195 protein-coding genes, 1 tRNA gene, 1 other RNA gene, 1 pseudogene and 2 riboswitches (2 of these 200 running past the window's edge) are annotated in these 229,429 nt (G+C 68.3%); of the genes and pseudogenes, 64 read left to right on the top strand and 134 right to left on the bottom strand.

The features are described from left to right. From PJ250_RS03005 to PJ250_RS03025, 5 genes are all read left to right on the top strand, one after another. Positions 1-509 carry the 3' portion of an SDR family NAD(P)-dependent oxidoreductase gene (locus PJ250_RS03005; protein ID WP_271647077.1) on the top strand. The gene continues 286 nt to the left of window position 1, outside the view, so the window shows 509 of its 795 coding nt (coding positions 287-795); its start codon lies off the left edge, out of view; it ends in the stop codon at positions 507-509. Positions 510-587: 78 nt separating this feature from the next. Next, entirely contained in the window at positions 588-2,477 is a 1,890-nt protein-coding gene (locus PJ250_RS03010) for an MFS transporter (protein WP_271647078.1), read from the top strand. Positions 2,478-2,551: 74 nt separating this feature from the next. Continuing rightward, on the top strand, positions 2,552-2,980 hold the full coding sequence (locus tag PJ250_RS03015; RefSeq protein WP_271647079.1) for a CD225/dispanin family protein: 429 nt from the start codon (positions 2,552-2,554) through the stop codon (positions 2,978-2,980). Further along, a complete protein-coding gene (locus tag PJ250_RS03020) occupies positions 2,977-3,393 on the top strand; it encodes a DUF2752 domain-containing protein (protein ID WP_333909499.1) in 417 nt (138 codons plus the stop codon). Before PJ250_RS03015 ends, PJ250_RS03020 begins: the two co-directional genes overlap by 4 nt. Before the next feature lie 415 nt (positions 3,394-3,808). Next, on the top strand, positions 3,809-4,726 hold the full coding sequence (locus PJ250_RS03025) for an IS110 family RNA-guided transposase (protein WP_271644615.1): 918 nt from the start codon (positions 3,809-3,811) through the stop codon (positions 4,724-4,726). Positions 4,727-4,777: 51 nt separating this feature from the next. Here PJ250_RS03025 and ppc read toward each other — a convergent pair whose 3' ends face one another. After that, entirely contained in the window at positions 4,778-7,507 is a 2,730-nt protein-coding gene (ppc, locus tag PJ250_RS03030; protein ID WP_271647080.1) for a phosphoenolpyruvate carboxylase, read from the bottom strand. Between the two features lie 98 nt (positions 7,508-7,605). Beyond that, positions 7,606-7,695: riboswitch (S-adenosyl-L-homocysteine riboswitch) on the top strand. Between the two features lie 36 nt (positions 7,696-7,731). Here ppc and ahcY point away from each other — a divergent pair. Then, positions 7,732-9,174, top strand: a complete 1,443-nt coding sequence (ahcY, locus tag PJ250_RS03035) for an adenosylhomocysteinase (RefSeq protein ID WP_271647081.1) — start codon at positions 7,732-7,734, stop codon at positions 9,172-9,174. Between the two features lie 79 nt (positions 9,175-9,253). Here the strand turns inward: ahcY and PJ250_RS03040 are convergent, their stop codons facing one another. The 5 genes from PJ250_RS03040 to PJ250_RS03060 form a co-directional block, all read right to left on the bottom strand. Further along, positions 9,254-10,690 carry an OprO/OprP family phosphate-selective porin gene (locus tag PJ250_RS03040; RefSeq protein WP_271647082.1) on the bottom strand — a complete coding sequence of 479 codons (1,437 nt, stop codon included), beginning with the start codon at positions 10,688-10,690 and terminating at the stop codon, positions 9,254-9,256. Between the two features lie 116 nt (positions 10,691-10,806). Continuing rightward, positions 10,807-11,583 (bottom strand): ABC transporter permease, encoded by a 777-nt coding sequence (locus PJ250_RS03045; RefSeq protein WP_271647083.1) that lies wholly within the window; start codon positions 11,581-11,583, stop codon positions 10,807-10,809. After that, complete coding sequence (locus PJ250_RS03050) at positions 11,567-12,400, bottom strand: ABC transporter ATP-binding protein (protein WP_271647084.1); 834 nt, start codon at positions 12,398-12,400, stop codon at positions 11,567-11,569. Before PJ250_RS03050 ends, PJ250_RS03045 begins: the two co-directional genes overlap by 17 nt. Positions 12,401-12,415: 15 nt before the next feature. Then, the gene (locus PJ250_RS03055) at positions 12,416-13,483 is read right to left on the bottom strand and encodes an ABC transporter substrate-binding protein (RefSeq protein WP_271647085.1); all 1,068 of its coding nucleotides are present in this window, start codon (positions 13,481-13,483) and stop codon (positions 12,416-12,418) included. Between the two features lie 64 nt (positions 13,484-13,547). Beyond that, complete coding sequence (locus PJ250_RS03060; RefSeq protein ID WP_271647086.1) at positions 13,548-14,654, bottom strand: 4-oxalomesaconate tautomerase; 1,107 nt, start codon at positions 14,652-14,654, stop codon at positions 13,548-13,550. Positions 14,655-14,762: 108 nt separating this feature from the next. Between PJ250_RS03060 and PJ250_RS03065 the strand changes: the two genes are divergently transcribed. From PJ250_RS03065 to PJ250_RS03085, 5 genes are all read left to right on the top strand, one after another. Further along, the gene (locus PJ250_RS03065; RefSeq protein WP_271647087.1) at positions 14,763-15,683 is read left to right on the top strand and encodes a LysR family transcriptional regulator; all 921 of its coding nucleotides are present in this window, start codon (positions 14,763-14,765) and stop codon (positions 15,681-15,683) included. Between the two features lie 147 nt (positions 15,684-15,830). Next, entirely contained in the window at positions 15,831-16,541 is a 711-nt protein-coding gene (locus tag PJ250_RS03070) for a DUF3348 domain-containing protein (RefSeq protein ID WP_271647088.1), read from the top strand. Further along, entirely contained in the window at positions 16,531-18,810 is a 2,280-nt protein-coding gene (locus PJ250_RS03075) for a DUF802 domain-containing protein (RefSeq protein ID WP_271647089.1), read from the top strand. Before PJ250_RS03070 ends, PJ250_RS03075 begins: the two co-directional genes overlap by 11 nt. After that, entirely contained in the window at positions 18,807-19,463 is a 657-nt protein-coding gene (locus PJ250_RS03080) for an OmpA family protein (protein WP_271647090.1), read from the top strand. The genes PJ250_RS03075 and PJ250_RS03080 overlap by 4 nt, the downstream gene beginning before the upstream one ends. After that, a complete protein-coding gene (locus PJ250_RS03085; RefSeq protein WP_271647091.1) occupies positions 19,453-20,157 on the top strand; it encodes a DUF2894 domain-containing protein in 705 nt (234 codons plus the stop codon). The genes PJ250_RS03080 and PJ250_RS03085 overlap by 11 nt, the downstream gene beginning before the upstream one ends. Before the next feature lie 72 nt (positions 20,158-20,229). Here the strand turns inward: PJ250_RS03085 and PJ250_RS03090 are convergent, their stop codons facing one another. Further along, complete coding sequence (locus PJ250_RS03090) at positions 20,230-23,118, bottom strand: TonB-dependent receptor (protein ID WP_271647092.1); 2,889 nt, start codon at positions 23,116-23,118, stop codon at positions 20,230-20,232. A gap of 142 nt (positions 23,119-23,260) precedes the next feature. Here PJ250_RS03090 and PJ250_RS03095 point away from each other — a divergent pair, with 142 nt between their 5' ends. Continuing rightward, on the top strand, positions 23,261-24,043 hold the full coding sequence (locus PJ250_RS03095; RefSeq protein ID WP_271647093.1) for a DeoR/GlpR family DNA-binding transcription regulator: 783 nt from the start codon (positions 23,261-23,263) through the stop codon (positions 24,041-24,043). A gap of 13 nt (positions 24,044-24,056) precedes the next feature. On the opposite strand, the gene PJ250_RS03100 is transcribed toward PJ250_RS03095, so the two are convergent. Beyond that, positions 24,057-25,136: an amidohydrolase family protein gene (locus PJ250_RS03100; RefSeq protein ID WP_271647094.1), complete on the bottom strand. Its 1,080-nt coding sequence runs from the start codon at positions 25,134-25,136 to the stop codon at positions 24,057-24,059. Positions 25,137-25,329: 193 nt separating this feature from the next. Between PJ250_RS03100 and PJ250_RS03105 the strand changes: the two genes are divergently transcribed. From PJ250_RS03105 to PJ250_RS20605, 8 genes are read left to right on the top strand one after another with little or no spacing between them, the layout of a single operon-like run. After that, positions 25,330-27,444 carry a glycoside hydrolase family 36 protein gene (locus PJ250_RS03105; protein ID WP_271647095.1) on the top strand — a complete coding sequence of 705 codons (2,115 nt, stop codon included), beginning with the start codon at positions 25,330-25,332 and terminating at the stop codon, positions 27,442-27,444. Next, the gene (locus PJ250_RS03110) at positions 27,441-28,361 is read left to right on the top strand and encodes a DMT family transporter (RefSeq protein ID WP_271647096.1); all 921 of its coding nucleotides are present in this window, start codon (positions 27,441-27,443) and stop codon (positions 28,359-28,361) included. Before PJ250_RS03105 ends, PJ250_RS03110 begins: the two co-directional genes overlap by 4 nt. A gap of 16 nt (positions 28,362-28,377) precedes the next feature. Then, positions 28,378-29,667 (top strand): D-tagatose-bisphosphate aldolase, class II, non-catalytic subunit, encoded by a 1,290-nt coding sequence (locus PJ250_RS03115; protein WP_271647097.1) that lies wholly within the window; start codon positions 28,378-28,380, stop codon positions 29,665-29,667. Next, positions 29,648-30,811, top strand: a complete 1,164-nt coding sequence (locus tag PJ250_RS03120; protein ID WP_271647098.1) for an SIS domain-containing protein — start codon at positions 29,648-29,650, stop codon at positions 30,809-30,811. The genes PJ250_RS03115 and PJ250_RS03120 overlap by 20 nt, the downstream gene beginning before the upstream one ends. A gap of 4 nt (positions 30,812-30,815) precedes the next feature. Next, positions 30,816-31,763 carry an N-acetylglucosamine kinase gene (locus PJ250_RS03125; RefSeq protein ID WP_271647099.1) on the top strand — a complete coding sequence of 316 codons (948 nt, stop codon included), beginning with the start codon at positions 30,816-30,818 and terminating at the stop codon, positions 31,761-31,763. A gap of 48 nt (positions 31,764-31,811) precedes the next feature. After that, complete coding sequence (locus PJ250_RS03130) at positions 31,812-33,680, top strand: NPCBM/NEW2 domain-containing protein (RefSeq protein ID WP_271647100.1); 1,869 nt, start codon at positions 31,812-31,814, stop codon at positions 33,678-33,680. Positions 33,681-33,715: 35 nt separating this feature from the next. Continuing rightward, positions 33,716-34,180 (top strand): MarR family winged helix-turn-helix transcriptional regulator, encoded by a 465-nt coding sequence (locus PJ250_RS03135; RefSeq protein WP_271647101.1) that lies wholly within the window; start codon positions 33,716-33,718, stop codon positions 34,178-34,180. Then, positions 34,177-34,944: a VOC family protein gene (locus tag PJ250_RS20605; RefSeq protein ID WP_333909500.1), complete on the top strand. Its 768-nt coding sequence runs from the start codon at positions 34,177-34,179 to the stop codon at positions 34,942-34,944. Before PJ250_RS03135 ends, PJ250_RS20605 begins: the two co-directional genes overlap by 4 nt. A gap of 17 nt (positions 34,945-34,961) precedes the next feature. On the opposite strand, the gene PJ250_RS03150 is transcribed toward PJ250_RS20605, so the two are convergent. Then, a complete protein-coding gene (locus PJ250_RS03150) occupies positions 34,962-35,519 on the bottom strand; it encodes a DUF3228 family protein (protein ID WP_271647102.1) in 558 nt (185 codons plus the stop codon). 144 nt (positions 35,520-35,663) lie between these two features. Between PJ250_RS03150 and metF the strand changes: the two genes are divergently transcribed. Both metF and PJ250_RS03160 read left to right on the top strand, forming a co-directional pair. Further along, positions 35,664-36,494: a methylenetetrahydrofolate reductase [NAD(P)H] gene (gene metF / locus PJ250_RS03155; RefSeq protein WP_271647103.1), complete on the top strand. Its 831-nt coding sequence runs from the start codon at positions 35,664-35,666 to the stop codon at positions 36,492-36,494. A gap of 58 nt (positions 36,495-36,552) precedes the next feature. Beyond that, on the top strand, positions 36,553-37,161 hold the full coding sequence (locus PJ250_RS03160; RefSeq protein ID WP_271647104.1) for a hypothetical protein: 609 nt from the start codon (positions 36,553-36,555) through the stop codon (positions 37,159-37,161). On the opposite strand, the gene PJ250_RS03165 is transcribed toward PJ250_RS03160, so the two are convergent. From PJ250_RS03165 to PJ250_RS03185, 5 genes are all read right to left on the bottom strand, one after another. Continuing rightward, complete coding sequence (locus tag PJ250_RS03165) at positions 37,151-38,560, bottom strand: sensor histidine kinase (protein WP_271647105.1); 1,410 nt, start codon at positions 38,558-38,560, stop codon at positions 37,151-37,153. The genes PJ250_RS03160 and PJ250_RS03165 overlap by 11 nt on opposite strands. Then, positions 38,523-39,200 (bottom strand): response regulator transcription factor, encoded by a 678-nt coding sequence (locus tag PJ250_RS03170; RefSeq protein WP_271647106.1) that lies wholly within the window; start codon positions 39,198-39,200, stop codon positions 38,523-38,525. The genes PJ250_RS03165 and PJ250_RS03170 overlap by 38 nt, the downstream gene beginning before the upstream one ends. A gap of 466 nt (positions 39,201-39,666) precedes the next feature. After that, complete coding sequence (gene rimK, locus PJ250_RS03175; protein ID WP_271647107.1) at positions 39,667-40,545, bottom strand: 30S ribosomal protein S6--L-glutamate ligase; 879 nt, start codon at positions 40,543-40,545, stop codon at positions 39,667-39,669. A 130-nt stretch (positions 40,546-40,675) separates the two neighbouring features. Beyond that, positions 40,676-40,749, bottom strand: a tRNA-Gly gene (locus PJ250_RS03180). A gap of 131 nt (positions 40,750-40,880) precedes the next feature. Then, positions 40,881-42,722: an autotransporter outer membrane beta-barrel domain-containing protein gene (locus PJ250_RS03185; RefSeq protein ID WP_271647108.1), complete on the bottom strand. Its 1,842-nt coding sequence runs from the start codon at positions 42,720-42,722 to the stop codon at positions 40,881-40,883. Positions 42,723-42,965: 243 nt separating this feature from the next. Here PJ250_RS03185 and trmB point away from each other — a divergent pair, with 243 nt between their 5' ends. The 3 genes from trmB to PJ250_RS03200 are packed head-to-tail and all read left to right on the top strand — an operon-like array spanning position 42,966 to position 46,029. Beyond that, entirely contained in the window at positions 42,966-43,700 is a 735-nt protein-coding gene (gene trmB / locus PJ250_RS03190; RefSeq protein ID WP_271647109.1) for a tRNA (guanosine(46)-N7)-methyltransferase TrmB, read from the top strand. Positions 43,701-43,742: 42 nt separating this feature from the next. Beyond that, positions 43,743-45,608 carry an SLC13 family permease gene (locus PJ250_RS03195; protein ID WP_271647110.1) on the top strand — a complete coding sequence of 622 codons (1,866 nt, stop codon included), beginning with the start codon at positions 43,743-43,745 and terminating at the stop codon, positions 45,606-45,608. A 34-nt stretch (positions 45,609-45,642) separates the two neighbouring features. Continuing rightward, positions 45,643-46,029: an ACT domain-containing protein gene (locus PJ250_RS03200; protein ID WP_271647111.1), complete on the top strand. Its 387-nt coding sequence runs from the start codon at positions 45,643-45,645 to the stop codon at positions 46,027-46,029. Here PJ250_RS03200 and PJ250_RS03205 read toward each other — a convergent pair. Further along, positions 46,026-46,352: a Rieske (2Fe-2S) protein gene (locus tag PJ250_RS03205; protein WP_271647112.1), complete on the bottom strand. Its 327-nt coding sequence runs from the start codon at positions 46,350-46,352 to the stop codon at positions 46,026-46,028. The two genes, PJ250_RS03200 and PJ250_RS03205, sit on opposite strands and share 4 nt — an antisense overlap. Before the next feature lie 83 nt (positions 46,353-46,435). Here PJ250_RS03205 and PJ250_RS03210 point away from each other — a divergent pair, with 83 nt between their 5' ends. The 4 genes from PJ250_RS03210 to PJ250_RS03225 all read left to right on the top strand — a co-directional run bounded on the left by PJ250_RS03210 (position 46,436) and on the right by PJ250_RS03225 (position 49,457). Further along, complete coding sequence (locus PJ250_RS03210) at positions 46,436-46,714, top strand: hypothetical protein (RefSeq protein WP_271647113.1); 279 nt, start codon at positions 46,436-46,438, stop codon at positions 46,712-46,714. A gap of 66 nt (positions 46,715-46,780) precedes the next feature. Next, positions 46,781-47,488 carry a fumarylacetoacetate hydrolase family protein gene (locus tag PJ250_RS03215; RefSeq protein ID WP_271647114.1) on the top strand — a complete coding sequence of 236 codons (708 nt, stop codon included), beginning with the start codon at positions 46,781-46,783 and terminating at the stop codon, positions 47,486-47,488. Positions 47,489-47,554: 66 nt separating this feature from the next. Beyond that, the gene (mscL, locus tag PJ250_RS03220) at positions 47,555-47,968 is read left to right on the top strand and encodes a large-conductance mechanosensitive channel protein MscL (RefSeq protein WP_271647115.1); all 414 of its coding nucleotides are present in this window, start codon (positions 47,555-47,557) and stop codon (positions 47,966-47,968) included. 79 nt (positions 47,969-48,047) lie between these two features. Further along, complete coding sequence (locus PJ250_RS03225; protein ID WP_271647116.1) at positions 48,048-49,457, top strand: M28 family peptidase; 1,410 nt, start codon at positions 48,048-48,050, stop codon at positions 49,455-49,457. An 87-nt stretch (positions 49,458-49,544) separates the two neighbouring features. Here PJ250_RS03225 and PJ250_RS03230 read toward each other — a convergent pair whose 3' ends face one another. Both PJ250_RS03230 and PJ250_RS03235 read right to left on the bottom strand, forming a co-directional pair. Continuing rightward, on the bottom strand, positions 49,545-50,393 hold the full coding sequence (locus tag PJ250_RS03230; protein WP_271648505.1) for a TrmH family RNA methyltransferase: 849 nt from the start codon (positions 50,391-50,393) through the stop codon (positions 49,545-49,547). A 24-nt stretch (positions 50,394-50,417) separates the two neighbouring features. Then, positions 50,418-51,857: an alanine/glycine:cation symporter family protein gene (locus PJ250_RS03235; RefSeq protein WP_271647117.1), complete on the bottom strand. Its 1,440-nt coding sequence runs from the start codon at positions 51,855-51,857 to the stop codon at positions 50,418-50,420. A gap of 396 nt (positions 51,858-52,253) precedes the next feature. Between PJ250_RS03235 and PJ250_RS03240 the strand changes: the two genes are divergently transcribed. Next, positions 52,254-52,532 carry a hypothetical protein gene (locus tag PJ250_RS03240; RefSeq protein WP_271647118.1) on the top strand — a complete coding sequence of 93 codons (279 nt, stop codon included), beginning with the start codon at positions 52,254-52,256 and terminating at the stop codon, positions 52,530-52,532. Positions 52,533-52,673: 141 nt separating this feature from the next. Here PJ250_RS03240 and cysN read toward each other — a convergent pair whose 3' ends face one another. The 3 genes from cysN to PJ250_RS03255 form a co-directional block, all read right to left on the bottom strand. Continuing rightward, positions 52,674-54,548 (bottom strand): sulfate adenylyltransferase subunit CysN, encoded by a 1,875-nt coding sequence (cysN, locus tag PJ250_RS03245; protein WP_271647119.1) that lies wholly within the window; start codon positions 54,546-54,548, stop codon positions 52,674-52,676. Continuing rightward, entirely contained in the window at positions 54,548-55,462 is a 915-nt protein-coding gene (gene cysD / locus PJ250_RS03250) for a sulfate adenylyltransferase subunit CysD (RefSeq protein WP_271648506.1), read from the bottom strand. The genes cysN and cysD overlap by 1 nt, the downstream gene beginning before the upstream one ends. An 89-nt stretch (positions 55,463-55,551) precedes the next feature. Continuing rightward, positions 55,552-56,304 (bottom strand): sulfite exporter TauE/SafE family protein, encoded by a 753-nt coding sequence (locus PJ250_RS03255; RefSeq protein ID WP_271647120.1) that lies wholly within the window; start codon positions 56,302-56,304, stop codon positions 55,552-55,554. Between the two features lie 153 nt (positions 56,305-56,457). Here PJ250_RS03255 and PJ250_RS03260 point away from each other — a divergent pair, with 153 nt between their 5' ends. Genes PJ250_RS03260 through PJ250_RS03270 form a run of 3 tightly spaced genes read left to right on the top strand, consistent with a single transcriptional unit; the run spans position 56,458 to position 60,812 of the window. Beyond that, positions 56,458-58,302, top strand: coding sequence for an assimilatory sulfite reductase (NADPH) flavoprotein subunit (locus PJ250_RS03260; protein WP_271647121.1), 1,845 nt, complete (start codon positions 56,458-56,460; stop codon positions 58,300-58,302). Positions 58,303-58,347: 45 nt separating this feature from the next. Continuing rightward, on the top strand, positions 58,348-60,084 hold the full coding sequence (cysI, locus tag PJ250_RS03265) for an assimilatory sulfite reductase (NADPH) hemoprotein subunit (protein ID WP_271648509.1): 1,737 nt from the start codon (positions 58,348-58,350) through the stop codon (positions 60,082-60,084). Continuing rightward, a complete protein-coding gene (locus PJ250_RS03270; protein WP_271647122.1) occupies positions 60,081-60,812 on the top strand; it encodes a phosphoadenylyl-sulfate reductase in 732 nt (243 codons plus the stop codon). The genes cysI and PJ250_RS03270 overlap by 4 nt, the downstream gene beginning before the upstream one ends. Before the next feature lie 103 nt (positions 60,813-60,915). Here PJ250_RS03270 and PJ250_RS03275 read toward each other — a convergent pair whose 3' ends face one another. Then, positions 60,916-61,368, bottom strand: a complete 453-nt coding sequence (locus PJ250_RS03275; protein ID WP_271647123.1) for a hypothetical protein — start codon at positions 61,366-61,368, stop codon at positions 60,916-60,918. 189 nt (positions 61,369-61,557) lie between these two features. Between PJ250_RS03275 and PJ250_RS03280 the strand changes: the two genes are divergently transcribed. Then, the gene (locus PJ250_RS03280; protein WP_271647124.1) at positions 61,558-63,186 is read left to right on the top strand and encodes an AMP-binding protein; all 1,629 of its coding nucleotides are present in this window, start codon (positions 61,558-61,560) and stop codon (positions 63,184-63,186) included. 20 nt (positions 63,187-63,206) lie between these two features. Here the strand turns inward: PJ250_RS03280 and PJ250_RS03285 are convergent, their stop codons facing one another. The 5 genes from PJ250_RS03285 to PJ250_RS03305 form a co-directional block, all read right to left on the bottom strand. After that, positions 63,207-63,554 carry a hypothetical protein gene (locus PJ250_RS03285; RefSeq protein ID WP_271647125.1) on the bottom strand — a complete coding sequence of 116 codons (348 nt, stop codon included), beginning with the start codon at positions 63,552-63,554 and terminating at the stop codon, positions 63,207-63,209. A 64-nt stretch (positions 63,555-63,618) separates the two neighbouring features. Beyond that, positions 63,619-64,089: a copper chaperone PCu(A)C gene (locus PJ250_RS03290; RefSeq protein ID WP_271647126.1), complete on the bottom strand. Its 471-nt coding sequence runs from the start codon at positions 64,087-64,089 to the stop codon at positions 63,619-63,621. 84 nt (positions 64,090-64,173) lie between these two features. Further along, on the bottom strand, positions 64,174-65,592 hold the full coding sequence (locus tag PJ250_RS03295; protein ID WP_271647127.1) for a PepSY-associated TM helix domain-containing protein: 1,419 nt from the start codon (positions 65,590-65,592) through the stop codon (positions 64,174-64,176). Continuing rightward, positions 65,592-67,571 carry a TonB-dependent receptor gene (locus PJ250_RS03300; RefSeq protein WP_271648510.1) on the bottom strand — a complete coding sequence of 660 codons (1,980 nt, stop codon included), beginning with the start codon at positions 67,569-67,571 and terminating at the stop codon, positions 65,592-65,594. Before PJ250_RS03300 ends, PJ250_RS03295 begins: the two co-directional genes overlap by 1 nt. A 152-nt stretch (positions 67,572-67,723) precedes the next feature. Continuing rightward, complete coding sequence (locus PJ250_RS03305) at positions 67,724-68,170, bottom strand: DUF2946 family protein (RefSeq protein WP_271647128.1); 447 nt, start codon at positions 68,168-68,170, stop codon at positions 67,724-67,726. Positions 68,171-68,285: 115 nt separating this feature from the next. Between PJ250_RS03305 and PJ250_RS03310 the strand changes: the two genes are divergently transcribed. Both PJ250_RS03310 and PJ250_RS03315 read left to right on the top strand, forming a co-directional pair. After that, positions 68,286-69,485: a sensor histidine kinase gene (locus PJ250_RS03310; RefSeq protein ID WP_271647129.1), complete on the top strand. Its 1,200-nt coding sequence runs from the start codon at positions 68,286-68,288 to the stop codon at positions 69,483-69,485. A gap of 214 nt (positions 69,486-69,699) precedes the next feature. After that, entirely contained in the window at positions 69,700-71,688 is a 1,989-nt protein-coding gene (locus PJ250_RS03315) for a methyl-accepting chemotaxis protein (protein WP_271647130.1), read from the top strand. Positions 71,689-71,977: 289 nt separating this feature from the next. On the opposite strand, the gene PJ250_RS03320 is transcribed toward PJ250_RS03315, so the two are convergent. Then, entirely contained in the window at positions 71,978-72,964 is a 987-nt protein-coding gene (locus PJ250_RS03320; protein WP_271647131.1) for a LysR family transcriptional regulator, read from the bottom strand. Positions 72,965-73,133: 169 nt separating this feature from the next. Between PJ250_RS03320 and cysG the strand changes: the two genes are divergently transcribed. Beyond that, positions 73,134-74,585 (top strand): siroheme synthase CysG, encoded by a 1,452-nt coding sequence (gene cysG / locus PJ250_RS03325; protein ID WP_271647132.1) that lies wholly within the window; start codon positions 73,134-73,136, stop codon positions 74,583-74,585. A gap of 30 nt (positions 74,586-74,615) precedes the next feature. Then, the gene (cysK, locus tag PJ250_RS03330; protein ID WP_271647133.1) at positions 74,616-75,575 is read left to right on the top strand and encodes a cysteine synthase A; all 960 of its coding nucleotides are present in this window, start codon (positions 74,616-74,618) and stop codon (positions 75,573-75,575) included. A 74-nt stretch (positions 75,576-75,649) separates the two neighbouring features. Here cysK and PJ250_RS03335 read toward each other — a convergent pair whose 3' ends face one another. The 8 genes from PJ250_RS03335 to PJ250_RS03370 form a co-directional block, all read right to left on the bottom strand. Further along, positions 75,650-76,495, bottom strand: a complete 846-nt coding sequence (locus PJ250_RS03335; protein ID WP_271647134.1) for a glycerophosphodiester phosphodiesterase family protein — start codon at positions 76,493-76,495, stop codon at positions 75,650-75,652. 7 nt (positions 76,496-76,502) lie between these two features. Further along, entirely contained in the window at positions 76,503-77,519 is a 1,017-nt protein-coding gene (locus PJ250_RS03340; RefSeq protein ID WP_271647135.1) for a purine-nucleoside phosphorylase, read from the bottom strand. Positions 77,520-77,701: 182 nt separating this feature from the next. Then, entirely contained in the window at positions 77,702-80,017 is a 2,316-nt protein-coding gene (locus PJ250_RS03345) for a TonB-dependent receptor (RefSeq protein ID WP_271647136.1), read from the bottom strand. A 141-nt stretch (positions 80,018-80,158) separates the two neighbouring features. After that, a complete protein-coding gene (locus PJ250_RS03350) occupies positions 80,159-81,256 on the bottom strand; it encodes a purine-nucleoside phosphorylase (protein ID WP_271647137.1) in 1,098 nt (365 codons plus the stop codon). A gap of 59 nt (positions 81,257-81,315) precedes the next feature. Continuing rightward, positions 81,316-82,407, bottom strand: coding sequence for a nucleoside hydrolase (locus tag PJ250_RS03355; protein ID WP_271648511.1), 1,092 nt, complete (start codon positions 82,405-82,407; stop codon positions 81,316-81,318). A gap of 47 nt (positions 82,408-82,454) precedes the next feature. Then, positions 82,455-84,005 (bottom strand): adenosine deaminase family protein, encoded by a 1,551-nt coding sequence (locus tag PJ250_RS03360; RefSeq protein WP_271647138.1) that lies wholly within the window; start codon positions 84,003-84,005, stop codon positions 82,455-82,457. Positions 84,006-84,064: 59 nt separating this feature from the next. Continuing rightward, the gene (locus PJ250_RS03365; RefSeq protein WP_271647139.1) at positions 84,065-85,369 is read right to left on the bottom strand and encodes an NCS2 family permease; all 1,305 of its coding nucleotides are present in this window, start codon (positions 85,367-85,369) and stop codon (positions 84,065-84,067) included. A 311-nt stretch (positions 85,370-85,680) separates the two neighbouring features. Continuing rightward, the gene (locus PJ250_RS03370; protein WP_271647140.1) at positions 85,681-86,715 is read right to left on the bottom strand and encodes an MBL fold metallo-hydrolase; all 1,035 of its coding nucleotides are present in this window, start codon (positions 86,713-86,715) and stop codon (positions 85,681-85,683) included. A gap of 137 nt (positions 86,716-86,852) precedes the next feature. On the opposite strand from PJ250_RS03370, the gene PJ250_RS03375 reads away from it, so the two are divergent. Continuing rightward, entirely contained in the window at positions 86,853-87,344 is a 492-nt protein-coding gene (locus PJ250_RS03375) for a methyltransferase family protein (RefSeq protein WP_271648512.1), read from the top strand. A 57-nt stretch (positions 87,345-87,401) separates the two neighbouring features. Next, complete coding sequence (coaE, locus tag PJ250_RS03380) at positions 87,402-88,013, top strand: dephospho-CoA kinase (protein ID WP_271647141.1); 612 nt, start codon at positions 87,402-87,404, stop codon at positions 88,011-88,013. Positions 88,014-88,044: 31 nt separating this feature from the next. Here coaE and PJ250_RS03385 read toward each other — a convergent pair whose 3' ends face one another. After that, positions 88,045-89,013: a Nudix family hydrolase gene (locus tag PJ250_RS03385; protein ID WP_271647142.1), complete on the bottom strand. Its 969-nt coding sequence runs from the start codon at positions 89,011-89,013 to the stop codon at positions 88,045-88,047. Between the two features lie 141 nt (positions 89,014-89,154). Further along, complete coding sequence (locus PJ250_RS03390; protein ID WP_271647143.1) at positions 89,155-90,129, bottom strand: helix-turn-helix transcriptional regulator; 975 nt, start codon at positions 90,127-90,129, stop codon at positions 89,155-89,157. Positions 90,130-90,230: 101 nt separating this feature from the next. On the opposite strand from PJ250_RS03390, the gene PJ250_RS03395 reads away from it, so the two are divergent. Continuing rightward, positions 90,231-90,863, top strand: a complete 633-nt coding sequence (locus PJ250_RS03395) for a hypothetical protein (RefSeq protein ID WP_271647144.1) — start codon at positions 90,231-90,233, stop codon at positions 90,861-90,863. Between the two features lie 136 nt (positions 90,864-90,999). Then, positions 91,000-91,758 (top strand): DUF481 domain-containing protein, encoded by a 759-nt coding sequence (locus PJ250_RS03400; RefSeq protein ID WP_271647145.1) that lies wholly within the window; start codon positions 91,000-91,002, stop codon positions 91,756-91,758. A gap of 78 nt (positions 91,759-91,836) precedes the next feature. Here PJ250_RS03400 and PJ250_RS03405 read toward each other — a convergent pair whose 3' ends face one another. The 6 genes from PJ250_RS03405 to PJ250_RS03430 are packed head-to-tail and all read right to left on the bottom strand — an operon-like array spanning position 91,837 to position 96,072. Beyond that, positions 91,837-92,301 (bottom strand): methyltransferase family protein, encoded by a 465-nt coding sequence (locus PJ250_RS03405; RefSeq protein WP_271647146.1) that lies wholly within the window; start codon positions 92,299-92,301, stop codon positions 91,837-91,839. A gap of 21 nt (positions 92,302-92,322) precedes the next feature. Next, a complete protein-coding gene (hemC, locus tag PJ250_RS03410) occupies positions 92,323-93,243 on the bottom strand; it encodes a hydroxymethylbilane synthase (protein ID WP_271647147.1) in 921 nt (306 codons plus the stop codon). Positions 93,244-93,303: 60 nt separating this feature from the next. Beyond that, positions 93,304-94,038, bottom strand: coding sequence for a LytR/AlgR family response regulator transcription factor (locus PJ250_RS03415; protein ID WP_271647148.1), 735 nt, complete (start codon positions 94,036-94,038; stop codon positions 93,304-93,306). Positions 94,039-94,045: 7 nt separating this feature from the next. Continuing rightward, a complete protein-coding gene (locus PJ250_RS03420) occupies positions 94,046-95,098 on the bottom strand; it encodes a sensor histidine kinase (RefSeq protein WP_271647149.1) in 1,053 nt (350 codons plus the stop codon). 3 nt (positions 95,099-95,101) lie between these two features. Beyond that, on the bottom strand, positions 95,102-95,761 hold the full coding sequence (locus PJ250_RS03425; protein ID WP_271648513.1) for an alpha/beta hydrolase: 660 nt from the start codon (positions 95,759-95,761) through the stop codon (positions 95,102-95,104). A gap of 53 nt (positions 95,762-95,814) precedes the next feature. Then, positions 95,815-96,072 carry a rubredoxin gene (locus tag PJ250_RS03430; RefSeq protein ID WP_271647150.1) on the bottom strand — a complete coding sequence of 86 codons (258 nt, stop codon included), beginning with the start codon at positions 96,070-96,072 and terminating at the stop codon, positions 95,815-95,817. On the opposite strand from PJ250_RS03430, the gene thiE reads away from it, so the two are divergent. Further along, complete coding sequence (gene thiE / locus PJ250_RS03435) at positions 96,071-96,691, top strand: thiamine phosphate synthase (protein ID WP_271647151.1); 621 nt, start codon at positions 96,071-96,073, stop codon at positions 96,689-96,691. The two genes, PJ250_RS03430 and thiE, sit on opposite strands and share 2 nt — an antisense overlap. Before the next feature lie 138 nt (positions 96,692-96,829). Here thiE and PJ250_RS03440 read toward each other — a convergent pair whose 3' ends face one another. Both PJ250_RS03440 and PJ250_RS03445 read right to left on the bottom strand, forming a co-directional pair. Further along, positions 96,830-98,086: a dipeptidase gene (locus PJ250_RS03440; RefSeq protein ID WP_271647152.1), complete on the bottom strand. Its 1,257-nt coding sequence runs from the start codon at positions 98,084-98,086 to the stop codon at positions 96,830-96,832. A 116-nt stretch (positions 98,087-98,202) separates the two neighbouring features. Then, positions 98,203-101,415 (bottom strand): TonB-dependent receptor, encoded by a 3,213-nt coding sequence (locus tag PJ250_RS03445; RefSeq protein ID WP_271647153.1) that lies wholly within the window; start codon positions 101,413-101,415, stop codon positions 98,203-98,205. Positions 101,416-101,716: 301 nt separating this feature from the next. Between PJ250_RS03445 and hemL the strand changes: the two genes are divergently transcribed. Further along, positions 101,717-103,003, top strand: a complete 1,287-nt coding sequence (gene hemL, locus PJ250_RS03450) for a glutamate-1-semialdehyde 2,1-aminomutase (RefSeq protein ID WP_271647154.1) — start codon at positions 101,717-101,719, stop codon at positions 103,001-103,003. A 210-nt stretch (positions 103,004-103,213) separates the two neighbouring features. After that, positions 103,214-105,970, top strand: coding sequence for a winged helix-turn-helix domain-containing protein (locus PJ250_RS03455; protein ID WP_271647155.1), 2,757 nt, complete (start codon positions 103,214-103,216; stop codon positions 105,968-105,970). A gap of 67 nt (positions 105,971-106,037) precedes the next feature. Here PJ250_RS03455 and PJ250_RS03460 read toward each other — a convergent pair whose 3' ends face one another. The 5 genes from PJ250_RS03460 to PJ250_RS03480 all read right to left on the bottom strand — a co-directional run bounded on the left by PJ250_RS03460 (position 106,038) and on the right by PJ250_RS03480 (position 112,812). Further along, on the bottom strand, positions 106,038-107,261 hold the full coding sequence (locus PJ250_RS03460; RefSeq protein WP_271647156.1) for a pyridoxal phosphate-dependent aminotransferase: 1,224 nt from the start codon (positions 107,259-107,261) through the stop codon (positions 106,038-106,040). A gap of 35 nt (positions 107,262-107,296) precedes the next feature. Then, on the bottom strand, positions 107,297-107,791 hold the full coding sequence (locus PJ250_RS03465) for a RidA family protein (RefSeq protein WP_271647157.1): 495 nt from the start codon (positions 107,789-107,791) through the stop codon (positions 107,297-107,299). Between the two features lie 37 nt (positions 107,792-107,828). After that, positions 107,829-108,224 carry a c-type cytochrome gene (locus PJ250_RS03470; protein ID WP_271648514.1) on the bottom strand — a complete coding sequence of 132 codons (396 nt, stop codon included), beginning with the start codon at positions 108,222-108,224 and terminating at the stop codon, positions 107,829-107,831. Positions 108,225-108,271: 47 nt separating this feature from the next. Further along, positions 108,272-109,879 (bottom strand): flavin monoamine oxidase family protein, encoded by a 1,608-nt coding sequence (locus tag PJ250_RS03475; RefSeq protein ID WP_271647158.1) that lies wholly within the window; start codon positions 109,877-109,879, stop codon positions 108,272-108,274. Positions 109,880-110,061: 182 nt separating this feature from the next. Next, the gene (locus PJ250_RS03480; RefSeq protein ID WP_271647159.1) at positions 110,062-112,812 is read right to left on the bottom strand and encodes a TonB-dependent receptor plug domain-containing protein; all 2,751 of its coding nucleotides are present in this window, start codon (positions 112,810-112,812) and stop codon (positions 110,062-110,064) included. A gap of 313 nt (positions 112,813-113,125) precedes the next feature. Here PJ250_RS03480 and PJ250_RS03485 point away from each other — a divergent pair, with 313 nt between their 5' ends. Both PJ250_RS03485 and PJ250_RS03490 read left to right on the top strand, forming a co-directional pair. Further along, positions 113,126-113,806 (top strand): HAD-IA family hydrolase, encoded by a 681-nt coding sequence (locus tag PJ250_RS03485; protein ID WP_271647160.1) that lies wholly within the window; start codon positions 113,126-113,128, stop codon positions 113,804-113,806. Further along, positions 113,796-114,917, top strand: coding sequence for a trans-sulfuration enzyme family protein (locus PJ250_RS03490; protein ID WP_271647161.1), 1,122 nt, complete (start codon positions 113,796-113,798; stop codon positions 114,915-114,917). The genes PJ250_RS03485 and PJ250_RS03490 overlap by 11 nt, the downstream gene beginning before the upstream one ends. Before the next feature lie 323 nt (positions 114,918-115,240). Here the strand turns inward: PJ250_RS03490 and PJ250_RS03495 are convergent, their stop codons facing one another. Next, on the bottom strand, positions 115,241-115,819 hold the full coding sequence (locus PJ250_RS03495; RefSeq protein ID WP_271647162.1) for a YceI family protein: 579 nt from the start codon (positions 115,817-115,819) through the stop codon (positions 115,241-115,243). Positions 115,820-115,893: 74 nt separating this feature from the next. Further along, complete coding sequence (locus PJ250_RS03500; protein WP_271647163.1) at positions 115,894-116,484, bottom strand: malonic semialdehyde reductase; 591 nt, start codon at positions 116,482-116,484, stop codon at positions 115,894-115,896. A gap of 189 nt (positions 116,485-116,673) precedes the next feature. On the opposite strand from PJ250_RS03500, the gene PJ250_RS03505 reads away from it, so the two are divergent. Continuing rightward, positions 116,674-117,624: a mitochondrial fission ELM1 family protein gene (locus PJ250_RS03505; protein WP_271647164.1), complete on the top strand. Its 951-nt coding sequence runs from the start codon at positions 116,674-116,676 to the stop codon at positions 117,622-117,624. Positions 117,625-117,649: 25 nt separating this feature from the next. Here the strand turns inward: PJ250_RS03505 and glnE are convergent, their stop codons facing one another. The 11 genes from glnE to PJ250_RS03560 all read right to left on the bottom strand — a co-directional run bounded on the left by glnE (position 117,650) and on the right by PJ250_RS03560 (position 131,553). Further along, positions 117,650-120,445, bottom strand: a complete 2,796-nt coding sequence (glnE, locus tag PJ250_RS03510; protein ID WP_271647165.1) for a bifunctional [glutamate--ammonia ligase]-adenylyl-L-tyrosine phosphorylase/[glutamate--ammonia-ligase] adenylyltransferase — start codon at positions 120,443-120,445, stop codon at positions 117,650-117,652. 169 nt (positions 120,446-120,614) lie between these two features. Beyond that, positions 120,615-121,283 (bottom strand): lipoyl(octanoyl) transferase LipB, encoded by a 669-nt coding sequence (gene lipB / locus PJ250_RS03515; RefSeq protein ID WP_271648515.1) that lies wholly within the window; start codon positions 121,281-121,283, stop codon positions 120,615-120,617. Between the two features lie 35 nt (positions 121,284-121,318). Further along, complete coding sequence (locus PJ250_RS03520) at positions 121,319-121,597, bottom strand: DUF493 family protein (protein WP_271647166.1); 279 nt, start codon at positions 121,595-121,597, stop codon at positions 121,319-121,321. A 105-nt stretch (positions 121,598-121,702) separates the two neighbouring features. Further along, positions 121,703-122,902 (bottom strand): D-alanyl-D-alanine carboxypeptidase family protein, encoded by a 1,200-nt coding sequence (locus PJ250_RS03525; RefSeq protein WP_271647167.1) that lies wholly within the window; start codon positions 122,900-122,902, stop codon positions 121,703-121,705. An 83-nt stretch (positions 122,903-122,985) separates the two neighbouring features. Next, positions 122,986-124,347, bottom strand: a complete 1,362-nt coding sequence (locus PJ250_RS03530) for a septal ring lytic transglycosylase RlpA family protein (protein ID WP_271647168.1) — start codon at positions 124,345-124,347, stop codon at positions 122,986-122,988. Further along, on the bottom strand, positions 124,344-125,504 hold the full coding sequence (mltB, locus tag PJ250_RS03535; protein ID WP_271647169.1) for a lytic murein transglycosylase B: 1,161 nt from the start codon (positions 125,502-125,504) through the stop codon (positions 124,344-124,346). The genes PJ250_RS03530 and mltB overlap by 4 nt, the downstream gene beginning before the upstream one ends. A gap of 109 nt (positions 125,505-125,613) precedes the next feature. Next, complete coding sequence (rodA, locus tag PJ250_RS03540; RefSeq protein ID WP_271647170.1) at positions 125,614-126,729, bottom strand: rod shape-determining protein RodA; 1,116 nt, start codon at positions 126,727-126,729, stop codon at positions 125,614-125,616. After that, positions 126,726-128,807 carry a penicillin-binding protein 2 gene (mrdA, locus tag PJ250_RS03545; RefSeq protein ID WP_271647171.1) on the bottom strand — a complete coding sequence of 694 codons (2,082 nt, stop codon included), beginning with the start codon at positions 128,805-128,807 and terminating at the stop codon, positions 126,726-126,728. Before mrdA ends, rodA begins: the two co-directional genes overlap by 4 nt. A 10-nt stretch (positions 128,808-128,817) precedes the next feature. Further along, positions 128,818-129,297 (bottom strand): rod shape-determining protein MreD, encoded by a 480-nt coding sequence (mreD, locus tag PJ250_RS03550; protein ID WP_271647172.1) that lies wholly within the window; start codon positions 129,295-129,297, stop codon positions 128,818-128,820. Further along, a complete protein-coding gene (gene mreC, locus PJ250_RS03555) occupies positions 129,294-130,364 on the bottom strand; it encodes a rod shape-determining protein MreC (RefSeq protein ID WP_271647173.1) in 1,071 nt (356 codons plus the stop codon). Before mreC ends, mreD begins: the two co-directional genes overlap by 4 nt. A 142-nt stretch (positions 130,365-130,506) precedes the next feature. Further along, a complete protein-coding gene (locus PJ250_RS03560; protein WP_271647174.1) occupies positions 130,507-131,553 on the bottom strand; it encodes a rod shape-determining protein in 1,047 nt (348 codons plus the stop codon). A gap of 290 nt (positions 131,554-131,843) precedes the next feature. Between PJ250_RS03560 and PJ250_RS03565 the strand changes: the two genes are divergently transcribed. Further along, a complete protein-coding gene (locus PJ250_RS03565; protein ID WP_271647175.1) occupies positions 131,844-132,776 on the top strand; it encodes a carbohydrate kinase family protein in 933 nt (310 codons plus the stop codon). A 121-nt stretch (positions 132,777-132,897) separates the two neighbouring features. Here the strand turns inward: PJ250_RS03565 and PJ250_RS03570 are convergent, their stop codons facing one another. Together PJ250_RS03570 and PJ250_RS03575 are read right to left on the bottom strand one after the other, a co-directional pair. Next, positions 132,898-134,019, bottom strand: a complete 1,122-nt coding sequence (locus PJ250_RS03570; protein WP_271647176.1) for an OprO/OprP family phosphate-selective porin — start codon at positions 134,017-134,019, stop codon at positions 132,898-132,900. Positions 134,020-134,088: 69 nt separating this feature from the next. Next, the gene (locus tag PJ250_RS03575; protein WP_271647177.1) at positions 134,089-135,432 is read right to left on the bottom strand and encodes an MFS transporter; all 1,344 of its coding nucleotides are present in this window, start codon (positions 135,430-135,432) and stop codon (positions 134,089-134,091) included. Between the two features lie 246 nt (positions 135,433-135,678). On the opposite strand from PJ250_RS03575, the gene PJ250_RS03580 reads away from it, so the two are divergent. The 6 genes from PJ250_RS03580 to PJ250_RS03605 all read left to right on the top strand — a co-directional run bounded on the left by PJ250_RS03580 (position 135,679) and on the right by PJ250_RS03605 (position 141,595). Beyond that, positions 135,679-136,464: an IclR family transcriptional regulator gene (locus tag PJ250_RS03580; protein ID WP_271647178.1), complete on the top strand. Its 786-nt coding sequence runs from the start codon at positions 135,679-135,681 to the stop codon at positions 136,462-136,464. Between the two features lie 29 nt (positions 136,465-136,493). Further along, entirely contained in the window at positions 136,494-137,702 is a 1,209-nt protein-coding gene (locus PJ250_RS03585; protein ID WP_271647179.1) for a CaiB/BaiF CoA transferase family protein, read from the top strand. Further along, positions 137,695-138,435 (top strand): enoyl-CoA hydratase/isomerase family protein, encoded by a 741-nt coding sequence (locus tag PJ250_RS03590; RefSeq protein ID WP_271647180.1) that lies wholly within the window; start codon positions 137,695-137,697, stop codon positions 138,433-138,435. Before PJ250_RS03585 ends, PJ250_RS03590 begins: the two co-directional genes overlap by 8 nt. After that, positions 138,432-139,268, top strand: coding sequence for a CoA transferase subunit A (locus PJ250_RS03595; protein WP_271647181.1), 837 nt, complete (start codon positions 138,432-138,434; stop codon positions 139,266-139,268). The genes PJ250_RS03590 and PJ250_RS03595 overlap by 4 nt, the downstream gene beginning before the upstream one ends. Then, positions 139,261-139,995 carry a CoA-transferase subunit beta gene (locus PJ250_RS03600; RefSeq protein WP_271647182.1) on the top strand — a complete coding sequence of 245 codons (735 nt, stop codon included), beginning with the start codon at positions 139,261-139,263 and terminating at the stop codon, positions 139,993-139,995. Before PJ250_RS03595 ends, PJ250_RS03600 begins: the two co-directional genes overlap by 8 nt. A gap of 109 nt (positions 139,996-140,104) precedes the next feature. Further along, positions 140,105-141,595: a class I adenylate-forming enzyme family protein gene (locus PJ250_RS03605; protein WP_271647183.1), complete on the top strand. Its 1,491-nt coding sequence runs from the start codon at positions 140,105-140,107 to the stop codon at positions 141,593-141,595. Positions 141,596-142,583: 988 nt separating this feature from the next. Here the strand turns inward: PJ250_RS03605 and PJ250_RS03610 are convergent. From PJ250_RS03610 to fucP, 5 genes are all read right to left on the bottom strand, one after another. After that, positions 142,584-143,309, bottom strand: coding sequence for a hypothetical protein (locus PJ250_RS03610; protein WP_271647184.1), 726 nt, complete (start codon positions 143,307-143,309; stop codon positions 142,584-142,586). A gap of 165 nt (positions 143,310-143,474) precedes the next feature. Continuing rightward, positions 143,475-145,469 carry a M1 family metallopeptidase gene (locus PJ250_RS03615; RefSeq protein ID WP_271647185.1) on the bottom strand — a complete coding sequence of 665 codons (1,995 nt, stop codon included), beginning with the start codon at positions 145,467-145,469 and terminating at the stop codon, positions 143,475-143,477. A 76-nt stretch (positions 145,470-145,545) separates the two neighbouring features. Further along, entirely contained in the window at positions 145,546-146,430 is an 885-nt protein-coding gene (locus PJ250_RS03620) for a GGDEF domain-containing protein (RefSeq protein ID WP_271647186.1), read from the bottom strand. Between the two features lie 117 nt (positions 146,431-146,547). Beyond that, complete coding sequence (gene ubiE / locus PJ250_RS03625; protein WP_271647187.1) at positions 146,548-147,309, bottom strand: bifunctional demethylmenaquinone methyltransferase/2-methoxy-6-polyprenyl-1,4-benzoquinol methylase UbiE; 762 nt, start codon at positions 147,307-147,309, stop codon at positions 146,548-146,550. 136 nt (positions 147,310-147,445) lie between these two features. Continuing rightward, the gene (gene fucP / locus PJ250_RS03630) at positions 147,446-148,756 is read right to left on the bottom strand and encodes an L-fucose:H+ symporter permease (protein ID WP_271647188.1); all 1,311 of its coding nucleotides are present in this window, start codon (positions 148,754-148,756) and stop codon (positions 147,446-147,448) included. A gap of 130 nt (positions 148,757-148,886) precedes the next feature. On the opposite strand from fucP, the gene PJ250_RS03635 reads away from it, so the two are divergent. Continuing rightward, on the top strand, positions 148,887-149,342 hold the full coding sequence (locus PJ250_RS03635; RefSeq protein WP_271647189.1) for a nucleoside deaminase: 456 nt from the start codon (positions 148,887-148,889) through the stop codon (positions 149,340-149,342). Positions 149,343-149,350: 8 nt separating this feature from the next. Here PJ250_RS03635 and PJ250_RS03640 read toward each other — a convergent pair whose 3' ends face one another. The 13 genes from PJ250_RS03640 to PJ250_RS03700 all read right to left on the bottom strand — a co-directional run bounded on the left by PJ250_RS03640 (position 149,351) and on the right by PJ250_RS03700 (position 160,575). Beyond that, on the bottom strand, positions 149,351-149,938 hold the full coding sequence (locus tag PJ250_RS03640) for a hypothetical protein (RefSeq protein WP_271647190.1): 588 nt from the start codon (positions 149,936-149,938) through the stop codon (positions 149,351-149,353). Beyond that, complete coding sequence (locus PJ250_RS03645; protein ID WP_271647191.1) at positions 149,938-150,432, bottom strand: RNA polymerase sigma factor; 495 nt, start codon at positions 150,430-150,432, stop codon at positions 149,938-149,940. Before PJ250_RS03645 ends, PJ250_RS03640 begins: the two co-directional genes overlap by 1 nt. Positions 150,433-150,446: 14 nt before the next feature. Then, positions 150,447-151,085, bottom strand: coding sequence for a hypothetical protein (locus PJ250_RS03650; RefSeq protein WP_271647192.1), 639 nt, complete (start codon positions 151,083-151,085; stop codon positions 150,447-150,449). Between the two features lie 269 nt (positions 151,086-151,354). After that, positions 151,355-151,780: a hypothetical protein gene (locus PJ250_RS03655; RefSeq protein WP_271647193.1), complete on the bottom strand. Its 426-nt coding sequence runs from the start codon at positions 151,778-151,780 to the stop codon at positions 151,355-151,357. A 216-nt stretch (positions 151,781-151,996) separates the two neighbouring features. Further along, positions 151,997-153,370, bottom strand: a complete 1,374-nt coding sequence (gene hslU, locus PJ250_RS03660; RefSeq protein WP_271647194.1) for an ATP-dependent protease ATPase subunit HslU — start codon at positions 153,368-153,370, stop codon at positions 151,997-151,999. Between the two features lie 127 nt (positions 153,371-153,497). After that, positions 153,498-154,049 carry an ATP-dependent protease subunit HslV gene (gene hslV / locus PJ250_RS03665; RefSeq protein ID WP_271647195.1) on the bottom strand — a complete coding sequence of 184 codons (552 nt, stop codon included), beginning with the start codon at positions 154,047-154,049 and terminating at the stop codon, positions 153,498-153,500. 324 nt (positions 154,050-154,373) lie between these two features. Beyond that, the gene (locus PJ250_RS03670) at positions 154,374-154,847 is read right to left on the bottom strand and encodes a DUF1203 domain-containing protein (RefSeq protein WP_271647196.1); all 474 of its coding nucleotides are present in this window, start codon (positions 154,845-154,847) and stop codon (positions 154,374-154,376) included. An 84-nt stretch (positions 154,848-154,931) separates the two neighbouring features. Then, positions 154,932-155,810 (bottom strand): tyrosine recombinase XerC, encoded by an 879-nt coding sequence (gene xerC / locus PJ250_RS03675; protein WP_271647197.1) that lies wholly within the window; start codon positions 155,808-155,810, stop codon positions 154,932-154,934. A 61-nt stretch (positions 155,811-155,871) separates the two neighbouring features. Then, positions 155,872-156,555, bottom strand: a complete 684-nt coding sequence (locus PJ250_RS03680; protein WP_271647198.1) for a DUF484 family protein — start codon at positions 156,553-156,555, stop codon at positions 155,872-155,874. Then, a complete protein-coding gene (gene dapF / locus PJ250_RS03685) occupies positions 156,552-157,394 on the bottom strand; it encodes a diaminopimelate epimerase (protein WP_271647199.1) in 843 nt (280 codons plus the stop codon). The genes PJ250_RS03680 and dapF overlap by 4 nt, the downstream gene beginning before the upstream one ends. Continuing rightward, positions 157,387-157,677 carry an LPS translocon maturation chaperone LptM gene (locus PJ250_RS03690; protein WP_271647200.1) on the bottom strand — a complete coding sequence of 97 codons (291 nt, stop codon included), beginning with the start codon at positions 157,675-157,677 and terminating at the stop codon, positions 157,387-157,389. Before PJ250_RS03690 ends, dapF begins: the two co-directional genes overlap by 8 nt. A 68-nt stretch (positions 157,678-157,745) precedes the next feature. After that, positions 157,746-158,171 carry a YbaN family protein gene (locus PJ250_RS03695; protein ID WP_271647201.1) on the bottom strand — a complete coding sequence of 142 codons (426 nt, stop codon included), beginning with the start codon at positions 158,169-158,171 and terminating at the stop codon, positions 157,746-157,748. 280 nt (positions 158,172-158,451) lie between these two features. Further along, positions 158,452-160,575, bottom strand: a complete 2,124-nt coding sequence (locus PJ250_RS03700; protein ID WP_271647202.1) for a S9 family peptidase — start codon at positions 160,573-160,575, stop codon at positions 158,452-158,454. A 92-nt stretch (positions 160,576-160,667) separates the two neighbouring features. Between PJ250_RS03700 and PJ250_RS03705 the strand changes: the two genes are divergently transcribed. Further along, positions 160,668-161,870, top strand: coding sequence for a pyridoxal phosphate-dependent aminotransferase (locus tag PJ250_RS03705; protein ID WP_271647203.1), 1,203 nt, complete (start codon positions 160,668-160,670; stop codon positions 161,868-161,870). A 51-nt stretch (positions 161,871-161,921) separates the two neighbouring features. On the opposite strand, the gene PJ250_RS03710 is transcribed toward PJ250_RS03705, so the two are convergent. Together PJ250_RS03710 and PJ250_RS03715 are read right to left on the bottom strand one after the other, a co-directional pair. Continuing rightward, positions 161,922-164,021, bottom strand: a complete 2,100-nt coding sequence (locus PJ250_RS03710; protein WP_271647204.1) for a prolyl oligopeptidase family serine peptidase — start codon at positions 164,019-164,021, stop codon at positions 161,922-161,924. Positions 164,022-164,094: 73 nt separating this feature from the next. Continuing rightward, entirely contained in the window at positions 164,095-164,430 is a 336-nt protein-coding gene (locus PJ250_RS03715) for a hypothetical protein (RefSeq protein WP_271647205.1), read from the bottom strand. A gap of 126 nt (positions 164,431-164,556) precedes the next feature. Here PJ250_RS03715 and PJ250_RS03720 point away from each other — a divergent pair, with 126 nt between their 5' ends. After that, complete coding sequence (locus tag PJ250_RS03720) at positions 164,557-165,147, top strand: lipocalin family protein (RefSeq protein ID WP_271647206.1); 591 nt, start codon at positions 164,557-164,559, stop codon at positions 165,145-165,147. 157 nt (positions 165,148-165,304) lie between these two features. Here the strand turns inward: PJ250_RS03720 and secA are convergent, their stop codons facing one another. Next, the gene (gene secA / locus PJ250_RS03725) at positions 165,305-168,055 is read right to left on the bottom strand and encodes a preprotein translocase subunit SecA (RefSeq protein WP_271647207.1); all 2,751 of its coding nucleotides are present in this window, start codon (positions 168,053-168,055) and stop codon (positions 165,305-165,307) included. Positions 168,056-168,270: 215 nt separating this feature from the next. After that, positions 168,271-169,221 (bottom strand): M23 family metallopeptidase, encoded by a 951-nt coding sequence (locus PJ250_RS03730; protein WP_271647208.1) that lies wholly within the window; start codon positions 169,219-169,221, stop codon positions 168,271-168,273. 9 nt (positions 169,222-169,230) lie between these two features. Here PJ250_RS03730 and PJ250_RS03735 point away from each other — a divergent pair, with 9 nt between their 5' ends. After that, positions 169,231-169,704, top strand: coding sequence for a DciA family protein (locus PJ250_RS03735; protein WP_333909501.1), 474 nt, complete (start codon positions 169,231-169,233; stop codon positions 169,702-169,704). 146 nt (positions 169,705-169,850) lie between these two features. Here the strand turns inward: PJ250_RS03735 and lpxC are convergent, their stop codons facing one another. The 15 genes from lpxC to PJ250_RS03810 all read right to left on the bottom strand — a co-directional run bounded on the left by lpxC (position 169,851) and on the right by PJ250_RS03810 (position 186,898). Beyond that, entirely contained in the window at positions 169,851-170,768 is a 918-nt protein-coding gene (lpxC, locus tag PJ250_RS03740; protein WP_271647210.1) for a UDP-3-O-acyl-N-acetylglucosamine deacetylase, read from the bottom strand. Between the two features lie 371 nt (positions 170,769-171,139). Continuing rightward, positions 171,140-172,405, bottom strand: a complete 1,266-nt coding sequence (gene ftsZ / locus PJ250_RS03745; protein ID WP_271647211.1) for a cell division protein FtsZ — start codon at positions 172,403-172,405, stop codon at positions 171,140-171,142. A 127-nt stretch (positions 172,406-172,532) separates the two neighbouring features. Continuing rightward, positions 172,533-173,768 carry a cell division protein FtsA gene (gene ftsA / locus PJ250_RS03750; RefSeq protein ID WP_271647212.1) on the bottom strand — a complete coding sequence of 412 codons (1,236 nt, stop codon included), beginning with the start codon at positions 173,766-173,768 and terminating at the stop codon, positions 172,533-172,535. Next, positions 173,765-174,565, bottom strand: a complete 801-nt coding sequence (locus PJ250_RS03755; protein ID WP_271647213.1) for a cell division protein FtsQ/DivIB — start codon at positions 174,563-174,565, stop codon at positions 173,765-173,767. Before PJ250_RS03755 ends, ftsA begins: the two co-directional genes overlap by 4 nt. Beyond that, positions 174,562-175,536 carry a D-alanine--D-alanine ligase gene (locus PJ250_RS03760; RefSeq protein WP_271647214.1) on the bottom strand — a complete coding sequence of 325 codons (975 nt, stop codon included), beginning with the start codon at positions 175,534-175,536 and terminating at the stop codon, positions 174,562-174,564. The genes PJ250_RS03755 and PJ250_RS03760 overlap by 4 nt, the downstream gene beginning before the upstream one ends. Then, positions 175,533-176,987 (bottom strand): UDP-N-acetylmuramate--L-alanine ligase, encoded by a 1,455-nt coding sequence (gene murC / locus PJ250_RS03765; protein ID WP_271647215.1) that lies wholly within the window; start codon positions 176,985-176,987, stop codon positions 175,533-175,535. The genes PJ250_RS03760 and murC overlap by 4 nt, the downstream gene beginning before the upstream one ends. Continuing rightward, a complete protein-coding gene (gene murG / locus PJ250_RS03770) occupies positions 176,984-178,033 on the bottom strand; it encodes an undecaprenyldiphospho-muramoylpentapeptide beta-N-acetylglucosaminyltransferase (protein ID WP_333909517.1) in 1,050 nt (349 codons plus the stop codon). Before murG ends, murC begins: the two co-directional genes overlap by 4 nt. Positions 178,034-178,101: 68 nt before the next feature. Then, entirely contained in the window at positions 178,102-179,403 is a 1,302-nt protein-coding gene (gene ftsW, locus PJ250_RS03775; RefSeq protein ID WP_271647216.1) for a putative lipid II flippase FtsW, read from the bottom strand. Next, positions 179,403-180,488: a phospho-N-acetylmuramoyl-pentapeptide-transferase gene (gene mraY, locus PJ250_RS03780; RefSeq protein ID WP_271647217.1), complete on the bottom strand. Its 1,086-nt coding sequence runs from the start codon at positions 180,486-180,488 to the stop codon at positions 179,403-179,405. Before mraY ends, ftsW begins: the two co-directional genes overlap by 1 nt. Beyond that, complete coding sequence (gene murF / locus PJ250_RS03785) at positions 180,478-181,875, bottom strand: UDP-N-acetylmuramoyl-tripeptide--D-alanyl-D-alanine ligase (RefSeq protein ID WP_271647218.1); 1,398 nt, start codon at positions 181,873-181,875, stop codon at positions 180,478-180,480. Before murF ends, mraY begins: the two co-directional genes overlap by 11 nt. Beyond that, on the bottom strand, positions 181,872-183,359 hold the full coding sequence (locus PJ250_RS03790) for a UDP-N-acetylmuramoyl-L-alanyl-D-glutamate--2,6-diaminopimelate ligase (protein WP_271647219.1): 1,488 nt from the start codon (positions 183,357-183,359) through the stop codon (positions 181,872-181,874). Before PJ250_RS03790 ends, murF begins: the two co-directional genes overlap by 4 nt. After that, complete coding sequence (locus tag PJ250_RS03795; RefSeq protein ID WP_271647220.1) at positions 183,356-185,242, bottom strand: peptidoglycan D,D-transpeptidase FtsI family protein; 1,887 nt, start codon at positions 185,240-185,242, stop codon at positions 183,356-183,358. Before PJ250_RS03795 ends, PJ250_RS03790 begins: the two co-directional genes overlap by 4 nt. Further along, positions 185,239-185,502 (bottom strand): cell division protein FtsL, encoded by a 264-nt coding sequence (gene ftsL / locus PJ250_RS03800; RefSeq protein ID WP_271647221.1) that lies wholly within the window; start codon positions 185,500-185,502, stop codon positions 185,239-185,241. The genes PJ250_RS03795 and ftsL overlap by 4 nt, the downstream gene beginning before the upstream one ends. After that, positions 185,499-186,449 carry a 16S rRNA (cytosine(1402)-N(4))-methyltransferase RsmH gene (rsmH, locus tag PJ250_RS03805; protein WP_271647222.1) on the bottom strand — a complete coding sequence of 317 codons (951 nt, stop codon included), beginning with the start codon at positions 186,447-186,449 and terminating at the stop codon, positions 185,499-185,501. Before rsmH ends, ftsL begins: the two co-directional genes overlap by 4 nt. Positions 186,450-186,451: 2 nt before the next feature. Continuing rightward, on the bottom strand, positions 186,452-186,898 hold the full coding sequence (locus PJ250_RS03810) for a division/cell wall cluster transcriptional repressor MraZ (RefSeq protein WP_271647223.1): 447 nt from the start codon (positions 186,896-186,898) through the stop codon (positions 186,452-186,454). A 327-nt stretch (positions 186,899-187,225) separates the two neighbouring features. Between PJ250_RS03810 and PJ250_RS03815 the strand changes: the two genes are divergently transcribed. Then, positions 187,226-187,987: an NRDE family protein gene (locus tag PJ250_RS03815; RefSeq protein ID WP_271647224.1), complete on the top strand. Its 762-nt coding sequence runs from the start codon at positions 187,226-187,228 to the stop codon at positions 187,985-187,987. Positions 187,988-188,202: 215 nt separating this feature from the next. Here the strand turns inward: PJ250_RS03815 and rnpB are convergent. Beyond that, positions 188,203-188,552: RNase P RNA component class A (gene rnpB, locus PJ250_RS03820), an RNA gene on the bottom strand. 140 nt (positions 188,553-188,692) lie between these two features. Continuing rightward, complete coding sequence (gene rsmI, locus PJ250_RS03825; RefSeq protein ID WP_271647225.1) at positions 188,693-189,511, bottom strand: 16S rRNA (cytidine(1402)-2'-O)-methyltransferase; 819 nt, start codon at positions 189,509-189,511, stop codon at positions 188,693-188,695. 184 nt (positions 189,512-189,695) lie between these two features. Between rsmI and PJ250_RS03830 the strand changes: the two are divergent. Both PJ250_RS03830 and PJ250_RS03835 read left to right on the top strand, forming a co-directional pair. Further along, a pseudogene (locus PJ250_RS03830) lies at positions 189,696-190,964 on the top strand (penicillin-binding protein activator); the annotation flags it as partial. After that, positions 190,957-191,343: a YraN family protein gene (locus PJ250_RS03835; RefSeq protein ID WP_271647227.1), complete on the top strand. Its 387-nt coding sequence runs from the start codon at positions 190,957-190,959 to the stop codon at positions 191,341-191,343. The pseudogene PJ250_RS03830 and the gene PJ250_RS03835, both read left to right, overlap by 8 nt. On the opposite strand, the gene PJ250_RS03840 is transcribed toward PJ250_RS03835, so the two are convergent. From PJ250_RS03840 to PJ250_RS03865, 6 genes are all read right to left on the bottom strand, one after another. Beyond that, positions 191,340-192,926 carry a CocE/NonD family hydrolase gene (locus tag PJ250_RS03840; protein WP_271647228.1) on the bottom strand — a complete coding sequence of 529 codons (1,587 nt, stop codon included), beginning with the start codon at positions 192,924-192,926 and terminating at the stop codon, positions 191,340-191,342. The genes PJ250_RS03835 and PJ250_RS03840 overlap by 4 nt on opposite strands. 239 nt (positions 192,927-193,165) lie before the next feature. Further along, positions 193,166-194,128: a thiamine-phosphate kinase gene (gene thiL, locus PJ250_RS03845; protein WP_271647229.1), complete on the bottom strand. Its 963-nt coding sequence runs from the start codon at positions 194,126-194,128 to the stop codon at positions 193,166-193,168. A 21-nt stretch (positions 194,129-194,149) separates the two neighbouring features. After that, positions 194,150-194,617: a transcription antitermination factor NusB gene (gene nusB / locus PJ250_RS03850; RefSeq protein ID WP_271647230.1), complete on the bottom strand. Its 468-nt coding sequence runs from the start codon at positions 194,615-194,617 to the stop codon at positions 194,150-194,152. Next, a complete protein-coding gene (gene ribH, locus PJ250_RS03855) occupies positions 194,614-195,081 on the bottom strand; it encodes a 6,7-dimethyl-8-ribityllumazine synthase (protein ID WP_271647231.1) in 468 nt (155 codons plus the stop codon). The genes nusB and ribH overlap by 4 nt, the downstream gene beginning before the upstream one ends. 64 nt (positions 195,082-195,145) lie before the next feature. Continuing rightward, on the bottom strand, positions 195,146-196,255 hold the full coding sequence (gene ribB, locus PJ250_RS03860) for a 3,4-dihydroxy-2-butanone-4-phosphate synthase (RefSeq protein ID WP_271647232.1): 1,110 nt from the start codon (positions 196,253-196,255) through the stop codon (positions 195,146-195,148). Further along, a complete protein-coding gene (locus tag PJ250_RS03865; protein WP_271647233.1) occupies positions 196,252-196,857 on the bottom strand; it encodes a riboflavin synthase in 606 nt (201 codons plus the stop codon). The genes ribB and PJ250_RS03865 overlap by 4 nt, the downstream gene beginning before the upstream one ends. Positions 196,858-197,010: 153 nt before the next feature. Next, a riboswitch (FMN riboswitch) is annotated at positions 197,011-197,184 on the bottom strand. Positions 197,185-197,369: 185 nt separating this feature from the next. Between PJ250_RS03865 and PJ250_RS03870 the strand changes: the two genes are divergently transcribed. Then, positions 197,370-197,993, top strand: coding sequence for a hypothetical protein (locus tag PJ250_RS03870; protein ID WP_271647234.1), 624 nt, complete (start codon positions 197,370-197,372; stop codon positions 197,991-197,993). 50 nt (positions 197,994-198,043) lie between these two features. Here PJ250_RS03870 and ribD read toward each other — a convergent pair whose 3' ends face one another. The 5 genes from ribD to PJ250_RS03895 form a co-directional block, all read right to left on the bottom strand. Next, entirely contained in the window at positions 198,044-199,138 is a 1,095-nt protein-coding gene (ribD, locus tag PJ250_RS03875; protein WP_271647235.1) for a bifunctional diaminohydroxyphosphoribosylaminopyrimidine deaminase/5-amino-6-(5-phosphoribosylamino)uracil reductase RibD, read from the bottom strand. Further along, the gene (locus PJ250_RS03880) at positions 199,131-199,604 is read right to left on the bottom strand and encodes a GNAT family N-acetyltransferase (RefSeq protein WP_271647236.1); all 474 of its coding nucleotides are present in this window, start codon (positions 199,602-199,604) and stop codon (positions 199,131-199,133) included. The genes ribD and PJ250_RS03880 overlap by 8 nt, the downstream gene beginning before the upstream one ends. A gap of 8 nt (positions 199,605-199,612) precedes the next feature. Then, a complete protein-coding gene (gene nrdR / locus PJ250_RS03885; protein ID WP_271647237.1) occupies positions 199,613-200,146 on the bottom strand; it encodes a transcriptional regulator NrdR in 534 nt (177 codons plus the stop codon). A 12-nt stretch (positions 200,147-200,158) separates the two neighbouring features. Then, entirely contained in the window at positions 200,159-201,412 is a 1,254-nt protein-coding gene (glyA, locus tag PJ250_RS03890; protein ID WP_271647238.1) for a serine hydroxymethyltransferase, read from the bottom strand. Positions 201,413-201,620: 208 nt separating this feature from the next. Then, positions 201,621-202,058 carry an RcnB family protein gene (locus tag PJ250_RS03895; protein WP_271648516.1) on the bottom strand — a complete coding sequence of 146 codons (438 nt, stop codon included), beginning with the start codon at positions 202,056-202,058 and terminating at the stop codon, positions 201,621-201,623. 261 nt (positions 202,059-202,319) lie between these two features. Here PJ250_RS03895 and ettA point away from each other — a divergent pair, with 261 nt between their 5' ends. Beyond that, a complete protein-coding gene (ettA, locus tag PJ250_RS03900; RefSeq protein WP_271647239.1) occupies positions 202,320-203,981 on the top strand; it encodes an energy-dependent translational throttle protein EttA in 1,662 nt (553 codons plus the stop codon). Positions 203,982-204,147: 166 nt separating this feature from the next. Here ettA and PJ250_RS03905 read toward each other — a convergent pair whose 3' ends face one another. The 19 genes from PJ250_RS03905 to purL form a co-directional block, all read right to left on the bottom strand. After that, the gene (locus PJ250_RS03905) at positions 204,148-204,609 is read right to left on the bottom strand and encodes a DUF2501 domain-containing protein (protein WP_271647240.1); all 462 of its coding nucleotides are present in this window, start codon (positions 204,607-204,609) and stop codon (positions 204,148-204,150) included. A gap of 73 nt (positions 204,610-204,682) precedes the next feature. Beyond that, positions 204,683-205,210: a peptide deformylase gene (gene def, locus PJ250_RS03910; RefSeq protein ID WP_271647241.1), complete on the bottom strand. Its 528-nt coding sequence runs from the start codon at positions 205,208-205,210 to the stop codon at positions 204,683-204,685. Further along, positions 205,207-206,394 (bottom strand): nicotinate phosphoribosyltransferase, encoded by a 1,188-nt coding sequence (gene pncB, locus PJ250_RS03915; RefSeq protein WP_271647242.1) that lies wholly within the window; start codon positions 206,392-206,394, stop codon positions 205,207-205,209. The genes def and pncB overlap by 4 nt, the downstream gene beginning before the upstream one ends. Positions 206,395-206,417: 23 nt before the next feature. Further along, positions 206,418-207,266 carry a glycosyltransferase gene (locus PJ250_RS03920; protein WP_271647243.1) on the bottom strand — a complete coding sequence of 283 codons (849 nt, stop codon included), beginning with the start codon at positions 207,264-207,266 and terminating at the stop codon, positions 206,418-206,420. Beyond that, positions 207,250-208,092 (bottom strand): glycosyltransferase family 2 protein, encoded by an 843-nt coding sequence (locus PJ250_RS03925; protein ID WP_271647244.1) that lies wholly within the window; start codon positions 208,090-208,092, stop codon positions 207,250-207,252. Before PJ250_RS03925 ends, PJ250_RS03920 begins: the two co-directional genes overlap by 17 nt. Next, entirely contained in the window at positions 208,089-210,371 is a 2,283-nt protein-coding gene (gene gspD, locus PJ250_RS03930) for a type II secretion system secretin GspD (protein WP_271647245.1), read from the bottom strand. Before gspD ends, PJ250_RS03925 begins: the two co-directional genes overlap by 4 nt. 9 nt (positions 210,372-210,380) lie before the next feature. Continuing rightward, positions 210,381-211,202, bottom strand: a complete 822-nt coding sequence (locus tag PJ250_RS03935) for a type II secretion system protein, XpsN-like (protein WP_271647246.1) — start codon at positions 211,200-211,202, stop codon at positions 210,381-210,383. Then, on the bottom strand, positions 211,192-211,824 hold the full coding sequence (gspM, locus tag PJ250_RS03940; RefSeq protein WP_271647247.1) for a type II secretion system protein GspM: 633 nt from the start codon (positions 211,822-211,824) through the stop codon (positions 211,192-211,194). The genes PJ250_RS03935 and gspM overlap by 11 nt, the downstream gene beginning before the upstream one ends. Beyond that, positions 211,814-212,947, bottom strand: coding sequence for a PilN domain-containing protein (locus PJ250_RS03945; protein WP_271647248.1), 1,134 nt, complete (start codon positions 212,945-212,947; stop codon positions 211,814-211,816). Before PJ250_RS03945 ends, gspM begins: the two co-directional genes overlap by 11 nt. Beyond that, positions 212,944-213,816 carry a type II secretion system minor pseudopilin gene (locus PJ250_RS03950; RefSeq protein ID WP_271647249.1) on the bottom strand — a complete coding sequence of 291 codons (873 nt, stop codon included), beginning with the start codon at positions 213,814-213,816 and terminating at the stop codon, positions 212,944-212,946. Before PJ250_RS03950 ends, PJ250_RS03945 begins: the two co-directional genes overlap by 4 nt. Next, on the bottom strand, positions 213,813-214,451 hold the full coding sequence (locus PJ250_RS03955) for a general secretion pathway protein GspJ (protein ID WP_271648517.1): 639 nt from the start codon (positions 214,449-214,451) through the stop codon (positions 213,813-213,815). Before PJ250_RS03955 ends, PJ250_RS03950 begins: the two co-directional genes overlap by 4 nt. A 5-nt stretch (positions 214,452-214,456) precedes the next feature. Then, positions 214,457-214,891 (bottom strand): type II secretion system protein XpsI, encoded by a 435-nt coding sequence (locus tag PJ250_RS03960; protein ID WP_271647250.1) that lies wholly within the window; start codon positions 214,889-214,891, stop codon positions 214,457-214,459. 29 nt (positions 214,892-214,920) lie between these two features. Further along, positions 214,921-215,382 (bottom strand): type II secretion system protein XpsH, encoded by a 462-nt coding sequence (locus PJ250_RS03965; RefSeq protein ID WP_271647251.1) that lies wholly within the window; start codon positions 215,380-215,382, stop codon positions 214,921-214,923. A gap of 21 nt (positions 215,383-215,403) precedes the next feature. Beyond that, entirely contained in the window at positions 215,404-215,841 is a 438-nt protein-coding gene (gene gspG, locus PJ250_RS03970) for a type II secretion system major pseudopilin GspG (protein WP_271647252.1), read from the bottom strand. A 51-nt stretch (positions 215,842-215,892) separates the two neighbouring features. Then, positions 215,893-217,110, bottom strand: a complete 1,218-nt coding sequence (locus tag PJ250_RS03975; RefSeq protein WP_271647253.1) for a type II secretion system protein XpsF — start codon at positions 217,108-217,110, stop codon at positions 215,893-215,895. 126 nt (positions 217,111-217,236) lie between these two features. Beyond that, the gene (gspE, locus tag PJ250_RS03980; protein WP_271647254.1) at positions 217,237-218,943 is read right to left on the bottom strand and encodes a type II secretion system ATPase GspE; all 1,707 of its coding nucleotides are present in this window, start codon (positions 218,941-218,943) and stop codon (positions 217,237-217,239) included. Positions 218,944-219,091: 148 nt separating this feature from the next. Beyond that, complete coding sequence (locus PJ250_RS03985) at positions 219,092-221,020, bottom strand: S8 family peptidase (protein ID WP_271647255.1); 1,929 nt, start codon at positions 221,018-221,020, stop codon at positions 219,092-219,094. A 151-nt stretch (positions 221,021-221,171) separates the two neighbouring features. Then, positions 221,172-225,389, bottom strand: a complete 4,218-nt coding sequence (locus PJ250_RS03990; protein WP_271647256.1) for an ESPR-type extended signal peptide-containing protein — start codon at positions 225,387-225,389, stop codon at positions 221,172-221,174. 411 nt (positions 225,390-225,800) lie between these two features. Further along, positions 225,801-229,429, bottom strand: partial view of a phosphoribosylformylglycinamidine synthase gene (gene purL, locus PJ250_RS03995; RefSeq protein ID WP_271647257.1) — the 3' portion only. The gene runs 343 nt beyond the window's last position; 3,629 of the gene's 3,972 nt are visible here — the last part of the coding sequence; its start codon lies beyond the right edge, outside the window — the gene reads right to left on this strand; it ends in the stop codon at positions 225,801-225,803.

A 229,429-nucleotide genomic window follows, 5' to 3' on the forward strand; every position in this document is an offset into this window, starting at 1 on the left:
TGGATTACTTCGCCACCGATGACGCCGAGTGGGAGCGCTACTGGCAGACCAACGTGATGAGCGGCGTGCGCCTGTCGCGTGCGCTGCTGCCGGGCATGGTCGAGCGCGGCTGGGGCCGGGTGGTGTTCATCTCGTCCGAGTCGGGACGCAACATCCCGGCCGACATGATCCATTACGGGGTGTCCAAGACCGCCCAGCTCTCGCTTTCGCGCGGCCTGGCCAAGCGCGTGGCCGGCAGCGGGGTGACGGTCAATGCGGTGCTGCCCGGGCCGACGCTGTCCGACGGCTTTGCCGCGATGATGCAGGACGAGGTCGCGCGCACCGGCAAGTCGCTGGAGGAACTGGGCAAGGCGTTCGTCATGACCCACCGGCCCTCTTCGGTCATCCAGCGCCCCGCGACGGTCGAGGAAGTCGCCAACATGGTGGTCTATGTCTGTTCCGCACAGGCCTCGGCCACCTCCGGCGCGGCGCTGCGCGTGGACGGCGGGGTGGTCGACGATATCGTCTGATGCCCGATGCCGCGCGGCGGCTTTGCCGAAGCCGCCGCGATGGCCTAGGCTGCGCCCAGCTTTCGCACGGAATCGCGCATGTCGTCGGGCCACAACCAGTTCCAGCTGCTCCGGCAGCGCCGCTTCCTGCCGTTCTTCGCCGTCCAGTGCTTCGGCGCGCTCAACGACAACGTGTATCGGCAGGCGATCATCGGCCTGCTGTTCTGGCTGGGCATCGACCCGGCCCAGCGCACGCTTTACACCAACCTGGCGCCGGCGTTGTTCATCCTGCCGTACTTCCTGTTCTCCTCCATCGCCGGCCAGTTCGCCGAGAAACTGGAGAAGCAGCGTCTGATCGTGATCACCACCACGATGGAGATCGCCATCATGTCGCTGGCGGCGGTCGGCTTCTTGACCCAGAACATGGTCGTGCTGCTCATCGCGCTGTTCTGCACCGGACTGCAGTCCACGCTGTTCGGTCCAGTGAAGTATTCGATCCTGCCCTCGGTGCTCAAGCCCGAGGAACTCACCGGTGGCAACGGGCTGGTGGAGATGGGCACGTCCATCTCGATCCTGGTCGGGATGATCTTCGGCGGGCTGATCTTCCAGCTGGCCGGCACGCATGGGCCGATCGCGGCGGCCACCGCGGTGATCGCCCTGGCGGTGACCGGCAATCTGGTCGCGCGCCAGATTCCGCACGTGGATGCCGGCGCGCCGGGGCTCAAGCCCAACTGGAACCTACTGTCCGAATCGCTGGCGATCATGCGCCTGGCGCGCAAGCAGCTGGCGGTGCGCAACGCGATCCTGGGCGTGTCGTGGTTCTGGTTCATCGGCACGGTGCTGACCGCGCAGCTGCCGACCTATGCGGAAGTGAATCTGGGCGGGCAGCCGTCGCTGTATATCTTCGCCCTGGCGCTGTTCTCCATCGGCACCGGCACCGGCTCGCTGCTGTGCGAGAAGCTCTCCGGGCGCACCGTGGAGATCGGCCTGGTGCCGCTGGGCGCGTTCGGCATCAGCGCGTTCCTGCTGGACCTGTACTTCGCTCGTCCCGGCGCGGCCACGCAGAGCGGGCTGACGGTGATGCACTTCCTGCAGGCACCGGGCAGCTGGCGCATCTGCATCGACCTGGTCGGCATCGGCCTGTTCACCGGGTTCTTCGTGGTGCCGCTGTTCGCGCTGATCCAGAGCCGCACCCCGCGCGAGGAACTCTCCCGCGTGATCGCCGGGGTCAACATCCAGAACTCGCTGTTCATCGTGATCGCCGCCGGGCTGGGCATTGCGTTGCAGCGGTTCCTGGGCTGGTCGATCCCGCAGGTGTTCCTGGCCCTGGCCATCGCCAACGCAGTGGTCGCGGTATGGATCTTCTCGATCGTGCCCGAGTTCCTGATGCGGTTCCTGAGCTGGGTCATGGTCCGTGCGCTGTATCGGCTGGAGCTGCATGGCATCGAGGACCAGGTCCCGGACGAAGGCCCGGCGGTGATCGTGTGCAACCACGTCAGCTACATGGACGCACTGATCCTCTCGGCGGCGATTCCGCGTCCTGTCCACTTCGTCATGTACTACAAGATCTTCAACATCCCGGGCATGCACTGGATCTTCCGCCACGCCAAGGCCATCCCCATCGCCGGGGCGCACGAGGACCCCGAACTGATGCGGGCGGCCTTCGAGAAGATCGACGCAGCGCTGGCCGAAGGCGAGCTGGTCGGCATCTTCCCCGAGGGCGCCCTGACCCGCGATGGCGACATCGCCGCGTTCAAGTCCGGCGTGGAGAAGATCCTGCAGCGTCGGCCAGTGCCGGTGGTGCCGATGGCCCTGCGCGGCATGTGGGCCAGCATGTGGTCGCGGCGCGACTCGCGTCTGCGCCGCATGCGTGTGCCGCGCCGCTTCCGCGCCCACATCGAGGTGGCCGCCGCGCCACCCATGCCGGCCCAGAGCGATGCCGCATCACTGGAAGCGGCGGTGCGCGATCTGCGCGGGGATCGCGCCTGAGTCAAGCTGAATGGGTGGGCGAACCCGGGCTGCTGCTCTAGACTCGGACCTTCACTTACTGGGGAGTTAAGAGGATGAGCACGATTCCGCCGCCACCCGGCCCGCCGATGCCGCCGAGCGATCCGCCGCCGGTCAGCCCACCGCCGCAGCAGCCACCGCCGTACACCCCGCCGCCGCAGGCGGCCGCACCGGGGCCGATTCCCAACCACCTGGTGTGGGCGATCATCGCCACGGTCTTCAGCCTGTGCCTGTGCTGTGGCATCCCGGGCCTGATCACCGGCATCGTGGCCATCGTGTTCGCCGCCAAGGTCAATGGCCTGCTGGCCGCGGGCGACTTCGACGGTGCGTTGCGCGCTTCCAAGAACGCCAAGACCTGGGCCATCGTCACCACCGTCCTGGCCGCGATCGGCCTGCTGTGGACGGTCTACAGCCTGACCCTGGGCCACGGCATGGCCGAGTACCAGATGATGATGGAACAGATCAAGGCGCAGTCCGGCCGGTGATCGCCTGGACGCGCCCGCGCGTTGCTCTGCTGGCGGCCACCGCTCCGGTGGCCGCCGCGGGCGCTTGGGTGCTCCAGCATGTCGACCCGAACCAACCGGGCAATCTGCTTCCCAAATGCCTGTTCCATGAGCTCACCGGCTGGTGGTGCCCGGGCTGCGGCATGACCCGCGCGCTGCATGCACTGGTCCACGGCGATGCCGGCCAGGCCCTGCACATGAATCCGCTGGGCGTGGTGATGCTCGCCGTGCTGCCGGCGATGCTGCTGTGGTCCTGGGGCTGGCAGCCGCGCTGGCTGCGTCCGTTCATGCGCTGGGCGATGGACCCACGCCTATGGCTGGTGCTGATCCCGGCCTACTGGTTGCTGCGCAATCTGCCCTGGCCCCCGTTTACGTGGATGGCGCCGCCAGCCTGAGGACGCGCCGCCCTGCGGTAGAGCGGACCTTGGTCCGCTGGGGCTGTCCTCGCATGTGGACGAGACCGCGCAGCGGAGCAAGCTCCGCTCTACGGACACCTGAGACCTGCGCGCGCAACGGCGGTCACGCAACACCGTAGAGCGGACCTTGGTCCGCTGGGGCTTCCCCGCATGTGGACCGGACCGCGCAGCGGAGCAAGCTCCGCTCTTATCTGCTGTGGATCTGTCAGGTTAGGTGCCGAGCGCCGGCGTGGGCCACCGTCTCCGCTCTGGATCTGACGATCGCTTTGTAGCCTGGTGCCCACGCCGGAAGCTCCCTTGATCCGCCCGAACAGTTGCCCGAGCCGACACTCGGATGGATAAGACTGGGCAAGCGGGGGAGTGCTCGACCCTTCCAGCCTAACGGAGATGCGCCATGCACGGGATCGGGATCGATGTGAGCAAGGCCACCTTGGAGGTGGCCGTCTACCATGGCCCTTGGCGGCAGTTCGACAACACCGTCGCCGGTCATCGCAAACTGGCCGCTTGGCTCAAGCCCCTGGCCGTGCGCCGGGTGGTGTTGGAGCCCACCGGCGGCTATGAGCAGCAGGTGCTCGATGCCCTGCATGCAGCAGGCCTGCCGGTGGTGCGGGCTAACGCGCGCCAGGTCCGTGACTTTGCCCGGGCCACCGGACAACTGGCCAAGACCGATCGGTTGGATGCGGCCGTGCTGGCTCAGATCGCCCAGGTCCTTGATCTGCCGCTTTATCAGCCGGCGCATCCATGGCAGCGTCGGCTGGCCGAGTATGTGCAGAGCCGTCGTCAGGTCGTCCAGATGCTGGTCAGCGCCGAACAACAGCTGGGTTGGGTCAAGGACCGCCAGCTACGCGGTGCGTTGCAGGCCAATGTCCTCCAACTCACCAAGAGCAAGGCCTTTCTGGATCAGCAGATTGCCCAACAGGTGCGCCAGCAGCCACAACTGGAGGCGATCCAGACGCTCAAGGGCGTGGGGCCGGTGTTGTTGGCGGTCCTGGCCAGCGAGCTTCCTGAACTGGGCAGGCTCGATGGCAAGGCCATTGCCAAGCTGGTCGGGGTGGCGCCACTGGCACGCGACAGCGGCACCCTGCGCGGCACCCGCAGCATCTGGGGTGGCCGCGCTGACATCCGCCAGGCCCTGTACATGTCGGCCCTGTCGGCTTTGCGCTACGAGCCGCGTCTACGCCAGTTCTACCAATCCCTGCGTGCTCGCGGCAAAGCGGCCAAGGTGGCCATCGTGGCGGTCATGCGCAAGATGCTGGTGATCCTCAATGCGCGTGCACGCGACGCCTGGAGCGTGCTGCCGGCGGGGGAGTGAGGAAGACAGTTGCTACACGGGATTGGCAGCAGCAAGTCCCACGCGCCGCGCTCAGCCGGTGTTCTGCACGCCCTGCGACACGCCGTTGACGCTGGCCACCAGCGCGCGTAGCAATGCATCGTCCTCGCGGCCGGCTGCACGCCAGCGCTTGAGCAGGTCGACCTGCAGCAGACTCATTGGATCGATGTAGGGGTTGCGCAGGCGGATGGACAGATCCAGCCGCTGATCGTGGGACAGCAGGCTCTTGTGCCCGGTCAGCTTGAGCAGCCACTGCTGGGTCAGGGCATGCTCGGCCTCGATGCGCGGAAAGAACTGCGCATGCAACTCGCCGGACAGCTGCGAGAACAGCGCCGCGATGCCCAGGTCGCCCTTGGCCAGCACCATGGCAATGTCATCCCAGAAAGTCCGCACGAACGCCCAGTCGCGGCCCATCTCGCGCACCGCGTCCTCGCCGAACGCATCCACCGCCGCCGCCAGGCCGCTGCCGACGCCATACCAGCCGGGAATCGTGGAGCGCGCCTGGCTCCAGGAGAACACCCAGGGGATGGCCCGCAGGTTATCCAGCCCCGCGTCCTGCCCCAGACGGCGCGACGGACGCGAGCCCAGGGTCATGCGCTCGATCACGTCGATCGGCGTGGCCGTGCGGAAGTAGTCCATGAAGCCCTTGGCCCCGACGAAGTCCAGGTAGGCGCGATTGCTGGCCTGAGACATGGTGTCCATGATCTGGCGCCACTGCGCCTCGCGCGGCTCGGGCGGGCGCGGGCGGATGCTGGAGACCATCACCGCGCCCAGGGATTGCTCCAGCGAGCGCACCGCCAGCGCGCGGATGCCGTACTTGCGATGGATCACCTCGCCCTGTTCGGTCACCCGCAGGCGGCCATCGACGCTGCCGCGCGGCGAGGCGTCGACCGCTCGGGTGGTCTTGCCGCCGCCGCGGCTGATCGAGCCGCCGCGGCCGTGGAAGAACGTCAGCTTGATGCCCAGCGCCTGCGCGGCCTCCAGCAGTTCCACCTGGCCGCGCTGCAGGCCCCAGCGCGAGGCCGTGGTGCCGCCGTCCTTGCCGCTGTCCGAATAGCCCAGCATCACCATCTGGGTGTCGCCCCGCGCGGCCAGGTGCTGGCGATAGACCGGGTCGGCGGCCAGGTCGCGCAGCACGTCCGGACCCTGGCGCAGGTCCTCGACCGTCTCGAACAGGGGCGCGATGTCCAGCGGCACCTGGTCGTTGTCGTCGACCAGTCCACCGCGACGCGCCAGGGCCAGCACGGTGAGCACGTCGGCCCGGCTGTGGGCCATGGAGATGATGTAGGCGCCCAGGGCATCCGGGCCGTGCAGGCGCCGGGCCTCGCTCAGCGCGGCGAACACCGCGTCCAGGCGCGGATTGCCCTCCTCCTCGCTCGCCGGAAGCAGCTCTGCACCGGAGGCTGCACCGGCCAGGCGGGTGGCCTGGTCGGTCGCGTCGCGGTTGGCCCAATCCGCGTCGCCCAGGGCCGCGGCCACCGCGCGCGCATGCACCGAGGATTCCTGGCGCACGTCCAGGCGCGCCAGATGGAAGCCGAACGTGCGCAGGCGCCAATCCAGGCGCCGCATGGCGAACCAACCGGCATGCACGCCGCGATGGGTTTCCAGGCTGCGCAGCACCAGCGCGATGTCCTCGGCGAACGCCGCCGGCCCGGCATAGCCGGCCTGGGTTTCGTCCAGCGTGGCCTGCAGGCGCGCGCGCATGAGGTCCAGCAGCAGGCGATACGGCATGTCGGCGTGGCGCGGCCGCGCCTTGGCCGCCGCCTCCGGCAGCAAGTCCTGATAGTCCTGCACCCGCTGCAGGACCTCGGGCGAGACGCCCACCAGCGTGGTCGACTGGCTGAGCAGGCCGGCCAGCGACTTCAGCTCGCCCTGGTAGCGACGCAGGATCGCATGGCGCTGCGCGCGCAGGGTCGAGGCGATGGTGGTGGCGTCCACGTTCGGGTTGCCATCCATGTCCCCGCCCACCCAGGTGCCGAAACGCAGCACCCGGGGCAGGTCCGGCGCGCTGCCGTAGACCTCGTTGAAGGCATGCTCCAGCGACTCGTAGAACACCGGCATCACCCGGTACAGCACTTCGGTCAGGTAGAAGCCGACGTGCTCGCGCTCGTCGGCCACGGTCGGCCTCACCGGGGAGGAATCGGCGGTCTGCCAGGCGGCCGTCAGCGCCATGCGGAAGCGCGCCGCATCGATGGCTGCCTCACCGGGCGTGCGGCTGTCGTCCAGGCCGTTGACCAGACTGGCGACCATCATGTGCTCCTTCTCCAGCAGCGCCCGGCGCACGGCCTCGGTCGGGTGCGCGGTGAAGACCGGCTCCAGGTCGATCCGGGCCAGCCACGCCGTGGCCTCGGCCAGGTCCACGCCCTGCTCCTTGAGCTTGCGCAGGCTCGCTTCCAGGCCTTCGGGCTGCGGCGCGCTGCCCTGCCGCTGGTAGTCGCGACGGCGGCGGATGCGGTGCACGCGCTCGGCGATGTTGACCACCTGAAAGTACGCGCTGAAGGCCCGGATCAGCGACTCGGCCTGCTCGGCCGGCATGTCGGCCAGGCGCTGGGCCAGGTGCTCGGTGGTCTCGCCTTTTTGGCGCCGGGCGATGGCAGAGGTGCGGATGCGCTCGACCTGCTCCAGAAAAGCGTCGGACACCTGCTCGGCCAGCATCTCGCCGACCAGCGCGCCCAGGCGGCGCACGTCGTCGCGCAGCGGCAGATCCGGGGCGGCGAACTCGGAGATCGAAGACGATGTCGACACAGTTGCAGATGAATTCATCGCGGCGGCCACTTTTCGCTTGCGCAGGGAACCTCCAAGCCTACTGCAAGGCGCCGCGTATTCATCGTTCGCGTTTGGGCACGGCGATATACTCCCGCTTCGCCGAGGGGCGCTGCGACCTGGACCGTGCCACACGTGCGCTCCAGGCCAGGCTCGGTGATCTACCTGTGCAACGGCGCCCGGCAACCGCGAGCTCACCGCCCGCCCTTGACCGGAGCAATCCAATGAATGCGCAACTGAAGACCTTTTCGACCGAAGGCGACTACAAGGTCGCCGACATCTCCCTGGCCGACTGGGGCCGCAAGGAGATCGACATCGCCGAGCACGAGATGCCCGGCCTGATGTCCATCCGCCGCAAGCACGCCGCCGCCAAGCCGCTGGCCGGCGTGCGCATCACCGGCTCGCTGCACATGACCATCCAGACCGCGGTCCTGATCGAGACGCTCAAGGACATCGGCGCCGACGTGCGCTGGGCCTCGTGCAACATCTTCTCCACCCAGGACCAGGCCGCCGCGGCCATCGCCGCCACCGGCACCCCGGTGTTCGCCTGGAAGGGCGAGACCCTGGAGGAGTACTGGGACTGCACGCTGGAAGCGCTGACCTTCACCCTGCCCGACGGCACCCTGACCGGCCCGGAGCTGGTGGTGGACGACGGCGGCGATGTGACCCTGCTGATCCACAAGGGCTATGAGCTGGAAAATGGCTCCAAGTGGGTCGACGAGCCGGCGTCCTCGCACGAGGAAGGCGTGATCAAGGCCCTGCTCAAGCGCGTGGCCACCGAGCGCCCAGGCTACTGGACCCGCGTGGTCGCCGACTGGAAGGGCGTGTCCGAAGAGACCACCACCGGCGTGCACCGCCTGTACCAGATTGCCGAGGCCGGCAAGCTGCTGATCCCGGCGATCAACGTCAACGATTCGGTCACCAAGTCTAAGTTCGACAACCTCTACGGCTGCCGCGAGTCGCTGGCCGATGGCCTCAAGCGCGCGATGGACGTGATGCTGGCCGGCAAGGTCGCCGTGGTCTGCGGCTACGGCGACGTGGGCAAGGGCTCGGCGCACAGCCTGCGTGCCTACGGCGCTCGCGTGATCGTCACCGAGATCGACCCGATCTGCGCCCTGCAGGCGGCGATGGAAGGCTTCGAAGTCAACACCATCGAAGACAGCCTGGGCCAGGCCGACATCTACGTCACCACCACCGGCAACAAGGACATCATCACCCTGGCGCACATGCAGGCGATGAAGGATCAGGCCATCGTGTGCAACATCGGCCACTTCGACAACGAGATCCAGGTCGATGCGCTGTATGCCTCCGGCGCCGAGCGCATCAACATCAAGCCGCAGGTGGACAAGTTCGTGTTCCCCAACGGCAACGCGATCTTCCTGCTGGCCGAAGGCCGCCTGGTCAACCTGGGCTGCGCCACGGGTCATCCGAGCTTCGTGATGTCCAACTCCTTCGCCAACCAGACCCTGGCCCAGATCGACCTGTGGCAGAACAAGGACGTGTACGAGAAGACCGTCTACCGCCTGCCCAAGCAGCTGGACGAGGAAGTGGCCCGCCTGCACCTGGAGAAGATCGGCGTGAAGCTGACCACTCTGAGCAAGTCGCAGGCCGACTACCTCGGCGTGCCGGTCGAAGGTCCGTACAAGCCGGATCACTACCGCTACTGATCGGCTGGCAATTCATCGCCAGCATGCAACGAAAACGGGCGCCGAAAGGCGCCCGTTCTCATTTCGGGCGACACACAGATCAGAAGACGACCTGGAAGCGCGTGTTGAACGTATAGCCCTGGTCTTCGCCCTGATAGGCGCCACTGCGGTTATCGGTCTGCCAGCGGATGGCGTCGAACATGACGCGCGAGTAGTCGTTGAGGTACCAGTTGGCGCCCACGGTCCAGGCGTGGCCGGTGCCGCCGGTGGGCAGCTCGCTGTAATCCACGTCCTCGTAGCGGGTCCGCACTTCCCAGGCACCGCGACCGCCGGCGGTCACCGGATCCTCGACCTTGACCTTGCCCCAGGTGCCGGTCTTGGCCGCGTAAGCCGGGGAGGCCCCGGTCAGGAACAGCCCCGCCGAGATCGCCCACGCATCGTGGTCCACATCGTAGCGACCTGCGGTGCCGACGCCCTGGAGATTGCGCGTGCCCCATTCGCCGGTGATCCAGGACGGACCGAAGAAGCCGGCCGCTTCCGCACCATAGCCGGTCCCGCGCTCGGGACCGGCAAGCGAGCCGGGTGAGATCTTGATCAGATCGTTGAAGTGGCCAGCGATGGAGGAACTGCGCAGCACGCCGCTCGAACCGGCTTCGATGTCCTCGCGGAAGGCCCATGCCCCCAGGTGCACGGTCGCCGTCTTGGTCAGTAGCGGATTCCAGTGCGCGCGCGCGGCGACGGTCAGCGTGTCGTTGTCGTCGCCCACGTTGCTGAGGTCGTTGCCGGCCACCGACAGACTGGCGTGCCAGCCATTTCCCATCACGCGCTCGGTGATGCCCACGCCAAAGAATCCGCGCTGGGGCATGATCAACGTGCCCACCACGTTGCGGTCGGGGAACGGCGTATTGGACGTGCTGCTGGAGCCATCGAAGCCACGGTCGTTGAGACGGTTGCCGATGCTCAGGTCGCCCTGCAGCCCGAACAGATGGTGCTCGATGCTGACGTAGGCCGACTTCCACGCCACCTCGTTGTCGGCGAAGTCGCCTTCCACCGCATAGCTCAGGCGGCCGTAGCTGCCTTCCGCGCCCAGGCGCGCCGAGCGGATTTCCGTGCCGGAAAGATTGCGGTCGGCAAAGTCCGAGCCGCTCGTGCTGGACGCATCGACGAACAGGCGGCCGCGCGGCCGGAAGGTGATCGAGCCATCGGTGTTGGAGAACTGCGGGGCGCCCTTGGACCAGCTGACCTTGGGCGCCTTGGCCTGCGCGGCCTCGATTTTGGCGACGCGCGTTTCGAGCGCGGCATCCTGCGCGGGCGTCGTTGACGCTGGTGCGGGTGAGGTCGTGGAGGACGCGCTGGTTGTACTGCCTTCGACGACCTTCAGGCGCGCCTCGAGCTGTTCGATCTTGAGCGCCTGGGCTTGGACCAGGCGCGTCAATTCGTCCTGGCTCAGCGACTGGGCTTGCGCGTGACCTGTGGTCAACAGCAGGCCGATGGCCACCGTCAGCGCTGCCTTGGGCAGCACGTGGAATCGTGTCATGGGGAACTCTCTCCGGGCACGGCGGCTCACTGAGCGGCGGCGGCCCACTTGCGGGTGATGCGGGGGACTTTGGGAAACGCCGCCGGCCGTGCGGGCCGGCGGCATGGATCAGGCGATCAGCTGGTCGCGCCCTGCTGCGCACTAGGGCGCCAGGTGATCAACCTGTTTTCGACGATGTCGAGCAGGGCGTCGATGATCAGGACGAAACCTGCCAGGACGATGATGCCGGCGAACACCCCGACCGCGTTGAAGTTGCCTTCGGCCTGCGCGATCAGGTAGCCCAGGCCCGCGGAGGCGCCGAGGTATTCACCGATGATCGCGCCGACCACCGCGAAACCCACCGAGGTCCGCAGCGAGGACAGGATCCAGCTGGCCGCCGCCGGGAAATACACGTGCCGCAGCAGGTCGCTACGCCCGGCACCGAGGATGCGCGCGTTGGCCAGCACCGTGGGATTGACCTCGCGCACGCCCTGCATCGCATTGAAGAAGGTGGTGAAGAACACCAGCGTCACCGCCAGCGCCACCTTGGACCACAGCCCCAGGCCCAGCCACAGCACGAAGATCGGCGCCAGCACCACGCGCGGGATCGCGTTGAAGCCCTTGATGAACGGGTCCAGGATCCGCGCCGAGCGTCGGCTCAGTCCCAGCCAGACGCCGCCGGCCACGCCCATGGCGGTGCCGATCAGATAGCCCAGCGCGGTCTCGGTCAGGGTGATGTAGACATGGTGGTAGAACGAGGTGTCCGACAGCCAGGTCCACATCTGCCGGGCGATACCAGACGGCGCGGGGAAGAAGAACGGATCGATCAGGCCGCTGGCCACGCCGGCCTCCCAGCCGCCGAACAGCAGGACGATCAGGGTGATCTGGATCAGTTTGTCAGTCTTGGCGTGCATAGCTCTTCTCCACTTCGCCGCGCAGGCAGGCCCAGATATCGCGGTACAGGTCGGTGAATCGTTGGTCCAGCTTGATCTCGGCGACGTTGCGCGGCCGCTCCAGATCGACATCGAAACTGCGCACCACGCGGCTGGCCGGCCCGGCCGACAGCACCACCACCCGATCGCCCAGCGCGATGGCCTCTTCCAGGTCGTGGGTGATCAGCACGACCGAGCGGCGGTCTTCCTGCCACAGGCGCAGCAGCTCGTTCTGCATCAGGTGCCGGGTGTGGATATCGAGCGCGGAAAACGGCTCGTCCATCAGGATCACCTTTGGTTCGACGATCAACGCCTGCGCCATCTGCACGCGCTTGCGCTGGCCTCCGGAGAGCTGGTGCGGGTAGCGATGCTCAAAGCCGGACAGGCCAACCTTGGCCAGCCAGGCGCGCGCCTTTTCCTCGCGCTCCTTGGCCGCCACACCGCGGAAGCGCAGGCCGAGTTCGACGTTCTGCAAGGCGGTCTTCCACGGCAGCAGCGCGTCCTGCTGGAACAGGTAACCGACCGACTCCTGCACCCCCTTCACCGGCGTGCCGTCGATGCTGATCCCGCCGGACGCCGGCGTCAGCAGGCCTGCCACGGCGTTGAGCACGGTGCTCTTGCCGCAGCCGGTCGGGCCGACGATCGCCACGAATTCACCGTTGCCGACCTGGATGTCGACGTCGCGCACGGCGGTGAAGTCACCGAAAGACATCGTCACCTTGTTGATGGCGACCATGGTTTCGGTCGGTCCGAGTTGAGGTGCGCCGTTGAGGCTGCGCACTTTGGCGTTGAGCACCATGATGGTTTCCTCCGCTTACTGCTTGGCCGTGGCTCGCGTACTGCCGTCCGCGGCCAGCGCGCGATCGACGAACGAGTTGGTGTAGGTCTTGGACAGGTTGACGTTGGCGTCGGCGACGCCCTTGTTGAACTCGCTCAGGACTTCGAGCGGGGTCTTGAGGTCTTCTGCGACAAAGCGGCCATCCCGGGTGAAGATGGCACGGGCGTTCTCTACGGCCTTGGCATAGGTGGCGCGATCGCCGGACACGTAGGAATCGGGCAGCGCGGCGACGATTTCCTCGGCGCTGTGATCGGCGATGAAGCGCAGCGCCTTCTGCTCGGCCTTGACGATCTTCTCCACCGCGTCGGGTCGCTCTTTCAGGAACGAGGACTGCGCATACAGCACCGAGGTCGGATACAGGCCGCCGTAGACCTGGCGTGCGCCCTCATCGCTGCGCGCGTCGATCAGGATCTTGCCGACCTTGCGCTCGGCGATCAGCGTGGCGGCCGGGTCGTAGTTGACCAGCAGATCGACCTTGCCCTGCTCCAGCGCGGCCACCGCCGCGGCACCGGAGCCTACGCCGATCAGCGACACGGCATCTTCAGGGGTCTTGTTGCGCGCCAGGTAGTGGCGCACGAAGAAGTCCGACGACGAGCCCGGCGCGGTGATGCCGACCTTCAAACCCTTGATGGTGTCCGGCTTGGCCGGATCGAACGTGCTGTCGTTGGTGCCGGCCAGGACCAGGCCCGAGTTGCGCGAAAGCAGGATGAAGGCGGTGACATCCTTGTGCTTGGCCTGCATCTGGATGGTGTGGTCGTAGAAGCCCACCGCCACGTCGGTCGAGCCGGCCACCAGCGCCTGCAGCACCTTGGAGCCGCCCTGGGCGAAGTTCTCGGTCTTGACGTCCAGCCCGGCGTCCTTGAAGTACCCCTGCGCGTCGGCGATGAAGAACGGCAGATTGTTCAGGTTGTACGAGCCGACGCTGATGCGCACCGGGTCGGTACTGGCCGCGGCCTTGGCATCGCCGGCATCGGTCTTCTTTCCGCACGCGGAAAGCGCGAGCGTGGCGGCGACCAGCGCCGTGGTCATGAGTTGTTTGTACATTGATCCCTCCCAGGATGTATGGCGATGCGATGTGCGATGGACCGGGGCGACCCGGCAATTCAGGTCATGCCGCTGAGGTCCATTCGGCAGCGATAGGGGTACGTGGCGACGGAGCGAACACCCGGCCTTCGAACAGGCGACGCGCAGTCCGCACGACACTGGCGATGACCGCCTCGGAGCCGGCGGCGCGGCTGAGCCCGACGGCCAGGCTGCCACTGGGGTGCTCAAGGGTAATCGTCGACGGCACCGGCACGTCTCCCACCATGGTGTGGGCCAGTGTGCCTGCGGTGACCGCCGCGGTGGCCAGTCCAACCGCGCCGGTGATGGCCAGCGCGGTGTGGCACTGGTGCGGCATGAAATAGCGGACCTGCAGTTGGCCGCCATGCTGCGGTGGGGCAAGCAGCACCGGCTTCGGGATCACCCGGTCGGCGGCATCGGCGATGCCCATGCGGTGCCCTGCCTCGACGCGGATCGCCTCGATCCGCGCCAGCAGTGCGGCATGGGCATTGAGCTGGGCCGGCGGCTCGTCGCCACGCAGACCCAGCGCATCGGCACGCATCAACACCAAAGGCATGGCGCAATCGACCAGGCTCACCTCCACGTCGTCGATCCATTCGCTGGCCTGTCCGGTCGGCAGCAGCTTGCCGGTCCGCGCGCCTGCGGCATCCAGGAAGGACAGCGAGATCGGCGAGGCGGTACCGGGCGCGCCGGCGATGCGGGTATCGCCCAGGTAGGACACCTGGCCGTTGGGCGTTTCCACCGTGGCGACGATCACCTTGCCGGTGTTGACGTTGTGGATGCGGACCTGGGTGCGCGGGTGCCGCGCCGGCACCAGGCCGCGCTCGATCGCGTAAGGTCCCACGGCAGCCAGCATGTTGCCGCAGTTGGGCGCGGTATCGACCACGCGCTGGTCCACGCGCACCTGGGCGAACAGATAGTCGACATCGGCGTCGGGTCGGCTGGCACGATCGATGATCGCGACCTTGCTGGTCAGCGCGTTGCCGCCGCCGATGCCGTCGATCTGCAGCGGATGGCCCGATCCCATCACCTCCAGCAGCAGGCGATCACGCTCGGCCGTGTCGGCGGGCAGGTCCGAGGCCAGGAAGAACGGCCCCTTGGAGGTGCCGCCGCGCATCAGAACACAGGGGACGCTGAGCAGGTCGTTGGACATGGGCGTGTTAGATTCATACCAATTCCGGATTAATCATCCGGTGTGATTCGATACTGGCATGGACACGATTGATCTGTGAATTGCTATTTTTTAAAGGATTGATCCGATATGAGCATGAATTGCGAGATCCTTGACTTGCGCGCCTTCCTGCTGGTGGCCGAGTCGCGCAGCTTCCATCGCGCCGCCGAGACCCTGCATGTCTCGCAACCGGCATTGAGTCGACGCATCCAGAAGCTGGAGCAGGCGATCGGCTCGCCGCTGCTGGAAAGGACGACGCGCAGCGTGGCCACCACCGCGGTCGGTGAGAACCTGCTGCCGCTGGTGCGACGCATGCTGGAGGAGTTCGACGGTTCGCTGTTCGCACAGCGTGGCGACCAGATCGGCAGCCAGATCACCATCGCGTGTCTGCCCACTGCGGCGTTCTACTTTCTGCCCAGCGTCATGGCGCGCTTCCACGCCGACTATCCAAACGTGCGCTTCCGCATCCTCGATATCCCGGCCACCGACGGACTGCAGGCGGTGGAGCGTGGCGAGGTCGAGTTCGGCATCAACTTCATGGGCGCCTCGGACCCCAACCTGGCCTTCGATGTGCTGGTCGAGGATCCGTTCGTGCTCGCATGCCGGCGCGACCATCCGCTGGCGAAGAAGCGCAAGATCGCCTGGAGCGACCTGGAGAAGCACCAGCTCATCACCGTGCATCGCACCAGCGGCAACCGCACCCTGCTCGACGGCGCACTGGCACGCGAGAACCTCAAGCTCAGCTGGTTCTACGAGGTGACCCATCTGTCGACATCGCTGGGCATGGTCGAAGCAGGCATCGGCGTTTCGGTGCTGCCACAGATGGCCACACCGCAGGGCGACCACCCGACCTTGGTCACACGACCCATCGGCAGTCCCGTGGTCTCGCGCACGATCGGCATCGTCCGCCGCCGCGGCGCGATGCTCTCACCGATGGCCGAGCGCTTCCTGCAGATGTTGCAGAAGCAGTGGAAGCCCGCCGCACGCGCCGCCGAACGGACGCGCGGCTGAGAGGCAGGTCCGCGGCGCCTGGCCAGTCGGCCCGGCAGTTCGGGTTAGCGCTCCACTGGCGCTGAACCTGCGCTGCGGCGCGCGGACCGCGCGGCCGGGCCCGCGCCGTCATGTGCGTGTAAAATCGCGGGTTTTTCGGCCTGTCCCATGGGCAAATCCCTTCACCGCACGCCTGTTGCGGGCCCGGCGTTCGTGCGCCTGCTGGCCCGCCTGGGCCAGACCTCGGTCCCGCCCCTGCAGCAGTCCCTGCCCGACCGGTTGGGCCAGTGGGTGGACTGGAACCGTGCCGTGGTCCTGTCCCGCGCCCTGGATGGAACGCCAGCGCCCGCGCCGGAGGGCACACCGGCCTTCGACGCGGCCGAGGATCACGCCTGCGCCCAGGCCCGCGCCGCGCTGGTGGCCGGAATCGAGGCCGCCTGCGCCCACGCCGTGGCGCCTGGCGCCGATGGCGTGGCTGACTTTGCCCCGTTCCGGCGCCGGATCATGGACCAGCAGCGCGCGATGCAGGCCACCACCGGCCAGCTGCGCGGGCGCCTGCGCGAGCGCCTGGCCGCCGCACCGGCGCCACTGCCGCGCCTGGCCGAGGTCGACGCGGTCATGGAACTCACCCTGAGCCCGCGCGAGCAGACCCTGCTCGACGCGGTCCCCGGCCTGCTGGCGGCGCACTTCGCCCGCGCCCAGCCGGCCGCTCCCCCTTCGGACGAACCGGCGCGGCCCCCGGCGCCTGACGCCTGGCAGGACGCCTTCCGCGAAGACATGCGGCAGGTGCTGCTGGCCGAACTCGACGTCCGCTTCCATCCCATCGAGGCGCTGCTTGCAGCGCTTCGCCCCCATGCATCGGGACACCATGCGCACTGACAAGCTCACCCCCATCGCCTTCGCCGTGTTCCTCGCCGGGCTGCTGCCCGTGGCCTGGATCGGCATCGGCTACCTCGGCAACCACCCCATCGGCGTGGCCATGACCCTGGTCATCGCCGCCTGCTACCTGGCCGGCGGGCTGGAGCTGTACCGCTACCGCCGCGCGACCGCCACGCTGCAGGCAGCTGCCGCCGACACCGCCGCGACCCAGACCGGCCTGCGCGGCTGGCTGGAACGCCTGGACCCGAGCTTGCGCAACGCCGTGCGCCTGCGCGTGGAAGGCGAACGCGTGGCCCTGCCCGCCCCCGCGCTAACGCCCTACCTGGTGGGCCTGCTGGTGCTGCTGGGCATGCTCGGCACCTTGCTGGGCATGATGGCCACCCTGCGCGGCACCGGCCTGGCGCTGGAAGGCAGCGGCGACCTGCAGGCCATCCGCGGCGCGCTGGCCTCGCCGGTCAAGGGGCTGGCCTTCGCCTTCGGGACCTCGATCGCCGGCGTGGCCAGTTCGGCCATGCTGGGGCTGCTCTCGGCGCTGTGCCGCCGCGAACGCCTGCAGGTCGTGCAGGCGCTGGACGTGGAGATCGCCACCACCCTGCGTCCGCATTCGCAGGCCCACCAGCGCGAACAGGCCTTCGACCTGCTGCAGCAGCACACCGCGCTGATGCCGGTGCTGCTGGATCGCATGCAGGCAATGATGGAGACCCTGGAGCGCCAGCAGCTGGCGGCAGGCGAACGCCTGGCCAGCGGGCAGGCGGATTTCCATACACGCACCGAGGCCATCCATACGCGTCTGGCCGCCTCGGTCGAGCAATCGCTCAAGGACGGCGTGGCCGAGAGCGCACGCGCCGCCGCCGCCGCGCTGCAGCCGCTGATGGAATCCACCCTGGCCGGGCTGGCGCGCGAGACCGCCGGCCTGCACGAGCGCGTCGGCCACGCGGTGCAGCAGCACCTGGAGGGCGTGAGCAGCGGCCTGGCCGAGACCACCGACACGGCGGCCGCGCAATGGCGGGCCGCCGCCGAGGCCCAGCGCGAAGCCGCCGCCGCCCTGCCACCGCTGATGGAAGCGACCCTGGCCGGGCTCGCTGGCGAAGCCGCCTGCGTCCATGCGCGCCTTGCCGAAGCCGCGCAGCAGCATCTGGATCGCGTGAGCAGCAGCCTGGAGCAGGCGACCACCACGGCGGCCGCGCAGTGGCAGGCGGCCGCCGACGCCCAGCGCGAGGCCAACACCGCGCTGGCCGCCGGCCTGGACGCCGGGCTGACGCGCTTCGGCGAAACCTTCGCCGGCCAGGCCGAGGCGCTGGTCGGCAGCGTGTCTTCCCGCCTGGACGCCGGCACCGCCGCCGCCGCGCTGGCCTGGCGCGAGGCCATGGCCGCCCAGCAGGCCAGCAGCGAGGCCCTGGCCACGCGTCATGCGCAGTCCCTGGACGCCGCCGCGCAGACCCTGCATGACCACGCCACGGCCCTGGTCGATCGCCTGCAGCAGTCCCACGCCGGCCTGCAGAACACGCTGGAGGCCCGCGACCAGGCCCGCCTGGCCGCCTGGACCGAGACCCTGGACGCCACCGGCACCCGCCTGGCCGCGCAGTGGGAACAAGCTGGGCAGGCCGTGGCCGAGCGCCAGCAGGCCATCTGCGACGCGCTGGGCCAGACCGCCGGCCAGATCGCCGAACAGGGCCAGGCCCACGCCCGCGACACCATCGCCGAGATCTCGCGCCTGGTCGAAGCCGCCTCCGACGCCCCGCGTGCGGCGGCCGCGGTGGTCGGCGAACTGCGCGAGAAGCTCAGCGACAGCATGGTCCGCGATACCGCCATGCTCGAGGAGCGCACGCGCCTGCTGGGCACCTTGGAAACCCTGCTGGACGCGGTCAACCACGCCTCCACCGAGCAGCGTGGCGCAGTCGAGGGCCTGGTCAACACCTCGGCCGACCTGCTCGAACGCCTGGGCGGGCGCTTCAGCGAGCAGATCGAGGCCCAGGCCGGGCGCCTGGACACCGCGGCGGCCCAGCTCACCGGCAGCGCCGTGGAAGTGGCCAGCCTGGGCGAGGGCTTCGGCGCGGCCGTGCAGGCCTTCGGTGCGTCCAACGAGGCGCTGATGGCGCGCCTGGAGCAGATCGCCGCCGCGCTGGAAGCCGCGCAGACCCGGGGGGATGAGCAGCTGGCCTATTACGTGGCCCAGGCGCGCGAGGTCATCGACCTGAGCATGCTCTCGCAGAAGCAGATCATCGGCGAGCTGCACCAGCTCTCCGGCAACGGCGCGGGCAACGCATGAGCGAGCTCGAGCTGGACGACGCGTCCACCGCCACCACCTGGGCGGCCTTCGGCGACCTGATGTCGGTGCTGCTGGGCGCCTTCGTGCTGATCCTGGTCGGGGTGATCGGCGTGCAGCTGCAGCTGTCCCAGCGCCTGGACCAGGAGGTCAAGCAGCGTCAGGCCGAGGCCCAGCGCCGCAAGACCCTGGAGCAGGCGCTAGCCGCGCCGCTGGCCGCCGGCCGGGTGACCCTGGTCGACGGCCGCATCGGCATCCGCGGCAACGTGCTGTTCGCACTCAACTCCGACCAGCTGCAGCCGGAGGGACGCGAGGTCCTGCGCAGCCTGGCCGCGCCGCTGGCCCAGTACCTGGCCGCGCGCGAGGAGATCCTGATGGTCAGCGGCTTCACCGATGACCGCCCGGTGCTGGACACCAACCAGCACTACGCCGACAACTGGGAGCTTTCGGCCCAGCGCGCGCTGACCGTCACCCGCACCCTGATCGCCGAGGGCGTCCCGGCCGGGTCGGTCTTTGCTGCGGCCTTCGGCGCCCAGCAGCCGGCCAGCCCCAACACCACCGAGGCCGGCCGCGCCCGCAACCGGCGCGTGGAGATCGCCCCGATTCCGCGCCAGACCGCCGCCGCGTCTACGCCTGCCGCGCCCGATGGCCACTGAGTCCAGCCCCGCCCAGCGCATCGCCGCCTGGCGGCAGGCCGGCGCCGACCGCATCGATCCGGTGCGCTTCCACACCCTGGCCGCCCTGGCGACCCGCACCGCGCAATTGCACGGCCAGGCGCGTGCACTGCTGGAAGCGCGGCTCGCCGCGCTGGCGGAGGACTACGCCCAGATCCTGAGCGCCCGTGCAAAGCCGGCCGCCACCGACGTCCGTCCCATCGATGCGAAACGAGGCACGTCGCTGTCCACGCTGCTGACGCAGTTGGGCACAGCAAGGCAGCCGCCCGCTAACACAGAAAGCGATGCGGAAGCCTCACCCAATCCGCGCCCGCCGGCCAACAGCGCACAAGCGTCGACCCAGCGCCCGGCAGCGGCCACCGACAGCCTCCCGGCACTGGACGAGTTCCGCCAGCTGTGGACCCGCCTGCGCACCGAGGAACAGCTGCGTCAGTCGCGACAGGAAGCCCCAGAGGATGCCGGCCCACTCAACTCCGGGGTCCTGGTCCACCGCGCCATCGCCCTGATGCGCGACGCCGCCCCCGGCTACCTGGGGCACTTCCTGGCCTACCTGGACGCCCTGGCCTGGCTGGAGCAGATGCAGGGCGGCGGCGGCCTGCCCGCTGCGGACAGTGCGACACAGGCACCGATCACGGGACGGCCGCCACGCAGGAAGCCTCGCAAGCGCAGCGGCTGACCGCCACCGCGCGTCGGTGGATGCGGAAGGATCCACCGACGCGCTCCCTGGTAACGAGGACGCGATGGGGCGTCAGAACCGCATCGTCAGCCCCAAGGTCAGGCTGCGGCCATAGCGGTAGTAGCTGTTGAGCAGCAATGGGTTGCCGTTGATGCTGGTGGTTTGCTCATCGTTGAGCAGGTTGTTGCCTTCCAGCGAGACGGTGAACATGTCGTTGATGTTGTAGGTGATGTGCGCGGTCAGCCAGGTGAGCGGATCGGCCTCTTCGTTGTAACCGGCGCCCAATACGTTGACGGCGCTGACGAAGCCATCGGTATGGTCGGCGGTCACGCCCAGGTCCCACGGGCCCTTCTCGTACATCAGGCTCACCGAATAGACCGACGGGGCGATGCCTTCCAGGGGGCGCTTCTCGCCATCGACCCAGCTTTCGGACCAGTTGCGCGTGTATTGCGCGCGGAAGCCCAGGCCGTTATCCCAGAAGTGCTGCAGGCCGGCTTCGATGCCGTGCACCTTGGCGTAGTCGCCGTTGATCGGACGCATGACGTTGAACAGGGTCGGGCCTGGCGAGACCACGTTGCCATCGGCATCGCTGATGCCGCCCACGCCGATGTCCTGGCCGGTCTCCCAGCTGGTGGTGATCTGGTTGTCGATGCGCTTGTAGAACACCGCCAGGTTGGCGATCGAGCGCTCGGTGAAGTACCACTCCAGCGAGACATCGCCCTGCTTGGCGGTGTAGGGCTTCAGATCGACGTTGCCGCCATAGACCTGGGTGAATTCGCCCCAGGACACGCTCTCGGTGCTGCTGGTCGGTGCCAGCTGCTCCACCGAGGGACGCGCCATGGTCTTGGCCGCGCCCAGGCGCAGCTGCAGGTCGTCACTGATGTGGTAGACGAAGTTGGCCGAAGGCAGGACGTAGGTGTAGTTGCCCTTCTGGCTGACGCTGGTCGGGGCGGCATAGGCGGCGGTGTAGTTGAAGGCCCCGTTCTCAGTGATGCTGGTGATCTGCGCATCCCAGGCCTGCGAGGTGGTGTCGGTCTTGACCACGCGCACGCCGGCGTTGCCGTCCCAGCGCTCGCCGGACAGGTCGGCCTGCACGTAGAACGCGGTGGTCTTCTCGGTCACCCGATAGCTTTGCAGCGGGTTCCACACCGGCGCGGCGTTGGCGTAGTCATAGGCAGTCCCGTCCGGGCGCGTGCCGGTATAGGCGGCCAGGGCCGCCTCGTAGGCCGGCACGTCGAAGGCGATGAAGCTGCGCGGGAAGGTGGAGCTGACGCCGCTCATGAAGTTCGGCAGCGAGTACACCGATAGCAGGTCACCGCCGAGGTCGCCGACGTTGATCGCGTTGTCGCCGGAGTAGTAGTCCGCGCCACCGGTCAGGGTATTGGTGATCAGGTCGCGCGCCTTGCGGCGATCGGTCAGGGTCACGCCGAACTTCAGGTGATCCACGTGCCAGGCACCCACGAACAGATCGCCGCCCAAGGTGCCACCGTTGATGCGATCGTCGATGTTGTCGCCGGCCAGCTCGTTGTAGTGGGTGAGAAAGTCGTTGGCGCCGAACTCGCCCTTGGGCAGGCCGCTGGTCCAGTCGCGGCCATCGTCCAGCGACGTGGCGACGTTCGGGATGCCCGAGGGATTGAGGGTGATGGTCGTGGTGTTGGGCTGGTTGAGCCGCATCACCACGTAACTGTCCTGGCCACCGGAATGGCGACGCGAGGTGGAGCGATAGACATCGCCGGTCAGGGTGAGGTCATCGTTGACCTTCCACTGCGCGTTGGCCCCGTACAGGGCGGTGTCGACCACGCGGTATTCGGTCCTGTTGAGCAGCTCGGGATTGAGGCGCTGCTCCGGATCGGGGTTGTCCAGGGTCAAGCCGGTGACGATGCCGTCCTGCACGGTCACGTTCGACCAGCGTCCGGGCGCGAACAGCGGGTAATAGGACTGCTGGTAGCCGACCTGCGGCGAGTCCAGCTTGGTCTTCAGTCCATCCACGGTCAGCCTGAAGCTGTCACTTGGGCGCCACTCGAACTTGCCCGAGAATGCGGTGCGCTTCTTGTCTTCCAGAATCGAGCCGACGCGGAACTGCCCCGGCCCGATCAGGCCGTACTCGTCGGGATCCAGTTCGCCATTGTCGTTCAGGTCGATGTTGCCGCCCCAGGCGTTGCCGCCCCACGACGGGTCGCTCGGATCCGGATTGCGGGTCCAGCCGCCATCGTTGCCGGCCGTGTCGGTGCGGTCCTTGCGGCGCGCCGACACCACGCCCAGGATCACGCCCATGGTGTCGTCGGCGAAGGTGTTGCTGTAGACACCGGAGAACTTATGCCCGTTGAGGTCGGACATCTGGTTGCGGTCGCCTTCCACGCGCACCACGCCATGCTGGCCCGGCTGGTCGAAGGGACTGGCCGAACGCAGGTTGACCAGGCCGCCGATCGCGCCTTCGGTATTGGCCGCCTCGGCGCCCTTGATGACGTCGGCACCGCTGATCACATCGGCCGGCAGCACGTCGTAGGCGAAATCCCGCCCCTCGCCGTCGGTGGCCAGGATGCGACCGTTGAAGGTGGTCAGGGTGTATTCCGGGCCCAGGCCGCGGACGCTGACCTTCTGGCCCTCGCCGCCGGCGGTGCGGCTGATCGACACGCCGGTGATGTGGCTGAGCGAGTCGGCCACGTTGTTGTCCGGAAACTTGCCCAGTTCCAGCGCGGTGATCGAGTCCTGCACCGTGCTCGCATCACGCTTGAGGTCGTTGGAGCGCGTCAGCGCGGCGCGCACGCCGGTGACCTGGACGGTCTGCAGGTCGATGGCGTCCTGTGGCGTGCCGGACGGGGCGGTGTCCTGCTGGACCTGAGGCCCACCGGTCGCAGGCGCCGGCGGGGCGGCCTCCTGTGACCAGGCCGTGGCCGGCATCAACAGGGCAAGGGCAATTCCATGACACAGACGGCGGCGCTGCAGAGGGACGGCTTTCACGGCGATCTCCTGGAGAGGAAGGCTTGTGGGGGCCTGGCTGGTGAAGCAACGAAACCGAGCCTAAATGATGTTTCGTTTTGTATCAATAGCGAAATTTAACGAAATGCCCGTATACTCTGGAATGTTTGCCCCAGGAGCCCCCATGCCGCCTGTTACCCGCGACACCAGCCAGCGCCGGCTGCAGATCAGCGAACTCGTGCGCCAGCACGGCAGCGTACAGGTCACCGCGCTGGCCAAGCAGTTCGGCGTGAGCATGCAGACCGTTCGCAAGGACCTGCGCTACTTGGCCGAACGCGGCGTCATGGCCCGCGCCTACGGCGGCGCGATCGACAGCAATGTCGTCGGCAGCAACGCCAACGAACCGCATTACGAAACAAAGCGCACCGCGCATCTGGATGAAAAGCGCAGGATCGGTGCGCGTGCCGCCGCGCTGGTCGCGGCGGGTGACACCATCGCCATCGATTCGGGAACCACCGCGATCCAGTTGGCCGAAGCCCTGCCGGATCTGGAGATCACCGTGGTCACCAACGACTTCGGCGTGCTGTCCGCACTGACGCCCAAGTCCAACATCAACATCGTGATGCTGGGCGGCGAACTGCGCCGCAAGAACATGGCTTTCTACGGAGGCCTGACGGTCGAGGCGCTGGATGCGCTGCATGTGGACAAGCTGTTCCTGGGCGTGGACGGCTTCGACCTGGAACGCGGCATCACCACCCACTACGAGCCGGAGGCCATGCTCAACCGAAAGATGGTCGAAGCAGCACGGGTGGTCGTGGCCATCACCGACAGCTCCAAGTTCGGCAAGGTGTGCCTGCATCGGATCATCCCCGTCTCGGGGCTGGACACGCTGATCACCGATACCGGCGCCCCCGATGACATCACCCAGGCCTGTCAGGCGCTGGGCGTTACCATGATCCGCGCCTGAGCCACCCGCGCCGTCACTTGCCGCCCGCGGCGGCGGACCGGTCCTTCAGTCCGAAGACCCGGATGGCGTTGCGATAGTAGAGCTTGTCGATCACCGCGCGCGGCAGCGCCAGGCCCGGAACCTCGGCATTGAGCATGTCCACACGCTGCGATTGGCCGGTGGCCAGGTATCTCCAGTCCGAGGTCCAGGACGCGTGTGCCTCGGCCTTGAACGTGGCGGGGTCGGCATCCGGCCCCTGGGTCAGGTCGGTGCCATACAGCAGCCGATCCTGATAGCGGACGAAGAAGTCACGCACCTTGGATGGATCGCGCAACGATTGGTACTGCACCTGGCTCATGCGGGCGGCCAGGTCGACCGTGGCCTGTGGGTAGGCGTCCAGGAACTTCGCCAGCACGTCCACGTCGTATTCCAGGCTGGCCATGTGCGCGCCGACGAACTTCAACTGCGGATGCGCGGCCACGAACCGGTCGCGCGCGGCCATCAGGTCCTCGTGCGAGGGCATCTCCGGATGCAGGTACATGTAGTAGTCCGGATGCTTTGAAAAATACTCGCGATCGTTGTCGGTGGTCATCTTGTCCAGCGGCAACCAGCAGTTGTAGGGCTCGGCCTGATGCGCGATCAGCGGAACGCCGAGTTGCTGGATATGGTCGGCGACCGGGGACAGCCCGGGATCGTCCAGCATGATCAGCTCGCCCTTGGCGTTGCGCTCGACCATGCCGATGTTCTTCCACACCTTCACCGCCCTGGCGCCCTCGGCCACCTCCTCGTCCAGGCGCTTGTTGGTCGCCGCCAGCCAGCCAGGCGTCCCGAAGCCCTTCATCGAGAACGTCGCCGCCCAGTGGAAGCGCTGCGGATCGTCCTTGGCCAGCTTCAGCGCGGCCCGGTGCTGCTGGTCGATGCTCGGAAAATCAGGGTAGTCGACGTTGATCGACAGCAACTCGAAGTTGTCGGTCCGCGCCAGCTGCAGGAATACAGGATCCGCGCCATTGGCATGCACGTGCGCGTCGAACTTGCGCACCTTGGCGTAGTCGTCCATGGCATAGGTCGCCGAGGCCCGCGGCGCGACCGCGTCCGCGGTCGAGACGGACGCCACCGGCGGCGCCAAGGGCGAACACGCCACCAAGCAACATGCTCCGATCGCCACACCCATCACCTGTCGCATCTGACGCATTGCCCACCCCGACAGTAATTAAACGAAACTTATCCGCACCATATCGCAACAAAACGCTTGCATCAACGCGGACCGCACGCGCAGAATGCATGCCATCTCCACCGGATCAGCCCGCATGCCCCCGATTGGACGTCGCACCGCTCTGAAGTTCATCGCCGGCAGCGTGGCCGGCGGGGTGACCTGGAGCACCATGCCCTGGGCGCGTGCCGCGAGCGCAGACTCGGATCGACAGGGCGCGCACTCGCAGGCTGGCGATGCGGTGCTGGGCGTCGCCTTCGATGAGCGCATGCGCACGCGCCTGTCGGCGTGGGGCGCGCCGTTGACCGGCTGGCAATCCAGCGAGACGCTGCTGCTGGATGACGGCGAGGTGACCGATTTCCGCCTCGGCGACCAACAGGCCCACGACCTGGACGACCCGCGCCATGGGCGCGGCCGGCAGGTGGTGTTCACCGGCCGCGCCGCGCAGGGCGTGGAAAAGCAGGTCGCGGTGAGCCAGTTCGATGCCCTGCCCGGCCTGGCGCTGATGCAGGTGCGCTATCGCAATGTCGGCAGCACCCCGTTGAACGTCACCGGCTGGCGCAGCAGCGCCCACGAACTCAGCGATGCGCCCGGTGGCTTCTGGAGTTTCTCCGGCGCCACCCATACCGACCGCCGCGACTGGGTGCAGCCGCTGGGCGATGGGTTCGACCAGCGCAACAGTCTGGCCATGGACTCGTCCGACTACGGTGGCGGCACGCCGGTGGCGAATGTGTGGCGACGCGATGTCGGCCTGGCCATCGGCCATGTCGAGCCAGTGCCGCGGCCGCTGGCCATGCCGGTCAAACGCGCCGCGACTGGCGCCTCGATCGCGATCGAAGGCCAGCAGCCGACCACCCTGGCGCCCGGCGCCGAGCTGGTCACCGAGCGCACCTTCCTGGCCGTGCATCGCGGCGACTTCTATGCGCCGCTGCAGCAGTACCGCCAGTTCATGGCGGCCGAGGGGATCGAAGGCCCGCGTCCGCCGGACTCGGCCTTCGCGCCGATCTGGTGCGCCTGGGGCTACGAACGCGATTTCACCGTCAAGCAGATCTTCGACACGCTGCCCAAGGCGCAGGCGCTGGGCTTCGAGTGGGCGGTGCTGGACGACGGCTGGCAGACCAACGAGGGCGACTGGAAGATCGACCTGAAGAAGTTCCCGCGCGGCGAGGCGGACATGCGCGCCTTTACCGCGGAGATCCGCAGGCACGGCATGCGTCCGCGCCTGTGGCTGGCGCCGCTGGCCGCCGATCCGGGCAGTGACGTCCTGCACGACCACGTGGACATGCTGCTGCTGGACAAGGACGGCGCCTTCCAGACCGTGACCTGGTGGAACGCGCTGACCCAGTGTCCGGCCTACCAGCCAGTGATCGATTTCTACGTGGCGCTGGTCAAGAAGATCATCGGCGACTGGGGCTTTCAGGGCATCAAGCTGGACGGACAGCACCTCAATGCGGTGGCGCCCTGCTACAACCCGGCGCACAAGCATGCGCGGCCCGAGGAATCGGTCGAGGGCCTGGCCCGGTTCTGGCAGGCGATCTACGACGCCGCGCACGCGGCCAACCCGGAGGCCGTCGTCGAGCTGTGCCCGTGCGGCACTGCGTTCGCGTTCCACAACCTGCCAGCGACCGACCAGTACCCGGCCTCCGATCCGCTGTCCTCGTGGCAGGTGCGCAGCAAGGGCAAGTCGATCAAGGCGCTGATGGGCGATCGCAGCAGCTATGCCGGCGACCACGTCGAGCTGTCCGACGGACGCGATGACTTCGCCTCCAGTGTCGGCGTCGGCGCGGTGATCTCGACCAAGTTCACCTGGCCCAAGGACACCGACCATCCTGCCGAGCCGCTGCCGCCAGGCGGGTTCGTGCTCACGCCCGAGCGCGAAGCGTTGTGGCGCAAGTGGGTCGATCTGTACAAGGCGCACATGCTGCCCCGGGGCGAGTACCTGGGCACGCTGTACGACATCGGCTTCGACAAGCCCGAGACGCACGTCATCGCCAAGGATGGGGCGCAGTACTACACCTTCTACGCACCGCGCTTCGATGGACAGGTGGAACTGCGCGGGCTGGGCCCAGGCCCATGGAAGGTGCGCGACCTGTTCAACGAACGCGACCTTGGCGTGGTCCACGGACCGGTCGCCAGACTTCCCGCCCGTTTCGAACGCTTCCTGTTTGTGCAGGCCACGCGCATGCAAGCCACGCCGGAGGCCGCCGCATGAGCGCCTCCGCCGCCACGGCCGCGCCGCGTCGTCGCCCCTGGCTGACCTATGCGCTGGCGACCGTGGCGCTATGGGGCGTGTGGGGCGCGCTGTCGCCGCTATCGGCCGCGCATGGCTTCCCGGACACGCTGGTGTATGTGGTGTGGGCGCTGACCATGCTGCCGCCTGCGCTCTACATCCTGTGGCGCGGCGGCTGGCGCCTGGAACGCTCGCCCCGGGCCATCGTCTATGGCCTGACTATCGGCCTGCTCGGCGCGGGCGGCCAGATGCTGCTGTTCCACACGCTGACCATCGGCCCGGCGTACTTCGTGTTCCCGATCATCTCGCTCTCGCCGGTAGTGACCATCGCGCTGTCGTTCGTGCTGCTGCGCGAGCGCACCGGCTGGCAGGGCACGCTGGGGATCGTGCTGGCGCTGGTCGCGCTGCCCATGCTGGATTTGTCCTTCGGCCGTGGCGCAGGCGGCGGGCTTGGCTGGTTCCTGCAGTCGCTGCTGATCATGCTGGCCTGGGGCGTGCAGGCGTTCTTCATGAAGCTGGCCAACGACAGCGTGCGCGCCGACAGCATCTTCGCCTACATGACCATCGGCGCGCTGCTGCTGGCCCCCGTGGCGCTGTGGATGACCGACTGGTCGCAGCCGATCAACACCAGCCTGACCGGTCCGTGGCTGGCGGCCGGCATCCAGGTGCTCAACGCCATCGGCGCGCTGACGCTGGTGTTCGCCTTCCGCTATGGCAAGGCGATGGTGGTTGCGCCGCTGAGCAATGCCGGCGCACCGCTGGTCACCGCCGCGCTGTCGCTGCTGTTCGCCGGCGTCGTCCCGGGCCCGCTGAAGGCCGCAGGCCTGGTTCTGGCCCTGGTTGCCTCGCTGCTGCTGGTGCTCGAACCCGAGCGCCCGGCCAACGCCCCTCTTTCCTGATTCGGATCACCCGTCCATGCAAGCCCTGCTCGACCTCATCGCGCGCCACCGTTCCGGTCATGCCGTCGGCGTGACCTCGATCTGCTCGGCGCATCCCATCGTCATCGAGGCCTCGCTACGCCACGCCCAGCGCACCGGACAGGACCTGGTGCTGTTCGAGGCGACCTGCAACCAGGTCAACCAGGACGGCGGCTATACCGGCATGCAGCCGAGCGACTTCGTCGCCTTCGTGCACGGCATCGCCCAGCGTGTCGGCTTCGACGCGGGGCGCATCGCCCTTGGTGGCGATCACCTCGGGCCGAACCCGTGGACATCGCTGGATGCGGCCGCAGCGATGGACAAGGCCGACGTCATGGTGGCCGCCTACGTGGCCGCGGGCTTCCGCAAGATCCACCTGGATTGCTCGATGGCCTGCGCCGGCGATCCGGTGCCGCTGCCGGAGGCCGAAATCGTGCGCCGCGCGGTGCGCCTGGCGCGCGCGTCCGAGGCCGCCTGGCAGCAGGCCGGCGGCGAAGCGCCGGTCTACGTCATCGGCACCGAGGTCCCCGTGCCCGGCGGCGCCACCGAAGCCATCGAAGGCCTCGCCCTGACCACGCCCGAAGCGGCGCTGGCCACCATCCAGGCGCATCGCACCGCCTTCGCCGAGGCCGGCCTGGAAGACGCGTGGCAGCGCGTGGTCGCCTCGGTCGTGCAGCCGGGCGTGGAGTTCGACCATCACAGCGTCATCGACTACGCGCCGGACAAGGCCGTCGCCCTGAGCCAGGCGATCACCACCGTGCCGGACATGGTGTTCGAGGCGCACTCGACCGACTACCAGACCCGCGATGCGCTCGACGCACTGGTACGCGACCACTTCGCCATCCTCAAGGTCGGCCCCGGATTGACCTTCGCCCTGCGCGAAGCGCTCTGGGCGCTGGATGCGATCGAGCGCGAATGGATTCCCGTCCAGCGCCAGGCGCGCCTGCGCGAGGTGGCCCTGCAGCGCCTGCATGACGCCCCCGGGCACTGGCGTCGCTATTACCACAGCGAGGGCGCGGCCCTGGCCATCGACCTCAACTACAGCCTGTCCGACCGCATCCGCTACTACTGGCCGGACACACACATCGAACAGGCGCGCCAGCACCTGTTCGACAACCTGCGCGGCAACCCGCCGCCCATCTCCCTGATCAGCCAGTTCCTTCCCCACGCATTGCACGCCCTTCGCACCGGAACCGCGACGCTCGACCCGCAGTCCCTGGCCATGGCGCACATCAGTGCCGTACTCGATGACTACCACCATGCATGCCATGACCAAGACCGTTCCTGAGCTCTTCGGCGCCACCGAGGGCGAACTACAGGCCACCAAGGCCATCTGGACCGCGCGCGAGATCGCCCAGCAGCCGCAGATGCTGCGCCGTACCCACGCGCTGGTCGCCGACCTGCACGCCCAGCTGCAGGACTTCGTCGCGCCGATCGCCGGCAACCCGGCCGCGCGCGTGATCCTCACTGGCGCGGGTACCTCGGCCTATCTCGGTCAGTGCCTGGCACCGCTGCTGGACCGGCGCCTGGCCGCGCGCGTGGATGCGGTGCCGACCACCGACCTGGTGAGCGCGCCGCGGTTGCACCTGGATCCGGCCCAGCCACTGCTGTTGATCTCCTTTGGCCGCTCAGGCAACAGCCCGGAGAGCATCGCCGCGGTTGAACTGGCCGAGTCCCTGGTGCGCGAGGTGCGTCATCTGGTGGTGACCTGCAACGCACAGGGCCAGCTGGCCAACGTGCCAGTCAGGCAGGCGATGACCGTGCAGTTGCCGGAAGAGACGCACGACACCAGCTTCGCGATGACCTCGTCCTTCAGCTGCATGATGTACGCCGCCGTCGCCGCACTGCTGCCGGCCGGGGCGCTGGACGCGCGCATCGAACCCATCGCGCGGGCGACCGAGGCGGTGATCGCCGACGCGCTGCCACTGCTGCGTTCACTGGCCGACGCCCACCACGCACGCGTCGTCTACCTGGGCAGCGGACTGTTCCAGGGCCTGGCGCGCGAGGCCACGCTCAAGCTGGGCGAACTGACCAATGGCGCGGTGGCAACCTGCTACGACTCGCCGCTGGGCTTCCGCCACGGGCCCAAGACCTTCGTCACCGGCGACACGCTGGTAATGGTGTTCGTGTCCAACCATCCCTACACCCGGCGCTACGACCACGACCTGATCGACGAGTTGCGTCGCGACGGGGTGGCGTCGCGGGTGATCGAGATTTCGGCCCAGCCACGTAGCGAAGGTGCCGATACGCTGGCGGTGCCGGGCCTGGCCGATGCGGCGGATGTGGACTTGTTGTGGCCCTACATCGCGGCCGCGCAGATCTACGCGTTCCTGCATGCGCGCGTGCGCGGGGTGACACCGGACAACCCGAATCCAGCCGGCATCGTCAACCGTGTCGTCCAGGGCGTACGGCTGTACGCGCTGGACGCCTGAGCCGATGGCTGCACACGCGCTCTACCTGGGCGTCGACGGGGGCGGTACCAAGACGCGCTTCGCGCTGATCGATGCCGCCGGCACGTTGCTGGCCGAGACCCAGCTGGGCACCGCCTACCATCCCCAGGTCGGGCTGGACGGGGTCCGCCGCATTCTGAGCGAAGGCATCGCCACGGTGCTGGGCCAACTGGATCGCGACCGCAGTGACATCGCGCAGGCGTTCTTCGGCCTTCCGGCCTATGGCGAGGACAGCCGCGCCACCGCGACGCTGCAGGCCATCCCCGGCCAGGTGCTGGGCCATGACCGCTATGCCTGCGACAACGACATGGTGTGCGGCTGGGCCGGTTCGCTGGCCTGCGCAGATGGCATCAACATCATCGCCGGCACCGGCTCGATGGGCTACGGACGACGCGGTGAGGCCGCGGCCCGCGCCGGCGGCTGGGGCGAGGCGTTCGGCGACGAGGGCTCGGCCTACTGGATCGCCGTGCAGGGGCTCAACGCCTTCTCGCGCATGAGCGATGGCCGCCTGCCGCGTGGGCCCCTGCACGCGATCCTGCGTGCCCACTTCGACCTGGACGAGGACCTGGACATTTGCGCGCATGTCTACGGGGAGGACGTCGGCACGCGCGGCGACATTGCCCGCCTGTCGGTGCAGGTGGCCCAGGCTGCCGGCGAAGGCGACGCGGTGGCGATCGCGATTTTCCAGCATGCCGGCGAAGAGCTGGCGCAGATTGCCCAGGCACTCCGCGATCTGCTCGGCTTCGAACCGGGCGAACCGGTGCCACTCTCGTATTCCGGTGGGGCCTTCAGCGCTGGCGCGCTGCTGATGCAGCCGTTCCAGGCCGCCCTGGCCAGGTGCAGCACGGACTTCGTGCTACATACGCCGATCCACTCTCCGCATTACGGGGCCGCGCTCTACGCGCTGCGGCTGGCCGGGGCGGCGCCGCGCTGAGCCGCCCGCCGCCACGCACGTGTCGTCCGACGCAAAAGGAATGAAGCGATGAAACGCATGCTGCTGGCCACCCTGCTGTCGCTGTCCGCCCTGCCCGCGGCGGCGGGCCAATACAGCGATGCGCTGCAGCCAAGCGGACGCTTCAGCGTCTACGGCCACGGCGCGGCCGCCACGCCGCCGATGGGCTTCAACCCATGGAACGCGTTTCGCACCGAGGTCGACCAGGCACGGATCGCGTCGGTGGTCGACGCCCTGCAGCAGCGTGGCCTGCAGGATGCCGGCTACCGCTACGTCAACATCGACGACGGCTGGTGGCTGCGGCGCGATGCGCAAGGACGCATCGAGATCCGCACGAGCATGTTCCCCATCGCCCAGCAGGCCGACGGCGGCACCAGCTTCCGGGCCTGGACCGACATGCTGCACGCGCGTGGCTTCAAGGCCGGGCTGTATACCGATGCCGGCCGCAACGCGTGCTCGCAAGCGTTCGACCGACATAGCCCCAACCTGCCGGTCGGCAGCGTGGCCGAACGCGAGATCGGGCTGCAGGGCTTCGAGGCCTCGGATCTGAAGACGATGTTCCAGGACTGGGGTTTCGATTACCTCAAGGTCGACGCCTGTGGGCTGGCGGATTTCGGCGCCGGCAGCGAGCCGGTGAAGCAAAGCGGCCATCGCGCGCTGCGGCCGCTGATCGTGCGCGGCGACGCGCAACGCACCGATGCCGACGCTGTGGAAACGCGCTACGCCCGCGTCGGGCGACTGCTGGCCGACCTCAATCCGGACGGTGACTTCGTGCTGTCGATCTGCCCCTGGGGCGAGGCCGGTGTGCGCGACTGGGGCGGCGAGCACGGCAACCTGTGGCGCACCAGCCCGGACATCGAACCGACTTGGGCCAGCATGCTGCATAACTTCGATTCGGCCTCACGTCGCGAACTGTACGCCGGACCTGGACGCTGGAACGACCCGGACATGCTGGCGATCGGACTGGGCGAGTTCGATGCCCAGCACCTGACCCAGGCGCGCACCCATTTCTCGCTGTGGGCGATGCTGTCGGCGCCACTGCTGTTGGGCTTCGACCTGCGCGAGGCCCCGCAGCCGCTGATCGACCTGCTGACCAATCCCGAGGTCATCGCCATCGACCAGGACCCGGCTGGCAACCAGGCGGTGCTGGTCGCCGATGGGCGTCCAGTGCAGGTTCTGGTCAAGCCGCTGGCCACACGTGGCGAACGTGCGGTCCTGCTGTTCAATCGCGGCGATGCACCCGCGACCGCCCAGGTGACCCCGGCACAGATGAAGCTGGCCGATGACGCCAGCATCCGAATGCGTGACCTGTGGCGACATGCGGACCTGCCACAGACACGGGGAGCGCTGCGCTTCGCACTGGCTCCACACCAGGCCATGCTGCTCAAGGTCAGGGGCACGCCGGTCGAGCTGCATGGCGCCCTGCTGAGTGAAATGACCGGACGCATCCATGTCGCCGCCGACGGTCTGCCCAGCTACAGCACGGCGCTGGACCAGGCCTCCGGGACGCCGCGCGCCGATGCCACACCGGAAGGCCTGCCGCTGCAGGTGGCCGGCGAGAAGTATGCCTACGGGATCGGCACCCATGCGGACTCACGCCTGGAGGTGGCCACCCGCGGCGAGTTCGCCCGCTTCGCCGCCACGGTCGGGCTGCAGGACAACGCGGGGCAGACCGACGCAAGCGTGGTGTTCCGGGTCTACGGAGATGGGAAGCTGCTCCATGCCACCGCGCCGCTGACCGCCGGAAAGTCCGCGGATCTGGACATCGACACCACCGGCGTGTCCGTACTGGAACTGGTTGCCGCAAGCCAGAACGCGCCTGCCGGGTCCCTGCCCCCCGTCGTGGCCTGGGCGGACGCCCGCCTGCGGCAATTGGACAAGCGTATAAAAGTCAAATAAGTTGACTATCAAGTTATTTGACTTGGTGGTGCCGCGTGGATGCCCCCTGGTATGACGACGTCAGCCTCCCCGCGCTGCTGCGGCACGCCCGGCAGACCTATGCTTCCGCCATGCGCGCGGCGCTGGTCGATTCAGGCCATCACGACATTCCCAAGAACGGGCTCTATCTGATCGGCGGCCTTGCCCTGGAGACAGGCCGCGCGCCGCTGGCCCGCCTGATCCAGGGCCTGCGCGTCTCCAAGCAGGCCGCCGGGCAGCTGGTCGATGCGCTGGTGGCCGCAGGCTACCTGGAACGCAGCCCGGATCCGGTCGACCGTCGCCGCCTCACCGTCTCCCTCACGGCCCGGGGCCATGCGGCCGCGCAGGTCCAGGGCGCCGCGCGGGCGCGGATCGACGCCGCGCTCCTGGCGCGCGTGGGCGCGCAGGATCTGGCCGCGCTGCGGCGTTCACTGGGCGCGCTGATCGAACTGGACATGGCACCACAGGACGCCACCCGATGACGCTGGACACCGTCGAGATCAAGGCCTTCGTCCCCGCGCGGGACTTCGCGCTGAGCAAGCGCTTCTACGAGGATCTGGGGTTCACCCTGGCCTTCTCCGATGAAGACCTGGCCTATCTGCATGCGGGGAACTGCAGCTTCCTGCTGCAGCGCTTCCACGCGCAGGGCCATGCCGCGAACTTCATGATGCACCTGCTGGTCGCCGACGCGGACGCGTGGTGGGAGCGCGCGCGGCGAGTGGCCGACGCCTACGGTGTGCGCGCAGAGCCGCCGCAAGATCGGCCCTGGCGTATCCGTGACTTCGTCCTGACCGACCCCAGCGGCGTGCTGTGGCGCATCGGCCACAACCTGCCCACCGCCCCACAGGCGCAGTCGGTTGTGGATGCGCCGACGACGGTCGGTGCCATCGCACAGCTACGCACCACCGATCTGGAGGGCTCCATCGCCTTCTACACCCACACGCTGGGCATGGCGCTGCGCTTTCGGCATGGCGACTTCTACGCCGGCATCGAGGCCGGCGGCCAGCTGTTCCACCTCAAACGCGTCGATACGCCGGACCCTTCGATCGCCCAGGTCCGCGCCGGGACCCACTTTCATCTGTACTTTCCCACTGCCGATGCGTCGGGTCTGGCCGAGCTGCTGCAGGCACGCGGCGTCGCGCTGCGCGTTCCGGTCCATGAAACCGACTGGGGAACCCGCGAATTCGTCATCGAAGACGATCAAGGCCACACGCTCTACTTCGGCCAGGCGCTGCCGGCGCGCTGAGGTGACACGTCGGCGGCTCAGGGCCGCCAGTTGGCGTTGCTGTCCCAGAACGCGACCGCGCGCCGATAGGCCTCCCGGTCCAGCGGCACGCCGGAGCCGCCTTCCTCCACGCCCAACGCGTTGCGCAGCATGGTGATCGGGGCCATCGGGATCTCGGCCGGCTCGGCCGTATACAGGCAGCCGACCACGCCCCAGTCAGCATCGATCGGCGTGCCTTCCTTCTCCAATTGCGCGCGGCTGTAGAGGATGGGCAACAGGTAATCGGCGCGTGGCGCTTGGACGCCCTCGAACCAGCGCACCAGCACCGGCAGCTCGCGGCTGTTGCGCGCCTCGTAGGCCGAGCGCAACAGGTGGCGGTTGTCGGCGGTGATCGGCACGGTCAGGCAGCGGGTGGACGTCCAGTTGGCGTGGACGTGCAACTTGCAGAACGGTGCATAGCCATCGAGCATCTGCATCGGCGCATGATCGTTGAGGTAGTGCTCGAACACCTCGGCGGTGCAGTCCTGGATGGTGTTGCCCCGCGGCGTACGCGGAAACAGGCGGGTGCGGGCGAAATCGGTCAGGACGATGGACATCGAGACAATCCGTGCGAAAGGGGCGCGTCAGGGTAGCCAGCGCCCGGTGCGCCGTCAGCCCCGCCTCCGAACGCCCGGTACGGTCCATGCATTCATCGCGATGAAGCGATATGATCGCTCATCCATCCCGCCCAGCCGCTTGCGATGATCCCCGTCAGTTTCGAGTTCTACCCGCCCAAGACCGATGACCAGCGTGCGCAGCTGGATCGCACCGCCGACAAGCTCAAGCGCTACGCGCCGGACTACGTGTCGTGCACCTTTGGCGCTGGCGGCTCGACCCTGAGCTACACGGCCGAGACGGTGCGACACCTCAAGCAGCACCATCGCTTCGATGCCGCGCCGCACCTGTCGTGCGTGGGCGGCAACCGCGAGGAAATCCGCGAACTGCTCAAGCTCTATCGCGCCATTGGCTGCAAGCGCATCGTGGCCCTGCGCGGCGACCTGCCCTCGGGCATGGGGCATCCGGGCGACCTGCGCTATGCGGCCGACCTGATCGCCTTCATCCGCGCCGAACACGGCGATGCCTTCCACCTTGAAGTAGGCGCCTATCCGGAAACCCACCCGCAGGCCAGCGATGCGCTGTCCGACCTGCGCCACTTCAAGGCCAAGGTCGACGCCGGCGCCGATGCGGCCATCACCCAGTACTTCTACAACGCCGATGCCTACTTCGGCTTCGTCGAGGGCGTGCGCAAGCTGGGGGTGGAGATCCCGATCATTCCGGGGATCATGCCGATCTCCAATTTCAGCCAGCTGCGCCGCTTCTCCGAGCAGTGCGGAGCGGAAATCCCGCGCTGGATCGGCAAGCGCATGGCGGCCTACGGCGACGATGCGGCCTCGATCAGGGACTTCGGGGCCGATGTGGTCGCCCAGCTGTGCCAGCGCCTGATCGATGGCGGGGCGCCCGCCCTGCACTTCTATACGCTGAACCTGGCCAAGCCGAGCCAGTCGGTGCTGCAGCGCCTGGGCCGCGGCTGATCGACCCAGGGCGCGGCCAGCCCGCGCTCACGCCACCCGGGTTAGGCTGCGCTCCGCCATGTCCGCTGCCCGATTCCTCACGGCCCCGTTGCTTGTCGCCCTGTGCGGCGGCCTGTTGCTGTGCCGCGCGCCGCCGGTGAAGGCGCAGCAGCAGCCGATCCACCGCTGCACCAGCGCCTCAGGCACCACGGTGTTCACCGACCGGCGCTGCGAGGATCTGGGCGCCACCAGTCGCGTCATCCGGCCACGCGTGGACGCGGCAGGACGTGCGACACCCGCCAACCTGGGCTGTCCGCGCCGGTTGAGCGACCTGGTCCAGCAGATCAGCGCCGCGATCGACCAAGGCGACGCCAATCGCCTGGCGTCGCTCTACCCCTGGAACGGGGTTTCCGATGCCACCGCCAACCGCTTGCTGGATCGCATGGAAGGCATCGTGCGCCGCCCGCTGGTGGACATTGCCCCCATCTTTCCGCCACCGGCGCCGTTGACTGCCGCCGATGGCAGCGTGGTCGACGAGAACGCCGACGGCTATTACCCCCAGGCTGCGCCCGTCCAGAAGCAGCGGCCGGTGGGCTTACGGCTGCAGCAGACGCTGTCCAACGGCACCCCGAGCAGCACCGTGCTGGGCCTGCGCCGGCGCGACGACTGCTTCTGGATCACGCTTTAGGTGACGGCAGGGCGGTGGGCGCCCGATCCTCGGCGGGAGTGAAGCGCAAGGTCGCCACCACCCCACGCTCGGCGCCCGGACGCACATAGACCTGCCAGCCGTACAGATCGCACAGGCGGCTGACGATGGACAGGCCGATACCGCCGCCCTGCGAATGCCCGGCATGGGTGCCGCGGTAACCGCGATCGAACAGTTTGGCCGCGTCCTCCTCGCTCAGGCCGGGGCCAGAATCGATCACCTCGACCCGGTCCTCGAGCACGCGGACCAACACGACGCCTTCCTGCGTGTACTTGACCGCGTTGCCGATGAGGTTGCCCAGCGCCACCGACAGGGCGGCCTCCGGCGCATCGACCACCAGGGTCTGCTCGCCTTCCAGCATCAGCTCCAGCGGCTTGCCGCCGATCTGCGCGCGATGCGAATCCAGCAGTTGATCGGCGACCTTGGCGACGTTGCTGGCGCCGTGCCCGCGCTCGTTGCGTGAAAGCAGCAGCAGCGAGCCGATCAGATCCGAGCAGGCCTGCTCGGCACGCTGGATGCGCAGCAGACGCTGCTCGACTTTGGGCTCCAGGCCCGACCGGCTCAAAAGAAGCTCGGTCGCCCCACGGATGACGGCCAGCGGCGTGCGCAACTCGTGGCTGACATCGGCGTTGAACTCCCGGTCGCGCTGCACGACCTCGGTCAAACGCGTGGAATAGTCGTCCAGCGCGCGCGCCAGCTCACCCACCTCGTCCTCGGGGAACAGCGGCCCCAGCTGGGTCGGATTGCTGCTGCCGCGGTAGGCGCGCAAGCGGTTGGCCAACTCGGACACCGGGCTCATCACCCGCGAGGCCGACCACCAGCCAACCAGCAGCGACAGCAGCGTGAACACCGCCACGGTCGCCCAGAGCGTGCGCTTGAATTGCACCTCGCCCAGCGCGACCTGCCCCATGTCGTAGGTCAGGTAGAACCAGGCGTTGGGCGTCTTGCGCACGCCGATCCGGAAAGAAAACGGGTCACCGTTCTCATCGGTGCCGGACATGGTGTGGATGCCGTCCTTGAGCCGATACCACTCCGGCTTCTCCTCGCGCAGGCGCTCGAGCTTGTCCGGCGGGTACAGATACCCCTTCATCTGCTGTACGGGCGCGGCGGTGTTGGTCCCCCCGCTGACGACGAACCGCCGCCAGGATTCCTCCAGGTTGCGGTTCATCACGTCCTCGACCAACTGGTTCTCCACGCGCTCGCGGGCCAGGATCGAGGCGTACGCGAACAGCACCGTCAGGCAGAAGCCCAACAATGCAAACGACCAGACGATGCGGGTGCGCAGGCGCCGGCGGAACTTGCGTGCCCGCGCGGCACCGGGCCGCGCAGGCACCGGGCCGGGCTCAGGCTTCGGGTGCGGCGATGCGGTATCCGATGCCATGGCGGGTCTGGATCAGGGGCGTTTCGAACGGCTTGTCCACCACGGCACGCAGGCCATGGATGTGCACGCGCAGGGAATCGGAATCGGGCAGCTCCTCGCCCCACACGCGGGTTTCCAGCTCCTGGCGGGTCACCACGGCCGGGGAGGCTTCCATCAGCGATTGCAGGATCTTCAACGCGGTCGGGTTGAGCTGGAGCAGCTTGCCCTCCCGGCGGACTTCCAGCGTGTCCAGGTTGTATTCCAGGTCGCCGACATCCAGCACGCGCGTCTGCACGCCCTTGCCGCGGCGCGAGAGTGCGTTGAGGCGCACTTCCACTTCCTGCAGGGCAAACGGCTTGATCAGGTAATCGTCGGCGCCCGAGTCGAACCCGGCCAGCTTGTTGTCCAGGCTGTCGCGCGCGGTGAGCATCAACACCGGGGTCTGCTTGCGCGCCTCGTTGCGCAGCTTGCGGCAGACTTCCAGGCCGTCCATGCCCGGCAGGTTGAGGTCCAGCACGATGGCGTCGAAGTCGTGGACCACGGCCAGATGCAGGCCAGTCACGCCGTCGGCGGCGAAGTCCACGGTGTGGCCGCGGTCTTCGAGATAGTCGCCCAGGTTGGCGGCGATGTCGCTGTTGTCTTCGATGACGAGAATGCGCATAGGTGTCTTCTTAAAGGGGATTCTGTTCTCGGGGGAGGGACGCGCCCTGATTGCGCTGGACGGCGTCCAAAGTCTGCTCGTGGGCGCGTTCACGTTGTGCGACCGTCTCGCAGCGTGTGATCGTGCAATGCGAACCAACCCTCTGTTCGCGCATTTAGATCCGCTGGCCGTCCACTTGCACTTGGGCCGGCACCATGTTGATCGGCGCTGATCGGGGAATGCCGCAGTGCGCTCATCTGGAGTCAGCGCGTCGACGATGACAGCGCCTCGATCACTGAGGCCTTGAGCGGAATGGCCAAAGCACCGGGAAAGACTGCGCACGCGAGCGATAACGTATTCATGAGCACACTTCCTCAAGGTTTTCCAGGGAAAGACCGGAACAGCCCTGGGGGCTGTCGCATCCATTCGCGTCCGGCCCGACGCGATTTTTCGGATTCTGGCACAGATGGGCTGAAGGGCCGCTCGCCTACCCGGCGTGCCGAAGCGCCACCCAGTCCACCACGGTCCCGGCCACATCGACGCCGGAAACCTGCTCGATGCCTTCCAGTCCTGGGGTCGAGTTGACCTCGAGCACGAGTGGGCCGCGCGCGGAACGGATCAGGTCCACGCCAGCCACGCCCAGCCCCAGAGTCGCAGCGGCTCGCACCGCCACCTCGATCTCTTCCTGCGAGGCCGTCGCCGGCGCGGCCTCGCCCCCACGATGCAGGTTGGAGCGGAAATCCCCCTCCGGCGCCTGCCGTCGCATGGCGGCCACGACACGATCGCCGACCACAAAGCAGCGCAGGTCGGCGCCCTTGGCCTCGCCGATGAACTCCTGCACCACGAAATTGGCATACAGGCCGCGCAGGGCTTCGACCACCGAGCGCGAGGCGGAGAGCTTTTCGGTCAGCATCACGCCTGCGCCCTGGGCGCCCTCGTTGAGCTTGATCACGTGCGGGGGCGGACCCAGCAGAGCCAGCAGGTCGGCTGTGTCGTCAGGGTTGTCGCCGAAGACCGTTCCGGGCAGATCGATCCCGGCCGCGGCCAGGAGCTGATGCGCGCGCAGCTTGTCGCGCGCCCGCAGGATGGCGTCGGAAGGATTGGGGGTGTGGCAGCCCATCAGCTCGAACTGGCGCAGCACCGCCGTTCCATAACGCGTCACCGAGGCGCCGATGCGCGGCAGCACCGCGTCGAATCCGGACAGCGTCCTGCCGCCATAGCGCAGGTCGAAGCGACCGCGATCGATGCGCATGTAGCAGCGCAGCGGATCCAGCACGCGCACCGTATGTCCGCGCTGCCGCGCCGCCTCCACCAGCCGCTTGGTCGAGTACAGCCGCGTGTTGCGGGAAAGAATCGCCAGTTTCATGCGGCTTACGGGGCTGGGAAAACGGCGCATAGCATGACATGCGCCCACATCGGCCAAAGCGACGATCAGCCTGAAAGACCACGAGGACTGTGAACCAGAATCGCCGGCAGACACACGGCAGGGACCGACTTGGAGCGGGTGAAGGGAATCGAACCCTCGTCAGTAGCTTGGGAAGCTACAGCTCTACCATTGAGCTACACCCGCGTTGTGGTCGGAAGTCTATGCCGGCAGCCGCATGCCGCGCAATCCGCGCCGACGCATTTGGTGGCCCCGGAAACGTCGACGCCCGGGCGGACCCGGGCGTCGAAGGCTTCATTGCCAGGCTATGAGCGCGCTCAGAAGCTGCCGCCCAGGCTGAGGAACAGGCCCGCATCGTTGGCCGAGCTCTGGCCGAAGCTGCTGCGCGCACCGATATCGGCCGCCAGTCCACCCAGACGCGCCCGCGCGCCGACCATCACGGTTCCGTAGTCGCGGTCGAACTCCACGCCGGGCACCGCGTAGGGCATCGAGCCTGGCAAGGTCTGCAACGAGGCGTAAGCCTGCGAGGCGCTTTCCTCGAACTCGTGGTTGTAGGCCACCTGGATGTACGGGGACACCGTGGGCGAGATATCGAAGCTCGCCCGCCAGCCGGCGCTGCCGATCAGCGAATCGAACTCCTGGTCGCCATAGGAAAGCGCCGTGGCCGAGAAATTGTTCTCGTCATAGCCATCCACCTTGATCGTCTGCGACACCAGCGAAAGCACCGGACCGGTCCGCCAGCTGCCGCCGTGGTTGAAATCGAAGCCGCCGCTCACCGCCGCGGTCAGGTTGCTGCCGTCGGGCGAGCCGGACTGCTTGCGCACGGCCGTGCCCAGCTCGATCTCGCGGGTGACATCGAAGCTCAGCCAGCTGTAGCTGACCTGGGCATTGACCCAGCCGCCGCGGTCGGCCCACTGGGCGAAGGCACCCACGGTCGTGTCCTGTTGCTTGAACTCGCCCGAGGAGTGACCGAAGTCCTGAGTGCCCTTGCCGAAGCCGGCAAAACCGCCCAGCGTCCACGCACCCTGCGCCCAGTCGATGCCGAACAGGCCGGCCGGCGTCGTGCCCTTGTACAGGTCGCCGTCCTCCTCGCGCTGCAGGTCACCGCGCAGGTCGCCCCACCAGCGCAGGCCGTGGGCGTCCTCGGCACCTTCGGCATGCGCGGCGACGCGCTCGGCGCGCGAGTAGCCCACCACCGACGCCGCATGCGGCAGCACCGCGACCTGGCGCGGACCTTCCAGCACCGAGAGGGCGTACTGACCCAGGACCTCGTGCGCCGCCGTGCTCGGATGCACGCCGTCGGCGAACACGTAATCGGTCGCCGCCGTCGGCGATGCATAGTTGAGCGGGCTGCAGGTCAGCGAGGACATCGCCCCGCACGCCGTACCGGTCGCGTTGGTGAAGCCATAGGCGCCTGGGTTGGCGGTGATCTCGTCGATCAGGGTGAAGGTGTCCAGCGGGATCACGCGCAGGCCACTGGCGGCCAGCCCGTTGAACAGTGCGGTGTTGTAGGAGGCAGCCAGCTGGGTGCCGGCCGCTGAGGTCGCCGCACCCCCTGCCAGGAACTGCGGGGTCTTGCCCAGGTCTGGAATGGTCGGCACCAGCACGTACTCGGCCCCGGCGGCCTGCAGGGTGCCGACCAGGCCAATCTGGGTGGTGACCGCCGCGCCGATGGTGGCCTGCGCCGGGGCGCCGGCGGCGACCGCGAACAGGTCATTGGCGCCACCCCACACCGTGTAGAGCGCATGGGGATCGGCCACTCCGCCGGTGCTGCTCAGGTAGCTGCTGACCTGGCTGGAGAGCGAGGGGATCGCGCCCAGCGCGCTGGTGGTATTGGTGCCGACCAGCGCACCGCCCACCGCGTAGTTGGTGCCGCCCTGGTTGTCGCTGGTGGCATCGGTGCCATAGAAGTCGGCCACGTATTCGCCCCAGACCAGGCCCGGGTTGGTGGTGAAGCGGCCCACGATCGCCGCGGACGGGCCCGCCACCTGGATCAGGGCCGGGCGGAAGTGCCCCGAATCGGTCAGGCTGTCGCCGAAGAACACGGTCTGCGAATAGACCTGCTCGGCCTTGGCCTGCGGGGCACCGGCGGCCAGCGCGACGACGACGGCCGCGGCCAGGGTGGACAGGGAACGGGGGCTACGCATATGGAACTCCATGGGCTTGCGTGAAGTAACAGGAGATGACGCGCTCCATACGGCAGCGCATTGGGGCGATATGGTTTCACCTCTGCCATCAGCCACTCACGCTGCACTGCGGCAATACCATCAGACCGACCCGCCAGGGGCACGCACATCCGGGCATGGGATCGCGTCATCCACGCAACCATCCCGCCAAGTTGGGCGATAATCCCACCATGCGTGCTTCTGCCCCCACCCGATCTTGCGGGTCATGCCCCTGACATGACCGACCCGTTTTCCAGTCCAGGCGCCAAGGCCCCGCCCAAGCCGTTCACCACCACCGAAGGCCACCGCCCGGTCCGCAGCTTCGTGCTGCGCCAAGGACGCTTCACCGAGGCCCAGCAACGCGCCTTCGACCAGGCCTGGCCGCGTTTTGGCCTGGACTACACCGGCCAGCGGCGCGACTACGACGCGGTCTTCGGCCGCCAGGCGCGGCGGGTGATGGAAATCGGATTCGGCAATGGGGACGCGCTGCGCTTCGCCGCCGCGCAGGATCCGTCGCGTGACTACCTGGGCCTGGAGGTCCACGCCCCGGGAGTGGGCCGGCTGCTCAACGCGCTGGACGTCGATGGCGCCGACCACGTACGCCTGTACCACCATGACGCGGTCGAGGTGCTGGCCAACGAGGTGGCCGAAGGCAGCCTGGACGAGGTCCGCATCTACTTCCCCGATCCCTGGCACAAGAAGCGCCACAACAAGCGCCGCCTGGTCCAGCCCGAGTTTGCCCGGTTGCTGGTCTCGCGCCTGGCCCCCGATGGGCGCCTGCACCTGGCCACCGACTGGGAGGCCTATGCCGAGCATATGTGGGATGTGCTGGATGCCACCCCTGGCCTGCGCAACCGCGCCGGCGCCCGTGGCAGCGTGCCGCGCCCGGACTGGCGCCCGCAGACCCACTTCGAGACTCGCGGGCAGAAACTCGGCCACGGCGTCTGGGACCTGCTGTATGACCGCTGCTGATCCCGACCCTGCACGCCCACGCGCGGGAGCCCGAGCCAGGTAATGGATGACGCCGGCCTGACGCTGACCAACGACATGCGCCTGGTGCTCGGGCTGGTCGGCTTCGTGATGGTCATGTTCCTGTTCGAGCGCATCCGCGCCGACGTGGTGGCGCTGGTCGTGCTGGTCGTGCTCGGCCTGACCGGGCTGGTCGCGCCAGAGGAAATCTTCGGCGGCTTTTCCGGTAACGCGGTGATGAGCATCATCGCCACCACCATCCTGGGCGCGGGCCTGGACCGGACCGGCGCGCTCAATCGCCTGGCCTCGTGGCTGCTGCGGCGCGGGCACGGGGTGGAGAAGCGCCTGCTGCTGCTGACCTCGGCCATCGCCGGGCTCAACTCCTCCTTCATGCAGAACCCGTCGGTGATGGCGCTGTACCTGCCGGTGGCCGCGCGCCTGGCCTCGCGCACCACGCTCAACCTGCAGCGCATCCTGCTGCCGGTGTGCTCGGCGGTGGTGATGGGCGGCGCGTTGACGATGGTCGGCAACTCGCCGCTGATCCTGCTCAACGATTTGCTGGTCTCGGCCAACAACAACCTGCCCTCGGGCATGGCCACGCTGGAGCCGTTGCGCATGTTCGCGCCGCTGCCGATCGGCCTGGCCCTGCTGTTGGCCTCGCTGGCGTATTTCCATTTCTACGGCGCACGCAAGCTGCAGCGCGAGACCACACCCTCCTCCAGCGCCGCCCCGGCGCGGACCGAGAGCTACTTCGCCAACACCTACGGGATCGAGGGCGAGGTGTTCGAGCTCACCGTCACCGCCGACAGCCCGCTGGTGGGCATGACCCTGGGCGAGGCCGAGACCGTGCACGAGGCGCCGCTGATGCTCGCCCTGCAGACCGGCAACGACACCCGCCTGGCGCCGCCGGCGGACATGCGCATCTGGGTGGGCAGCGTGCTGGGGGTGATGGGCAAGCGCCAGGACGTGGCCGACTTCGCCCAGAACCAGTTCCTGCGCCTGTCCTCGCGACTGCGCCACTTCGGCGACCTGTTCAACCCCAGCCGCGCCGGCATCTCCGAGGCGGTGATCCCGCCGACCTCCAGCTTCATCGGCAAGAGCGCAGCCCAACTGCTGCTGCGCAAGAAGTCCGGCATCAGTCTGCTGGCGATCTACCGCGACAAGAAGGTCGTGCGCGAGGATGTGCGCAAGGTGCCGCTGCGCGCCGGCGACATGCTGGTCCTGCACAGCATCTGGCAGGACCTGGCGGCCACGGCCAAGGGCGGCGATTTCGTGGTGGTCACCGACTACCCCAAGGGCGAACAGCGCCCGCACAAGTTCAAGATCGCCATGACGATCTTCGCCGTCACCATCCTGATCGCGCTGACCTCGCGCCTGCCGGTAGCCCTGACTCTGATGACCGGCGTGGCCGGCATGCTCCTGACCGGCGTGCTGCGCATGGACGAGGCCTACGCGGCGATCAACTGGAAGACCGTGTTCCTGATGGCCGGGCTGATTCCCTTGGGCTGGGCGATGGACAGCAGCGGCGCGGCGGCCTGGGTTGCCGGACACACAGTCGAACAGTTGCCCGACGGCCTGCCCATCTGGGTGCTGGAGATCGCCATCGCGCTGCTGACCACGGCGTTCTCACTGGTCATCAGCCACGTGGGCGCGACCATCGTGATGGTGCCCATGGCGATCAACCTGGCCCTGGCGGCCGGCGGCAATCCCACCGCCTTCGCGCTGATCACGGCCCTATCGGCCTCCAACAACCTGATGACCGCCTCCAACCCGGTCATTTCCATGATCACCGGCCCGGCCAACTACAACGCGCGGCAGATGTGGCGCGTGGGCGGTCCGATGTCGCTGATCTATACGGCGGTGGTGGTGGGCATGGTCAACCTGATGTTCTGGTGGAGCACCCGGGTCTGAGCCGGCCACCAGACCCGATTACATAAGAACCCGCATGGCGCTGAATTTGCATCTGCTTGAAGAACGCTCGGCGGTGTGCCGACTGCCCGCTGGTTCATCGCTACCGGCGTGGTTCATTCCCGGTGCGCTGGCGCATGTGAGCTGGACCCACGAAGAGGTGTCCATCGTCTGTCAGGAGGACCAGGCGCCCGAGGACGCGCAATGCGAGCGCGGCTGGCGCACGCTGATGCTGCGCGGCCCGTTCGCGTTCGATCAGACCGGGATCCTGACCCAGGTGCTCGATCCGCTGGCGCAGGCCGGCGTGGGGATCTTCGCCGTCTCCACCTTCGATACCGACTACGTGATGGTCAAGCAGCATCAGCTGCCGGAGGCCCTGCAGGCCCTGCGCGCCGCGGGCCACACCCTCCACGAGCATCGCTAGGCGGACAGGACCACCTGGCCTTCGCTCACCTGGACGTCGACCGCACGCAGCGCCTGTCCGCGGCAGGGACCTGCCACGCAGCGACCGTCCTGCAATTCGAACGCGGCGCCATGCGCGGCGCACACCAGATGCCCCTCGCGGCTGCGCAGGAACTTGCCCGGCGCCCAATCCAGGCGGCGCCCGGCGTGCGGACAGACGTTGAGCCAGGCGCGCACCGTGTCTGCCCTGCGCAGCACCACCAACGATTCGGGACTGCCGTCGATGACGGCCTCCAGCTCGACGGGTTCCCCATCGATCAGGGCGTCAAACGCAATCAAGGCCATGGTCTTAACAAAGGTTTCACACGATTCCTGCTCAGGGCGCCATACTGACCCATCGGTTCCCGCCGCATTCTGTCACGAGCCCGATGATCCGTACGTTCTCATTCGACAGCCAACGCCTGCGTGCCGCGTTCGCGCCACGCAAGCCCCGTCACCCGCTGCTGCGCCTCGTGGTCGGCCTCATCGGCCTGGGCGTGCTCTGCGTGCTGGTGTTCTTCGGCCTGTTCGTCGGCGCCGGCATGCTGGCCGCCGGTATGGCCTACCGGATGCTGCGCCCGCGTCCACGCCAAGCCTCCCAGGGGCGCCGCGTGGTGGAAGGCGAATACGAAGTCGTCCGCAAGCAGGCCTTGCCGCTGTCGCACTAGACCTCGGCGCCGGCTTGACGCATGGCGCTTACACTTGCGCATTCTCCGATCGTTAGGAATGCGACGATGTCCGATGTGATTCCCGCGCCCGTGCAGGCGCGCGTCCCCGTGCGTGGCGGCGGCACCTTCCCGGTGCGCCGGATCTATTGCGTGGGCCGCAACTTCGCCGATCACGCCCGCGAGATGGGCGCCACCGCACCGGCATCCAAGGCCGAGCGCGGCACGCCGACATTCTTCTCCAAACCTGCCGATGCCATCGTCACCGGCGATGCCGATGTGCGCTATCCGCGCAGCACGCAGGACCTGCACCACGAGGTGGAACTGGTCGTCGCGCTGGGGCGCGACGCACGGGCTGGCGTGCTGCCCGAGGAGGTCGCCAGCAGCCTGGTTTTCGGCTATGGCGTGGGTCTGGACCTGACCCGACGCGACCTGCAGGCTGCGGCAAAGAAGGCCGGACTGCCGTGGGACACGGCCAAGGGATTCGACCAGTCCGCGCCGATCAGCGAACTGGTCCCGGCCGCCGAGGTGGACGGCCTGGATGCGCGCACGCTCTCGCTTGAAGTCAACGGCGCGCTGCGCCAGCAAGCACCGCTGACCGATATGATCTGGAACGTGCCGGAGATCCTGCACGAACTGTCCAAGCTCTACGCCCTGAAGGCGGGCGACCTGGTGTTCATGGGCACGCCGTCGGGCGTGGCGGCCCTGCAGACCGGCGACCGCTATCTCGCCCGACTCGAGGGCGTGGTCGAGTTGCAGGGCGGCATCGTGGCCTGACCGGGCATGCACGCCGTCCTGCGCTAGGCTGGCTGCGCTTCCCCTCCCCCATACAAGGAACCCACCATGGGCATGATGAGCGAATTCAAGACCTTTGCAATGCGCGGCAACGTGATCGACCTGGCCGTGGGCGTGGTCATCGGCGGGGCGTTCGGCAAGATCGTCACCTCGCTGGTGAACGACGTGATCATGCCGCCGATCGGGCTGCTGATCGGTGGCGTGGACTTCTCTTCGCTGGTGGTCACCCTGCGCCAGGCCAGCGTCGATGCGGCCGGCACCGAGATCCCGGCGGTGACCATCAACTACGGCACCTTCATCAACATCGTCATTCAGTTCCTCATCATTGCCTTCGCGGTCTTCCTGGTGGTGCGCGGAATCAACCGCCTCAAGCACAAGGAGGAAGCCAAGCCGGCCGCCCCGGCCGCGCCGCCGGAAGACGTGCTGCTGCTGCGCGAGATCCGCGACGCGCTCAAGAAGTAATCCAGCGCGCACTCCGCCGGAAATCCGGGAGCCGCGGGCTGTTAAGCTCGCGGCTCCCCTCATTCTGGAGCGTGCCTGCATGCGTCGTTCGATCCTGGCCTCGGCCCTGTTGCTGTGCGTATCGATGCCGCTGCAGGCCGCAAGTCCCACCACGATTCCCGACGCCGCACTCACCACCGCCGCCACGCTGCGCCAGCAGGCGCTGGCCGACGACACCGGCTGGAAGATCACCGAATCGCTGACCACCGAGGTCGGCCCACGCCTGGCCGGCAGTCAAGCCGATGCGCGCGCCGTGGCCTGGGCGCAGGCGAAGTTCAAGGAGCTGGGCTTCGACAAGGTCTGGACCGAGCCGGTGACCTTCCCAAGGTGGGAGCGCCGCAGCGAACACGCGCAGGTGCTCGGCGAGCACGCCCAGTCCCTGGTGGTCACCGCGCTGGGCGGCAGCGCCGGCGGCACCATCGAAGGCGAAATCGTGCGTTTCCCCGACCTGGCCGCGCTGCAGGCCGCGCCGGCCGGTTCGCTGACCGGCAAGATCGCCTTCGTCGATTTCCAGATGCACAAGAAGCGCGACGGCGGCGACTATCGCTACGGCGGCGGCATCCGCGGCCGCGGCCCATCCGAGGCAATCAAGAAAGGGGCCATCGGCTTTTTGATGCGCTCGGCCGGGACCACGCCGCATCGGGTGGTCAACACCGGCATGACCCGCTATGAGGAAGGCCTGACGCCGATCCCGGCGGCCGCCATGTCCATTCCCGACGCCGACCAGCTCGAGCGGTTGCTGGCGCTGGGGCCGGTCAAGGTGCGCCTGGCGCTGGACTGTGGCTGGGACGGCGAGGCGACCAGCTACAACGTCATCGGTGAGATCACCGGACGCAGCAAGCCGAAGGAGATCGTGCTGACCGGGGGTCACCTGGATTCCTGGGACCTGGGCACCGGCGCCATCGATGACGCCGCGGGCGTCGGCATCGCCATGGCCGCCGCGCACCTGGTCGCCCAGCAGCACCCGGCACGCACCCTGCGCGTGGTCGCCTTCGCCAACGAAGAGCAGGGTCTGTACGGCGGCCGTGCTTATGCCAAGGCGCATGCGAGCGAGATCAAGCAGCACGTGATCGCCGCCGAGAGCGACTTCGGCGCCGGCCACGTCTATGCCTTCAACAGCAATGCACCGGCATCTGCCAAAGGCGCGATCGAGGCGATCGCAGGTGCGCTCAAGCCGCTGGACGTGGCCTATACCCCGGACCAAGGCGACCCTGAATCGGATATCGGCGCGATGGCCCAGCTCGGCATGACCTGGGCATGGCTCGGCCATGACGGGACCGACTACTTCGACCTGCACCACAACGCCGACGACACGCTGGACAAGATCGACCCGAAGGACCTTGCGCAAAATGTCGCAGCCTACGCGGTGTTCCTGTATCTGGCCTCTGAGGCGAAGGGGGATTTCGGCAGTGCCCCAAAGGCGGCTGGCAGCGAGAAGGGCGCACACTGACCCATCTCATCGCCGCCGTCCGTTACCGGGTTCACGACTCCAGACCTCCCCTGCATGGCCTAGCGCGCTCCAACGCTGCCGCGCTGGCTAAGCGCGATGGCTCGCCCACTGCGCCAGCAAGACAGCCGTGGCCGAGGCGACATTGAGGCTCTCCACGCGGCCAGTGCCGGGGATGGAGAGCGTCAGGTCGCAGGTCTTGGCCAGGTTGCGGTCCATGCCCTCGCCTTCGGCACCCATGACGTAGACCAGGCGCTGCGGAAGCTTTGCGGCGAACAGGTTGTCGCCGCCCTCGACGAGGGTGGCGGCCAGGCCGAACCCGGCGGCGCGTAGGGTGGCGAAGGCGCTTGCGCTGTCACCTGCCTGGACCAGCGGCACGGCTTCGGCGCCGCCCTCTGCCACGCGCGCGGCGGCGCCTGACAGGGCCAGGGGTGAGTCCTGCGGCAACAGCAGGCCGGCCACGCCGAAGTGCGCGGCCGAACGCAGGATCGCACCGAAGTTATGTGGATTGCCCACGCCATCCAGCCACAGCGCCAGTGCCGGCCCAGCCGGCAATGCGGCGAGCCAGGCCTCCAGCGTCAGCGGCGGGCGGCGCAGCACGTCGGCCACCACGCCTTCGTGATGGGCGCTGGCGGCGAGCTTGTTGAGGTCGGCCTCCTCCACCACGCGATAGCCAACGCGATTGGCCACGCACCAGGCCAGCAGCGGCTTGAGCGCCGGCACGCGGGCCTGGGTCAGGTAGAGCTTGCGCAGGGCTTCGGGGCGCGCCTGGAACAGCGCGCGCACCGCGTTGAGGCCATGCAGCCGGACTTCCTCGCCCCGCCGCGCCGGCGCGCGCGGCGCAGGATCGCGGGGCGTGACCGCGTCTGCGTGCGGGGCGGCTTCACGCCGGTCACGCGGACCTGTGGCGCGCGCGTCGTGGCCACGACGCGGCGGAATCTTTTGCCAGGGACCTGCCATGGATCAGTCCGCCTTCTTCTCGTTCCACAGCTCGGCATTGCGGATGCCCAGCGCCTGCGGATCGAACACCGGATCGAGCCCGGCCTTCTTCTGCTTCTCGTAATCACGCAGCGCCAGCAGCGCCGGCTTCTGCAGGATCAGGATGGCGATGATGTTGAGCCAGGCCATCAGACCCACGCCGATATCGCCCAGGCCCCAGGCCAGCTTCGCGCTGCGCACCGAGCCGTAGGCCACCGCCGCCATCAGGCAGATGCGCAGCAGGAAGGTCATCCACGGCCGATGCACCTTGCGGTTGATGTAGGCGATGTTGGTCTCGGCCATGTAGTAGTAGGCCACGATGGTGGTGAAGGCGAAGAACAGCAACGCGATCGCCACGAAGCCCGCCCCCCATCCTGGCAGTACGGTTTCCACCGCCGACTGCGCATAGGTCGGGCCGACCTCGGCCCCTGGCAGGCCTTCATAGAGGAAGCCGCCGGCCGGGTTCTCCACGTTGTACATGCCGGTGGAGATGATCAGGAAGGCCGTGGCCGAACACACCAGCAGCGTATCCACGTAGACCGAGAAGGCCTGCACGTAGCCCTGCTTGGCCGGATGGGAGACCTCGGCCGCCGCCGCCGCGTGCGGGCCGGTGCCCTGCCCGGCCTCGTTGGAGTAGATGCCGCGCTTGACGCCCCACTGCACCGCCAGCCCCAGGACCGCGCCGAACCCGGCCTGCATGCCGAAGGCGCACTTGACGATCAGGCCGAACACCACCGGCACCTGGCCCAGGTTGGTGAACACCACGTACAAGGCCATCAGCATGTAGCCCAGCGCCATGAACGGCACCACGAATTCGGCAAAGCGCGCGATGCGCTTGACCCCACCAAAGATGATGAAGCCCAGCGCGATGACCACTACCAGCGCGGTGAGCCAGTTGGGGATGCCCCAGGCGGTCTCCATGCCCTGGGCGATGCTGTTGGCCTGCACGCCCGGCAGCAGCAGGCCGGCGGCCACCACCATGACGATGGCGAAGGTCCAGGCGTACCACGTCTGGCCCATGGCCTTCTCGATGAAATAGGCCGGGCCGCCACGATACTGCCCGGACGGGTCACGCTCCTTGTAGATCTGGCCCAGCGTGGACTCGACATAGGCCGTCGAGGCGCCCAGGAAGGCCACTACCCACATCCAGAACACCGCGCCCGGCCCGCCGAAGGCGATGGCCGTGGCCACGCCAGCGATGTTGCCAGTGCCCACGCGCCCGGAGAGCGACATGGCCAGCGCCTGGAAGGAGGACACGCCGGAGGCCGAGGACTGGCCCTTGAACATCAACCGGATCATCTCGGCGAAGCCACGCACCTGCATGAACCGGGTGCGCAACGAGAAGTACAGACCGGCGCCCAGGCACAGATAGACCAGGGCCGGGCTCCAGATGACGCTGTTGAGGGTCGAGACGAGTTTTTCCACCGGCGAGGGGCTCCGTGGGCGGGATGAACAGGGAAGGCGCACTGCGCCAAGCCCCACACCTTACCCGAAGCGGCCGCGCCCGCCCCGGTTCAGTCGTGCATGCAGATCCGGGCGAACCCCACGGGTCATGCAGGCGTGCGTGCTTGAGCACCGCGCGGCGCTGGGTGCCTTCCTCGACGAAGCCGCCCTTGAGCAGAACGCATGCCGGGGCGAGATCGGATTCCCGGGTCACTGCGGCCGGCCGCGACGGCGGCAGCACGTCCATCACCCGGGGCGCATAGCAGGTCACGATTCGGTAGTCCGGCCGTGGCCCCAGTCCGCGTGCCAGCCGGTCGACCAGCTCGGCGCTAGGGCATCGGCGCCCTGCCCCCGACGGATGCCGATGCCGCCACGGGCATGCCTGTCCAACTCGATGGCCAGCGGCAGCTGGGCGAACTCCACGACGCGACCGGCAAGAAACGCTTCGCCATCGGCACGCGTGGACGGCGAGGGAAAACGGTCGCTGACCCGCGCGGCGACCGGCGGATCGTCGGCATGGCCCAGCAGGGCACGGAGGTCATCGGCGCGCCAGCGGCGCAGGACGAAACCCTCGCCGCCGGGCGCAAGTCATGCCAGTGGCTGGCATCGGGTCCAACCACGCTGCCTGACATGATTCTTGTCCGGGCAGGAGGGTGAGCCCACCGTCGCGCCTCGCATCCTGGCAGCTGAGGCGCAGGGCTTACGCTGCGCGACATCCGTGGCGGGAGGCTGACGTGCGCGAACGGCTGGGCCCGCATGGCGGATGCCACGCCTGTGCGCCGCCTTCGCGAACGGCACCTATTCCAGCCCGAGCTGCGCCAGGACCTGGGCCACCATCTCTTCGGGCGTGGCGGTGTCGGCGCGAAGGTGCAGCTCCGGCGCCTCAGGCGCCTCGTAGGGCGAGTCGATGCCGGTGAAGTTGGGAATCTTGCCGGCCCGGGCCTTGGCGTAGAGCCCCTTGACGTCGCGTCGTTCGGCCACGGCCAGCGGCACATCGACGAAGACTTCGACAAATTCCCCGGGGGCGAAGCGCTCCCGTGCCATCCGCCGCTCGGCGCGGAAGGGCGAGATGAAGCTCACCAGCACGATCAGCCCGGCGTCGGCCATCAGCCGCGCCACCTCGGCGACACGGCGGATGTTCTCCACACGATCCTCGTCGGTGAAGCCCAGGTCGCGGTTGAGCCCGTGACGGACGTTGTCGCCATCCAGGATGAAGGTGTGGTGGCCCAGCGCATGCAGACGCTTGTCGACCAGGTTGGCCACGGTGGACTTGCCGGCGCCGGACAAGCCGGTGAACCACAGCACCTTGGGCGTCTGGCCCTTGATCCGGGCCCGCGCGGCCTTGTCCACGTCCAGGTGCTGCCAATGCACGTTACCGGCGCGGCGCAGGGCGAAATCCAGCGTGCCGGCGCCGACGGTGGCATTGGTCTGGCGGTCGATCAGGATGAAGCCGCCCAGGGCCCGGTTGCGGGCATAGGGTTCGAAGGCGATCGGCTCGTCCAGGGACAGATTGCAGACCCCCACCTCGTTGAGCTCCAGGCGCTTGGCGGCCAGGGCCTCCTGGCTGTTCACGTCGATCCGGTGTTTGATCTCGCTGACGCTGGCCGAGACGGTGCGCGCGCCGATCTGCAGCCAGTAGGGGCGACCGGGCAGCAGCGCGGCATCGTCCATCCACAGCACGTGCGCGGCGAACTGGTCGGAGACCTCGGGCGGGTCGCCCGCCGCGGCGATCACATCGCCCCGGCTGATGTCGATCTCATCGGCCAGGGTCAGGGTCACCGCCTGCCCGGCGCGGGCCAGGTCCACCTCGCCGTTGGCGTCCAGTACGCGGGCCACAGTGGAGCGGCGTGCCGAGGGCAGCACCACCACCGCGTCGCCCGGGCGTACTTCGCCAGCCGCGATGGTGCCAGCGAAGCCGCGGAAGTTCTGGTTCGGGCGATTGACGTACTGCACCGGCAGGCGCAGGCCGCTGTCGGCCTCGCGCGCGTCCACGGGCACGCTGTCCAGGTGCTCGATCAGGCTGGGGCCGTCGTACCACGGGGTCCGGGCGGAGCGGCTGGACAGGTTGTCGCCCTCCAGCGCCGAGAGCGGGATGCACTGCACCTGCTCGATGCCCAGCTGCGCGGCCAGCGCGCGATAGTCCTGCGCGATGGCGTTGAACACGCCGGCGTCGAAGTCGACCAGATCCATCTTGTTGACCGCCAGCACCACGCGCTTGAGGCCCAGCAGCGAGACGATGTAGCTGTGCCGCCGGGTCTGGGTCAGCAGGCCCTTGCGCGCATCCACCAGCACCACCGCCAGATCCGCGGTCGAGGCGCCGGTGGCCATGTTGCGGGTGTACTGCGCGTGCCCCGGGCAATCGGCCACGATGTACTTGCGCTGGTCGGTGTCGAAGTAGCGGTAGGCCACGTCGATGGTGATGCCCTGCTCGCGTTCGGCGGCCAGACCATCGAGCAGCAGCGCGTAGTCGATGCCCGGCCCCTGGGTGCCATGGCGGCGGCTGTCACTCTCCAGCGCCGCCAGCTGGTCGTCGAACAGGCGCTTGCTGTCGTACAGCAGCCGGCCGATCAGCGTGCTCTTGCCGTCGTCCACGCTGCCGCAGGTGATGAAGCGCAGCAGCGGCTTGGATTCGTGCTGTTTGAGGTAGGTCGCGATGTCGGTGTGCGCGGTCATCAGAAATACCCCTCCAGCTTCTTCTTCTCCATCGAGGCGGTCGGGTCGTGGTCGATCACCCGGCCCTGGCGTTCGGAGGAGGTGGCCACCAGCATCTCGGCGATGATCTTCTCCAGCGTGTCGGCGGTGGACTCGACCGCGCCGGTCAGCGGGTAGCAGCCCAGGGTGCGGAAGCGCACGGACTTCATCATCGGCACTTCGCCCGGGTGGAGCGGCAGGCGCGCGTCGTCGACCATGATCAGCGCACCGTCGCGCTCGACCACCGGGCGCTCGCGGGCCAGGTACAGCGAGGGCACGGGGATGTTCTCGCGGTAGATGTAGAGCCAGATGTCCAGCTCGGTCCAGTTGGACAGCGGGAACGCACGCACGCTCTCGCCGCTGTGCACACGCGCGTTGTACAGGTTCCACAGCTCGGGGCGCTGGTTCTTGGGGTCCCAGCGATGCTTGTCGTTGCGGAAGGAGAACACCCGCTCCTTGGCCCGCGACTTCTCTTCGTCGCGGCGCGCCCCGCCGATGGCGGCATCGAACTTGTACTGATCCAGCGCCTGCTTCAGGCCCTGGGTCTTCATGATGTCGGTATGGACCGTGGCACCGTGGGTGATCGGGCCAACGTCCTGCGCCACGCCGTCGGGGTTGATGTGCACGCGCAGGTCCACGCCGGTCTCGGCGGCACGGCGGTCGCGGAAGGCGATCATCTCGCGGAACTTCCAGCGTGTGTCCACATGCAGCAACGGGATCGGCGGCACCGCCGGGGCGAAGGCCTTGAGCAGCAGGTGCAGCAGCACCGAAGAATCCTTGCCCACCGAATACAGCAGCACCGGATTGCGGAACGCCGCGGCGACCTCGCGCAGGATGTGGATGCTCTCGGCTTCCAGGCGATCGAGATGGGACAGCGAGGCGACGGCGTCTGGCATCACGCGCGGGGCGGCCCGTTGGGAAGAAGCAGGCATGGTAGCCCCGGCCGGTCCCGGCACGGACGGATCGAAGGCGGTGGCGGAATCAGTCATAGGACGTTGAAGTGTTTGAGCAGGGTGCGGGTACTGAGCGCGATCACCAGCGCGCCGACCACGCCCAGCATGGGGCGCGGACGCACGCGCTTGACCAGCCATGCACCGACTGGTGCGGCCAGCACGCCGCCGATGGCCAGCGCGGCGATGATCTGCCAGTGCCCGACCCCCAGAGTGAGCAGGAACACCGCCGAGGCGGTGAGGGTGACGAAGAACTCCACCGCGTTGACGGTGCCCACGGTCAGGCGCAGGTCGTTGCCGCGTGCCAGCAGGTTGCTGGCCACCACCGGTCCCCAGCCACCGCCGCCCAGCGCGTCGACCAGCGCGCCAAAGAAGCCTAGCGGGCGCAGGTGCGAGGCCACATTGCGCGGCTGGTAGGGACGGAAGGCCCGGACCACGATCCACACCCCCATCAGCAGTAGGTAACCGGCGATCCAGGGTTTCATCAGATCGCCCGGCAGGCTGGCCAGCAGGTAGGCCCCCACCGCCGCACCGATCACGCCGGGTAACAGCAGGCGCCGGAACAGCACCCGGTCGATGTTGCCGAAGGCGTGGTGCGAGGCGGCCGAGGCGCCCGTGGTGAAGCACTCGGCCGCGTGCACCGTGGCGCTGGCCACCGCCGGGGGCACGCCGGCGCCCAGCAGCAGCGTGGAGGCGGTGATGCCGTAGGCCATGCCCAGCGCGCCATCGACCAGCTGCGCGCCGAAGCCGATGGCGACATACCACAACAGGTCGGCGGAGAGGTCCATACGGGAATCGAAGAGCGGGGCGGCGCAGTATCCGCAGGGGTGGGAGGCGGCGGAAATGCGCGGATGGCATAAGCGCATAACCGTTGATCCTTTCCGCGCTCGCGTGGGGCCCCCTAGCCTGCGAGCTCTGTCGCTCCGCCCTGCCCGCCGCTCATGTCCAGCGCCCTGCCCGTCCCGCCCCTGCCCCTGTCCACCGATCAGGCCGATGCCCTGCACCGCCTGACCCGCGACCTGGACGCCGCGCGCCTGTGGTGGCTGTCCGGCTACGCCGCCGGCCTGGCCCAGGGCCATCCCGTGGCCTCGGTCGGGGCCGTGCCGGCCGCCACGTCCGCACCCGCGGCCAGCGCAGGTGAGCGCGCCACCGTGCTGTATGGCAGCCAGACCGGCAACGCCAAGCGTGCCGCCGAGGCCCTGGCGTCAGAGCTGGAAGGCGCCGGCCTGGCGGTGCGCCTGGTCCGCGCCGACCGCTACGCCACGCGCGAGCTGGCCGGCGAGCGCCTGCTGTACCTGGTGATCAGCACCCAGGGCGAAGGCGATCCGCCGGACGATGCCATCGGCTTCACCGAATTCCTCAGCGGCCGCCGCGCGCCCAAGCTGCCGGAACTGAAGTTCGCCGTGCTGGGCCTGGGCGATTCCAGCTACGCCGACTTCTGCGGCATTTCCCGGCGTCTGGACGCGCGCCTGGCCGAACTGGGCGCCACGCGCCTGTTCGCCGCCGGCGAAGCCGACCTGGACATCGACACCGTTGCCGCGCCCTGGCGCGCGCAGGCCTTGGAGCAGGCCAGGAACGTCCTCAAGTCCGCCGCTGCGCCCAGTGCCACGGTCACCCCGCTGCGTCCGGCCGCGGCCACGCCGGTCTACTCGCCCAGCGCGCCGTTTCAGGCCGAGGTGCTGGCCAGCCAGCCCATCGCCGGGCGCGACTTCAAGGGCCCGGCGTTCGGTCGCCACGGCGCGCCAGACAAGCAGGTGCGGCACATCGAGCTGTCCCTGGAAGGCAGCGGCCTGTCCTATCTGCCGGGCGACGCGCTGGGCATCGTCCACCGCAACCCGGATGCGCTGGTCGAACCGCTGCTGGAAGCCTTGAAGCTGGACGGCGATGCCGCCCACCACATCGACGGCAGCGAACGCAGCGTGCGCGAATGGCTGGCCGGTCATCGCGAACTGACCAAGCTCTCGCGCCCGTTCCTGGCCGCCCATGCCAAGCTGGCCGGCGCGCGCGAGCTGGACGACCTGCTCACCCCCGGCAACGCCGACCTGTCCGCGCTGCTGGGCAGCCACCAGGTGATCGACGTGCTGCGCCGCTGGCCGGTGGAATGGAACGTGGCCGAGCTGCTGGGTGCGCTGCGCCCGCTGGCCCCCCGCCTGTATTCCATCGCCTCCAGCGCCAAGCGCGTGGGCGAGGAAGTGCACCTGACCGTCGACGTGCTCAACTATGACGCGCACGGCCACGCGCACAGCGGCTCGGCCAGCGGCTTTCTCGCCTCCCTGGCCGAAGGCGACCACGCCGCGGTGTATGTCGAGGCCAACGAGCGCTTCCGCGTGCCGGCCGACGGCACGCGCGACATCATCATGGTCGGCCCGGGCACGGGGGTGGCGCCATTCCGCGCCTTCACCCAGGAACGCGCCGAAACCGGCGCCTCGGGGCGCAACTGGCTGTTCTTCGGCGCCCAGCACTTCAACAGCGGCTTCCTCTACCAGAGCGAATGGCAGGAGGCGCTCAAGCGCGGCGAACTCAACAAGCTGGACCTGGCCTTCTCGCGCGACCAGGCCGACAAGATCTACGTGCAGCACAAGCTGCGCCAGCGCGGCCGCGAGGTCTATGACTGGCTGCGTGGCGGCGCGCACTTCTACGTGTGCGGCTCGATCGCCATGGGCAAGGACGTGCATGCCGCGCTGACCCAGATCGTCGCCGAGCATGGCGCCCTGGATGCCGAAGCCGCCCACGACTACCTCACCACCCTGCAGTCCGAGGGACGCTACAGCCGCGACGTCTACTGACGTCCAGGCCCTTCCCCGCCGCACACCGCGCCTGCGGACACCGCGATTCAAACAAAGAAGATCATGAGCAGCCATTCCGTCGAAGACATCAAAGCCGAAAGCCGCCGCCTGCGGGGCAGTCTGCTGGAGAGCCTGGCCGATCCGGTCACCGGCGCGCTGCGCGAGGACGACCAGACGCTGATCAAGTACCACGGCAGCTACCAGCAGGACGACCGCGACCTGCGCGACGAGCGTCGCCGCCAGAAGCTGGAGCCGGCCTACCAGTTCATGATCCGCACGCGCACGCCGGGCGGCGTCATCACCCCCGAGCAGTGGCTGAAGCTGGACGCCATCGCCACCCAGTACGGCAACCACTCGCTGCGTGTCACCACGCGTCAGGCCTTCCAGTTCCACGGCGTGATCAAGCGTGAGCTCAAGGCCACCATGCAGGCGATCAACGCCGCGCTGATCGACACCCTGGCCGCCTGCGGGGACGTCAACCGCAACGTGCAGGTGGCGGCCAACCCGCTGCTGTCCGACGCGCACGCCACGCTCTACGCCGATGCGGCGGCCACCTCCGAACACCTGCTGCCCAACACCCGCGCCTATTACGAGATCTGGCTGGACGAAGAAAAGGTCGCCGGCGCCGGCGAGGAGACCGAGCCGGTCTACGGCGACACCTACCTGCCGCGCAAGTTCAAGATCGGCTTCGCCCTGCCGCCGACCAACGACGTGGACGTGTTCGCCAACGACCTGGGGTTCATCGGGATCACCGATGACGCCGGTCAGGTCGTCGGCTACAACGTCAGCCTCGGCGGCGGCATGGGCGCCAGCCATGGCGATGCGGAAACCTATCCGCGCGTGGCCGACGTGGTCGGCTTCATTCCGCGCGCGCAACTGCTCGATGTCGCCACCGCCGTGGTTACCACCCAGCGCGACTTCGGCAACCGCGATGTGCGCAAGCGCGCGCGCTTCAAGTACACCATCGACGACAAGGGCCTGGACTTCATCAAGGCGCAGATCGAGCAGCGTGCCGGCGTGCAGTTCCAGCCCGCGCGCGCGTTCGCCTTCGACCACAACGGCGACCGCTTCGGCTGGACGCAGGGGACCGACGGTCGCTGGCACCTGACCCTGTCGATCTCCGCCGGCCGCATCGCCGATGTCGATGCCGCCACCCATCTGACCGGCCTGCGCGAGATCGCCGCGCTGCTGCAGGAGGCGGGCATCGGCGAGTTCCGCATGACCGCCAACCAGAATCTGGTGATCTCCAACCTGGATGATGCGCTCAAGCCGAAGGTCGACGCGCTGATCGCTCAGCACGGTCTGGACGCCGGTAACGCCTTGCCGACCGCACTGGCGCGCAAGGCCATGGCCTGCGTGGCCCTGCCGACCTGCGGGCTGGCCATGGCCGAGGCCGAACGCTACCTGCCCGCGTTCACCGACAAGCTGCAGCCGCTGCTGGACAGGCATGGCCTGGCCGAAGCCCCGATCGTGCTGCGCATTTCCGGCTGCCCCAACGGCTGCTCGCGCCCGTACCTGGCCGAGATCGCCTTGGTCGGCAAGGCGCCGGGCCGCTACAACCTGATGCTCGGTGGCGACCACCGCGGCCAGCGCCTCAACACCCTGTACCGGGAGAACATCACCGAGGACGAGATCCTCGGCGCGCTCGACCCGTTGTTCGGCCGCTACGCCGCCGAGCGCGCAGGCGACGAGGGCTTCGGTGACTTCCTGCATCGGGCCGGCGAGATCGACTTGCCGCCCTACCCCACCCATCGATCCATTCCCGTGGAGATGCACGCATGAACGCGCTGCCTGCCAACACGCCGCGCCCGCGCGCGGCCGACGCCATCGACCTGAAAGCCGCCAACGCCGCGCTGGAGAAGCTGGACGCGCCCGCGCGCGTAGCCTGGGCGCTGGAACATGGCCCGGGCGTGGCCGCGCTGTCCTCCAGCTTCGGCGCGCAGTCGGCGGTGGCCCTGCACCTGTTGACCCAGCAGCGTCCGGACATCCCCGTGATCCTGGTTGATACCGGCTATCTGTTCCCGGAAACCTACCGCTTCGCCGACGCCCTGATCGACCGGCTCAAGCTCAACATCCAGGTGTTCCGCCCCCTGGTCAGTCGCGCCTGGATGGAAGCGCGTCACGGCCGGCTGTGGGAGCAGGGCGTGGTCGGCATCGAGCAGTACAACAACCTGCGCAAGGTCGAACCGATGCGCCGTGCGCTGGACGAGCTAGAGGTCGGCACCTGGTTCACCGGCCTGCGCCGCCAGCAGTCCACCAGCCGCACCGACACCCCCATCGTGCAGCTGCGCGGCACGCGCTGGAAGGTCAGCCCCATCGCCGATTGGACCGACCGCGACATCTGGCAGTACATGAAAGCCCACGACCTGCCCTACCACCCACTGTGGGATGAGGGTTACGTCTCCATCGGCGACATCCACACCACCCGCCGCTGGGAGCCGGGCATGCGCGAGGAAGACACCCGCTTCTTCGGCCTCAAGCGCGAGTGCGGGATCCACGAGCAGCTTTGACTCGCACGTACCGTCCTATCTCCCTTTCAGGGCCGGCCTCATTACCGGCCCTTTCCATTCCAGCCCGCCCTGCCGAGCTGACGCAGAGGCAGGGCGGCCCAGATCAGCGATGCGCACGCTCGCGCACATCGTCCAGCGCCAGCTTGGTGTCCTCGTCAGCCTGATCGTCAGCGGGACCGACGTTGCAGGCAATGATCATGCGCGGCCGGCCGTCGGCGCTTGGCGTCGCCACATTGAACACCGAATGCCTCGTCCGGTTGTCGCCGCAACCGCTGCCGCAGTACAGGTCAAGCTGTCGCAGCCTGGGGCCGCGCAGGGTTTCGAGCACCTCAAAGCGCACCAGGTCGTAGGTTTCGGGCATGCCCGCAATGCGGGAATACGGCGTGAGCACGTGCCCACGGGACAAGACTTCATGGGGAACGATGACATAGACGTCCTCCGCACGGCGAAGGCGGGTCGGATAGTGGTCGCAACTGAGCGCTAGGCTGTTAAACGACCACGCCAGGAACATCACCAGGCCCACGAGGGAAACGACCCGTCGTCCACGCTTTTTCATGACACCTCCGTGCGCCACCTCGGGTGCGCAGCCTGACATGGATCAGGCGTGCATGTCCCGAATGGACAGCCCTGGCCTCGCCCGACCGATGTGCGCACCTTGAACGATGCCATGGCGGCGAGATGTCGCTGACAACGATACGCCAGCGCACTGAACCGGTTACTGTTCCGGACAATGGATTCCGGACACATGGGCATGGTCAAGCGCGATTACTTCGAACACCTGCGTACCTTGGACACCACGCCCGCGCCGGGCCCGGTCAACGCCTGGCAGACCTGCGTCGGCGCGCACCTGGGCCGGCAGCGCGAGGCGCTGTGCTGGATCGACCTGCAACGCGTGGTGCGTCGCTATACCTTCGAGCAGTTGGACGCGTGGTCGGCCCAATTCGCCCACTTGCTGCTGTCCCGTGGTGTCGGCCCGGGCGAGGTGGTGGCGGGCCTGCTGCCGCGGCGGCTGGAGTTGCTGATCGTGGTGCTGGGCACCTGGCGCCTGGGCGCGGTCTACCAGCCGCTGTTCACCGCCTTCGGCCCCAAGTCGCTGGAGCACCGCCTGTCTTCCAGCGGCGCCAGGCTGGTGGTGGCTTCGGCCGACCAGCGGCCCAAGCTGGACGAGGTGCCGGGCCATCCACCGGTGCTGACCCTGGGTAGCGGCGATGCCGAGGATTTCTGGGCCGCGCTGGAAGGCCTGCCGCAGGCGTTCGATCCGGTCGCCCGCGACCGCGAGGACCCGTGCATGGTCATGTTCACCTCCGGCACGGCCGGCGCGGCCAAGGGTCTGCTGGTCCCGCTGCATGCGCTGGACGCGATCGCCACCTACATGCGCGAGGCGGTGGACGTGCGCGAGGACGACGTCCTGTGGAACATCGCCGATCCGGGTTGGGCCTACGGCCTCTACTACGGCATCACCGGTCCGCTGGCGCTGGGCCATTCGGTGACCTTCCACGAAGGGCCGTTCACCGTGGAGAGTTGCTACCGGACCATTGCCGAACTCGGCGTGACCAACCTGATGGGCGCGCCGACGGCCTACCGCATGCTGATGGCCGCCGGTGACGCGGCCGCCGCGCAGGTGAAGGGCCAGCTGCGCGCGGTCAGCAGCGCCGGCGAGCCGCTCAACCCGGAGGTCATCCGCTGGTTCGACAAGGCGCTGGGCACGATCATCCACGACCACTACGGCCAGACCGAAACCGGCATGACCCTGTGCAACCATCACGCGCTAGCGCATCCGGTGCAGGCCGGCAGCGCCGGCTATCCGCTGCCCGGCTATCGGCTGGACGTCTTGAACGAGGACGGCCAGCCGCAGCCGGTCGGCGTGCCGGGGATGCTGGCGGTGCACATTGCCGATTCCCCCGCGCTGTTCTTCCGTGGCTACTGGAAGGCGCAAGCGCAGCCGTTCAAGGATGGCTGGTACCTCACCGGCGACACGGTCGAGCGCAATGCCGATGGCAGCATCGCCTTCGTCGGCCGCAGCGACGATGTGATCACCTCGGCCGGCTACCGCATCGGCCCGTTCGACGTGGAAAGCTGCCTGCTCGAACATCCCGATGTGGTCGAGGCCGGCGTGGTCGGCAAGCCCGATCCCGAACGACGCGAGCTGGTCAAGGCATACGTGGTGTTGCGGCCGGGCGTGGAAGGCAGCGATGCGCTGGCCACCGAGCTGGCCGGATACGTGAAAAAGCGTCTTTCCGCGCACGCCTACCCGCGCGAGATCGCCTTTGTGGCCGAACTGCCCAAAACCCCCAGCGGCAAGATCCAGCGCTTCCTGCTGCGCCACCAGGCCAGGGCGGAAGTCGAAGGCGTGCAGGCGTCAGCGGCGGACTGAAGACCGCCGCTGCCAGTGGCTCATTCGGCGACGGCCGGGGCGGCCAACGGTACCTTTTCCCCGCAGGCCAGGCACTTGCGATACGCCACACCGCGCTTGCGACGCGGGCGCGAGAGCAGGCCGCCGCAGTGGCACCTGCCCTGCTCCAGGCCACGCAGCCACAGATAGAGTCGCCAGCTGGCGAGCATCGCCCAGATGAATCCCAGCGCAGTCCCCAGCAGCGAAAGCAGGGACGCCGCATGGTGCGCGCCCTCCACGCCGAGCACGCCACGCGCGTGCTCGGCCGCGAAGGACAGGCCCCAGCCAGTGGCGACCAGCACCGGCGCCGGTGCGTAAAGACGCGCCACCATTCGCGAAAGACGCTTCATGCCCGCTGTTCCCCGGTCGGCGAGGCGGACCACACCGGGTCCGCTTGGCCTCGACCTTAACCGGTCACATGTGCATGTCGTGCATGTCGTGGGGACCGGCCGCGCCCAGCGGCATCACCTTCAGGTGCACGACTAGGTCCGGCGCGTGGGCGAAGGACAGGGTGACCTCCACCTGCTGCCCGGCCACCAGCGGCCCGGTGGGGGCGACCAGCATCAGATGCGTGCCGGACGGGGCCAGCGACACGGTTGCGCCGGCAGGCAGATCCACGCCATCCACCTGGCGCATGCGCATGACCCCGCCCTGCATGGCGCTCTCGTGCAGTTCCACGCGCGCCGCCGCCGGCGAGCGCGCGCCCACCAGCCGGTCGGCCTGTGCCGCGGTGTTGACCAGGGTCAGGTATCCGACCGCCGTCGGTGCATGCGGCGGTGTGGCCCGCGTCCAGGCCTCGCGCACCTGGATGGCCGGCGACGGCGTGGCGGCCTGGGCCACGGGCAACAACCCCAGCAGCCCCGCGATAACGATGGTCTTGAACATGCGCCTTGCCCTCTCCTTCAAGGTCGATGGCGGACGACGCCGCCGTTGGGGACAGCATGCCGGCACGGTCGCCCGCTGTCTGTCCTACGTTGTGTGCAGACGCCGCTGCCGGCGCTGCATCCAGCCAAGATCGAACACCAGCACCAGCAGCAGTGAAACGCCCACCAACGGGAACAGCACGCCTCCCACCGCCAGCAGCGCCACGACCATCTTCAGCGCCCGCGGCTGCGCGGGCAGCGGCGGCACGCCCAACCCGGCGCGCGGACGCCGCTTCCACCACATCACCGCCGCGCTGACACAGAGCAGCAGCGTGCAGGCACAGGCCAGCACCAGCAGCAGCCGGTTGGCATTGCCGAACTCATCGCCCATGTGCACGTTGATGCCCCACTCAAACGCCTTGGCCACCGGGCCGTAGTCGGCATAGTCCATATCCAGCAGCACCTTGCCGCTGTACTGGTCCAGGTGGATCACCCGCTGCTGATCCAGGTGTCCGTTGTAGAGCGAGGCGGTATACACGCCGCGCGCACCCTGCGGCATCGACACGCTGTAGCCGGCGCCGATGCCGCGCGCAGCGAAGATCGCCAATGCGCGGTCCAGCCCGATCGCACCGACTTGCGGCGCGGTGCCAGCACTCCTGGCGTGACCCGGGTGATTCATGCCGGGCATGTCGGCCATCGCATCCTTGGGCATCGACTGCGGCAGGCGCGCCTGCGCCAGCGACCAGGCCGGCACCGTGGTCTGCGCCAGGCGCGCCTGCGACATCGGCACCTGCACGCGCACGCCGGCCGGATAGCCGAAGTTGTGTCCATTGACCCACTGGTTGACCTGCGCGCCCCACAGCCACGACCACGGCATCCCGGTCAGCGCCAGGAACAGCACCGCCGCGCCCGCGCCGATGCCAAGCACCGCATGCAGGTCGCGCCAGAACAGCCGCTGCGTCGGCCTGCCGCGCACCGTGACCACGCCGCCTGTCCTCCCCCTCGGCCACCACAGGTAGACGCCGGTCAGCACCAGCAGGATCGTCCAGCCGGCGGCCAGTTCGATCAGCGCGCTGGCCCAGGCGCCGAGCAGATCCAGGCTATGCAAACGGCGCAGCGTCCAGCCGAAGGTGCCGCGATCCGGTAACGACCCCAGCACCCGCGCATCGGCCGGATCCACATAGACCACGCGGCGCGCACCGGTCGCGGTGATCACGCCGACTTCCGCCGACGCATCGGCCTGGGCCGGGGTGGTATAGCGGAACACCTGGCCCGGCTGCGCGGCCAGGGCAGCATCGGCGATGCGTTGCGGCGTCGCCTGCGTCGCGCTCGGCTGCACGACCAGCAACGCGTGATGCACCAGCCGGTCCAATGGCTTGTGATAGACAAAGCCCGCGCCGGTCAGCGCCAGCCACGCCAGGAACGGCAGCACCAGCAGGCCTGCGTAGAAGTGCCAGCGCCACACCGCGCGATACAGCGAAGCGGCACCGATGCCACGCCGGGTCGTCGTCGCAAGCGCGGCCATCAGAAGCTCCAGGTCCAGCTGGCATAGAGCGCACGCCCGTCGCCAGGCGAGAAGCCATAGCTGCCGCTGTCGTACCACGCGTAGACGTAGAAGCGATCAGTGACGTTCTTCAGCTGCAGCGAGACTTCGTTGCGCGCGTCCAGCGTCCAGGTCGCGCCGAGGTTGGCCAGCGCGTAGCTGCCGTAGCGGCCCAGCGTATTGGTGCGTTCGAGATAATAATCGCCCTGGCCGTTGCCCCAGGCGCTGAGCTTCACCCGGTCGGTGACCTGCCAGTCCACGCCGGCGCTCGCCAGCCAGCGCGGCACGTTCTCGATCTGACGGCCTTCGGTCAGCGGCGCATCCGGTGCGGCCTCGGCCACCGTGGCCTTCTGCCGCGAGTAGGCGAACCACGCACTCCAGCGTTGCCCCGGCTGCAGGTTGGCCTGCAGATCCCAGCCACGCCGCAGGGTGCGGCCGACATTGGTGACATCGCTGCCGGTGCCGGTGGCGCCTAGCACGGTGGCGACCTCACCGGAGGCGCGCTGCTCCCAGTACGCCACTCGCCCGCTCAGCCACGGCGTCGGCACCAGCTTGAAGCCCGCTTCCCAGCCATCGTTGATCGACGGACCGAGATCGTGGACGGTGGTGCGATACGCACCATCGCCGGCTCCGATCTGGAAGGTGCGACCCCAGTTGGCGTAGGCCGTCGTGGCCTCGTTCAACGCATACGAGGCGCTGAACTTGGGTTGGCGGATGGTGCCGTAGCCGTAGGTGTCGTAGCGCAGGCCGGTGATGCGGTCGTGCAGGGCGCCGTCGACACGGTCGATGCGATATGCCGGCACCAGCTTGAGCCCTTCGATCGGCTGCAGCACCGCCTGCAGATAGGCGCCGCGCGTGTCGAGCGTGTAATCCCAATCGCGGGTCAGCGCCAGGCGGGCCTGTGACGCGGTCCGCCAGCGCCGCGCGGTGTTGTCCTGCCATTGTGCGTCCGCGCCACCTTCCAGCGCGAACATGCCGCTCGGGCTCCAGGTCGCAGTCGCGAGCAGGCCCCGCTGGGTCTCGTCGTTGTCGCGCTCCTGCTGGCTGCCGGTCTGCGAGAAGCGCACGAACCGCGCATTGGTGTAGCGGTTGACGTAGGCCTTGCCGCTCCAGGTCCAGGCCTGCCCAAGGCGACCGTCCAGGTGCAGCGCGGTCTGCGCAGTCTGGCGCTGCCCGCCGTCTGCCGCCGCGTAGGACACCGCGTCGCGCGGGGTGGCCTTCGCCAGCGCATAGGTGCTGAAGTAACCCGGCTCGCGCGCGTCATTGCGGTAGTAGCGCGTGCTCAGCAGCGCGCGCCAGCGATCGTCCTGTGCGTTGTAACCCCACTTGGCGGCGAAGTTGCGCTTCACCGCGTCGGCATGATCCCGGGCGCCATCCGAATCGCGCCAGCCGAGGAAGTAGTTCTGCGTCCAAGGGCCGGATTCGAAGCCCTTGGACAACTGCACCTCGCGCGTGCCGTAGCTGCCGAGGGTGAGGTTCAGCCGGCCCTCGTTGCCGCCGGTGCGGGTGACCAGATTGACGTCACCGGCGATGGCGTTGAGCCCGTAGCGCGCATCGTTGGTGCCGCGCACGACTTCGATGGCGGCGATGTCGCCGGACATCACCGCGTCCAGGTAGGGCATCGCGCCAGCGTTGTCGTTACTGGGAATGCCATCGATCAGCAGCTTGACCGCGTTGATGCGCCCCTCGGCATTGAACCCGCGGAACGAGAAACTGCCCCCCACCGTGCCCATGCGGAACGGGGTGAGCTGCATGCCCGGCACCTTGCCGAACAACTCCCAGGTGTTGTCCACATGCTGGTCGCGCACCTGATCGGCGCCGACCACATCGACCGAAGTGATGACCTTGTGCGCAGGCAAGGCGCCGCGGTTTGCGGCCTGGACCTGCACTTGGCCCAGGGTGAGCACGGCATCGTCCTGCTCCAGGGCGGCGGCTTGGCCGGTGCAGGCCAGCAAGGCCAGGCCGAGGCAGAACGGTCGCGTCGGCGCACGACGCCACGATACCGCCCGATCGGGCGGCAAACGGAAGGATTCCACGGAATAAAGCTCCAGCGAACACGGAGTGGCCGCCGCTGGCCCACGCGAGGCCGGCAGCGGATCAAGAACGGCGTGTATCAGGCGTGGAGCGGTGGGCCGCGCGCGGCGTGGGCCGGCCAGGCCGCGTGCAGGCGCGGCAGAACATGTCGCAAGGGAAGCGCACGTGACGCGGGCTGAAGCAGCGGCAGGATCAGCGCCAGCAGCACGAAGGGCAGCAGGTTGGCCGCCAGCACACAGTAGCCACAGGCGGCGCCGTCGTGCCCGGCCGGCATGGGCATGCCGTCGCCGTGGTCCATGCCCGCGTGCTCCATCGCTACGGCCGGCGCGCGCGCGCCATCGGAGAGGTGATCCAGATCGACCAGCCGCAGGCCCTGCCCCGTGCACAGTTCCACCAGGTGCGCGACGTGCGCCTGCGCGCCGTGCCACTGCATCCAACGGCTCACCGCCGGCGCGATGGCCATCATCAGCACACCTATCAGGGCGAGCCGGTGCATGGCGAGCAGGAAGCGACGGTGACGCAGCATGGCGTGCAGTCTAGACCATGGTCCAGGTCGGGTCGCTCTTCGAACGCCATTGACGTCGCCGCATGCGCCGGTGGCTTAAGCTCGCGGCCCCGCTTTTCCGGCGCCCCTTGTGACCATGGATTCGACGAACCCAGAGCCTGCCCCCGAGGCCATCGCCGAGACACCGACGCCAACTTCTGAAAGCCTGCGCCTGGAAGCCTTGCGCAGCTACCGGATCCTGGATACGCCAAGCGAGCCGGCCTTCGACGACATCACCCGTATAGCGGCGCTGATCTGCGGCACGCCCATGGCGCTGGTCAGTCTGGTCGACCACGACCGGCAATGGTTCAAGAGCCGGGTGGGATTGGAAGCGCCGCAGACACCAAGGACCTCTTCGATCTGCGCCCATGCGATCGCGCAGGACGCGCTGTTCGTGGTCGAGGACACGCTGGAAGACCCGCGCTTCGTCCGCAATCCACTGGTCACCGGCGACCCGCACCTGCGCTTCTACGCCGGTGCGCTGCTCAAGACTTCGGACGGATTGCCACTGGGGACCGTCTGCGTGCTCGACACCCAGCCGCGACGGCTTTCGGAGGCCCAGCGCGAGGCGCTGACCGCGTTGGCACGGCAGGCCATGGCCCAGCTGGAACTACGCCGTACCCTGGCCTATGCGCAGGAAGCAGCGCATTACCGTGGCCGGCTGATGGCCATCGCCGGGCACGACCTGAAGACGCCGCTGCGCGCGGCCTCCTACACGATCGAGAAGGTCCGTCGCAGTGTCGAGCCACCGTTGGCCGCGCAGCTGGAAAGCGCCAAGCAGTCCCTCGCTGGCATCGCCAAGGACTTCGAGCAGTTGGCCACCATGGCGGCGGCGGGAGGCTCGGGAACCTCGCCGCGCATGACCGAGTTCCCGATCGCCCAGGTGCTTGCGCCGGTGCTGGAAACCTGGCGCCGCCAGGCCGAGCAGCGCGGACTGGCACTGCACGCGGTCCACACGGACCTGCGCGTACGCAGCCATCCCACGCTGCTGGCCACGGTGATCGGCAACCTGGTGGGCAATGCGATCAAGTACACCGCCACCGGCAAGGTGCTGGTTGGCTGCCGTCGACGTGGCGATCAGGTCCTGCTGGAAGTCCTGGACACCGGCCAAGGCATGGACGCGCAGACCACCCATGAGGTCTTCAATGCCTTCCGTCAGGGCGACCCGGCCAGCGACGGACTGGGCCTGGGCCTGTGGATCGTCAGCCGCACCGCCCAGACGCTGGGCAGCGAAGTCCGCCTGACCACCCACCCCGGCCGTGGGACTCGCTTCACCGTGTCCATGGCCCGCGCCTGAATGCATCGCTGAGCAAGCCATTTCTGCTGCCTGGCAGGTCTTCAGCCCAGGACATGGTCTGCCGATAAGACAACGCGGCGTCATCCTCCCTGACGCTCCTGCCGTCTTTCGCCGGCATGGAGCGTCTTGGATATGAGTGCCCGGCGTTGCCGCCGGGGTGCTCGCGGAAGGGCGCAATCGCGGTCGGCTTCTTTCCTCTTCAAGGCAGTTCACCATGTCCCGCATCTCTCCGCCCCCCGCCTCCTTCTGGCGCAACTGGCTGCGCTTGCGGCCGCGCGGCGATCAGCGCGCGCAACTGGCCGCCGTGGATCGGGTCATGGCCGTGATCGAATTCGATCTGGACGGCACCATTCGGGCTGCCAACGACAACTTCCTGCAGGTGATGGGTTATCAGCGCGAGGAGATCATCGGTCGGCACCATCGCCTGTTCGTGGCTCCGGGCCAGGCCGATAGCGAGGACTACCGCCAGTTCTGGCAGCGCCTGGGCAGTGGTGCGTTCGACAGCGGGCGCTATAAGCGTCTGGGCAAGGACGGGCGCGAGGTATGGATCAGAGCCTCCTACAATCCGGTGCTCGACGCCGCCGGGCGTCCCTACAAGGTGATCAAGTACGCCAACGACATTACCGACGCGATGCGCCGCGCTGCCGAGATGGAAAGCCGCATCACTGCGATCGACAAGGCCATGGCGGTGATCGAGTTCGACCTGAACGGGCACGTGCTGGAGGCCAACGAAAACTTCCTCAAGGCCATGGGCTACACGCGCGAGGAGATCCTGGGCAAGCACCATCGTCTGTTCGTCGATCCGGCCGAGCGCAAGGACCCGGCCTATCAGAGGTTTTGGGAAAAGCTCAGCCGGGGCGAACTGGATGCCGGCCGCTATCGACGCATCGACCGGCACGGCCGGGAGGTCTGGCTGCGCGCCTCCTACAATCCCATCCTCGATGCGGACGGGCGGCCCTACAAGGTGATCAAGTACGCCACCGACATCACCGACCAGGTGACCCGGGCCGCCGACTGCGAAAGTCGCATCGCGGCCATCGACAAGGCCATGGCGGTGATCGAATTCGATCTGCGGGGCAACATCCTCCATGCCAATGCCAACTTTCTGGACCTGTTGGGTTATCGCCTGGAGGAGGTGCGCGGCCAGCATCACGGCATGTTCGTGGACCCCGCCACCCGCGCCAGCGAAGACTATCGGCGGTTCTGGGCCAAGCTGGGGAGCGGTGCACTGGACGCCGGCCGATATCAGCGCCTGCGCAAGGATGGGCGGCCGGTATGGATTCAAGCCTCCTATAATCCGGTGCTGGACGGCGCCGGGCGTCCTTACAAGGTGGTCAAGTACGCCAGCGACATCACCGCCCAGGTGAACGATAGCGCGCGCATGACCACGCTGGTCGAGCAGGCCGGCGCCGTGGCCGCCCGGGTCGACGCCAGCGCGCGGCATATCGCCGACAGCAACCGCGATCTGTCCACGCGTATCCAGGCGCAGTCCGCCTCGGTGCAGCGCACCGTGGCCTCGATCAATGCCCTGGCCGAGACGGTGCGCGACAACGCCCACAATGCCGATGCCGCCCGCGACGGCGCCGAGCGCTCGGCTGCGGTGGCGCGGCAGGGCGCCGAGGTGATCGCAGGCGTGGTCACCGGCAGCGGACAGATCCGCGCCGCCAACGACCGGATCACCGACATCATCCAGGTCATCGACGGCATCGCCTTCCAGACCAACATCCTGGCGCTCAATGCCGCGGTCGAGGCCGCGCGTGCAGGCGAGATGGGACGGGGCTTTGCCGTCGTGGCCAGCGAAGTGCGCAACCTGGCGATGCGCTGCACCGCTTCGGCTCGGGAAATCCGCACGCTGATCGAGGACGCCACCGCCCGCGTCCACGACGGCGAACGCCTGGCCGGCGAGGCTGGCGCGGTGATGCAACAAGCGTTGTCAGCGGTGCTGGAGGTCAGCCAGTCAGTCGCTGGCATCGCCAGCTCCAGCCGCCAGCAACTGGAGGGAGTCGTGCAGGCCCGTCAGGAGCTGCAGGCCATCAACGACCGCAGCCAGCAGGAGTCGACGGTGGTTCAGGCCATCGCCGCCTCGGCCGGCGACCTGCAGCAGCAGTCTTCGCGCCTGTACGCCCTGGTGGGAAGCGAGACGGACAGCGAGGCACCGGCGTCTGCTCTGGGCAAGCACGTCGCGCTCCCATCGACCTGCTGACGCCAGTGCGCCAGCGGCAGTGAGCATTCACCGGCGCCGCGCGACGTGCCGGCGCCAGCACCGCTTGCGGCCACACGACCCGGCGATGATCGCCGGTGGGGGCCGGACCCGCCTTACCCGCACAGGACGCCACCAGCGCGTTCGCCGTAGGCCCGCCTCAAATGGTCTGGACGCCGTAGTCCAGGATCGACGGCCGCTTCAAGTCCGCGTGTTCCTCCTTGGAGGACGCGCAGACTGGGGTTGACCAGACCGATCACCCTCCACACGAGATGCCCCCGGGCGGGACCGGTCAGCTGGTGATGGTCTGGGTGAGCGATTCCCAGGTTGGCGGCAGCGGCCAGTCAGGCTCCCGATTGCCGTCCATCACCTGGCGCAGGTCGCGCTTGTCGATCTGCGGGGCGAGCACGTTGACCAGGTCCAGCGCGTAGTCGCGCAGGACGCGTTCGCGCGGCAGCACGGCCCAGGCGATGCACTCGCTGATCTCCCTGGGCGCTGGCCACGCGCGCAGGTCGGTATCGCCGATGCTGACCGCCATCTCCGCCAGCAGGCCCACGCCCATGCCGGTGCGCACGTAGGTCTTGATCAGGTCCGCGTCCAGCGCGGTCAGGGCGATGTCCGGTTCCAGCCCGGCCTCGGCGAAGGCCCGCTGCAGGGACGAGCCGGGCCGGGTGGAGGATTCGTAGCTGATCAGCGGCTGCGCGGCCAGGGTCGCCAGGTCCGGCGCGGGCGCGCCCTTGCGATCCAGCGCGTGGCCGCGCGGCACCACCACCAACCGCCGCCAGCGGTACAGCGGAACGGCCAGCCCGGCCGGCGGTACGTCGCCGGAGGTGCTGATCACCGCCATGTCGGCGTCGCCGCGCCCCAGCAGGTCCAGGGCATCGGACTCGGCCGCCTGCTGCAGGTGCACGCTGACCTGCGGATAGGCGCGCTTGATCTGCGCCACCGCGTGGGGCAGGACGAAGCGCGACTGGGTATGGGTGGTGGCCAGGACCAGCTGGCCCTGGCTCTCGCGGCGCTGGTTGGCCGCGTAGGTGCGGATGTTGTTGGCTTCGGCCAGGACCAGGCGCGCGCGCTGGATGACTTCCTCGCCGGCCGGGGTCACCGACTCCAGGCTGCGCCCCTTGCGCACGAACAGCAGGAAGCCCAGCTCGTCCTCCAGTTGCTTGAGCTGCTTGGACAGCCCGGGCTGGGTGGCGTGCACGCGCGCGGCCGCCACGGTGATGTTGAACTCCGCATCGGCGATGGCGACCAGGTAGCGCAGCTGGGTCAGGGTCATCGGGAAGGCTCGCGCGTCCGCCGGCGCGGGTGGGAAGGGGATGCCGACTCTACGTGCTCAAGCCGTGCGCGCTTATAACGTAGGGTTATCTGAACGCAGCGGCAAGTCATTTCCGATGGCCATGGGCCGCGCGTAGCGTCGTGCCCCCGGACCACCCGACGCCCTGCCCGTGAGCGCTGCCCTGTTTCCCCTGTTCGCCGACCTGCGTGGCCGCGCCGTACGCGTGGTGGGCGGAGGTGCGGTGGCCGAACGCAAGATCGAGGCCCTGCTGCATGCCGGCGCCCTGCCCCGCGTCGGCGCGCCCGCGCTCACCCCACGCCTGGCGCAGTGGGCTGCCGAAGGCCGCATCGCCTGGCAGCGCGGCGACTTCACCCCGGACTGGCTGGACGCGGTGTGGCTGGTGATCGCCGCCACCGACGATGGGACCGTCAATCGCGCCGTGGCCGCCGAAGCCGAGGCCCGCCGCCTGCTGGCCAACGTGGTCGACGACGCCGAGCTGTCCAGCTTCCAGGTCCCCGCCCTCGTCGAACGCGGCGACCTGCAGATCGCCATCTCCAGCGGCGGCCATGCGCCGATGGTGGCGCGCCACATCCGCCGCCATCTGGAAACCCTGCTGGACGACTCGTGGGGCGCCTTGGTCTCGCTGCTCGGCCGCCAGCGCACGCGCATCCGCGCACGCTTCCCGGAGATGGGCGCGCGCCGGCGCTTCTTCGAGCAGTTGCTGGCCGGCGCGGTGCCGCGCCTGCTGCGCCAGCGCCAGGACGCCGCCGCCCTGGCCGCGTTCGACCAGGCCCTGGTCAGCGCCGCCGCCGCGCCCGCCGTCGGCACCGTGACCCTGGTGGGCGCCGGCCCCGGCGATGCCGGCCTGCTCACCCTCAATGCCCTGCGCGCGATGAACGAAGCCGACGTGATCCTGCACGACCGCCTGGTCAGTGCCGATGTCCTGGCGATGGCGCGTCGCGACGCCACCCGCATCGAGGTCGGCAAGTCGGCCCGAGGCCACAGCACCCGCCAGGAGGACATCCACGCCCTGATGCTCGAGCACGCCCGTGCCGGCAAGCGCGTGGTACGGCTCAAGGGCGGTGATCCGTTCGTGTTCGGCCGCGGCGGCGAGGAGCTGCAGGCGCTCAAGGCGCACGGAGTGCCATTCGAAGTGGTGCCCGGCATTACCGCGGCATTGGCCTGCGCGGCTTACGCCGGTATTCCGCTCACCCATCGCGACCATGCCCAAGCCGTGCGCCTGGTCACCGCCCACTGCAAGGACTCGATGGACACCCTGGACTGGCAGGCGCTGGCCCAGGAGCGCCAGACCCTGGCCGTATACATGGGCGTGGCCGGGCTGGCGACCTTCCGCGACCAGCTCATCGCCCACGGCCGCGCCGCGACCACCCCGTTCGCGCTGGTGGAAAACGGCTCGCGCCGTGAGCAGCGGGTGGTCACCGGGACCCTGGCCGACCTGCCCGACACCGCACGTGCGTTCGACGTGCATTCGCCGGCGCTGCTGATCCTCGGTGAAGTTGCCGCGCTGGCCCACACCCTGCACTGGTACGGCGCCGCGCCGTTGTCAGCCCCCAGCGCCCCGTCCAACGTTGACGCGCCTTCCCTGTCGCGCGCCGCCTGATTCCACGCTTCGCAACGGAGACCGTTTCGCATGGCCATCTACGACAACATCCTGGACACCATCGGCCGCACCCCGGTGGTCAAGCTCAAGCGCCTGGCACCAGCGGGCAAGACCGTCTACGTCAAGGTCGAGTCCTTCAATCCGGGCGGCTCGGTCAAGGATCGCCTGGCCCTGGCGATCATCCTGGACGCCGAGGCCAAGGGCCTGATCAAGCCTGGCGACACGGTGGTCGAGGCGACCTCGGGCAACACCGGCGTGGCCCTGGCGATGGTCTGCGCCGCGCGCGGCTACAAGTTCGTGGCCACCATGACCGAGACCTTCTCGGTGGAGCGCCGCAAGCTGATGCGCGCCTACGGCGCCAAGGTCATCCTGACCCCGGCCGCCGAGCGCGGGAGTGGCATGGTCAAGAAGGCCAAGGAACTGGCTGACAAGCACGGCTGGTTCCTGGCCAGCCAGTTCACCAACCCGGCCAACCCGGCCTATCACCGCAACACCACCGCGCCGGAAATCCTGCGCGACTTCGCCGGCCAGCGGCTGGACTTCTTCGTCAGCGGCTGGGGCACCGGCGGCACCCTGACCGGGGTGGGCGAAGTGCTCAAGGCCGCGCGTCCGGAAACCAAGATCATCGCCACCGAGCCGGCCGGTGCCGCCCTGCTCAAGGGCGACGAATGGAAGCCGCACAAGATCCAGGGCTGGACCCCGGACTTCATCCCCGAGGTGCTCAACCGGGACGTCTACGACGAACTGGTGACCGTGGACGATGCGCGCGCGATCGAGACCTCGCGCCGGTTGGCGGCCGAGGAAGGCATCTTTGTCGGGATCTCCTCCGGGGCGACCCTGGCCAGCGCGCTGGACATCGCCGAAAAGGCGGTGGACGGCTCGGTGGTGCTGGCCATGCTGCCCGACACCGGCGAGCGCTACTTCTCAACGCCGCTGTTCGCCGACGTCAACGATGGCAGCGACGACGACTGGCTGGCCGGCCTGCCGTAGTCCACGGCAACGCTTCCCAAACGCAGACGGGCCGCATCGCGCGGCCCGTCTGCTGTCGTACTGGAGGACACCCGCTACTTGAGCGGCTCGGCCGCGCAGGTCGGACGATTGGTCACCAGCGCATCGATGTGGTACTTGCCCACATAGTCCAGGTAGGCCCGGCAACCGTCCTTGGCGACCTGATCGGCGAGGATGTCGGTGCCGGTCAGGGCGTCCTGGTTCACATCGCTGATGACCACCGCCCCGGCGTCATGCGCGTCGGCATAGCGCGAGGACTTGGCCCCCTGCGGGACATACATCGCCAGGGGACGGCCCGCGGCGATGCGCTGGTAGTAGGCGATGTCCGAGCCGGTGTTGACCAGGACCGAGACCATGGCACCGTTGGCATGACGCAAGGCCTCGATCGCATGGGGCCGATCGAAGGTCAGCAGGATCGTGCGGCCAGCGAGCTGGCGCGCCTGCAGCAACGGGGCGACCTTGGACACCGGCGTGCCCTTGAGGTCCAGCATCAGGAGCACGTCCGGGACACCGGCGGCCCAGTCCAGCACCTGGGTCAGACGAGGCAGCGACTGCGCGGTCACCTGACCCTTGCCGTCCTTGAGGTGCAGCGCGTCCAGGGCGGTGCTGTCCTGCGCACCGATCGGCCCGTGACCATCGGTGGTGCGGTCCAGGGTGTCGTCGTGCAGCAGGTAGAGCACGCCATCGCGGCTGCTGGCCAGGTCCATCTCCACGGCGACCTTGAGGCCGGCGACCTGCTGCATCTGGGCCAGGCTGTTCTCGGGCTGGTCGGCCGAAGCCCGGCCGCGATGGGCCACGATCAGCGGGCGCTGACTCAACCGGGCCTGTGCCCAGGCATCGGCCAACGGGGTCAACAACGCCAGGGTGAAACAGGACAACAGGATGGGACGCAACGGGCGCATCAGGGAATCACTCCTTCGGCACGCCCCGCGCCCAGACATCCCAGCGCGCGAGGATGTCGGCGACCAGCGCGTGCCCAACACGGTAGGCATTGTGGGTAGCTGGCAGGAAGCCACCCGATTTGGCTGACAACGATGCCCCGACCTCCTGCCCGGGCGCCTCGCGGTCGAAGTTGGAGGCCGTGCGCAGCAGCGCGATGCGGTCGAACCGCAGCTTGCCGGCCTCGGCACCCCGCTTGAGCGCGGTCAGCGTGGCATTGTCCTCCATCTGCGTGGTGCAGTAGTTGCCCTTGCCCTCGGTAGTCAGCTGCACGTAAGCCTGCAAGGCCTGCGCGATGAGGCTGCCATGCCAATAGGTGTCGCCGGTCAGCGTGTCGCAGATGCCAACCCCCGGTGAACTGTGCGCGGCGGTTTGCGGATAGCGCTGGCGGTAGGCCTTGGCCACATCGCTGTCCTCCAGCGGGACCTGGGCGCTGAGCGCATAGGCCTTCTGCAGCAGCGCTTCGTCGAGCTGGAACAATTCGTTGTCAGTCCTCCAGGTGCTCTTCTGCCCCGGTGCGTTGGCCCCCAGCATCAGGACGTTGGAGGACCAGCCGGCGGGCTGCTGGCGCGGATCGACCAGGTGCACCAGGCCACCGTCGATCGCATAGCGCGCCCACAGGGCCGAACCCAGCGTGGCATCGTCCGGATCGACGCCGCCGATGCCCGCGATCAGGAAGTAGGTCTGGCGCAGGTCGAAGTCCGGCGAGACCACCAGGGCCGTAAGCGTGCTGGCCGCGTTGGCCTTGCCCATGTCGGTGGTGACCAGGCACAGGCCGGCGTCCGTGCAATCGACCTGCGGGTAGCGCGGCGACAGCCCGACGACCTCGACATGCCGGGTGAAGCTTTCCGCCTCGCGCCAGGGGGCCGCTTCCGGCCCGAACATGGTGATCACCATGACCTTGGGCGCCAGCGGCGCCGCGCGGGCCGGCATGATCGCCGCGGCGAACAGGGCCAGCAGGCAGATGAGCTGGGTGGGACGGGACATGCGCACGCTCCGGTGACGTCGAACTTGGATAAAGCGATGCCTGTCGCCCGGGACGCGCGGACGCGATGGACGGCAGGCATCGACGAGAAAGGCGCGCCACGTCCCGGAGACACCGGGCCGTGGCGGTGCAGGGTCCGGGCGGCGATCGAAGCCGCCACGCCGGGCCGTGCGGGACAACGGTCTTACAGGTCGAACGAACCGCCGAAGGTCACCATGACCGTGCGGTCCTGCAGCAGCTGCCAGGAGGCCGCCGCCGCGCTGGTGCTCAGCGAGGTCGTCGACGAATAGGTCAGCGCCTTGCGGTCGCCCAGGTTGTACAGGTTCACCTTCACGTACGGCTTGTGCAGGCCACCGAAGTCCTGGAAGTTGTAACCGCCGTTGAGGTTGACCACCGCGAAGCCACCGGCATCGGACCCGTCGTAGTTGAGGAACGTGCCCCAGATCTTGCTCTGCGCGTTGACGCTCAGGCTGGCCCAGAAGGCCGCATCGGTGAAGTTGACCGAGGCGTAGCCGACGTTCTTGGGGGCGTTGACCATGGTCTTGCCGTCGGTGGCATAGGTCGTGGTGCCCAGGGTGACGTCGCTCTTCATCTCGTTCTTGTTGTACGCATAGGACGCGTACACCGACCAGTTGTCGTCGAACTTGTAGCTCAGCTCGGTGTTGACGCCGCGCATCTGGGTGCTGCCCAGCTGGTAGTACACCGGCGCACGGGTCACCGGGTCCGAGCCGCTGAACTGCTTGTGGTCGAAGTTGGTCGCATACAGGTCGACCACCGCGCTCAGGCTGTCACCGTAGAAGCGCCAGCCGATGTCGGCGGTCAGCGACTGCTCCGGCTCGGCATCGCTGAGCGAGGGCTGGCCGCCGATGGCGTTGGCATAGGCGGCGTTCCAGAAGTCATACAGCGCCGAGGTATTGATCGGGGCGCGATAGGCCTGGCCGACGCCGGCGAAGAACTGGTTCTGCTCGTTGGCCTGGAACTTCACGCCCACCGACGGGGTGAACTTCTTGTAGGTGTGCGAGCCGGACGCATAGAGCGTGCTGGACGCGGGCGAGGTCAGGCTGATGCCGTTGTCCGCACCCGGCCAGGTCGAATACCAGCCTTCACGCTTGACCCAGGTGTAGGCGCCGCCGGCGGTGATGGTCCACTGGTCGTTGGGCGTCCAGGTATTGGTCGCGAACACGCGATAGGTCGGGGTCGTCGAGTAGAAGCGATACGCCACCCGCGGGGTGCCGTTGGCGTTGTGCGAGTAGTACTGGCTGTCGTGGCCCCAGATGTCAGCCGGATTGCCCTGATCGTCGGCCGGCAGATAGACGTTGGAGCCCTGCTGACGCGGGCGCTCGGCCAGGAAGCCGAACTCCAGGCTGTCGTTCATGCCGAAGTCCTGCTTGAACTTGACGTGGATGCCCGGGCGGTAGGTGTCGGAGGTGAAGAACACGTAGGTGTTGGCGAAGCCGTAGCTGCCACCGCCGTAGCCATAGACCATGTACGGTACGACCGACAGATGCAGGCTGTCGTTGAGGGTGAATTCCCCGTCCAGGCTGGCGATCCAGCTGCGGAACGGATTGACCTCGGTGCCCACCCAGTCGCCCGCATTGGCCGACTCGTAGGACTCGGTGTAGCCGTAGTGGTAACCGTTGGCGGCGATCTGCGCCTTGGTCAGGTTGCGGTAGTTGTTCTTGACCTCGCGGTTGTACTGCACCGAGCCGGTGATCGAATCGCCGTCGTCCATGGTCCACACCGACTTGGCGTCGATCTTGGTGACCTTGGACTGACCGGCACCGCGCCACAGGTCGGTCTGGTTGTTGGAGTAGGAGATCCACGAACGCACCGGGCCGGTGTCGCCGGTGTTGTAGCGCAGGAAGGTGCGCTTGTAGTTGTTGCTGCCGAAGCTCTGGCTGAAGTCCAGGCCGGCATCGTGGGTCGGATCGACGGTGACCCAGGCGATGTTGCCGCCGGCCGCGCCGATCACCGGCGAGGTCACGCTGGGGTAGCCCTGCTCGACGGTGATGTCGCCCATGTTCTCGGTGTCGCCGTACTCGGTGGCGTACATCTTGTAGTTGCCCGAGTCGTTGATCGGCACGCCGTTGACGGTCACACCGACTTCGTCGGCCGGGAAGCCACGCACGGTGAAGTTACCGTCGTTCAGGCCGGTCACGTCGTTGGTGGCCGAGACCGCGCCCGGGATGCTGGTCAGCATCTGAGTGAAGTTGGCGCCCGGCGCGGTCTTGAGGATGGCTTCGCGGCCGATGGTGGACACCGCCTTGGGCGCGTCCTGGATCTGCATGTTGCCGCCACCCAGCGACAGCGTGGTGCCGGAGACCTTCACCGTGTCCAGCTGGCGCGCGCGCTGGGTGGCATTGGAGTTGGTGGTGTTGGAGGTGGTGGTGACGCTGGAGCGCTGGGCGCTCTCGTCGCCCGTCGCTTCCTGGGCGAAGGCGACACCGGCGGTCGCATACAGCGCGGCCGTCACGGCGAGGGTCAGGATGCCTTTGTTCATGTGGGGATTGCCTGTGTGGGGAAGGGTTGGAGCGATGGAAATGTCGGCCTCCCGCCTGTCGCACCGGCGCTGCGTCCGGTGACTTCATGCGGTGCGCCCTGTGGGCCATTCCCTGGGCCAGAACTGCTGAAAACTCCTGCTTTACTTCGCCTGCGTGGCCGCGCCGGGCAGGACGTCGCGGTACTGGTCCCAGTGCCGCAGGAGCTGGTGCACCACCGGCACGCCCACGCGGTAGTTGGCTTCGTAGGCGGCGACCTGGCCGGGCGTCTCATCGCCGATGGTCGCCAGCGGATCCTGGCCCGGCGGTGGCATCGAGGGGTTGCTTGCGGTGCGCAGCACCAGGACACGCTGGGGATCGACCAGGCCCATCTGGCCGTAGCGCTTGATCCGCTGCGCGGCGTTCTGGCTTTCCATGTTGGTCATGGCAAAGCGCCCCTTGCCGCCGGTCCACAGCTTCACCCAGTCCTGCGCCCACTGGTTGCGCATGGAGCCATGCCAGTAGCGCTTGGAACCCAGGGTCTCGCCCAGGATCACGCGCGGCGGCCGCTGCGCGTTGGGGAAGCCCACCCAGGCCTTGCGCCGCGCAGCCAGCGCGGCGGTGTCGGGGATCTTCACGTCGCGGGTCAGGGCATAGGCCCACTGCACCAGCGCGGGGTTGAGCGTATAGGCCATGCCCAGCTGCTCGGGGGTTTCCACGCTGCCAAACCCGTTGGGGTCGGTGGGCAGGGCGTTGGGCTTCATCGCACCGATGGCGAACAGGCCATACGGCCAGTTCTTGGGAATCTGGCGGTCGTCGAACTCGCGCAACTGGTCGCCATTGACCACCCAGCGTGCCCACGCCGCGCTGCCAACCGAGACCAGGTTCGGGTCGCCACCGGAGATGCCGGTGAACAGCCAGTAGGTATGGGTGAGATCGAAGCGCGGGTCGATCACGAACGCGTCCATGTCCCCGAGCATCAGCCCGTACAGGCCATCGGCGTTGCGCCGGATCGGATGCTCGGCGCCGCGCACGGCGATGGTCTGGTCCAGATGCTCGCGCTCGACCCAGAACTGGTACTCGCCGGGCTTGTCGCCGGTGTCCTGGCCGTTCTCGAAGTTGGCGACCACCACCATCTTCACCGGGATGCGGGCGCTGGGTTGGACCTGCGCCGGCACCGGCGGCTCGGCGGCCTGGAGCAGCGGTGCGACCAACGCCAGGACAGCCATGGCCAGGCCACGGCGGAACATCGACCACGACATCGGAATTCCTGCAAAGCGAAGGGTGGACACGGGCGTGCCCAGAGAGGAGAGGACAAGACTCACGGCACCGCTGCTCCCACCGCCGGCGGCTGCGGCCGGGTGAGCAGGCGCGTCATCAAGGCCTCGAAGCGCGGCACGTCGATCTGGCGCACCACCGTCTCGCGCTGCTCGCCCAGGCCCGGCGCGTAGGGCGGGCTCCAGGACAGGATGTCGCCATAGCCGGGGCCGTGGTCGATGTTGGTGTCGACCATCAGCTGCTCGGATTCGGTGATCAGCGATGGGTCCAGCCACACCGCCACGGCCAGCTCGTCCCACAATGGGAAGCCGGTGGCGCGGCTCGCCAGGGCCTTGGCGATCGGCGTCTTTGCATCGCGCATGCGCGCCAGCAGGTCGGGCGTGACTTCGGTGGCGGTGGACGGATCGACCGGCACCATCACGATCTTCTTCCACGGCGCGCGCATCACGATGCTGGCCGCCTCCGGGTCGAAGCGGATGTTGAACTCGCGCCGCGGCGTGTTGACGAATTCGCGCGCGAACTGCCTGGCCGCCGCGCTGTCACGCGCCTGCCGTGGCTCCAGCGAGCCGCCCATGTACACCAGCTGCTTGGCCAGCGAGGCGAACTGCGGGTCCAGGCGCTGGGCCAGGGCCAGATTGGTCAGCGGCCCGGTGGCGATGATCGTGACCTGACCGGGATGGGCGTGGACCATGCGCAGCAGGAACATCGCCGCAGGTTCGGCGGCGGCCTTGACCACGCTCGGATTGCCCAGCTTCAGGTCCGGAACCACCTCCGGGCCGTGGTAGGCGGGGTCGCCCTGGAAGTTCGGCTCGACCCAGTGCTTCATCCACGCGCCCTTCCACACCAGCTTGCCGTACAGCGCTTCCCAGCGCTCGGTCTCGGTCTCGGTGTTGACCAGCGGATTGATCGCCCCCTGCACCGCCGGCACCTCGGGATGGCCGGTGATTTCCAGCATGCGCCGGGCATGGGCGGTGGCCTCGTTGGCCCAGACGTTGCCGCTGACGGTGGTCAGGCCCAACACCTGCACGTCCGGCGCTTGCAGCGCCATCACCTGGGCCGGGGCAAAGCCATCCAGGTCATCGTCCAGGATCACCAGCTGCTTGTCGCCCGCCCGCGCCGGCAGCGTGGCCAGCATGGAGAGCAGCCACAGCGCACCGGCAAGCAGGCCGTGGGGACGCCCCATCAGCGGGCCTCCCGCAGCTGCGCGGTCTCGAAGGCGGCCAGGTCGCGCTCCAGCTGCCACTGGCGGCGGGCCTTCTCGCTCTGCTTCAACAGCGCGGCGCAGCCTGCATCGGTGCGCCCGGCGGCCAGCGACGCCGCGCAGGCCTTGCCGGGCGTGCGGCCGTCGGCGGCCCACAGGCTCTGGCCGGGGATGAAGGCATAGGTCAGGCCGTTGCGCGCGATCTGCTTGAGCGTGGCGTAGTCCAGGCCCTGCTCGGTGACCGCACGCTGGTATTCGTGGGTCATGTCGCTGCGCGAGACGCCTTCGTCATCGGTGGACAGCACCACCGGCACGCCAGCATCCAGGTACATGTGCAGCGGATGCTCGGTGCCTTTCACGCCCAGGATCCCGTCGTTGCTGGACAGGTTGATCTCCACCGCGACATGCCGGTCCCTCATCTCCCGCAGCAGGCCGGCGGCATCATCCTCGTAGCCGATGTCCACGCCGTGACCGATGCGCCGGGCGCCCGCGTCGACGGCATCGCGGATGTGGAAACGCAGGTCCGCCGGCGGCACCAGGCCCAGGGTCAGCTCACCGGCATGCAGGGTCAGCGGCACCTGCGGGTAAGGCCCGGACAGGAACCGGAACATGTCCATGTGCAGCCGGTAGTCGCGTAGCGCGACCGGGTTGTCCTCGGGCGCGACGATGTTGAGCGCGGCAAAACGCTGCGGGTCGGCCTGGACCAGCGCGTAGCCCATGACCATCTGGCCGAACACCACCGGCGGTGGCAGCACGCGCAGCACGTAGGGCTGGTAGCGGTAGCCGACCTGGCAGCCCGGACTGGCATCGGCCTGGCCGCAGCGCAGGAGTTGGCGCACGCGCGCATCGAGTTCGGCGAAGGAGGCCCGCGCCTGTTCCACCAGCGCCGGCAGCTCGGCCTGCAGCGGCGCCAGGTCGGCGGCGAAATCCTGGCCGTTCCAGGCCAGTGCGCCGGCCTTGGCGCCCAAGGTCTTGGACTGCGCGGGATTGGCGATGAGCTCCACATACGACACGTGGTCGCGCGCGGCCTGTTCCAGGGTCACGGCCACCGCCTCGGCACGACGATCTTCCAGCCCACTGAAGCGCCCGAAGGTGCTGAAGAACTGGTCGTGTCCCGAGGCCGCCGGATGGCCGGGGATGTAGTTGCGCATCGACAGCGCGTCGACCGTCTCGGCATAGAAGGCCGGGTCACGCGCGTCCAGGCCCTTGGCCGGCACCTGGCCGTCGCCGCACGGCGGCATCACCAGCGCGTGGTCGGCCACGCTGATGCAGGCATCGTCCTGCGCGGCCCACTTGAGGAAGTCCTCGGCGTAGACGCTGCCACCCAGATGGTTGTGCAGGTCGCCGCCCTTGGGCATGGCCTGCAGGAAGGCGCGCAGCTGCGCGCCGTTGCCGGCGACCGCCTGCATCCGCGCGGCGACCTGTGCCTCGCGGGTGGACATCGCGCGGCTACCGTCGGCGGCCCACGCCGGGCCGGCCAGCACCGCGCCCAACACCACACCCCAGATTGCCTTGCTGCCTACCACGTGCATCCAGACCTCTTGAGTTTGCTTGCGAAAGAACCCACGCCCTCGGCGCGGGCACAGGTGCGCTACAGCGCGAAACGCAGGACGAACAGCGCGGCCACCACCCAGGTCGCCACATGCACGCCACGCCAGCGGCCGGTGCCCAGCTTTAGCAGCGCGTAGCTGACAAAGCCCAGGGCCAGGCCGTTGGCGATGGAATAGGTGAAGGGCATGGCCAGCGCCGCCAGACAGGCCGGCATCGCCTCAGTGACGTCGCCCCAGTCCAGGTCGATCAGCTCGCGCAGCATCAGGCCGGCGACGTAGATCAGCGCCGGGGCGGTCGCATACGCGGGCACCATGCCGGCCAGCGGCGAGAACAGCAGCGCCAGCAGGAACAGCGCGGCCACGGTCAGCGCGGTCAGGCCGGTGCGGCCGCCGGCCTGCACGCCGGCGGCGCTCTCCACGTAGGCGGTGGTGCTGGAGGTCCCAAGCAGCGAGCCGGCCAGGATGGCGGTGCTGTCGGCCACCAGCGCCCGGTCGAAATGCCGACGCTGCTCCGGCCTTTCTAGCAGGCCCGCACGCTGGGCCACGCCGGCCAGGGTGCCGGTGGCATCGAACATTTCCACCAGCAGGAACACCAGCAGCACGTGCAGCAGTGCGAGCACGCCGCCGTGCTGGGTCAGCGCGCCGGCGATGTCCAGCTTGAACAGGGTCGGAGCCAGGCTCGGCGGCAGCGAGATCATGCCGGCGTAGTGCACCTTGCCCAGGGCCAGGCCGGCGCCGGTGACCGCCAGGATGCCAATCAGGATCGCGCCGCGCACGCGCAGCGCATCCAGCACGCCGATCAGGATCAGCCCGGCCAGTGCCAGCAACGGCTCGGCCTGGTGCAGGTCGCCCAGCGTGACCAGAGTGGCCGGACTGTCGACGACCAGTCCCGCCCCCTGCAGGCCGATGAAGGCCAGGAACAGCCCGATGCCGGCAGCGATGCCGCTGCGCAGCGACACCGGGATGCCATCCACCAGCCAGCGCCGCGCCCCGGTCAGGGTGAGCAGCACGAACACGCAGCCGGAGATGAAGACCAGGCCCAGCGCCTGCGGCCACGGATACCCCATCGCGCCGACCACCGAGAACGCGAAGAAGGCATTCAGGCCCATGCCCGGGGCCAGGCCGATCGGCCAGTTGGCCAGCAGGCCCATCAGTGCCGAACCCAACGCCGCAGCCAGGCAGGTGGCGACGAACACCGCCCCCTTGTCCATGCCGGCCGCGCCCAGGATGTCCGGGTTGACGAAGACGATGTAGGCCATCGTCAAGAAGGTGGTGAAGCCAGCCAGCAGTTCGGTGCGGACCGAGCTGCCATGGGCGGCGGGGGCGAAACCGGACCAGCGGGTCATGCGACCCAGCCCTGGCGGCGGCGCACGGAGGTACGGAAGGGAGGGAATGCGGCGGGTGCGTCGGGCATGCAAGGGGTCCGGGCAGACAACGGCAATCAGGGCGCCAGCGCCTCGTTGTCTGCGGGACGTGTCCGTCATCGCCTGGCGCGCTGTCCCTGTCGCGTCCCGGCCGTCCGTCCCGCGTGTGCTCAACGAATGCTGCACAGCAGCACAGCGTTTTCACACTTTACTTACGAAAATGCAAGTTACCCGTACCGTTTTTCGTGTGTCAGCATCGACACATTCACAGCCAACCGCCGCAAGGCGCGCCGTCAGGGCATTTCGACCTGCTGGCCCTGGGTGGGCAGGATGAAGTGCACGCCGAGCCGATTGCCCGCCTGCAGCTGCGCGGCGATCTGGCTGCGTGGATCGCGCCCGGCCTTCAGGCTGGGCTTGGTGTGTCCGACCAGCACCTTCAGGCCCTTGAGCGCCTCCGGATCACTGCTCGCCTCGGCCAGGGCTCCCAGCTCGCGTTCCAGCCAGGCCGGAGTGAGATGGCCGAACAGCTGCGCATCGGTCACCTCATTGGGATAGGACGCCTCGATCAGCAAGCCCTTGAGCGCGTGGCGTCGCACCAGCGGGGCCAGCGCCTGCCAGATATCGGCCAGGTGATGACCGCCGCCGGACAAGGCATCCGGCCCGGTGTCGCCGAAGTAGGCGAAATACGCATCGCCATGGCGCAGCAGGATCATCGAGGAGGTGATCCGGTCGTGCCACAGCGGATAGACCTGGGCCGAAAGTGTGGTGTCGGGAATGTCGAACCACTGCCCGGGCGCGGTCTCGGTGAGCCGATAGCGTCCCAGGGCCGGCTTGGCCCCGCGATCGCCGAAATTGGGCCAGGCCTGCCAGTTGAAGTAGTCATCGCTGAGCACCTGCAGGGTCGAGGGCAGGCCGTAGACCGGCTTGTGCCCAGTGTCGTCGGTGGCGGCGATGAGCAGGCCGGCGACATGGTCCAGATGGGCGTGACTGATGAAATAGCCGGCGATCAGGTCGTGGAACACATGCCCCTGCGCCGTGTCGCCTCCGGCCGGCCCGGCATCGGCGAAGGCCCCGCGCGCCAGCGCCCGGTCGATGCCCGGCAGCAGCGTGCCCGCATCCAGCGCCAGGTAGTGCGCATCGCCTTGGGCGCGGATCAGGTAGGAGGACAGGTTGCTGTCGTCCAGGCCGCCGCGCACGCCGAGTGCAACCAGTTCGAATCCGCCCGACGTCTCGGCGCGCGCCGGCGCCTGCGCGACGCATAGCGCCAGCCCGGTCGCCAGACAGCACGTGCCCAGCACGCTGACGAAACGGCGGACGAGGTGCGACATGACGCGACAACCGGCAGCAGGGGCTGTCCAGTGTAAGGGCGATAACCAGGCCGCCGGCCCGCGTGGTGCGCCATGCAGGCTAAGATGGCGCTTCAATGAAGCAGGGAAGACCGCAGGGCGTGCTGGAAGAACGGATGATGGAGCGGGCCGGTGCCCGGCGTGGGACGGCTCCCCTGCTGGTGCGTCTGACCTCGCCGCTGCATTTCATGGCCGCCTTTGGCGCCGCCGCATTGTTGCAGCGCGTGCTCTCGCTGCCCCTGCCCCGCGACCTGCCGCTGCTGGTCATGCAGTGGGCCGGCTCGCTGCTGGCCACCGCCGCGCTCGGCCTGGCCGTGGTCTGTTTCGTCCTGTTCGGGCTGCGCCGCACGACCATCCTGCCCGGCGGCCAGCCCTCTGGCCTGGTCCTGCGCGGTCCGTACCGCTTCAGCCGCAATCCGATGTACGTGGCCCTGGTCCTCAGCTACGTGGGCCTGGCCGGCTATCTGGTGGTGCCGTGGGCCTTGGCGCTGCTCCCGCTTCCGCTGCTGGCGCTGCAGCGCGTGCTGATCCCCTTCGAGGAAGCCCGCCTGCGTCGGGAGTTCGGCGCCGCCTACCTGCAGTACTGCGCGCGGGTGCGCCGCTGGCTGTAGGCAAGCAGGCCGCATCCGCCAGCCCCATCTCCATGCTGCGGCGGAGATAATGCCGACATGAGCCAAACCTGCATCGGCCTCACCGGCGGCATCGCCTCGGGCAAGAGCGCATTGGAGCGCGCGTTCGCCGCGCGCGGGATCTTCGTGGCCGACGCCGACCGCATCGCCCGCGAGGTGGTCGAACCCGGCACCCCGGCGCTGGCGGCCATCGCGGACCACTTCGGCAACACCGTGCTTGATAACCAGGGCCGCCTGGATCGGGCCGCAATGCGGCGCCGCGTCTTTGACGACGCGCAGGCGCGCCAGGCCCTGGAGGCCATCGTCCACCCCGCCGTGCGCGCCGGACTCCAGGCGCAGTGCCACGCGGCCGCCGGCCCCTATGCGGTGGCGATGATCCCGCTGTTGGCCGAAGGCGGCGGACGCACGCGCTATCCCTGGCTGCATCGGATCTGCGTGGTGACCGCGCCGCTGGACGTACGCATGGCGCGCTTGCTGGCCCGCGACGGGATCGACGAAGCGCTGGCCACGCGGATGATCCAGGCCCAGGCCAGCGACGCACAGCGGCTGGAGATCGCCGATGACATCGTCCGCAATGACGGGGACCTGGACGAGCTCGACCAGGCGGTGACCGAACTGGATGCGCGTTACCGGATGATGGCCGCCGCGTAGGCGTGCGCCGGGCGCCCAGCGCCTTCCGTGACTAGGCCTGCGCCGGCCACAGGCCGCGCATCGCGGCCACGCCCTGGGCGCCGTGCTGGCGCGCGATACCGATATCGTCCACGCCCAGGCCGCCGGTCGCGTAGATCGGCAGGGCCACGCGCTCGCGCATCCGCGTAAAGCCGGCCCAGTCCAGCGTCGGACGCTCAGGATGGCCGGGCGTGGAGTGCAGGTCGCCGAGAGTGACGAAGTCGCAGCCCAGCGCCTCGGCCTGCTCCAGTTCGGCCAGCGAATGGCACGAGGCCGCCAGCGGGACGCCGCCCGGCAGCGGGCGCGCACTCAGCCGGGCGAGTTGTTCGCCGCGCAGGTGCAGGCCAGCGCCCAGCTCCCGCGCCAGCTTGGCGGTGCTGTTGACCAGCACCTCGGCACCGGCCCGCCGGCACAGGGCCACGGCCTGCGCGGCCAGCGCCGGCCACGCCGGATCGGCTTCCATCGAACGCGCACGCAGCTGCACGCGGCCGATGCCCTGGGCCAGCGCGACCTCCAGCGTGGCCAGCCAGGCCGCGTGGTCGGCACCCGGCTCGGGCGTGACCAGATAGCGGTCCGGCTGCTGCAGGACGGCCACCACCGGCTTGTCGGCGGCGGGCATGGGATAGCGGGTCAGCTTGTCCTGCGCGACCCAGGCCAGCGCCTGGCCCTCGACCCCGCGCGGGACGCCTTTCCACGAGGTCACCCGGCGCACGTCCAGCAGCAGCGACTTGTCGGGATAAAGGTGCGGTACGCGCATGATCGGCGCGCCGACCTGCACGGTGATGCCCAGCTCCTCCTGCAACTCGCGGATCAGCGTGTCTTCCGGCGTCTCGCCCGGCTCGCGCTTGCCGCCGGGGAACTCCCACAAGCCGGCCAGGTCGCGCCCGTCACCGCGACGGGCCAGCAGCAGGCGTCCGCGCGCATCGGTGATGGCGGCGGCGACGACATGAATGGAGCGCGACGGTCTGGGTTCGGTGGACACGGTGGGACGTTGCTCGGTGGGGAGAGGACAGGCCGCAGTCATGCCCCGGCGCCATCGGACGGCATGGCACGCGGGTGAGACAGGGCGACGACAGGCCCATGGTAACGGACGCCGGTTCCGGCACCGGCGCCGCGCCGGCGGTCAGCTGCCGCTGGCGTAATTGGTCAGGGCCAGTTCCAGCAGCGACTTGGCCTGCTCGCGCAGCATTGGCGGGCTGACGATCTCGGCATCCGAACCGTAATGCAGCACGTCCATCAGCAGCTCGCGCGAGGCGCTGTAGGGCACCTTCAACTCGTAGCGCCCGTCGGCCAGGAAGCGCCCTTCCTGGCGCGCATGCCATTGCTCGTCGGCGACCCAGCGCGCGGCCTTGGGGCTGAAGACGATGGTCGCCCAGCCCTTGGGTTCGCCGGAAAAGATGCCGTAGCTGGAGGCCAGGTGCTGGCTGAGCTCGTCCTTGCCCATCTCGCGCGCGACCTCGTCCAGCGCGCGGGCGTTGTTGATGCGATCCACCGCGAAGCTGCGCAGCGCCTCGCGCCCGTGGTCCCAGGCATCCAGATACCAGTTGTCACGATAGTGGGTGATGCGCTGGGGCGAGACGATGCGTCGGGTGCGCTCGTCGGTGGAGCGGGCGCGATACTCGAAGCTCAACTGACGCCGTTCCAGCACGGTGCTGGCCACGCAGCGGAAGGCGGCCTCGTCCAGCTTGCGCCCGCGATGTGGGATCACCCGCACCCGCTCCACCGGCCAGCGCTCGGCGCCGGCATGGTCGGCCAGCAGGCCCTCCAGGCGCTTCTGCAAGGGTGCCAGCGCGCCGGCGAGCACGCCGCCACCGGTGCGCAGCAGCAGCTGCTGCGAGGCGACCAGGGCGTAGAGCTCATCGGAACTGAGCCACAACCCGGGCAGTTCGAAACGATCACTCTCGCCGGCCGCATAACGGAACCCAGCCTCGCCATCGCCCTCCACCGGCGCCATCAGCGCATCGCGCAGATAGGCGAGGTCGCGGTAGACGGTGGCGCGCGAGCACCCCAGTTCGTCCTGCAGGCGCTTGACGGTGACCGGGTAGCGCGCCCCCTTGAGGATGCGATGCAGCGCGGTGATGCGTTCGATCTTGTCCATGCCCGGGATTATGGCCGAGCGCGGCGTGAATGCATCGGCCGACGTTCACCGCGCAAGACGCAAAATGGCGCGGGCGCCCTTGCCCCCACCGGAGTTCCGTCATGCGTTCCGCCGTCCTGCCCCTCCTGGCTTGCCTGCTGCTGGGCGCCTGCCAGGATGCCTCCCAGCGTCCCGAGCCCACCTCCGGGCCGGGCCAGGCAACAGGCGCGGGCCAGGACACCGCCCTGGCGCGGGTGGAGCAGTCGATGGAAGCCTTCATGGACGCCCGCAGCTTCCACGCCGAGATGACCCTGGAGGGCGCGCGCGAGACGGTCAATGCGCTGGACTTCGTGGCCCCCGACCGCTATCGCATGACCATGCCCATGGGGACCCAGGTCATCATCGGTGACGTGCTGTACCTGCAGTCGCAGGGCCAGACCCGCAAGATGCAGTTGCCCGAAGGCACCGTGGCGCAATGGCGCGACCCGATGCGGCTGCACGACCATCATGCCGAACTGGAGGTCCAGGCGCAGGGCAGCCAGACGCTTGATGGCGTGCGTGCCCGCGAGTACCTCGTGCGCAATGGCCCGACCGACCAGCCGGTGACCTTCACCTACTGGATCGGTCCCGACGGTCTGCCCTTGCAGCTGCGCCATCAGGGCCAGTCGCAGGGGCAGCCTTATACGATGACCGTGCGTTACAGTCGTTTCAATGATCCGTCCATCGTGATCGACACGCCGGTCGCATCGGGATGATCCGGGCCTATTTCACGGCGATTCAAGTAGGAAAACCGAAGATGCGTCCGACAAGCCGGCTGAACACCGGCTTTTTTCGTCTTCGTTCTCCATGTATTCCCCCACTCAAGCATTCCCCACCCAAGGAGCCCTGACCATGCCCCACCGCCTCGTGCCTGCGCTGCTGCTGGCGATGATCGCCCCCCTGCCCGCCCTGGCCCAGACGGCCGCCGTGACCTCCAGCGTTCCCGCCGTGGGCGGCGGCAACGACACCGGCTGGGCCGGCACGGGCGAGCTGGGCTTTTCGATGTCGCGCGGCAACACCGAGAACGATTCGTTCGTGGGCAAGCTCAACTTCGCCTACAGCAGCTCTCAGTGGAAGCACTCCTTCGGCGCCAGCACCCAGTACGCCAAGGACGACGGCGAGGAAACCGCGCGCCGCTACGAGTTGTTCGACACCAGCGGCTTCCGCGTCTCCGACCGCAGCTACATCTGGGGCTCGGTGCGCAACGAGCGCGATCACTACACCAGCTACGAGTACCAGTGGTCGACCGCCATCGGTTATGGCTACGAGGCCATCAAGACCGACAAGCAGCACCTGACCCTGGAAGCCGGCCCGGGTTACCGCTGGTCCAAGGACCAGGGCGTGCAGGTTCACCATAACGAGGCCATCGCCCGCGGCCTGGCCGACTACAGCCTGCAACTCACGCCGACCACCTCGCTGGTGGACACCTTCCTGGTCGAGTCGGGCAGCGACAACACCTTCCTCAAGAATCTGTTTGGTCTGCAGGTGGCGATGACCGAGAAGCTCGCCCTCAAGGCCGGACTGGAAACCCGCCACAACACCGAAGTGGACGAAGGCACCAAGAAGACCGACAACCTCACCACGGTCAACATCGTCTACAACTTCAAGTAAGCCGCGCTAAGCGCGATCGGGAAGGCCGGCCGGGCAACCGCGCCGGCCTTCTTTTTTCCAGGTCCCATGGATCTCGGGCTAGAGCCAGCGACGCACGCGCTGGCGATACGCGGTGTAGGCCTCGCCGAAGCGCGCCTGCAGCGCACGCTCCTCCGGCACGATCTGCAGCCAGGTCAGCCACAGGACCTGCACCAGCAGCGCGGGCACCACCAGTCCGGTGCGCAGCCCGACGCCCCAGCCGGCCAGCACCAGCACCTGGCCCACGTACATCGGATTGCGGCTGCGTGCGTGCAGCCCCGTGGTGACCAGCGCACGGGCCGACTGCGGACGCATGGGATTGACCGTGGTCGCCGCGCGCCGGAAGCGGCGCTTGGGCGCCACATTCCAGTACCCCCCCCCCAGTGCGATCGCCGCCCCGATCCAAGGCGCGCCCGACCACGCGCTGGTCCAGTCCGGCCAGCGGCGAGCGGCCCACCACAGCCCGATGCCCAGCAACCCAAGCAGCACCGGGGGTGGCAACCGGGTTTCCAGCGCACGCGGCATCGTGACGGCGCGCCGGGACGCTCAGGCGTCCAGTTCGGCCAACAGCGCGTCGGCGCCGTTGGCCAGCAGCGCCTGGGCGACCTGATGGCCCAGATTCTCAGGCGACAGATCGCCCGAACTCGCTTCGGCCTTGACCAGCAGGCCGTGCGTGGCCGAACCAACCAGTCCGCGCAGCGTCATGCCGTCCACACCTTCTTCGGCGAACGCGCCCACCGGCACGTGGCAGCTGCCGTGCAGGGCGCGGTTCATGGCGCGCTCGGCTTCCACGCAGCGCCGGGTCGGGACATGGTCCAGTGCGGCGAACAGCGCCAGCACCTGCGGCGCATCGCTGCGGCATTCCACTGCGATCGCGCCCTGCGCTGGCGCCGGCAGCCACGCGGGCGCCGCCAGGCGCGCGGCGATGCGCGCTTCCAGGCTCAACCGTTGCAAGCCGGCGCAAGCCAGGATGATGGCGTCGTACTCCCCGGCATCGAGCTTGGCCAGGCGGGTATTGATGTTGCCGCGCAGGTCGGTCAACTGCAGGTCCGGACGCAGCGCCCGCAGCTGCGCCTGGCGACGCAACGAGGAGGTGCCCACGCGCGCACCGTGCGGCAGCGCGTCCAGCCGGCGGTAGGCGTTGGAGACGAAGGCATCGGCCGGATCGGCACGCGGCAGGATCGCCGGCAGCGCGAAGGGCCCGTCCAGCTCCATCGGCACATCCTTGAGCGAATGCACGGCGCAATCGGCACGGCCGTCGAGCATGGCCAGCTCCAGCTCCTTGAGGAACAGACCCTTGCCGCCGATGGCGGCCAACGACCGGTCCAGCACCTCGTCGCCGCGCGTGCTCATGGGCACCAGTTCGACGGCCAGACCAGGATGGGCCAGGCGTAATTGTTCGGCGACGTATTCGCTCTGCCACAGGGCGAGCGCGCTCTTTCGGGTGGCGATGCGCAGCGATCTCATCGGCGCATTATCGCCGCAACGCGAGGCTGCCAGGGGGGCCATCACTCATGCCGGGCGCCGCTAGAGCGTCTTGACGGTCTCGCGCAAGGCCGGCACACAGCGCCGGCTGACTTCCAGCGGTGCCGGCGCGTGGCGCAGGACGGCCTGCACCTTGCCATCGTCGACCCGACGCAGCTCCATCAGTTCGTGCCGCGCCACCAGGCAGTTACGGTGGATGCGCACGAAGCGACTGGCGAATTCCTCCTCCAGCGATTTGAGCGATTCCTCGATCAAATCCTCGCCGCGGGCGTGATGCACCACCACGTACTTTTCCTCGGCCTGCAGATAGTGGATCTCGTCCAGCGGGATCAGGCGCAGGCTGCCACGCAAGCGCGCGCACAGATGCGTGCGCGCCTGTTGGCTGGTGGGGGCGGGCGTGGACGCGCGGCCAGCCAGGAAGGTGCGGGCGCGCTCCAGCGCCGAGGCCAGGCGTTCGGCACGCACCGGCTTCATTAGGTAGTCGATGGCCGCGGCTTCGAACGCCGACAGCGCATGCGCGTCGTAGGCCGTGCAGAACACCACCGCCGGGCGCGGATCGAACGCGGCCAGATGCCGCGCCGCCTCCAGGCCATCCACGCCGGGCATGGAGATGTCCAGCAGCACCACATCCGGACGATGCTCGGCGCAGGCCTGCAGCGCGGCCAGGCCATCGCCGGCCTCGGCCACGATGGTCACATCGGGCTGACCCGCCAGCAGGCTACGCAGGCGCTCACGCGCCAGGGGCTCGTCGTCGGCGACCACCACGGTCAGGGGCATGCGCACCTCAGGCCAGGGGAATGGCGAGTTCGCAGGCATAGTAGCCCTGCGCCCAGAGCCCCGTCACCTGCGCACCGGCACCGAAGCGATAAGACAGGCGATGGGCGATGCTGCGCTGCGCGTGGCCAGCGCCGCGCCCCACCGCCAACGCGGGCGCAGCGGCGGGATCCGGTGCCGGGTTGCGGACCACGATACGCAGCATGCGGCCCTCCACCCGCAGCGCGATCTCGATCAAGCCACCGGCCGGCAAGCGCGAAATCCCGTGCAATACCGCGTTTTCCACCATGGGCTGCAGGACCAGACGCGGCAGCACCAAGTCCCAGGGCAGCGGCTCGGGTCGTTCCCAGGACACGCTCAGGCGTTCCCCAAGCCGCAGCGACTCGATCGACAAATAGCGCTCGGCCAGCTCGACCTCCTGGGCCAGGGTCGAGTTGTCCTCGCCCGCGCCGAGCGCGGCGCGGAACAGGTCGGACAGATCGAGCACCGCGCGCTCGGCCACCTGCGGCGCGCTATGCAGCAGGCTGGCGATGAGGTTCATGCTGTTGAACAGAAAGTGTGGGCGGATGCGTGCCTGCAGCGCATCGGCCTCGGCCCGGGCGCTGGCCGAGAGCTGCGCCGCCCAGCGGTCGCTGACGTAAAAGTAGCGCAGCGCCAGCGCGGTGATCAGCATGACGACCGCCGCACTGCCCAGCGTAAAGCGCCAGAAGCCCACGGCGCGCGCACCGATCTGCGCTCCGGTTGCGGTATACAGCGTGTAGAGCGCACAGGCCGAGAACATCGCCACAGCCCCGGCCACCAGCACCGCCGCCACGGCTCCAAGCCCCTGCGGCAGGCGCGACAGATGCGAGCGCAGCACGCACAGTAAGGCGGTGACCGCGATGGCCTGCCACAGCGCAAAGGCGCTGGCCGAAAGAAAATGCTCCAGCGTCCAATGGGGCGCGCCATCAGGCGACAGCCCCAACAGCACGATCACCAGTTCGGCCAGGCCCAGCATCACCATCAACCGCGGCAACGTGCACAGCTGCGGCAACCAGTCCTGCCCAGGCTCGGACGCGTCCATGCCTCAGCCCAGGCGCTGGGACATCCAGTCGCCGAGGTCACGGATCTCCTCGGCGCAGACCGAATGGGCCATCGGATAGCTGTGCCAGTCCACGGCGAACCCTGCGCCCTGCAGCGCCTGTGCGCTGCGGTGTCCGAACGCCTGCATCACCACCGGGTCCGCACTACCGTGCCCCATGAAGATTGGCTGGGCCTTGGCGGCTTCGGCCGCGAATCCAGCCAACTGGTCGGCGCCCGGCAGATAGGTGGACAATGCAATCAAGCCGGCCAGCGGCACACGGCGGCGCACGCCGGCGGCCAGGGTGATCGCCCCGCCCTGCGAGAAGCCCGCCAGCAGCACGTGGTCGGGCCCGATGCCGCGCTCGGCCTCGCGCGCCAGCAATGCCTCGACCTGGACGATGGATTCGTCCACGCCCGCCGCATCGGCCCGGTTGGCGAAGTCCATGCCAGCGATGTCGTACCAGGCGCGCATCGGCAAGCCATTGTTGATGGTGATCGGCCTCACCGGCGCATGCGGGAACACGAAGCGCAGCGCAGGCCAGCCAGGCCGCACCAGTTCGGGCACGATCGGGGCGAAGTCGTTGCCGTCGGCACCCAGGCCATGCAGCCACAACACGGTCCAGGTGGGATGGGCGCCGGTTTCCAGTTCGACGGCGTCGAGCAGCTCGGGCATGGTGTCCTCGGAGGTGTCGGGGAAAGGGGGACCAGCGCGCCGGCTCAGTCCATCTCCACCATTTCGAAATCGTCCTTGGTCACACCGCAATCCGGGCATGTCCAGGTGTCGGGAATGTCGTCCCAGCGCGTGCCGGGTGCGATGCCTTCCTCGGGAAGGCCATCGGCTTCGCGATAGATGAAGCCGCAGACCACGCACATCCAGTTGCGATAGGTGGTGTCGTCGGGTTCGCTCATCGGATAATCGCAGGACCTGGGCGCTCCATTGTCACACAGCCGCGCCCGCACCCCGGAAGCCGCCATGCCCTCCTCCGCCCCCCGTGGCCTGTACCTGATCACGCCCGACCTGGACGACACCACCCTGCTGACGCGCGTCCAGTCGCTGCTGGACAGCGGCGCTGTCACCTGGCTGCAGTACCGCAACAAGACAGCGGACACCGCCCAGCGCCAGCGCCAAGCGAACACGCTCCTGCCGCTGTGCCAGGCCGCCGGCGTCCCGCTGATCATCAACGACGATCCCGACCTGGCGCGGGCCATCGGCGCCGCCGGGCTGCATCGCGAGGACCTGGACACCCCGCTAGCCGACCTGCGTGACGCCCTAGGGCCGCAGGCGGTGCTCGGTGCCTCTTGCTACGACCAGCCCGAGCTGGCCGAGGCGGCGGTGCGCGAAGGCGCCAGCTACGTGAGCTTCGGTGCGTTCTTCGCCAGCCGCAGCAAACCGACCACGCACCGCGCTACACCCGCGGTCTTCGCCGCAACGCGTGATATGGGCGTCCCGCGCGTGGCCATCGGCGGGCTGACGCCAGACAACGCTGGGCCGGCCGTCGCGGCCGGCGCCGATCTTGTGGCCGCGATCGGCGGCGTCTTCAACGCACCGGACCCGGTGGCCACAGCGCGCGCGTTCCAGGCGCTGTTTGCCTAGAACGAACGTCGCCCGGCTTCAAGCCCTGCAGTGCCGGGCTTTCACCTAGCGAGGCGCGACACATCGCCCCCTTGGCCGTGGGGACCTGGCATTAGGCAACGAACATCGGCCCCTGCCCCAGGCCGATGCGCTACCGGCTTACTCCAGCGCCGCCTTCACCGCTTCCGGATCGGCCAGCGACTGCACCTTCTCGATCAGGCGTACCGTGTTGCCACCCAGGATCGCGGAGACCTGCGCGTCGTTGTAGCCCGCGTCCAGCAACGCCTGCACCACCTTGGGCAGTGCCGTGATGTCTTCGTAACCGACCACGCCGCCGCCGCCGTCCCAATCCGCGCCCAGACCGACGTGCTCCCAGCCGGCCACCTTGATGATATGCAGCAGGTGGCGCATGTAGTCGTCGAAGTTGGCCTTCTTGATGCCGTACTTCTCGTCCAGCGCGGCGATCTGGTCCATCGCCTGCTTGCGCGCGTCGGCATCGAGCCCGCGCCGACCGCCGAAGGACTGGTAGATCTTGCCCAGCTCGGCGCGATACGCCGGGGTGGCGCCGGTGTCGATGAGGTAGCCGCCCAGGGAGTTGACCTGAATCACGCCACCGTGCGCGGCCAGCACCTTCAGCCGCTTGTCGTCCAGGTTGCGCGGATGCGGGTAGACGTCCCAGGCGCCGCTGTGGGACAGAATGATCGGCGCCTTGGACAGGGCGATCATCTGGTCGAACACCTCCGGCGAGGCATGCGAGTGGTCCAGGATGATGCCGAGCTTGTTCGCTTCCACGATCATCTGCCGACCCTTGTCGGTCAGGCCCTCGCGCGCGGTCACCGCGCCCGGCGCGGTGCCTGCCGAATCGGCGAAGTCGTTGTGGCTGCCATGCACCAGCGAGAGCATGCGCAGGCCGGCCTTGTAGTAATAGCTCAGCAGGGTGGGATCGTGCGAGAGCGGATAGGCATTCTCCATGCTGATGTAGACCGACTTCTTGCCCTCGGCCTTGATCCGCGCCGCGTCGCCGGCCACGGTGGCCAATGCGAACTTGTCGGGGTTGGCCGCGACCATCTCGCGAATCTCGCCCAGGCGCTTGAGACCGAAGTCGCGCGCTCTGAGCTTGCCCATTTCATCCAGCGGCCCCTGCCCGGTGTAGACCACCCAGAAGCCGCCATCCAAGCCGCCTTCGACCATGCGCGGATAATCGATCTGGCTGCCGTCTTCGGCGCGACTGTGCCGGTCGGTGATCTTCCAGCCCGGCTGCCCGAACAGCGCCGGCGTATCCAGGTGGGTGTCCAGATTGATCGCGGCGGCCTGCAACTGGCGCGCGTGCTCGCCCACCACCACCTCACCGGCCTGCGCCGCAGTGCCTGACAGGCCGGACAGCAGAACCGCGGCCAGGAGCGTCTTTGTCTTCATCAATGCTTGCCTCGTGCTGAAAAAAAGGGCGCCGCCGAAAGGCGACGCCCCGCTGTGGGATTGCGGATATTTGATGCACTGCCACCCCGGAACTGCCCGCGTGGCGGCCTCACGAGTTACCAGTCGTAGTTCACACTCAGTCGTGCATAACGAGGCGGCTGATAGACCACGGGCTGGTTCCAGAGCGGATTGACGCTGCCGTCAGGCAGCTGCGAGAACGGATAAACGGTGCTTGCGGCGTCCTCGTTCGTGAGATTGAACACGTTGAGGTTGAAAGCAAGCTTTCCATCGGCAAAGTTCGGCTTGTAAGTCAGCCCCATATCAAGCTGGTTGATCCAGCCAAGCCGTCCATGTGACCCCGGAGGAGATGGCTCGCCTGTACCCGTTTCTGGGTTGTAGCAAAAGTGGTATGTCCCGCCTGTAATGGAACTACTGCCATAACCGCTACTCGGATTTCGGGGATTTTCACCCGGCTGATAATTGTCCCCGTAATAGTTGCCCAGGCACGGGCGCGGACCACCGGAGATCATGCTCAGATTTGCAGAGATGCCCCATTCGGGCGTCATCTGGTAATAGCCATAGAGCTTGAACTGGTGGCGGTGATCATTGGACTGGTCGCCATTGATGTGTTCCATCAGCTGCGAATAGTCCCAGCTCTGCGTCGTCGACACGGCGGCCTGTCCCTGATAGCTGCCCAACGCACCACCACTGCGATACAAGTCTGACCGCAGCTGCCCCTCAGTCGTGCCATAGCTATGCGACCAGACGTAGTTGAGCTTGGTGTACCACTTCCCGTCGAACGGTCGCTCCAGGTTGAACTCGATCGCTGAATAATTACGCTTAAGTTTTGGGAAGCCCGCAGCCTCGCGGGTCACGTCAACCTGATAGAACTGACCATCGGTGCCGATCACACCCCAAGAGTTCGTTTCTCCGGGATTGATCAATGCTGCACCGGAGACCTGCGACCAGTCGATGGTGATGCCCTGGGCCGCAGCAGCCTCCACCAGTGCCCTGTTGTTGCTGTCGTAGTTCTGATCGTCGATACCAGCATTCAGGCGGCGATGCGTCCCACGCATGCCAAAAATCCAGCCGTTCTCCATCTCTTTGGTGAAGCCCAAGATGATTTCGTCCTGGTTTTCTCCCTCGATGTCATCTACCACCGCAGTGCGCACATCCGCGATATTTCCGAAACGTGAGTTGGCCGAGACAGGCGCGGCTAGCTGCGTCGCCAAGACCGGTGTGCCGTCAGCGTTGATACCACTGTATGTGTAATAGGTACTGGTCGAGATTGAGGGCGTGAAAAGTCCAACTGGAGACAGAGGAAGCCCAAGGTAGTAACGCCCGACGTTGCCGAATACTTTGAGGCTTGAGTCACCGTGCACATCCCAGCTGAAGCCTAGCCGTGGCGCCCAGGCATTCTTTAAATTGATGTACGCCTGGCCGAAGGGTGTGTAGTTAGTGAACTCGTCGTTGCGCAATCCCAAGCTCAGCAGGACATTGTCAGTTACCTGCCACTTGTCTTCGATGTACCAAGCCTTCTGCTCGGCCTCGTACGAATAAAGGCTGGTATTGATGTTCTGGATGACGTAGTACCCCTCCGATCCGTAGGTCGGATCGGCCAGGCCAGGGCTAGGCACACCGGCGCTTCCGTCGGCGGCGGGATAATCATTCAGGCGGCCGTTGGTTTGAATTCCCAAAGGATCTCCAGTCTGCCCATAAGTCCACGAATATCCGGGCCCGGACAGCACGGACCCCACGTCAATTCCTTTGGATTTTTGGTTGTCGATACCGACGCTGACGGCGTGATCGCCCAGGCGCCACTCCAGATTGAGGCGCAGATTGGTTTTCTCGTAAGCACGGTCAGAGGCGCTCAGGGAGCCGACCAGCTGAGAATTTTGAATCGCCGATCCACCGTTGTATGCGGGATTTTGCAAACCAGGATCATTGATCAGCGGACCGTTTGCCGCGTCGTAATTGAACGGCGTCACCCGGTCAGGTGTGCGCATCTTGCCATACAGCGCCGTCACCGTAACGTTGTCGCCGAAGTAGCCCGTGTACTTACCCAGATTGAGTGTCGGACCGGTTTCCTGCTTCTGCTCGTTGGTGTTGTATGCCAGACGGGTCCGGTTGGCGTAGTCGTAGTTGTAGATGCGGCCACCAGTTTCGGACTTGTCGCCTGCGCTGGTGAATTCCAGTAAGTGGTCGTCGGTGATGTACCAGTCCAGCTTGGCGTACCAGCGCTTCTGGGTATAGTCGTAATCAGTTAGACCACCTACACCCACCCCGTTAGTTTGGCCGGTGGCCCCAGCGTCTCGGTTGCTCAGCATACGGATGCCGTCTGACTTGGCCTCTTCACCAGCCAGGAAAAAGAACAGTCGGTCCTTGATGATCGGGCCACCCACGTAGGCACTATAGGTCGTGCGACTGGCTTCTTCCTTGCTAAGCGGCTGGTAGAGACCGCCTGCGGCGCGCGCGTAGCGATAAGCCGTGTTATCGACCGTGGAAGCCTGGCTATCAGGACGCCAGTAAGTGTCACGCTGACTGGCCTTGAGGCTATCGGGCTCCCAAATGACCGAAGCACCGAACTTCCAGTCGTTGGTACCGCGCTTGCCGACCTGGTTGATCACGCCGCCATTGGAGCGGCCGTACTGTGCGCCGTAGCCGCCGGTGAAGATTTCCTGCTGGTCGATGGCACCATAGGGCAGGGTCAGGCCGCCCAGGTTGTTGGAGGCTGTTGTGGTATTGAAACCGTTGAGGTAGTACGCATTCTCCGACGCTGCAGATCCACCGAAGCTCGGCAGTGAACCACCCAGCGGACCGTTGTCGTAGCCGCCACTGTTGACCACCACGCCGGGCGCCAGCAGCGCGATGGCCTCGGCACTACGACCCAGCGGCAGCTGCTGGAGCTGCTCGGAGGTCACCACGGTGCGGGTGTCTACGCTGGAGACGTCGATTGGCGACATGCTCATGGCCGAGACCTTCACCGCGCCCAGATCGGTGGTTCCGGTCGCAGCGCTGGCGGCCGACAGGCCGACCTCGGTACCGGCACCGACCACGATCGAGACGTTCTCGCGCGAGTCGACCGTCTGCCCGTCGTGCATCAATGTGACGGTGTACTTGCCCAGCGGCAGGCTGCCGAGCGAATAGCGCCCGTTCTCCACTTTCACCTCGCGCGAGAAGCCGCCGCTGCTCTGGACCAGCACGGTATCCGCGTCTCCGGCCCCGCTGACGGTGCCGAAGATGCGGCCGGTGGTGGACTGTGCATAGGCGCCATTGACGGCCACGGTCAGTGCGAGCGCCAAGGCGCTCCTGCGGATGAGTCGGTTCATATCGATGCGGTTCCCCGGAAAGGTGGTTCGGCAAGACGCCGGAAAAAGGCGCCACTCCCCAAAGTGGCGCCGCACGCGCCAGCCTGACCACGGGACCGACACCGGCAACCCGTGGCGCAGCATGTCGCGACGCGACACGGATGCTATGCGCCGTCATGGGGCAAAGTTCGTTTCACGACGGGTAGGTGGCACCCGGCCGGGTAGGTGGGCAGGGTGGGCGGGGCTTCCGGGGTGGTCGCGACCGGGCCCAGCCGCGACAATGTCGGGCTTCGTCCCCGCGCGACGCCCACAGGACCCGCTGATGCACCACGATCGCTCGCACGCCCTTTTCGCCCGCGCCCAGGCGCTGATCCCCGGCGGCGTCAATTCGCCGGTGCGCGCCTTCAAGTCGGTCGGCGGCGAGCCGTTCTTCGTCCAGCGCGCCGAAGGCGCCTATCTGTACGACGTGGACGGCAACCGCTATATCGACTACGTCGGGTCCTGGGGGCCGATGATCGCCGGGCACAACCATCCGGCCGTCCGCGAGGCGGTTGAACGCGCGATTCGTGACGGCCTGTCCTTTGGTGCGCCCTGCCCGGCCGAAGTCACCATGGCCGAGACCATCACCCGCCTGGTCCCGGCCTGCGAGATGGTGCGCATGGTCAATTCCGGGACCGAGGCCACGCTCTCGGCCATCCGCTTGGCACGCGGCGCCACCGGCCGCCAGCGCATCGTCAAGTTCGAAGGGTGCTACCACGGCCATGGTGACTCGTTCCTGGTCAAGGCCGGCAGCGGCATGCTTACCCTCGGCGTGCCCACCTCGCCCGGTGTGCCGGTCGGGCTGAGCGAACTGACCGCCACCCTGAGCTACAACGATTTCGAAGGCGCCACCGCGCTGTTCGAGGACATCGGCGCTGAAATCGCCGCGGTGATCGTCGAGCCCGTGGTCGGCAATGCCAACTGCATCCCGCCCCTGCCCGGCTACCTGCAGCACCTGCGCGAGCTGTGCACCCAGCATGGCGCGGTCCTGATCTTCGATGAGGTCATGACAGGATTCCGTGTCGCCCTTGGCGGCGCGCAGGCCTACTACGGCGTCACCCCCGACCTGACCACGTTCGGCAAGATCATCGGCGGCGGCATGCCCGTGGGTGCGTATGGCGGCCGCGCCGAGTTGATGAACCAGATCGCCCCGGCGGGCCCGATCTACCAGGCCGGCACGCTTTCCGGCAATCCGGTCGCCATGGCCGCCGGCCTGGCGATGCTGGAACTGATCCAGGCACCTGGCTTTCACGACCGTCTATCGGAACGGACTGCGGCACTATGCGCCGGGCTGGAGGCGGCGGCCCGCCAGGCAGGCGTCGCCGTGACGACCAATCAGGTCGGCGCCATGTTCGGCCTATTCTTCACCGACCAGAAGGTGGAAACCTACACCCAAGCCACGGCTTGCGACACCGGCGCATTCAATCGGTTCTTCCACGCGATGCTCGAGCGCGGGGTCTTCCTGGCGCCGTCGGCGTACGAAGCGGGCTTCCTGTCCGCCGCGCATGACGAAATTGTCATAAAAGACACGCTCGAAGCCGCGCGCACGGCGTTTTCAGCCATCGCGTGAAGGCGAACGCGCGCATCGCGCGATGACCAGCCACTTTGCAAAACGCTACTTACGTGGCATATCTGTCATCGAAAGGTGCCCAGAGGATGGGCATGGGCGGGGGCCCCGACACAGGACCATGACAGATGCGCAAGTTCCACCGCGCATGGAACGGTCTTGTGCCATGCGCCGGCTTACCTGGGGGGAAGCCGGTCACATGCGGAGAGCTGTGTGCCTGTTGCCAAGCCCGTTGCACTGATCGGCCCGCGTCCGTCCCTCACCCGTGAGGGCACCACCAGCGGCGACTGGATCCTTCCCGACAAACTCGAGCCACCCCGTCTGCACGTCGATGCCATCCCGCGATCGCGGTTGATGGCGCAGTTGGATGCGAGCCTGTCGGTCCCGCTGACCCTGCTGCTGGCCCCGCCGGGATTCGGGAAGAGCACCCTGCTCGCCCAATGGCACGCGCATCTGCTCCAGCAGGGCCAGACCCAGGTCGCCTGGCTGTCGCTGGACGAGGATGACGCCGAGCCCGCGCGGTTGCTCGCGTATCTGGCCCTGGCCCTGGGATTGGGCGCCGGCGACAGCTTCACGCCCCCCTTGGGCGCGAGCCATTGGCGCGACCTCGATCTGGCCGCCACGCGCACCGTCCTGCTGCGCGCAGTCCGTTGCGCGCAGCAGCCGTTGGTCCTGATGCTGGACGACTACGATCGCGCCGCCAGCCCGGCCATCAATGAAATCATCACCCTGTTGGTCGAACACGGTGGGCCCCGGCTGCACGTACTGCTTGCGACGCGGCGCGCGCCTGCACTGCCGCTGTCGCAGCTGACCGTGCGCGGCGCCCTGCAGCGGATCGACGCCAGCGAACTGGCCCTGGATGCCGGCGAGACGCGCGCGGTGCTGGGGGCCTCCAGCGACGCCGATGCCGCTCGCCTGCGCGACAAGACCGAAGGCTGGCCCGTGGCGGTACGCCTGGCCGCTCTGTGGATCGCCGGCGACGGGCGTCGGGGCGAGGACGTGGCCCGGTTCTCTGGACGCTCGGCCTTGCTGGCCAACTACCTAGCCGAACAGGTCGTGCGCGACCTGGACGCCCCGCTGCGCGACTTCCTGCTGGAAACCTCCGGCCTGGAGCGCTTCAACGCAGATCTGGCCAACGCGATGCGCGGGCGCCAGGACAGCGGCCAGCTGCTGGTCTGCCTGGGTCACTTCCATGGCCTGCTGGTGCCGCTGGACGATGATCACGAGTGGTTCCGCTATCACCCACTGTTCGCCGATTTCCTCCACCAGCAGCTCGAACGCCAGGCACCTGCCCAGGCCCGTGCGCTGCACCGACGCGCGGCGCAATGGTGCGCCGATCACCACCAGCTGCCCGAAGCGGTCCGCCACGCCTTGCGCGCGCGCGACACCGAGCTGGCCGCGGCATGTGTAGCCCGCGCCGGCAGCTGGCAGATGCTGCTGCGGCATGGCACGGCCGCCGTGCGCGGCCTCCTGCGACAGTTCGATGTCCGGGTGATCCGCGATACCCCGGCCCTCAACCTGACCCAGGCTTACTTGCACATGCGCGTGGGCGAGTTCAGCCATGCGCAGACCCTGCTGGAGCGCTTCCGTGATTTCGGCGAGGAGCTGCGTGCCCCGCTGGAACGCGACTACACCGTGGTCGTAGCCTTGCTGCGCGACTTGATGGACCAGGTCTGCGGCAATCCACGCGGCATCACCCAACTCCATGCCCAGGCCTGCGCACTGGATCAGGATGACCACCTGGGACGCGGGACATTGCTATGCATCTGCGCCACCACCGCGCTGGGCCGTGGCGAGCTGGCCACGGCCGAGCGCTTGGCACGGGAGGCGGCCGAGACCCTGGGCCGCGCGCCAAGTCAGGAAAGCCTGGGCTATGCCCTGGTCCACCTGGGCCAGAGCCAGTTCTATCGTGGCGCGCTGGATGCCGCCGAGGACACCTACCAACGCGCGTTGGCGCTGGCCGGGCAGTCGCATGGCGGGGATTCCACGCTCATTGCGGCATGCCGCTGCCTGCTGGCCCAGCTGCAGGTCGAGCGCGGCCGCTACGATGTCGCCGCCGATCTGCTCGATGGCGCCCTGGAAACCCTCGAACGCGATGACGGGTGGGTCGATGTCTACGCCTCCGGCTACGGGACAGCGTTGACCCTGGCACGGCAGCACGATCGTAGCGGGCGCAAGGCCTGCGCCCTGCTCGATCGCATGGATGCCCTGGCTACCCGCAGGCACCTGGCGCGTCTGGCCGATCTGGCCACCGCCTGGCGCCTGGACGTGCTCATGGACTTGCCCGGACAGGCCGTGGCCGACGCGGTCATGGCCCGCTCCGGCGGGGAGGCCGCCTTCATCCATGCATTGTCCAGCGGCCATGGCTGGCGACAGGGCCACGCGCTGGGCATGGCCCTGGCACGCTGGCACGCCCAGGCCGGCCGTGCCGGCCAGGCGCTTTCGATCCTGCAACGCCAGCAGACCTTCGCCGTGGAAAACGGCGACGCGTTCCATCTGGCCCGCGTGCAGCTGCGCCTGGCCCTGGTTCGGCATCAGCGTGGCGAGATGGACCAGGCCCTGCCCCCCCTGCACGCCGTGCTCGACCATGTCGCCTCCATGCGGGCCTGGCAGGTCGCCCTGGAGCCAGGGCTGCCCACCAAGTCCCTGCTGCGCAGCGCCCGCCAGCATGATCCAGAGGCCGCCGCGGGAACCACGCGCGCCCTGACCATCCATATCCTCCTGGAGAAGCTCTCCTGCGAGGAAACCCTGGCCACCCAGCTGTTCAGCGAACGCGAGCTGGAAGTCCTGGGCCAGCTGGCCCGTGGTCAGTCCAACAAGCAGATCGCGCGACGGCTCTCGCTGTCGGAGAACACGGTGAAGTTCCATCTCAAGAACCTCTACCGCAAGCTGGAAGCCAGCACCCGCGAGGCCGCCCTGGGCAACGCCTTGCAGCGCGGCCTGATCGAGGCCGCCGGCGGCCCGCAATGAACGACGCCCGCCGCGGTCGACCGCGGCGGGCGTTGGATTTCCTGCGACCTCGATCCGGCTTGGGTCTCTAGACCACCATGAAGGTGCCGTCGCGACGTTCGTCCTGGAGCAAGGTCAGCTTCAGCGGCACCGGCCCGCGCTCACCGGCCATCACCTTGGCGAAGGCGTCCTTGAACCGGCTCATCTCTTCGGCCGTGCCCACAGTGATGCGCGAGGAATTCGGCCAGCCTTCCCAGCTGCGGCCCACGAACACTCCGTAGGTGGCCATCGCCTCCATGAACTCACGCGCCGGGCGCTTGACGTCCAGCATGAAGCAGTTGCTCTCCGATGGGCTGCACGCATAGCCCTGCTGGGTCAGCCAGGTGGCGACGTCCTCGCGGATCGCGGTGTTGGCCGCGCGCCGGGTCGGGACCAGCTTCGGGTCGCGCAGGCTGGCCAGGCCCGCGGCCATGGCGGTGACCGGCAAGGCATTGGTCCCGAAGTAGGTCAGGCGTTCGAGCAGATCCGGACGACCCACCGCGTAGCCCAGGCGGATGCCGGCCATGCCGTAGAGCTTGGAGAAGGTCCGCAGGATCACCACCTCCTTGTCGGCGGCCACCAGGTCCGCGCCGGTCACCGCGTTTTCCGACAGATGGATGTAGGCCTCGTCCAGCACCAGGATGCTGCCCTGGGGCTTGTGCGCCAGGGCGTACTCGATGTCCTTGCGCGGGGTGAGCGACCCGGTGGGATTGTTCGGATTGCAGATGTAGATCATGCCGGCCGCGGCATCGGCCGCGCACATGGCCGCCACGTCGTGGCTGTAGTCGGCCCGCAGCGGCACCTTGTGTACGGGCGCCTTGACCTGGCCGGCCGTGCGCCAGGCCGCTTCGAAGGTCGGATTGGCCGTCACCAGCGAGGCTGTCGGCGAGGTGAAGGCCAGCACCGTCTGGGTCAGCGGCGGGGTCGAGCCGGCATACGGGACGATGTAGTCCGGCTTGACCCCGAGCTGGGCGGCCATCTCCTGCACCAGTTCCCCCTGCATCTGCCCCAGATAGCGCCCGCCACTGGGCGCGATGCCATCGATCGCCTTGAGCGCCTCGGCGCTGGGGCCCAAGGGGTTCTCGTTGGCGTTGATCATCACCGGCTCCAGGCCGAGGGCCTTGGCCTGCTCGGGGTCCACGCGCGGCCGGCTGGGCGGGTTGCGCTTGGCGAAGGCCGACCCGGCCAGGCCGAGCAGCGGTGCGCCAACGGCGGTGCCGGCAGCCAGGGCGGAGCCACTGAGGAAGCGGCGACGGGAGAGCGGTGCTTTCATGGGGTCACTCCGATAGCAGGGCGGGGAACGGATGACTACGGACGTACGGCGATGACTTCGATCTCCACGCGCGCGGCCGGATTGCCCAGCGCCGCAATCTGGAAGGCCGAGCGGGCCGGCAGGTTCATCTGCTTGGCGTCCTTGCCGAAGAACTGGGTGTAGCCTTCCATGAAGCCCTTGAAGTCCATCTTGCCGTCGTTCTCCGGGCCGCCGACCAGGAAGGCCTGCATCTTGACCACGTCCTTCATGTCCAGGCCCATGCTCTGCAGCTGCTTCTGGATCTGGGTCAGCACGCTGATGGTCTGGACCTTGGTATCGCCATAGGCCTCAAGCGAGCCCTTGGGCGCATCGGGGTTGGCGACGGCTGCCAGCTTGCCGCTGAGATAGATGGTGGACTTGCCAGCCGGGACTTCGACCGCCGAGGCGATCGGGAAGTCGCTGCCGGGGATGCCGTGGCGCACGACATCCTGGGCCTGGGCGGCCACGGGTGACAGGAGGGCGGTCAGGAACAACAGGCGGGACAGGCGCATGGGAACTCCGTAGGAAAAAGGGAACAGGGACACGCGATCACTCGTCGGAGGTCGAAGCACTGTCCAGCGAGGCGCGCAGTGCCTTGACGTCGTCGGCGGTGACCGGGTCATCGTAATGGTTGCCGAAATGGGTCCGTACATAAGTGGTGACCTCGGCGACCTGCGCATCGTTGAGCATGCCGCCGAAACCCGGCATCGCGCCGTGCCCACCGAGCACCATCATCTCCACGTACGGCGCCGCACCCAGCTTGGGATTGCCGGCCAGGGCCGGATATTCGCCGGCGCCCTTGGCGCCCTTGGCGCCTTCCATGTGACAGGCCTGGCAGATGGTGCCGTAGATCTGCGGGCCGTCGGCATGGGAAAAGTCGCGCGACTTCAGGAAGCCGGTGGCATCGGAGGTCTGCGCGCGCGCCGGCAGCTGCTGCCAGCCCATCACGCCCAGCGTGCCGAGCAGGCCGATCACGGTCAGGGTCTTGGTGTTCATGCCTGTCCTCCGGTCGCCATGACCTTGCTGTGCAGACGCCCGATCACATCCAGCGCGGACAGCACCGCACCTTCCTGCCAGGCCGGGATGTAGGAGATGTGCTCGCCGGCCATCGCGATGCGGCCGTCGATCTGGGTCGCGGCCTTGTAGTGCTGCGCGCGCAGGTCCTCGCTCCACTGGCCAAAGCAGCCGTGGGTCCACGGCACGCGGTGCCAGCCCACCGACACGCCGTTATCGAACTCGGGCTTGTACTGCGGATGCAGCTGCGAGCCGTATTCCAGCGCCTGGCGCACCCGCTCTTCCGGAGTGTGCGAGGTGAAGTCGTAAGCATCCAGGCCCCAGATGTAGGCGCCCAGCAGCACGCCCTTGCCGGGGCTGTGGTAGTCGGTGCTGGGGTAGCTGATCTGGGTGATCGGCAGGTCGGTGTAGCTGATACCGCCGTAGATGGCCTCGTCCTCTTCCCAGAAACGACGCTTGAACTGCAGGCCGACCTTCACCGAGGCCGCGTAAGGCAGGTGGGTGATGGCATCGGACATCGCCTGGCCGACCTGGATCGGGATGCGGCTGAGCACCGAGAAGGGAATGGTGCAGATGCACCAGTCGGCCTTGGCGGTGCGGCGCGCGCCATCGGCGCCATGATCCTCGTAGGTCACCGTCACGCCGTGGTCGTCCTGGTCGATCTGCACCACGCGCGCGTTGTACTGGATGGTGCCCGGTCCCAACTCGCGGGCGAAGGCCTTGCCGATCTGGTCCATGCCGCCGACCGGCTGGAACATGGTGGTCTGCATCTCGTAGTTGTTGCCGGCGGCCAGGGCGGCCCACAGGTGCGAGTTGAGCACCTTGTCCATGCCCATCGGCTCGGAGAATTCGGGCTTGCCGGAGATGCCGCCACCGGGAAACTTGGAGAAACCACGGCGCGTGCTGCTGGCTTCGCCCTTGACGTAGGCCATGTTCTTGTCCAGCGCGCCCCAGCTGCGCAGCGACTCGAGCAGCAGCTCCTGGTCGTCCTTGGTCACCGCCTGGTCCAGCGCACCCTGCTGGCAGGCCTTGGCCAGCAGCTCACTGACGTGACCCTTGTAGTCGGCGTCGATCTCGCGAAACCGCTGCGGCTTGCCGCCAAAGGCCTTGGTGTTGTGCAGCAAGGCGTTGTAGTTGACCTGGTTGAACGACTCGAGCTTGACGTTGAACTGCTTGCAGTAATGCAGCAACCCGCGGTGGTGGTGCGGGATGCGCCACGGACCCGGGTTGAGGTAGAGGTTGGAATCGAACTGGCAATGCTGGGTGTGGCCGCCGAGCTCGGTATAGGTGTCCCCGCCGTGGATGGACCAGTTGCGACCGCCGGGACGGGCGTTGTATTCGAGGATCTTGACCTTGTAACCGGCCTTGCGCATCTCGTAGGCGGCGGTCATGCCGGCCACGCCGGCACCCAGGATCAGGACGGTCGCGCCCTTGGGATTGCCCTGCAGCTTCACCGGCCCCTTGTAGCTGGACTCGGCGGCATACCCCAGGCTGCTCATGGCCTGGTACATCATGGTGCCGCCCGCGGCCAGGCCGATTCGGCCCAGCAACTGGCGGCGGGTCAATGCAGTGGTAACGCCATTCATTGAAGATCTTCCTTTCGACAGTGGCCGGCACTTCCCGGCTCCGGGCCACTGCTGGTTGGACAAAGAGCCGCCCACTGCGTCTGCGGTGGGCGTCGCGACCCGGAGCAGGCCGCTGCAAATCATCGATTGAAGGGTGGATCGTCAGACGCCGGCCAGGCGATCCTGGCCGGCGCCCGGGCCGATCAGAAGCGGTAGCTCAGCTTGGCGTAGTACTTGGCACCGAAGTAACCGATCGGGCTGCCGGTCAGGTATTCGTTGTTGCCGTTCTGGTAGTTGGCCACATCGTAGTCCCACACCGGCGAGGGGATCTTGTCGGGATACTCGTTGAAGATGTTGTCGCCGCCGACGGTCAGGGTCCAGGCGTCGTTGGGCTTGAAGCTCAGGTCGAAGCCGGTCAGCGCCATGCTGCCGATTTCCTGCTTGTAGTACTGGCCACCATCCAGGGTGACCAGGTCCAGCTGGTCGGCGAACTGTTCGTAGCCGCTCAGGCTGGCGACCGAGTACTGCGGGCCGTAGATCGACTCGCGCAGGGTCAGGCTGAACTTCTCCCAGTTGAAGGTCGCGGCCAGATTGACGCGGTACTTGGGGTTGTTGTGCTCGATGTCGGAGATGTTCGCGGCGGTGAACATCGGGATGGTCTCGAAGCCCGGCGCACGGCCGGCACGGGTGACCTCGGTCTTGTTGTAGTTGGCCGCCAGCAACCAGTCGATGGTGCCCCAACCGAACTCGCTCATGTAGTTGGTGACCCAGTCCACGCCGCTGGTCTTGGTGTCCAGCACGTTGGAGAAGAAGCTCAGGTTGATGTTGGCACGCGCGGTCTGATCGAAGCTGCCACCCGGAGCGGCGGGGTCGTTGGGATTGCTGATGAAGCCGCCGGCCACCAGGGCGTCGCCCAGGATCTGGTTGTAGGCATCATCCGGCACGCCATCACCGTCGGTATCGGCCGGGTCGGGCAGGTCGGCGTTCCAGGTGCCGGTGGTCCGCCCGGTCAGGGTGTCGGCGGCCTGCGCGGTGGAGTAGGCGAACGAGCCGATGTAGGTCCGATCCTTGATCTTGATCTGGTAGGCGTCCAGGGTCATGGTCAGGTTCGGGATCGGGTTGAACACGAAGCCCAGGGAGAGGTTCTGGCTGGTCTCCGGCTTCAGGCCGTTGCCCACGCTGGAACCGGCCAGGGTCGCGGTGGCGCCGGTCGGCGAGACCTGGATGGCCGAGTAGTACTGCTCACCCATGTTCGGCGCGCGGAAGCCGGTGCTGACCGTGCCGCGCAGGGCGAAGGTGTCGGTGAAGTCGTAGCGGGTGGTGAACTTGCCCACGGCCTTGTTGCCGAAGTCGCTGTAGTCCTCGTAGCGTCCCGCCACGTCGACCAGCCACTTCTCGGTCGGGTTGAGGACCACGTCGGTGAACACCGCGTAGCTATGGCGCGAGTAGTCGCCGGTGCCCAGCGGGTTGTAGCCCGGGAACGACGAGGCGCCGGCACCGTAATACGAGGTCGGCTCGCCCGGCTCGATACCGTAGCCGTCGCGACGGTACTCCACGCCGGCCTGGAAGGTCAGCGGCGCCTCCAGCCCGATGTCGAAGTCATGCATCGCACTGAAGTCGGTCGTCCACTGGGTCGAGTAGTAGGTGCCGTCGTAGAAATCCTCCTGCGAATAGCCGAAGTCCTGCCACAGCGAGAAGTTCATCGAGTTGAGCGTATAGACGTCCATCTCGTTGCGGCCGTAGCTGGTCGACGCGTCCCAGGACCAGTCGCCGAAGTAGCCCTTGATGCCGGCGGTCAGGTCGTAGTCGTATTCCTTGGAGGCCTCGGAGGGATTGAAGCCGTTGGGATACTTGTGTCGGACCTCACCGGTGATGGGGTCGGTGTAGCCACCATCCTGCGAGGGACGGCGATAGTTTTCCTCGGACTCGGCGGTCTTCTTGCCGTAGGTACCGAAAGCGTAGAACTCCAGGCCATCGCCAAAGTCATAGCCGCCGTTGAAGGACATGATCTTGCGGTGCACTTCCGGCGGGTTGAGCCAGCCATTCAGGCCCGGGAAGCGGGCGTTGAGGATCGCGCCCTGGTCGTTGGCGATGCGGCTGAGCAGATCGCCGCGGCCATTGGCATTGGCGTAGGCGGTACAGGCATCGATGTCCAGCAGGCAGTTGGCGTAGCTGGGATTGGAGAAGCGGTAGACCGACTGACGGTTCTCCACCTCGGCGCTGATGCTGATCCAGCCGTTGTCGCCGCCCAGGCCGATGTTGCCGCTCCAGTTGTCGGTCCCGCCACCGCCGTCGGCATAGCCGGAGTAGCCGGCGTTGAGCTCGCCGCCGCTGGAGTTCTTCTTCAGGATGATGTTGATCACGCCGGCGATCGCGTCCGAGCCATACAGCGCCGCGGCGCCGTCGGTCAGCACTTCGATGTGGTCGATGGCCGAATTGGGGATGTAGGACAGGTCGGTGGCCATTTCACCGTTGCCGGCCACGCCGAAGTTGGAGGTGACGTGGCGGCGCTTGCCGTTGACCAGGATCAGGGTGTGGTTGGCGGTGAGCGAGCGCAGGCTGGCGTTGAGCGTCTGGCTGGCCATGTCGCCGCCGGTCTGGCTGGCGTTGTAGGACGGGATCTGGTTGGCGATGGCGTTCTGCAGATCCGGCGCGGCCGACTGCTTGAGCAGCTCGGGGCTGATCAGCTGGATCGGCGCCGGGCTATCGGTCACCGCCATGTTGGCCTTGCGGGTACCGGTGGAGATGACGCTGATCGAGTCCAGGGTCTTGGCCGCGACATCGGTGTCGGCCGTGGCCGGCGGGTCGTCAGGCGTTGCATCGGCCGCGAAGGCGACCTGTGCGGTGGCGGCCAGCAGCACCGCCGAGGACAGGCCGCGCAGCAGGGTCCGAGAGGGCGACAACGAGGCGGCGACGGCAACGGCGAGGCGGCGAGGTGTGGGGCGACTACGCATGACCTGAACTCCTTGCAAGGCGAAGTGAGGAAGCGACGTGAGGGAGGTGCCTGGCGGTCCGGATCCCCGTGAGCCGGTGTCATGTGGAGTCCGCCAAACCTTCACTCGAAGCTAACCGCGAGTTAGGAATTCGTTGACCCCTGCGGCGGGTAGGTGGCCGTTGCCCGGGTAGGTGCGGGCAGGTCGCACCCCGGCCTTGCCCACCCGCCAGCCCGGGGCGCGGGTGGAGCGGGCAGCACCCTCCACCCGTCCTTGGCCCCGGCGTATGCTTGAGGGCTGATCCCCCTCCCCCGCCCCAATGCCTCTGTCCGACATGCGGGCGCCCGATGCCATTTCCTCGCGCGCCAGCCGGCGCCCCGAGCGGCGGCGCCCATCGCTGGTCCTGTTCGATCTGGATGACGTTCTGGCCTGCTACGACCGCCGTGTGCGATTGGTCGAGCTGGCGCGGCGCAGCGGCACCCATCCGCCCGCGGTGCAGGCCGCGCTGTTCGACTCCGGGCTGGAGCACGAGTCGGATATCGGGCTGTGGCGCCCGGAGGACTATGCCGACGAGTTGTCCAGGCGCCTGGGCGCGCGCCTGAGCCTGGAAGACTGCATCGTGGCCAGGACGCTGGCCACCCCGGCCGATCCGGCCATGGTCATGCTCGCCACCGAAGTGGCCCGGCATGCCCAGGTGGCGATCTTCACCAACAACGGCCCACTCCTGACCCGACACCTGGAGCGCATCTGCCCACCGCTGTTCCCGCTGTTCGCCGGCCGGGTGGTCGGCGCGGGCGACGTGGGCCTGGCCAAGCCGGCGCCGGAGGCCTACCTGCGTGCCCTGGCGCTCCTGGACGCGGCGCCGGGCGAGACCTTGTTCATTGACGACCGCGACGAGAACGTCAGCGGCGCACGCGCGGCCGGGCTGGACGCACTGGGCTTCAGCAGCGCGGCGACCCTGCGGCGCGCGTTCGATTTCTACCACCTCACCGGAGCTGCATCCGATGCGTCTTGAAACCCTCGCCATCCACGCCGGCGGCGAATACGACCCGGCCACCGGCGCGGTCACCCCGCCGATCCATCTGGCCACCACCTTCCGCCACGGCCCGGCGGCCGAGCGCATCGCCGGCTACGAGTACCAGCGCGAGGGCAACCCCACCAACGATCGCCTGCGCGCGGCCGTAGCCGCCCTGGAAGGCGCGGCCACGGCGATCACCTGCGCCTCGGGCATGGCAGCCATCACCGTGTTGCTGGAGAGCTTGCGTCCCGGCGCGCGGATCCTGATCCCGGACGACTGCTACGCCGGCCTGCGCCTGCTGGCGGTCGAGTTCCTGCCCGAGCGCGGCGCGCAGGTTGTGCGCCTGGACATGACCGACCTGCCCGCGGTGACGGCTGCGTGCCAAGGCGGCGTGGATCTGATCTGGGTCGAGACGCCGTCCAACCCCATGATGAAGGTCTCCGACATCGCCGCCCTGGCCGAACTGGCGCATGCCCATGGCGCGCTGCTGGTGGCCGACAACACCTTCGCCTCGCCGGTGCTGCAGCAGCCGCTGGCGCTGGGTGCGGACATCGTGATGCATTCGACAACCAAGTACTTCGGCGGGCACAGCGATGTGCTTGGCGGTGCGCTGGCCTTCGCCCGGGAGGACGACTTCGCGCGCGCGGTCGCCCACCGCCTGCACATCACCGGCGCCACCCTGGCCCCGTTCAGCGCCTGGCTGACCCTGCGCGGCTGCCGCTCGCTGCCGGCGCGCATGGCCCTGCACTGCGCCAACGCCAAGGCGCTGGCCGAGTTCCTGACCGCCCAGCCGCAGGTCGAGGCGGTGCATTACCCCGGCCTGGCCAGCCATCCGGCCCACGCCCTGGCGATGCGCCAGATGCGTCAGGGCGGCGGCATGCTCAGCGTGCAACTCAAGGGCGGGCGCGAGGCGGCACTGGGCGTGGCCGGCGCACTGCGGATCTTCACCAACGCCACCTCACTGGGCGGTTGCGAGTCGCTGGTCGAACACCGCGCCTCGGTCGAAGGACCCCAGCCGGTCACCCCGCAGAACCTGCTGCGTGTGTCGGTCGGCCTGGAGCACATCGACGATCTGATCGCCGACTTCGCCCAGGCACTGAAGGCCTGAAACCTTCCTGTGGGAGCCGATCGATCGGCGATGGCACGGCTCCAGTCAGGCCATGTGGGAGCAACTGTCTTCTCATGAGTGTGCGGCTTTCCCGGTAAGCCATCGCTGCAGTAGCAGCTCCCACCAAGCGGTGGTGGGTCGCCGCTGGAAATATCCCGTGGGAGCCGCCATGGCGGCGATGGGGTTTGCCAGGGAAGCCATTCGCCGCCATGGCGGCTCCGACCGGTTTCTCGCCCGCGACACACGACAACGCCGCCGGATTCGCACCCGGCGGCGTTATCTGTTCAGGCATGGCGCGACCTGGCATCAGGCCACGCGATACATCACTTGGCCTTGGCGGCGTCGGCCTCGGTGGTGATGTGCAGCTTGACCTCGTCGCTGACCATCGGCGCGTAGGCGCCCACGCCGAAGTCCGAACGCTTGACCGTGCCGGTGGCGTCGAAGCCGATGGACTGGGTCTTCTTCATCGGATGCTCGGCGGCCTTGTTCAGGGTCACGTCCAGCACGACCGGCTTGGTGATGCCCTTGATGGTCAGGTTGCCGGTGACCTTCAGCTTGTTGCTGCCCAGCGACTGGACCTTGGTGCTCTTGAAGGTCGCGGTCGGATACTTGGCGGCGTCGAAGAAGTCCGAGCCGCGCAGGTGTTCGTCCAGCTTGGGCACGAACGAATCCAGGCCCGCCAGCGGGAAGGTGACCTCCACGCTGGACGCAGCGACGTTGGCCGGATCATAGGTCAGCGAACCGTCGGCCTGGCCGAAATGGGCGCTGGGGTTGGAGAAGCCGAAGTGGTTCCAGGTGGCGATCACGTCGGTGTGGGTCGGATCGAGCTTGTAGGTGGTCGAAGCGGCGAAGGCCGGGGCGACCAGGGCCGACAGGGCAACGGCGAGCAGAAACTTGCGCATGGGGTGAGGCTCCTTGAAACGGTGGGTGATGGGGCGTGGTGGCGCGAGCGCCGGATGGATGGCGAAGCCGTGCATCAAACGATGCGCGCGGCCTCGTCGAAGGACAGGCGCGGCAGGCGCGGGAACAGCCCCGTAGGATCGCCGTGGCCCAGGTTGATCAGAAAGTTGGACTTGATCGCGGTGCCGGCGAAAAACGCCTCGTCGACCTTGGCATTGTCGAAGCCGGACATCGGGCCGGCATCCAGGCCCAGCGCACGCGCGGCCAGGATCAGGTAGGCGCCCTGCAGCGAGCCGTTGCGGAACGCGCCTTCCACGCGCCCTTCCTGCGGGCCATCGAACCACGCCTTGGCATCGGTATGCGGGAACAGCTTGGGCAGATGCTCGTGGAAATCCAGGTCGTGGGCGACGATCACCGTCACCGGTGCGGCCAGGGTCTTGTCCACGTTGTTCTCGGCCAGGGCCGGCTTGAGCTTGGCCTTGGCTTCGGGCGATTTGACGAACACGAAGCGCGCGGGGGTGCCGTTGGCCGCGGTCGGTCCCCACTTGAGCAGGTCGTAGAGGGCGTGCAGTTCTTCGTCGGTGACCGGCTGGTCGGTGAAGGCGTTCTGGGTGCGCGCGGTGCGGAACAGTTGGTCCAGCGCGGCGGCGTCGAGGGACTGGGACATCGTGCGACTCCGAAAAGCGAAAGGGCGACCCAGCGGGCGGCGGCGCGTGGCACGCGCTTCCGCTGGATTGGGGTGCAGTGTAGGGGGCGCGCCCGTCGGCGACACCAAGGCCACTCGCAACGGATTGTTTTGAGTTGCAGAACAAATGCATCCTTACAGGCCTGACCGTTTCATGCCTTGCAGCTTTCCATGACCGCAGCGCTTACCTGGACCCTGACCGACGGCGCCGCCGGCAACGTGCGTCAGGCCGAGGCGCTGGCGCGGGCGCTGCACCGGTCGGCGCGCGCTTGCACGCTGCTCGCGCGCGCGCCCTGGAAGCAGGTGGCCCCGCGCTGGCTACCCGGAACGGGCCAGGCTTTCGGCCCCGATTTCGCCGCCGCGTTGGCGCAGCCGCCGGAGCTGGCGATCGGCTGCGGTCGACAGGCCGCGCTGGCCACCCGCCTGCTGCGCGCGCGGGGGGCGCTGGCAGTGCAGATCCTGGACCCACGCATTGCCTCGCGGCACTGGGACCTGGTGATCGCCCCCGAACACGACCGCCTGCGCGGCACCAACGTGCTCTCCCTGCTCGGTAGCCTCAACCCGGTGGACGAGGCCTGGCTGGCTTGGGCCCGGCAGGCGTTTGTCGGGCTGGGCGCCCTGCCCGGCCCGCGCATCGCCGTGCTGGTCGGCGGGCCGACGCCCCAGGCCGCCCTGACCCTGCAGGACATCGAGGCGATGCTCGCGCCGGTCGACGCCAAGGCCCGCGCCACCGGTGGGACCGTCCTGGTCACCACCTCACGCCGCACCCCGCCTGTGATCATCGACGCGCTGCGCCGTCGCTACGCCGCAGGCCCGCACCAGGTTTGGGGCGGCGAACAGGATGGGCCCAATCCCTATGCCGGACTGCTGGCCTGGGCCGATGCGATCGTGTGCACGCCCGACTCGGTCAACATGCTCTCCGAAGCCTGCGCCACCCAGGCGCCGGTGTACGTCCATGCACCGCAACGGGCGCGGGGACGGTTGGCGCGTTTCCTCGGCCAGTTGCGCGAACTGCGGCGCATCGCGCCGCTGGCGGATGGATTGCCGCCGTTCGCCGTGGTCCCGCTGCGCGAGACCGCCCGCATCGCCGCCGAGGTCCGCAGCCGACTGTCCCTGGCATGACAGCCTCTCTGCCCGCGCGCACGCGCTAGGCGGGCTCCTCCTTGCCAGCGGCGAACACCAGACCACCGGCCAGGCAGGCTTCGCGCACGGTCGCGCGGGCGGCCTCCAGCGTCGGCGTCGGACTGGTCAGGCGCGGACGCCGATCCAGCGTGCAGGCCAGGCTGGCCGCCAGCAGGGTCGCGTGCGCGTCCAGCAGGGATGACGGCACCTTCAACAAACCGGCCTCGGCCAGCGCACGGATCAGATCGCGCGTATTGTGCGGGGACAGCAGCGCCGGCGCGTGGGCGGCGTGTTCAAGCACCAGCGCCTGCAGCAGGAACTCCAGGTCGACCAGTCCGCCCGCGCCCTGCTTGAGGTCGAAGCGCGCCGGCGTGCTGCGGTCCAGCTCCGCGCGCATGCGGCCGCGCATGTGCACGACGTCTTCGCGCAGAACGGCCGGGTCGCGCGTCCGGCCCAGGGTTTCGGCGCGGATCGCCGCGAACGCCTCCAGCAGCGCCGCATCACCCGCAATCCCGCGCGCGCGCGCCAGCGCCTGGTGCTCCCAGGTCCAGGCCCGCTTGCGCTGGTAGTCGGCGTAGCTGTCCAGCGTGCTGACCAGCAGGCCCTTGGCGCCGTCCGGGCGCAGGCGCACGTCCACCGCGTACAGGCGTCCGGCGCCGGTCATCGTCTCCAGCAGGGACACCACCTTCTGCGCCAGGCGCAGGTGCCAGCGCGCGGCATCCAGGCTGCGCGGGCCTTGGGACTGCGCCCCGGCCGGCGCGCGGAACAGGAACACCAGGTCTAGGTCCGAGCCAAAGCCCATCTCCTCACCGCCCAGGCTGCCGTAGCCGAGCAGCGCGAACTCGCCCCCGGCCACCGTGCCGTGCGCCTGGGCCACCGCGGCACGCGCCATGTCCAAGATCACCGTGCAGACCGCATCGGCCAGCCACGCCAGCTGGCGTGCCGAATCCTGCGGCGGCTGGCGCGCATCCAGCGCCGCCAGCGCGATGCGAAAGCCAAAGGCCAAGCGCACCTCGTTGAGTCGGCGCAGGGCGCGCTCGGGATCGGGTTCGGCCAAGGTCGCGGTGCACGCCGCCCGCATCGCCGCCCGGTCCGGAAGCGGACCGGCGGCACGCGCATCCAGCAGTTCGTCCAGCAATAGCGGGTACTGGGCCACGCGCTCGGCCAGCCACGCGCTGCGCGCGACCACATCGACCAGCCGCGCCAATGCCGCCGGCACTTCATCCAGCAACGCCAGATAGCTGGTGCGCCGCAGGATCGACTGCAGCAGCGCCAGGCAGCGCTGCAGCGCGGCATCGGGCTGGTCGGACGCCGCGGCGGCCTGCAGCATGGCCGGCAGCACGCGGTCCAGGCGCGCGCGGGCACTGTCCGACAGCTGGGCCACGCCGGGCGCCTTGAGGAAATCCTGCAGGCGCGAAGCCGACTGCGCGGCATCGGCGAAGCCGACTTCGGCTAGCGCTTCAGGCGCCTGGTCACTGTCGAGCATGCGCTGGTAAGGCGCCAGCGCAGGGGTTTCCTGCGCGTCCTCCGGGGCCGCCATCAGCGGGGCGAACGCCGCGCTGACCACGTCGCGCTGCGCGGCAAGCGCCTCGCGCAGGGCGGTGGCGTCCGCGTATCCGAGCGAGACGGCGATGCGATGCGCGTCGGTGGGATCCTCGGGCAAGGTGTGGGTCTGCGCATCACGCAGCATCTGCAGGCGGTTCTCCAGCACTCGCAGGAAGCGATACGCCGCGCGCAGCCGCGCGGCCACCTCCGGCGCCAGGATCCTCGCCTGCACCAGCGCGTCCAGGGCCGCGCGCAGGCCGCGCCGGCGCAGGCGCGCGTCGCGCCCGCCATGCACCAGCTGCAGCGCCTGGGCCAGGAATTCGATCTCGCGGATGCCGCCAGCTCCGCGCTTGATGTCGTCGGCCAGCTCGCGCCGCGCGACCTCGGCGGTGATCATCGCCTTCATCGCACGCAGGCCCTCGAAGGCGGTGAAATCCAGGTAGCGGCGATAGACGAAGGGGCGCAGCGTCTCCAACCAGGCCTCACCGGCGGCGAGGTCGCCGGCCACCGGGCGCGCCTTGAGCCAGGCGTAGCGCTCCCAGTCGCGGCCCTCGGTCTGGAAGTAACGGTCCATTCCGGCAAAGGACAGGGCCACCCGGCCGGCGCTGCCGTAAGGCCGCAGGCGCAGGTCCACGCGATGGCAGAAGCCGTCGGCCGTGGATTGATCCAGCAGCTGCGCCAGACGCTGGCCGAGCCGCGCGAAGTATTCCTCGGCCGCCAGGGGACGGGCGCCGTCGGACTCACCGCCCCTGGCGAATCCGTAGACCAGATCCACATCGGAGGAGAAATTCAGCTCGCCGCCGCCGAGCTTGCCCAGACCGAACACCACCAGCCGCACCGCAGCGCCCTGCGCATCGCGCACCACGCCGTGACGCTGGGCGAAGTCGCTTTCAAGCGCGTCCAGCGCGGTCTGCAGGCAGGCCTCGGCCAGCCCCGTGGTGCCGGCCAGGATCTCGTCGACGTCGGCGCCTTCGACCACATCGCGCCAGACCAGCCGCGTGGATTCGGCCACGCGGAAACGGCGCAGCAACGCGGGCCACTGCGCGAGGGGGGCCTCGGTCAGGGCCGGCGGCGCGAACGGCGTGGTCGCGTCGTCCAGCAGCTCCTCCAGCAGTGGCGGCTGCCGGCACAGCGTGTCCAGCGCGAAGTCGCTGGCCAGCGTGAGTCGTTCGACCGAGGCACGCACCTGCGCATCGGCGAGTGTGGTTTCGAGTTCCGGCGCGGCGGCGATCAGACGGCGCAGCGAGGCGGCAATCAGGTCTGGCACTGGGTTCATGGGCACCAAGTGTGCCCCAGCCTACCCGTGGGAGCCGCCATGGCGGCGATGGGGCTTTACCGATTCATTGGCCTTCCAGGCCAGCAATCCCATGATGCGACATTGCAGGCAAAGCCCCGTCGCCGCCCTGGCGGCTCCCACGAGGTGGCTTATCCCAGGCCGGGTCGCGCTATGCCACGTGCGGCGCAGGCACGCCGTCCGCACGCGTCAGCGCAATGCCGAACAGCCCCGCGATCTTTTCCAGCAGCACGGACTTGACTGCCTCCATCGACGCCGGGCCGCCCAGATCGGACAGGGCGATGGTCTGCAGGCCTTCATAGCCGCAGGGATTGATGCGGTGGAACGGCTCCAGGTCCATGGCGATGTTGAAGCTCAACCCGTGGAAGGTGCAGCCGCGGCGCACACGGATGCCCAGCGCGCCGATCTTGGCGCCGGCCACGTAGACGCCCGGCGCGCCGTCCTTGCGTTCGGCGTGGATGTTCCATTCAGCGCAGGTGTCGATGATGGCCTGCTCGATGCGGCACACGTAGTCGCGCACGCCGATCTTCAGCCGCTTCAGGTCCAGCAGCGGGTAAAGCACCAACTGGCCGGGGCCGTGGTACGTCACCTGGCCGCCACGATCGACGTGGATGACCGGAATCTCGCCCGGCGCCAGCACGTGCTCGGGTCGACCGGCCTGGCCCAGGGTGAACACCGGGTCGTGCTCGACCAGCCACAGTTCGTCCGGCGTCGCCTCGTCGCGTGCATCGGTGAAGGCCTGCATCGCGCGCCACACCGGCGTGTACGGCTGGCGTCCCAGTTCACGCACGATCGCCGGCAGCGGATCGCGCGCGGCAATGACCGCGTCGCCCGCGGCCGATGGGCAGGACGCGGCTACAGCGTCCACTTCACCTCCGGGTGGTCGCGCAGGGCCGCATGGGCCGCGTCGTACTGCTCGCGCGACTGCGCCCGGAACGCGATGCGCACCGAGACGTACTTGCCGTTGGACGAATGCTTCCAGCTGACGCGCTCGCTGAGTACCTCGATGCCGGCGTCGGTCAGCAGGCGCGGAAGCTCCTGCTCCAGCGCGATACCGGCCGGGCCCATCGCGCTCAGCTCGAACGTGCCGGGAAACTGGAAGCCGTGTTCGGGATTGTCGGATGAAATCTGCATGGCGCGATTATCGGGGCGGTCGTGCGCAAACCCAAGCCGGGCGGGCGCCATGCACGAAAAAGCCGGCATCTGCCGGCTTCTTCATCACATCGTGGGGGGAGCGGATCAGACCGATTCCCACCACATCCACAGGGCATCCCACAGGCGGCGGAAGAAGCCGCCTTCCTCGACGCCCTCCACGGCCACCAGCGGGGCCTCGGCGATGGTCTTGCCGTCCAGGTTCACCTTGACCGTGCCGATCTTCTGGCCCTTCTTGATTGGCGCGACCAGCTGCTTGGGCACGTCCATCATCGGCTTGAGCTTGTCGTACTGGCCGCGCGGCACGCCCACCAGCAGCGGCGCGGCCACGCCCAGCTTCACCTCACGCTCGGCGCCCTTCCAGACCTTCTGCTGGGCGATGGCCTTGCCCGGCTCGTACAGGCGGTGGGTCTCGTAGAAGCGGAAACCCCAGTTCAGCAGGGCCAGCGAGTCGGTGGCGCGCTGCTTTTCCGACACATCGCCCATGACCACCGAGATCAGGCGCTGATCGCCGCGCTTGGCCGAATTCATGATGCAGTAGCCGGCCTGCGAGGTATGCCCGGTCTTGATGCCGTCCACGCTCGGGTCGCGCCACAGCAGCAGGTTGCGGTTCGGCTGGGTGATGCCGTTGACCGTCATTTCCTTGATCTTGTTGTAGGCGTAGGTGTCCGGGTAGTCGCGGATCAACGCGCGCCCCAGCAGCGCCATGTCGTAGGCGCTGGAGTAATGGCCCTCGGCCGCCAGGCCATGCACGTCGGCGAAGTGGCTGTCCTTCATGCCCAGGCGCTGGGCGTAGGCGTTCATCAGCTGGACGAAGGCCTCCTCGCTGCCGGCGGTGTGCTCGGCCAAGGCGATGGCCGCGTCGTTGCCCGACTGCACCACCATGCCCTTTTCCATGTCCTCCAGGCGCGCGGTCTGGTTGACCGGGAAGCCGCTGTAGCTGCCATCGGTCCCCGCGCCGCCCTCGCGCCAGGCGCGCTCGGTCATCATGACCTGATCGTCGCGGGTGATCTTGCCGGCCTTGAGCTCGGCGGCCAGCACGTAGGAGGTCATCACCTTGGTCATGCTGGCCGGGGCCAGATGCTCGTGGATGTTCGCGCCCGCCAGGACCTGGCCGCTGGCCGCATCCATGACGATCCACGCCTTGGACACCGCCGGAGCCGGCGCGTCGGGGATCTTGATCTCCGGCGGCGGCGCGGTCGCGGCTTCGGGCGGCGGCAGCGTCTGGGCGACGGCCGCGCCAACGGCGACGGTCGCCAGGGCGGCAAAGGCGAAACGGAACTTCATGAAGGACTTACCCCTGGAAAACTTGGCGGTGGAAAGGAGCACACGGTCCAGGCATGGACCGGCACGACGCGGATTGGTTCACTTCACTCGCGCACGACCTGCGGGCGCGAGAACCCCAGGCCGGCAATGCGCGCGGCCAGCGCGTCGGCCCCGGCATTGTCCTCCGCCCCGACCCGCACGCGCCACAGCTTGCGGCCGCCGGCGATCACATCGCTGATCGAGGCAGTGGCGATGCCGGCCGACACAAGCCGCGCCACCGTGCGCTCGGCATTGTCGCGGCTGGCGAAACTGGCGACCTGCAGCAGCACGGCCATGGCGGCCTGGCCGTAGGAGCCGACCGGCGCGGACTGGACCGGGATGTTCCGCGTCGGCGCGACGGCGGAAGGCTTCACGGCCTTGTCCGCCAGCGCAGGCGTGGAGGGCGCGGCAGAGGCCACCGGCGCACCGGGCTCGCCGGTGGCCACATGCACACCCTGGGCCTGCATCCAGGCCTCGAAACGGTCCGCGCCGGCCGCGGCATCGCCGCCGGCCTTTGCATTGGTGGCCACGTGGTAACGCAACGACGGGTCGCTGGGCGCCCCCTTGGTCCCCACCGGTGCGGCACGCGCGGCGTCCACCACCTGCTGTGGCGTGCGCGCCACGGCGGGCGGCAGACCGCCCACCAGCTGGTCCATCGCCGAAGGCTTGACCGGCGCGGGCTTGCCAGTGGCGATCGTGGTCGGCACCTGGCTGGCGGGCCGGACCTGGCGCCCGCGGCTGGCCAGCAGCGCCGGCAGCCGCGGATCATCGGCATGCAGGGCCTTGACCTCGACCCGGCCGGTGCCACGCGCGGTGATCCCCAGCTTGACCGCCGCCGCGTAGCTCAGGTCGATGATTCGCCCATCATGAAAGGGGCCGCGGTCGTTGATCCGCACGATCACATCGCGTCCGTTGTCCAGATTGGTCACCAGGGCGAAGCTGGGCAGTGGCAGCGTCTTGTGGGCGGCGGTGAACTGGTACATGTCGTAGACCTCGTGGTTGGAGGTCTTGCGGCCATGGAACTTCTGCCCGTAGTAGGAGGCCAGGCCCTGCTCGTCGTAGTCGGCCGACGAATCGAGCACTTCGTAGCGCTTGCCCAGCACCGTGTACGGGGATTTGTTGCCGTAGGCCGAGGGTGTCTCGTCGGCGATGGTCGGCTCGGCGATGCAGTCCACGTCGGGCACTTCGGTGGGGGTGCTGTCGGCCACGCCCGGCTTGTACAGGCCGCCGGCCACGTAGTCGCCGCGCGTGGCCGGATCTTCCTGGGCCGGGCTGTAGCGGCCATCGCAGCCTGCGGCCACGGCGGCTGGCGCCTTGCCGCCCTTGGGCACGACCACCAGCGCCTCACCCGGCCTGGCGCTCTTGCGTGGCGCGCTGCTGCACGCCGCCAGGGTCACCACCACCAGCAGGAGCAGCCAGGTCCTCATGCCGGCGGGAGCGGTTTGCCCGCAATGGCCTGGGACAGCTGCCAGACCGCCATCGCGTACATCTTGGAGTTGTTGTAGCGGGTGATGGCGTAGTAGTTGCGGAAGCCCAGCCAGTATTGCGGGCCATCGGCGGCCGACAGGGTCACCGGGGTGGCGGTCTCGCCGGCCGGTACCGGCGCCAGCGGCGTGTAGCCACGCGCGGACAGCTCGGCCAGGGTCCAGGTCGGGGTCCAGTCCAGCGGATCGAAGGCCTCGTGCCCCGGCGCAAGCCTGGCCTGCACGGCCACCGGGCCGCCGCGTTCCCAGCCGTAGGCGCCGCCCTTCTTGACGAAGTAGTTGGCCACCGAAGAGAAGATGTCGTCGTAGTCGTCGATCAGGTTGATCCGGCCATCGCCGTCGCCATCGACGCCGAAATCGCGGTAGCTGGACGGCATGAACTGGCCCATGCCCATCGCCCCGGCATAGCTGCCGCGCAGCGTGGCCAGGTCCAGGCCCTGCTCCTTGGACAGGGCGAACAGCTGCCCCAGCTCGTCGCGGAAGAAGCGCTCGCGACGTGCCTCGTACTGGGCGCGGTCCGGGTCCCCCGTGCGCGGATAGCGGAAGCCGAGCGTGTAAAGCGCATCGACGATCGGCGTCCTGCCGGTATAGCCGCCATAGCTGGTTTCAACGCCCAGGATGGCCACGATGATCTCGGCCGGCACACCGGTGCGCTCCTGCACGCGCATCAGTTCGGCGCGGTGCTTGTCCAGGAAGGCCTTGCCGCCGTCGATGCGCGCGGTGGTGATGAAGCGCGGACGGTACTCGTCCCAGCCGATGGTGCGTTCGGCCGGCTTGGACATCAGCTTGATGGTGTCCTCGCGCCACTGCGCCGCATCGAGCACCGAGGTGATCCAGGCCGGATCCAGGCCGTAGCGCGCAGCGGTGTCGCGGATGAAGTTGGCCCGGGCGACCTCGAAGGGCACCGGGGTCAGGTCCAGGGTCTCGACATCGGCCCGCCGCTCGACCTCGGTCCCGGCCGGCGGCGTCTTGCCGGGAGTGGCCGGGCCAGAGGAGGCAGGCTCGGCGGCGGTCTGCTTCGGCGGCGTGGGGGGCTTGGGCTGGGTCGCACAGGCGACCAGGCCAAGCGTGAACAGGCAGGCTAGGACACGTCGGGTCATCGGGCGGCAGGTTAGCATGCAGCGATGTGAAATGAACCCTGTCTTGTCAGTCACTTGGACCAGTTTGTTCATGTGCAACCGCGCTTTCACACGGCGCCTCGGCGACGGATCAGCGGTTCACCGGACGGTGCCAGCGCACGGCCATGACCAGCCCCAGGCCGGCCAGCAGGGAGACCGCGGAGGTCCCGCCGTAGCTCATCAGCGGCATCGGCACCCCCACCACCGGCAGCAGGCCGGAAATCATTCCGCCGTTGACCAGCACATAGACGAAGAAGGCCAGGCCCAGCGAGCCGGCCAGCACGCGCGAATACGTATCGCGCGCCTCCATCGCGATCCACAGGCAGCGCCCGACGATGACCAGGTACAGGGTCAGCACCGTGGCCACCCCGATCCAGCCGAACTCCTCGCTGAGCACCGAAAAGGCGAAGTCGGTGGTCTGCTCGGGAATGAAGTTCAGGTGCGACTGGCTGCCCATGCCCCAGCCCTTGCCGGTCAGCCCGCCCGAGCCGATGGCGATCTGGGACTGGATGATGTTCCAGCCCGCGCCCAGGGCGTCGTTCTCCGGGTTGAGGAACATCATGATGCGGTCCTTCTGGTAGGGCCGCAGCAGGAAGAACCACGCCACCGGCGCGGCGCTGGCCACGCCGGCCACGCCGATCCCCACCCACCACCACGGCAGGCCCGCCAGCAGCAGCGCGAACGCGCCCGAGGCGGCGATCAGCACGCCGGTGCCGAAGTCCGGCTGCAGCATGATCAGGCTGGTGGGAATGCCGATGATCACCGCGGCCACCAGCACCGACGGGATCTTGGGCGGCAGCGGGACGCGATGCAGGTACCAGGCGACCATCATCGGCAGGGTGATCTTCAGCAGTTCCGCCGGCTGCAGGTAGAACACCTTCAGGTCCAGCCACTGGCGCCCGTACTTGCCTGTGCCCAGGACGAACACCGCCAGCAGCGGCAGCATGGACAGTGCGTAGGTGATCGGCGTCCACGCGCGCAGGCGGGTCATCGAGACCCGCGACAGCGCCCACATCGCCCCGGCACCGATGGCGAAGCGGACCGCCTGGGCGATGACCAGATGGGTGCCGCCGGTGCTGCCGCCGGCGCTCTTGAGCACCGCCAGGCCGAAACACATCACCCCGGCCAGGGCCACGCACAACACCCAATCCAGGGTGCGCAGGAAGCGCCAGGCCAGGTCGCCCAGATAGCGCAGCAGTTCGGTCATCGTGGCCCCTGCCCGTTCGAGGCGGCCTGCGGCCTGACCGGCGCGGGCGCGGGTGCATCGGCGGCTGGCGCGGGCGCGGGACGGGGCGGCGCCGGAGATGGCGGTGCAGGCTGGACTACCTGCGGTGCCTGCGCCTGCTCCGGGTCGACATCGTCCACGCCGAGGGGCGCGTCGGCATCGGCCTGCGCGCCCTGCGCCTGGGTCGCGGCGACCTGGCTGTCGGTGGGCGTATCGTCACCTGGCATCTTGCCCAGCAGCCACGCATCGAAGATCTTGCGCGCGATCGGCGCGGCGGTACTGGTGCCGTAGCCACCGCCCTCCACCGCGATGGCCAGGGCGATGGTCGGCGCCTCGGCCGGTGCGAACCCCTCGAACAACGCGCGATGGCGCAGATGCATCGGCAGCGACCTGGGGTCGACCGCCGCCAAGCCCTTGCGGCTGACCACCTGCGCGGTGCCGGTCTTGCCGGCCATCTGGTAGGGCGCGCCATAGGTCACCGAATACCCGGTTCCGCCCGGACGCATGGTGTCCATCATGCCCTCCCGGATCCATTGCAGGTTGTCCGGATGGTCGGTGATCGGCCTGGTCGGGCCCTGCCCGACCGGCTTCCAGGGCTGGTCGAACCCCTGCCGCTCGTCCATCACCAGATGCGGGGTGCGCAGTTGCCCGTCGGCAACGCCGGAGATGGCGCGCACCAGCTGCAGCGGGGTTACCTTCCAATCGCCCTGGCCGATGGCGATGTTGACCGTATCGCCCGGATACCACGGCTCACGCCGGCTCTTCATCTTGTAGGCCGGCGACGGCACGATCCCGCCCGACTCGCCAGTCAGATCGATTCCGGTGGGCACGCCGAAGCCATACTTGCGCATGTACTTGTCGACTTCCTGGATGCCCATGTCGATGGCGAGCTTGTAGTAGTAGGTATTGACCGACTGGGCGATGGATTTGCGCAGGTCGGTCCAGCCGTGGCCGCCGCGATGCGAATCGCCCCAGCCGCGGCTCACCCCGGGCAGATAGAACATGCCGGTGGACAGGATCTTGTCCTGCGGCCTGCGTGCGCCGCTCTCCAGTCCGGCCAGCCCCAGCAGCGGCTTGATCGTCGACCCGGGCGCCACGCCGCCCAGCACTAGGCGGTTGAACTGCGGGCGCGAGGGGTTGTCGTTGAGCGCCTTGAAATCCTTGGAGGAGATGCCGTTGACGAACAGGTTGGTGTCGTAGCTGGGCAGGCTGACCATGCCCAGGATCTCGCCGGTGCGCGGATCCATGGCCACCGCCGCGCCCTCGTAGTCGCCAAAGGCCTCGGTCATGGCCTGCTGCAGGCGGATATCGATGGACAGCTTGAGGTCGGTGCCGGCCTGCGCCGGGACCCGGCCGACGACGCCCAGCGCGCGGCCCTCCACGTTGGTCTCGACCTTCTCGTAGCCGATCTTGCCGCGCAGCTGATCTTCGTAATACCGCTCCAGCCCGGTCTTGCCGATGTGGGTCAGGGCCGAATTGGCCTCGCCCAGCTGCTTGAGGTCGTCCTCATCCACCCGGCCCACGTAGCCGATGACATGCGCCAGCAGCGGACCGTAGGGGTAATGGCGGATCAGATACGGCACCACTTCCACCCCGGGAAAGCGCCAGCGGTTCACCGCCAGGGCCGCCATCTCCTCCTCGGTGAGGCGCGGCTTGAGGGTGATGCCACGAAAGCCACGGGCCACCTTGCGCTTGTCCAGGAAGTGCTGCACTTCCTCCGGATCCAGCGTCACGATCTTGCCCAGCGCATCGAGCCAGTCGGCCGGGTCGCCGGCCTGGTCGGGCACGACATCCAGGCGGAAGGCCGGAATGTTCTCGGCCACCAGCACGCCGTTGCGGTCGTAGATGCTGCCGCGCGCCGGCACCACCGGGCGCAATTTGATCCGGTTGGCCTCCGAGCGGGTCGCGTATTCGGCGTGGTCGAGCACCTGCAGCTTGAAGTACCAGGCGCCCAGGCCCGCCAGGCACAGGAACACGCCGATGAAGCCCAGCACGGCGCGGCGGCGAAACTGGTCGGCCTCCGCGTGGGGGTTTTTCATCGGTCGGCGGCGGGACATCATCGCATCGCGCTCAGGGACGCCGCCCCAGGCGCAGGCTGTCGAGCAGCACGAATGTGGGCGGCCACAGCAGCATGCCCAGCAGTGGCGCCCACCAATAGGCCCAGGGCAGCACCGGCTCGCCGATGGCCAGGTGAATCGCGCTGGCGACGATCCGATCGTTCACCAGCAGCCCGCCCATGGCCAGGGCCTGCTGGGACAGGGGGAAGAAGCGCAGGCGGGCGCGGAAGCGCTGCAGGATGAAGGCCATGATCACCAGGCGCAGCGCCTGCTCACCCAGCAGGCCGCCGAAGCCCAGGTCGGCCACCAGGCCGACGATGAATACAAACCCCAGGCCGACCCGTTCGGGTTCCTCGATCACCCAGTACGCCAGCACCAGCGCCAGCCAGTAGGGACGCAGCGGCTGCACCACCAGCGGCAGCGGCAGCAGCGCCAGCAGCAGGGCCAGCAGCACGCTGGCGGGCAACACCCAGGCGTGGCGGGTGCGGCTCATCGGGTCGGTTCCGTCGGCGCGGTGGCCGGGGGCGGGATGTCGCGTGCAGGCGCCGGCGCGGCTGGCGTCCGGCGCGCGGCCTTGCCCGGGGGCTGGCCCGCGTCAGGCGCTGGCGTCTCCGCATCCCTGGCCGGGGTCGTCTGTGTGCCTGCGTCCGCACCGCCCTTGGCCGACGGGAGCGCAGCCGGATCCGTCGGCGCGGCGTCGGCAGGCACGGGCGGCGCGGCGTCGGCGGCCTTGAGCAGCAGCACGTTGCGGCCCCGGTCCAGATGCGCGGCTGGGGTCAGCTCGCCAACCAGGAAGGTGCGGCTGTCGTCGGCATGCAGATCGATGACCTTGCCCACCGGGAATCCTGGCGGAAACCGCCCGCCCAGCCCGGAGGTCACCACCACGTCGCCGTCCTTGATGTCCGCGTTCAGCGGCACGTTCATCAGCTGCAGCTGGTCGCTGCGCCCGTTGCCGAAGGCCAGCATGCGCACGCCGTTGCGCTGGACCATCACCGGGACCGCGTGGTCCGGGTCGGTGAGCAGCAGCACCGTCGAATAGGCGGGCATCACCTGCACGATCTGACCCAACAGGCCGCCAGCGTCGATGACCGGCTGGCCGACATAGACCCCATCGTTGGCCCCGGCGTCCAGGACCAGCCGCTGGCGGGTCGGATCCAGGTCGATGTTGAGTACCGCCGCCAGCTGCACGTCCAGGCCGCGATTGCCTGCGGCGTTGAGCAGCGCGCGCAGCTGCACGTTGTCGGCCACCGCGGCGCTGAGTCGGGTCAGGCGCGCATTGGACACCAGCAACTCATCGCGCAGGCGTCGGTTCTCCGCGGTCAGCTGGGTGAGCGTGGCCGCATCGTCCTGCAGGCGCGTGCCCAGCTTGCCGGGCAGCCCGGCGACCCACCACAGCGGCTGGGCGGCCAGGCCGGCCTCACGCCGGGCCTGGTGCAGCCAGCCGCCGCGGTGGTCGAGGATGACCAGCGCCACGCCCAGCGCCAGATAGGCCAGCAGCCGCAGCGAGCTGGCGATCTCGCCAGGGCGTGGGGCAACAGGAGGGCCAGCGTAGGAAGGCACGGAAGGCGGCTAGCGAAGGGACGGAAAGGAGGCCGGACCGCAAGGCCCGGAAGCAGCCGCCAGCCCGTGTCGGCCGGGAGCCAGCGGTGGCCACGGCATGCGCGTGGCGGTCATGGCCGGCCCCGGTTGCCGGCACGGAGCGTCATTCCGGAGCGAAGAACTCGTTGCCGTGCATGTCCACCAGTTCCAGCGCACGGCCACCGCCGCGCGCCACGCAGGTCAGCGGATCGTCGGCCACCTGCACGTGCAGGCCGGTTTCCTCGGAGATCAGCTTGTCCAGGTCGCGCAGCAGGGCGCCACCGCCGGTCAGCACGATGCCGCGTTCGGCCACGTCGGCGCACAGCTCCGGCGGGGTCTGCTCCAGGGCCAGCTTGACCGCCGAGACGATGCCCGACAGCGGCTCGTGCAGCGCTTCGAGCACCTCGTTGGAGTTGATGCGGATCATCTTGGGCACGCCTTCGGCCAGGTTGCGGCCGGAGATTTCCATCTCCTCCACTTCCGGCTGGGCGTAGGCGCAGCCGATCTCCAGCTTGATGCGCTCGGCGGTGGCTTCGCCGATCAGCATGCCGTGGTTGCGGCGCACGTAATTGGTGATGGACTCGTCGAACCGGTCGCCGCCCACGCGCACCGACTGCGAGTAGACGATGCCGTTGAGCGAGATCACCGCCACCTCAGTGGTGCCGCCGCCGATGTCGATGACCATCGAACCGCGTGCCTCGGTCACCGGCAGGCCGGCGCCGATCGCCGCAGCCATCGGCTCCTCGATCAGGTAGACGTCGCGCGCGCCAGCCTCCTCGGCCGACTCCTTGATCGCGCGGCGCTCGACCTGGGTGCTGCCGGCCGGCACGCACACCAGCACCCGGGGGCTGGGACGCAGCACGCGCGACTTGTGCACCTTCTTGATGAAGTACTTGAGCATCGCCTCGGTGTAGGTGAAGTCGGCGATGACGCCGTCCTTCATCGGGCGGATGGTGGTGATGTGGCCCGGCGTGCGGCCCAGCATCTGCTTGGCCTCCGCGCCCACGGCCGCGACCGAGCGGGTGCCACCGATGGCGCGGTCCTGGCGCACGGCCACCACGGAAGGTTCGTTCAGGACGATGCCCTGGCCGCGCACGTAGATCAGGGTATTGGCCGTGCCCAGGTCGATGGACAGGTCATTGGAGAACATGCCGCGCAGCTTCTTGAACATCGGGGGCTGGGATCCTTCGAAGAGAGGCAAATACCCATCGCGCCGCTGGCGAAAAAATGGGCAAAAAAGAGGTCGGCTAGCCTAGCAATCCCCCATGCGGCATACAAGGAAAATCGCAGCGCGCAACGGGCTTCCAGCCACCTGCGCGATGCCGTGCCCGGGCCGGCCGGCTGGCCCTGTCCGGCCCCAGCCGGTAACCTTGTCGCTTCGTGCCGGCCCTGGGGCCGGTCTTCCCGACCCGCCCAGGCGACCTCGCGCGCCGGGCAACCGTGACCCCTGCCAAGGCCGCCATGTCCGCTCTGATCTGTGGTTCCCTCGCCTACGACACCATCATGGTGTTTCCGGACCAGTTCAAGAACCACATCCTGCCGGACAAGGTGCACATCCTGAATGTGTCCTTCCTGGTCCCGCGGATGCGCCGCGAGTTCGGTGGCTGCGCCGGCAACATCGCCTACAACCTGCATCTGCTGGGCGGCAAGCCGATCCCGATGGGCACGGTGGGCCAGGATTTCGGCGCCTATCGCGAGCATTTCGAGTCGCTGGGCATCGACCTGTCGCGGGTGAAGGTGATCGAGGACCTGTTCACCCCGCAGGCCTTCATCACCACCGACCACGACAACAACCAGATCACCGCCTTCCACCCAGGCGCGATGATGCGGTCCTACGAGAACCACGTGAAGGACGTGCCCGGCGTGACCCTGGGCCTGGTCGGCCCGGACGGACGCGAGGGCATGATCCAGAACGCCACCGAATTCGCCGAAGCCGGTACCCCCTTCATCTTCGACCCCGGCCAGGCCATGCCGCTGTTCAACGGGCCGGAGCTGCGCACCTTCATCGAGCAGGCCGACTACGTGGTGGTCAACGACTACGAATCCAACCTGCTGCAGGAGCGCACCGGCTGGGACGAGCAGGCCATCGTCAGCCGGGTCCAGGCCTACATCACCACCCAGGGCCCGAAGGGCGCGCTGGTGCACACCCCCGGCAAGACCTATGACGTACCGCCGGCGCACGAGCGCCGGGTGGTCGATCCCACCGGTTGCGGCGACGCGTTCCGCGCCGGGCTGATCTTCGGCATCGAGCGCGGCTGCGACTGGCTGACCATCGGCCGCATGGGCAACCTGATGGGCGCGCTGAAGGTCGAGCATCCCGGCACCCAGAACCAGCGCTTCGACTTCGACGAGTTCAACGACCAGTTCAAGCAGCAGTTCGGCTACGCGCTCTGAGCTAGCGGGTCGCAGGATCCACCCATGAAGGGCGGCCTCCTAGCCGCCTTTTCATTGCGACGAAAAGCAAAAAGGGCGGACCCCGAGGGGCCCGCCCTTTTGCTCTGTACTGGACGCGCGGTCAGAACATGACCTGGGCACGCATCTCGAAGGCATTGGGGTCCACTTCGACGCCGGCGCGGCGACTGTGTGCCTTGACGTAGTTGGCCTGCACCTTGAAGTGCTTGCCGAAGTAGTAATTGGCACCCAGCGTCCAGTCATGCTGGTAGCCACCCTCGATGCCGGCGTCGTTGAGATCCAGGTCGCTGTAGCGCGCGAGCAGTTCCACCGCGCCGGCCGGATGCGTGGGCGTCACATTGCCCAGGGTGCCGTTGTAGGCCCGCGACTCACCGGTCAGGATCCAGCTGCCGTAGACGGTGTTGCCCTGGGCGTGGAAGTCGGCATGGCCGTCGCGGGCCACGTCCTCTTCCAGATGCTCGGCCAGTACGGTGAACGGCCCGGCGATGCGGATGAACTCCAGGCCGCCGCGCTGGATGTGCGTGGTCCCCGGCAATGCTCCGCTGTCGATCAGCCGCGTGTCAGTCAGCCCGGCCTCGAGCTTGGCGCGCACGCGCGCGGAGGTGGCGTCGGGGTTCTCGACCGAATAGGCCAGGCCCAGGTGGATCACGTCGCCTGCCTCCTTGTGCGGCGTCCACGCGAAATGCCCGGCCATGGTGGTGCCATGGTTGGTGGCCTCCGGACTGCCGCCGGCAAACCCCTGGAGCTGCAGCGCATAGGTCTTGCGGGTCAGGGCCCATTCGACGCCGGTGCGACGGCCCTCGTAGATCGCCTGGGTGGCCAGCGGCGCCTCCAGCAGCGAGGTCGCGCGCGAGGACCCGACCGAGTCCAAGCCCACCGGTGTCTTGATGTAGCCCACCCGCACCGCACCGTAGTCCTTGCCGAACAGCGCCTTGGTCTGGACGCGCAGGTAGATGTCCAGCCACAGGTCCGACTGGTAGTCGTAGTAGGCCATCGCGTCCAGGACGCCATCGAGCTTGTACGTCATGCCGAATTCCTTGCGGCGCATGTCGTCGTCGTTCTCGAACCGGGCGTCGTCCCCGCTGAAGTGGTTCTGGTCGTAGGCAAAGTTGCCGGTCAGGCTCAACTGGCCGCCACCGTTGTCGAAGGTGTAGCTGGTCGGCCAGTCAGCCGCCGCGGCCGAGCCTGCGACACACAGCAGTCCGGCGGTCAAAAGTCCCCGCATCTTGCGCTCCCCAAAAGTGTTCTTGTCATTGTGAAAGAGGCTGGACCGAAGCGGGCCAGGCATCGCGCGTCAACCGTGCGAAGAGCGCAGGCGCGAGCTTAGGGTGGATGCCGCGCGGCCGGACATCCTCCGATCGTCTGAGAACGCGCCGCGACGATACAGCAGCAAAGCACCGATCAGGGCCACGACCGCGGCGGCCGCCAGCCAGGCACCCGGCATGGCCTTGTTGCCGGTGACCTGGATCAACCAGGTCGAGATGGCCGGTGTGAAGCCGCCGAAGATCGCCTGGGACAGGCTGTAAGCCAGCGAGAAGCCGGTCGCACGCACGTTGGCGGGCATGATCTCGGTCAGGGTGACGACCATCACCCCCTGGTAGCCACCGTATAGAAACGAGAACCACATCAAGGTTCCGAGCAAGTGCCCGAACGAGGGCGAGCCCACCAGCCAGTGCATGGCCGGATAGGCGGTCAGTGCGATCAGGATCGAGAACGTCAGCATTACCCGCAGGCGCCCCACCCGGTCGGACAGCGCGCCCATGAAGGGGATCCAGATGAAGTTCGACACGCCCACGGCCACGGTGCAGATGAAGCTGTCCATCGAGGTGAGGCCCAACTCGCGCTTGCCGAAGGTCGGGGTGTAGGCCGTGATCAGGTAGAACATCACGCTGGTCAGGGTCACCAGGAACACGGCCAGGATCACGATCCGCCAATCACGCGCCAGGGCGCCATAGACCTCGCGCAGGGTCGGCCGGCGCTTGGCGATCTGCGCCTTGAATGCCTCGGTCTCCTGCAGCGAGCGACGGATGTAGAACAGGAACGGCACGATCAGGCAGCCGATCAGGAACGGCACGCGCCAGCCCCAGCTCTGCATCTGGTCCTCGCTCAGGGTCAGCCGCAGGACCACGCCGATGACCGCGGCGAAGACCACCGCCACCTGCTGGCTGGCCGACTGCCAGCTCACGAAGAAGCCGCGTCGCCCCGGGGTGGCGATCTCGGACAGATACACCGAGACGCCGCCGGACTCGGCGCCGGCCGAGAACCCCTGCAGCAGGCGCCCGATCAGCACGATGATCGGCGCGGCGATGCCGATGGTCGCGTAGCTAGGAGTCAGGGCGATCATCAGCACACCGGCGGACATCAGCGCCAGACTGAGGATCAGGCCCGCGCGGCGGCCGTGCCGGTCGATGTAGCCCCCCAGGACGATCGCCCCCAGCGGGCGCATGAGGAAGCCCATGCCGAAGGTGACCAGCGAGAGCATGAGCGAGACGAACTCGCTGTCGCTGGGGAACATCGCATGGGCAATGGCCGAGGCATAGAAGCCATAGACCATGAAGTCGAACATTTCCAGGAAATTGCCGCTGACGACGCGGAAGACATTGCTCCGCGAATGGGTGGCGGGCGTTTGCGCAGACATGGAAGCATCCTCACGAAGGACGTAGTCGAGCCAATGTTCTATATTTCAGAACGTCGTTTTGTATCTCGAAACGACTAGATCAGACGATTTCGACAAGCGTCAACGTGCACTGCAGCATGTTCCAGCATGCGAAATGCGGGCGTTTCGGCATATGGAAAGACGCTCCAGGTGCCAGAGGCGCACCGGTTGACAGCCAATTTTGTTCCGGCGTAGCGTATTTCGAAACGCCGTTCTGATATTTGGAATATGGATACCACCCTGCTCAAAGGGCTCAACGTGCTCGAGCTGCTCGCCCAGAGCGAACAGCCCAAGGGCGTGTCGGACATCGCCCGCGCCCTCAACCTGACCAAGAGCAACGTGCACCGCACGCTGCAGACGCTGGTCGCCGCCGGCTATGTCCGCGTCGGCAGCCGGCCCGGCACCTATGTCTGCACACTCAAGCTGTTCGAGCTGGCCAGCCCGCTGGTGGCGCGCCTGGATGTGCGCCAGCTGGCCGAACCGGTGATGCAGGCGCTGGCCGGCAAGACACAGGAAACCATCCACCTGGCTGTGCTCGACCGGCTGGAGGTGATCTATCTGCACAAGATCGAGAGCCCGCAGCCGGTGCGCGCCTACTCCAGCGTGGGCGGCCGGGCGCCGGCTCACGCGGTCGCCACAGGCAAGGTCCTGCTGGCCTGGCAGGACGCGGCCACCCTGGCGACGCTGCCGGAGCGCTTCGAGCGCCCCACCTCGCGCACCCTGCCCGACCGTCATGCGCTGCTGGCCGAGACCGCCCAGGTGCGCGCCCAGGGCTATGCCATCAATCGTGGCGAATGGCGCGAAGGCGTGTGCGGCGCGGCGGCCGTGATCCTGGATGCGCAGCGTCAGGTGATCGCCGCGGTCGGCGTTTCCGGCCCTTCCGAACGGCTGCGCCCGGCCGCGCTGCGCAAGCACGCCGAACGCGTAGTCGAGGCCGCCCGCGACATCTCGCGGGCCATGGGCTGCACCCGCTACGAACCCCTGCTGCCGGCCGGCGCCGCCGTCGCCGCCTGATCCCCGACAACGCCCCAAGGAGTCCCACCATGCAATTGCCCCTGACCGGCGTGCGCGTCGTCGAATTCTGTTCCGTGGCCGCCGGCCCGTACTGCGCCATGCTGCTGGCCGACATGGGCGCGGACGTGATCAAGGTCGAGAACCCCAATGGCGGCGACTCCATGCGGGCCTGGCCGCCGCTGACCGAAGGCTTCAGTGAGAACTTCGCCTCGGTCAACCGCAACAAGCGCGCGATCACCCTGGACCTGAAGGATGCGACCGACAACGCGCGCGCCAAGGCGCTGATCGAAGGCGCCGACGTGGTCCTGGAGAACAACCGCCCCGGCGTGATGCAGCGCCTCGGGCTGGACTACGCGGCGATGTCCCGGACCAACCCGAAGCTGGTGTACTGCTCGATCTCCGCCTTTGGTCAGGAAGGCCCGCGCGCGCGCGAGGCGGGCTTCGACCTGACCCTGCAGGCCATGAGCGGCGTGATGAGCGTGACCGGCGAGGAAGGTGGCGCGCCGGTGAAGTGTGGCGTGCCGCTGTCGGACTTCTGCACCGGCCTGTACGCCGCCTATGCAATCGCCGCCGCGCTGATGCAGGCGCGTGCCACCGGCCAGGGCACGCACGTGGACGCTTCGATGTTCGGCGCCTCGCTGGCAGTGGCCGCGCTGCAGACCAGCGAATACTTCGGCAGTGGCCGCGACCCGCGCAAGCTGGGCTCGGCGCATCCGCGCAACGCGCCCTACCAGGCGTTCCAAGCGCGCGATGGCTGGTTCGCGATGGCCGCCGGCAACAACGCCCTCTTCAAGGCCGCGTGCAACGCGATGGACTGGCCGGAGCTGGCCGACGACCCGCGCTTTGCCTCCACCGCGCTGCGCGCCCAGCACCAGGCCGAGCTGAAAGCGCTGCTGGACGAGCGCGTGTTCTCCAAACTGGATGCGGCCGACCTGCTGGCGCGCTTCCGCGCCGCCGGCGTGCCGTGCTCGCCGATCAACACCTATTCCGAGGCGCTGGCCGATCCGCAGGTCGAACACATGGGCTGGGTGTCGCAGATCGCCCTGCCCGGTGGGGGCAGCGCGCGCACGTTCGGTTCGCCGCTGCGCTTTTCCGGACAGGCGTTTCCGATCACCCGCGACCCGCCCGCGTTGGGCCAGCACAATGCCGAGGTCTTCGCCGAGATCGACGCCCTGATCGCGGCTCGCACCCATGACGCGGAGGTGGATGCGCCGCCGAAGGTGGCCCGCCATGCGTGATGTCGTCAAGGAACTGCGGGTCGAACGCAGCGGCGCGACTCTGACCCTCGCCCTCGATCGGCCCGACAAGCGCAACGCGCTTTCGCCCACGCTGGTCGATGCCCTGCTCGAAGCGGTGCAGACCGCCTGCACCGATGGCACGCGCCTGCTGGTGCTGCGCGGCGAAGGCAGGAACTTCTGCGCCGGCTTCGACCTGTCCGACTACGCCGATGCCAGCGAAGGCGACCTGCTGCTGCGCTTCGTGCGCATCGAGCAACTGTTGCAGGCGGTGGCCCACGCCCCGTTCGAGACGGTGGCACTGGCGCACGGCCGCAACTTCGGCGCCGGCGTGGACCTGATCTGCAGCTGCGACCGCCGCATCGGCGCGCCGGAGGCGAGCTTCATGATGCCGGGGCTGGGCTTCGGCCTGGTGCTGGGCACCCGACGCTACGCAACACGCGTGGGCGCGGTGCGTGCGCGCCGCGTGCTGGGCGACGGGCTCACCTTCGACGCAAAGACCGCACTGGCCGACGGGTTTCTCACCGACATCGTGGCGCAGCACGACTGGGACACGCAGCTCGCCCAACTGCAGACCGCCACGCTGCCGCGCCTGACCGCCGACACCTGGCAGCGCCTGGATGCCGCCCTGCTGCCCGATACGCGCGCCGCCGACATGGCCGCGCTGGTCGAGTCAGCCGCAGTGCCCGGCATCCATGACCGCATCGGCCGCTATCGCGAAGGAGCCAAGGCATGAGCAACAAGACCTCCAGCAAGCAGCTGTCGATCGAGGCATTGGCCGCGCTGGTGCCCGATGGCGCCTCGCTGGCACTGGGCGGCAGCTTCCTCCACCGCGGGCCGTTCGCGCTCGTGCGTGAACTGATCCGCCAGGGCCGCAAGGATCTGGACATCATCAAGCAATCGCCCGGCTACGACATCGACCTGCTGTGCCGCGCGGGCGCGGTGCGCCGCACACGTGCCGGCATCGTGGCGATGGAAGGCAACTTCGGCCTCGCGCCCTGGTACCGCAAGGCCGTCGAACGCCAGCAGATCGAACTGGAAGAGCACGCCTGCGCCACGCTCACCGCCGGGCTGCGGGCGTCCGCGTTCGGCGTGCCGTTCATGCCGGTTGGCGGCGTGCATGGCTCGGCCCTGGTCGAGCTCAACGGCTGGAAGGCGATCGACGATCCCTACGGCCAGGGTGGGCCGACCTATGTGATTCCGGCGATCACGCCCGACTTCGCGGTCATTCATGCCAACGAGGTCAGCCCGAATGGCGACGTGCGCGTCTATGGCACCTCGCATTGGGACCGCATCATGACCCGCGCCGCGGACAAGGTGATCGTGGTGGCAGAACGCCTCGCAGATGAGGAAACCTTCCGCACCCAACCCGAGCTGACCCTGGTGCCACACTTCATGACCGCCGCCTACGCGGTGGTGCCCAACGGCGCGTGGCCGGGCTCGTGCTGGCCGCATTACGAAGTCGATTATCCGGCGGTCACCGCGTACCTGGAGGACGCGCCGGGCGCGCTCCAGGCGCACCTGGACGCCGCGCCGGAAGCGCGCGCAGCGGAGGTGGCCCATGGCTGAGTCCTGGTCCGGCTTCTCTTACATCGTTACCAACCTGGCGCGCTTCGTGCGCCCGCACGAGGTCACCTTCAGCGGGGTCAATTCCACGCTGCCGATGCTGGCCTGCCTGATGGCCAAGCGCGCCTACGATTTCGAGTTCACCTTCATCAACGTGGCCGGCGGCGTCGATCCGCAGCCGTCGATGATCCCCATCTCCAGTTCCGATCCGGTGCTGGCCGAGCGCTCGACGGCGATCTTCGCCAACGAGGATTTCTACGACCTGTGCACGCGTGGCCGCATGGACCTGTGCTTTCTCGGCGCGGCGCAGATCGACGGCGCGGGCCGCACCAATGTGTCCGCGATCGGCGACTGGCATGCGCCCAAGGTGCGCCTGCCCGGTGGTGGGGGTGGTGCGGTGATGCTGCCGACCGCGCGCCGCGCCTGCACGTGGCGCACCGAGCATTCGACTCGCACGCTGGTGGACACGCTGGATTTCGTCACCGCCGCCGGCGGCCTGGCCGGCGTGGTGACGCCGATCGCGGTCTTCATCAAGCGCGATGACAGGCTGGCACTGGCCTCGTGGCACCCGGACGTGACCCTGGAGGAAGTGCGGGCGCGCACCGGCTTCGCGTTCGACGCCAGCGGCGCCACGCCGACACCGCTGCCCAGCCAGGCCGAGGTCGATGCCCTGCGCGCGCTCGATCCCGATGGGCAGTTCGAGCGCGACGCCAAGGTCCGGCTGCACTGATCCAGGCTTCCGCGCCTGCACGCGTGAATCCCGCCGGCCCGTCCCGCGCCGGCCACGTCACTGACGGACCCCACGCCGCCATTCCGCCCTCCCCGCAACAGGAGTCGCCATGTCGTCTGCCCAATCCCTCAGCCATCTGCTCCGCGACGCGCTGCGCACGCATGCGCAGGCCGGTCTTGCCGCCTTGATCGGTCCGTTCGGCGAGGTGAGCTACGCGCAGCTGGCGCGTCACGTCGATGCAGCCGCCGCCGCCGCGCACGCCTGGGGCCTGCGGCGTGGCGAGCTGGTCGGCGTGATCGCGCGCAAGACCCCCGAGAGTGTGGCGACCTTTTTCGGGCTGATGCAGGCCGGCGGCTGCGCCGGCTTCATGGAGCCAGGCCTGGCGATGGATGCCATCGCCGAGCGCATGCAGTCGGTAGGCATGCAGCGGCTGGTCGTGGAGCACGCCGACGACGGTGCCCAACTGCAAAAAGCGATCCCAGGTCTGCAGGTCATCGCACTGGAGGCAATGGCCAGCGAAGGCGCGTGGATCGACGACGGCCTGGCACCGGGCGATGCGGCACAGATCCTGTTCACCAGCGGCAGCACGGGCAAGTCCAAAGGCGTGCTGCAGCCGCACCGCGGGCTATTGGCCAACGCCCGTGGCGTGATCGCGCACACCGGCATCACGCGCAACGACCGCTTGCTGCACGTCATGCCGGTCCATCATACCAATGGCGTCAACAACCAGTTGATCGCCCCCCTGCTGTGCGGCGCGCAGGTGGTCCTGATCGAGCGCTTCCGTGCCGAAGACTGCGTGCAGCAGCTGCGCGATTACGCGCCGACCTACCTCACCGGCGTGCCGACCATGTACGCGCGCATGCTCCCGCTCCTGCGCGAGGGCGAGCGCTTCCCGTCGCTGCGCTTCCTGCGCTGCGGCTCGGCCCCGATCACATCGGCACTGCAGGAGCAGATCGAGCAGGCCTTCGGCGTTGAACTGCTGGTCTCCTACGGCCTGTCCGAAGCCACCTGCACCTCGACCATGAATCCGCCGGGCGCGCGCCGTATCGGCAGCATCGGCACCGTGCTCGAAGGCCAGGTCGTCAGGCTTTTCAAGCCAGGCACCGAGGAAGTCGTCACCGAAGGCGAAGGCGAGATCCGCATTGGCGGCGATGCGCTGATGCTGGGTTACATCGGCACCGAGGCCGCCCAACCGATCGAACACGGCTGGCTGCTCACCGGCGACCTGGGCCGCTTCGACGCCGAGGGCTATCTGTCGATCACCGGCCGCATCAAGGACGTGATCATCCGCGGCGGCGAGAACCTCTCGCCCGCCCTGATCGAGGGCGAGCTCAGTCGCCACCCTGCGGTGGCCGAATGCTGCGTGGTCGGCATGCCGCACCATGACCTGGGCGAGGTGCCGGTGGCCTTCGTGGTCCTGGACCCCAGCGCCCCTGCGGTGACAAGCGAGACGCTGCAGGACCTGATCCGGGAGAAGCTCGCGCGGGCCTACGTGCCGGCTGAAGTGAAGTTCCTGACGACCTTGCCGGTCAATGGCGTAGGCAAGGTGGATCGCAAGGCGCTGCGGCGAGGGTTTGAGGCTGCGCCGCAGGCGGCTTAGCTTTTACTTGCCGCACGCGTGGCGCAGCACGCTGATCTTCTTTGAGAGCAAGAGCTTTCGTGCGGCTTCGCCGCCCGCCCTACTTTCTTCGCTCGTGCAAAGAAGAGTAGGCAAAGAGGTGCGTTTCAACAGACGCATGTCTGGTCAACACGCCCCGGGCGGCACGCCTGCGCTACGCGCCGGTCCGCTACGTGACGAGGGATTTTTGGAAGCGGGAGCAGAAGCCAAATGCCCAAGAAGCAAAGTCCCTAGATGACCACACATTCGTCTGTTGTAAGGCGCTTCCCGCTTTCGCGGGAATGACGAGTTGACGCAGTTGTAAGCGCTGTTGCTGTTGTTGCTTCCAGCTTTACCTGTCTGAGCCGTAAAGCGAGCCGAGCATCGCAGAAGAAGACGGCCGAAGAGTCGCCCTGTCTGAGCGAAGCGAGTTTGGGCGACGTGCCGTCTTCTTCGAGAAGCGCAGGGAACCGCCGCATCGCGGCGGCGAGTGTCCGGCGAGAAGCGGTTTTGCTTCCTTTTTCCAAGACAAAAGGAAGTCGCGCCCGAAGGGCGTGAAAGCTCCTGCTCCTGCTGTAGCTCCTGCTCCTGCTGTAGCTCCTGCTCCTGCTGTAGCTCCTGCTCCTGCTGTAGCTCCTGCTCCTGCTGTAGCTCCTGCCGTACCCAGGCCTCACCTATCTGAGCCGTAAAGCGAGCCGAGCACCGGAATAAAGCAGGGGCGAAGAGGCGCCCTGTCTGAGCGAAGCGAGTTTGGGCGCCGTCCCTAAAAAGGCATAAATGCCCTGCTTTGCGAGGAGCGCAGGGAACCGATGCACAGCATCGGCGAGTGTTTTCAATCCCCTTTTTGGGACCGGCGAGTAGCGGTTTTGCCTTCTTTTGCCGCGACAAAAGAAGGTCGCGCCCGTAGGCGCGAAAGCCTTTTCTCGAGCCGCGCTGCAAGCGCGAGTGCTTTAACTCAACGTATCGACGTCACAGACAAAAGCAGAGAAACCTACTTCCCCCACCCCGGCATCTGATCGGCGTCCAACCCGCCGGTCTCGAACTCCGCCGTCTGCGTCCCCCCGGCCTTCACCGGGAACTCGATCTTCAGGGTCTTGGCGTGCGCGGCCAGCTTCCACAGGCCCTTGTAGTCGGTGATGAACATCGCGATGGCCTCATCGGTATCCGGCCGCCAGGCATCCATGGCCTTGGGCTTGCCATCGTCGACGCTCACTTTCACCTTGCAGCCTTTCAGGCACGGGAAATCACCGGCCTTGAGCACCAGATAGGCGCTCTGCTTCCACTCGGGATGGTCGCGGAAGACCAGCTGTACGTCCTGCTTCTTCCCACTGCCGTCGGTGTCCAGCGGCTCGGTGCTCATGATCGAAGCCGAGACCTGCGGACCGCCGTTGATCATTACCTGGTTGTAGTTCCACAGATTGGCCAGACGGCGCTCTTCGCGCGCGGCCTCGGCCTTGGTCTTGGCCTCCTGGTAGTGCGCCTGGATCTTCTTGGCCGCTTCCGAGTCCGGGTACTGATCGGTCAGCGCGCTGCCGTGCACGCGTGCCATCTCCCAGTTCTGCGCGGTGTAGGCCTGGTCGAACTGCTCGGCCAGCTTGTCGGCCGCCTGCTTGTCCTTGGCCGCCTGGGCCGCCGCCTGCTCGCGCATCTGCGCTTCGTGATCGGTACAGCCCAGCAGGGCGACGGCGCACAGGGAGGACAGCAGCAGACGTTTCATCGGTCAATGGCTCCGGGCAAGGCGGGATCGGGGCGGCCGGCACCGGTCTGGACACCTGGTCGCACCGGTCGATTGTACGTGCCGCTGCTGGTAAGGCCGCGCCAATGAAAAGGCCGCCGCACTCCCGGAGGAACACGGCGGCCCATGTAGGACGACCCTGACCGCTTACTGCGCGGCGGGGGCGTCGGCCTTGGGCGGCTGCGGCGCGGCCGGGGCTTCCGGCGCCTCAGGCGGGTGCGCCTGCGCCTGCTCCAGCATCGCCTTTACCGAGGCGGTGGTGATCGGGTGATAGCCCGGCTCGGCCTTGGCAAAGGCGTCCTTGGCGAAGGCCAGGCCCTCGGGGGTTTTCACCAGCTCGGCGTAGATCGGCATGATCAGCTTGCGCCGACCCACGCGCTCGATGAAGGCGCCGGCCTGCTCCCACGCGTCCTTGTCGCCGCTGCGGATGGCCAGCGGATACCAGCGCATGGCGATCTCGCCATTGGAGGTCCCAGTGAAGTGATAGGTATCGTCGAGCTGCTTGAGCTTGTCCAGCGGCTGCGTCTCACCCAACCCATCAATGAAATGCACCCACTGCTGGGTCACCCATTCATCGGTGGCCTGCTTGGACGGCAAGGTGCCGCTGCCCAGCCAGGCGATACGCGCGGTGTCGACCAGAGCGAAGCCACGCGACTGCGCACGCGGTGCGAACGAGGGAATGCCCGGCTGGTGCAGCCAGGCGTCCAGCTCGGCATCGGTGACCGCGTTGGGGTTCTTGGGCAGCAAGTTCTTGCGCAGATCCTCCACGAACTGGTCGGTGGTCGCGCTCTTGAAGCCCTGGTCGTCGAACCAGCTCCGCAGGAACGGATCGAAGACCTCGCGCCCGAAGCGCTGCTCCAGGAACTGCAGGAACCAAGCGCCCTTGACGTAGGGCACGCTGGTCAACGCTTCGTCCGGGTCGCGGCCGGTCAACGGTGCCAGCTCCAGGACCTGGTCCTGCGGCGGCATGTCCTTGATCTCGTCGGCCAGGTCCTTCTGATCGATCTGGCGCTCCATCTCGGCCAACTCCTGCCCGTACAGCGCCTCGGTGATGCGCGCCTGCACGTAGGTGGTGAATCCCTCGTTGAGCCAGATGTCCTTCCACGAGGCGTTGGTCACCAGGTTGCCCGACCAGCTGTGCGCCAGTTCGTGGGCCACCAGCGAGACCAGCGACTTGTCGCCCACGATCACCGTCGGGGTGGCGAAGGTCAGGGTCGGGTTTTCCATGCCACCGAACGGGAAGGACGGCGGCAGCACCAGGATGTCGTAGCGGCCCCACCGATACGGCCCGTAAAGCTTCTCGGTGGTGGTGATCATCTTCTCGGTGTCCTCGAACTCGGCCGCGGCCTTGTCGGCCATGGCCGGCTCGGCCCACACGCCGGCGCGATCGGAGAGCTTGCGGAACACCAGGTCGCCCGCGGCGATGGCCAGCAGGTAGGACGGGATCGGCTTGTTCTGCACGAAGAAATAATCGCCGTCGCGCACCGAGGCCGGGTCGTTGCCCGCGCTCATCAGGACCATCACGTCGGGCCGGCTGGTCACGTGCGCGGTGTAGGTGAAACGCACGCCGGGCGTATCCTGCAGCGGCACCCAGCTGCGGGCATGGATGGCCTCGGACTGGCTAAACATGAAGGGCAGTTGCTTGCCCTCGGTCATCGCCGGGGTCAGCCACTGCAGGCCCGAAGCGTCCGGCGAGGTGTGGTAGGTCACGCGCACGGTGGGATCGCGCTGTGGCACCTGGATGGTCAGCTTGCGGCCGTACACCTTGTCCGCATCGGCCAGGCTGAACTCCAGCGGATGGAAGTCCTGGCTGCCCTGCGCGGCCCCCTCGACCTTTTCGATCGTCAGCGCGCGCGTGTCCAGGACCAGCTCGGTGGCCTGGGGCTGCTTCCAGTCCAGCTTGTAGGTCGCCGTGCCGGCGATCTGTCGGGCATCGAAGTCCACGCCCACGTCCAGCGCCAGGTCCTTGATGACCACCTTGTCGGGCTGCGCATAGGAGCTTTCGTCATGGCGACGGTCGGACTTGGACACGGCGGCGGCCTTGGGAGCGGGAGTCTGGCTGGCCTCGGGGGAGGCGGTTTCCTTGGAGCACGCCGTGAGCATCACGGCGGCACAGGACATCATCAGGAACGCGGAACGCATCGGCGGCGGCATCCAGGCTTGTTCAACGGGAGAACCTCCATTCTAGCCGGTGCCTGCACACGCAACCGGTCCTGGATCAAGTCGGCGCCGCGCCGGCGCCTGTATCCAGGACCAGGCGCCGGCCTCCGCCGAACTTGGCGCGATACATCGCCGCATCGGCACGACGGTAAAGCAGCGCGCGTTCCTCGCCGGGCAGGTGCACGGCGGCGCCCGCACTCAGGTGCAGCGGGCGAACGGCCTGACCTTCGGGCATTTCAAGGTGTACGCGCCAGTCCTCCACCCGTGCGCAGGCCTCGACCGCCTCCAGGTGCAGGCCCATCAGGAACTCGTCGCCGCCCCAGCGGCCGATCCAATCCCGCGGACCCAGCCAGGCGCGCGCCTGCTCGACCAGGCGCACCAGCGCCGCGTCCCCTGCTGCGTGGCCTTCCCGGTCGTTGAGCTGCTTGAGATTGTCCAGATCCACCACGAACAGCACAAACGGCATGGAACCGCCGTCCGCGCGGCGGACCGAGTTGGCCAGCGCCTGCTCGCAACCGCGGCGATTGAGCGCGCCGGTCAGCGCATCGGTCTGCGCCTCGCGCTCCAGATCACGCAGGTCCGCGTCGGCGCCCTGCAGGCTGCGGTTGATACGACGCAGCAACTGGCTGACCTCGTCTCGCCCCGTGTCGGGCAGGCGCGGCGGCGGCAGGCCGGGTGCGGACTGGGAGGCATCCAGCATCGCCATCGCCTGGCGCAGCGGCGCCAGCATCCTGCGCATGGCCAGCAGCGTGGCAGCGGTTCCCAACAGGGTCGCCACCAGCACCACCAAGAGGACGGTGATCGCCTCGGGGCGCGCAAGACCGCCGTACAACAACAACCAGCCAGCCAGCAGGATCAGCGGCGTATGGATCCCCAGGAACGCCACGGCCAGCAACCGCAGCCCCAGGGAGCGGGGCGCAAGTCGCGCCAGCACCTGTTGCATCATCCAATGAGGACCGGAAATCCAAAACCCGGCAGCTTAGCAAGCTCTTCGGCAGGCCCACGCACGACGCGTTCGTCATGCTTAGTCCGTCCCATTGTGACAGGACCGATCCGCTGATCAGGCCTTGTAGCCGTCGTGGATGGCGACGATGCCAGCGGACAGGTTGGTGTACCGGCACCGTGCAAAACCAGCCTCGGTCATCATCGCCTTGAGCTGTTCCTGCGGCGGATGCTTGCGGATGGATTCGGCCAGGTACTGGTAGCTGTCCGCGTCGCCGGCGAACAACTTGCCCAGGCGCGGCAGCACCTTGAACGAGTGGAAGTCGTATATGGGACGGAACCACTCCGGCTTGACCTCGGAGAACTCCAGCACCCGCGCCTGTCCGCCCACCTTGAGCACGCGGTACATCTCGCGCAGGCCCGCGTCCTTGTCGGTCACGTTGCGCAGGCCAAAGGCGATGGTCACCAGGTCGAAGCTGTTGTCCGGGAACGGCAGCGCCTCGGCATTGCACTGAACGTACTCCATGCCGGCGACGAGTCCGCGATCGGTCATGCGGTCGCGTCCGACGGTCAACATGCCGGCATTGATGTCGCCCAGCACGATGCTGCCGGTCTTGCCCACGCGCGACTTGAGCAGTGCGGCGATATCGCCGGTGCCGCCGGCCAGATCCAGGACCCGGTCACCCGGACGCACCTGCGCGGTGGCGGTGAAGTAGCGCTTCCAGACCCGGTGAATGCCCAGACTCATCAGGTCGTTCATCAGGTCGTACTTGCCTGCGACCGAGGTGAAGACCTCGCCGACCAGCTTCTGCTTGTCGCGCGCGGCGACGTCACGGAAGCCGAAATGGGTGGTGCCGGAGTTGTAGGGGGATTCGCTCATAGCGCTGATTATCGCACCGACCGGCGGCCGATGGCGTCATGGCGGCAGCGCGCCGGCCCGCACAATGCACAAGGGCGCACCGAAGTGCGCCCTTGTGGGACAGCCCTCGCGCTGGCACAAGCCAGCGCATGAGGCCTTACGACCGCGTGGTCGTGGCCGGCGGCACTGGCTCGCGCACGCGCGACCCGCTGATGCCGTAGTAGGCGATGTACAGGTAGCACACCAGCGGCAGGACGAAGGCGTGGTGCAGGCCGATGTGGTCGGCCAGGAAGCCCATCAGCAGCGGCAGCACCGCACCGCCGACGATGGCCATGATCAGCAGCGAGGACGCCCGGTTGGTCAGCGGTCCCAGCTTGGCCATGCCCAGGGTGAAGATGGTCGGGAACATGATCGAGTTGAACAGGCCGATGGCGACCACGGCATAGACCGCCGTCATGCCCGAGGTGGACAGCGTGATCAGCAGCAAGACCGTCGCCAGGGCCGCGAACACCGCCAGCAGCTTGCCCGCGTCGATCCGCACCAGCAGCGCGGAGCCGATGAAGCGCCCGACCATCGCGCCAGTCCAGTACGCCGACACATAGCCGGTGGCGGCCTTCTCGGTCATCGCGCCGATCTCGGGCATGGAAAGATAGTTGACCAGCACGCTGCCGATCGACACCTCGGCCCCCACGTAGAAGAAAAGGCCGAGCACGCCCAGCAGCACATGGCGATGACGCAACGGCTCGAAGATGCCGTAGTGCCGGGGCTCGTTCTGCTCGCTGGCCTCGGCGATGGCCGGCAGGCGGAACAGGAAGATGAAGACCGCCAGCGCAAACAGCGCGATCCCCAGCCCCAGGTACGGCATCTGCACCGCACCGGCCTCGGCTGCGCGGTAGCTCATCGCATCGGCCTGCGACATGGCCGCCAGTTGCTCGGGCGTCTTGGGATCGGCCACCAGGATCAGGAGACCACCGAACACCGGCGCGATGGCCGTGCCCAGCGAATTGAAGGCCTGCGACAGGTTCAGGCGGCTGGATGCGGTCTTCTCAGGCCCCAAAAGGGCGACATAGGGATTGGCCGCCACCTGCAGGATGGTGATGCCCGTGGCCAGCACGAACAGCGCCCCCAGGAACAGGGGATAACTGTGCGCGGCGGCGGCGGGCCAGAACATCAGTGCGCCCACGCCTGCGACCGCCAGCCCGGCCACGATCCCGTTCTTGTACCCCAGGTGCGCCACCAGGCGTCCGGCGGGCAGGCCCATCAGGAAGTACGCGCCGAAAAAGGTGAACTGCACCAGCATCGCCTGGGTGTAATTCAGGGTGAACACCGACTTGAGATGCGGGATCAGAATGTCGTTCAGACAGGTCAGAAAGCCCCACATGAAGAAGATGGTGGTGACCACCGCCATCGCCAGTTTTGGCGTCGACCGTACGGTCGTGGCAGAGGTCGGCGTGGGACTCGCGTGCATCAGGGGCACTCCTGCTGGAAACGCTTTCGCGGGGGCGCGCAGTATTTCATGCCCGCCAGGATCGCCCTGCTGCAGTGCAATATAGGCGGCATCATTTCGGCCCTGCCCGATCCGCCCTACCGGAGACCCCATGATCGCCACGCCCGACTACCGTGCCCTGCTGGACACCGCCATTGAACAAGCCCGCAAGGGCCTGGCCGAAGGCGGCATCCCGATCGGCGCGGCGCTCTACCACGCCGACGGGCGCCTGTTGGGCTGCGGCCACAATCGCCGCGTGCAGGAAGACGACCCGTCCGTGCACGGCGAGACCGACGCCTTCCGCAAGGCCGGCCGCCAGCGAAGCTACCGCGACACCATCATGGTCACCACCCTTGCCCCCTGCTGGTACTGCTCCGGGCTGGTGCGCCAGTTCGGCATCGGCACGGTGGTGGTGGGCGAATCGCGCACCTTCCAGGGTGGCGTGGACTGGCTGCGCGAGGCCGGCGTCAACGTGATCGACCTGGACAGCCAGGAGTGCGTGGACCTGTTGGGCGGCTTCATCGAGAAGCACCCCGAAGTCTGGAACGAGGACATCGGCGAGGAGTGAGGGGCCTTTCAGCCCTCCAGTAGCGCCTCCAGCCGCGCAAGACGCTCCAGGCGCCGTCGGCAGCGCCGGCCGAGGACCACGCCGATGAGCGCGAAAACCAGCACCACCAACGCGTTGGCGATCCCGCTCATGGCCCAGTTCCGGGCAGGCAGCGTCTCTGGCAAGCCCGCCAGCCCCCAGACCATGAGTGCCATCCACAGCAGCAGCGAGATCCAGATGGAGACCCGCCACAACAGCACCGAGGTCTGCGTGCGGGTACGTTCGAAAGCGATCAGCGCCCCGGGGTCCAAAGTCCGCGCACGCCATTGATGACGTCGCTTCCATTGCACCCAGGCCATGTGGAACACGACCAAGGCGATTAAACCCCACAGGACCGAGGCGGGAATCGACTCGGGGGACTGCCACATGACTCTCAGACAATTGCCGATGGCGATCATCGCGACGAGCAGTTCGCCGATCCACCACAGGCGCACGCGCCGGCTGCGGCGGGCCACTTCGGCATGCAGCGCCGGCCACGGGGGTGTGACGGCCCCCTGCGCCTGCCAGTCGGCGGCCCATGTTTCCCAGTCTTCGGTATGCGGGTCTGACTGCTGCATCACTTCTCCTCCATCCACACACGCAACTGCTTGCGTGCCCGGCTGAGCCGCTGCGCGACGGTGTTCTCCTCCAGGCCCAGCGCCTGGCCGACCTCGCGGTTGGAGAAGCCCTCCAGCGAGAGCGAGACCACCTGCCGATAGCCCAAAGGCAGGCGGCGCACGGCCTGCAGCAGGTCGTCGCGACGCTGGCCGGTCTGGGCGTGCCGGACCGGGTCCGCCTGCGGATCGGCCAGATCCTCGTCCAAGGCGCCGCTTGGCTGGCGCTTGTCGTGCATCAGCGCATCCACCGCGCGGTTGTGCGCGACGCGGGCGATATAAGCCCGCAACGAGCCCTCACCCCGCCACTGCGGCAGGGCCTGCCACACGGCGATGCCGATGTCCTGCAGCAGGTCATCCCGTCGTGCAGGCTCGCGGACATAACTGGCCGCCACGCGCGCCAGCAACGGCCAGTGCGCGTGCAGCATCTGCTCCGGTGATGCCTCCTGCTGGTGCAAGGCCGCCAAGTCCCTCAGGCGTGTTGGGGCGGGTCGAAGGTGTCCCGATACGCCCAATAGCCTACATAGCCCAGCGGCAGCACCAGCAGCAGAAGCCAGGGCTGATACACGAAGCCGACCACCAGCGCGCATGACACCAGCAGCGACACCGTCAGCGGGCGCCAGCCGGTCCGCAGCAGGCGCAGATTCTCCCCCAGCGCCATGCCAGCCGGCATGCCATCGAGCACCATCCGCGGCACGGTGAAGAACAGCAGCATGGCCGGAATCGTCCCCGAGCCGAGGACACAGGCCACTTGCGCCCGCGAGAAGGCCTGCCCGACGCCGGGATCCGCCGTCAGCAGCAGTCGTGCCGCCGGTCCGCCCGCCAGCCCCCAGGCCAGCAGCACCTGCAGGACGAAGACACAGGCGGACATCAGGGCCACCAGGATCAGCGTGTTACGCAGCGCAAGCGTACGCCGCAGCGCCAGGCCCATCGCGAAGCGCCCGCTGCGTACCCGCTGGTCGGTCGTCACCAGCCACCACACCGACACCATGGGCACTAGCAGCTTGGAGACAACGACACCCGCAACCGGAACGCCGACCTGCAGCACGGCCTCGACAAGCATCGGGCAGAGGCACAACGCCATCCATCGCAGCGGGACGGCGCGGAACATCCGCCAGGCCTGACCACACCAGTGCAGAAAGCGCCGCGCGGGCCAAGGCTGGCGGGGGGCCTGGGATAAAGCGGGAGATGAGGCGATGTGCATGCGACGCTCCTGTCGGGTGGTGTCTTGTCAAAGACCGTCCCTGCAGGAAAAACCTGACACGCATGATCGTCACGACCCATCGCGACTGTTCTCGCAGGTGTCCGTTGCCCAACTCAACGCAAAACGGCGCGCCCTGAAAGGAACGCGCCGTCGTACAACCCGAGCGGCCCGCTGGCCTACATCGGATCGATATGGAACGCACCGAAGGCGATACCCACGTCCCAGCCCTTGCCGGTCCCGGCCAGCGACAGGGAGACCTCGCCCTTGGTCATGACCTGGGCCTTGCTGGACTTCTCCGCGCCGGCATGCGCCTCGGCGGTAGCGTAGCTGCCCAGCACCTCGTTGAGGTTGCGCACCTCGGTGAACTCACCGGTCCCCTCGATGGTCGACTTGCCCACCGTCAGGCCGCCGCCCTTGGCGCTGACCTTGACCGGCATGCTCTCGCCATCGTCGCAGGTCACCCGGCCGGTGCCTTCGGAGGTCTTGTAGAACGCCGACCAGCCGGACATCTTGAAGTCCAAATGGCAGGTGGTCCGCGCATAGGAGGGCGCGGCGAACGCGGCCAGTGACAGTGCCGAGACGAGCGCAAGCGAACGCAGCATGGGCGACTCCCGAAGGAAATGAACAGGGCCGTGAGCATGCTCGCCGCTGGGTGAAGGCAGCCTAAAACTTCGCCTCCCCTGGTGTGGGAGCCGCCACGGCGGCGAAGGGCTTCACCAGGAAAGCCTCATCGCCATCATGGCAGCTCCCCACCCGGCATCGGCAACGAAAAAAGCGCTCCCTGGGGAGCGCCTTTGTCGTGTTGATCGCAGGCCGGATCAGAGAATGTAACGACTCAGATCCGGGTCCTGCACCAGCTCGTCCAGGTACTTGTCCACGTAGGCGCGGTCGATGGCGACGGTCTCGCCATCGCGGTCGGGAGCTTCGTAGCTGAGCGTGTCGAGCAAGCGTTCGAGCACGGTATGCAGGCGACGCGCGCCGATGTTCTCCTGACGCTCGTTGACCTGGGCGGCGATCTCGGCCAGCCGCTCCACGGCCTCGGGCGCGAAGGACAACGTTACGCCTTCGGTCTGCATCAGCTGCACGTACTGCTTGGTCAGCGCGGCCTTGGGCTCGGTGAGGATGCGCACGAAGTCGTCCTTGCTCAACGCCCCCAGTTCCACGCGGATCGGGAAGCGGCCCTGCAGCTCGGGGATCAGGTCGCTGGGCTTGGCCAGGTGGAAGGCGCCGGAGGCGATGAACAGGATGTGGTCGGTCTTGACCGTGCCGTACTTGGTCGACACGTTGCTGCCTTCCACCAGCGGCAGCAGGTCGCGCTGCACGCCCTCGCGCGATACATCGCCGCCGCCGACGTTGTCGCCGCGCTTGGCCACCTTGTCGATCTCGTCGATGAAGACGATGCCGTGCTGCTCGCAGGCCTCGATCGCCGCGGCGCGCACATCGTCCTCGTTGACCAGCTTGGCGGCTTCTTCTTCGATCAGCTGCGGCCGCGCGGCCTTGATGGTCACCGTGCGCTTCTGGGTCTTGCCGCCGCCCAGGTTGGAGAACATCTGCTTGAGCTGCTGGCCCATTTCCTCCATGCCCGGCGGGGTCATGATGTCCACGCCGCCGGTGTTGAGCGAAAGCTCCAGCTCGATTTCCTTGTCGTCCAGCTCGCCCTTGCGCAGCATCTTGCGAAACTTGGCCCGGGTGTCGTTGTCCTGCGCGGACGGCTCATTGGCGACCACCGACGGATCGAAGCCGATGCCGCTGCTGCGCTTGGGCAGCAGCGCATCGAGAATACGGTCTTCGGCGCGCTCCTCGGCCTGGGTGCGCACGCGCGCCTTGGCCTGTTCGCGATAGAGCTTGACCGCGGTATCGGCCAGATCGCGGATGATCTGCTCCACGTCCTTGCCGACATAGCCGACCTCGGTGAAGCGCGTGGCCTCGACCTTGGTGAACGGTGCATTGGCCAAGGTGGCCAGGCGCCGGGCGATCTCGGTCTTGCCCACGCCGGTCGGCCCGATCATCAGGATGTTCTTGGGCATCACCTCATTGCGCAGCTCCGGATCGAGCTGGGCGCGGCGCCAGCGGTTGCGCAGCGCGATGGCGACCGCACGCTTGGCCGCGTGCTGGCCGACGATGTGGCGGTCCAGCTCCTGCACGATCTCGCGCGGGGTCATGGTGGAAGAGGTCTGGGGAATCATCGACATGGAATGCTCGCGAATGAGGCAGGGATTTCGGCTTTCGGCCGGAACGACCGTCAACGGTGCGGATAGGGCCCCGCTTGCCGGGGCCGGGATGCGAAGACGAGGCAGCGCGACGCGCGCTTTGCGTCGCTTACAGCTCCTCGACCACCACGTTGCGATTGGTGTAGATGCAGATGTCACCGGCGATATGCAGCGCCTCGGTGGCGATGGTCTTGGCATCCAACTCGGTATGGCCCATCAGCGCACGCGCAGCCGACAGCGCGTAGGATCCACCGGAGCCGATGGCGATGATGCCGTCCTCCGGCTCGATCACATCGCCGGTGCCGCTGATGATCAGCGAGGTGTCCTTGTCGGCCACGGCCAACAGCGCTTCCAACTTGCCGTAGCGGCGCTCGGTGCGCCAATCCTTAGCCAGTTCCACGGCGGCACGCTGCAGTTGGCCGTGCTTTTCCAGCTTGGCCTCGAACAGTTCGAACAGGGTGAAGGCATCGGCCGCGGCGCCAGCGAAACCGGCCAACACGTGGCCGTCGCGGCCCAGCCGCCGCACCTTGCGCGCGTTGCCCTTCATCACGGTATGGCCCAGCGTGACCTGGCCATCACCGGCGATGGCGACATGGCCGTTGCGGCGCACCGACAGGATGGTGGTGGCATGAAAGACGTTGGGGTTCTGGCTGGGGTCCATGGCAGGCTCCGAAATGCTTCCAGAGCAGATGGGGCGCCTGTACCGGGTCTTCAACCCGCGATCCGCGCCTGAGGGCCGGCACGCAGGCACGGCTGTCGCGATGACTTCCTCGCGGGGCCGCGATGCCGTCTGCGCCCCTTATTCGCCGCTTGCAGCACTGCTTGCTGCCGTCAAGCAGTGCCTTGGCCCGGCTGGTGCCCGCGATGTCTGGTCATTCGAGGCACCGCCTCCAGGCCGTGCAAGCTGAACCATGACCAGACTGACATTGGGTGCAGCGCGTCGACCAAGGCCCGGCCCCTGCTCGACCGCCGGTGCCGACAAGGCTCAGGCGACGCGGCTGGCCAGGCACGAAAAGCACCCCTGCCGTGCGTTATGCAGATGCGCGTAGGCCACATCCTGGTTCGCGAACAAGTCATCCAGTGCCTGGGCGACATCGATCCCTTGATACACCTCGGCGCACAGCATCATGGCGCGCTGGTCGTAGGCACGCAGCGAGATCAGGCGGCGGCTGACATAGGGCGGGACATCGCCCGGCGCCAGCACCGCCTGCGTCACCTTGGCACGCACGTAGACCGGACCGGAACTGCGATAGGGCGAGTCGACGGCGTGGTGCAGATACGGGAGCAGCAGTACGTCTTCGCCGAGCGGCGCATCCTCCAGGCTGATGCGGCACGGATAGCCAGACGCGTCATCGACGCGGCAACGTCGCATGCCGCGCGTGGCCAAGGCCGCGTCGTCCATTGCGAAGAAGGGCTGGAAGGCCTGGTGGTCGAGACCGGAGAGCTGGAAACGGGACATGGGGGCACCGCGGATGGATCGAACACCAGCATGACCGCCGGCACGCCGCACCGCTCGCCGTTTGCGGACATCACATTGCGTTGCTCAGGACTTGCGCCTGGCCCGTGGATGCGCCCCGTCATAGACCTTGGCCAGGTGCTGAAAATCCAGGTGCGTATAGACCTGCGTGGTGGCGATGTCCGCATGTCCGAGCAGTTCCTGCACGCCGCGCAGGTCCCCGGAGGACTCTAGGATATGGCTGGCAAAGCTGTGCCGCAGCATGTGCGGGTGGACATGCTTGAACAGGCCCTGGCGCTGGGCCAGCTGCTTGATCCGCAGCTGCACGGCGCGCTGCGAGATGGGCGCGCCACCGCGCCCGGGAAACACCTGCGCGCTGTCGGCCGCGGGCCGGTCTTCGCGCCAGGCCTGCAAGGCCTGCCGCGCATGGCGGCCCACCGGCACGATGCGCTGCTTGCGTCCCTTACCCAGCACCGTGACCAGGCCGGCCGCCAGGTCCAAGTCCTGCCAGCGCAGCGCGCACAGCTCGCTCAGGCGCAGGCCCGAGGAATAGAACAGCTCCAGCAACGCGCGATCGCGTAGTCCCAGCGGCGCGTCGGTGGGCACCTCGACCAGTTGCGTGGCCTCGTCGGCATCGAGCACCTTGGGCAACTTGCGCGACGCCTTGGGCGCACGCAGGCCGGCCGCGGGGCTGGCGGGGATGCGCCCATGCTTGAGCAGCCAGCTGTAGAAGCTGCGGCACGCGGAAAGACGGCGCTGCAAGCTCTTGGGTGCCAGCCCGGCGCGGTGTCCGGCGGCGATGAAGGCCCGCAGCTGGTCGGCCTGCAACTCTTCCAGGTCGACGATCTCCTGGCCCTGTGCCCACTGGGCCAGCGCGGTCAGATCACGCCGGTAGGCGTCCAGGGTGTGCGCGGAGACCTGACGCTCGACACGCAGGTGCTCAAGGAAGGATTCAACGGCGGACATACCGTGGCCTCATGGCTGCATCCGCTGACGCAGCACGCGCGTGACCATCGCGGTCATGCGCCTAGTCCGCGGCGTCGAAACGCTTGAGCGCCACAGCAAGCGCCTCGCCCATCATGCGCAAGAACAGCGTTCCCATGCCGGGATAGAAGCGGTTGCCATCGCGGCTGCCCACCGCGACCAAGCCCACGCCGGGCAGCGGCAGCAGCGCCGACGAACCGACTTCGTCTGCCTGGGAGGCATAGAGCAGGGCATTTTTCTGTGGCTGCAGGCGTCCGCAAAGCGGCTCGCCATCGGCCAGGCAGTCGCGGAACGGCGCCAGGTGGGGACTGTCGGACGGCATGGACTGCAGCCAGGGCGCCTGGGCCAGCGACTCGGGCACCGGCTGGAAGATGACGAGACGCACCAGATCCCCGTGGAAGTCTTCCTCCAGCGAGGCGGCCATCGCCGACAAGGTGCCTGCGACGCTGTCCTGCCGCAGCAGGGCCAGGGTCAGCTGATGGACGCGCACGGCCAGGCGCTCGTTCTCCAGGGCGTTGGCCGACAGCTCGCCCAAGCGCCGCGACAGCTCACGGTTCTTGTCACGCAGGACGTCGAGCTGATAGCTGGCCAGCGAGGCAGTCGGGCCCTCTTCCCGCGGCACGACCAGCGTGGCGGCCAGATCGGGGAACTGTTTCAGGAAGGTCGGATGGCGGCGCAGCCAGGCTGCGACCTCGTGGGCGCCGAGTTTCTCGGTCACTTGGCTCATGGATTCCACTCTCCCTCGTAGACAAAGGTCGCCGGCCCGGACATCACCACGGGGGCGTCGTCCGCTGGCCAGTCGATCTGGAGGTCGCCGCCCGGCAAGGCGACGGTGACACTGCGCTCGACCAGGCCACGCCGCATCAGCACCACGGCGGCGGCGCAGGCGCCACTGCCGCAGGCCAGGGTTTCGCCCACCCCACGCTCGAACACCCGCAGCGCGATCCGGGTCGGCGACACCACCTGGGCGAACCCTACGTTGACCGACTCGGGGAACGCCGGCAGACGCTGCAACGCAGGTCCCAGCGTGGCGACCGGCGCCAGCGCGATGTCATCGACCTGCAGCACCGCATGCGGGTTTCCCATCGAGACCGCACCAAAGCTCACCGGCTGGCCATCCAGCAAGACCTGGTAAGGATCCTGCGGCGTGTCGAAGCCGGCCAACGGGAGCTGCGCCGGATCCCAGCGCGGCACGCCCATGGCCACGGCGAATCCAGCCTGGCCGCGCTGGACGCGATGCAGTCCGGCGGGACTTTCCATCTGGAAGTCATCGCCACCGGCGGTTCCGTCACGCACCAGCCAGGCCGCCACGCAACGTGCGCCGTTACCGCACTGCCCGGCCAGCGAACCATCGGCATTCCAGATCCGGTAGGAGGCCACGGCATCCGGACTGCGGGGAGCCTCGATCGTCAGGAGTTGGTCGCAGCCCACGCCCCGATGCCGGTCGGCCAGGCGCGCGGCCAGTTCGGCATCGGGTGCCGGCCGCCCGCCGCGCAGATCCAGCACCACAAAATCATTGCCCGCGCCATGCATCTTGGAAAAGCGCAGCGGCGTGGGGTCATTCATTCCCGCTGGTACCGCCTTCATCCACCGCTTGCTCCGCGGCGGCATCGGCTGCCGAGGGCGCGGAGGTCTCGTCCTCGGACTTGATCTGCACCGGGGGCGTGGCGCCCTGTTCGCCGACGGGCGCGACCTGGGTCGGCGTGGCGGCGGGATCATCAACAGCCGGTGACGCGGCCGGCTGCACCGGAACGGGCTTTTCGGGCAGCACAAGCGGCCCCTTGTTGCCACAGGCCGACAGGGCCAGCAGCACGGCGCTCGACAGCGCAAATCGGGAGACGGTCTTCATGGGCAAAGAGTATAGCGAGTGCGTGCAGCGTCCCAACGCAACATCCACCCACGGGACGGCTACCGCATTCAGCCGTCCTGCGGCGGCTCCGGGCGCTGCCACAGCCAGATCACCACCGCCGACATGCACAGCACGGGGATGGCGGACATCCACCAGTGATGCCCAGCGAAGGCCAGCATCACTCCGACGGTGAACACGGCGCTGGCCAGCATGGTCCAGCTGGCCAACCACTTGGCCCGCCGCGGCACCGCGCCATGGGTCTGCCAGTCGCGGATCACCGGACCGAAGTGGCGGTGTTCCATGAGCGCCCGGTGCAGCTTCTCCGAGCCCCGCGAAGCGGCAAAGGCCGCGATCAGGATGAACACCGTGGTCGGCATGACCGGCAGGAACAGCCCGATCACCCCCAGCAGCAGGCTGCTCCAGGCCAGCAACCACCACGCCCAGCGAAAGCGGGTGGGCGGCGGGGAGACCTGAGGCGGGATGGGCGTGTGCACGCGCATATTCTCGCGCACCACTTGTGTAGGCGTCATCGCGGCACGCACACGCAGCGTTGCGCCCCTGGCGCACTCGCGCCCGCCGACCGCATCACCAAGCTGTGCCCGCAGGCAATCGCCCAAGGGCCGGGAAGCATCACCTGCGGGACGATGCCAGCCTCAGAACTGCCACGACCAGCTCAGCTGCGCACCAAACTCACGCTGCCCATCGCCGACTCGGCCGTCAAAAGCGCGCGGCACTTCACCGCACACCATTCACCAAGCCAAGGAATGCGCAGCCTTAGCCGTCGCTGCCTACGCCCAACTGGTCCAGCATGAAGGCGTAGTACTCGGACATTTCCTGGTAGCGGCGGAAGCGACCGGACTTGCCGCCGTGGCCGGCTTCCATGTTGATGCGGAACACCACCGGCTGCTTGCCGGTGTCCAGGTCACGCAGCCGGGCGACGTACTTGGTGGGCTCCCAGTACTGCACCTGGGAGTCCCACAGGCCGGTCCCGACGAACATCGCCGGATACGCACGGGCCTTGAGGTTGTCGTAGGGCGAATAGGTGACGATGTAGTCGTAGAACGCCTTCTGCTCCGGGTTGCCCCATTCGTCGTACTCGTTGGTGGTCAGCGGGATGCTCGGATCCAGCATGGTGGTGACCACGTCCACGAACGGCACCTGGGAAATGATCACCCGGTAGTCGTCCGGCGCCATGTTGGTGATCGCCCCCATCAGCAGGCCACCGGCGCTGCCCCCCATCGCCGCGACACGGTCCTTGGCGGCGTAGCCCTGCTTGACCAGCGCCTCGGTCACGTCGATGAAGTCGGTGAAGGTGTTCTTCTTCTTGAGCAGCTTGCCGTTGTCGTACCAGGCCCGTCCCATCTCCTCGCCGCCGCGGATGTGGGCAATGGCGTAGACCATGCCGCGGTCCAGCAGGCTCACCACCGTACCGGAGAAGCCCGGATCCATCGACGCGCCGTAGCTGCCGTAGCCATATTGCAGCAGCGCGGCGGTGCCATCCTTCTTGAAGCCGTTCTTGTACACCAGCGAGACCGGGACCTTGGTGCCATCGCGCGCGGTGACCCACAGGCGCTCGGTGGTGTACTTGGACGGGTCGTAGCCCAGCACCGGCTGCTGCTTCATCAGCCGCCGCTCGCCGGTGACCGTATTGAGCTCGTAGGTGGTGGCCGGCGTGGTCAACGAGGTGTAGCTGTAGCGCAACCACGGCGTGTCGTGTTCGGCATTGACGTCCAGCCCCATCGAGTAGGCGGGCTCGTCGGCCTTGACGAATTCGGAGGCGCCGTCCCGCTTCAGCAGCCGGATGCGCTCCAGCCCTTCCGAACGCTCGCCGATCGCGGTGAAGCCATCGAACAGCTCGAAGCCATCGATGTAGACGCTGTCGCTGTGCGCGACCCAGTCGGTCCACTGCTTGCGCGAACTTGCACCGTCCGGTGCGGTGACGAGCTTGAAGTTGGTGGCGCCATCGGCATTGGTGCGGATCACCCAGCGGCCATCGAAATGATCGGCGTCGTATTCGACGTCGCGGGCGCGCGGGGCCAGCACGGTGAAGGACTGCGGATCGGCCGCCGGCGCGTAGCGCTCTTCGCTGGAGACCGTGCTGTGCAGGCCGATGGTGATGTACTTGTCGTCGCGGGTGCGCCCCACGCCCATGTAGAAGCTGTCGTCGTGCTCCTCGTAGACAAGCGGGTCGTCGGCGACCGGCGTGCCCAGCACGTGCTTCTTCACGCGCACGGTGAGCAGGGTCTCCGGGTCGTTCTCGACATAGAACAGGGTTTTGTTGTCGTCGGCCCAGACCACGTTGGCCGACACGCCGGGGATCTCGTCGGGCAGCACCTTGCCCGTGGCCAGGTCCTTGAAGCGGATCGTGTACTGGCGCCGGCCCACCGCGTCATCGGCGTAGGCCAGCAGGGTGTTGTCCTGGCTGACGTCCCAGTCGCCGACGCTGTAGTAGCCCTTGCCCTGGGCCAGCGCGTTGACGTCCAGCAGCACTTCCTCCGTCGCGCCCATGTCGCCCTTGCGGCGCGCATGGATCGGATAGTCCTTGCCGGTCTCGTAGCGGGAGTAATACCAGTAGCCACGCTCGCGGTAAGGCACCGAGGCATCATCCTGCTTGATGCGCGCGACGATCTCCTTGTACAGCGTGTCCTGCAACGGCTTGAGCGGCGCCATGACCTGGTCGGCGTAGGCGTTCTCGGCCTTGAGGTAGTCGAGCATCTGCGGGTTGGTGCGCGTGTCGTCGCGCAACCAGTAGTACTCGTCCTGGCGCTGCGCGCCGAACGGCGCGGTGACCAGGTGCGGCTTCTTCTCGACATCCGGCGGGGTGAGTTGAGCGGCCAGGGTGGAAACGGGGGAGAGCGTCATCAGGGTCGAAATCACAAGAGGAATGAAGGTTTTCATCGGCGTGCAGGCGCGTTCCACACCAGGGAGATGCGGCAGTGTCCATGTCAACGCCGGGCGGTGGCAAGCCGGGACAGGCTGACAGTCCTATCATGGGAACGATGAACCCCTCTGCGTCTTCCGCCCGCCTCCCCTACAGCCAGCGCAGTCGCGATATCGCCCCTTTCCGGGTGATGCAGCTCAGCGCACGCGCGGCCGAACTTGAGCGCGCCGGCGCCGACGTGATCCACATGGAGGTCGGCGAGCCGGACTTCACCACCGCCGCGCCCATCGTCCAGGCGGGGCAGGCCGCGCTGGCCAAGGGACAGACGCGCTATACCGGTTCACGCGGGCTTCCGGCCTTGCGCGAGGCGCTGTCGCGCTTCTACCAGCAGCGCTATGGATTGGACATCGGACCGGAGCGGATCATGATCACGCCCGGTGGCTCGGGCGCGCTGCTGCTCGCCAGCGCCTTGCTCGTCGACCCCGGGCGGCACTGGCTGATGGCCGACCCGGCCTATCCCTGCAACCGCCAGTTCCTGCGGGTCATGGAAGGCAGCGCGCGGCTGGTGCCGGCCGGCCCGGAGAGCCAGTACCAGCTCACCCCGGCGCAGGTGGCTGCGCACTGGGACTCGGACACCGTCGGGGCGCTGGTTGCCTCGCCGGCCAATCCGACCGGCACCGTGCTTTCGCGCGAGGCACTGGCCGCGCTGTCGGACGCGGTGACCGCGCGCGGCGGGCACCTGGTGGTCGACGAGATCTACCACGGGCTGACCTACGGCATGGACGCGCCCAGCGTGCTGGAGGTCGATCCGGATGCGTTCGTGCTCAACAGCTTCTCCAAGTACTTCGGCATGACCGGCTGGCGCCTGGGGTGGCTGGTCGCCCCGGCCGACGCCATCCCCGCGCTGGAGCGCCTGGCACAGAACCTCTACATCGCCCCGTCGACCATCGCCCAGCACGCGGCGTTGGCGTGCTTCGCGCCGGAGACCATCGCCATCCTGGAAGCGCGCCGCGCCGCCTTCCAGGCCCGGCGCGACTGGCTGCTGCCGGCACTGCGCGGGCTGGGTTTCGAGATTCCGGTCGAGCCGCAGGGCGCCTTCTACCTGTACGCCGACATCAGCCGCTTCAGCCAGGATGCGCAGGCCTTCTGCGCGCATTTCCTGGAAACCGAGCACGTGGCCTTCACCCCGGGGATCGACTTTGGCGACCACCGCAACGGCCAGCACGTGCGCTTTGCCTACGCCAACAGCCTGGAACGGCTGCAGGAAGCCGTGACGCGCATCGCCCGCGGCCTGGAGACCTTCCGACACTGAGGCCAGGCGCGACCGGCCCGCGGTCGCGCCTGCCCCAACCGGCACCCGGCTTCAGTCGGCCAGCTGCTCCCACAGGAAGGTATAGGCCAACGCGTTCATGTGCGCGGACTGCGCATTGTTGGCCGCGCCGCCGTGGCCGCCTTCGATGTTCTCGTAGTAGCGCACGTCCTTGCCGGCATCGAGCATCATCGCCGCCATCTTGCGCGCATGCCCGGGATGCACGCGGTCGTCGCGCGTGGAGGTCATGAACAGCGTCGGCGGATACTGCTTGCTGGCATCGAACAGGTGATACGGGGAGAAGGTCTTGATGTAGTCCCAGTCGGCCGTATCCGGGTTGCCGTACTCGGCCATCCACGACGCACCAGCCAGCAGGTGGCTGTAGCGCTTCATGTCCAGTAGCGGCACCTGGACCACGATCGCGCCGAACAGCTGCGGATACTGGGTGAGCATGTTGCCCATCAGCAATCCCCCGTTGCTGCCCCCTTGCGCACCGAGGTGCCTGGGCGAGGTGATCTTCCTGTCCACCAGATCCTGGGCGACGGCGGCAAAATCCTCATAGGCCTTGTGGCGATTGGCCTTGAGCGCGGCCTGGTGCCAGCGCGGGCCGTACTCGCCACCACCGCGGATGTTGGCCACCGCATACACGCCTCCCTTCTCCAGCCAGCCCTTGCCGATGCCACCCGAGTAACCCGGCGTCATCGAGATCTCGAACCCGCCATAGCCATACAGCAGCGTCGGCGCGGTGCCGTCGTACTTCAGGTCCTTGGGCCGCACCAGGAAATACGGCACCCGGGTCCCGTCCTTGGACGTGGCGAAGTGCTGCTCGATCACATCGCGCGAGGCATCGAAGAAGGCCGGCATCGTCTTCAGCGGTTCGATCTGCGCCTGCGGGGTAGCCGCATCGGCCAGCAACAGCGTGGTCGGCGTCAGGTAATCGGTGACCGTCAGCCACAGCGCGTCGGAATGCTCGGCATCCACGGCGCTGGCGCTGATCGCGCCAAAGGGGGAATCGCCCACCTTCAGCGGCCTGGAGACCCACTTGCCCTGCTCGTGGGTCAACACGCTGAGGCGGTTCTTGACGTCCTCCATGACGTTGAGCACGACGTGGTGCCGGGTGAGCGTCGCCCCGGCCAGCGAGGTTGTCAGCGTCGGCTCGAACAGCACATCGAACTCGCGCTTGCCGGCCATGAAGTCATCGAAGCGCGTGACCAGGAACGAGCCGGCCTGGTAGGTCTTGCCACCCACCGTCCACGGCTCACGCAGTTCCAGCCCCAGCCACTCGCGCTGCACCGACTTCTGCGCCGAATTGGGCGCATCGATCTTGGTCAGCGTGCCGTCCTTGCCCCGCAGATAGAGCTCATCGTTGTAGAAGGCGATGGTGCGGGAGACGAAATCGCGCTCGAAGCCCGGCGTGGCATCGTGCATCGCCGCGATGTACATGTCGTCGGCCTTGCCCTCGTATACCACCTTGGCCGATTCCAGCGGCGTGCCGCGCTTCCATTCCTTGACGATGCGGGGATAGCCCGAGGAGGTCATGCTGCCTTCGCCGAAGTCGGTGTAGACGTACACCGTGTCCGCGTCGATCCAGCCCAGGCCGCCCTTGGCCGCCGGGCGATAGAAGCCATCCTCCACCCAGGTCTTGGTGGTCAGGTCGAACTCGCGGGTCACATCGGCGTCCGAGCCGCCGCGCGAGAGCGCGATCAGGCAGCGGGTGTAGTCCGGCTCCCGGCAATCGGCGCCGTGCCAGACCCAGGTTTCCTTCTCCACGGCGTTGAGCGCGTCGATGTCCAGTACCGTTTCCCAGGCCGGATGGGGCTTGCGGTACTCGGCCAGGGTGGTGCGGCGCCACACGCCACGCGCGTGGTCCTGGTCCTTCCACAGGTTGTAGTAGTACTCACCGATCTTCTGGACATAGGGAATCTTGGCGTCCGAGTCCAGGATGGTGCGGATCTCGCCTTCCAGTTGCTTGAACTGCGGCGTGTCGGCCAGGGCGGCCTCGGTGCGGGCGTTCTGGGCCTTGACCCAGGTCAGCGGTCGTTCGCCTTCGACCTCCTCCATCCACTGGTAAGGGTCGTCGGTCATCGGGGCCTCCTGGGCGGGTGCGCTGCTGGCGGCTAGGCCGGCCACCAGTGCAAGGGCGAGTCGGGTCATCGTGGGATCCGTGCGATTCAAGTCGCCGGAACGCTAGCACAGCCACCCTCGCCCATTGCCGCAGCGCTCGACCTCAGGCGGCGGTCCGCAGGCCGCTGCGGCTGGACTTGCGACGGCGCGCCTGCGAACCGCGACGACGGCGACGGGGCGGCGCCGCGGATCGAGCTTGGCGACCGGCGCCCAGCGGCAGGCGGAAGCGATACAGCGACCACCACGCCGTCAGCGGCATGCCGACCAGCCACAGCGGCAGCCAGCCCAGTCCCTGGGTGTGTTCCCGGGCGGCCGGCAACAACAGCACCATGACCAGGCCGGTCAGGGTCAGCCCGCGCAACAGGTGGGCCAGCCGGGGGTCTGGCGGACCGGCCAGACGAGCCGGAGCAGAAACGTTCACTGCACGATACGTGGACATGGCGGGCCTCCAGTCAGGGTGGAGGCGCAGCGTGCCCCCGGCGATTCTCACCGGTTGCGACCTGCCCGACGGGGCGTTGACATCGCCTGGCCTAGCCTGCAGGTCCCGGCCGGAAAAGCTGCTGCCATGTCCCACGCGCTCCGCTCCCTGGCCGCTGGTGGCCTGATCCTGGCAACACTGCTGATGGCCGCCTGTGCGAGCGATCCCATGCCCCATTCCGTCTCGACGACCCCCATCGATCTCCAGCGCTACATGGGCGCTTGGCACGTCATCGCCCACGTGCCCTACTTCGGCGAACGCGGCCATGTCGCCAGCCGTGACGAATACACCCTGCGCCCCAACGGCAGCATCGGCGTGCATTACGTCTACCAGGAGGGCTTCGGCCAGCCGGTCAAGGATCTGAACTCGCGCGCCACGGTCAAGGACGGCACCGGCAACCGGCGCTGGACCACCTGGTTCTTCGGCGTGATCCCGACCAAGTACCGGATTCTGGAGGTGGCTCCGGATTACAGCTGGGCCTTGGTGGATTACCCCGGCCGTGACCTGGCGTGGGTCTTTTCGCGCACGGCCGATATGTCCGATGCCCAGTACGCCGATCTGGTCGCGAAGATGGCCGTGCACGGCGTGGACACGCACAAGCTGGTGCGCGTCCCCCAACTGGCCGAGCAGGAAGGACAGCCCGGGTTCGCTGCCGCCAAGAAGCCTCGCCAACGCTGAGGCCTTTTCACGTCGCGCGCGCCGCGTCCGGCATGGGTGGATCGGACCGATCAGGCGCTCATGTCATCCGCCGCCTGCACGCTTCGACGGCTGAAATGAAAGAAGGCCCGGATGTCGCCATCCGGGCCTTCATGTCTCAAGCGTGGACCGAGGTCGGTCAGCTCAACTGGCCGTGGCAGTGCTTGTACTTCTTGCCGCTGCCGCACGGACACGGATCGTTGCGACCGACCTTGGGCGCGTCGCGCAGGATCGTGCCCTGCACGCCCGCGGCGGCGGCCTGCGCGGCCGCCTGGGCCTGGGCAGCCTCTTCATCGGCACCGTAGCCGCCACTTTCGGCATGCTGGAACTGCATGGCGCGCTGCTGCATCTCGGCCATCCGCCGCTCCTGGGCTTCCAGTTCGGCCACCTCTTCCTCGGTGCGGATGCGCAGGCGCGAGAGGATGGTCACCACCTCGCGCTTGACGCTTTCCAGCATCTCGGAGAACAGCTCGAAGGCCTCCTTCTTGTACTCCTGCTTGGGCTGCTTCTGCGCATAACCGCGCAGGTGGATGCCCTGGCGCAGGTAGTCCATGCGCGCCAGGTGTTCCTTCCAGCCCTTGTCGAGCACGGTCAGCATCACGTGCTTTTCCAGGGTGCGCATGGTCTCGCTGCCCACCTGCGCTTCCTTCTGCGCGAAGTGCGCATCCAGCGCTTCCTGCACGCGCAGCTCGATGCGCTCGGCATCCAGTTCCTCGATCTCCTGCGGCCACTGCGTCACCGGCAGGTCGATGCCGGCCTCGGCGGCCAGCTCGGCCTGCAGGCCCGGCAGGTCCCATTGCTCGTCGATCGAGTTCGGCGGCACGTGGCGGGTCACCAGGTCGGCGACCACGTCGGCACGGATGCCGTCGATGTTGTCCTTCACCGACTCGGCCTCCAGCAACTCGTCGCGCTGGGCATAGATGACCTTGCGCTGGTCGTTGTTGACGTCGTCGAAGTCCAGCAGGTTCTTGCGGATGTCGAAGTTGTGCGCCTCGACCTTGCGTTGGGCCTTTTCGATCTGGCGGCTGACGAGGCGATCCTCGATCACGTCGTCCTCCTTCATGCCGATCAGCTTCATCGCCTTCTGCACCCAGTCGCTGGCGAAGATGCGCATCAGGTTGTCTTCCAGCGACAGGTAGAACCGGGACGAGCCCGGATCGCCCTGGCGGCCGGAGCGGCCACGCAGCTGGTTGTCGATGCGGCGGCTCTCGTGGCGCTCGGTGCCCACGATGTGCAGGCCGCCGGCCTCCTTGACCTTGTCGTGGCGCGCCTTCCAGTCGGCCTTGACCCGGGCCACGTCCAGCTCCGGCGCGTCCTCGCCCATCAGGGCCAGCTCGGCTTCCAGCGAACCGCCCAGCACGATGTCGGTGCCGCGGCCGGCCATGTTGGTGGCGATGGTGACCGCGCCCGGGCGACCGGCGTTGGCGACGATCGAGGCTTCGCGCTCGTGCTGCTTGGCGTTGAGCACTTCGTGCGGCACGCCGGCCTGGGCCAGGTGCTGGCTCAGCAGTTCGGAGGTCTCGATCGAGGTGGTGCCCACCAGCACCGGCTGTCCACGCTTGTAGCAGTCCTGGATGTCGGCCAGCACCGCGTTGAACTTGCCCTTGCGGTTGAGGAAGACCTGGTCGGAGGCATCCTTGCGGATGGTCGGCCGGTTGGTGGGGATCACGATCACTTCCAGGCCGTAGATGCTCTGGAACTCGTAGGCCTCGGTGTCCGCGGTGCCGGTCATGCCCGACAGCTTGTTGTACATGCGGAACAGGTTCTGGAAGGTGATGCTGGCCAGGGTCTGGTTCTCGCGCTGGACCGGCACGCCTTCCTTCGCTTCCACCGCCTGGTGCAGGCCATCGGACCAGCGGCGCCCGGTCAGGGTGCGACCGGTGAACTCGTCCACGATCACCACCTCGCCGTCGCGGACGATGTAGTCCACGTCGCGCTGGTAGATGGCATGCGCGCGCAGGGCGGCGTTGAGGTGGTGGACCACGCCCAGGTTCTGCGGCGAGTACAGGCCGTCGTCCTCGTCCTCCTTGAGGATGCCGGCGCTGCGCAACAGCTCCTCGGCATGCTCCTGGCCGGCCTCGGACAGGTGCACCTGCTTGGACTTCTCGTCGACCCAGTAGTCGCCCTCGCCTTCCTCGCTCTCCTGCTTCACCAGCGAGGGCACGATGCGGTTGACGCGGATGTACAGCTCCGGCGAATCGTCGGCCGGGCCGGAAATGATCAGCGGCGTGCGCGCCTCGTCGATCAGGATCGAATCGACCTCGTCGACGATGGCGAAGTTCAGGCTGCGCTGGTGGCGATCTTCCTTGGCCATGGCCATGTTGTCGCGCAGGTAGTCGAAGCCGAACTCGTTGTTGGTGCCGTAGGTGATGTCGGCGGCATAGGCGGCGCGCTTGTCGCCGTGCGGCATGCCCGGGTAGACCACGCCCACGCTCAGGCCCAGCCAGTTGTAGAGCTTGCCCATCTGGGCCGAGTCGCGGCGGGCCAGGTAGTCGTTGACGGTGACCACGTGCACGCCCTTGCCTTCCAGCGCGTTGAGGTAGACCGCCAGGGTCGCCACCAGGGTCTTGCCCTCACCGGTGCGCATTTCGGCGATCTTGCCCAGGTGCAGGACCATGCCGCCGACCAGCTGCACGTCGTAGTGGCGCAGGCCAAGCACGCGCATGGAGGCCTCGCGGCAGACCGCGAAGGCTTCGGGCAGGACCTTGTCCAGCGACTCCCCGTCGGCGATGCGCTTCTGGAACTTCGGCGTCTTGGCCTTGAGCTCCTCGTCGCTGAGCTTCTGCATCTCCGGTTCCAGCGCGTTGATGCGCGCCACCTGGCGGTCGAGCTGTTTGAGCAGGCGTTCGTTGCGACTGCCGAAAACACGGGTGAGCAAGCTGTTGATCATGGACGAGGAACCGGAATGGAAAGGAGCGTCGGCACCGCGCAGGCCTCATGTACCCCCAAGGCCCGGTGCCGAAAAGCGAAACAGGGCGCAAGGCGCCCCGTTTCGGCAACACGACATTGTAGCTTGGGGCGCGCCGCCCTGAATCAAGCCGCGCGGAAGATCACGCTGGCTGCGCGCGCAGGCCCGCCGTTGCGACGTCTGCCAGACTGCGCCCCTCAGCCGCGGACGCGGGTGCCGACCGGCGTGGGGCCTTCGCCCAGAAACTTGCGCGGATTGACCACGCGCCCGTCCTCCCAGACCTCGAAATGCACGTGGGCTCCGGTGGAACGCCCCGTGGAACCGGCTTTGGCCACCATCTGCCCGGCGCGGACCAGGTCGCCGGCCTTCACCACCAGGCGGGAATTGTGCGCGTAGCGGGTGACATAGCCGTTGCCGTGGTCGACCTCGACCACGTTGCCGTAACCGCTGCGGACCCCGGCGTAGCTCACCACGCCGTCGGCCACGGCCAGGACCGGGTCGCCCACATTGGCCTTGAAGTCGATGCCCTTGTGGTACTGACCACCACCGCCGAACGGATCGGCACGCCCCCCGAAGGGCGAGGTGATGTAGGTATGGGCCAGTGGCATCCGTGAGGGCGTCGCGTTGCGGTCCAGCTGGCGATTGAACAGCAGCGACTCCAGCACCGAGAGCTGCTGGCCGGAAGTGTCGAACTTGTTCTTCAGCGCATCCAGTCCCTGGGACAGTTCACGTGGGGGCATGTCGCTGGACGCCTCGGCGCCGCCAACGCCGACCGGCTCATCGAAGTTGAACTCGCCATCGGCGAGCTTGCCCATCTGGGTCAGCCGTTCGCCCAGGGCATTGAGCCGGTTGGCCTGGGCCTGCAGTTCGCCCAACCGGGCGGACATGGCGTTGATTTCCTGCTGCGCCCCGCGCTTGACCTGGTCCAGCTCGGCGGCCTGGCGCTGCGCCTTGGCCTCCAGGTAGGACACGCGGGCCATGCCGAAGGCACTGTGACCGATCACACCGACCACCAGCCCACTGGCCAGCAGGATGCCCGCGCTCAGCAGCGGACGGGTGTGACTGAAACGACGCGCCTGGACGGTACGGATGGCCAGCTGATGGCGGGCCCAGGAGCGCGTATTGTGGAGAACGTTGTTCAAGCTCATGGATCTGTGATGTCTCGTTCTAAGTCCCAGTCGCGTCAACCGGCGGCCCCGCGTCCGGCCCTGGAGGCCGCGATGGCGTCACCTGCCGCTGACCCGCTGCGTCGTGCCATGCAGCTGGACGCGCTGGAACAGCAACTACACCCCTATCTTCCGCCTGGACTGGCCGACCATTGCCGGTTGGCCAATGTCGCGGGCGGACGCTTGGTTTTTGTGGTCGATGCGCCCGTCTGGCAGGCCAAGCTGCGCCTGGCCTCCAACGAACTCATCGAGGCTGCCCGATCCATCGGGCTGACAGTCACCGCAGTCACTGCCAGAACGACCCTGCAACCGCTGTTCCCAAATGCAGCGGACGAGCCGCCGAAACCAGGCTTGACCCCGACGGCGCGCGCGGCGCTTCGGGAAGCCCTGGCGATGCTCGAAGACTCCCCAGACTCCGAGGCATCCGATTCGGGAACCGGCCGACACCCCGTTCAGCAACGTTAAGGCGAAGTGCAGGACCGGCAGGCATCGTACCGGCCCGTGGCGGACCAGTCGTTAGGCAGAAATTAAAAGAAAGTTAATTTCATCGCGTACAGGCGACGCGGTTCACGCTTTGGCAGTCGGGCCCGCCCTGGGGCCGAGCGGCACCGCTAGTAAGCGGGGACAGGCGTCCCGTAGAGACGGGGAGCCGTCGCCGTGGTCTCCGGACCAAAGGAGACTTCTTCCCAGGCATCGGTCTGGGCCATCAGGGCCCTGACCAGGGTGTTGTTCAACGCATGGCCGGACTTGTAGCCCTCGTAGGCGCCGAGGATCGGGCCGCCAGCCAGATACAGGTCGCCGATGGCGTCCAGGATCTTGTGACGGACGAACTCATCGGCATAGCGCAGGCCGTCGTCGTTGAGCACACGGAACTCGTCGAGCACGATGGCGTTGTCCATCGATCCGCCCAGGCCCAGGTTGCGCTCGCGCATGTACTCCAGGTCGCGCATGAAGCCGAAGGTGCGCGCGCGCGCGACTTCCTTCACGTAGCCACCGGTGGAGAAATCGACCTCGGCACGCGATTGCGAAGCCGGGATCATGGGGTGGTCGAACTTGACCGTGAAGCCGAGCTTGAAGCCTTCGTACGGCTCGAAGCGGGCGATCTTGTCGCCGTCCCGCACTTCCACAGTCTTCATCACCCGGATGAAGCGCTTGGGCACGTTCTGCTCGACGATGCCCGCGGACTGGAGCAGGAACACGAACGGACTGGCCGAGCCATCCATGATCGGCAGTTCGGCCGAGGACAGCTCGACATAGACATTGTCCACGCCCAGGCCCGCCAGCGCCGACATCAGGTGCTCGACGGTCTGCACCTTGGCCGGCCCGCAGCTCAGCCCGGTGCACAGCGTGGTTTCGGTGACCAGGGCGGCATCGGCGGGAATTTCCACGACCGGGTCCAGATCGACCCGGCGGAAGACCACGCCGGTGTTCGGCGCAGCCGGGCGCAGGGTCATGAAGACCTTTTCGCCGCTATGCAGGCCGACGCCGGTGGCGCGGATCACGTTCTTGAGGGTGCGCTGGGGGATCATGGATCGCGATGCTTGGGGAGGACGACGCGCGTCAAAGCTGCGTGAGAATATCACGCGTCCATCTGAATCTGTACGGAAGAGGACAGTAACTCAGCCCGTCCTCCGCGGTTACGCGAGCGCTGCCTGCCGGAAAAATCCGCCGGGCCAGATGAAGTGGCCCGGCGGAAAGGCATGGACATGTCACGGTGTTGCGATGGGAGGCGGCGACCGTGAGGGGACGGCCGGCCACGCTCCCCGGTTCGATCAGCCAGTCTGGCGGCCAGCGGCGAGCGGACCGCCCGCGAGATGATGCCTCGCAGACCGACGAGCGGCCGGCCGCGGAAGCCCCGGTCGCGTCGTCTTGGCGTCCACCTGTTCCGCCATGGACGGCATCAGTCTGCCTGGCGGCGCAGGAACGCCGGGATGTCCAGGTAGTTGTCCGGCAGCTCGGCCACCGCGGCACCGCCATTGCCACCGGTCGGGGCCGAGGATTCGCTGGCGTTGCGGCGCAGGCCCAGACCCTGGGTGGCACCGGCCACCGGATCGGCCTTGGCCTGGGTGGTGTTGGGCATGGCGACCGCATCGACCGGCAGGCCGGTGGTGGCATCGCGCACCAGCTTGATCGGCGCACGCACCGGCTCGCGCTGGTAGCTGCCGCCCAGGTCGGCACCGCCACGCACCGGCTGGCGCACGGTCGCACGGTTCAGGCCGGTGGCCACCACGGTGACGCGCACTTCGTCCTGCATGTTCGGATCGAGCACGGTCCCGACCACCACGGTGGCGTCTTCGGAGGCGAAGCCTTCCACGGTGCGGCCGACCTCGTCGAACTCGGCCATGGTGAAGTCCGGGCCAGCGGTGATGTTGACCAGGATGCCGTTGGCACCGGCCAGGTTCACGTCGTCCAGCAGCGGGTTCTGGATGGCGGCCTCGGCGGCGGCCTGGGCGCGATCGTCGCCGCGGGCGGCGCCGGTGCCCATCATGGCCAGGCCCATTTCGCTCATCACGGTGCGCACGTCGGCGAAGTCGACGTTGATCAGGCCCGGACGCACGATCAGGTCGGCGATGCCCTGCACCGCGCCCAGCAGCACGTCATTGGCCGCACGGAAGGCCTGGATCATGGTGGCGTTACGGCCCAGCACGGTGATCAGCTTCTCGTTGGGGATGGTGATCAGCGAGTCGCAGTGGGCGGAGAGTTCCTCGATGCCCTTCAGCGCGACCTGCATGCGGCGACGCCCCTCGAACGGGAACGGCTTGGTGACCACGGCCACGGTCAGGATGCCCATCTCCTTGGCCAGCTGTGCCACCACCGGGGCTGCGCCCGTACCGGTGCCACCGCCCATGCCGGCGGTGATGAACACCATGTCGGCGCCCTCGAGCACCTCGATGATGCGGTCGCGGTCTTCCAGGGCGGCCTGACGACCGACCTCCGGGTTGGCGCCGGCGCCCAGCCCCTTGGTGACGTTGCCGCCGAGTTGCAGCTGCTGCTTGGCGCCGCAGTTCTTGATCGCCTGCGAATCGGTGTTGGCGGTGATGAATTCCACGCCATCCACGCTGGAGCTGACCATGTGGGCCACGGCGTTGCCGCCGCCGCCGCCCACGCCGATGACCTTGATCACCGCGTTGGGAGCCATCGTTTCAACCAGTTCGAAATGTGCCATGTCCGTTGTCCTCATTCTTATGTGGGTAAGTCTTGGTGGTGTTGCTGGGTGACGCTCAAATCCCGTGGTTTCTCTCCCGCCTCACGCACAGCGCGCCCTCACGCTGGCGTCGTGCCTCATGACCGCGCTAGAACTCGCCGCGGTACCAGTTCTTCAACTTCTTGAAGAGGCTGCCGGCCTTGCCCGTGGGCAGGCTCGGACGCCTCGGATGTTCGATCTGACTGCCCATCAGCAGCAGGCCCACGCCGGTGGCATGGACCGGATTGCCGACCACCTCGCCCAGCCCGGTGACGTGCTGGGGGATGCCGATGCGCACCGGCATCTGCAGCATTTCCTCGGCCAACTCGACCACGCCTTCCATCTTCGAGGCGCCACCGGTCAGGACCATGCCCGCGCGTACCAACTCCTCGAAGCCTGAGCGGCGCAGCTCGGCCTGGACCATCTCGAAGATCTCCTCGTACCGCCCCTGCACGGCCTGGGCCAGCGAGTGGCGCGGCATGCGGCGCGGCGGACGGTCGCCGACCGACGGCACCTGGATGCTTTCCTCGGCGGTGGCCAACTGGGCCAGCGCGCAGGCGTAGCGGACCTTGATCTGCTCGGCTTCGGGTGTCGGGGTGCGCAGCATGTGCGCGATGTCATTGGTGACGTGATCACCGGCGATCGGCAGCGAGGCGGTGTGGCAGATCGCGCCCTGCACGAACACCGCCAGGTCGGTGGTGCCCGCGCCCATGTCGACCAGGACCACGCCCAGTTCGCGCTCGTCGGCGGTCAACACGGCCACCGAGGAACCCAGCGAGGACAGGATCAGGTCGTCGATCTGCAGCCCGCAGCGCTGCACACACTTGGAGATGTTGGCCGCGGCCGACTGCGCGCACACCACCAGGTGTGCGTGCACCTCCAGGCGCACGCCGGTCATGCCGACCGGATTGCGGATGCCTTCCTGCGAATCATCCAGCACGTACTCGCGCGGGATGGCGTGCAGGATCCTCTGGTCGGCCGGGATGGCCACGGCCTTGGCCGCCTCCAGCACACGGTCCAGGTCGTTCCAGGTCACCTCGCCATCGCGGATCGGGACGATGCCGGGCGAGTTCTTGCATTGCACATGCGCGCCGGAGATCGACGCGTAAACGCTGCGGATCTCGCAGCCGGCCATCAGCTCGGCCTCTTCCACCGCGCGCTGGATCGACTGCACGGTGGACTCGATGTCCACCACCACGCCGCGCTTGAGGCCGCGCGATTCATGGCTGCCGATGCCGATCACCTCGATCGGGTTGCCTGGCGAATATTCGCCGACCAGCGCGGTCACCTTGGAGGTGCCGATGTCCAGTCCGACGATCAGGGATTTGTCGCCCTTGCGATTCATGCGTGGATTGCCTGCTGTGATGCGCGCCGGGCCGTGGCGAGCTGACGGCGCGGCGCGGCGATGCTGTAAGAAATGGGGGTACTGGCCGCATCGGCGGCCGGCTTGGCATCGCCCCAGGTCAGGGCGAAGCCATTGGTGTAGCGCAGGTCCGCACGCTGCAGGACGCGGGGGTCGCCCAGCAGGCGCGGCAGCAGGCGGGCGAAGCGTTCCAGGCGCGGGCGCGCATCGGTGCGGCCGATCACCACGTCCAGCCCGTTATCGAAGCGCAGCGACCAGCTCCCGCGCGCGTCCATCACCAGCGCCTCGACCTTCAGGCCCATGGGCGCGAACAGCTGCCCGGACTCGTTGTAGAGCGAGACGACCTCGGTGACCTGCCCGTCCGGCCCGCCCAGCTGCGGCAGCGCGCTGGCATCGACGTTGCGCGGGACCAGGAACAGCGCGCCATCGGTGGACAGCAACCGATCGCTGTCCCAGCGGGCGAACGGCGTGTGCTCGACCACGCTGACTTCCAGCACATCGGGCCAGCGCTTGCGCACCTGCGCGCTCTCCACCCACGGTAGGCGCTCGACCGCATCCTGCGCGCTGCGCAGGTTCACCGCGAAGAAGCCCTCATGCGCATAGGGCAGCAGCACGGTACGCAGCAACTTCGGATCCACGCGATGCAGCTCACCGGTCACCCGCAGGCGCTTGAGCGGCCAGCGGTCGGCACCGATCCAGCCGTTGAACACGGCCACGACCGGCAACGCCACCAGGGCCAGCGCCAGGATCCAGGTCAGCATGCGCAGCGCGTTGCTCATGCGGCGTCGCGCTCCAGGGTCGATTCCAGGATGCGCCAGCACAGGTCTTCGAAGCCGATGCCCGCCTGGCGCGCGGCCTTGGGCACCAGCGAATGACTGGTCATGCCCGGCGCGGTGTTGACTTCCAGCAGGAAGAAGGCACCGCTGGTGGCGTCGCGCATCACATCCACACGCCCCCAACCGCGGCAGCCCGCCGCAGCGAAGGCAGCCAGCGCGATGCGGCGGATCTCGTCCTCGGCCGCGCCCTCCAGCCCCGGGCACAGGTACTGGGTGTCCTCGGCGATGTACTTGGCGTCGTAGTCGTACCACGCGCCCTTGGGCACGATGCGGATGGAGGGCAGCGCCACGCCATCGAGGATGCCGACGGTGAGCTCGTCGCCCACCACCAGCTGCTCCATGAGCAGCTCGCCGTCATAGCGCGCGGCCAGCGCCACGGCCTGGTCCAGCTGCGCGCCTTCGAACACACGGGTCACCCCGACGCTGGAGCCTTCATTGGCCGGCTTGACGATCACCGGCAGGCCCAGCTGCGCGGCCGCGGCATGGACGTCGGTCGCGCGCGCGGTCGAGGCCAGGCGCACATAGCGCGGCGTCGGCAGGCCCAGCGACAGCCAGACCTGCTTGGTGCGGACCTTGTCCATGCTCAGCGCCGAGCCCAGCACGTCCGAGCCGGTGTAAGGCAGGCCGAAGGCGGCCATCAGGCCCTGCACGATGCCGTCCTCGCCCCCGCCGTTGTGGCCGTGGAGGATGTTGAACACGCGGTCGCAACCGCCATCGGCCAGCAACTGCGCCAGCGCTGGGATGCCATCCACGGGGAAGGCGTCCACGCCGCGCGAACGCAGGGCTTCGAGCACATTCGCGCCCGAATTCAGCGACACCTCGCGCTCGCTGGAGGTGCCCCCCATCAGCACGGCCACGCGGCCGAAGGTGGCCGGATCGGTGCAGCGCGACGGCGGAAAGGCCGGCTGCGTCATGCGCCCTCACCTTCGGCGGCAAAGCCCTGCGCGGCGATCTGCTGGGCCATGTGGCCGATATCGCCCGCGCCCATCATCAGCAGCAGGTCACCATCCTGCAGCACGTCGGGCAGCACGCGCGGCAGGTCGGCCACCTGGCCGACCACGACCGGTTCATTGCGGCCGCGCGCACGGATGGCGCGGGCCAGCGACTTGGCATCGGCGCCGGCGATCGGCGCTTCGCCGGCCGGATAGACCTCGCTCAACACCAGCGCGTCGACTTCGCTCAGGACCGCGGCGAAGGCATCGAACTGGTCGCGCGTGCGGCTGTAGCGGTGCGGTTGGAAGGCCACGACCAGGCGCTTGTCCGGCCAGCCGCCACGCGCGGCGGCAAAGACGGCGGCCAGCTCCTTGGGATGGTGGCCGTAGTCGTCGATCAGCTGCACGGTCGCGCCCTTGCCGGTCTCGATCGCGCCCAGGTCGTTGAAGCGGCGGCCGATGCCGGAGAAATTGCGCAGCGCCGTGGCGATCGTGCCCGGCTGCACGCCCAGCTGCCAGCCCACCGCCGCGGCGGCCAGCGCGTTGAGCACGTTGTGGTGGCCAGGCAACGCCAGGGTCACGCCGACCGACACGTCTTCGGGCAGGCACAGGGTGAAGCGCATGCGCCCGCCCTCCTGGACCACGTTCTCGGCGCGGATGTCGGCGTTGTCCGACAGGCCGTAGGTCATCACATGGCGCGGCGTCTCGGCGGCCAGCGCGGCCACTTCCGGGTCGTCGATGCACAGCACGGCCAAGCCGTAGAACGGCAGGCGCTGCAGGAACTCGGCGAACGCGGCCTGCACCCGGGCAAAGTCGTTGCCGTAGTTCTCCAGGTGGTCGGCATCGATGTTGGTGATGACCGCGATCAGCGGATTCAGGCGCAGGAAGCTGCCATCGCTCTCGTCGGCCTCGGCCACCAGCCACTGACCATCGCCCAGCTTGGCGTTGGCACCGGCCGAGAGCAGCTGGCCGCCGATCACGTAGGTCGGATCCAGGCCGCCTTCGCTCAGGATCGCGGCGGTCAGGCTGGTGGTGGTGGTCTTGCCATGGGTGCCGGCCACGGCAATGCCGCGGCGGAAGCGCATCAGCTCGGCCAGCATCATCGCGCGCGGCACGATCGGGATGCGCTGGCTGCGCGCTTCCATCAGCTCGGGATTGTCGGCCTTGATCGCGCTGGAGACCACCACGCAGTCGGTGCCCAGCACATTGGAGGCGTTGTGGCCGCGCATCACGCGCGCGCCCAGTGAGGCCAGGCGCTTGGTAGCGGCATTCTCAGAGGCGTCAGAGCCGGAAACCTCGTAGCCCAGCGTGCACAGCACTTCGGCGATACCGCTCATGCCCGAGCCGCCGATGCCGACGAAGTGCACGCGGCGGAAGGCCTGTGCCAAGTTGCCGGTGTTCTGCAACCGGCGTTCACGCGCCGCGGAAATCATGCGGCTTCCTCCAGGATGATGTCTGCGATGCGTTCGGCCGCATCGATGCGGGCCAGGCCGCGCGCGGCGATGGCCATGTCCATACAACGCTGCGGATCGGCCGAAAGCTGGGCCAGCACGCGCTGCAGGTGGACGTTCAAGGTGTCGTCCTGCTTGAGCAGGACGGCGGCGCCATGCTCGACCAGGTACTGGGCGTTCTTGGTCTGGTGGTCGTCCACCGCCGCGGCGAAGGGCACCAGCACGCTACCCACGCCCACGGCGCACAGCTCGGCCAGGGTCGAGGCGCCGGCGCGGCACACCACCAGGTCGGCCCAGGCATAGGCCTGGGCCATGTCGGCGATGAAGCTCTCCACGCTCGCCGGCACGCCGGCCTGCGCGTAGGCGGCGTCGGCTTCGGCGCGTAGCTTCTCGCCGCACTGGTGGCGCACCTCGGCCGGCAGCTTGAGCGCCGCAAGAGCCTGGGGCACGGCGATGTTCAACGCACGCGCGCCCTGGCTGCCGCCCAGCACTAGCAGGCGCAGCGGACCTTCGCGTCCGGCCAGGCGTTCGGCCGGCGGCGCGATGGCGGCGATCTCCTCGCGCACCGGGTTGCCGACGGCTTCCTCGCGCGTGGCGAAGCTACCCGGAAAACCGGTGAGCACCCGACGGGCGAACCTCGACAGGGCCTTGTTGGTCATGCCCGGCGCGCGGTTCTGTTCGTGCACCAGCAGGGGCCGGCCCTGCAGCCTGGCGGCCAGCCCACCCGGACCGGCGGCATAGCCACCAAAGCTGATCACCGCGCGTGGGGCGCGCTGGCGCAGGACGCGGGCGGCGGCGTTCACCGCCGACAGGATGCGCAGCGGTGCGCCCAGCAGGGCGGCCGCGCCCTTCCCGCGCAGGCCCTTGACCGCAATGGTGTCCAGCGGGATGTCGTGCTGCGGCACCAGGCGCGTTTCCATCTGCCCGTCGGCGCCCAGCCAGGTGACCGCCACGCCGCGCGCGCGCAGCACCTTGGCCACCGCCAGCGCGGGGAAGATATGGCCGCCGGTGCCGCCGGCCAGGATCATCACGGGATGCTCCTGTTGAGTCCCCGCACAGGGATGTGCGGGCTCTTGCGAGGGATTCGCATGAAAGTTCACCCGATCCTCTCGAAGGTGGGTTCGATGCGCGAGTTCAGACGGCTGGTGCCGCGCGACGTCGGCTTCACCGTGGCCGCGGGCGGCGTGGGCTCGCTGGCGGTCTGCGCCGGAGCACTCTCGTCGCGCTGTTCGCGCGGCTCCATGCCACGGACCAGTGCGACCTGTTTCTCGGCGCGACTCAGTTCATAGGACACGCGCAGCAGCAGGCCCATGGCCGCACAGGTCATCAGCACCGACGAGCCGCCGGAAGAAATCAGTGGCAGGGTCAGGCCCTTGGTCGGCAGCATGCCCAGGTTGACGCCCACCGACACGAAGGCCTGCATGCCGATCCACAGCGCGATGCCGAAGGCGATGTAGCCGGCGAAATGGCGGCGCATCTCCACGCAGCGATAGCCGATGTACAGCGCGCGACCGACCAGCAGCGCGTACAGCCCGATGATGGCGCACACGCCGACGAAGCCCAGTTCCTCGCCGATCACCGAAAAGATGAAGTCGGTATGGGCCTCGGGCAGATAGTTGAGCTTCTGCACCGAGCTGCCCAGGCCCACGCCGGTCCACTGGCCACGGCCGATCGCCATCAGCGCGTTGGACAGCTGGTAGCCGGAGCCCAGCTGGTCCTTCCAGGGGTCCAGGAACGAAGTCACCCGGCGCATGCGATAGGGCTCGAACACCACCAGCGCCACCAGCGCCGGCAGCAACGCCAACACCGGCATGGTCATGCGCGGCAGGTTGGCGCCACCCAGGATCAGCATGCCGGCGGTGATGCCCAGCAGCAGCGTGGACGAACCGAAATCCGGCTGCAGCAGCAGCAGCGTGATCAGCACCAACACCACGCCGATCGCCTTGATCAGCGCCGCCCAGGTCGCATTGACCTCGTCACGGAAGCGCACCAAGTAGCTGGCCAGCCACACGATGTAGAGCACCTTGACCGCCTCGACGGTCTGGAAGCGGGTCACTACCAGGTTGACCCAGCGCCGCGCGCCATTGACCGTGCTGCCCAGGCCGGGAACGAACACCACCACCAGCAGGGCGAAGCAGCCGAGCAGCAGCAGGCGGTTGTATTTCTCGATGGTCTTGAGCTCCATCCGCATCGCCGCGTACGCCAGCCCCAGCCCCAGTCCGAGGAACAGCACGTGGCGGCTCAGGTAGTAATAGGGCGTGCTGGCCATGGCGATGGACGCCGAGGCCACCATCACCACGCCGACCGCCGCCAGCGCCGCCGCGGCGGTCGCCAACCAGAAGTCGTACTGCCCATCGATCGATTCCAGGCGCATGGCCTGTTTGCGGAAGTCGTTCATCAGCGCACCTTCAACGTGGCCAAACCGACAAGGACCAGGATCACGGAGATGATCCAGAACCGCACGATCACGCGCGGCTCGGGCCATCCCTTGAGTTCGAAGTGGTGGTGGATCGGCGCCATGCGAAACACGCGCTTGCCGGTCAGCTTGAAGCTGGCCACCTGGATCATCACCGAGAGCGTCTCGATCACGAACACGCCACCCATGATCACCAGCACCAGCTCCTGGCGCACGATCACCGCGATCGTGCCCAGCACCGCACCGAGCGCCAGCGCGCCGATGTCGCCCATGAACACCATGGCCGGATAGGTGTTGAACCACAGAAAGCCCAGCCCGGCGCCGGCGATGGCCGCGCAGATGATCACCAGTTCACCGGCGCCCGGCACCTGCGGAATCTGCAGATAGTTGGAGAACACCGCGTTGCCCGAGGCATAGGCGAACACCGCTAGCGCGCAGGCCACCAGCACGGTGGGCATGATCGCCAGCCCATCCAGGCCGTCGGTCAGGTTGACCGCATTGGAGAAGCCGACGATCCAGAAATAGGCGATGGCGATGAAGCCGAAACCGGCCAGCGGCAGCGCCACGGCCTTGAACAGCGGGATGTAGAACGTGGTCGCCGCGGCCACATCGGCGGTGTGCCACAGGAAGATGCCCGCAGCCAGGCCGAAGATCGACTGCAGCAGGTACTTCCAGCGCGACTTGAGCCCGTTGGGATCGCGCTTGACGATCTTGATCCAGTCGTCGTACCAGCCGATCACCCCGAAGGCCACCATCACCGCCAGCACCAGCCACACGTAGCGGTTGCGTAGGTCGCCCCACAGCAGCGTGGCCATCAGCACCGTCATCAGGATCAGCGCCCCGCCCATGGTCGGCGTGCCGGCTTTGGAGAAGTGGCTCTGCGGGCCATCGGTGCGGATCGGCTGGCCGCCCTTGAACTGCGCCAGCTTGCGGATCACCGCCGGCCCCAGCCACAGCGACAGGAAGAGCGCGGTGAGCGCCGCCAGGATCGCGCGCAGGGTCAGATAGTTGAAGACCGCAAAGACCGAGTCCAGTTGCCGCAGCCAGCGGGCCAGTTCAAGCAGCATGCGCGGTGCCTCCCGTGGATTGCGCGGGCGCGGCGGGAAGCAGCGCGGTGACGATGCGGTCCATGGCACTGCCACGGGATCCCTTGACCAGTACGCGCACCTGCGCGGCCGGATCGATGGACGCCAGGTCCCGGGCCAGTGCCTGGGCCAGTGCGGCATGGGTGTCGAACGTGCGCGCGCCCTCGCCGTAAGCCTGCGCGGCGTGCGCACTTAGTTCGCCCAACGCATACAGGCGGGCGATGCCGGCCTGCCTGGCACGCAGGCCGGCGGCGACGTGCAGCGCGGGGCCTTCGGGACCCAGCTCGCGCATGTCGCCCAGCACCAGCCAGCCCTGCCGCGTGATGGCTGCCAGGGTGTCGATGGCCGCGGCCAGCGAGCCGGGATTGGCGTTGTAGCTGTCATCCACCAGTACCGCACCGGATGGCAGCGTCTGCGCCACCTGACGGCCGGCGACCGGACGCGCGGCGGCCAGCCCCTCGACGATGGTGTCCAGCGCCACGCCGCAGCCCAGCGCCAGACCCGTCGCGGCTAGCGCGTTGCGCACGTTATGGCGGCCAGGCAGAGCCAGGGTGACTTCGGCCTCACCTTCCGGCGTGACCAGCACGAAGCGCGAGCCCTCCGCGCCGGTGACGATGTTGCGCGCGCGGATGTCGGCGCTGCACTCCAGGCCGAAGCGCAGCACGCGCCGCCCTGGCACTAGCCCGGCAAACACTTCAACGAAGGCGTCATCGGCATTGATCACCGCCACACCGTCGGCGGGCAGCGCGCTGTAGATGGCGCCCTTGGTCCGGGCCACGCCCAGCAGGCTGCCCATGCGCTCCAGGTGCGCGGCGGCGATGTTGTTGACCAGCGCCACGTCCGGGCGCGCGACGTCGGTGAGGTAGGCGATATCGCCCGGCTTGCCGGCGCCCATCTCGTAGACGGCGTATTCGGTCGTGTCCGGCGCCTCGATCACCGCCAGCGGCAGGCCGATCTCATTGTTGCGATTGCCCGGCGTGCAATAGGTTTCGCCGGCGCGCTGCAGGATGGACAGCACCAGGGACTTGACGCTGGTCTTGCCATTGCTGCCGGTGATCGCCACGACCTTGCCGGCGCGATCGCGCTGCAAGCCGGCAGCCAGGCGGGCGAGCGCCAGCTGGGGATCGGACACGAGGATCTGCGGCAGGTCGCTATCCACGGCACGCTCGACCAGCAGGGCCGTGGCACCACGGCGGGCCGCGTCGGCCACGAAGTCATGCCCATCGAAACGCTCGCCGCGCAGCGCCACGTACAGGCTGCCGGCACGCAGCGCACGGGTATCGTTGGACACCGCATCGACGGTGGTGTCCTCGCCATGCAGCTCACCGCCTGCCAGGTGCGCGATCAGCGAAAGCGGCAGTCGGTTCACTGGTGAACCTCCAGCGCCGCGCGTGCCTGCACGGTGTCGTCGAAGGGATGCCTGATGCCCTCAATTTCCTGATAAGGCTCGTGCCCCTTGCCTGCGATAAGCACGATGTCGCCGGCCCGCGCCTGGCCCACGGCTCTGGCGATGGCGCGGGCCCGGTCGCGCTGCACGGTATGGGGCGTGGCGCTAGAGAAGCCGGCCACGATGTCGGCCACGATTGCGTCGCCGTCTTCGGTCCGCGGATTGTCGTCGGTGACGATAATCACGTCGGCGTGCTGCTCGACCACGCGCGCCATCTCCGGTCGCTTGCCGCGATCGCGATCACCACCGCAACCGAACACGCACACCAGGCGCCCGGCCAGGTGGCCGCGCAGGCTGGTCAGCGCCTGCTCCAGCGCGTCGGGCGTGTGTGCGTAGTCGATCACCACCAGCGGCTGGCCAGTGTGGCCGCCGAGGCGGTTCATGCGGCCATGGATGGGTTGCAGCTGGGCGAGGACCTGGGCAATCCGCGCGGTCTCCACGCCGGTGGCATGCAGCACACCAGCCACCGCCAGCAGGTTGTCAGCGTTGAAACGCCCCAGCAGCGGCGAGCGCACTGGATGCGCCTTGCCATCGATCACCAGCTCGAAAGCGATCCCGGCCGCGTCCAGCGCCAGGTCGCATGCCTGCACGGTCGCGCCAGCCGCAGCGCGCGCGCTGACCCCGACCAGGCGCGCCCCAGGGGCCAGTTTGCCCGGCAGGGTCGCGCCGAAGGCATCGTCCAGGTTGACCACCGCCGCCTTGAGCCCGGCGCGCTGGAACAGGCGCGCCTTGGCCGCGCCGTAGCCTTCCATGCTGCCGTGGTAATCCAGGTGATCGCGGGTGAGGTTGGTGAACACCGCCACGTCGAAATCCACCGCGTCCACCCGGGTCTGCACCAGGGCGTGCGAGCTGACTTCCATCGCCACCGCCTGCGCGCCAGCGTCATGCAGTTGGGCCAGCAGCGCATGGGTCTGCAGCACCAGCGGCGTGGTGAACCCGGTCGGCTGCACCTGCCCATACAGGCCGGCGCCGAGGGTGCCGATGCTGCCGCCGGAGGTGCCCAGCAGGTGCCAGGCCTGGCCGAGCAACTGCACAAAGGAGGTCTTGCCGTTGGTGCCGGTGACGCCGACCACGGTCATCTGCCGCGAGGGATGGCCGTAGAACGCATCGGCGATCGCACCCAGGCGACCACGCAGGCCGGGTACGGCGATCGCGTCGGCCGGAGCCGGCAGGGTCGCTGGGGCTGGCGGCTCGAACAGGATCGCCGCCGCACCCGCCGCACGTGCCTGGTCGACGAAGCCCAGGCCGTGCCAGGTCGAGGCGCTGTTGTCGACCGGCCCGATCGCCACGAAGGCATCGCCCGCATGCACGCTGCGGCTGTCCTGGGTCAGCCCGTGCACGACCAGGCCCGCCGGGATGGCGGGCACGTCGGGCAACAGCGCGGACAAGGCCATGGCGCGGCTCATTCCAGGCTCCTGGGCAGCGCCGGTTCGGCCACGGCCTGGATCGGCGCCGGCAGCGGCTTGGGCAAGGGCTCGGGCTTGCGCGGCGTTGGAGCGCGTGCAGGATGCTGGGCTTCGTCCTTGGCCTGCTTGGCCAGCCAGGCGTCGATGTCGTCCGGCGGCACGTCCATCAGGCGCAACGCGCCCTGCATCACGTTGTGGAAGACCGGCGCGGACACCAGGCCACCGTAGTACTTGCCGGCCTGTGGGTCGCGGATCACGGTCACCATCGCAAAGCGCGGATGGGTCGCCGGCACCAGGCCAGCGAACAGCGCGGTGTATTGGCCAGCGCGATAACCGCCGCCCCCTGCAATGCGCGCGGTGCCGGTCTTGCCGGCCACGTGGTAGCCCAGGATGGCCGCATCCTTCGCGCCGCCCTTGGTCACCACCGTCTCCATCATGGCGATGACTTCCTTGGCCACCTTGGCCGGGATGACCTGCTCGCCCTCGGCTCGCATGCCCTTGACGAAGGTCGGCGTGACCAGGCGACCGCCGTTGCCCATGGTCGCGTAGGCGCGGGCGATCTGCAGCGGCGACACGTTCAGACCGTACCCGTAGGCCATGGTGGTCTTGGTGGTGCCATACCAACCCGGCGTTCCCGGCTGCGGCACCGTGCCGGACGCCTCGCCCGGGAAGCCGCTGTGCGGCTTGCTGCCATAACCAAAGGCACGGATCGTCTTGTAGAAGGTCTCGTCCGGAATCTTGGCCACGATCTTGGCCGCACCGATGTTGGAGCTGTGGGTGATCACCCCCGTCACATCCAGCACGCCGTTGTTGCGGGGGGTGTCGTGGATGGTGAAGCCGCCCGGCAGCGCCATGTAGCCCGGATTGGTGTCGATCAGCGTGGCCGGCGTGACCACGCCCGCGGCCAGCGCGGTGGAGACGGTCAGCGGCTTCATGGTCGAACCCGGCTCGACCAGGTCGGTCACCGCGCGATTGCGGTGCGCGTCCGGCTTGCCCAGATCCTGTGCGTTGGGATTGAAGGTGGGCAGGTTGGCCATGGCCAGCACTTCACCAGTGGCCACGTCCAGGATCACCACCGAGCCGCCGGCCGCCTCGTTCTCGTCCACCGCGCGCCGCAGCTCCCGGTAGGCCAGGTATTGGATGCGACGGTCGATGCTCAGGGTCAGATCGTTGCCCGGCTGGGCTGGCGTGACCAGGTCCAGGTTCTCCACGATGTGACCGGCGCGGTCGCGGATGACCCGCTTGCGCCCCGGCTTGCCGCGCAGCCAGTCGTCGAAGGCCAGCTCCAGGCCTTCCTGCCCACGGTCATCGATGTTGGTGAAGCCCAGGATGTGGGCCATCGCCTCACCCTGCGGGTAGAAGCGCTTGTACTCGCGTTGCGAATACACGCCCGGCAGGTCGTGGGCCAGGATGGCCTTGGCCGCATCCGGGTTGATGCGGCGCTTGAGATACATGAACTCGCGATCGGCGCGCTGGCTGATGCGGCGGGTCAGGTCGTCGACCGGTTCACCCAGTGCCTTGGCCAGCTCCGGCAGGCGATCCGGGCTCTTCATGACCTCCTTGGGATCGCACCACACCGACTCGACCGGCGAGGACACCGCCACCGGCTCGCCGTTGCGGTCGGTGATCATGCCGCGCGAGGTCGGGATGGCGATCTCGCGCATGAAGCGCGCATCGCCCTCCTTCTGATAGAAGTCGCTGTTGATCAGCTGCACGTAGGCCGCGCGGCCGATCAGGCTGAACGAGCACAGCGCCATCGCGCTGGTCACCAGGACCAGGCGATTGCGCAGGTTGAAACGCGCCCGGTTGCGGTTGCGCGGCAGCGGGCCGCGGCGCTCGCCGTCGCGGTTCAGGATGCGCTGGAGGGCCTGGCGCAGGTTCATGGCCGGATCACCACTACGTCCTCGGTCTCGGGCGACTTCATGCCCAGCCGGTCGTGCGCGATCTGCTCCACGCGGGTGCTTTCGGCCACGGTGGCCTGCTCCAGCTGCAGGCGGCCGAACTCGATGTTGAGTTCATCGCGAGTCTTGTCCAGCGCGTTGAGCTGCACGAACAGCACCCGGTGCTGGTGGCGCGCGTAGACCACCGCGATGGCGGTGGCGACATTGGCCAGGATCACGATGATCAGCAGGGTGCGGATCATGCCGCGGCCCCCAGCTTCTCGGCCACGCGCAGCACCGCACTGCGGGCGCGCGGATTGGCAGCGGTCTCTTCCGGCGTGGCGCGCAGGGCGTCGCCGACGATCGCCAGGGTCGGGGTGAAGTCCTGCGCCACCGGCAGACGGCGGTTGCCGGCCGGCGCCTTGGCGTGTCCGGCGATGAAGCGCTTGACGATGCGGTCTTCCAGCGAATGGAAGCTGATCACGGCCAGGCGGCCGCCAACCTTCAGGCGTGCCATCGCGGCGTCCAGGCCAGCCTCGAGGTCGGCCAGCTCGCGATTGATGTGGATGCGGATGCCCTGGAAGCTGCGCGTGGCCGGATGGATCTTGTCTTTGCCGCGCGGCATGACGCTGGCGATCAGCTCGGCCAGCTGTGCGGTGCGGGTGATCGGCGCCTCGCCGCGGCGCGCAACGATCGCCCGGGCGATGCGCCGGCTCATGCGCTCTTCGCCGTACTGGAACAGCACGTCGGCGATCTCGGCCTCATCGGCGCGGGCCAGCCACTGCGCGGCGCTTTCGCCCGCTTCCGGGTCCATGCGCATGTCCAGCGGGCCATCCTTGCCGAAGGAGAACCCACGCTCGGCCACGTCCAGCTGCGGCGAGGACACACCCAGGTCCAGCAGCACGCCGTCCAGCCCATCGGCCGTGGCGTCCCACTGCGCCAGCTCGGCAAAGCTGCCGCGGTACACCGACACGCGCGCATCGCCGTCGAAGACGGCATGGGCGTGCGCGATTGCGTCGGGATCCTTGTCCATCAGCAGCAACCGGCCTCCCGGGCCGAGGTGTTGCAGCACGCCGCGCGCATGGCCGCCGCGGCCCAGCGTGCCGTCCAGATACGTTCCGTCCGCCTTCACCTGCAGCCCGTCCATGACCTGCGCAAACATCACCGGAAGGTGGCCGGGCTGCGCCTCGGGGCGCATCCGGGCCCCCATCGTCACAGCCTGAGGTCGAGCAGCTCCTCGCCCAGATCCTCGTCAGACAACGTCTGCTGGATCTGCGCGCGATGCGCCTGCTCGCTCCACAATTCGAATTTCTCGCCCATGCCAAGCAGCACGGCCTTCTTGTCGATCCCGACCGCGTTGCGGTGACTGGGCGGGATCGTCACCCGGGCGTTGCCGTCCGGCTCCAGGAACGCGGCCGAGCCCACCAGCTTCTGCTGCAACAGGCGCACGTTGGCCTTGACGTTGGCCTTGCCCATCACGCTGTCGCGCACCCGCTCCCACACCGTGTGCGGATAGATCCACAGGCAACCGGCATCGAACGGGCTATAGGTCAGCACCAGGCGATTGCCGCACTCACGCGCGACGAGGTCGCGGTAGACGGTGGGAACCGCCAACCTGCCCTTGTCGTCCACTGTGATGGCGGTTTCGCCCTGGAACACGTCCCTTCTGCCTTGAAATGCACTGCCGACTGCCATTGAACCACGAAAAACCACTGAAACCCCGATTTTCCCGCTGGTGCCCACATTAGCACCGAGCAATGGGTTGTCAACAACTCGCGCACCCGGAAATCACTTGACGGATCAAGGGCTTGCGACAAACTTCAGAGACTTGTTCAAACCTTATCCACAAGTTGCTGTTTCGTCTCAAATTTTGAGATTGAACCGAAATTCAGGCGCGTGGAGGTGATGTGAAGTGACCCCGGTCACGGGACGCTGCGGGCCAGTGCCGCGTACCGCGATTGCGCAGAACCACGGGACAATACCGACATGTGCCTGGTCGCCATTGCCTGGAGAACCCACCCGCGCTGGCGCCTGGTGATGGCCGGCAACCGCGATGAATTCCATGCTCGTCCGACCGCGGCACTGGCCCCCTGGGAGGACCGCGCCGGGGTGATGGCGGGCCGCGACCTGCAGTCCGGTGGCACCTGGGCCGGGATCGGCAGCGGCGGTCGCCTGGCGGTCGTCACCAACGTCCGCGATCCAGGCACCCCGGCTCCGGCTGGCGCACCCTCACGCGGGGCGCTGGTCGCGGACCATCTGGGCAGCGCCGTGCCGGCCGACCAGACCGCCGGCGCGCTGGAAGCCCGCGCCGCCGCCTTCGCCCCGTTCAACCTCCTGCTGGCCGATGCCGATCACTGCCAGTACGTCGGCAACTGGCCGCAGCCGCTGCGGCGCGAAGTGCCACCCGGCATCCACGGCATGTCCAATGGTCCATTCGACGATCCGTGGCCCAAGACCCAGGCACTGACCGACCGGCTCGGCGCATGGCTGCAAGGCCACGCCGAGGATCCGCTGCCGCTGTGGGACGCCCTGCACGACCCCGCCGAAGCGGTCGACACTGCCCTCCCTGAGACCGGCGTGCCCCTGGACCTGGAACGCCGCCTCTCGGCGGCCTTCATTGCCGACGCCCGCTACGGCACCCGCGCCAGCACCGTGGCCGCCATCGACCATGCCGGCCACGGCTGGATCGCCGAGCGCCGCTTCGGCCCCGATGGCGTATTCCTAGGCGAAACCCGCCTGGAGTTCTGAGCAGCACGGAACTAGGACCGTTGAAAGCCGGACCAAGCATTCGCAGCACTCAAAAGATACGGACCTCAGCGCCCCCGCTGGAGCAAAGCCCCCTGAGTCAGGGGGCGCGCCGACAGGCGCGGGGTGTGGAGGACAAAGCGCCGGGGCCCGGAACGTCGCGCCGCCGAGCGCGGCACGACGTTTTGGGGGCTCCACCTCGCGAGGCGAGGTGGAGGTGGCGGAGCCGGCCTGTAAGCCGGGTTCTGTCGTGGACAGTCATTCCTCTAGGCGCATCGTCACCGATACGCTCAAGCAACCTACCCGGACCCGACGCGGGCCGCGCCATGAGGTCCCTATTCGGTCTTGCTCCCGGTGGGGTTTACCGTGCCGGTCTGTTGCCAGACTCGCGGTGCGCTCTTACCGCACCATTTCACCCTTACCTGATCCCTTGCGGGCCATCGGCGGTTTGCTTTCTGTTGCACTGGCCGTCGGCTCGCGCCGCCCAGGCGTTACCTGGCACCGTGCCCTGTGGAGCCCGGACTTTCCTCGGCATTCTTACGAATGACGCGACTGTCCGGCCGGCTCCGCCGAGTGACATTCTACGGCCACGCCGTCGAATCTCCCAAAATTTGCTGCGTAAATTTCGGGCCCCGCACCGTGCGCCACCTATCCCCCGACGCTTCGCGCCCGCCCCCTTAACAAAAGGAGGCTTTCCTGCCGGGGAGATCATTGGCCGTACAAGGCCTTGCGCGGCGCGCCGGTGATCTCTGCAGCCAGCTTGGCGGCGGTGGATGGCGGCAGGTGGTCCTTGAGCAGCGCGTGCACGCGGCGCCCTTCGGCCAGTTGCGCGTCGGCATCGTCGCCGGCGCCCCGGACCATCACCACAAATTCGCCCTTGCGCTGGTTGTCGTCGTCCTCCACCTGCCGCAGGAGGGTGCCCAGGGTGCCATCCAGCACGGTCTCGAACAGCTTGGTCAGCTCGCGCGCCATCGCCGCCGGCCGCTCCGACCCCAAGGCATGCGTCAGGTCGGCCAGCGATTCGGCGATGCGATGGGAGGACTCGTAGAACACGAGCGTGCGCGGCTCGGCCGCCAGGCTGCGCAAGTGCTCGCGGCGCGCCGACGCCTTGGCCGGCAGGAACCCCTCGAACACGAAGCGATCGCTGGGCAGCCCGGCCACGCTCAGCGCCGCGATGGCGGCGCAGGCACCGGGAACCGGGCTGACCCGAATGCCGGCCGCGCGTACCGCGCGCACCAGGCGGTAGCCTGGGTCGGAGACCAGCGGGGTGCCGGCATCGGACACCAGTGCCAGCGACTGGCCCTCTTGCAGGCGCGTCACGATGCGCGAGGCGAGCGCCTCCTCGTTGTGCTCATGCAGTGCCACCAGGGTGGCGGAAATGCCGAAATGCGACAGCAGCTGGCCCGTGCGGCGGGTGTCCTCGGCGCAGATGGCATCGACCGTGCGCAGCACCTCCAGCGCGCGCGGGCTCAGATCGGAGAGGTTGCCGATCGGCGTGGCGACGACATGCAGGGTGGGCTCGGCCATAAAAGGGCGCTCATCTGGCAAAGGGTAGAATCCTAGCCCGTTCCTCCAGACTGGCTCAGATCCGCCCATGGAAAAGCGCTTCGTCCCGCTGCTCGCCACCGCGCTGCTGGCCCTGTTCCTCGCCGGCTGCGCGACCACCCAGGTCGATGGCGGCGGCACGACCTCGCACGCACAGCGCGACGCCGCCTTCGCCCAGGCCCAGCAGTTGGCCACCCAGCGCACCGGCCTGACCGGCCAGGCCCTCAGCGACAACACCCGCCAGATCCAGCAGCTGCTGGGCGGCCTGGACAACGCCACCCTGACCCGCGAAACCACCGCCTTGCCCGTCGGCGACCCGCTCTACCCGCTGGCCGGCAACGCCATGCTGGAGCGCAATCTGCCGCTGCCGCGCCCATTCGACCGGGGCAGCCGCTGGAACTTCGACGCCAATGGCCGTCCGCCGGCCGATCGCGACGGCTACCGCCCGCCGCAGAAGCTGGCCGTGCTGTTGCCGCTGAGCGGTCCGCTGGCGATGGCCGCCGCTCCGGTGCGCGATGGCCTGCTGGCCGGCTACTACGGCGAGACCCGCCGCCGCCCGGAAATCCGGTTCTACGACACCGCCAGCAGCCCGGCCGACGCGACCAGGGCCTATGCCCGCGCGGTGGCCGATGGTGCCGAGATGGTGGTCGGTCCACTGGGCCGCGACCAGGTCGATGCGCTGTTCCGACAGGGCAACCTGAGCGTGCCGGTGCTGGCACTCAACCGTGGCGAGTTGGACCCGCCCGATGGCGCGGCCAGCTTCTCGCTGGCCCCGGAGGCCGAGGGCGTCAGCGTGGCCGACTATCTGCTCAAGCTCGAACGCAAGCGCGTGCTGATCCTCGGCGGCAACGACGACAACGGGCGCCGCGCGGCCGAGGCCTTCCGCAAGCGCTTCACCGAAGGCGGCGGCGCGGTCGCCGATGCCCTGGTGGTCAGCGACCCGCCGGGCGACATGTCCGCACAACTGATCGCCGCGGCCGCCAAGGGCGTGGATGCGATCTTCCTGGCAGTGCGCGGCTCGTCCGCGCGCGTGCTGACCCCGCAGTTGGCCCTGGCCGGGCTGGGCGGCAAGACCCGCGTGGGGACTTCGCTGCTGGTGCAGGGCACCGGCAAGCCGGAAGAAGACAATGTGCTGGACGGCGTGATCTACCCCACAGAGGCGTGGTCGGCCAGCGGCGTCACCGGCTTGCCTGCGCAGTCCACGGTGGCCGCGACCCTGCCCACCGCACGCGGGGGCGCCGCGCGTCTGTTTGCCTTCGGCTTCGACGCCTGGAAGCTCAGCGGCTACATGCAGAAGCTCACTGACGGCGACAATGCCCAACTGCGCGGCGCCACCGGCACGCTGACCCTCGATGGGTTCGGCACGGTGCTGCGTGCACCGGCCTGGGCGACCTTCAGCGGTGGAACCCCGGTGCCGATCGCCGGCGGTGGCTGAGCGCCAGAGCCGGGGCCGGGCAGCCGAGGCCGCCGCCCGGGCCGCGCTGGAGCGCGGCGGCCTGCAGTTCATCGCCGCCAACGTGCGGTTCCGGGGCGGCGAACTGGACCTGGTGATGCGCGACCCAGTCGCCCGCGGCGGCGCCTGCCTGGTCTTCGTGGAGGTGCGCTACCGCGCCGGCGGCGCCTTCGGCGGCGGTGCGGCCTCGGTGGATGCGACCAAGCGCCGCAAGCTGGTGATCGCCGCCCAGTTGTTCCTGGCCCAGCATCCGCGCTGGGCCAATATGCCGTGTCGCTTCGATGTGGTGCAGGCCCAAGGCGACCCGGCCAGGCCGGAGATCACCTGGCTGCGGGATGCGTTCCGGGCGGACGAGACCTAGTGCAGCGGCACGCTCAGGCGTGAAGGCGCCGAAGCCGGCGAACCGAACACCACCCTGCCACCGACATCGGTGGCGTCGGTATAGCGCGGGTCGAGCGTGTCCACCACCAGGACCAGGCGGCTGCCGGCCGGGACTTCGGCGGCGGCGGCTTCCAGGGCGATGTCCAGCGTGCGCGCCTGACCCGGCACCGCGTCGCGCAGGCTGTAGGGCTTGTAGCTGAGCAGGGTCCCGGTGCCCAGGGCGTCCATGCTGTACAGGTAGGTCACCAGGGTCACGTGCGACTGGCTGGGCGTGACCGTCACCCGCAGGCTCGGCGCACCGGCCAGCACGCGGCTTCGCTCCAGCACCGGCCCGGACCACACCGCGCCGCCGGTGCGGCTGACCAGCGGGATCGAGGTCTTGGCCGGTTGGCCGAACGCCTGCAGCAAGCCGCTGAGCATCACCACGCCCGAGTCGGCCAGGGTCGGGATGCCGGTCAGGATGGAAGCATTCCAGCCGGTCGCATCGCCACTGGACAGCGTGCCGGTCGGCCGCAGCAGGCCGGTGGGCCGGCCCAGCCCGTACACCACCGGATCGGCCTGCACCTGTGCCCAATTACCGTAGTCCAGGTCACGCCCGCCCACGCTGGTCAGCCGCACCGAGCCGCTCCCGTCCACCCCGTTGGACTGGCCCTTGAGAAAATGGTCGAACCAGTTCACCGCCTCGTCGTAGACCGCGTTGGGCAGGCCCAACGCGCCCGGCAGTTCGGCCGTGGCATGGTCGCCCTGGCTGAAAAGCAACCGACGCGGCCCGGTCAGCTGGTTGTAGAAGGCCACGTACTGGTTGGGTGGGAACAGCCCGTCGTTGAGCGCATTGGCCAGCAGCACCGCGGTGCCGTTGCGGTTGAGCTGGGCCACCTCATGCACCACGCCGCGGCTGGCGGCCTCTGGCAGGAAGCCCCCCACCGCGCCATCGAAGTCCCCCACGGCCACCTTCGCGGTGATGGCCTGCAGGTCCGGACCAGGCCGGCCGGTCAGGCTGCCGGTGGCGGCCAACATCAGCACCGCCTGCTGGCTGACGGTCTGATTGGCGTAGAGCGATGCCTCCAGGTCGGCCCAGCCACTGAGCGCGGCCACCGCCTTGATCCGCGGGTCGCGCGCGCCGGCCAGCAGGCTGGTGCCGGCACCGTAAGAAATGCCCGAGACGCCAATGCGCGCCGGGTCGGCGGGTGTGTGCGCCAGCGCCCAGTCGATCACCGCGCTCACATCCTCCACGGTGGCGGCCCCAGCGATATCGATCTGCCCGGCCGAATCCCAGAACCCGCGCGAGGTGTAGCTCACCACCACGTAGCCCTGGCCCGCCATCTGGGTAGCGCGGCCGACGTATTCCAGATTGGGCAGCGACCAACTGGCCGGCATCACCACCAGCGGGAACGGCCCACTGCCCTGCCCGGTCGGCACCAGCACCATCGCACCCAGCTCGGTGTCATCGAAACTGGAAATCCGTTCATAGAGCTTGTTGAAGCTGCCCGCCCAGGCCGTCGTCGAACACAGACACAGCACCAGCACCAGCAACACCCCATATCGCCGCGCGAACCCATGCATGCAACGCCCTCCCAGGCTAGGGGCCGGGCGCCGCGATCGCGGGCCGGCCGTGATGTATCGATGCCGCCCGCGGTGGGCGGCCAGGGCACCGTACTCGCACGTATGGAGGCGGCCAAGCTGCAACGCAGCACGGCGCGGCACCTTGGGCGTCGTCATGGCCCAATCACACGGTCCCGGCAGGCCCTGTCGCTGCCATGTCAGCTTGCAACAGGCCCCTGCCGCGCTCGACCAGGGGCGCTTCAGCCGAAGTGATCGTAGCCGGCGCGCGGCGCCAGCCAGGGCACGCCGGAGGGATCGAGGGCGCGCACGCCTTGTCCGGCGACGATGTGGCCGATGCGTGCCCCGGGCACGCCAGCGAAATCCAGCGCCGCGCGCACCTCGTCGGCACGCTGGGGCGCAGCGGTGAAGCACAGTTCGTAGTCGTCCCCGCCGCCGGCCTGCCAGGCCCAGCGCACTTGCGGTTTGAACCGCGACAGCGCGCGCGAGACCAGCAACTGGTCGAGCTGGACCTGCGCCCCCACGCCGCTGCGCGCGCACAGATGGCCGAGGTCAGCAAGCAGGCCATCGGAGACATCCACGCAGGCCGTCGCCAGGCCGAGCAGCCCGCGTCCGGCCTCCACGCGCGGGGTCGGCCGATCCAGGCGTGCGCGCAGGGCGCGTTCGACCGCCGCGCCGGACAGCAGCGATTGCAGCGCCGCGCCGGCATCACCTGGCGTGCCAGTCACCCAGACCTCGTCCCCGACCCGGGCACCGTCACGGCGCAGGGCGTGGCCCGCTTCGACATGGCCCATCGCGGTGATCGAGACCGACAGCGGACCGCGCGTGGTGTCACCGCCCACCAGGGCGATGCCGTGTTGGGCGGCCAGTTCCAGAAACCCATCCAGGAAACCGTCGATCCAACCCGCTTCGGCCTGCGGCAGGGACAGCGACAGCGTGCACCAGGCCGGCCGCGCGCCCATCGCGGCCAGGTCTGACAGGTTGACCGCCAGCGCCTTCCAGCCCAGGTCGGCCGGGGCGACATCGTCGAAGAAATGCACGCCGACATTGAGCGTGTCGGCGGTGACCACCAGTTGCATGCCCGGTGGCACTGCCAGCACGGCGGCGTCGTCACCGATGCCCAGCACGACGTCTGCCCGCGTGGCCGCGCGCGCGCGGATGCGGGCGATCAGGTCGAACTCACCGCTGGCCGACGAGGCGGCCATGTGTGCGAACCCGCGCGCCGCTCAGCGGCCGCGCGCGCTGGCCTCGGCCGCGCGCCAATCCAGCGCGGCGCGGTCCAGCACCCCGTTGACGTAGGTGTGGCCGTGTTCGGCGCCGAAGCGCTTGGCCGTCTCGATGGCCTCGTTGATGACCACCCGGTACGGCACGTCGACGCGGTGGCGCAGTTCATAGGCGGCGATGCGCAGCACCGCGCGCTCGATCTGGTCGACCTCGCCCACCGAGCGGTCCAGGTGCGGCAGCAGGGCCTCATCCAGCTCCCTGGCGTGCGCCATGACGCCACGCACCAGGTCCTCGAAGTACTCCAGGTCGGCGATTTCGTGCGCCTGCTCGTGGGCGAACTGGGCGATCACGCCCTGGGTGGTGCCGCCGGCCATCTGCCAGGCGTAGACGGCCTGCATGGCCCGGCGACGGGCGCGGGTGCGCAGGACGGGATCGACGCCATCACCGCGACGCGGTCCGGGACGGTTCATGGCAGTTTCTCCAGCAGGTTGACCAGCTCGACCGCGGCCAGGGCCACTTCCTCGCCCTTGTTGCCGTGGCTGCCGCCGGCGCGCGCCTCGGCATCCTCGGCCACTTCGACCGCGAGCACGCCGTTGAGCACCGGGATGCGGTAATCCAGCTGCACGCGCATCAGGCCATCGGAACAGCCATCGGCCACGTGTTCGTAATGCCGGGTATCCCCACGGATCACGCAACCCAGGGCCAGGATGGCGGCGTGCCGCCCGGCGGCACCCAGGCGCGCGGCGACCAGCGGGATTTCCCACGCACCCGGCACGCGGATCACGTCCACCTGAGCCTCGGGGATGCCGTTGCCGGCCAGTTCCTTGCGCGCGCCGGCCACCAGCGCATCGGTGATGCGGGCGTTCCAACGGCTGGCGATGATCGCGAACCGTGCGCCGTCTGACACGCGCAGGTCGCCTTCGTAATGGGTCATGGGGAGCGGGGCTCTCGAGGGTCGAACAGTTTATCAGGCGGGGCGCGGCGGCCGGAGCGGGGCCTCAGGCGCCCTGCGGCTCCAGGGTCTCGACGACTTCCAACCCGTAGCCGGACAGGCCCACCTGGCGGCGCGGGGTACCCAGCACACGCAGCTTGCCCAGGCCCAGATCGGCCAGGATCTGCGCGCCGGCACCGTTGCGGCGCCACTGGCCCACGTCCTTGTCCTTGCCTGGGGCGCGCACCGGCGCCTGCTGGCGCAGGCGGGCCAGCAGCGCGTCCGAATCGCGCGGCGCCGACAGCACCACCATCACGCCCTGCCCTTCGGCGGCGATGGCACGCAGGGCATCGCTGGCGGCCACGCCGAAATCGTCGCGCCGCCAGTGCAGCAGGTCGGCCAGCGGGTTTTCCACCTGCACGCGCACCAGGGTCGGCGTGGCCGCTTCCGGCGTGCCCTTGACCAGGGCGAAGTGCAGCTCATGGGCGATGCGGTCGCGGTATGTCACCAGCCTGAAGGGGCCGAACTCGGTCTCGATCTCGCGTTCGTCCACGCGCTCGACGGTGTGCTCGGTGGCCAGACGGTAGGCGATCAGATCGGCGATGGAGCCCATCTTCAGCCCGTGCGTGCGGGCGAATACTTCCAGCTCCGGGCGGCGGGCCATGGAGCCATCGGGGTTGAGGATTTCCACCAGCACGCCGGCCGGCTCCAGTCCGGCCAGCATCGCCAGGTCCACGCCGGCCTCGGTGTGTCCGGCGCGGGTGAGCACGCCGCCGGGCTGGGCGATGAGCGGAAAGATGTGGCCGGGCTGGTGCAGGTCCTCGGCACGCGCATTCGGCCGCACCGCGGTGCGGATGGTGTGGGCGCGGTCGTGGGCCGAGATGCCGGTGGTCACGCCCTCGGCCGCCTCGATGCTGACGGTGAAGTTGGTCTGGAACTGGGCGGTATTGGCGCGGACCATCGGCGCCAGCCCCAGCTGCGCGGCGCGGCTGGCGGTCAGCGGCAGGCACACCAGGCCGCGGCCGTGGGTGACCATGAAGTTGATGTCCGCCGGCTTGACCAGTTCGGCGGCCATGATCAGGTCGCCTTCGTTCTCTCGGTCCTCGTCGTCGACGATGACGACCATGCGGCCGGCGCGGATGTCTTCGAGCAGTTCGGGAACCGGAGCGAAGTTCACAGCGCACCTCCGCGCTCACCGAGCAGGCGTTCGACGTAGCGCGCCACCAGGTCGATCTCCAGGTTCACCGCATCGCCGACCGCGGTCTGCGCAAAGCGCGTCTGCGCCACGGTATGGGGAATCAGTGCGACCTCGAAACCTTCATCGTCGACCGCGTTGACGGTCAGGCTGACGCCATCGACGCAGATCGAGCCCTTCTTGGCGATGTACTTCAGCAGCGCCGCCGGCGCGGCGAAACGCCAGCGCTGCGCGCGGGCATCGTCATGCACGGACAGTACCCGGCCGAGCCCATCGACATGGCCGCTGACCAGGTGTCCGCCAAGGCGGTCGGTCGGACGCATGGCGCGCTCCAGGTTCAACCCCGCGCCCACCGTCAGCCCACCAAGCGTGGTCAGCGACAAGGTCTCGTTGGAGGCATCGGCCTGGAAGCTGGTGGCGTCGAAGGCGATCACGGTCAGGCACACCCCGTTGACCGCGATGCTCTCGCCGAGTTGCACCGCGTCGAACGGCAGCGTGCCGACCTCGAAAGTGAAGCGGGTATCGCCGCCCAGCGGCTGCGCGGCGGCCAGGCGGCCGACGCCCTCGATGATGCCGGTGAACATCAGCGCACCTCCGCACGGGAGGGGCGAGGCGCCGCGCGTGGCGCGGATGGGGACAACGCGAACAACTGGGACATGGCTACGTTTCTCGCAAGGATGCAGAGCGAAAAACGCCACAAGGCAATGGCACGCCCACGACGCTGCCGTCGTGGCGCGGGCCGTCTTCTTTCATCCGGACTTTCTGGCGCTGCCAAGGAGCAGCACCAACCGTCGGCTCCGGCATCGGACCGGATCTGCTGACCCCTGGCCGGCTGGCCAGGGCGCTCGCGGGCTCGTGCGCATCGCACACCTACCGCCGGTGGGGAATCACACCCCGCCCTGAAGACGTTTACGAATGCCGGCGAACCGGCCCGCGCATTCTAGCAGCGCCCCGCGCGGGCACCGGCAGGCCGGAGCGTTGCAGCGCTGGCACATCGCGTCGAAATCATTAAAATGTCGTTCGCGGCGAGGAACCGTCGCGTCAACACCGGGCCTGCAATGGGCCCGGCAACATGGACTCAGGGGAAACAACACCAATGCGCAAGACCCTTTTGGCTGCCGTCCTGGCGGCTGCACCCTTTGCCGCGTCCGCGGCCGACCTGCCGATGCGCTACACCTACGTCGAAGCGGGCTACACCAACGTCGACATCAATAGCGATGATCTCGACGATCCTTCCCTCGATGGTGGCTACATCCGGGGTTCGATCGCCATCGCCGAATCGGCCTACGTCTATGGCGGCTGGTCGCAGGCCAGCAAGACCTATCACGAAGGCGAGCTGAGCGTGAAAGTCACGCTCGATCAGCCGGAAGCGGGCATCGGCTACCACATGCCGTTCACCGATCGCCTGGACTTCGTGACCGACCTGGCCTACGTCCGGATGGGCGTTGAAGCTAAGGCCCGCTACCTCGGTGCCAGCGCCTCCGACAAGGACCACGTCAACGTTGGCCGTGTCAGCGCCGGCGTGCGCGGCAAGCCCTCGGCGCGGACCGAGCTGTGGCTGAAGGCCGGCTACTTCGATGGCAGCGACCTGGACGAAGGCAAGTTCATCGGCACGTTCGGCGGCCAGGTCAGCTTCAACAAGACCTGGGGCCTGGTGGGCGAGGTGCAGGCCTACGAGGACGTCACCCAGGCATCGCTCGGCGTGCGCGCCAGCTTCTGATCGGGGTCTCGATCCGATGAAAGAACGGGCCCATCAGGGCCCGTTCTTGTTTAACCCGTTGGCCGCAGCAACAGGCGCAGATCCGCGCCCACGCGGCGTTCGTCGATCACCTTCAGGCGGTGCTGGTCGGCCAGCGCGGCCAGTCCCAGCTGCGCGAACAGCGGATGGGTGCCATCGCCGAGCACGGTCGGCGCCTGGTAGAGCAGCACCTCGTCGACCAGCCCGGCGGCGAGCAAGGCGCCGGACAGGGTGGCGCCGGCCTCGACCTGGACTTCATTGATCCGATGCTGGGCCAGGGCGACCAGCACCGCGCGCAGATCCAGGCGCCCCTCGCGCAGTGGCACCTCCTGGTAATGGACGTGGCCATGGTTGGGGACCGGTGCCGCCTGCGGGCCATGCAAATAGAGAGTGGGCGCATCGCCTTCCTGCACGCGGGTCTGGGCCAGGGTGGACAGCGTGGCGTCCAGCACCACGCGCAGCGGCGGCCGGAACGCGCGGTCCTCCTCCGGCCGCGCGGTGAGTGAAGGGTCGTCGGCGATCACCGTGCGCGCGCCGGTCAGGATGGCCCCGGCCCGTGCGCGCCAGCGCTGCACATCGGCACGCGCGGCCGGCCCGGTGATCCACTTGGATTCACCGCTGGCCATGGCCGTGCGCCCGTCCAGGCTCGCGCCCAATTTGACCCGCACCCACGGCCGACCGCGCACCACGCGCGAGATGAAGCCACGGTTGAGTTCGCGCACCTGGTCCTCCAGCAGACCGACCTGGACGATGATCCCGGCCTGCTGCAGCCTTTCGAACCCCGCCCCGTCCACCTGCGGGAAAGGATCGCGCATGGCGGCCACCACGCGCTCCACGCCCGCGCCCACCAGGGCATCGGCACACGGCGCGGTGCGGCCTGTGTGCGCACACGGCTCCAGGGTCACATACGCGGTGGCACTGCGCGCCCGCTCGCCAGCGGCGCGCAGCGCAAAGACCTCGGCATGCGGCTGCCCGGCGATCTGGTGCCAGCCCTCGCCCACCACCTGGTCGCCATGGGCGATGACGCAGCCGACCATCGGATTGGGACGGGTGGTCCACGCCCCACGTTCGGCCAGCCGCAGCGCGCGGGCCATGTGGGCGTGGTCGAGGGCGGAAAATTCAGACATCGGCGGTTCCCGTTTCAATGGCCATCACCACGACCTGCAGCGGGCCCAGCGGCAGGCGATCAAGCGGCGCCCAGCCCAGCCGTGCGTAGTAAGGCACCAGGGCATCCTGACAGTACAGGTGCAGGCGCGGCACGCCGAGTGCGGCGGCCTGAGCCACGCAATGCCGCACCAAAGCCGCTCCCACGCCGCGGGCGCGGCCGTCAGGCCGCACGTACAGGGAGGCCAGCCAGGGCGAAACCTGGTCCAGGCGCGGATCGTCATTGACCAGCAGGCTGACCGAACCGATCCAGTCGCTTGCGTCCAGCGCCAGCCAGGTCGCCGGCATGGCGGTGGCGCCGTGCGCGGCCAGTTCGTCTTGTGCCTGTTCGACCGTCCAGTCCGGCAGCAGCCCGCCGAACGCGGCGACATGGGCCTGGGCCAACGCGCCCAGATACTGCCGATGGGCGCGCAGAGGCTCAATCCGCACCGCTTCGCTCAGCGCTTCTTGGACTTGTCGCCCGGCTTGCCGAACGGCACCACTTCGCCGGAGAGCAGCGAGAGCTGACCCTCGCCGGGCAGGTCGCGCTCCAGGCGGTCCAGTTCCTCGCGGAAGTCGGCCACGTCCTCGAAGCTGCGATACACCGAGGCATAGCGCACGAAAGCCACGTGGTCGAGCTTGCGCAGCTCGGCCATGACGAACTCACCGACCCGGCGCGAGGGCAGCTCGCGCTCGGTGGTGCGTCGCAGCTGCTGGATCACCGCGCGCACCGACGCCTCGACCTGGTCCTCGGACACCGCGCGCTTGTGCAGCGCCCGGTCGAAGCTCTGGCGCAGCTTGCGCGCGTCGAACGGGTCACGCCGGCCGTCGGACTTGATCACCGCCGGCAGCTTGAGCTCGATGGTTTCCAGCGTGCTGAAGCGTTCGCCGCAGGCTTCACACTCACGGCGCCGGCGGATCGTCGCCCCGTCTTCGGACACGCGCGAGTCGATCACGCGGGTGTCGCTGTTCTGGCAGAAGGGGCAATGCACGGTGCGCTGGGCTCAGCCGTAGACCGGGAACTGCTTGCACTGGGCGGTGACCGCCTCGCGCACCCGGGCGATGACCGCCTCGTCGTTGGGGGCATCGAGCACATCGGCAATCCAGTTGGCCAGCGCGATGGTCTCGGCCTCCTTGTAGCCGCGCGTGGTGATCGCCGGCGTGCCCAGGCGCAGCCCCGAGGTGACGAACGGCGAGCGCAGGTCGCCCGGCACCGAGTTCTTGTTGGTGGTGATGTGGGCCTTGCCCAGCGCGGCCTCCGCGTCCTTGCCGGACACCTCGCGGCCGATCATGTCCACCAGCATGAGGTGGTTCTGGGTGCCCCCGGAGACGATCTTGTAGCCGCGCGCGATCAGCGTTTCGGCCATCGCCTGCGCGTTGGCGACCACCTGCTCCTGGTAGGCCTTGAAGCCCGGCTCCAGCGCTTCCTTGAAGGCCACGGCCTTGGCCGCGATCACGTGCATCAGCGGGCCACCCTGGATGCCGGGAAACACGATGGACTGCAGCTTCTTCTGCAGGTCCTCGTCGGCGCCCTTGGCGATGATGATGCCGCCGCGCGGGCCGCGCAGGGTCTTGTGGGTGGTCGAGGTGACCACGTGGGCGTGGTCCAGCGGGCTCGGGTAGACGCCGGCGGCGACCAGGCCGGCCACGTGCGCCATGTCCACGAACAGGTAGGCCCCGACCTTGTCGGCGATGGCGCGGAAGCGCGCCCAGTCGACCTGCTGGGAATAGGCCGAGAAGCCCGCCACGACCATCTTGGGCTTGTGCTCCAGGGCCAGACGCTCGACTTCGTCGTAGTCGATCAGGCCTTGCTCGTTCACCCCGTACTGGACGGCATTGAACAGCTTGCCCGAGGCGTTGACCTTGGCGCCGTGGGTCAGGTGACCGCCATGGGCCAGCGACATGCCCAGGATGGTGTCGCCCGGCTGCAGCAGGGCGAAGTACACCGCCTGGTTGGCCTGCGAGCCGCTGTGCGGCTGCACATTGGCGTAGTCAGCGCCGAACAGGGCCTTGAGACGCTCGATCGCCAGCTTTTCGGCGATGTCGACGAACTCGCAGCCACCGTAGTAGCGCTTGCCCGGATAGCCTTCGGCGTACTTGTTGGTCAGTTGGCTGCCCTGGGCCTCCATGACCGCCGGGCTGGTGTAGTTCTCGCTGGCGATCAGCTCGACGTGATCCTCCTGGCGACGGACCTCGTTGGCGATGGCCTGGGCCAGTTCGGGATCGTAGCTTTCGATGCGGACGTCACGCGGGAACATCGGGTCTCCGGGAGGGCAGTCTGGGCAGAAGGGTCCACCAGCGGCCGTCGCGCGGCCCGTGGGGGTGCGGATTGTAAGCCCTCCGGGCCGGCCCCCACCAATCGCAGGGCCGGAATGCGGCTTCCGATCCCTGGCACACGGTGCGGTATGCGCAAAAAAGGCGCCCCTTTGCAGGGAGCGCCTGGCAGGCCTCAGGCCCGGCCCGCCATCAATGATTGATCAGCAGGTCGGTGATGATGCCGGTGGCAATGGCGACCATCAGCAGGTTGCCGCGGTCGTCGCGCACCCAGTGGTAACCGCGGGGCGGACGACGCACGTGATAGCGGTCATAGTCACGCACCACCACGGTCGGGCCGCCGTAGTAATGGCTGTAGCGGTAGCCGCGGCGGTAGTCGTAGGGGCGGTAGACCACGCGCGGCGGCGGGCGATAGTAATTGCGCTCCACCACCACCCGGCCGCGGTCACGGCCATCGCGGTAGCCGTCCCGATAGGCTTCTCGCCGCTCGTGGCGATCATGGCGGTCATCCCAATGCCCGCGTCCGCGGTCGCCTCGGTTGTCGTGGCCATGACGCCCATGGTCGTGGCCCCAGTCGTCGGCCATGGCCGGCGCGGCGGCCAAGGACATGGCAAGGACGGGAATACTCATCAAACTCAAGATCTGGCGCTTCATGGCTTGCTCCGTAACAAGTTGTCACGGGTTCGATGATGAGCCGCGCCGGTGAACGCAAACTGGCTGGAAACGTTTCAGAACGTTGCCGTTAATCGTACCCAATGCCGCCTGTTCAGGTTGGCGCCCGCCGCGGTGCGGGAGGCATGAGCGGCTATAATGCGCGGTCCCTTTCCATCGCCCCACCTCGCCTGCCTGACATGGCGCGGGTGGCTGGCTGCGTCCTACGCCGGAGATCGCATGTCGCAATACATCTACACCATGAACCGCGTCAGCAAGGTGGTCCCGCCCAAGCGGCAGATCATCAAGGACATCTCGCTGAGCTTCTATCCGGGCGCCAAGATCGGCCTGCTGGGCCTGAATGGCGCGGGCAAGTCGACGGTGCTGAAGATCATGGCCGGCGTGGACACCGACTTCGAGGGTGAGGCCCGCCCGCAGCCGGGCATCAAGGTCGGCTATCTGGCCCAGGAGCCCGAACTCAACCCCGAGCACACCGTGCGCGAGGCCGTGGAAGAAGGCGTCGGCGAGGTTCTGCAGGCCCAGGCCGCCCTGGATAAGGTCTACGCCGCCTACGCCGAGGAAGGCGCCGATTTCGATGCGCTGGCCAAGGAGCAGGAGCGCCTGGAGGCGATCCTGGCCGCGGGCGATGCCGCCACACTGGAACAGCAGCTGGACATCGCCGCCGACGCGCTGCGCCTGCCGCCGTGGGAGGCTATCGTTGGCAAGCTCTCCGGCGGTGAGAAGCGCCGCGTCGCCCTGTGCCGCCTGCTGCTGCAGAAGCCGGACATGCTGCTGCTCGACGAACCGACCAACCACCTGGACGCCGAGTCGGTGGAGTGGCTGGAGCAGTTCCTGGCCCGCTATACCGGCACCGTGGTGGCGGTCACCCATGATCGCTACTTCCTGGACAACGCCGCCGAGTGGATTTTGGAACTGGACCGTGGCCGCGGCATCCCGTGGAAGGGCAACTACACCGAGTGGCTGACCCAAAAGGACGAGCGCCTCAAGCAGGAAGACAACCAGGAAAAGGCCCGTCAGAAGGCGATCCAGAAAGAGCTGGAGTGGTCGCGCCAGAACGCCAAGGGCGGCCGCACCAAGGGCAAGGCCCGCCTGGCCCGCCTGGAAGAGCTGCAGTCGGTCGACTACCAGAAGCGCAACGAGACCAATGAAATCTTCATCCCGCCGGGCGAGCGCCTGGGCAACGCGGTGATGGAGTTCAAGAACGTCACCAAGAGCTTCGGCGACCGGGTGCTCTTCGAAAACCTGAACTTCCTGGTCCCCGGTGGCGCCATCGTCGGCATCATCGGCCCCAACGGCGCCGGTAAGTCGACCCTGTTCAAGATGATTACCGGACAGGAAAAGCCGGACTCGGGCGAGATCGTGGTCGGCCCGACCGTGCAGCTGTCCTACGTGGACCAGAGCCGAGACAAGCTGGAAGGCAACCACAACGTCTTCCAGGAGATTTCAGGCGGCCTGGACATCCTCAACATCAACGGCATCGAGATCCAGTCGCGCGCCTACATCGGCCGCTTCAACTTCAAGGGCCAGGACCAGCAGAAGATGGTCGGCTCGCTGTCCGGCGGTGAGCGTGGTCGCCTGCACATGGCCAAGACCCTGCTGCAGGGCGGCAACGTGCTGCTGCTCGACGAACCGTCCAACGACCTGGACATCGAGACCCTGCGCGCGCTGGAAGACGCGCTGCTGGAGTTCCCGGGCAACACCTTCGTGATCAGCCATGACCGCTGGTTCCTGGACCGCATCGCCACCCACATCCTCGCCTTCGAGGGCGACTCGCACGTGGAGTTCTTCCAGGGCAACTACCGCGAGTACGAGGAAGACAAGAAGCGTCGCCTCGGCGATGACGCCGGTCCCAAGCGTCTGCGTTACAAGGCGTTGAAGTGATCAACTGGCTCGAAGCCGCATCGCGGCTTCGGCTTTGCCAGTCCCGACTGAGGCATGCCTCAGTCGTCACCGCGCAAGCGGGGATCCAGTGCCTTTGATCTGACACCCAGCAGATGCAAAAAGCCCCGCACGCGCGGGGCTTTTTCATTCCACCGACCGCACCGGATCAAACCAGCTTGGTCGCGTTGTCCAGCACGTAGTCACAGGCCTTGTCCTTGAGCTTGCCGGACACCGAGTCCAGGTTGAAGGACTTGCCGCCGTCGCCTTTGAGCAGGCCCATCACCCCGCTCTTGTAGTCGCTCGACTGCTCGGCCTGCTGTGGCGTGCCCAGCCCGTACTTGGACATCAGCCTGTCCTTGACCGAACTCACCGCATCGGCGCTGAGGTATTTGCGCTGCACGCAATACTGCAAGACACCGGCCGCATTGCCGGCCGTGTTGCCGCTGATCGCCGGCATCGACAGATTGCCGAGCGCGCCCAAGGCGCTCCCGTCCTGGCCGGTGGCTTGCGTCGACGCGCCGTCCTTTTGCTTGAGCAGGTCCTTGAAGCTCTGCGCAGAGGCATTCATGCACAAGGCCATCCCCGCGACCAGCAACGTGACCCGCAGGCCGCCCAGATGCGTTGTCATCACGTTCTCCTGTTTCGGTGAAGGACGCTCAGGCTAGCAGGCACGCCATGCGCGACCGCACCCACCGCTCACGTCACTTGCCGGTGCCAATGTCGGGAAACAGCACGTCGGTGAAGCCGAACGTGCTGAAGTCCTTGATCCGAGACGGATACAGGATGCCGTCCAGGTGATCGACCTCGTGCTGGACCACGCGCGCGTGGAAGCCTTCGGCGACCTGGTCCACGCGCTGGCCTTCGGCATTCCAGCCGGTGTAGCGGATGCGCCGGTAACGTGGGATCACCGCGCGCAGGCCGGGGATGGACAGGCAGCCTTCCCAGCCGTCTTCCAGTTCCTCGGACAGCGGTTCGATCACCGGATTGAACAGCGCCGTGCGCGGCACGGCCGGCGCATCTGGGTAGCGCGCGCTGCGGTCGAAGCCGAACACGATCACCCGCTTGCTCACCGCCACCTGCGGTGCGGCCAGGCCGACGCCAGCGGCGCCTTCCATGGTCTGGAACATATCCTCGACCAGGTCGCGCAGCTCGCCGGTGGCGAAGTGTTCGACCGGCTCTGCCCGGGCCAGCAGCACCGGCTCTCCCATGCGAACGATGGTGCGGATCATGCGGTCTCCTTCTCGGGCGGCAGCCCGAACACCTGGCGCAAATAGCGCACGTAGCCCGGATCGTCGCACATGCTCTTGCCCGGCGAGTCGGACAGCTTGGCCACCGGCTGGCCGTTGCAGCGGGTCATCTTGATGACGATGTTCAGCGCCTTGGGGCCCAGGTCATTGGTCAGGTTGGTGCCGATGCCGAAGGCCAGCCGGCAGCGCCCGTTGAAGTGCGCATACAGCTGGGCGACCCGCTCCACATCCAGCCCGTCGCTGAAGACCAGGATCTTGGCGCGTGGGTCGGTGCGATTGGCCTGCAGGTGCGCCAGCATGCGCTCGCCCCAGGCGAACGGATCGCCCGAGTCATGGCGCATGCCGTCGAAGAGCTTGCAGAAGTACAGATCGTAATCGCGCAGGAAGGCATCGGTGCCGACCACGTCGCTGAGCGCGATGCCCAGGTCGCCGCGGTATTCGCGCGCCCAGGCTTCCAGCGCCGCGCCCTGCGAGTCGCGCAGGCGCGGGCCCAGCGCCTGGAATGCCTGCAGCCACTCGTGGGCCATCGTGCCCAACGGGGTCATGCCGTACAGCCGCGCCAGGTGCACGTTGCTGGTGCCGACGAACTGCGCGCCCAGCCCATCGCGCAGCTGCGGCAGCATGCGCGCATGCCAGGCGTGGGAGTAGCGGCGCCGGGTCCCGTAATCGGCGATCGCGCAGCCGGTCCCATCGGGGATCGCACGCAGGCGCTCGATCTTGGCATGCAGCCGACGTTCGCCCTCCTCAAGATTGCCCTGCCCCAAGGCGTCGAAGTAGACCTCGTTGATGATCGCCAGCAGCGGCACCTCGAACAGGATCGTGTGCAGCCACGGCCCTTCGATTTCCAGTTCGATCTCCCCCGGCGCTTCGCTCGAGGCTTTCAGCGAGACGTACTTGCGGTCGAAGTGGAACAGTCCCAGGAAGTCGACGAAATCCGGCTTGATGAAGCGCAAGGCGCGCAGGTAATCCAGTTCCTCGGCGGTGAAGCGCAGCGTGCACAGCGCATCGATCTCCTCGGAAATGCGCGGCAGGTGCGCGGCCAGGTCAATCCCCGGCGTGCGGCACTTGAAGCGGTACTGCACCTGCGCGGCTGGGTAGTGATGCAGCACCGCCTGCATCATCGTGAACTTGTACAGGTCGGTGTCGAGCAGCGAGGGAATGATCATGCGCGCATTATGCGCGCCCGCGTTCAGCCAGCCAGCCGACGCCCGGCCGCCTGCGCGAAGTGCGCCCAGATCGCCATCCACACCCCGGCCTGCATCAGCGCGCCCCGGCGTGGGGCCTCGAAACGCTGGAAGTACCGCCACAGTCCGCGATGCTTGTGCCACTCCACGAACAGCGGCCGCGAACGGCTGGACACCCCACGGTGATGCAGCACGCACACATCGTTGGCGATCGCCACGCGTGCGCGGGCAATGCGGATACGACGGCACAGGTCCAGGTCCTCGGCATGCAGCCGATAGCCCGGATCGAACCCGCCCACGTGCTCGAACAGCGCGCGCGAGACGAACATCAGCGCACCGGACACCGCGTCGACATCCTGCACGACCGCACCTGCCTGGGCGTCCACCGCCAGTTGCCCCCCGCTCCCCGGCGCAAGCAGCATGGCGCCGAAGTCCGGATCGCGACGGCGCGCGGCCGGATCGTGTGCGCCCTGTTCGTCGACCAGGTCAACGCCCAGCAACACCGGGGCGTGTGCCTGTGCATGGGCGCGCAGACGGACCAGGGTATCGGCCTCGACCATCAGGTCGGGATTGACGAAGGCCAGCCAGGGCGCGGTGGAATCGCCCGCGCCCTGGTTGCAGCCCACCGAGAAACCGGGGTTGTCCGGATTGCCGATGAAGCGCACGCGTGCATCGCGCGCGGCGTGGCGCTGGACCAGTTCCAGCGTGCCGTCCTCGGAGGCGTTGTCCACCACCCGGATCTGGGTCACCCCCTCGGCCGTACGCAGACGCGACAGGCACGCATCGATGGTCGATGCGCTCTGGTAGGTCACCACGATGGCGGCGATGCCGCCGGATTCAGCCGAAGAGCTCACGTTGCGGTTCCGGCCCGAGCTGGGCATGGCAGTCGGCCAGGCGCTCGCGGGCGTCGTGCAGGGGGTCGTTCATCAGGAACTGGGCCAGGCGCGCGTTCCAGGCAGGCCAGCGCGCGGCCAGCGCGTCCAGGTCGCCCTCGCCCGGACCGCCCTCGCCGCCCCGGGCCACGAACGCGGTCTCGCACAGCACGTTGCGCCAGCCCAGCCCGGCCAGGCGCAAGGACAGGTCGATCAGGGCCGCATACCAGGTGCGGTAGCTGTGCAGGTCCAGCCCTCCGGCCTTGGCGCGGGCACGACCGCGCAGCGCCACGGCGTGGCTGACCGCGGCGGGCAGTTCGGGATAGGTTGCGGCCATGGCGGCGCAGGCCTGCGCCATGCGCTGCGGATCGCCCGGCGGCGCGGAGACCTCGCCTAGCCGTGGCCAGGCCGCCGCTTCGCCGGCGTTGCACCACGGGGTGACGCTGGCGATGGCGGCATCGTTGGCCAGGCAGGCGGACAGCTGGTTGAGCCAGCCCGGCAGCGGCTGGGCATCGGGTGCGAGGACGACCACGTCCAGGCCATCGCAGGCCGCCAGCATTTCATCCAGGTGCGCCACCTCGCCCAGCGGCTGCGGGCGCCGGGTGTAGTCGGCCTTGAGCCGGGTGCGCGTCAGCCAACGCTGGATGAGCGCCACGCCGCGCGGACCGGCCTGTGCGTCGTCGGCCAGCCAGACCTGGGTGCCGGCCGGCGTCCCCGCCTCCAGCGCGCCCAGGCAGGCATCGAGCGCATCGTCATCCACCCCGACGGGCAGCAGCACGACCGGCAGCGGGGGGCCAGCCGGGCTCACTTGTCCTTCGGCGCGTGCAGCGGTTCCATGGCGCGGAACCGCTGGCTGTATTCGTCGGTGAGGTCGCGTGATTCCTGCGGGTTGCGCACGATGGTCGGGGTCAGCAACACGATGACTTCGTTGCGCGTGGTGTCCTGGGTTTTCTGGCCAAACAGCGCGCCAACCACCGGCAGGCGGCTCAGGAACGGTATGCCGGAGCTGCCATCGTTGACTTGGTCGTTGATCAAGCCAGCCAGGACGATGGTGTCCCCGCTCTGGATGGCCGCCTCGGTCTTGACGAAGCGCGTGTTGATCGGCGGATTGCAGTTGCTGACTGTCGGATCGCAGCCCGCGGGCGCGGCGCCCGGCGTACTGACTTCCTGCGCGATCTCCATGAACACCGTGCCGTCCTTGGTCACGCGTGGGCGCACGTTGAGGATCACGCCAGTGTCCATGTACTGCACCGAGCTGTAGGTGTTGTCGGTGCCAAGCCCGGTATTGACCGAGTACGTATTGATCGGGATCTGCTGACCGACCTTGAGCTGGGCCAGGGCGTTGTTTCGCACGAACACCGAGGGGCTCTGCAGGATGCGCACGTTGGTGACCTTGTCCAGGGCGCTGATCACCGCGGCGGCGTTCTTGCCCAGGAAGGTCCAGCCCAGGCCGGTGCTGCCGGTGATGCTGCCGCTGAGGTCGCCCCAGATGTTGCGCCCGGCGGCGCTGGGCAAGTTTGCGCCGTTGCCGATCGCGCTAGTGGCGCCGGTCAGCGGCGCATTGACCGCCTGCTCGAAATACCAGTTGACGCCGTAGCTGAGCTCGCCGGTAAGATTGACCTCCGCCACCTGCGCCTCGATGTGCACCTGCATGGGCATGACATCGAGCTTCTCGATCACATCCTTGATCGAACGCCACGCCGTGCCGCTGGCGCGCACCAGCAGGGAGTTGGTCTCCTCCACCGCCGCTACGCCGACCTTGGCGCCTTCCACCTCCAGGGTGACGCTGCCGTTGCCTTCCTGGCGCTGCCCCAGGTTCAGACTTGCACCCCCGCTTCCCATCCCGCCACTGCTGCCGGAATCGCTGCTGCCCGAAGACAGGCCGCCACTGGAACCATATGATCCGCCGCTCGAACCGTTGCCCTTGACCAGGCCGGTGCTGTCGGCGCCGAAGGGGCTGGCACTGAGCGCGCCGCCCACGCTGCCCGGCACCAGCGAGGTATCAGAAGTGCGTGATCCATTGCCGCCACCGGCACCGAAGACCTCGGCCAGACGCTGGGCCAGGTCGCGCGCCTTGATGTATTTGAGGTCGTAGGAGAACAGCCGCGGCTGGTCGCCGGCGCTATCGATGCGGTCCAGCCAGTCGTGGATCTGGTCCAGATAGGCCGCCTGCGGGGTGATGACCATCACCGCATTGGCCCCTTCCAGCGGCATGAAGCGGAACATGCCGGCGCTGGGCGACTTGCTGTCGGCTCCGAAGACTTTCTCCAGGTCGGACACGACCTTGCTGGCCTGTCCGGTTTCCAGCGGGAACACCCCCACCGACATGCCCGACAGCCAGTCCACGTCGAAGATCTGGATGGTGCGCAGGTAGTTCTCCAGCTCGCTGCGGGTGCCGGAGATGGTGATGATGTTGCGGGTCGGGTCGGTGGCCACGACCGCGTCAGGGCGGGCGTAGGGCTCGAGGATCTTCTTCATCTCCTCCGCGCCCACGTAGCGCAGCGGCACCACGCGCACCTCATAGCCGCGCGCGTTGGTGGCCCCGCCCGAGCGCGGCGCCACGGTGCCGCCCAGGGCCTGGTCGGCCGGCACGATGTTGTAGCGCCCGTCGGCATAGACCATGCGCGCATTGTTCCAGCTCAGCACCTGCTCCAGCAGCGACAGCGCCTGGGCCGGCGAGACCGCGCGCGGGGTGGCCAGGGTCACCGTGCCCTGCACGCCCGGGGCGATGACGTAGTTCTGCCCCAGCATGTCGCCCAGGATGGCCTTGACCACCGCCTGCAGCGACTCGCCCTCGAAGTTGAACGTCGCGCTGCCGCTGGTCGCCCCCGACAGCGCTGGCGGCGGGGCGGCGGCGGCGCTGCGGTTGATGACCTGGCCGCTGCCGCGATGGATCTGCGCCTGCGGCCCGGTCTCCGGTGGCTCGGCCGATGCCAATGGCTGGGTCTGCGCGCCTTGCGCGGAGGTTCCGGCCGCGGCCTCGGGATTGGCGGCATTGCCCTGCCGCTGGACCGTGGGCACGGGCGCGGTCGCGCAGCCGGCCAGCAGGCCGAGCAGAAGGCTGAGGAAAACGGAACGTGACGTCATGTCATCTCTCTACTTGTTCGTTCCCGGCGCACCGGAATTCTGTTGTTCGCGCATCTGCCGGCGCCGCGCTTCGATGCGCTCGCGGATGGCCTGCATCTGCTGTTCGGTGGTCAGGGGCGACTGCGCCGGTTCGGCGGGCTCGGCGGCGTCTGCCGACGCTGGCGCACCGCGTCCCTGGGTGTCCGAAGGCGACGGACGATCCGGCGGTGGCTTCTTGTCGTCTTGATCGACCGGACGTCCCTGTGCGATCACCTGCGCAGGCGGGGTGCCCGGACGCCGCGCACCAGCCCCAGAAGACAGCGCCGTCGGCGGCTGCCCGCCCTTGCCGTCGAAGACCCGCAGCTCCAGCGTACGCGGACCGTCCGGGCCATCGAACACGGCCTGCCGTGGCGACAGCTCGGACAGGTGCCAGCCCGGAGTGGCCGGCGGCGCATCGCCCAGCTTGACCCGCACGGACGCAGCCTGACCGTTGTCGCCGGGCGACTGCAGGATGGCCATGCGCAGCTGCGGGGTGATCAGCACGCTGGTCAGCACGTAGTCGAAGCCCTGCTCGGTCGCCTCGGCGCCCTGCCCGTCCAGGTAGAACGGATGCGGCTGGCGATCGGAGGCGAACACCGGCCGCTCGCTGATCTGCGCGTACTGGTCCAGCGGCCCCAGGCGCTCGGGGACCGGCGCGGGAACACTGGGCAGGGCCTGCACCAGTCCGGGATCGTCAGGCAGGGGCACGATACGGCTGCCCATGCCGGCCAGCGCCAACCCCCAGGCCAGCAGGGCCCAGGCAGCCACCGCCATCAGCAGCCAGGTGCGCGCGCCCAGGGCCTCACTGCGCACGGGCACCTCCCGCTGGCGGGAGCGCTGGGGTGGGCCGCAGGTAACCGGACAGGTCGAAACTCACGTTCAATCCGTTGCCCTGGTCCTGGTCGCGGTTGGCCGCGCGGAAATTGAAGCTCTGCGCCAGGATGTTGAGGTTGTCCACGAACAGGCGTGGGCTGCCGGACTCCAGCGCATGCAGCACCGCGGCGGTCTCCGGCACGCCGCAGCGCAGGGTGACCTGCACGGTGACCCGGGCGAAGCGCTGCTTGCCGGACTGAGGCAGTGGCGAGCGGTTGGTGATGGCACAGCTGCGATTGCCCGGGCTGGCCCGCGAGACCACGGTCTCCAGGCGCTGGGTGAGTGCGGCGGTGGCCAGTTCGGCCGAAGCCTCCGGCAGGAAGCCCGGGCGATTGCCCAGCGCCGCGCGCGCGGCGGCGAGCTGGCGCTCGATCTGCGGCTGCTGCTGTAGCTGGGTGCGCACGCGCAGCTCGCGCAGGCGTGATTCCTGGATGCGCGTATCGGCCTGGCGCATCGGCACGGTCCACCACGGATGCACCAGCACCAGATAGGCCAAGGCCAGCGCGGCCAGCAACAGGCCCAGCGCCAGCCAGCGGTCCTGCTGCGCCGACCTAACGGCCATCGGCGGCACCTCGCGGGGCTGCGGACGGTGCGGGCGCGCCAACCAGCTGGGCGGTCAGGCTGAAGCGGTCCAGGCGCGTGCGGCGATCCATCTGCAGCGCACCGGTCAGCGCCGGCGACTTCCACAACCGGGAAGCCTCCAGTTGTTTGACCAGCCCGGGCGCCTCGGGGCTGAGCCCGATCAGCAGCAGGCGGTCGCCTTCGATGGAGACCTTCTCCAGGTAGGTGTTGTCCGGCAGCAGGCGGGTGAGTTCGTCGAGCACCTCGACCGTGGTCGGGCGCGCGGCGCGCTGCTGCTGCAGAAAGCGGGCCCCTTCCACCAGGTCGACCAACTGCTGGCGCTCGGTGGCCACACCGCGCGCCTGCACGGCACTGCGCTCGACCTGGGCGGCGAAGGCGTCGGCCGCCGCGCGCCGGTTGGCCAGGACCTGCCAGCCGGCAAAGCACAGGGCCAGCACCGCGACCGTGGCGGCCAGCAGGTTCCAGCTGCGCGCGGGACTGACGCGGCGGGTGCGCTGGGCCGGCGGCAACAGGTTCACCCCCAGCGGCTGGCCGCCGGCGTCGGCCACGTCCAGGCCGGCCAGGCCGGTGGCCACCGGACCGAGTTCCTGCAGTGCGCGGTCCACGCCCTGACGGCGCACGACGACCAGTTCGGCTTCGATCTGACCATCGCCGCGGCGCCCGGTGACGCGCGCGTCGTAATACACCGCCTCGGCGGTGAACGGGGTCTGCCGATCGATCTCGAAGCCGACCACCTCACGCAGGCGCTCGGAGGCGGCCGCCGGCAGCAGCAGCGGGCGCCGCAGCACCTGCACCGACGGCAGCAGGCCCCAGCGCGGCAACCCGACCAGGCGGGCATCGAGCACGGCATCGAGCGCGGCGGCCTCCAGCGGCAGCGGCAACTCGGCCAGCGTGCCCAGCCCGTCCGGCCCGGCGCGCAGCAGCTGCACCTGGCCCTCGCCCGGCACCAGCAGCAGGCGTTCGCGATCCAGTCCCAGCAGGGCGCGCCAGCGCGGGGTGAGCCAACTGGCCAACGCGTCGCGCCACCAGGCGAGGAAGCGGCCCGCGGCGCCCACGGAACGTCCAAGGCCCGGCCGCATCGCCGTGCCCGCGCGTGTCGTCATCGGGGTTCCCAACCTTCCTCCCAGTGCAGCGTCGTATACATGGCGCCCGGTGTCGGGCCGCCCCCCGCGCGCACCACGGCCCGCAACACCGCCTGGCGGCCATCGGGGAGCGTGGCGCGACTCTCGATACTATACGTTCCGGTGCCCTGACCCACGTCCGCCTGCGCCGGAACCGTGCCATCGCGCTGGGCCTGCATCAAATTGGGATCGATGCCCAAGGCCACCAGCACCGGTCCCTGCGCATAGGTCGCGTCGGGCCGATTGCGGCCGCTGTACAGGGTGAGATACGGCGCCACCTTGGCGTACAGCGCCGGGCTCCAGCCCAGCACCTGCTCGACCTCGGCCACTGACTCGAACGGCGCATCCTTGGCTCCGTACGGCCGCCCGGCCGCAGCGTAGTCCGCGTCCTCGGCGCCCCCGCCGGGCTGGGTCAAGGCGTCACTGTCGCGCCAGTCCAGCACGGCCGCCGCCAGCTGCCCGGCCTGCGCGTCGTCCACGCCTACCGCGCGCAGCAGACCGGCCAGGGTCTGCGCATCGGCCTGGTTGAGGTCGACCTTGCCAGTCTCGTCCACCAGGCGGATCTGCAGCTGGCTGTTGCCGTAGCGCCAGGCATAGGCGCGTCCGTCCGGCAGCCAGCGGGTGCGCGGGTCGGGGTCGGCCACCCGCAGCAGCGCGTATTCCAGCCCGGCGCGCGCGACCTGCTGGGCCACGCTGCCTTCGGCCTGGACCCGGCCCTGCAACGACTCTACCCGCGCGGTCAGGGCGAAGGCGCCGATCAGCGCCGTGAGCAGGGCGATCAACCAGACCACCAAGAGCAACGCGACGCCCCGCTGCTGGCGCGCAAGCCGGGGTTCACGCCGCCGGGTCATGGCGTGGCCTCGTGGCTGGCGCCGCTGCCCTGGGCCAGGGTGACCACCATGTCCGGCCAGTGCACGCCGTCGTCGGCTTCGATCTGGATGGCGACCTGCACCGGCAGCGATTCGACCTGGGTCCAGGCCTCCTGCCACGGACCTAGCCCGCCCCCCTCGGCCAGGCCGCGATAGCGGAAGTGCACTTGCCTCAGGTGGTCGGCCAACAGCTCCGGCGGTCGCGGCGGGCCGGGCTCCTCGATCACCTGGCCAGCCTGCACCATCGCCAGCCCCACCTGCAGGCGGGCGCCGTCATCAACGACCTGCACATCGTGCAAGTACGGGCCACCGCGGCCCAGGTAGTCGGGAATGTCCGAGACGAACCGCATCCGGTCCGGCGCACCTTCGAACCGGCTGGCCGTGCCCTGCTGCGGATCCAGCGCGAAGGCGATCACCTGGGCCGAGGCCAGGCGGGCGCGCAGGAAGCCTTCGACGGCGCGGATGCGCTCGTTGCGGGCCGCGGTCGCTTCGCCGCGATGGACCAGCGCGGTGGCCGAGCGCAGGGTCGCAAAGCCCACCGCCAGTCCAAGCGCCAGCAGCAGCGTGGCCAGCAGGATCTCCATCAGGGTGAAGCCCGCCGCGCGGCGGCCACCGATGCGCCTCATGGCGCCACCCCGCCTGCGCCTTCCGGCGGCGCCAGACGCAGGCTGCGCCAGTCCATGCGCTCGCCCGGGCCATCGCCCCAGGTCAGCACCAGGTGCAGCTCCAGCAACCGGTTGGCGCCTGGATTGACCAGCCCGGTGGCCGGCAGCTGTGGATCGGTCCACGGCGCGATGTCCAACTGCCAGTGATAGCGCCCCCCGTCCAGCTCGCCCTGGTCCTGGCCTGGCTGCAGCGGCCCTCCGACACCGACCTGGTCCAGCAGGGTCTGCGCATGCAGGGCCGCCCGCCCTGCGCGATCGGCGCGGTGGATCTGCCGCGCCGCGCCCGACAACGCCCCCAGCAGCAGGGTGAGCGCCAAGGCCAGCAGGCCGAAGGCCACGACCACCTCGATCAGGGTGAAGCCGGACTGCGCACGGACAGCGTGCGCGGACACCCCACGCCTGCGCCGGGCCCGCCACGGCGTCACGGCGTGCTCCCCGGAGTGGTCACGCGCACCTCGCCGGTCAGCCAGGACACGGTGATCTTGCGAGTGACCTGCGCGGCGCGCAGCTCGACGCTGCCACCCGTGGAGGCACCATCGGGATAGAACATGATCCCGCCTTCACCGGCCTGGGCACTGGCCTGGCGGGCCCCGTAGAAGCGGATGCCCAACTGCTCGGGGATGCGTCCATTGCGTCGCCCCGGCCCGCTGTAGACGTGACCGCTGGGGTTGATCGCAAAGCGCTGCGGCCGGCCGCTGGCGATGGCCTGGGCGCGGGTATAGCGCAGCTGCGAGGCCACCTCCTTGGACGCCGCGCGCAAGCGGATGCCCTGCAGGCCGCCGGTCATCGCCACCGCGGTGAAGGTCCCGATCAGCGCGATCAAGGCGATGACCACCAACACCTCAATCAGGGTGAAGCCCCGCGCGGGGCGGCGGCCGGACACGGGCCCGCGGCCGCACATGGCTTAGTGCTGGTAGGCGATGTCGCCGTTGACGCTATCTCCGCCGGGCTGGCCATCCTTGCCCAGGCTGACCAGGTCGAACGGCGCGGCCTGCCCGGGCACGGTGTACTGGTAGGGATGGTTCCACGGATCCTTCAGCTCGCTTTCCTTGGCATACGGACCCAGCCAGCCGCCGGCGTCCCCGGGCGCGGTGACCAGATCGTTGAGCGATCCCGGCAGATGACCGGTGTCCATCTCGAACTGCTGGATCTTCTCGGCCACCGTCTGCACCTGTGCACGGGCGAGGTTGACCTTGGCGCGGTCGGCGTTGCCCAGGATCCGGCTGGCGGCGAAGGCGACGATGCCGCCGATCAGGATCACCACCACGATGATCTCCATCAGGGTGAAACCGCCCTGGGCGGCGCGCGAGGGCAGGCGGGTCAGCGAACGACGGTTGTGCATGTGCAGTCTTCCATTGCGTGGAGCGAATCGGGGGATGGTGGGCAGCACGCCCTAATTGATGGCACCGGCCAGATCGTACAGCGGCACCAGCACGGCGATGATGACCGCGCCCACCACCGCCGCCAGGACCAGGGTCACCGCCGGCACCAGCGCGGCGAGCATGCGGTCCATGGCCTGCGCGGTCTGCGCCTCGAAGGTATCGGCGGTCTTGAGCAGCATCGTGTCCAGCGCGCCGGACTCCTCGCCCACCTGCATCATCTGCAGCGCCAGGCGCGGAAAGCGCTTGCCGACGCCCAGCGAGGTCGACAGCGCGCGACCGTTCTTGACCGCGTCGGCGGCGTTTTCCACGTCGCCGGCCAGGGCACGGTTGTTCATCACGTTGCGCGCGATGCCCAGCGCGCCCAGCAGCGGCACGCCGTTGCGCAGCAGCGTGCCCAGGGTGCGCGCCAGGCGGGCGGTTTCCAGCCGCGCGATCAGCGGACCGACCAGCTTGCGCTGCAGGATCCACACATCGAAGCGTTCGCGAAAGGCCGCATCGCGGCGCTTGCGGTCGGCCCACAGCGCCAACACCGCCGGCACGGCCAGCAGCAACAGCCACCAGCCGGCCACGAACTGGCCCAGCGCGAGCACCAACTGGGTGAACCACGGCAGCTGCACGTCCAGGCTGTCGTACATCTGCGAAAACTGCGGCACCACGTAGCCCAGCAGGAACAGCATCGCCAGCCCGACCACCACCATCAGGATGGCCGGATAGATCAGCGCGTTGATGACCCGGCCCTTGAGCGCGCGGCTGCGCTCCAGGTAGTCGGCCAGCCGCTGCAGGGTGTCATGCAGGCTGCCGCCGGCCTCGCCGGCCCGGACCATGTTGATGTACAGCCGCGAGAAGGTGCCGTGCTGGCGCTCCAGCGCGGTGGACAGCGGCGCGCCGCCGCGCACCGCCTCACGGATGTCGGCCACGGTGTTGCGCGCCTTGTCCTCGTCGGGCAGCTCCAGCAGGATCGTCAGCGCACGGTCCAGCGGCTGGCCGGCGCCCAGCAGCGTGGCCAGCTGCTGGGTGAACAGCACCAGGCGCTCGCCGCCGAAGGGATTGGGCTGGACCAGCAGTTTGAACGCGCCCAGCCCGCCGCCTTCCGAAGCCAGCCGGGCTTCGACGGGCAGATGGCCCTGCTCCTGCAGGCGCGCGACGACCTCGCCCTCGCTGGCGGCCTCCATCTGCGCTTCGAGCACTTCCCCGCGCGCGTTGAGCGCCTTGTAGCGGTAAAGCGGCATCAGTCCGAACTCGGGAAAGCGCAGCCGTCAGTCGTCATTCCCGCGCACACGGGGACGACGACTCCGGGCCTCACGCGCGTGCTGGCGACACCAACGCGCACGCCAGCCGCGACACCGTTGGCGCGCTCATGCATCCTCGGTCACCCGCAGCACTTCCTCGATGGTGGTCATGCCGGCCAACGCCTTGGCGATGCCGTCCTCGTACATCGTGCGCATGCCGGCCTGGCGGGCCAGTGATTCGATCTCGCCCATGCCGGCGTGGCGCATCACCGCCGAACGCAGTGCGTCGTCCATCACCAGGAACTCGGTGATGGTGGTGCGGCCCAGGTAGCCGGTGGGCGCGATGGCCGAGCCGCGCGGGCGATACAGGAAGATCTCGCCTTCGAGCTGGTGACGACGCAGGTCGAAGCGCGCGATCTCCTCGGGCGTTGCCGGGTAGCGCTCGGCGTGCTGCGGCTCCAGCCGGCGCACCAGGCGCTGGGCCAGGATGCCATTGACCGTGGAGGTCAGCAGATAGTCCTCCACGCCCATGTCCAGCATGCGGGTGATGCCGCCGGCGGCGTTGTTGGTGTGCAGAGTGGAGAGCACCAGGTGGCCGGTGAGCGCGGACTGGATGGCGATGCGCGCGGTTTCCAGGTCGCGCATTTCGCCAATCATGATGATGTCCGGATCCTGGCGCACAATGCTGCGCAGGGCACTGGCGAAGTCCAGGCCGATCTGCGGTTTGGCCTGGATCTGGTTGATGCCCTCGATCTGGTACTCGATCGGGTCCTCGACCGTAATGATCTTGACGTCTTCGGTGTTGAGCTGGCTCAGCGCGGTGTACAGCGTGGTGGTCTTGCCCGAGCCGGTCGGCCCGGTCACCAGCAGGATGCCGTGCGGCTGCTCGAGCACCTTGAGGAACTGCGGCAGGAACGCGTCGGTGAAACCCAGCCGCTGGAAGTCGAACACTACCGTCTCGCGGTCCAGCAGGCGCATCACCACGCTCTCACCATGCGCGGTGGGCACCGTGGACACGCGCAGGTCCAGCTCCTTGCCCTGCACGCGCAGCTGGATGCGCCCATCCTGCGGCAGGCGGCGCTCGGCGATGTTGAGCCGGGCCATGATCTTGACGCGGCTGATCACCGCGGCGGTGAGGTTGGCCGGGGGACTTTCGCCCTCCTCCAGCACGCCATCGACGCGGTAGCGCACCTTGAGCCGGTTCTCGAACGGCTCGATGTGGATGTCCGAGGCGCGCAGCTCTACCGCACGCTGGATCACCAGGTTGACCAGGCGGATGACCGGCGCCTCGGAGGCCAGGTCGCGCAGATGCTCGACATCGTCCAGGTCGCCACCGGCCTCGCCATCGGCGTTCTCGACGATGGCACCCATCGCGCTGCGGCCCTGGCCGTGCCAGCGTTCGATGACGTCGTCGATCTCCGAACGCAGGCCGACCCGCACCCGCACGGCACCGCCGATGGCCATGCGCACCGCGTCGGCGGCATAGGCATCGCAGGGATCGGCCACCCACAGATCGAGCACGCCATCGTGCTCGGCCAGCGGACAGACATGAAACTGTTTGAGGAAGCGCAGCGAGAGGGTCACATCCTCCGGCAGTTCCGGCGGGACGTCGGGCAGTTGCTTGGTCGAGAGCAGCTCAAGTCCCAGCACGTCGGCGCTGGTCTCGGCGTGGTCGCGCTCGGACACCAGGCCCAGGCGCAGCAGCAGGGCCAGCACGCTGCCACCGGTCTCTTCCTGCAGGCGCCGCGCACGGGCCAGATCGACATCCTTCAGCCGGCCCTTGGCCAGCAGCGCTGCAACCACGCGCTCATCGGCCGGAACCGACACGTCCATATCTGGAATCAGGGCAGGCACCGCACTCACACGCGCCTCCGGCGACGAGAGAAGAGCCTCACTTTAGCAGGCCCCACGACAGCCCTGTGCCGAAAAAAAAGCCCCGACCGCACGGCCGGGGCTTCGTGTCACAAAAGCAGCAACGCGTTTACTGGCGCGCGGTGAAGGTCGCGCCGGAGTAGGACGACTCGCCCACGAGCTTGATGTAGTAGGTCCCGGCCTGCGGATTGCTGATGCGGACCGACTCGTTGTTGCCCGAGCGGGTGGACTTGGCGTCGTAGCTGCTGGAGGTCGGCTCCTTGCCGTAGCTCACGTACATCGACAGATTGCCCTTGCCACCGGCGGTAACGAAGGAGATCGTCGTGCCGGCGCTGGCCTGGAAGCTGTACAGGGTTTCCGAGCCGGCCGCACCGGACACCTTGACCTTGTCGCGGTTCTCGATCGGCGTGGCCACCGGACCGCACTGCTCGGTGGCCGGGTCGCAGGGTTCGACGATGGCGGCCTCGACCGCCGCTGCGGCGTCGACGATGCCTGCGCCAATCTGACGATTGGCGGCCGGGTCTACTGCCGGGGTATGGGCAGTGGCCTGCAGCATCGCGGTGACCTCGGTCGGCGTCAGCAGCGGCAGGCCGGCATCCAGCCGCGCCCCCTGCATCAGCGCGACCACGCCGGCCACGTGGGGCGCCGCCTGCGAGGTGCCGGCGTAACCGCCGTAGTTGCTGTCATTGGGCACCGGGGTGGTGGCCCCAGAGTTGAGCGCCTGCCAGACGAAGCCGTCGTTGACCGGGGTACCCGAGCTGCCGTCGTTGGCGTACACCCCGCCCCCTGGCGCGGCGATCTCCACCGTCGTGCCGTAGTTGGAATAGTAGGCGCGCCGGCTGGTGATGCCGGTGGACGCCACGGTGATCACGCCCGGGCAGCTGGCCGGTGAGAAGTTGGCCGCATCGGCGTTGCTGTTGCCCGCCGAGACCACCACCGAGGCGCCCAGCGCATTGGCTTGCGCCACGGCCTGGCCAGTAACGCTGGAGGCCGAACACACGCCCGAGCCGCCCAGGCTGAGGTTGATGACCTGCGCAGGGTGGGTGTTGGCCGGCACGCCGCTCACGGTGCCGCCGGCGGCCCAGATGATCGCGTCGGCGATGTCGCTGTCATAGCCGCCGCAGTGACCCAGCACGCGCACCGGCAGGATCTTGGCGTTGTAGGCGACGCCGGCCATGCCGCGCGCGTTGTTGGTCAGCTCCGCACCGGCGGTGCTGGCCACGTGGGTACCGTGCCAGGAGCTGTCTTCCGGCGGATTGCTGGCGTCGGTACAGGCACTGAGCCAGGGCTCCTCGGTGGTCCAGTCACCGGTATCCCAGCCGCCGGGCGCGCGCCCGTCGGTGTCACGGCCGGACACCAGGCTGTCGGTGATGAAGTCGTAGCCGGCATCGCCCAGCGAGGTATCCACGTCGACATGGGTGGTGATGCCGGTGTCCAGCACCGCGATCACGATGCCATTGCCATCGGCCAGGTCCCAGGCGTTGTTGACGTTGGCGCCGCCTTCGTTGGCATTGCCGGAGGCCGTGACGGTGCCATCCGGCGTTTTCAGGTGCCACTGGTAGTTGGCGTAGTAGGTGTCGCTGGGGGTGAAGGTGGCCGACTGCAGCGCCGCCGGTGCCTGGATGTCGCGCACCGGACGGCGCAGCACGTCGGCCTGCACACTGACCACGTTGGGGTCGGCCGCGAGCTGGCGCATGAAGGCCGCAGCCTCCACCCGGTCCAGCTTGCGCGAAGTCCGCACCAGCTCGCCGCCGGTGGCCAGCTTGCGCATGTACCGGGCCGAGGGCGTCTTGCCGGCGGCATTCAGGCCCGCACGCGACAAGGCCTGGGTCGCGTTGCCGGCCACGGTTGCACTGGACCTGGCCGTGGCGCCATCGCGATAGGTGATGATGAAGCGGCCGATTTTCTGGTCCGCATCCGCGCCGGTCGGCAGCGGCATGATCTTCAGCCCTGGCGCGGGCTGGGCGGCCGCCGCAGCCCCTGCGGACATGACCATGACGATGCCCGACAGGGCGACCGAGAGGAGTTTGGTTTTCATTGCGGTGCGTTCCTTGTGCGAAATGAAGTTGCTGGCCGTTCGTTGCGGCATGGTGTGGCCCCCTGAGCCCCGGCTGGCCTGGGCCGGGTTGTCGACATGCGCGTCCTGCGTGCCGGGCGACCCGCGGGCCGCCCGGCCTGTGTCCTGCTGACTACCAGCCGAAGCCGGCGCCCACGCCCACCGAGCGTTCGTCCCCACTGAAGGCGCCGCCGACGGTGACCGTGGCACGCTCGCTGATGGCGCGCTGATAGCCCACCGACAGCGCGTTCTCGCCGCCCTGGAAGCCCACGCCGACGCCCACCCGGTTGTCGGTGCGAATGCCCGCCGCGCTGGTGGCCATGTTGAGCATGGCGGCGTTCATCGCGCCCTGGCGGTCGATGCGGCGGTCCTGTTCGCTGAAACGACGGTCGGTGTCGCGCTTGTAGCCTTCGAAATCCTGGTTCCAGGCCTCGAAGCGCGCGTCGGTGTAGGCATTGGCCGCGGTCAAGGTCTCGGTCGCGGTGGTGTCGGCGTAGGCCCGCACGTCGGCCGGGACCGCCGGCACGCTGGCGGTGCGGATCTGGCCACTGCCGGTCGTGCTGGTCTGGCTTTCGTCCGTTGCCTCGGAGGCCACCCGCGTATCCGCGGCGGCGACCGGCTCGCCCTCGGCCGCCGTGGTGGGCGCACCTTCGGTCGACGCGGTGGAAGCGACGCGGCTGGCCGTGCGCGAGGCGGACGCAGAGGTTTTAGTGCTGTCACCCCCAGCCAGCTCGGTGACCCGATTGTCCAGCGCGCTGATCGCATCACCCACCGAGTGGTAGGCGTCGCCCTGGACGACGAAGGTCGGTGCGGTCATGCCGCCCAGCGGTCCGACCGCCGCGCCGCCGCCCAGGTAGTTCGCGTAGGCCTGCATGGTCTGGAACAGCTGACCGCCGTTGATCGCATCGGTGCTGCCTGCGGCAAGCGAGCCGGCGCTGAGGTTGACGATGCGACGCGTGGCAGGACCGCCGCGTCCATTGCCGCTGCCCAGCGAGACCGTATCGGCCTCGTAGGTCCGCGAGCCGGCGCCGAGCGCGACGGAGTTGGCGCCGGTCGCACCGGCGTTGGCGCCGAGGGCCACGCCGTTGGACGCACTCTGGCGCACGAAGGCGTTGTAGCCGACGGTCACCGCATTCTCGCCGTAGGTCGTCGCCTGACGGCCGATCGCTGTGCTGTTGACACCGCTGGCCAGGCTCTTGACACCGACCGCCACCGCACCGGTCGCGGCGGCTTCGCTGTTGGCGCCCAGCGACACGGTCCGCAGGCCGCTGGCGGTCGCGTTGGCGCCCACCGCCGTGGCGTTGTCGGCCAAGGCCGTGGCGCCGGCGCCATAGGCCGATGCCCCATTGCCTATCGCATTGGCCGCTTCGCCGGCCGCGACCGCGTTGTCGCCATCCACATACGCCCCGGCATCGCTGTCGGCACTGCCGCTGGCCTGGAAGTACTTGTTGGTGGTCTCCGCCGTGGACGCCACCGCGTCGAGCTGGGCCTTGTTTACCGCATCGGTGTCCTCGGTGCCCGCCGCGACGTTGGTGATCTGACGTTCGGCGCCTTCGGCGCCCACCGAGACCGTATGGTCGCGGTCGGCCTCGGCATTGGCGCCCAGGGCCACGGCATCGTCGGCCGATGCATAGGCATTCACCCCGATCGCCGTGCTGTCGTCACCGGAAGCGTAGGTGTTGTGGCCCAGCGCCGTGCTGTATTCGCCCGTCGCCCACGCCCCGTTGCCGAAGGCCGAACCGCCCGTGCCGGTGGCGCGGGTGTTGATCAGACCAAACAAGGTGCTGCCGCCGACGGCGGTGGATTCGGCGCCCGATGCCTGGCTGAATTCACCCAGTGCCGTGGCGCTCTCGCCATCGGCCGAGGCCGCCAGGCCCAGCGCGGTGGCGTAGTCGCCCGCGGCGAGGGACTCGGCGCCGATCGAGGTGGCGCCCAGGCCGCTGGCGCCCGCCAGGAAGCCGGCAGCGGTGGATTCCACCCCGCTGGCGATGCTCTCGGCGCCGAACGCCGAAGCCCCGTCCCCGGACGCGCTGCTGTAGTAGCCCGAGGCGGTCGATTCGATCCCGGAGGCCTCGCTCAGCGCACCGTTGGCCACGCTGCCATCGCCCGAAGCCAGGCTGGCCGCGCCGGTCGCCGTCGACTGCTCGCCGCTGGCCTCGGCTTCCGCGCCAGTCGCCGTGGCGTAATCGCCCAGCGCCTGCGCACCGGCACCCTGGGCGGTCGCGTTGTCGGCCAGCGCGCTGGCACCGGCGCCGGTGGCCGTGGCGTTGTCGGCGAAGGCCGTGGCGCCGGCGCCATAGGCCGATGCGCCGTTGCCAATGGCATTGGACGCCTCGCCAGCGGCCGTGGCGTTGTCGCCATCGACGTACGCGCCGGCATCGCTGTCGGCACTGCCGCTGGCCTGGAAGTACTTGCTGGTGGTCTCGGCGGTGTCTGCCACCGCATCGAGCTGCGCCTTGTTCACCGCATCGGTGTCCTCGGTGCCGGCCGCCACGTTGGTGATCTGGCGTTCGGCGCCCTCGGCCCCCACCGAGACCGCGTTGTCGCGGTCGGCCACGGCGTTGGCGCCCAGCGCCACGGCGCCTTGCACACCGGGTTCCACCATGGCGTTGGCACCCAGGGCCATGCTGTCGCCGCTGTCGGGGAAGACGATGCTGTTCCAACCGATCGCGATGCTCTGGTCGCCGCCGGCGGCAGCCAAGCCGCCCAGCGCCACGCTGCCATCGCCTTGGGCCAGGGCGTTTTCACCCACCGCGGTGGCACGCGGCCCCGTGGCGCGCGACCAGGCGCCAACGGCGGTACTGAAGACTTCGCTGGAACGCGCCTGACTTCCGACCGCCACGCTGTTGTCGCCGCGTGCCGTGCTGGCCTGCCCCAACGCGGTGGCGCTTTCGCCGCTGGCTTCGGACACCACGCCCAGTGCCGTGCTGCCGTAGTTGGTGGCATGCGCCGCGGTGCCGATGGCCGTGCTCTCCTGGCCGCTGGCCTCGGTCGACCAGGTCTCCTCCTCCCAGGTCGTGCCGTTGACCACCGTCATCTGCCCGCCGATGGCCGTGGCGCTCTGCCCGGTTGCCTGACTGCCCACGCCGTAGGCCGAGGCTCCCGGGGCATCGGCGACGCTGTCGTAGCCGACCGCCGTTGCCATATCCGCCATTGCCGTCGCGCCGGCGCCATAAGCCGAAGCGCCGGTGCCGATCGCGTTGCTGGCTTCGCCCACCGCGGTGCTGTCGTCACCGTCGGCATAGGCGCCGGCCTGGCTGGCGTCGCTGCCGTTCATCGCCAGGTATTTGTTGGCGGTGGTGGCCTGGTCCAGCTGCGCCTTGTTCACCGCATCGGTGTCCTCGGTGCCCGCGGCGACATTGGTGATCTGGCGTTCGGCGCCCTCGGCACCCACCGAGACCGTGTTGTCGCGGTCGGCCACGGCGTTGGCGCCCAGCGCCACGCTGTTCTCGCCGCTGGCCGTGCTCCAGGCACCCAGGGCGGTGGCGCCAGGCGTCAGCGCTTCGGCCCAGGTCCCGAAGGCCGACGTCAGGTCGCCTTCGGCGCCTGCGCCGGCACCGACCGCGGTCGCGCCAAAGCCCAGCGCGTGGTTGTCGACGACCAGCAGGTCCGGCAGGCCAAACAGGTAGTCGCCCACGTCGAAGCTGCTGCCAACGGCCGTGCTGCCGCTGCCCTGCGCGCTCGAATACCCACCCAGCGCGGTGGCGTAACTGCCGTCCGCGACGCTGTAAAAGCCATTGGCCGTGGAGAAGGCGCCGGCCGCCAGCGACTCTGCGCCGTGCGCCGATGCGCCATCGCCGCTGGCCGTCGCCAAAAAGCCCTGCGCGGTGGATTCGATGCCCGAGGCGAGACTTTCCGCGCCGCTGGCGGTGGCGCCATCGGCCGAGGCGGTGCTGTAGTAACCCGAGGCGGTGGATTCAAGACCGGAGGCCTGGCTCAGCGCGCCGGTGGCGCTGCTTGCATCGCCGCTGGCCAGCGCCGCCGCGCCCATGGCGGTGGACTGATCGCCGCTGGCTTCGCTCTGGACGCCCACGGCGGTAGAGGTGGTGCCAGAGGCGAGCGCGCCGCACCCCACGGCAATGGAGAGGTCGCCGGTCGCCCGTGCCACGCGGCTGGCGGCGTCGGCGCAGGCGGCAGCCTGGGGGGAGATCGCGGTGCTGGCCTGGCCCGGGGAACGACCGCCCCCGATGGACTGGGCGAGCGCGGTCTGGGAGAGGATCAGGGCCGTGGTGACCGTCGCGGCCTGCAACAGCCGCGCGCCCTTGCCCTTGCCTTTGGCCTTGGCCAGTTCGGAAGCGACCACGACCAGGCCACGCTCAGCGTCCCACAGCTTGCAGAAAATGCGATTCATCCTTCCTTTCCTTGGGCGTTGTTGTTGTTCGGATTTTTTTGGGCAAAGAGCTCCCGCGGCGCGCAAACGGAAATTTGCGCACAGGGGTTCGCGAGGAGATCTTTTTTCGGTACTTCGGGAGGTCCGCTGACTTGCGGGGGGATTTATGGCGGACCTGGCGCGTTGACGGAGGTCACGTGCTTGATTCGATAGTCATCCAGGGGATTTCAGTGCGTCAAGTGGCGTTCATGCCACAGCTTGACACACGCAACCCTTTGTTAAAAAAGGGGTTTTAGCTGATCCCGAGCTGAATCAAGGCTCGAAAAGCGTCAAAATTTTGTCACGTAAAGTGATGGACGTCACAAAAAAGAGCGCCCGCCGAACAAATCGGCGGGCGCGCTCTGGCAACACGTTGCAGTGCAGTAAACCGGATCAACCGCACCACACGCGTGCGTTACGGAACATGCGCAACCAGGGCGAATCCTCCGCCCACCCCTCCGGGGCCCAGCTCAGGTTGATGCTGCGCGGCGTGCGCTCGGGATGCGGCATGAGGATCGTCGCGCGGCCATCGGCAGTGGTCAGGCCGGTAATGCCGTCCGGCGAGCCGTTCGGATTGATCGGATAACGCGCGGCCACCTGGCCATCGCCATCGATGAAGCGCAGCGCCACCCGCGCGGTGGCCTGGTCGACCGGCGAGTCGAACTCGGCACGGCCCTCGCCATGGGCCACGGCCACCGGAATGCGCGAGCCGGCCATGCCGCGGAAGAACACCGACGGCGATTCGACCACCTCCAGCAGCGAGGTCCGTGCCTCGAACTGCTCGCTGCGGTTGCGCAGGAAGCGCGGCCAGTGCTCGGCGCCAGGAATGATGTCCTTGAGCTGGCTCAGCATCTGGCAGCCGTTGCACACGCCCAGCGAGAAGGTCGACTCGCGGGCGAAGAACGCGGCGAACTGTTCGCGCAGCGCGGCGCGCTCCAGGATCGAGGTCGCCCAGCCGCGGCCCGCGCCCAGCACGTCGCCGTAGCTGAATCCGCCGCAGGCGGCCAGGCCGGTGAAGCGCTCCAGGGTCACCCGGCCTTCGATCAGGTCGCTCATGTGCACGTCGAAGGCATCGAAGCCCGCACGCTCGAACGCATTGGCCATCTCGATCTGGCCGTTGACGCCCTGCTCGCGCAGGATCGCGACCTTCGGCCGCGCGCCGGTGGCGATGAACGGCGCGGCGACGTCCTCGGCCGGGTCGAAGGACAGCTTCGGCCTGAGCCCCGGATCGGCGAAGGTGCGCGCGGTGTGGCGCTCGTCGTCGGCGCTTTCGGGGTTGTCGCGCAGGCGCTGCATGGCGTGGGTGACCGACCACCAGCTGTCGAACAGCTGCTCCCAGCGCCATTCGGCCAGGGTGCGATCGCCCAGGCTCACCCGCACCATCGGCGCGGTGGTGGGCTTGGCGATGCGCTGGGCGCATTCGGTCAGGGCGTGGCGCTCGACCAGATCGGCGAAGGCAGCACGGTCCTCGGAGGCGATCTGCACGATGGCCCCGAGTTCTTCATTGAACAGGCTGCGGAACGGGTCGTCGCCCCACGCGTCCAGGGTGATGTCCACGCCCAGGTGCGCGGCGAAGCCCATCTCGCACAGCGCGGCGAACGCGCCGCCGTCGCTGCGGTCGTGGTAGGCCAGCAGCAGCCCGGACGCGCGCGCATCGCGCATCAGCTCGAAGAAGCTGCGCAGCAGCTGCGGCTCGTCCAGGTCCGGCGTGTCACCGCCAAAGGCCGGCAAGGCCTCCTCGCCGGCATGGACCTGGGCCAGCACCGAGCCGCCCAGGCGCTGTTTGCCGCCGCCCAGGCCGATCAGCCACAGCTCGGTGTCCGGCTCGCGCGAGAGCACCGGGGTGAGCTGGGTGCGCGCGTCATCGACCGGTGCGAACGCCGAGATCACCAGCGACACCGGCGAGACCGTCTTGTGCGCCTGGCCGTCGGCCTGGTACTGCGCCTGCATCGACAGCGAGTCCTTGCCCACCGGGATGCTCAGCTCCAGTTCCGGGCACAGCGCCATGCCCACGGCGTGCACGGCGTCGTACAGCAGCGCGTCCTCGCCGGCGTGGTTGGCCGCGGCCATCCAGTTGGCCGACAGCTTGACCGTGTCCAGCGCCTGCACCGGCGCGGCGCACAGGTTGGTGATCGCCTCGCCCACGGCCATGCGGGCCGAGGCGGCCGCATCCAGCAGCGCCAGCGGGGTGCGCTCGCCGATGGACATGGCCTCGCCGGCAAAGGTGTCGAACCCGGCCAGGGTGATGGCGCAGTCGGCCAGCGGCAGCTGCCAGGGGCCGACCATCTGTTCGCGCGCGGTCAGGCCACCGACGCTGCGGTCGCCGATGGTCACCAGGAAGCTCTTGGCGGCCACGGACGGATGCGCCAGCACGCGCAGACCGGCCTCGTGCAGGTCCAGCCCGACGGTCTTCAGCTCCGGCCAGCGCGGCGGCGCCGGGTGGGCGGTGTCGCGGTGCATCTTGGGCGCCTTGCCGAACAGCACGTCCATGGGCAGGTTGATTGGGTGAGCGGAGGCGCTTGCGGACCACTGGTCCGCGCCTTCGCGAACGCCAGCAGGCTGTGCCTGCTGGCCGGCAAGCGGGGTGCCCTCGCGCTCAGCACGCAATGATTCCACGCTGACGCCATATCCGACGACCAGCCGCTCCTCCGCGGTGGTCACGCCGACGGCGGCGAACGGGCAGCGCTCGCGCGCGCACATCTGCGCAAATTCGGCCAGGCGCGCCTGCGGCACGCCCAGCACGTAGCGCTCCTGCGATTCGTTGCACCACAGTTCCAGCGGAGACAGCGAGGGATCGTCGCTGGGCACCTTGTCCAGGTCGATCACCCCGCCCACGCCGGAATCATGCAGCAGTTCGGGAATGGCGTTGGACAGGCCGCCGGCGCCGACATCGTGGAACCAGCGGATCGGGTTGTCCGCGCCCAGCGCCACGCAGCGGTCGATGACCTCCTGCACGCGACGCTCCATCTCCGGGTTGTCGCGCTGCACGCTGGCAAAATCCAGGTCCTCGGCGCTGTCGCCGGAGGCGACCGAACTGGCGGCGCCACCGCCCAGCCCGATCAGCATCGCCGGACCACCGAGCACGATCACCGCATCGCCCGGCTGCAGGGTCTTCTTCTCGACCTGGTTGCGGTCGATCGCGCCCAGGCCGCCGGCCAGCATGATCGGCTTGTCGTAGGCGCGGGTCAGGCCCGGTCCTTCGGCCAGCTCGAAGCTGCGGAAATAGCCCAGCAGGTTGGGCCGGCCGAATTCGTTGTTGAACGCCGCGCCGCCCAGCGGGCCGTCCAGCATGATCTCCAGGGCCGGGGCCATGCGCGGATTCAGCGCGCGCGGGGCCTCCCAGGGCTGGGGCAGGGTCGGGATGCGCAGGTGCGAGACGCTGAAGCCGGTCAGGCCGGCCTTGGGCTTGCCACCGCGGCCGGTCGCGCCCTCGTCGCGGATCTCGCCGCCGGCGCCGGTGGCCGCGCCGGGGAACGGGGCGATCGCGGTGGGATGGTTGTGGGTCTCCACCTTGATCTGGAACGCGCTGGGCACCACCGCTTCGCTGCGGTACCGGCCGGTGGCCGGGTCGGGGCGATAGCGCGCGGCCGGCAGGCCTTCGACCACCGCGGCGTTGTCGCTGTAGGCACTGAGCGTGTGCTGCGGGGTCTGCTGATGGGTGTGCTTGATCATCTTGAACAGCGAGCGCTCCTGCTCGCGGCCGTCGATGGTCCAGCTGGCGTTGAAGATCTTGTGCCGGCAGTGCTCGGAGTTGGCCTGCGCGAACATCATCAGCTCGACGTCGGACGGGTCGCGCCCCAGCTCGCCGTAGCGCGCGCGCAGGTAGTCGATCTCGTCCTGGGCCAGGGCCAGCCCCAGGCGCGCGTTGGCGCCTTCCAGGTCGTCCAGCGCGATGCGCCCCAGCTCCCCGCGCGCCGGGGCCTCGAACAGGGCCTGGGCCTGGTCGGTCGAGGCCAGCAGCGACTGGGTCATCGGGTCGTGCAGCAGCCTGGTCACCGCGGCCAGGGCCTGCGCATCGTCGG

This window comes from Pseudoxanthomonas sp. JBR18 (assembly GCF_028198165.1).
Lineage (GTDB): Bacteria > Pseudomonadota > Gammaproteobacteria > Xanthomonadales > Xanthomonadaceae > Pseudoxanthomonas_A.

Excerpts from the sequence above, each read along its gene's own strand:
- PJ250_RS03280 (WP_271647124.1), top strand. The coding sequence starts at position 61,558 with ATGGGCATGGTCAAGCGCGATTACTTCGAACACCTGCGTACCTTGGAC.
- PJ250_RS03640 (WP_271647190.1), bottom strand. The coding sequence starts at position 149,938 with ATGCAGCAGTCAGACCCGCATACCGAAGACTGGGAAACATGGGCCGCC.
- PJ250_RS03730 (WP_271647208.1), bottom strand. The coding sequence starts at position 169,221 with ATGAGCTTGAACAACGTTCTCCACAATACGCGCTCCTGGGCCCGCCAT.
- PJ250_RS03080 (WP_271647090.1), top strand. The coding sequence starts at position 18,807 with ATGAGCGAGCTCGAGCTGGACGACGCGTCCACCGCCACCACCTGGGCG.
- PJ250_RS03635 (WP_271647189.1), top strand. The coding sequence starts at position 148,887 with ATGATCGCCACGCCCGACTACCGTGCCCTGCTGGACACCGCCATTGAA.
- PJ250_RS03320 (WP_271647131.1), bottom strand. The coding sequence starts at position 72,964 with ATGACCCTGACCCAGCTGCGCTACCTGGTCGCCATCGCCGATGCGGAG.
- gspG (WP_271647252.1), bottom strand. The coding sequence starts at position 215,841 with ATGCACAACCGTCGTTCGCTGACCCGCCTGCCCTCGCGCGCCGCCCAG.
- PJ250_RS03530 (WP_271647168.1), bottom strand. The coding sequence starts at position 124,347 with ATGAGGACCTGGCTGCTCCTGCTGGTGGTGGTGACCCTGGCGGCGTGC.
- PJ250_RS03605 (WP_271647183.1), top strand. The coding sequence starts at position 140,105 with ATGTCGTCTGCCCAATCCCTCAGCCATCTGCTCCGCGACGCGCTGCGC.
- PJ250_RS03460 (WP_271647156.1), bottom strand. The coding sequence starts at position 107,261 with ATGAAAGCACCGCTCTCCCGTCGCCGCTTCCTCAGTGGCTCCGCCCTG.
- PJ250_RS03390 (WP_271647143.1), bottom strand. The coding sequence starts at position 90,129 with ATGGACAAGATCGAACGCATCACCGCGCTGCATCGCATCCTCAAGGGG.
- PJ250_RS03310 (WP_271647129.1), top strand. The coding sequence starts at position 68,286 with ATGGATTCGACGAACCCAGAGCCTGCCCCCGAGGCCATCGCCGAGACA.
- secA (WP_271647207.1), bottom strand. The coding sequence starts at position 168,055 with ATGATCAACAGCTTGCTCACCCGTGTTTTCGGCAGTCGCAACGAACGC.
- mscL (WP_271647115.1), top strand. The coding sequence starts at position 47,555 with ATGGGCATGATGAGCGAATTCAAGACCTTTGCAATGCGCGGCAACGTG.
- PJ250_RS03105 (WP_271647095.1), top strand. The coding sequence starts at position 25,330 with ATGCCCCCGATTGGACGTCGCACCGCTCTGAAGTTCATCGCCGGCAGC.
- cysD (WP_271648506.1), bottom strand. The coding sequence starts at position 55,462 with ATGCCAGACGCCGTCGCCTCGCTGTCCCATCTCGATCGCCTGGAAGCC.
- PJ250_RS03990 (WP_271647256.1), bottom strand. The coding sequence starts at position 225,389 with ATGAATCGCATTTTCTGCAAGCTGTGGGACGCTGAGCGTGGCCTGGTC.
- ftsZ (WP_271647211.1), bottom strand. The coding sequence starts at position 172,405 with ATGGCACATTTCGAACTGGTTGAAACGATGGCTCCCAACGCGGTGATC.
- PJ250_RS03395 (WP_271647144.1), top strand. The coding sequence starts at position 90,231 with ATGCGTTCCGCCGTCCTGCCCCTCCTGGCTTGCCTGCTGCTGGGCGCC.
- PJ250_RS03520 (WP_271647166.1), bottom strand. The coding sequence starts at position 121,597 with ATGCAGATTTCATCCGACAATCCCGAACACGGCTTCCAGTTTCCCGGC.
- ribD (WP_271647235.1), bottom strand. The coding sequence starts at position 199,138 with ATGTCTGAATTTTCCGCCCTCGACCACGCCCACATGGCCCGCGCGCTG.
- PJ250_RS03215 (WP_271647114.1), top strand. The coding sequence starts at position 46,781 with ATGTCCGATGTGATTCCCGCGCCCGTGCAGGCGCGCGTCCCCGTGCGT.
- PJ250_RS03115 (WP_271647097.1), top strand. The coding sequence starts at position 28,378 with ATGCAAGCCCTGCTCGACCTCATCGCGCGCCACCGTTCCGGTCATGCC.
- mltB (WP_271647169.1), bottom strand. The coding sequence starts at position 125,504 with ATGACCCGACGTGTCCTAGCCTGCCTGTTCACGCTTGGCCTGGTCGCC.
- PJ250_RS03050 (WP_271647084.1), bottom strand. The coding sequence starts at position 12,400 with ATGGTGCTCAACGCCAAAGTGCGCAGCCTCAACGGCGCACCTCAACTC.
- PJ250_RS03680 (WP_271647198.1), bottom strand. The coding sequence starts at position 156,555 with ATGAGCCAAGTGACCGAGAAACTCGGCGCCCACGAGGTCGCAGCCTGG.
- mreD (WP_271647172.1), bottom strand. The coding sequence starts at position 129,297 with ATGAGCCGCACCCGCCACGCCTGGGTGTTGCCCGCCAGCGTGCTGCTG.
- PJ250_RS03615 (WP_271647185.1), bottom strand. The coding sequence starts at position 145,469 with ATGCGTTCCGCGTTCCTGATGATGTCCTGTGCCGCCGTGATGCTCACG.
- cysN (WP_271647119.1), bottom strand. The coding sequence starts at position 54,548 with ATGACCGCGCACACCGACATCGCGACCTACCTCAAACAGCACGAATCC.
- coaE (WP_271647141.1), top strand. The coding sequence starts at position 87,402 with ATGAGCCAAACCTGCATCGGCCTCACCGGCGGCATCGCCTCGGGCAAG.
- PJ250_RS03205 (WP_271647112.1), bottom strand. The coding sequence starts at position 46,352 with ATGGCCTTGATTGCGTTTGACGCCCTGATCGATGGGGAACCCGTCGAG.
- PJ250_RS03070 (WP_271647088.1), top strand. The coding sequence starts at position 15,831 with ATGGGCAAATCCCTTCACCGCACGCCTGTTGCGGGCCCGGCGTTCGTG.
- PJ250_RS03360 (WP_271647138.1), bottom strand. The coding sequence starts at position 84,005 with ATGCACGTGGTAGGCAGCAAGGCAATCTGGGGTGTGGTGTTGGGCGCG.
- PJ250_RS03055 (WP_271647085.1), bottom strand. The coding sequence starts at position 13,483 with ATGTACAAACAACTCATGACCACGGCGCTGGTCGCCGCCACGCTCGCG.
- PJ250_RS03165 (WP_271647105.1), bottom strand. The coding sequence starts at position 38,560 with ATGGCATCGGATACCGCATCGCCGCACCCGAAGCCTGAGCCCGGCCCG.
- PJ250_RS03275 (WP_271647123.1), bottom strand. The coding sequence starts at position 61,368 with ATGAAAAAGCGTGGACGACGGGTCGTTTCCCTCGTGGGCCTGGTGATG.
- PJ250_RS03790 (WP_271647219.1), bottom strand. The coding sequence starts at position 183,359 with ATGAGCCGCGCCATGGCCTTGTCCGCGCTGTTGCCCGACGTGCCCGCC.
- PJ250_RS03595 (WP_271647181.1), top strand. The coding sequence starts at position 138,432 with ATGAGCAACAAGACCTCCAGCAAGCAGCTGTCGATCGAGGCATTGGCC.
- PJ250_RS03720 (WP_271647206.1), top strand. The coding sequence starts at position 164,557 with ATGTCCCACGCGCTCCGCTCCCTGGCCGCTGGTGGCCTGATCCTGGCA.
- ftsW (WP_271647216.1), bottom strand. The coding sequence starts at position 179,403 with ATGAACGACTTCCGCAAACAGGCCATGCGCCTGGAATCGATCGATGGG.
- PJ250_RS03715 (WP_271647205.1), bottom strand. The coding sequence starts at position 164,430 with ATGTCCACGTATCGTGCAGTGAACGTTTCTGCTCCGGCTCGTCTGGCC.
- PJ250_RS03355 (WP_271648511.1), bottom strand. The coding sequence starts at position 82,407 with ATGCTGGCCACGCTGCCGGCGCGGGCGGGCGACAAGCAGCTGGTGATC.
- PJ250_RS03345 (WP_271647136.1), bottom strand. The coding sequence starts at position 80,017 with ATGAACAAAGGCATCCTGACCCTCGCCGTGACGGCCGCGCTGTATGCG.
- PJ250_RS03200 (WP_271647111.1), top strand. The coding sequence starts at position 45,643 with ATGGCGCTGAATTTGCATCTGCTTGAAGAACGCTCGGCGGTGTGCCGA.
- PJ250_RS03475 (WP_271647158.1), bottom strand. The coding sequence starts at position 109,879 with ATGAATGGCGTTACCACTGCATTGACCCGCCGCCAGTTGCTGGGCCGA.
- rimK (WP_271647107.1), bottom strand. The coding sequence starts at position 40,545 with ATGAAACTGGCGATTCTTTCCCGCAACACGCGGCTGTACTCGACCAAG.
- PJ250_RS03400 (WP_271647145.1), top strand. The coding sequence starts at position 91,000 with ATGCCCCACCGCCTCGTGCCTGCGCTGCTGCTGGCGATGATCGCCCCC.
- PJ250_RS03170 (WP_271647106.1), bottom strand. The coding sequence starts at position 39,200 with ATGCGCATTCTCGTCATCGAAGACAACAGCGACATCGCCGCCAACCTG.
- PJ250_RS03670 (WP_271647196.1), bottom strand. The coding sequence starts at position 154,847 with ATGTCCCGTTTCCAGCTCTCCGGTCTCGACCACCAGGCCTTCCAGCCC.
- PJ250_RS03735 (WP_333909501.1), top strand. The coding sequence starts at position 169,231 with ATGTCTCGTTCTAAGTCCCAGTCGCGTCAACCGGCGGCCCCGCGTCCG.
- PJ250_RS03240 (WP_271647118.1), top strand. The coding sequence starts at position 52,254 with ATGCCTGTCCAACTCGATGGCCAGCGGCAGCTGGGCGAACTCCACGAC.
- PJ250_RS03485 (WP_271647160.1), top strand. The coding sequence starts at position 113,126 with ATGCGGGCGCCCGATGCCATTTCCTCGCGCGCCAGCCGGCGCCCCGAG.
- PJ250_RS03610 (WP_271647184.1), bottom strand. The coding sequence starts at position 143,309 with ATGAAACGTCTGCTGCTGTCCTCCCTGTGCGCCGTCGCCCTGCTGGGC.
- cysK (WP_271647133.1), top strand. The coding sequence starts at position 74,616 with ATGGCCATCTACGACAACATCCTGGACACCATCGGCCGCACCCCGGTG.
- rodA (WP_271647170.1), bottom strand. The coding sequence starts at position 126,729 with ATGACCGAACTGCTGCGCTATCTGGGCGACCTGGCCTGGCGCTTCCTG.
- PJ250_RS03650 (WP_271647192.1), bottom strand. The coding sequence starts at position 151,085 with ATGTTCCGCGCCGTCCCGCTGCGATGGATGGCGTTGTGCCTCTGCCCG.
- PJ250_RS03815 (WP_271647224.1), top strand. The coding sequence starts at position 187,226 with ATGTGCCTGGTCGCCATTGCCTGGAGAACCCACCCGCGCTGGCGCCTG.
- PJ250_RS03495 (WP_271647162.1), bottom strand. The coding sequence starts at position 115,819 with ATGCGCAAGTTTCTGCTCGCCGTTGCCCTGTCGGCCCTGGTCGCCCCG.
- PJ250_RS03335 (WP_271647134.1), bottom strand. The coding sequence starts at position 76,495 with ATGCGCCCGTTGCGTCCCATCCTGTTGTCCTGTTTCACCCTGGCGTTG.
- PJ250_RS03690 (WP_271647200.1), bottom strand. The coding sequence starts at position 157,677 with ATGAAGACCGTCTCCCGATTTGCGCTGTCGAGCGCCGTGCTGCTGGCC.
- PJ250_RS03755 (WP_271647213.1), bottom strand. The coding sequence starts at position 174,565 with ATGAGCAACGCGCTGCGCATGCTGACCTGGATCCTGGCGCTGGCCCTG.
- PJ250_RS03705 (WP_271647203.1), top strand. The coding sequence starts at position 160,668 with ATGGGAACGATGAACCCCTCTGCGTCTTCCGCCCGCCTCCCCTACAGC.
- PJ250_RS03795 (WP_271647220.1), bottom strand. The coding sequence starts at position 185,242 with ATGAACCTGCGCCAGGCCCTCCAGCGCATCCTGAACCGCGACGGCGAG.
- PJ250_RS03010 (WP_271647078.1), top strand. The coding sequence starts at position 588 with ATGTCGTCGGGCCACAACCAGTTCCAGCTGCTCCGGCAGCGCCGCTTC.
- PJ250_RS03040 (WP_271647082.1), bottom strand. The coding sequence starts at position 10,690 with ATGACACGATTCCACGTGCTGCCCAAGGCAGCGCTGACGGTGGCCATC.
- PJ250_RS03045 (WP_271647083.1), bottom strand. The coding sequence starts at position 11,583 with ATGCACGCCAAGACTGACAAACTGATCCAGATCACCCTGATCGTCCTG.
- PJ250_RS03315 (WP_271647130.1), top strand. The coding sequence starts at position 69,700 with ATGTCCCGCATCTCTCCGCCCCCCGCCTCCTTCTGGCGCAACTGGCTG.
- PJ250_RS03570 (WP_271647176.1), bottom strand. The coding sequence starts at position 134,019 with ATGCGGGGACTTTTGACCGCCGGACTGCTGTGTGTCGCAGGCTCGGCC.
- PJ250_RS03120 (WP_271647098.1), top strand. The coding sequence starts at position 29,648 with ATGACCAAGACCGTTCCTGAGCTCTTCGGCGCCACCGAGGGCGAACTA.
- PJ250_RS03260 (WP_271647121.1), top strand. The coding sequence starts at position 56,458 with ATGTCCAGCGCCCTGCCCGTCCCGCCCCTGCCCCTGTCCACCGATCAG.
- thiE (WP_271647151.1), top strand. The coding sequence starts at position 96,071 with ATGCCCTCCTCCGCCCCCCGTGGCCTGTACCTGATCACGCCCGACCTG.
- PJ250_RS03290 (WP_271647126.1), bottom strand. The coding sequence starts at position 64,089 with ATGTTCAAGACCATCGTTATCGCGGGGCTGCTGGGGTTGTTGCCCGTG.
- PJ250_RS03130 (WP_271647100.1), top strand. The coding sequence starts at position 31,812 with ATGAAACGCATGCTGCTGGCCACCCTGCTGTCGCTGTCCGCCCTGCCC.
- PJ250_RS03150 (WP_271647102.1), bottom strand. The coding sequence starts at position 35,519 with ATGTCCATCGTCCTGACCGATTTCGCCCGCACCCGCCTGTTTCCGCGT.
- PJ250_RS03560 (WP_271647174.1), bottom strand. The coding sequence starts at position 131,553 with ATGTTCAAGAAGCTGCGCGGCATGTTCTCCAATGACCTGTCCATCGAC.
- PJ250_RS03415 (WP_271647148.1), bottom strand. The coding sequence starts at position 94,038 with ATGCCCCTGACCGTGGTGGTCGCCGACGACGAGCCCCTGGCGCGTGAG.
- hemC (WP_271647147.1), bottom strand. The coding sequence starts at position 93,243 with ATGAGATCGCTGCGCATCGCCACCCGAAAGAGCGCGCTCGCCCTGTGG.
- mrdA (WP_271647171.1), bottom strand. The coding sequence starts at position 128,807 with ATGATGTCCCGCCGCCGACCGATGAAAAACCCCCACGCGGAGGCCGAC.
- PJ250_RS03590 (WP_271647180.1), top strand. The coding sequence starts at position 137,695 with ATGCGTGATGTCGTCAAGGAACTGCGGGTCGAACGCAGCGGCGCGACT.
- PJ250_RS03350 (WP_271647137.1), bottom strand. The coding sequence starts at position 81,256 with ATGTCGTGGTCGATGTTCCGCCGTGGCCTGGCCATGGCTGTCCTGGCG.
- PJ250_RS03370 (WP_271647140.1), bottom strand. The coding sequence starts at position 86,715 with ATGTCGCACCTCGTCCGCCGTTTCGTCAGCGTGCTGGGCACGTGCTGT.
- PJ250_RS03160 (WP_271647104.1), top strand. The coding sequence starts at position 36,553 with ATGTCCGCTGCCCGATTCCTCACGGCCCCGTTGCTTGTCGCCCTGTGC.
- gspE (WP_271647254.1), bottom strand. The coding sequence starts at position 218,943 with ATGGACGTGTCGGTTCCGGCCGATGAGCGCGTGGTTGCAGCGCTGCTG.
- PJ250_RS03620 (WP_271647186.1), bottom strand. The coding sequence starts at position 146,430 with ATGCAACAGGTGCTGGCGCGACTTGCGCCCCGCTCCCTGGGGCTGCGG.
- PJ250_RS03185 (WP_271647108.1), bottom strand. The coding sequence starts at position 42,722 with ATGGAGTTCCATATGCGTAGCCCCCGTTCCCTGTCCACCCTGGCCGCG.
- gspD (WP_271647245.1), bottom strand. The coding sequence starts at position 210,371 with ATGACGTCACGTTCCGTTTTCCTCAGCCTTCTGCTCGGCCTGCTGGCC.
- PJ250_RS03065 (WP_271647087.1), top strand. The coding sequence starts at position 14,763 with ATGAGCATGAATTGCGAGATCCTTGACTTGCGCGCCTTCCTGCTGGTG.
- PJ250_RS03430 (WP_271647150.1), bottom strand. The coding sequence starts at position 96,072 with ATGGCGGCTTCCGGGGTGCGGGCGCGGCTGTGTGACAATGGAGCGCCC.
- PJ250_RS03655 (WP_271647193.1), bottom strand. The coding sequence starts at position 151,780 with ATGCTGCGTTCGCTTGCGCTCGTCTCGGCACTGTCACTGGCCGCGTTC.
- xerC (WP_271647197.1), bottom strand. The coding sequence starts at position 155,810 with ATGTCCGCCGTTGAATCCTTCCTTGAGCACCTGCGTGTCGAGCGTCAG.
- PJ250_RS03255 (WP_271647120.1), bottom strand. The coding sequence starts at position 56,304 with ATGGACCTCTCCGCCGACCTGTTGTGGTATGTCGCCATCGGCTTCGGC.
- PJ250_RS03445 (WP_271647153.1), bottom strand. The coding sequence starts at position 101,415 with ATGAACCGACTCATCCGCAGGAGCGCCTTGGCGCTCGCACTGACCGTG.
- PJ250_RS03405 (WP_271647146.1), bottom strand. The coding sequence starts at position 92,301 with ATGCCGCGTGCGCTGGAAACCCGGTTGCCACCCCCGGTGCTGCTTGGG.
- PJ250_RS03565 (WP_271647175.1), top strand. The coding sequence starts at position 131,844 with ATGTCCGCTCTGATCTGTGGTTCCCTCGCCTACGACACCATCATGGTG.
- PJ250_RS03210 (WP_271647113.1), top strand. The coding sequence starts at position 46,436 with ATGATCCGTACGTTCTCATTCGACAGCCAACGCCTGCGTGCCGCGTTC.
- hslU (WP_271647194.1), bottom strand. The coding sequence starts at position 153,370 with ATGTCGATGATTCCCCAGACCTCTTCCACCATGACCCCGCGCGAGATC.
- PJ250_RS03490 (WP_271647161.1), top strand. The coding sequence starts at position 113,796 with ATGCGTCTTGAAACCCTCGCCATCCACGCCGGCGGCGAATACGACCCG.
- gspM (WP_271647247.1), bottom strand. The coding sequence starts at position 211,824 with ATGGCCGTTAGGTCGGCGCAGCAGGACCGCTGGCTGGCGCTGGGCCTG.
- PJ250_RS03340 (WP_271647135.1), bottom strand. The coding sequence starts at position 77,519 with ATGTCCCGTCCCACCCAGCTCATCTGCCTGCTGGCCCTGTTCGCCGCG.
- lpxC (WP_271647210.1), bottom strand. The coding sequence starts at position 170,768 with ATGATCCCCCAGCGCACCCTCAAGAACGTGATCCGCGCCACCGGCGTC.
- PJ250_RS03505 (WP_271647164.1), top strand. The coding sequence starts at position 116,674 with ATGACCGCAGCGCTTACCTGGACCCTGACCGACGGCGCCGCCGGCAAC.
- PJ250_RS03095 (WP_271647093.1), top strand. The coding sequence starts at position 23,261 with ATGCCGCCTGTTACCCGCGACACCAGCCAGCGCCGGCTGCAGATCAGC.
- PJ250_RS03985 (WP_271647255.1), bottom strand. The coding sequence starts at position 221,020 with ATGAAAACCAAACTCCTCTCGGTCGCCCTGTCGGGCATCGTCATGGTC.
- PJ250_RS03285 (WP_271647125.1), bottom strand. The coding sequence starts at position 63,554 with ATGAAGCGTCTTTCGCGAATGGTGGCGCGTCTTTACGCACCGGCGCCG.
- mraY (WP_271647217.1), bottom strand. The coding sequence starts at position 180,488 with ATGCTGCTTGAACTGGCCCGCTGGCTGCGGCAACTGGACTCGGTCTTT.
- PJ250_RS03480 (WP_271647159.1), bottom strand. The coding sequence starts at position 112,812 with ATGCGTAGTCGCCCCACACCTCGCCGCCTCGCCGTTGCCGTCGCCGCC.
- PJ250_RS03195 (WP_271647110.1), top strand. The coding sequence starts at position 43,743 with ATGGATGACGCCGGCCTGACGCTGACCAACGACATGCGCCTGGTGCTC.
- PJ250_RS20605 (WP_333909500.1), top strand. The coding sequence starts at position 34,177 with ATGACGCTGGACACCGTCGAGATCAAGGCCTTCGTCCCCGCGCGGGAC.
- PJ250_RS03440 (WP_271647152.1), bottom strand. The coding sequence starts at position 98,086 with ATGAAGACAAAGACGCTCCTGGCCGCGGTTCTGCTGTCCGGCCTGTCA.
- thiL (WP_271647229.1), bottom strand. The coding sequence starts at position 194,128 with ATGGCCGCCTCGTCGGCCAGCGGTGAGTTCGACCTGATCGCCCGCATC.
- pncB (WP_271647242.1), bottom strand. The coding sequence starts at position 206,394 with ATGATCATTCCCTCGCTGCTCGACACCGACCTGTACAAGTTCACGATG.
- PJ250_RS03600 (WP_271647182.1), top strand. The coding sequence starts at position 139,261 with ATGGCTGAGTCCTGGTCCGGCTTCTCTTACATCGTTACCAACCTGGCG.
- glyA (WP_271647238.1), bottom strand. The coding sequence starts at position 201,412 with ATGTTCCCGCGTGACGTCCGCATCGAAAGCTACGATCCCGAACTGGCC.
- PJ250_RS03975 (WP_271647253.1), bottom strand. The coding sequence starts at position 217,110 with ATGCCGCTTTACCGCTACAAGGCGCTCAACGCGCGCGGGGAAGTGCTC.
- PJ250_RS03060 (WP_271647086.1), bottom strand. The coding sequence starts at position 14,654 with ATGTCCAACGACCTGCTCAGCGTCCCCTGTGTTCTGATGCGCGGCGGC.
- PJ250_RS03865 (WP_271647233.1), bottom strand. The coding sequence starts at position 196,857 with ATGTTCACCGGCATCATCGAGGGCGTCGGCCGCCTGGCCGCCGCGCAG.
- def (WP_271647241.1), bottom strand. The coding sequence starts at position 205,210 with ATGATCCGCACCATCGTTCGCATGGGAGAGCCGGTGCTGCTGGCCCGG.
- PJ250_RS03950 (WP_271647249.1), bottom strand. The coding sequence starts at position 213,816 with ATGACCCGGCGGCGTGAACCCCGGCTTGCGCGCCAGCAGCGGGGCGTC.
- PJ250_RS03110 (WP_271647096.1), top strand. The coding sequence starts at position 27,441 with ATGAGCGCCTCCGCCGCCACGGCCGCGCCGCGTCGTCGCCCCTGGCTG.
- ettA (WP_271647239.1), top strand. The coding sequence starts at position 202,320 with ATGTCGCAATACATCTACACCATGAACCGCGTCAGCAAGGTGGTCCCG.
- PJ250_RS03710 (WP_271647204.1), bottom strand. The coding sequence starts at position 164,021 with ATGACCCGACTCGCCCTTGCACTGGTGGCCGGCCTAGCCGCCAGCAGC.
- PJ250_RS03305 (WP_271647128.1), bottom strand. The coding sequence starts at position 68,170 with ATGCTGCGTCACCGTCGCTTCCTGCTCGCCATGCACCGGCTCGCCCTG.
- PJ250_RS03580 (WP_271647178.1), top strand. The coding sequence starts at position 135,679 with ATGGATACCACCCTGCTCAAAGGGCTCAACGTGCTCGAGCTGCTCGCC.
- PJ250_RS03760 (WP_271647214.1), bottom strand. The coding sequence starts at position 175,536 with ATGACGCAGCCGGCCTTTCCGCCGTCGCGCTGCACCGATCCGGCCACC.
- dapF (WP_271647199.1), bottom strand. The coding sequence starts at position 157,394 with ATGAATGACCCCACGCCGCTGCGCTTTTCCAAGATGCATGGCGCGGGC.
- PJ250_RS03500 (WP_271647163.1), bottom strand. The coding sequence starts at position 116,484 with ATGTCCCAGTCCCTCGACGCCGCCGCGCTGGACCAACTGTTCCGCACC.
- trmB (WP_271647109.1), top strand. The coding sequence starts at position 42,966 with ATGACCGACCCGTTTTCCAGTCCAGGCGCCAAGGCCCCGCCCAAGCCG.
- PJ250_RS03375 (WP_271648512.1), top strand. The coding sequence starts at position 86,853 with ATGGAGCGGGCCGGTGCCCGGCGTGGGACGGCTCCCCTGCTGGTGCGT.
- PJ250_RS03470 (WP_271648514.1), bottom strand. The coding sequence starts at position 108,224 with ATGGGCTGGCAGCAGCTGCCGGCGCGCGCGCAGACCTCCGATGCCACC.
- PJ250_RS03295 (WP_271647127.1), bottom strand. The coding sequence starts at position 65,592 with ATGGCCGCGCTTGCGACGACGACCCGGCGTGGCATCGGTGCCGCTTCG.
- PJ250_RS03465 (WP_271647157.1), bottom strand. The coding sequence starts at position 107,791 with ATGCGCCTGTCCCGCCTGTTGTTCCTGACCGCCCTCCTGTCACCCGTG.
- rsmI (WP_271647225.1), bottom strand. The coding sequence starts at position 189,511 with ATGGCCGAGCCCACCCTGCATGTCGTCGCCACGCCGATCGGCAACCTC.
- rsmH (WP_271647222.1), bottom strand. The coding sequence starts at position 186,449 with ATGGGGGCCCGGATGCGCCCCGAGGCGCAGCCCGGCCACCTTCCGGTG.
- PJ250_RS03870 (WP_271647234.1), top strand. The coding sequence starts at position 197,370 with ATGCGCAAGACCCTTTTGGCTGCCGTCCTGGCGGCTGCACCCTTTGCC.
- PJ250_RS03420 (WP_271647149.1), bottom strand. The coding sequence starts at position 95,098 with ATGGACGCGTCCGAGCCTGGGCAGGACTGGTTGCCGCAGCTGTGCACG.
- ftsL (WP_271647221.1), bottom strand. The coding sequence starts at position 185,502 with ATGATCCGCACCCTGCTGATCATCGTGATCCTGGCCAATGTCGCCACC.
- PJ250_RS03575 (WP_271647177.1), bottom strand. The coding sequence starts at position 135,432 with ATGTCTGCGCAAACGCCCGCCACCCATTCGCGGAGCAATGTCTTCCGC.
- PJ250_RS03025 (WP_271644615.1), top strand. The coding sequence starts at position 3,809 with ATGCACGGGATCGGGATCGATGTGAGCAAGGCCACCTTGGAGGTGGCC.
- hslV (WP_271647195.1), bottom strand. The coding sequence starts at position 154,049 with ATGGACCCCAGCCAGAACCCCAACGTCTTTCATGCCACCACCATCCTG.
- fucP (WP_271647188.1), bottom strand. The coding sequence starts at position 148,756 with ATGCACGCGAGTCCCACGCCGACCTCTGCCACGACCGTACGGTCGACG.
- PJ250_RS03015 (WP_271647079.1), top strand. The coding sequence starts at position 2,552 with ATGAGCACGATTCCGCCGCCACCCGGCCCGCCGATGCCGCCGAGCGAT.
- ribH (WP_271647231.1), bottom strand. The coding sequence starts at position 195,081 with ATGACCCATTACGAAGGCGACCTGCGCGTGTCAGACGGCGCACGGTTC.
- PJ250_RS03945 (WP_271647248.1), bottom strand. The coding sequence starts at position 212,947 with ATGACGACACGCGCGGGCACGGCGATGCGGCCGGGCCTTGGACGTTCC.
- PJ250_RS03365 (WP_271647139.1), bottom strand. The coding sequence starts at position 85,369 with ATGACCCGCTGGTCCGGTTTCGCCCCCGCCGCCCATGGCAGCTCGGTC.
- PJ250_RS03700 (WP_271647202.1), bottom strand. The coding sequence starts at position 160,575 with ATGAAAACCTTCATTCCTCTTGTGATTTCGACCCTGATGACGCTCTCC.
- metF (WP_271647103.1), top strand. The coding sequence starts at position 35,664 with ATGATCCCCGTCAGTTTCGAGTTCTACCCGCCCAAGACCGATGACCAG.
- PJ250_RS03905 (WP_271647240.1), bottom strand. The coding sequence starts at position 204,609 with ATGACAACGCATCTGGGCGGCCTGCGGGTCACGTTGCTGGTCGCGGGG.
- glnE (WP_271647165.1), bottom strand. The coding sequence starts at position 120,445 with ATGAACCCAGTGCCAGACCTGATTGCCGCCTCGCTGCGCCGTCTGATC.
- hemL (WP_271647154.1), top strand. The coding sequence starts at position 101,717 with ATGCACCACGATCGCTCGCACGCCCTTTTCGCCCGCGCCCAGGCGCTG.
- murG (WP_333909517.1), bottom strand. The coding sequence starts at position 178,033 with ATGATCCTGGCCGGCGGCACCGGCGGCCATATCTTCCCCGCGCTGGCG.
- ppc (WP_271647080.1), bottom strand. The coding sequence starts at position 7,507 with ATGAATTCATCTGCAACTGTGTCGACATCGTCTTCGATCTCCGAGTTC.
- PJ250_RS03585 (WP_271647179.1), top strand. The coding sequence starts at position 136,494 with ATGCAATTGCCCCTGACCGGCGTGCGCGTCGTCGAATTCTGTTCCGTG.
- PJ250_RS03525 (WP_271647167.1), bottom strand. The coding sequence starts at position 122,902 with ATGAAGTTCCGTTTCGCCTTTGCCGCCCTGGCGACCGTCGCCGTTGGC.
- PJ250_RS03075 (WP_271647089.1), top strand. The coding sequence starts at position 16,531 with ATGCGCACTGACAAGCTCACCCCCATCGCCTTCGCCGTGTTCCTCGCC.
- ahcY (WP_271647081.1), top strand. The coding sequence starts at position 7,732 with ATGAATGCGCAACTGAAGACCTTTTCGACCGAAGGCGACTACAAGGTC.
- PJ250_RS03125 (WP_271647099.1), top strand. The coding sequence starts at position 30,816 with ATGGCTGCACACGCGCTCTACCTGGGCGTCGACGGGGGCGGTACCAAG.
- nusB (WP_271647230.1), bottom strand. The coding sequence starts at position 194,617 with ATGAACCGTCCCGGACCGCGTCGCGGTGATGGCGTCGATCCCGTCCTG.
- ftsA (WP_271647212.1), bottom strand. The coding sequence starts at position 173,768 with ATGAATCGCAAGGGCGACAAATCCCTGATCGTCGGACTGGACATCGGC.
- PJ250_RS03270 (WP_271647122.1), top strand. The coding sequence starts at position 60,081 with ATGAACGCGCTGCCTGCCAACACGCCGCGCCCGCGCGCGGCCGACGCC.
- PJ250_RS03225 (WP_271647116.1), top strand. The coding sequence starts at position 48,048 with ATGCGTCGTTCGATCCTGGCCTCGGCCCTGTTGCTGTGCGTATCGATG.
- PJ250_RS03840 (WP_271647228.1), bottom strand. The coding sequence starts at position 192,926 with ATGCATGGGTTCGCGCGGCGATATGGGGTGTTGCTGGTGCTGGTGCTG.
- PJ250_RS03085 (WP_271647091.1), top strand. The coding sequence starts at position 19,453 with ATGGCCACTGAGTCCAGCCCCGCCCAGCGCATCGCCGCCTGGCGGCAG.
- ubiE (WP_271647187.1), bottom strand. The coding sequence starts at position 147,309 with ATGAGCGAATCCCCCTACAACTCCGGCACCACCCATTTCGGCTTCCGT.
- PJ250_RS03895 (WP_271648516.1), bottom strand. The coding sequence starts at position 202,058 with ATGAGTATTCCCGTCCTTGCCATGTCCTTGGCCGCCGCGCCGGCCATG.
- murC (WP_271647215.1), bottom strand. The coding sequence starts at position 176,987 with ATGATTTCCGCGGCGCGTGAACGCCGGTTGCAGAACACCGGCAACTTG.